202 protein-coding genes, 31 pseudogenes and 3 riboswitches (2 of these 236 cut by a window edge) are annotated in these 230,686 nt (G+C 45.8%); of the genes and pseudogenes, 147 read left to right on the top strand and 86 right to left on the bottom strand.

The features are described 5' to 3' along the window. Positions 1 to 761, top strand: partial view of a DegV family protein gene (locus L0M13_RS02935; protein ID WP_235198223.1) — the 3' portion only. The gene continues 85 nt to the left of window position 1, outside the view; only the last 761 of its 846 coding nucleotides appear in the window; the start codon falls outside the window, past its left edge; the stop codon is at positions 759 to 761. Between the two features lie 202 nt (positions 762 to 963). Further along, positions 964 to 1,731 carry an aquaporin gene (locus L0M13_RS02940; protein WP_235198224.1) on the top strand — a complete coding sequence of 256 codons (768 nt, stop codon included), beginning with the start codon at positions 964 to 966 and terminating at the stop codon, positions 1,729 to 1,731. Between the two features lie 46 nt (positions 1,732 to 1,777). On the opposite strand, the gene L0M13_RS02945 is transcribed toward L0M13_RS02940, so the two are convergent. Further along, positions 1,778 to 2,365 (bottom strand): TetR/AcrR family transcriptional regulator, encoded by a 588-nt coding sequence (locus L0M13_RS02945; RefSeq protein WP_235198225.1) that lies wholly within the window; start codon positions 2,363 to 2,365, stop codon positions 1,778 to 1,780. A gap of 129 nt (positions 2,366 to 2,494) precedes the next feature. Here L0M13_RS02945 and L0M13_RS02950 point away from each other — a divergent pair, with 129 nt between their 5' ends. The 12 genes and pseudogenes from L0M13_RS02950 (at position 2,495) to L0M13_RS03005 (ending at position 8,956) form a co-directional block, all read left to right on the top strand. Next, complete coding sequence (locus L0M13_RS02950; protein WP_235198226.1) at positions 2,495 to 2,902, top strand: MFS transporter permease; 408 nt, start codon at positions 2,495 to 2,497, stop codon at positions 2,900 to 2,902. Positions 2,903 to 3,041: 139 nt separating this feature from the next. Next, the gene (locus tag L0M13_RS02955; RefSeq protein ID WP_235198227.1) at positions 3,042 to 3,257 is read left to right on the top strand and encodes a hypothetical protein; all 216 of its coding nucleotides are present in this window, start codon (positions 3,042 to 3,044) and stop codon (positions 3,255 to 3,257) included. A gap of 174 nt (positions 3,258 to 3,431) precedes the next feature. After that, the gene (locus L0M13_RS02960) at positions 3,432 to 3,815 is read left to right on the top strand and encodes a DUF302 domain-containing protein (protein ID WP_235198228.1); all 384 of its coding nucleotides are present in this window, start codon (positions 3,432 to 3,434) and stop codon (positions 3,813 to 3,815) included. An 82-nt stretch (positions 3,816 to 3,897) separates the two neighbouring features. Then, positions 3,898 to 4,158 carry a metal-sensitive transcriptional regulator gene (locus tag L0M13_RS02965; RefSeq protein ID WP_235198229.1) on the top strand — a complete coding sequence of 87 codons (261 nt, stop codon included), beginning with the start codon at positions 3,898 to 3,900 and terminating at the stop codon, positions 4,156 to 4,158. Between the two features lie 143 nt (positions 4,159 to 4,301). After that, positions 4,302 to 4,781: a DsrE/DsrF/DrsH-like family protein gene (locus tag L0M13_RS02970; RefSeq protein ID WP_235198230.1), complete on the top strand. Its 480-nt coding sequence runs from the start codon at positions 4,302 to 4,304 to the stop codon at positions 4,779 to 4,781. 16 nt (positions 4,782 to 4,797) lie between these two features. Beyond that, positions 4,798 to 5,169 carry a rhodanese-like domain-containing protein gene (locus tag L0M13_RS02975; RefSeq protein ID WP_235198231.1) on the top strand — a complete coding sequence of 124 codons (372 nt, stop codon included), beginning with the start codon at positions 4,798 to 4,800 and terminating at the stop codon, positions 5,167 to 5,169. 12 nt (positions 5,170 to 5,181) lie between these two features. Next, positions 5,182 to 5,478 carry a rhodanese-like domain-containing protein gene (locus tag L0M13_RS02980; protein WP_235198232.1) on the top strand — a complete coding sequence of 99 codons (297 nt, stop codon included), beginning with the start codon at positions 5,182 to 5,184 and terminating at the stop codon, positions 5,476 to 5,478. Between the two features lie 48 nt (positions 5,479 to 5,526). After that, entirely contained in the window at positions 5,527 to 6,096 is a 570-nt protein-coding gene (locus tag L0M13_RS02985; protein WP_235198233.1) for a sulfurtransferase TusA family protein, read from the top strand. A 70-nt stretch (positions 6,097 to 6,166) separates the two neighbouring features. Beyond that, positions 6,167 to 7,293: pseudogene (locus L0M13_RS02990) on the top strand (MBL fold metallo-hydrolase). A 48-nt stretch (positions 7,294 to 7,341) separates the two neighbouring features. Further along, positions 7,342 to 7,569 (top strand): sulfurtransferase TusA family protein, encoded by a 228-nt coding sequence (locus L0M13_RS02995; RefSeq protein ID WP_235198234.1) that lies wholly within the window; start codon positions 7,342 to 7,344, stop codon positions 7,567 to 7,569. Between the two features lie 55 nt (positions 7,570 to 7,624). Continuing rightward, on the top strand, positions 7,625 to 8,401 hold the full coding sequence (locus L0M13_RS03000) for a sulfite exporter TauE/SafE family protein (protein ID WP_235198235.1): 777 nt from the start codon (positions 7,625 to 7,627) through the stop codon (positions 8,399 to 8,401). A gap of 117 nt (positions 8,402 to 8,518) precedes the next feature. Then, a complete protein-coding gene (locus L0M13_RS03005) occupies positions 8,519 to 8,956 on the top strand; it encodes a MarR family winged helix-turn-helix transcriptional regulator (RefSeq protein ID WP_235198236.1) in 438 nt (145 codons plus the stop codon). A gap of 38 nt (positions 8,957 to 8,994) precedes the next feature. Here L0M13_RS03005 and L0M13_RS03010 read toward each other — a convergent pair whose 3' ends face one another. After that, positions 8,995 to 9,504, bottom strand: a complete 510-nt coding sequence (locus L0M13_RS03010; protein ID WP_235198237.1) for a CarD family transcriptional regulator — start codon at positions 9,502 to 9,504, stop codon at positions 8,995 to 8,997. 175 nt (positions 9,505 to 9,679) lie between these two features. Between L0M13_RS03010 and L0M13_RS03015 the strand changes: the two genes are divergently transcribed. Continuing rightward, entirely contained in the window at positions 9,680 to 10,198 is a 519-nt protein-coding gene (locus tag L0M13_RS03015) for a YehS family protein (protein ID WP_235198238.1), read from the top strand. Between the two features lie 219 nt (positions 10,199 to 10,417). On the opposite strand, the gene L0M13_RS03020 is transcribed toward L0M13_RS03015, so the two are convergent. Further along, positions 10,418 to 10,843: a hypothetical protein gene (locus tag L0M13_RS03020; protein ID WP_235198239.1), complete on the bottom strand. Its 426-nt coding sequence runs from the start codon at positions 10,841 to 10,843 to the stop codon at positions 10,418 to 10,420. A gap of 187 nt (positions 10,844 to 11,030) precedes the next feature. Further along, positions 11,031 to 11,135: riboswitch (SAM riboswitch) on the top strand. 72 nt (positions 11,136 to 11,207) lie between these two features. Between L0M13_RS03020 and L0M13_RS03025 the strand changes: the two are divergent. Both L0M13_RS03025 and metH read left to right on the top strand, forming a co-directional pair. After that, positions 11,208 to 13,065 (top strand): annotated as a pseudogene (locus tag L0M13_RS03025) (bifunctional homocysteine S-methyltransferase/methylenetetrahydrofolate reductase). Then, positions 13,046 to 16,481: pseudogene (metH, locus tag L0M13_RS03030) on the top strand (methionine synthase). Before L0M13_RS03025 ends, metH begins: the two co-directional pseudogenes overlap by 20 nt. Before the next feature lie 147 nt (positions 16,482 to 16,628). On the opposite strand, the pseudogene L0M13_RS03035 reads toward metH, so the two are convergent. Continuing rightward, positions 16,629 to 18,238 (bottom strand): annotated as a pseudogene (locus L0M13_RS03035) (glycoside hydrolase family 43 protein). Between the two features lie 208 nt (positions 18,239 to 18,446). Beyond that, positions 18,447 to 19,655 carry an ROK family protein gene (locus L0M13_RS03040; protein WP_235198240.1) on the bottom strand — a complete coding sequence of 403 codons (1,209 nt, stop codon included), beginning with the start codon at positions 19,653 to 19,655 and terminating at the stop codon, positions 18,447 to 18,449. Between the two features lie 179 nt (positions 19,656 to 19,834). On the opposite strand from L0M13_RS03040, the gene L0M13_RS03045 reads away from it, so the two are divergent. From L0M13_RS03045 to L0M13_RS03055, 3 genes are all read left to right on the top strand, one after another. After that, positions 19,835 to 21,133: an extracellular solute-binding protein gene (locus tag L0M13_RS03045; protein ID WP_235198241.1), complete on the top strand. Its 1,299-nt coding sequence runs from the start codon at positions 19,835 to 19,837 to the stop codon at positions 21,131 to 21,133. Between the two features lie 102 nt (positions 21,134 to 21,235). Further along, a complete protein-coding gene (locus L0M13_RS03050; protein WP_052653055.1) occupies positions 21,236 to 22,114 on the top strand; it encodes a carbohydrate ABC transporter permease in 879 nt (292 codons plus the stop codon). Between the two features lie 15 nt (positions 22,115 to 22,129). Further along, on the top strand, positions 22,130 to 22,951 hold the full coding sequence (locus L0M13_RS03055) for a carbohydrate ABC transporter permease (RefSeq protein ID WP_235198242.1): 822 nt from the start codon (positions 22,130 to 22,132) through the stop codon (positions 22,949 to 22,951). 290 nt (positions 22,952 to 23,241) lie between these two features. Here the strand turns inward: L0M13_RS03055 and L0M13_RS03060 are convergent, their stop codons facing one another. After that, a complete protein-coding gene (locus L0M13_RS03060) occupies positions 23,242 to 23,871 on the bottom strand; it encodes a YesL family protein (protein WP_235198243.1) in 630 nt (209 codons plus the stop codon). A gap of 327 nt (positions 23,872 to 24,198) precedes the next feature. On the opposite strand from L0M13_RS03060, the pseudogene xylA reads away from it, so the two are divergent. The 10 genes and pseudogenes from xylA to L0M13_RS03100 all read left to right on the top strand — a co-directional run bounded on the left by xylA (position 24,199) and on the right by L0M13_RS03100 (position 34,188). Beyond that, positions 24,199 to 25,519: pseudogene (gene xylA / locus L0M13_RS03065) on the top strand (xylose isomerase). Between the two features lie 33 nt (positions 25,520 to 25,552). Beyond that, positions 25,553 to 27,050 (top strand): annotated as a pseudogene (gene xylB, locus L0M13_RS03070) (xylulokinase). Positions 27,051 to 27,130: 80 nt separating this feature from the next. Continuing rightward, a complete protein-coding gene (locus L0M13_RS03075) occupies positions 27,131 to 28,114 on the top strand; it encodes an aldo/keto reductase (protein WP_235198244.1) in 984 nt (327 codons plus the stop codon). A gap of 60 nt (positions 28,115 to 28,174) precedes the next feature. Further along, positions 28,175 to 29,271 (top strand): annotated as a pseudogene (locus L0M13_RS03080) (ABC transporter ATP-binding protein). A 112-nt stretch (positions 29,272 to 29,383) separates the two neighbouring features. Further along, a complete protein-coding gene (locus L0M13_RS03085) occupies positions 29,384 to 30,358 on the top strand; it encodes a Gfo/Idh/MocA family protein (protein WP_235198245.1) in 975 nt (324 codons plus the stop codon). Between the two features lie 74 nt (positions 30,359 to 30,432). Beyond that, positions 30,433 to 30,558: a hypothetical protein gene (locus L0M13_RS18445; RefSeq protein ID WP_311195618.1), complete on the top strand. Its 126-nt coding sequence runs from the start codon at positions 30,433 to 30,435 to the stop codon at positions 30,556 to 30,558. Then, on the top strand, positions 30,513 to 31,418 hold the full coding sequence (locus L0M13_RS03090; RefSeq protein WP_311195656.1) for an LLM class flavin-dependent oxidoreductase: 906 nt from the start codon (positions 30,513 to 30,515) through the stop codon (positions 31,416 to 31,418). The genes L0M13_RS18445 and L0M13_RS03090 overlap by 46 nt, the downstream gene beginning before the upstream one ends. Positions 31,419 to 31,505: 87 nt before the next feature. Beyond that, positions 31,506 to 31,631: a hypothetical protein gene (locus L0M13_RS18305; RefSeq protein ID WP_260107723.1), complete on the top strand. Its 126-nt coding sequence runs from the start codon at positions 31,506 to 31,508 to the stop codon at positions 31,629 to 31,631. 223 nt (positions 31,632 to 31,854) lie between these two features. Then, positions 31,855 to 33,327, top strand: coding sequence for an aldehyde dehydrogenase family protein (locus L0M13_RS03095; RefSeq protein ID WP_235199252.1), 1,473 nt, complete (start codon positions 31,855 to 31,857; stop codon positions 33,325 to 33,327). A gap of 117 nt (positions 33,328 to 33,444) precedes the next feature. Next, complete coding sequence (locus L0M13_RS03100; RefSeq protein WP_235198246.1) at positions 33,445 to 34,188, top strand: SDR family NAD(P)-dependent oxidoreductase; 744 nt, start codon at positions 33,445 to 33,447, stop codon at positions 34,186 to 34,188. A gap of 105 nt (positions 34,189 to 34,293) precedes the next feature. Here the strand turns inward: L0M13_RS03100 and L0M13_RS03105 are convergent. The 3 genes and pseudogenes from L0M13_RS03105 to L0M13_RS03115 all read right to left on the bottom strand — a co-directional run bounded on the left by L0M13_RS03105 (position 34,294) and on the right by L0M13_RS03115 (position 37,360). After that, positions 34,294 to 36,163, bottom strand: a pseudogene (locus tag L0M13_RS03105) (heavy metal translocating P-type ATPase). Between the two features lie 160 nt (positions 36,164 to 36,323). Beyond that, a complete protein-coding gene (locus tag L0M13_RS03110; RefSeq protein WP_235198247.1) occupies positions 36,324 to 36,782 on the bottom strand; it encodes a universal stress protein in 459 nt (152 codons plus the stop codon). Positions 36,783 to 36,877: 95 nt separating this feature from the next. Then, positions 36,878 to 37,360 (bottom strand): universal stress protein, encoded by a 483-nt coding sequence (locus L0M13_RS03115; protein ID WP_235198248.1) that lies wholly within the window; start codon positions 37,358 to 37,360, stop codon positions 36,878 to 36,880. 257 nt (positions 37,361 to 37,617) lie between these two features. Between L0M13_RS03115 and L0M13_RS03120 the strand changes: the two genes are divergently transcribed. Genes L0M13_RS03120 through L0M13_RS03140 form a run of 5 tightly spaced genes read left to right on the top strand, consistent with a single transcriptional unit; the run spans position 37,618 to position 42,152 of the window. Further along, positions 37,618 to 38,574: a sugar kinase gene (locus L0M13_RS03120; protein WP_235198249.1), complete on the top strand. Its 957-nt coding sequence runs from the start codon at positions 37,618 to 37,620 to the stop codon at positions 38,572 to 38,574. A 20-nt stretch (positions 38,575 to 38,594) separates the two neighbouring features. Then, on the top strand, positions 38,595 to 39,215 hold the full coding sequence (locus L0M13_RS03125) for a bifunctional 2-keto-4-hydroxyglutarate aldolase/2-keto-3-deoxy-6-phosphogluconate aldolase (protein WP_235198250.1): 621 nt from the start codon (positions 38,595 to 38,597) through the stop codon (positions 39,213 to 39,215). Positions 39,216 to 39,230: 15 nt separating this feature from the next. Beyond that, positions 39,231 to 40,307, top strand: coding sequence for a mannonate dehydratase (uxuA, locus tag L0M13_RS03130; RefSeq protein ID WP_235198251.1), 1,077 nt, complete (start codon positions 39,231 to 39,233; stop codon positions 40,305 to 40,307). Next, the gene (locus L0M13_RS03135) at positions 40,304 to 41,140 is read left to right on the top strand and encodes an SDR family oxidoreductase (protein WP_235198252.1); all 837 of its coding nucleotides are present in this window, start codon (positions 40,304 to 40,306) and stop codon (positions 41,138 to 41,140) included. Before uxuA ends, L0M13_RS03135 begins: the two co-directional genes overlap by 4 nt. Before the next feature lie 7 nt (positions 41,141 to 41,147). Continuing rightward, positions 41,148 to 42,152 (top strand): LacI family DNA-binding transcriptional regulator, encoded by a 1,005-nt coding sequence (locus L0M13_RS03140; protein ID WP_235198253.1) that lies wholly within the window; start codon positions 41,148 to 41,150, stop codon positions 42,150 to 42,152. 247 nt (positions 42,153 to 42,399) lie between these two features. Here the strand turns inward: L0M13_RS03140 and L0M13_RS03145 are convergent, their stop codons facing one another. Continuing rightward, positions 42,400 to 43,728, bottom strand: coding sequence for a TrkH family potassium uptake protein (locus L0M13_RS03145; protein ID WP_235198254.1), 1,329 nt, complete (start codon positions 43,726 to 43,728; stop codon positions 42,400 to 42,402). Positions 43,729 to 43,967: 239 nt separating this feature from the next. Between L0M13_RS03145 and nagE the strand changes: the two genes are divergently transcribed. The 12 genes and pseudogenes from nagE (at position 43,968) to L0M13_RS03205 (ending at position 55,844) form a co-directional block, all read left to right on the top strand. After that, on the top strand, positions 43,968 to 45,875 hold the full coding sequence (gene nagE / locus L0M13_RS03150) for an N-acetylglucosamine-specific PTS transporter subunit IIBC (protein ID WP_235198255.1): 1,908 nt from the start codon (positions 43,968 to 43,970) through the stop codon (positions 45,873 to 45,875). Between the two features lie 67 nt (positions 45,876 to 45,942). Next, positions 45,943 to 47,109, top strand: coding sequence for an N-acetylglucosamine-6-phosphate deacetylase (nagA, locus tag L0M13_RS03155; RefSeq protein ID WP_235198256.1), 1,167 nt, complete (start codon positions 45,943 to 45,945; stop codon positions 47,107 to 47,109). Continuing rightward, positions 47,109 to 47,848, top strand: a pseudogene (nagB, locus tag L0M13_RS03160) (glucosamine-6-phosphate deaminase). Before nagA ends, nagB begins: the two are co-directional and overlap by 1 nt. Positions 47,849 to 47,853: 5 nt before the next feature. Continuing rightward, positions 47,854 to 48,571, top strand: a pseudogene (locus L0M13_RS03165) (GntR family transcriptional regulator). 15 nt (positions 48,572 to 48,586) lie between these two features. After that, positions 48,587 to 48,853 (top strand): phosphocarrier protein HPr, encoded by a 267-nt coding sequence (locus L0M13_RS03170; RefSeq protein ID WP_311195619.1) that lies wholly within the window; start codon positions 48,587 to 48,589, stop codon positions 48,851 to 48,853. A 249-nt stretch (positions 48,854 to 49,102) separates the two neighbouring features. After that, positions 49,103 to 51,217 carry a BglG family transcription antiterminator gene (locus tag L0M13_RS03175; protein ID WP_235198257.1) on the top strand — a complete coding sequence of 705 codons (2,115 nt, stop codon included), beginning with the start codon at positions 49,103 to 49,105 and terminating at the stop codon, positions 51,215 to 51,217. A 33-nt stretch (positions 51,218 to 51,250) separates the two neighbouring features. Continuing rightward, positions 51,251 to 51,688, top strand: coding sequence for a PTS sugar transporter subunit IIA (locus tag L0M13_RS03180; protein WP_235198258.1), 438 nt, complete (start codon positions 51,251 to 51,253; stop codon positions 51,686 to 51,688). 2 nt (positions 51,689 to 51,690) lie between these two features. Beyond that, on the top strand, positions 51,691 to 51,960 hold the full coding sequence (locus L0M13_RS03185; protein ID WP_235198259.1) for a PTS sugar transporter subunit IIB: 270 nt from the start codon (positions 51,691 to 51,693) through the stop codon (positions 51,958 to 51,960). Between the two features lie 46 nt (positions 51,961 to 52,006). Next, the gene (locus L0M13_RS03190) at positions 52,007 to 53,302 is read left to right on the top strand and encodes a PTS ascorbate transporter subunit IIC (RefSeq protein WP_235198260.1); all 1,296 of its coding nucleotides are present in this window, start codon (positions 52,007 to 52,009) and stop codon (positions 53,300 to 53,302) included. 34 nt (positions 53,303 to 53,336) lie between these two features. After that, on the top strand, positions 53,337 to 54,329 hold the full coding sequence (locus L0M13_RS03195; protein WP_235198261.1) for a phosphotriesterase family protein: 993 nt from the start codon (positions 53,337 to 53,339) through the stop codon (positions 54,327 to 54,329). Between the two features lie 13 nt (positions 54,330 to 54,342). Continuing rightward, a pseudogene (locus L0M13_RS03200) lies at positions 54,343 to 55,076 on the top strand (creatininase family protein). A gap of 33 nt (positions 55,077 to 55,109) precedes the next feature. Then, positions 55,110 to 55,844, top strand: coding sequence for an SIS domain-containing protein (locus L0M13_RS03205; RefSeq protein ID WP_235198262.1), 735 nt, complete (start codon positions 55,110 to 55,112; stop codon positions 55,842 to 55,844). Between the two features lie 47 nt (positions 55,845 to 55,891). On the opposite strand, the gene L0M13_RS03210 is transcribed toward L0M13_RS03205, so the two are convergent. Next, positions 55,892 to 56,218, bottom strand: a complete 327-nt coding sequence (locus L0M13_RS03210; RefSeq protein ID WP_235198263.1) for a four-helix bundle copper-binding protein — start codon at positions 56,216 to 56,218, stop codon at positions 55,892 to 55,894. A gap of 169 nt (positions 56,219 to 56,387) precedes the next feature. Here L0M13_RS03210 and L0M13_RS03215 point away from each other — a divergent pair, with 169 nt between their 5' ends. From L0M13_RS03215 to L0M13_RS03225, 3 genes are all read left to right on the top strand, one after another. After that, positions 56,388 to 56,933, top strand: a complete 546-nt coding sequence (locus tag L0M13_RS03215) for a GNAT family N-acetyltransferase (protein ID WP_235198265.1) — start codon at positions 56,388 to 56,390, stop codon at positions 56,931 to 56,933. Positions 56,934 to 57,054: 121 nt separating this feature from the next. Continuing rightward, positions 57,055 to 57,780, top strand: a complete 726-nt coding sequence (locus L0M13_RS03220; RefSeq protein ID WP_235198266.1) for an ABC transporter ATP-binding protein — start codon at positions 57,055 to 57,057, stop codon at positions 57,778 to 57,780. After that, on the top strand, positions 57,777 to 58,805 hold the full coding sequence (locus tag L0M13_RS03225) for an ABC transporter permease (protein ID WP_235198267.1): 1,029 nt from the start codon (positions 57,777 to 57,779) through the stop codon (positions 58,803 to 58,805). The genes L0M13_RS03220 and L0M13_RS03225 overlap by 4 nt, the downstream gene beginning before the upstream one ends. Positions 58,806 to 58,862: 57 nt before the next feature. Here L0M13_RS03225 and L0M13_RS03230 read toward each other — a convergent pair whose 3' ends face one another. The 4 genes from L0M13_RS03230 to L0M13_RS03245 all read right to left on the bottom strand — a co-directional run bounded on the left by L0M13_RS03230 (position 58,863) and on the right by L0M13_RS03245 (position 62,662). Then, positions 58,863 to 60,218 carry a tripartite tricarboxylate transporter permease gene (locus L0M13_RS03230; RefSeq protein ID WP_235198270.1) on the bottom strand — a complete coding sequence of 452 codons (1,356 nt, stop codon included), beginning with the start codon at positions 60,216 to 60,218 and terminating at the stop codon, positions 58,863 to 58,865. Continuing rightward, positions 60,215 to 60,637: a hypothetical protein gene (locus L0M13_RS03235; RefSeq protein ID WP_235198271.1), complete on the bottom strand. Its 423-nt coding sequence runs from the start codon at positions 60,635 to 60,637 to the stop codon at positions 60,215 to 60,217. Before L0M13_RS03235 ends, L0M13_RS03230 begins: the two co-directional genes overlap by 4 nt. 1 nt (position 60,638) lies before the next feature. Beyond that, positions 60,639 to 61,904, bottom strand: a complete 1,266-nt coding sequence (locus L0M13_RS03240; protein WP_235198272.1) for a hydroxymethylglutaryl-CoA reductase, degradative — start codon at positions 61,902 to 61,904, stop codon at positions 60,639 to 60,641. 185 nt (positions 61,905 to 62,089) lie between these two features. Beyond that, positions 62,090 to 62,662 (bottom strand): helix-turn-helix domain-containing protein, encoded by a 573-nt coding sequence (locus tag L0M13_RS03245; RefSeq protein ID WP_260107724.1) that lies wholly within the window; start codon positions 62,660 to 62,662, stop codon positions 62,090 to 62,092. Between the two features lie 96 nt (positions 62,663 to 62,758). Here L0M13_RS03245 and L0M13_RS03250 point away from each other — a divergent pair, with 96 nt between their 5' ends. From L0M13_RS03250 to L0M13_RS03265, 4 genes and pseudogenes are all read left to right on the top strand, one after another. Next, positions 62,759 to 63,517 (top strand): class I SAM-dependent methyltransferase, encoded by a 759-nt coding sequence (locus L0M13_RS03250; RefSeq protein ID WP_235198273.1) that lies wholly within the window; start codon positions 62,759 to 62,761, stop codon positions 63,515 to 63,517. Positions 63,518 to 63,730: 213 nt separating this feature from the next. Then, positions 63,731 to 66,501 (top strand): annotated as a pseudogene (locus tag L0M13_RS03255) (EAL domain-containing protein). A gap of 156 nt (positions 66,502 to 66,657) precedes the next feature. Beyond that, positions 66,658 to 67,104 (top strand): DUF4385 domain-containing protein, encoded by a 447-nt coding sequence (locus tag L0M13_RS03260; protein WP_235198274.1) that lies wholly within the window; start codon positions 66,658 to 66,660, stop codon positions 67,102 to 67,104. Positions 67,105 to 67,181: 77 nt separating this feature from the next. After that, the gene (locus L0M13_RS03265; RefSeq protein WP_235198275.1) at positions 67,182 to 68,099 is read left to right on the top strand and encodes a TIGR01777 family oxidoreductase; all 918 of its coding nucleotides are present in this window, start codon (positions 67,182 to 67,184) and stop codon (positions 68,097 to 68,099) included. A gap of 104 nt (positions 68,100 to 68,203) precedes the next feature. Here the strand turns inward: L0M13_RS03265 and L0M13_RS03270 are convergent, their stop codons facing one another. Then, the gene (locus L0M13_RS03270) at positions 68,204 to 68,659 is read right to left on the bottom strand and encodes a GNAT family N-acetyltransferase (protein WP_235198276.1); all 456 of its coding nucleotides are present in this window, start codon (positions 68,657 to 68,659) and stop codon (positions 68,204 to 68,206) included. 137 nt (positions 68,660 to 68,796) lie between these two features. Next, positions 68,797 to 69,534, bottom strand: a complete 738-nt coding sequence (locus L0M13_RS03275) for a DUF817 domain-containing protein (RefSeq protein ID WP_235198277.1) — start codon at positions 69,532 to 69,534, stop codon at positions 68,797 to 68,799. A gap of 112 nt (positions 69,535 to 69,646) precedes the next feature. Here L0M13_RS03275 and L0M13_RS03280 point away from each other — a divergent pair, with 112 nt between their 5' ends. Further along, positions 69,647 to 70,375 carry an alpha/beta fold hydrolase gene (locus L0M13_RS03280; RefSeq protein ID WP_235198278.1) on the top strand — a complete coding sequence of 243 codons (729 nt, stop codon included), beginning with the start codon at positions 69,647 to 69,649 and terminating at the stop codon, positions 70,373 to 70,375. Positions 70,376 to 70,520: 145 nt separating this feature from the next. Then, positions 70,521 to 71,996, top strand: a complete 1,476-nt coding sequence (locus L0M13_RS03285; RefSeq protein ID WP_235198279.1) for a protein adenylyltransferase SelO — start codon at positions 70,521 to 70,523, stop codon at positions 71,994 to 71,996. 88 nt (positions 71,997 to 72,084) lie between these two features. Here the strand turns inward: L0M13_RS03285 and L0M13_RS03290 are convergent, their stop codons facing one another. Further along, entirely contained in the window at positions 72,085 to 72,669 is a 585-nt protein-coding gene (locus tag L0M13_RS03290; RefSeq protein ID WP_235198280.1) for a biotin transporter BioY, read from the bottom strand. 230 nt (positions 72,670 to 72,899) lie between these two features. Here L0M13_RS03290 and L0M13_RS03295 point away from each other — a divergent pair, with 230 nt between their 5' ends. From L0M13_RS03295 to L0M13_RS03350, 13 genes and pseudogenes are all read left to right on the top strand, one after another. Continuing rightward, positions 72,900 to 74,519 carry a glycoside hydrolase family 13 protein gene (locus tag L0M13_RS03295; RefSeq protein WP_235198281.1) on the top strand — a complete coding sequence of 540 codons (1,620 nt, stop codon included), beginning with the start codon at positions 72,900 to 72,902 and terminating at the stop codon, positions 74,517 to 74,519. Positions 74,520 to 74,553: 34 nt separating this feature from the next. After that, entirely contained in the window at positions 74,554 to 75,378 is an 825-nt protein-coding gene (locus L0M13_RS03300; RefSeq protein ID WP_311195620.1) for an ROK family protein, read from the top strand. Between the two features lie 224 nt (positions 75,379 to 75,602). Beyond that, positions 75,603 to 76,901 (top strand): ABC transporter substrate-binding protein, encoded by a 1,299-nt coding sequence (locus L0M13_RS03305; RefSeq protein ID WP_235198282.1) that lies wholly within the window; start codon positions 75,603 to 75,605, stop codon positions 76,899 to 76,901. Positions 76,902 to 77,006: 105 nt separating this feature from the next. Beyond that, entirely contained in the window at positions 77,007 to 77,867 is an 861-nt protein-coding gene (locus L0M13_RS03310; RefSeq protein WP_235198283.1) for a carbohydrate ABC transporter permease, read from the top strand. Then, positions 77,867 to 78,681 (top strand): annotated as a pseudogene (locus L0M13_RS03315) (carbohydrate ABC transporter permease). The gene L0M13_RS03310 and the pseudogene L0M13_RS03315 overlap by 1 nt, the downstream one beginning before the upstream one ends. Positions 78,682 to 78,693: 12 nt before the next feature. Next, positions 78,694 to 79,713: a LacI family DNA-binding transcriptional regulator gene (locus L0M13_RS03320; protein ID WP_235198284.1), complete on the top strand. Its 1,020-nt coding sequence runs from the start codon at positions 78,694 to 78,696 to the stop codon at positions 79,711 to 79,713. Between the two features lie 13 nt (positions 79,714 to 79,726). Then, the gene (locus L0M13_RS03325; protein WP_235198285.1) at positions 79,727 to 81,346 is read left to right on the top strand and encodes a glycoside hydrolase family 13 protein; all 1,620 of its coding nucleotides are present in this window, start codon (positions 79,727 to 79,729) and stop codon (positions 81,344 to 81,346) included. 98 nt (positions 81,347 to 81,444) lie between these two features. After that, positions 81,445 to 82,386: pseudogene (locus L0M13_RS03330) on the top strand (NTF2-like N-terminal transpeptidase domain-containing protein); the annotation flags it as partial. Between the two features lie 236 nt (positions 82,387 to 82,622). Further along, positions 82,623 to 82,679 (top strand): annotated as a pseudogene (locus L0M13_RS18310) (hypothetical protein); the annotation flags it as partial. Between the two features lie 31 nt (positions 82,680 to 82,710). Then, positions 82,711 to 83,472, top strand: coding sequence for a penicillin-binding transpeptidase domain-containing protein (locus L0M13_RS03335; RefSeq protein WP_260107725.1), 762 nt, complete (start codon positions 82,711 to 82,713; stop codon positions 83,470 to 83,472). Between the two features lie 407 nt (positions 83,473 to 83,879). Next, positions 83,880 to 84,359 carry a MarR family winged helix-turn-helix transcriptional regulator gene (locus L0M13_RS03340; RefSeq protein WP_235198287.1) on the top strand — a complete coding sequence of 160 codons (480 nt, stop codon included), beginning with the start codon at positions 83,880 to 83,882 and terminating at the stop codon, positions 84,357 to 84,359. After that, positions 84,353 to 86,076 (top strand): annotated as a pseudogene (locus tag L0M13_RS03345) (ABC transporter ATP-binding protein). Before L0M13_RS03340 ends, L0M13_RS03345 begins: the two are co-directional and overlap by 7 nt. Next, on the top strand, positions 86,073 to 87,932 hold the full coding sequence (locus L0M13_RS03350) for an ABC transporter ATP-binding protein (RefSeq protein WP_235198288.1): 1,860 nt from the start codon (positions 86,073 to 86,075) through the stop codon (positions 87,930 to 87,932). Before L0M13_RS03345 ends, L0M13_RS03350 begins: the two are co-directional and overlap by 4 nt. 459 nt (positions 87,933 to 88,391) lie before the next feature. On the opposite strand, the gene L0M13_RS03355 is transcribed toward L0M13_RS03350, so the two are convergent. The 9 genes and pseudogenes from L0M13_RS03355 to L0M13_RS03395 form a co-directional block, all read right to left on the bottom strand. Next, the gene (locus L0M13_RS03355) at positions 88,392 to 88,559 is read right to left on the bottom strand and encodes a hypothetical protein (RefSeq protein WP_235198289.1); all 168 of its coding nucleotides are present in this window, start codon (positions 88,557 to 88,559) and stop codon (positions 88,392 to 88,394) included. A 53-nt stretch (positions 88,560 to 88,612) separates the two neighbouring features. Beyond that, positions 88,613 to 88,882 carry a hypothetical protein gene (locus L0M13_RS03360; RefSeq protein ID WP_235198290.1) on the bottom strand — a complete coding sequence of 90 codons (270 nt, stop codon included), beginning with the start codon at positions 88,880 to 88,882 and terminating at the stop codon, positions 88,613 to 88,615. Positions 88,883 to 88,931: 49 nt separating this feature from the next. Further along, positions 88,932 to 89,660, bottom strand: coding sequence for a formimidoylglutamase (locus tag L0M13_RS03365; protein ID WP_235199255.1), 729 nt, complete (start codon positions 89,658 to 89,660; stop codon positions 88,932 to 88,934). Next, positions 89,591 to 89,869, bottom strand: a complete 279-nt coding sequence (locus L0M13_RS03370) for a hypothetical protein (protein ID WP_235199353.1) — start codon at positions 89,867 to 89,869, stop codon at positions 89,591 to 89,593. Before L0M13_RS03370 ends, L0M13_RS03365 begins: the two co-directional genes overlap by 70 nt. A 137-nt stretch (positions 89,870 to 90,006) precedes the next feature. After that, positions 90,007 to 90,396 (bottom strand): hypothetical protein, encoded by a 390-nt coding sequence (locus tag L0M13_RS03375; RefSeq protein WP_235198291.1) that lies wholly within the window; start codon positions 90,394 to 90,396, stop codon positions 90,007 to 90,009. Between the two features lie 15 nt (positions 90,397 to 90,411). Then, positions 90,412 to 91,248 carry a HAMP domain-containing sensor histidine kinase gene (locus L0M13_RS03380; protein WP_235198292.1) on the bottom strand — a complete coding sequence of 279 codons (837 nt, stop codon included), beginning with the start codon at positions 91,246 to 91,248 and terminating at the stop codon, positions 90,412 to 90,414. Then, positions 91,209 to 91,796: a hypothetical protein gene (locus L0M13_RS03385; protein ID WP_235198293.1), complete on the bottom strand. Its 588-nt coding sequence runs from the start codon at positions 91,794 to 91,796 to the stop codon at positions 91,209 to 91,211. Before L0M13_RS03385 ends, L0M13_RS03380 begins: the two co-directional genes overlap by 40 nt. Further along, positions 91,793 to 92,464, bottom strand: coding sequence for a response regulator transcription factor (locus L0M13_RS03390; protein ID WP_235198294.1), 672 nt, complete (start codon positions 92,462 to 92,464; stop codon positions 91,793 to 91,795). Before L0M13_RS03390 ends, L0M13_RS03385 begins: the two co-directional genes overlap by 4 nt. A 66-nt stretch (positions 92,465 to 92,530) precedes the next feature. Continuing rightward, positions 92,531 to 94,626: pseudogene (locus tag L0M13_RS03395) on the bottom strand (MMPL family transporter). A gap of 208 nt (positions 94,627 to 94,834) precedes the next feature. On the opposite strand from L0M13_RS03395, the gene L0M13_RS03400 reads away from it, so the two are divergent. The 3 genes from L0M13_RS03400 (at position 94,835) to L0M13_RS03410 (ending at position 97,392) form a co-directional block, all read left to right on the top strand. Then, positions 94,835 to 95,437 (top strand): type 1 glutamine amidotransferase family protein, encoded by a 603-nt coding sequence (locus L0M13_RS03400; RefSeq protein ID WP_311195621.1) that lies wholly within the window; start codon positions 94,835 to 94,837, stop codon positions 95,435 to 95,437. A 638-nt stretch (positions 95,438 to 96,075) separates the two neighbouring features. Next, a complete protein-coding gene (locus tag L0M13_RS03405; protein ID WP_235198295.1) occupies positions 96,076 to 96,405 on the top strand; it encodes an ArsR/SmtB family transcription factor in 330 nt (109 codons plus the stop codon). A 36-nt stretch (positions 96,406 to 96,441) separates the two neighbouring features. Continuing rightward, on the top strand, positions 96,442 to 97,392 hold the full coding sequence (locus L0M13_RS03410; protein WP_235198296.1) for a cation diffusion facilitator family transporter: 951 nt from the start codon (positions 96,442 to 96,444) through the stop codon (positions 97,390 to 97,392). A 65-nt stretch (positions 97,393 to 97,457) separates the two neighbouring features. Here the strand turns inward: L0M13_RS03410 and L0M13_RS03415 are convergent, their stop codons facing one another. Together L0M13_RS03415 and L0M13_RS03420 are read right to left on the bottom strand one after the other, a co-directional pair. Next, the gene (locus L0M13_RS03415; RefSeq protein WP_235198297.1) at positions 97,458 to 97,718 is read right to left on the bottom strand and encodes a hypothetical protein; all 261 of its coding nucleotides are present in this window, start codon (positions 97,716 to 97,718) and stop codon (positions 97,458 to 97,460) included. Between the two features lie 65 nt (positions 97,719 to 97,783). Beyond that, positions 97,784 to 98,125 carry a hypothetical protein gene (locus L0M13_RS03420; protein ID WP_235198298.1) on the bottom strand — a complete coding sequence of 114 codons (342 nt, stop codon included), beginning with the start codon at positions 98,123 to 98,125 and terminating at the stop codon, positions 97,784 to 97,786. 290 nt (positions 98,126 to 98,415) lie between these two features. On the opposite strand from L0M13_RS03420, the gene L0M13_RS03425 reads away from it, so the two are divergent. The 9 genes and pseudogenes from L0M13_RS03425 to L0M13_RS03465 all read left to right on the top strand — a co-directional run bounded on the left by L0M13_RS03425 (position 98,416) and on the right by L0M13_RS03465 (position 111,222). Further along, positions 98,416 to 98,682: a response regulator gene (locus tag L0M13_RS03425; protein ID WP_235198299.1), complete on the top strand. Its 267-nt coding sequence runs from the start codon at positions 98,416 to 98,418 to the stop codon at positions 98,680 to 98,682. Then, positions 98,669 to 99,979: an AraC family transcriptional regulator gene (locus tag L0M13_RS03430; protein ID WP_235198300.1), complete on the top strand. Its 1,311-nt coding sequence runs from the start codon at positions 98,669 to 98,671 to the stop codon at positions 99,977 to 99,979. Before L0M13_RS03425 ends, L0M13_RS03430 begins: the two co-directional genes overlap by 14 nt. Continuing rightward, positions 99,939 to 101,747 carry a sensor histidine kinase gene (locus L0M13_RS03435; protein WP_235198301.1) on the top strand — a complete coding sequence of 603 codons (1,809 nt, stop codon included), beginning with the start codon at positions 99,939 to 99,941 and terminating at the stop codon, positions 101,745 to 101,747. Before L0M13_RS03430 ends, L0M13_RS03435 begins: the two co-directional genes overlap by 41 nt. Before the next feature lie 148 nt (positions 101,748 to 101,895). Further along, positions 101,896 to 103,188 (top strand): ABC transporter substrate-binding protein, encoded by a 1,293-nt coding sequence (locus L0M13_RS03440; RefSeq protein WP_235198302.1) that lies wholly within the window; start codon positions 101,896 to 101,898, stop codon positions 103,186 to 103,188. A gap of 112 nt (positions 103,189 to 103,300) precedes the next feature. Beyond that, a complete protein-coding gene (locus L0M13_RS03445; RefSeq protein WP_235198303.1) occupies positions 103,301 to 104,248 on the top strand; it encodes a carbohydrate ABC transporter permease in 948 nt (315 codons plus the stop codon). Further along, positions 104,245 to 105,072, top strand: coding sequence for a carbohydrate ABC transporter permease (locus L0M13_RS03450; RefSeq protein ID WP_235198304.1), 828 nt, complete (start codon positions 104,245 to 104,247; stop codon positions 105,070 to 105,072). Before L0M13_RS03445 ends, L0M13_RS03450 begins: the two co-directional genes overlap by 4 nt. A 129-nt stretch (positions 105,073 to 105,201) precedes the next feature. Further along, positions 105,202 to 107,411: pseudogene (locus L0M13_RS03455) on the top strand (alpha-galactosidase). 26 nt (positions 107,412 to 107,437) lie between these two features. Beyond that, positions 107,438 to 109,162: a glycoside hydrolase family 35 protein gene (locus L0M13_RS03460; protein WP_235198305.1), complete on the top strand. Its 1,725-nt coding sequence runs from the start codon at positions 107,438 to 107,440 to the stop codon at positions 109,160 to 109,162. A 30-nt stretch (positions 109,163 to 109,192) separates the two neighbouring features. Continuing rightward, a pseudogene (locus L0M13_RS03465) lies at positions 109,193 to 111,222 on the top strand (beta-galactosidase). Between the two features lie 470 nt (positions 111,223 to 111,692). Here L0M13_RS03465 and L0M13_RS03470 read toward each other — a convergent pair. The 5 genes and pseudogenes from L0M13_RS03470 to L0M13_RS03490 all read right to left on the bottom strand — a co-directional run bounded on the left by L0M13_RS03470 (position 111,693) and on the right by L0M13_RS03490 (position 116,864). Beyond that, complete coding sequence (locus L0M13_RS03470; protein WP_235198306.1) at positions 111,693 to 111,851, bottom strand: hypothetical protein; 159 nt, start codon at positions 111,849 to 111,851, stop codon at positions 111,693 to 111,695. A 113-nt stretch (positions 111,852 to 111,964) separates the two neighbouring features. Beyond that, positions 111,965 to 113,062, bottom strand: coding sequence for an ABC transporter ATP-binding protein (locus tag L0M13_RS03475; protein ID WP_235198307.1), 1,098 nt, complete (start codon positions 113,060 to 113,062; stop codon positions 111,965 to 111,967). 145 nt (positions 113,063 to 113,207) lie between these two features. Further along, a complete protein-coding gene (gene galT / locus L0M13_RS03480; protein ID WP_235198308.1) occupies positions 113,208 to 114,686 on the bottom strand; it encodes a UDP-glucose--hexose-1-phosphate uridylyltransferase in 1,479 nt (492 codons plus the stop codon). 2 nt (positions 114,687 to 114,688) lie between these two features. Next, positions 114,689 to 115,683 (bottom strand): annotated as a pseudogene (gene galE / locus L0M13_RS03485) (UDP-glucose 4-epimerase GalE). 2 nt (positions 115,684 to 115,685) lie between these two features. After that, positions 115,686 to 116,864, bottom strand: coding sequence for a galactokinase (locus L0M13_RS03490; protein ID WP_235198309.1), 1,179 nt, complete (start codon positions 116,862 to 116,864; stop codon positions 115,686 to 115,688). 126 nt (positions 116,865 to 116,990) lie between these two features. Between L0M13_RS03490 and L0M13_RS03495 the strand changes: the two are divergent. From L0M13_RS03495 to L0M13_RS03515, 5 genes and pseudogenes are all read left to right on the top strand, one after another. Then, positions 116,991 to 118,144: pseudogene (locus tag L0M13_RS03495) on the top strand (ROK family protein). Between the two features lie 44 nt (positions 118,145 to 118,188). Further along, the gene (locus L0M13_RS03500) at positions 118,189 to 119,079 is read left to right on the top strand and encodes a PucR family transcriptional regulator (RefSeq protein WP_235198310.1); all 891 of its coding nucleotides are present in this window, start codon (positions 118,189 to 118,191) and stop codon (positions 119,077 to 119,079) included. A 76-nt stretch (positions 119,080 to 119,155) separates the two neighbouring features. Further along, entirely contained in the window at positions 119,156 to 119,707 is a 552-nt protein-coding gene (locus tag L0M13_RS03505; RefSeq protein WP_235198311.1) for a hypothetical protein, read from the top strand. A 2-nt stretch (positions 119,708 to 119,709) separates the two neighbouring features. Next, entirely contained in the window at positions 119,710 to 120,564 is an 855-nt protein-coding gene (locus tag L0M13_RS03510) for an RCC1 domain-containing protein (RefSeq protein ID WP_235199257.1), read from the top strand. Positions 120,565 to 120,603: 39 nt separating this feature from the next. Next, positions 120,604 to 121,081: pseudogene (locus L0M13_RS03515) on the top strand (DinB family protein). 49 nt (positions 121,082 to 121,130) lie between these two features. On the opposite strand, the gene gltS reads toward L0M13_RS03515, so the two are convergent. Beyond that, the gene (gene gltS / locus L0M13_RS03520; protein WP_235198312.1) at positions 121,131 to 122,336 is read right to left on the bottom strand and encodes a sodium/glutamate symporter; all 1,206 of its coding nucleotides are present in this window, start codon (positions 122,334 to 122,336) and stop codon (positions 121,131 to 121,133) included. After that, a complete protein-coding gene (gene hutG / locus L0M13_RS03525) occupies positions 122,320 to 123,306 on the bottom strand; it encodes a formimidoylglutamase (RefSeq protein ID WP_235198313.1) in 987 nt (328 codons plus the stop codon). Before hutG ends, gltS begins: the two co-directional genes overlap by 17 nt. Before the next feature lie 132 nt (positions 123,307 to 123,438). On the opposite strand from hutG, the gene L0M13_RS03530 reads away from it, so the two are divergent. Continuing rightward, positions 123,439 to 124,341, top strand: a complete 903-nt coding sequence (locus L0M13_RS03530; RefSeq protein ID WP_235198314.1) for a LysR family transcriptional regulator — start codon at positions 123,439 to 123,441, stop codon at positions 124,339 to 124,341. 53 nt (positions 124,342 to 124,394) lie between these two features. Here the strand turns inward: L0M13_RS03530 and L0M13_RS03535 are convergent, their stop codons facing one another. Beyond that, positions 124,395 to 124,760, bottom strand: coding sequence for a PH domain-containing protein (locus L0M13_RS03535; RefSeq protein ID WP_235198315.1), 366 nt, complete (start codon positions 124,758 to 124,760; stop codon positions 124,395 to 124,397). A 283-nt stretch (positions 124,761 to 125,043) separates the two neighbouring features. Between L0M13_RS03535 and L0M13_RS03540 the strand changes: the two genes are divergently transcribed. The 7 genes from L0M13_RS03540 to L0M13_RS03570 all read left to right on the top strand — a co-directional run bounded on the left by L0M13_RS03540 (position 125,044) and on the right by L0M13_RS03570 (position 132,106). After that, positions 125,044 to 125,703, top strand: a complete 660-nt coding sequence (locus L0M13_RS03540) for a hypothetical protein (protein ID WP_235198316.1) — start codon at positions 125,044 to 125,046, stop codon at positions 125,701 to 125,703. Positions 125,704 to 125,934: 231 nt separating this feature from the next. Beyond that, positions 125,935 to 126,093, top strand: coding sequence for a hypothetical protein (locus tag L0M13_RS03545; RefSeq protein WP_235198317.1), 159 nt, complete (start codon positions 125,935 to 125,937; stop codon positions 126,091 to 126,093). 226 nt (positions 126,094 to 126,319) lie between these two features. Further along, on the top strand, positions 126,320 to 126,607 hold the full coding sequence (locus L0M13_RS03550) for a restriction endonuclease subunit S (RefSeq protein WP_235198318.1): 288 nt from the start codon (positions 126,320 to 126,322) through the stop codon (positions 126,605 to 126,607). A gap of 162 nt (positions 126,608 to 126,769) precedes the next feature. Then, a complete protein-coding gene (locus tag L0M13_RS03555) occupies positions 126,770 to 128,005 on the top strand; it encodes a hypothetical protein (RefSeq protein ID WP_235198319.1) in 1,236 nt (411 codons plus the stop codon). A 1-nt stretch (position 128,006) separates the two neighbouring features. Then, positions 128,007 to 128,465, top strand: coding sequence for a three component ABC system middle component (locus L0M13_RS03560; protein ID WP_235198320.1), 459 nt, complete (start codon positions 128,007 to 128,009; stop codon positions 128,463 to 128,465). Beyond that, positions 128,462 to 130,327: a DUF3732 domain-containing protein gene (locus L0M13_RS03565; protein WP_235198321.1), complete on the top strand. Its 1,866-nt coding sequence runs from the start codon at positions 128,462 to 128,464 to the stop codon at positions 130,325 to 130,327. The genes L0M13_RS03560 and L0M13_RS03565 overlap by 4 nt, the downstream gene beginning before the upstream one ends. A 390-nt stretch (positions 130,328 to 130,717) precedes the next feature. Beyond that, the gene (locus L0M13_RS03570; protein WP_235198322.1) at positions 130,718 to 132,106 is read left to right on the top strand and encodes a PIN-like domain-containing protein; all 1,389 of its coding nucleotides are present in this window, start codon (positions 130,718 to 130,720) and stop codon (positions 132,104 to 132,106) included. 253 nt (positions 132,107 to 132,359) lie between these two features. Here the strand turns inward: L0M13_RS03570 and L0M13_RS03575 are convergent, their stop codons facing one another. Continuing rightward, entirely contained in the window at positions 132,360 to 132,533 is a 174-nt protein-coding gene (locus tag L0M13_RS03575; protein WP_235199354.1) for a hypothetical protein, read from the bottom strand. Positions 132,534 to 132,723: 190 nt separating this feature from the next. Between L0M13_RS03575 and L0M13_RS03580 the strand changes: the two genes are divergently transcribed. The 8 genes and pseudogenes from L0M13_RS03580 to L0M13_RS03615 all read left to right on the top strand — a co-directional run bounded on the left by L0M13_RS03580 (position 132,724) and on the right by L0M13_RS03615 (position 141,920). Next, complete coding sequence (locus tag L0M13_RS03580; protein ID WP_235198323.1) at positions 132,724 to 133,176, top strand: UPF0158 family protein; 453 nt, start codon at positions 132,724 to 132,726, stop codon at positions 133,174 to 133,176. 389 nt (positions 133,177 to 133,565) lie between these two features. Continuing rightward, positions 133,566 to 134,852 (top strand): PQQ-dependent sugar dehydrogenase, encoded by a 1,287-nt coding sequence (locus L0M13_RS03585; RefSeq protein ID WP_235198324.1) that lies wholly within the window; start codon positions 133,566 to 133,568, stop codon positions 134,850 to 134,852. 314 nt (positions 134,853 to 135,166) lie between these two features. Beyond that, positions 135,167 to 135,286, top strand: a pseudogene (locus L0M13_RS03590) (NAD(P)-binding protein); the annotation flags it as partial. 79 nt (positions 135,287 to 135,365) lie between these two features. Then, entirely contained in the window at positions 135,366 to 136,646 is a 1,281-nt protein-coding gene (locus tag L0M13_RS03595; protein ID WP_235198325.1) for a phytoene desaturase family protein, read from the top strand. 113 nt (positions 136,647 to 136,759) lie between these two features. Next, a pseudogene (locus L0M13_RS03600) lies at positions 136,760 to 137,601 on the top strand (aldo/keto reductase). 345 nt (positions 137,602 to 137,946) lie between these two features. Beyond that, positions 137,947 to 138,570: an EcsC family protein gene (locus tag L0M13_RS03605; protein ID WP_235198326.1), complete on the top strand. Its 624-nt coding sequence runs from the start codon at positions 137,947 to 137,949 to the stop codon at positions 138,568 to 138,570. Between the two features lie 189 nt (positions 138,571 to 138,759). Next, a complete protein-coding gene (locus L0M13_RS03610) occupies positions 138,760 to 139,353 on the top strand; it encodes a DUF4230 domain-containing protein (protein WP_235198327.1) in 594 nt (197 codons plus the stop codon). A 296-nt stretch (positions 139,354 to 139,649) separates the two neighbouring features. Beyond that, positions 139,650 to 141,920, top strand: coding sequence for an ATP-binding cassette domain-containing protein (locus L0M13_RS03615; RefSeq protein WP_235198328.1), 2,271 nt, complete (start codon positions 139,650 to 139,652; stop codon positions 141,918 to 141,920). A 288-nt stretch (positions 141,921 to 142,208) separates the two neighbouring features. Here L0M13_RS03615 and L0M13_RS03620 read toward each other — a convergent pair whose 3' ends face one another. The 4 genes from L0M13_RS03620 to L0M13_RS03635 form a co-directional block, all read right to left on the bottom strand. Further along, positions 142,209 to 142,799, bottom strand: coding sequence for a hypothetical protein (locus L0M13_RS03620; RefSeq protein WP_235198329.1), 591 nt, complete (start codon positions 142,797 to 142,799; stop codon positions 142,209 to 142,211). A gap of 63 nt (positions 142,800 to 142,862) precedes the next feature. Further along, entirely contained in the window at positions 142,863 to 143,552 is a 690-nt protein-coding gene (locus L0M13_RS03625; protein ID WP_235198330.1) for a GIY-YIG nuclease family protein, read from the bottom strand. A 261-nt stretch (positions 143,553 to 143,813) separates the two neighbouring features. Beyond that, positions 143,814 to 144,269, bottom strand: a complete 456-nt coding sequence (locus L0M13_RS03630; RefSeq protein ID WP_235198331.1) for a hypothetical protein — start codon at positions 144,267 to 144,269, stop codon at positions 143,814 to 143,816. 157 nt (positions 144,270 to 144,426) lie between these two features. Next, entirely contained in the window at positions 144,427 to 145,452 is a 1,026-nt protein-coding gene (locus tag L0M13_RS03635; protein WP_235198332.1) for an STAS domain-containing protein, read from the bottom strand. 237 nt (positions 145,453 to 145,689) lie between these two features. On the opposite strand from L0M13_RS03635, the gene L0M13_RS03640 reads away from it, so the two are divergent. Continuing rightward, complete coding sequence (locus tag L0M13_RS03640; protein ID WP_235198333.1) at positions 145,690 to 146,361, top strand: Type 1 glutamine amidotransferase-like domain-containing protein; 672 nt, start codon at positions 145,690 to 145,692, stop codon at positions 146,359 to 146,361. A 181-nt stretch (positions 146,362 to 146,542) separates the two neighbouring features. On the opposite strand, the gene L0M13_RS03645 is transcribed toward L0M13_RS03640, so the two are convergent. Continuing rightward, on the bottom strand, positions 146,543 to 147,355 hold the full coding sequence (locus L0M13_RS03645; protein WP_235198334.1) for a CPBP family intramembrane glutamic endopeptidase: 813 nt from the start codon (positions 147,353 to 147,355) through the stop codon (positions 146,543 to 146,545). 290 nt (positions 147,356 to 147,645) lie between these two features. Between L0M13_RS03645 and L0M13_RS03650 the strand changes: the two genes are divergently transcribed. After that, positions 147,646 to 148,218 carry a DUF2269 family protein gene (locus L0M13_RS03650; protein ID WP_235198335.1) on the top strand — a complete coding sequence of 191 codons (573 nt, stop codon included), beginning with the start codon at positions 147,646 to 147,648 and terminating at the stop codon, positions 148,216 to 148,218. A gap of 303 nt (positions 148,219 to 148,521) precedes the next feature. Here L0M13_RS03650 and L0M13_RS03655 read toward each other — a convergent pair whose 3' ends face one another. The 4 genes from L0M13_RS03655 to L0M13_RS03670 all read right to left on the bottom strand — a co-directional run bounded on the left by L0M13_RS03655 (position 148,522) and on the right by L0M13_RS03670 (position 152,076). Beyond that, the gene (locus L0M13_RS03655) at positions 148,522 to 149,514 is read right to left on the bottom strand and encodes an MsnO8 family LLM class oxidoreductase (RefSeq protein ID WP_235198336.1); all 993 of its coding nucleotides are present in this window, start codon (positions 149,512 to 149,514) and stop codon (positions 148,522 to 148,524) included. Positions 149,515 to 149,657: 143 nt separating this feature from the next. Continuing rightward, entirely contained in the window at positions 149,658 to 150,122 is a 465-nt protein-coding gene (locus L0M13_RS03660; protein WP_311195657.1) for an EAL-associated domain-containing protein, read from the bottom strand. Further along, positions 150,074 to 150,868, bottom strand: coding sequence for an EAL domain-containing protein (locus L0M13_RS03665; RefSeq protein WP_235198337.1), 795 nt, complete (start codon positions 150,866 to 150,868; stop codon positions 150,074 to 150,076). Before L0M13_RS03665 ends, L0M13_RS03660 begins: the two co-directional genes overlap by 49 nt. 164 nt (positions 150,869 to 151,032) lie before the next feature. Beyond that, a complete protein-coding gene (locus L0M13_RS03670) occupies positions 151,033 to 152,076 on the bottom strand; it encodes an aromatic acid exporter family protein (RefSeq protein ID WP_235198338.1) in 1,044 nt (347 codons plus the stop codon). Positions 152,077 to 152,257: 181 nt separating this feature from the next. Here L0M13_RS03670 and L0M13_RS03675 point away from each other — a divergent pair, with 181 nt between their 5' ends. The 9 genes and pseudogenes from L0M13_RS03675 to L0M13_RS03710 all read left to right on the top strand — a co-directional run bounded on the left by L0M13_RS03675 (position 152,258) and on the right by L0M13_RS03710 (position 158,426). Beyond that, on the top strand, positions 152,258 to 153,058 hold the full coding sequence (locus L0M13_RS03675; protein ID WP_235198339.1) for an ABC transporter ATP-binding protein: 801 nt from the start codon (positions 152,258 to 152,260) through the stop codon (positions 153,056 to 153,058). Next, positions 153,051 to 154,718, top strand: a complete 1,668-nt coding sequence (locus L0M13_RS03680; protein ID WP_235198340.1) for a putative ABC exporter domain-containing protein — start codon at positions 153,051 to 153,053, stop codon at positions 154,716 to 154,718. The genes L0M13_RS03675 and L0M13_RS03680 overlap by 8 nt, the downstream gene beginning before the upstream one ends. 135 nt (positions 154,719 to 154,853) lie before the next feature. Next, positions 154,854 to 155,404 (top strand): annotated as a pseudogene (locus L0M13_RS03685) (PadR family transcriptional regulator). Positions 155,405 to 155,406: 2 nt separating this feature from the next. Next, a complete protein-coding gene (locus tag L0M13_RS03690) occupies positions 155,407 to 155,886 on the top strand; it encodes a DUF4188 domain-containing protein (RefSeq protein ID WP_235198341.1) in 480 nt (159 codons plus the stop codon). Between the two features lie 261 nt (positions 155,887 to 156,147). Next, positions 156,148 to 156,939, top strand: a complete 792-nt coding sequence (locus L0M13_RS03695; protein ID WP_235198342.1) for a DUF4143 domain-containing protein — start codon at positions 156,148 to 156,150, stop codon at positions 156,937 to 156,939. Next, the gene (locus tag L0M13_RS03700) at positions 156,914 to 157,498 is read left to right on the top strand and encodes a hypothetical protein (RefSeq protein ID WP_235198343.1); all 585 of its coding nucleotides are present in this window, start codon (positions 156,914 to 156,916) and stop codon (positions 157,496 to 157,498) included. The genes L0M13_RS03695 and L0M13_RS03700 overlap by 26 nt, the downstream gene beginning before the upstream one ends. A gap of 25 nt (positions 157,499 to 157,523) precedes the next feature. After that, the gene (locus tag L0M13_RS03705; RefSeq protein ID WP_235198344.1) at positions 157,524 to 157,961 is read left to right on the top strand and encodes a hypothetical protein; all 438 of its coding nucleotides are present in this window, start codon (positions 157,524 to 157,526) and stop codon (positions 157,959 to 157,961) included. A gap of 34 nt (positions 157,962 to 157,995) precedes the next feature. Further along, positions 157,996 to 158,130 (top strand): hypothetical protein, encoded by a 135-nt coding sequence (locus L0M13_RS18315; RefSeq protein ID WP_260107726.1) that lies wholly within the window; start codon positions 157,996 to 157,998, stop codon positions 158,128 to 158,130. Between the two features lie 74 nt (positions 158,131 to 158,204). After that, complete coding sequence (locus tag L0M13_RS03710; RefSeq protein ID WP_235198345.1) at positions 158,205 to 158,426, top strand: DUF2188 domain-containing protein; 222 nt, start codon at positions 158,205 to 158,207, stop codon at positions 158,424 to 158,426. 47 nt (positions 158,427 to 158,473) lie between these two features. On the opposite strand, the gene L0M13_RS03715 is transcribed toward L0M13_RS03710, so the two are convergent. Further along, a complete protein-coding gene (locus L0M13_RS03715) occupies positions 158,474 to 160,006 on the bottom strand; it encodes a tetratricopeptide repeat protein (RefSeq protein WP_235198346.1) in 1,533 nt (510 codons plus the stop codon). A 398-nt stretch (positions 160,007 to 160,404) separates the two neighbouring features. Between L0M13_RS03715 and L0M13_RS03720 the strand changes: the two genes are divergently transcribed. Continuing rightward, a complete protein-coding gene (locus tag L0M13_RS03720) occupies positions 160,405 to 160,722 on the top strand; it encodes a hypothetical protein (RefSeq protein ID WP_235198347.1) in 318 nt (105 codons plus the stop codon). Between the two features lie 62 nt (positions 160,723 to 160,784). Here the strand turns inward: L0M13_RS03720 and L0M13_RS03725 are convergent, their stop codons facing one another. Then, positions 160,785 to 161,426, bottom strand: a complete 642-nt coding sequence (locus L0M13_RS03725; protein ID WP_235198348.1) for a peptidoglycan-binding domain-containing protein — start codon at positions 161,424 to 161,426, stop codon at positions 160,785 to 160,787. A 169-nt stretch (positions 161,427 to 161,595) separates the two neighbouring features. On the opposite strand from L0M13_RS03725, the gene L0M13_RS03730 reads away from it, so the two are divergent. Further along, positions 161,596 to 162,261 carry a GNAT family N-acetyltransferase gene (locus tag L0M13_RS03730; RefSeq protein ID WP_235198349.1) on the top strand — a complete coding sequence of 222 codons (666 nt, stop codon included), beginning with the start codon at positions 161,596 to 161,598 and terminating at the stop codon, positions 162,259 to 162,261. A 57-nt stretch (positions 162,262 to 162,318) separates the two neighbouring features. Here L0M13_RS03730 and L0M13_RS03735 read toward each other — a convergent pair whose 3' ends face one another. The 3 genes from L0M13_RS03735 to L0M13_RS03745 are packed head-to-tail and all read right to left on the bottom strand — an operon-like array spanning position 162,319 to position 164,355. Further along, on the bottom strand, positions 162,319 to 162,981 hold the full coding sequence (locus tag L0M13_RS03735; protein WP_235198350.1) for a sensor histidine kinase: 663 nt from the start codon (positions 162,979 to 162,981) through the stop codon (positions 162,319 to 162,321). Next, positions 162,887 to 163,690, bottom strand: coding sequence for a HAMP domain-containing protein (locus L0M13_RS03740; RefSeq protein ID WP_235198351.1), 804 nt, complete (start codon positions 163,688 to 163,690; stop codon positions 162,887 to 162,889). The genes L0M13_RS03735 and L0M13_RS03740 overlap by 95 nt, the downstream gene beginning before the upstream one ends. Next, positions 163,687 to 164,355 (bottom strand): response regulator transcription factor, encoded by a 669-nt coding sequence (locus L0M13_RS03745; RefSeq protein WP_235198352.1) that lies wholly within the window; start codon positions 164,353 to 164,355, stop codon positions 163,687 to 163,689. The genes L0M13_RS03740 and L0M13_RS03745 overlap by 4 nt, the downstream gene beginning before the upstream one ends. Before the next feature lie 388 nt (positions 164,356 to 164,743). Between L0M13_RS03745 and L0M13_RS03750 the strand changes: the two genes are divergently transcribed. The 6 genes from L0M13_RS03750 (at position 164,744) to L0M13_RS03775 (ending at position 170,836) form a co-directional block, all read left to right on the top strand. After that, a complete protein-coding gene (locus tag L0M13_RS03750; protein WP_235198353.1) occupies positions 164,744 to 165,865 on the top strand; it encodes an ABC transporter permease in 1,122 nt (373 codons plus the stop codon). Next, entirely contained in the window at positions 165,866 to 166,543 is a 678-nt protein-coding gene (locus L0M13_RS03755; RefSeq protein ID WP_235198354.1) for an ABC transporter ATP-binding protein, read from the top strand. It begins immediately after the preceding gene. Between the two features lie 281 nt (positions 166,544 to 166,824). Then, positions 166,825 to 168,216, top strand: a complete 1,392-nt coding sequence (locus L0M13_RS03760; RefSeq protein WP_235198355.1) for a YfcC family protein — start codon at positions 166,825 to 166,827, stop codon at positions 168,214 to 168,216. A 43-nt stretch (positions 168,217 to 168,259) separates the two neighbouring features. Next, positions 168,260 to 169,384: a M20 family metallopeptidase gene (locus L0M13_RS03765; protein WP_235198356.1), complete on the top strand. Its 1,125-nt coding sequence runs from the start codon at positions 168,260 to 168,262 to the stop codon at positions 169,382 to 169,384. 183 nt (positions 169,385 to 169,567) lie between these two features. Next, on the top strand, positions 169,568 to 170,236 hold the full coding sequence (locus L0M13_RS03770) for a vWA domain-containing protein (RefSeq protein WP_235199259.1): 669 nt from the start codon (positions 169,568 to 169,570) through the stop codon (positions 170,234 to 170,236). Between the two features lie 90 nt (positions 170,237 to 170,326). Next, the gene (locus tag L0M13_RS03775; protein ID WP_235198357.1) at positions 170,327 to 170,836 is read left to right on the top strand and encodes a YfiT family bacillithiol transferase; all 510 of its coding nucleotides are present in this window, start codon (positions 170,327 to 170,329) and stop codon (positions 170,834 to 170,836) included. Positions 170,837 to 170,970: 134 nt separating this feature from the next. Here the strand turns inward: L0M13_RS03775 and L0M13_RS03780 are convergent, their stop codons facing one another. Further along, positions 170,971 to 171,405 carry a DUF3592 domain-containing protein gene (locus tag L0M13_RS03780; protein ID WP_235198358.1) on the bottom strand — a complete coding sequence of 145 codons (435 nt, stop codon included), beginning with the start codon at positions 171,403 to 171,405 and terminating at the stop codon, positions 170,971 to 170,973. A gap of 178 nt (positions 171,406 to 171,583) precedes the next feature. Here L0M13_RS03780 and L0M13_RS03785 point away from each other — a divergent pair, with 178 nt between their 5' ends. The 4 genes and pseudogenes from L0M13_RS03785 (at position 171,584) to L0M13_RS03800 (ending at position 175,848) form a co-directional block, all read left to right on the top strand. Continuing rightward, positions 171,584 to 172,570 (top strand): YhdH/YhfP family quinone oxidoreductase, encoded by a 987-nt coding sequence (locus L0M13_RS03785; RefSeq protein ID WP_235198359.1) that lies wholly within the window; start codon positions 171,584 to 171,586, stop codon positions 172,568 to 172,570. A gap of 26 nt (positions 172,571 to 172,596) precedes the next feature. Continuing rightward, positions 172,597 to 173,406 (top strand): tryptophan-rich sensory protein, encoded by an 810-nt coding sequence (locus L0M13_RS03790; RefSeq protein WP_235198360.1) that lies wholly within the window; start codon positions 172,597 to 172,599, stop codon positions 173,404 to 173,406. A 157-nt stretch (positions 173,407 to 173,563) separates the two neighbouring features. After that, a pseudogene (locus L0M13_RS03795) lies at positions 173,564 to 174,546 on the top strand (aldo/keto reductase). A 165-nt stretch (positions 174,547 to 174,711) separates the two neighbouring features. Further along, on the top strand, positions 174,712 to 175,848 hold the full coding sequence (locus L0M13_RS03800; RefSeq protein WP_235198361.1) for an NADH-dependent flavin oxidoreductase: 1,137 nt from the start codon (positions 174,712 to 174,714) through the stop codon (positions 175,846 to 175,848). 59 nt (positions 175,849 to 175,907) lie between these two features. Here the strand turns inward: L0M13_RS03800 and L0M13_RS03805 are convergent. Then, a pseudogene (locus tag L0M13_RS03805) lies at positions 175,908 to 177,033 on the bottom strand (5-methyltetrahydropteroyltriglutamate--homocysteine S-methyltransferase). Positions 177,034 to 177,149: 116 nt separating this feature from the next. Continuing rightward, positions 177,150 to 177,250, bottom strand: a riboswitch (SAM riboswitch). Positions 177,251 to 177,453: 203 nt separating this feature from the next. Here L0M13_RS03805 and L0M13_RS03810 point away from each other — a divergent pair. Further along, a complete protein-coding gene (locus tag L0M13_RS03810) occupies positions 177,454 to 177,996 on the top strand; it encodes an Ltp family lipoprotein (protein ID WP_235198362.1) in 543 nt (180 codons plus the stop codon). Positions 177,997 to 178,055: 59 nt separating this feature from the next. On the opposite strand, the gene L0M13_RS03815 is transcribed toward L0M13_RS03810, so the two are convergent. Beyond that, positions 178,056 to 178,931 (bottom strand): YitT family protein, encoded by an 876-nt coding sequence (locus L0M13_RS03815; protein ID WP_235198363.1) that lies wholly within the window; start codon positions 178,929 to 178,931, stop codon positions 178,056 to 178,058. Positions 178,932 to 179,193: 262 nt separating this feature from the next. On the opposite strand from L0M13_RS03815, the gene L0M13_RS03820 reads away from it, so the two are divergent. Further along, on the top strand, positions 179,194 to 180,264 hold the full coding sequence (locus L0M13_RS03820) for an alpha/beta fold hydrolase (RefSeq protein WP_235198364.1): 1,071 nt from the start codon (positions 179,194 to 179,196) through the stop codon (positions 180,262 to 180,264). A gap of 102 nt (positions 180,265 to 180,366) precedes the next feature. On the opposite strand, the gene L0M13_RS03825 is transcribed toward L0M13_RS03820, so the two are convergent. Next, positions 180,367 to 181,125 (bottom strand): GDSL-type esterase/lipase family protein, encoded by a 759-nt coding sequence (locus L0M13_RS03825; protein WP_235198365.1) that lies wholly within the window; start codon positions 181,123 to 181,125, stop codon positions 180,367 to 180,369. Positions 181,126 to 181,309: 184 nt separating this feature from the next. Here L0M13_RS03825 and L0M13_RS03830 point away from each other — a divergent pair, with 184 nt between their 5' ends. Then, entirely contained in the window at positions 181,310 to 181,735 is a 426-nt protein-coding gene (locus tag L0M13_RS03830) for an OsmC family protein (protein WP_235198366.1), read from the top strand. Positions 181,736 to 181,795: 60 nt separating this feature from the next. Here L0M13_RS03830 and L0M13_RS03835 read toward each other — a convergent pair whose 3' ends face one another. The 4 genes from L0M13_RS03835 to aldA form a co-directional block, all read right to left on the bottom strand. Continuing rightward, entirely contained in the window at positions 181,796 to 182,512 is a 717-nt protein-coding gene (locus tag L0M13_RS03835; protein WP_235198367.1) for a 3-ketoacyl-ACP reductase, read from the bottom strand. A 131-nt stretch (positions 182,513 to 182,643) separates the two neighbouring features. Further along, a complete protein-coding gene (gene ade, locus L0M13_RS03840) occupies positions 182,644 to 184,371 on the bottom strand; it encodes an adenine deaminase (RefSeq protein WP_235198368.1) in 1,728 nt (575 codons plus the stop codon). 134 nt (positions 184,372 to 184,505) lie between these two features. Next, positions 184,506 to 185,741 carry a dicarboxylate/amino acid:cation symporter gene (locus tag L0M13_RS03845; protein ID WP_235198369.1) on the bottom strand — a complete coding sequence of 412 codons (1,236 nt, stop codon included), beginning with the start codon at positions 185,739 to 185,741 and terminating at the stop codon, positions 184,506 to 184,508. Positions 185,742 to 185,927: 186 nt separating this feature from the next. Beyond that, the gene (gene aldA, locus L0M13_RS03850; protein ID WP_235198370.1) at positions 185,928 to 187,379 is read right to left on the bottom strand and encodes an aldehyde dehydrogenase; all 1,452 of its coding nucleotides are present in this window, start codon (positions 187,377 to 187,379) and stop codon (positions 185,928 to 185,930) included. A 220-nt stretch (positions 187,380 to 187,599) separates the two neighbouring features. On the opposite strand from aldA, the gene L0M13_RS03855 reads away from it, so the two are divergent. The 3 genes from L0M13_RS03855 (at position 187,600) to L0M13_RS03865 (ending at position 188,757) form a co-directional block, all read left to right on the top strand. Further along, positions 187,600 to 188,109, top strand: coding sequence for a Gfo/Idh/MocA family oxidoreductase (locus L0M13_RS03855; protein ID WP_235198371.1), 510 nt, complete (start codon positions 187,600 to 187,602; stop codon positions 188,107 to 188,109). After that, positions 188,084 to 188,380 carry an aspartate dehydrogenase domain-containing protein gene (locus L0M13_RS03860; protein WP_235198372.1) on the top strand — a complete coding sequence of 99 codons (297 nt, stop codon included), beginning with the start codon at positions 188,084 to 188,086 and terminating at the stop codon, positions 188,378 to 188,380. Before L0M13_RS03855 ends, L0M13_RS03860 begins: the two co-directional genes overlap by 26 nt. A gap of 122 nt (positions 188,381 to 188,502) precedes the next feature. Further along, entirely contained in the window at positions 188,503 to 188,757 is a 255-nt protein-coding gene (locus L0M13_RS03865; protein WP_235198373.1) for a hypothetical protein, read from the top strand. Positions 188,758 to 188,843: 86 nt separating this feature from the next. Here L0M13_RS03865 and L0M13_RS03870 read toward each other — a convergent pair whose 3' ends face one another. Together L0M13_RS03870 and L0M13_RS03875 are read right to left on the bottom strand one after the other, a co-directional pair. Continuing rightward, positions 188,844 to 189,359: a DUF2812 domain-containing protein gene (locus L0M13_RS03870; protein WP_235198374.1), complete on the bottom strand. Its 516-nt coding sequence runs from the start codon at positions 189,357 to 189,359 to the stop codon at positions 188,844 to 188,846. Continuing rightward, entirely contained in the window at positions 189,337 to 189,675 is a 339-nt protein-coding gene (locus tag L0M13_RS03875) for a PadR family transcriptional regulator (protein ID WP_235198375.1), read from the bottom strand. Before L0M13_RS03875 ends, L0M13_RS03870 begins: the two co-directional genes overlap by 23 nt. Positions 189,676 to 189,872: 197 nt before the next feature. On the opposite strand from L0M13_RS03875, the gene L0M13_RS03880 reads away from it, so the two are divergent. Continuing rightward, positions 189,873 to 190,844, top strand: a complete 972-nt coding sequence (locus L0M13_RS03880; RefSeq protein ID WP_235198376.1) for an alpha/beta hydrolase — start codon at positions 189,873 to 189,875, stop codon at positions 190,842 to 190,844. A gap of 39 nt (positions 190,845 to 190,883) precedes the next feature. Here the strand turns inward: L0M13_RS03880 and L0M13_RS03885 are convergent, their stop codons facing one another. Further along, positions 190,884 to 191,963 (bottom strand): CdaR family transcriptional regulator, encoded by a 1,080-nt coding sequence (locus L0M13_RS03885; protein ID WP_235198377.1) that lies wholly within the window; start codon positions 191,961 to 191,963, stop codon positions 190,884 to 190,886. A gap of 131 nt (positions 191,964 to 192,094) precedes the next feature. Here L0M13_RS03885 and L0M13_RS03890 point away from each other — a divergent pair. The 4 genes and pseudogenes from L0M13_RS03890 (at position 192,095) to L0M13_RS03905 (ending at position 197,715) form a co-directional block, all read left to right on the top strand. Continuing rightward, positions 192,095 to 193,224, top strand: a pseudogene (locus L0M13_RS03890) (glycerate kinase). 13 nt (positions 193,225 to 193,237) lie between these two features. Continuing rightward, positions 193,238 to 194,587: a GntP family permease gene (locus tag L0M13_RS03895; protein ID WP_235198378.1), complete on the top strand. Its 1,350-nt coding sequence runs from the start codon at positions 193,238 to 193,240 to the stop codon at positions 194,585 to 194,587. A gap of 233 nt (positions 194,588 to 194,820) precedes the next feature. Then, the gene (locus L0M13_RS03900; protein ID WP_397443512.1) at positions 194,821 to 196,017 is read left to right on the top strand and encodes a M14 family zinc carboxypeptidase; all 1,197 of its coding nucleotides are present in this window, start codon (positions 194,821 to 194,823) and stop codon (positions 196,015 to 196,017) included. Positions 196,018 to 196,221: 204 nt separating this feature from the next. Then, positions 196,222 to 197,715, top strand: coding sequence for a phytoene desaturase family protein (locus tag L0M13_RS03905; RefSeq protein WP_235198379.1), 1,494 nt, complete (start codon positions 196,222 to 196,224; stop codon positions 197,713 to 197,715). A 50-nt stretch (positions 197,716 to 197,765) separates the two neighbouring features. Here L0M13_RS03905 and L0M13_RS03910 read toward each other — a convergent pair whose 3' ends face one another. Then, entirely contained in the window at positions 197,766 to 198,662 is an 897-nt protein-coding gene (locus L0M13_RS03910) for a sulfurtransferase (RefSeq protein WP_235198380.1), read from the bottom strand. 168 nt (positions 198,663 to 198,830) lie between these two features. Here L0M13_RS03910 and L0M13_RS03915 point away from each other — a divergent pair, with 168 nt between their 5' ends. Continuing rightward, complete coding sequence (locus tag L0M13_RS03915; protein WP_235198381.1) at positions 198,831 to 199,193, top strand: hypothetical protein; 363 nt, start codon at positions 198,831 to 198,833, stop codon at positions 199,191 to 199,193. 49 nt (positions 199,194 to 199,242) lie between these two features. Here the strand turns inward: L0M13_RS03915 and L0M13_RS03920 are convergent, their stop codons facing one another. From L0M13_RS03920 to L0M13_RS03940, 5 genes are all read right to left on the bottom strand, one after another. Continuing rightward, positions 199,243 to 200,208 carry an SDR family oxidoreductase gene (locus tag L0M13_RS03920; RefSeq protein WP_235198382.1) on the bottom strand — a complete coding sequence of 322 codons (966 nt, stop codon included), beginning with the start codon at positions 200,206 to 200,208 and terminating at the stop codon, positions 199,243 to 199,245. After that, positions 200,205 to 201,122, bottom strand: coding sequence for a bile acid:sodium symporter family protein (locus L0M13_RS03925; RefSeq protein ID WP_235198383.1), 918 nt, complete (start codon positions 201,120 to 201,122; stop codon positions 200,205 to 200,207). The genes L0M13_RS03920 and L0M13_RS03925 overlap by 4 nt, the downstream gene beginning before the upstream one ends. A 3-nt stretch (positions 201,123 to 201,125) precedes the next feature. After that, positions 201,126 to 202,874 (bottom strand): thiamine pyrophosphate-binding protein, encoded by a 1,749-nt coding sequence (locus L0M13_RS03930; protein WP_235198384.1) that lies wholly within the window; start codon positions 202,872 to 202,874, stop codon positions 201,126 to 201,128. A 3-nt stretch (positions 202,875 to 202,877) separates the two neighbouring features. Next, a complete protein-coding gene (locus L0M13_RS03935) occupies positions 202,878 to 203,939 on the bottom strand; it encodes an iron-containing alcohol dehydrogenase (protein ID WP_235199261.1) in 1,062 nt (353 codons plus the stop codon). A 76-nt stretch (positions 203,940 to 204,015) separates the two neighbouring features. Beyond that, positions 204,016 to 204,738 (bottom strand): GntR family transcriptional regulator, encoded by a 723-nt coding sequence (locus tag L0M13_RS03940; RefSeq protein WP_235198385.1) that lies wholly within the window; start codon positions 204,736 to 204,738, stop codon positions 204,016 to 204,018. 282 nt (positions 204,739 to 205,020) lie between these two features. Between L0M13_RS03940 and L0M13_RS03945 the strand changes: the two genes are divergently transcribed. Then, positions 205,021 to 205,920: a hypothetical protein gene (locus tag L0M13_RS03945; RefSeq protein WP_235198386.1), complete on the top strand. Its 900-nt coding sequence runs from the start codon at positions 205,021 to 205,023 to the stop codon at positions 205,918 to 205,920. 259 nt (positions 205,921 to 206,179) lie between these two features. On the opposite strand, the gene L0M13_RS03950 is transcribed toward L0M13_RS03945, so the two are convergent. Both L0M13_RS03950 and L0M13_RS03955 read right to left on the bottom strand, forming a co-directional pair. Then, a complete protein-coding gene (locus L0M13_RS03950) occupies positions 206,180 to 206,974 on the bottom strand; it encodes an SDR family NAD(P)-dependent oxidoreductase (protein WP_235198387.1) in 795 nt (264 codons plus the stop codon). A gap of 142 nt (positions 206,975 to 207,116) precedes the next feature. Continuing rightward, positions 207,117 to 207,626 carry a TetR/AcrR family transcriptional regulator gene (locus L0M13_RS03955; protein ID WP_235198388.1) on the bottom strand — a complete coding sequence of 170 codons (510 nt, stop codon included), beginning with the start codon at positions 207,624 to 207,626 and terminating at the stop codon, positions 207,117 to 207,119. Between the two features lie 101 nt (positions 207,627 to 207,727). Between L0M13_RS03955 and L0M13_RS03960 the strand changes: the two genes are divergently transcribed. Further along, on the top strand, positions 207,728 to 208,552 hold the full coding sequence (locus tag L0M13_RS03960; RefSeq protein WP_235198389.1) for an SDR family oxidoreductase: 825 nt from the start codon (positions 207,728 to 207,730) through the stop codon (positions 208,550 to 208,552). 253 nt (positions 208,553 to 208,805) lie between these two features. Here L0M13_RS03960 and L0M13_RS03965 read toward each other — a convergent pair whose 3' ends face one another. From L0M13_RS03965 to L0M13_RS04000, 9 genes and pseudogenes are all read right to left on the bottom strand, one after another. Further along, positions 208,806 to 209,468 carry an L-fuculose-phosphate aldolase gene (locus tag L0M13_RS03965; RefSeq protein WP_235198390.1) on the bottom strand — a complete coding sequence of 221 codons (663 nt, stop codon included), beginning with the start codon at positions 209,466 to 209,468 and terminating at the stop codon, positions 208,806 to 208,808. Between the two features lie 10 nt (positions 209,469 to 209,478). Next, positions 209,479 to 210,261: a DeoR/GlpR family DNA-binding transcription regulator gene (locus L0M13_RS03970; RefSeq protein WP_235198391.1), complete on the bottom strand. Its 783-nt coding sequence runs from the start codon at positions 210,259 to 210,261 to the stop codon at positions 209,479 to 209,481. 17 nt (positions 210,262 to 210,278) lie between these two features. Continuing rightward, positions 210,279 to 211,331, bottom strand: coding sequence for an S-methyl-5-thioribose-1-phosphate isomerase (gene mtnA, locus L0M13_RS03975; protein ID WP_235198392.1), 1,053 nt, complete (start codon positions 211,329 to 211,331; stop codon positions 210,279 to 210,281). Continuing rightward, positions 211,328 to 212,538, bottom strand: a pseudogene (gene mtnK, locus L0M13_RS03980) (S-methyl-5-thioribose kinase). The gene mtnA and the pseudogene mtnK overlap by 4 nt, the downstream one beginning before the upstream one ends. Before the next feature lie 15 nt (positions 212,539 to 212,553). Beyond that, positions 212,554 to 213,567, bottom strand: a complete 1,014-nt coding sequence (locus L0M13_RS03985; RefSeq protein WP_235198393.1) for an ABC transporter permease — start codon at positions 213,565 to 213,567, stop codon at positions 212,554 to 212,556. Between the two features lie 2 nt (positions 213,568 to 213,569). Beyond that, complete coding sequence (locus tag L0M13_RS18450) at positions 213,570 to 214,424, bottom strand: ATP-binding cassette domain-containing protein (RefSeq protein WP_311195658.1); 855 nt, start codon at positions 214,422 to 214,424, stop codon at positions 213,570 to 213,572. A gap of 192 nt (positions 214,425 to 214,616) precedes the next feature. Further along, positions 214,617 to 215,074, bottom strand: a pseudogene (locus L0M13_RS18455) (ATP-binding cassette domain-containing protein); the annotation flags it as partial. A gap of 52 nt (positions 215,075 to 215,126) precedes the next feature. Continuing rightward, on the bottom strand, positions 215,127 to 216,206 hold the full coding sequence (locus L0M13_RS03995; protein ID WP_235198394.1) for a sugar ABC transporter substrate-binding protein: 1,080 nt from the start codon (positions 216,204 to 216,206) through the stop codon (positions 215,127 to 215,129). Between the two features lie 531 nt (positions 216,207 to 216,737). Then, positions 216,738 to 217,520, bottom strand: a complete 783-nt coding sequence (locus L0M13_RS04000; RefSeq protein WP_235198395.1) for a glucose 1-dehydrogenase — start codon at positions 217,518 to 217,520, stop codon at positions 216,738 to 216,740. Between the two features lie 157 nt (positions 217,521 to 217,677). Here L0M13_RS04000 and L0M13_RS04005 point away from each other — a divergent pair, with 157 nt between their 5' ends. Genes L0M13_RS04005 through L0M13_RS04015 form a run of 3 tightly spaced genes read left to right on the top strand, consistent with a single transcriptional unit; the run spans position 217,678 to position 219,324 of the window. Next, a complete protein-coding gene (locus tag L0M13_RS04005; RefSeq protein WP_235198396.1) occupies positions 217,678 to 218,274 on the top strand; it encodes a TetR/AcrR family transcriptional regulator in 597 nt (198 codons plus the stop codon). Positions 218,275 to 218,328: 54 nt separating this feature from the next. After that, positions 218,329 to 218,781, top strand: coding sequence for a GNAT family N-acetyltransferase (locus tag L0M13_RS04010; protein ID WP_235198397.1), 453 nt, complete (start codon positions 218,329 to 218,331; stop codon positions 218,779 to 218,781). 24 nt (positions 218,782 to 218,805) lie between these two features. After that, complete coding sequence (locus L0M13_RS04015) at positions 218,806 to 219,324, top strand: YcxB family protein (protein WP_235199262.1); 519 nt, start codon at positions 218,806 to 218,808, stop codon at positions 219,322 to 219,324. Here the strand turns inward: L0M13_RS04015 and L0M13_RS04020 are convergent. Then, the gene (locus L0M13_RS04020; protein ID WP_235198398.1) at positions 219,283 to 221,205 is read right to left on the bottom strand and encodes an ABC transporter permease; all 1,923 of its coding nucleotides are present in this window, start codon (positions 221,203 to 221,205) and stop codon (positions 219,283 to 219,285) included. The genes L0M13_RS04015 and L0M13_RS04020 overlap by 42 nt on opposite strands. Further along, entirely contained in the window at positions 221,202 to 221,975 is a 774-nt protein-coding gene (locus L0M13_RS04025) for an ABC transporter ATP-binding protein (protein WP_235198399.1), read from the bottom strand. The genes L0M13_RS04020 and L0M13_RS04025 overlap by 4 nt, the downstream gene beginning before the upstream one ends. Before the next feature lie 234 nt (positions 221,976 to 222,209). Here L0M13_RS04025 and nhaC point away from each other — a divergent pair. From nhaC to L0M13_RS04045, 4 genes and pseudogenes are all read left to right on the top strand, one after another. Next, positions 222,210 to 223,665, top strand: a pseudogene (gene nhaC / locus L0M13_RS04030) (Na+/H+ antiporter NhaC). Positions 223,666 to 223,744: 79 nt separating this feature from the next. After that, positions 223,745 to 224,188 (top strand): hypothetical protein, encoded by a 444-nt coding sequence (locus L0M13_RS04035; protein WP_235198400.1) that lies wholly within the window; start codon positions 223,745 to 223,747, stop codon positions 224,186 to 224,188. An 18-nt stretch (positions 224,189 to 224,206) separates the two neighbouring features. Beyond that, entirely contained in the window at positions 224,207 to 225,733 is a 1,527-nt protein-coding gene (locus tag L0M13_RS04040) for an SMI1/KNR4 family protein (protein WP_235198401.1), read from the top strand. Positions 225,734 to 225,765: 32 nt separating this feature from the next. Further along, positions 225,766 to 226,197, top strand: a complete 432-nt coding sequence (locus L0M13_RS04045; protein WP_235198402.1) for a hypothetical protein — start codon at positions 225,766 to 225,768, stop codon at positions 226,195 to 226,197. Between the two features lie 49 nt (positions 226,198 to 226,246). Here L0M13_RS04045 and L0M13_RS04050 read toward each other — a convergent pair whose 3' ends face one another. From L0M13_RS04050 to L0M13_RS04065, 4 genes are all read right to left on the bottom strand, one after another. Then, complete coding sequence (locus L0M13_RS04050; RefSeq protein ID WP_235198403.1) at positions 226,247 to 226,996, bottom strand: amino acid ABC transporter ATP-binding protein; 750 nt, start codon at positions 226,994 to 226,996, stop codon at positions 226,247 to 226,249. Between the two features lie 15 nt (positions 226,997 to 227,011). Further along, on the bottom strand, positions 227,012 to 227,695 hold the full coding sequence (locus L0M13_RS04055) for an amino acid ABC transporter permease (protein ID WP_235198404.1): 684 nt from the start codon (positions 227,693 to 227,695) through the stop codon (positions 227,012 to 227,014). 60 nt (positions 227,696 to 227,755) lie between these two features. Further along, entirely contained in the window at positions 227,756 to 228,604 is an 849-nt protein-coding gene (locus L0M13_RS04060; protein WP_235198405.1) for a transporter substrate-binding domain-containing protein, read from the bottom strand. A 130-nt stretch (positions 228,605 to 228,734) separates the two neighbouring features. Then, positions 228,735 to 228,843: riboswitch (SAM riboswitch) on the bottom strand. A 99-nt stretch (positions 228,844 to 228,942) separates the two neighbouring features. After that, entirely contained in the window at positions 228,943 to 229,500 is a 558-nt protein-coding gene (locus L0M13_RS04065; protein ID WP_235198406.1) for a DUF4256 domain-containing protein, read from the bottom strand. Positions 229,501 to 229,678: 178 nt separating this feature from the next. Here L0M13_RS04065 and L0M13_RS04070 point away from each other — a divergent pair, with 178 nt between their 5' ends. Next, positions 229,679 to 230,686 carry the 5' portion of an NAD-dependent epimerase/dehydratase family protein gene (locus tag L0M13_RS04070; protein ID WP_235198407.1) on the top strand. 12 nt of this gene lie beyond the right edge of the window, so the window shows 1,008 of its 1,020 coding nt (coding positions 1-1,008); its start codon is at positions 229,679 to 229,681; its stop codon lies beyond the right edge, outside the window.

A 230,686-nucleotide genomic window follows, 5' to 3' on the forward strand; every position in this document is an offset into this window, starting at 1 on the left:
TTAGTGTTGTTTTTTCAGATGGGGTTTATAGAGAGTCCATCGATTTTACACAGGAAGAATTTTATGAGAAATTGCGCTTGGCGGATGTATCCCCTAAAACTTCACAGCCAGCTATTGGCGAAATGCTTGCTTTATATGAAAAAATTCAGGCAGACGGCTATGATTCCGCGATTGCGCTCCATTTGTCCAGCGGCCTTTCTGGAACCTTCGCAACCGCCCAGTCGGCTGCAGAAATGACCGATTTAAATGTATACCCCATTGATTCGAAAATCGGATCGTTCCCGATGGTCAAAATGATTGAAACGGGAGCCGAGCTGCTTGCAGCGGGCAAAGAGGTGGAAGATGTTGTGGCTGTGATAAAGGGCATGACAGCTAAATCCCATCTCTCATTTATTCCTTCTAGTTTGAATCAATTGCACAAAAGCGGCCGTGTTTCAGGAACACAAGCCTTTTTAAGCAATATCCTGAACATAAAATTGGTTATTACTTTCGAAGATGGAGTAACGGTCCTGAAAGAAAAAGTCCGTTCCAATAAGCGGGCAAAAAACAGGGTCGTTTCATCGCTGCGTTCAGATATGGCGAAAGGAGCTGTACCGGAAGTGGCTGTCAACCATTGCAATAATGCAGCAGATGCAGAAATCTGGAAAAACGAGCTTTTGGAAGAGTTTCCAGACCTCAACGTGCAAGTTGTCCAGCTCAGTGTTTGTGTAGGGGTTCACGCTGGTGAAGGGACAACCGGTTTGAGCTGGGTGGCTTATTAAAGAAGCTGCAAAAGTCCTCAAATTCCGAAGCTGAATTTAATCTATACATTGACTAAAACCTTTTCTCATTCCCGGGGAAAGGTTTTTATGATTTTGACAAATATCGTTAAATAAAAATTATAAGAGGGAAAGCTATGCTATAATATTTTGAAAGTTCAGATTAATTATGACGGTGAGGTTTTAAAGGAAAGGAGAGGTTTCTATGAAGAAGTATTTAGCAGAGTTCATCGGTACATTTATCTTGGTGTTTCTTGGAACAGGGGCGGCTGTGGTTTTAGGTGGATATTCGGGAGGGACCGATAATGGGTACCTCGGCGTTTTAGCCATTGCTTTTGCATTCGGGTTGTCGATTGTAGCAGCAGCTTACGCTATCGGGCATATTTCAGGATGCCATGTAAATCCGGCAGTTTCGCTGGCTGTCTGGATGTCCGGGAATTTGACAGCTAAAGAGTTTGGCGGGTATGTAGTGGCTCAAATTGTAGGAGCATTTGCAGGAAGTGCGTTTCTTGCATTCGTGGCTGCGAATTCGACCACTCTCGAAGGATACGGAGCAAACGGCTATGGCGATTTAAGTGCTGTCGGTTTAAATTTACTCGGAGCATTTGGCGTTGAAATCATCCTTACGTTCATCTTTGTACTGGCAATACTCGGGGTGACTTCGAGCAAAGCGACTTCCCATATGGGTGGAATCGTCATCGGGTTGACCTTGGTGCTTGTACACATCATTGGCATTCCGTTGACAGGCACTTCTGTAAACCCGGCAAGAAGCTTGGCGCCTGCTATTTTTGCCGGCGGCGATGCCCTGGCCCAAGTATGGCTATTCATTGCCGCTCCATTGATTGGCGCAGCGCTTGCAGCCCTTGTGTTTAGAAGTTTCTTTTATATAAAAGAAGAAACGGGTCTTGAAGTGGCGGGAGATTCGCGTATTGACGGGGAAAGCGGTCCTCTTCCGAACAGAAGCCGCAGATAACAAAAAGGCTGTTCCCTGGTTGATCTGGGAAACAGCCTTTTTTACGTTATAAATTGCGGATAAAGAAAATGATCTGGATATACATTTCGGCCATTTCTTCCGGTGTTTCAGCCAGTTCGTTTTCCAGCCATTGTTCAATGAGCCCTAAAAAAGCGGAAGTGGCAAAGGATGACAAATAATCTTGCGGGACCGATGCACTTTTGAAGAAGCTTTCGTTTTTCATCATCTTTTCGACAAAGTGATCGACGAAAAAACGTTTTAGCCGCTTGTGAAAGCCGATGTGGTTATTTTCACCGAGGAAGATTTGAAAATATTCGGCGTTCAATTGAATATAGCGGAACACTTCCACCGCGTTCATCGAAATCCGTCCTTTTTCTGCTTCCTCGAGCAATAAATCCGGCTTTAGCTGTTCCAGGTGCTTATCCAAGTCTTCCAATAATCCCGCTTCTATTTGATCCAGCAAATCGTATTTATCCAAGTAATGCAGATAAAAAGTGCCTCTGTTGATCTCCGCCGCTTCGGTGATGTCACGGACAGATACTTTCATGAAGTTCTTTTCCTTTAACAGCTGAAGGAAATGCTGCTGGATTTTTTCTTTCGTCTTTTCTGCCATTTCTTCGTAAATCGAAGCCATCAGGTCCCCTCCGTACCACTGAACAGGTGCGCCTATTCTGTTTATTGCTTTCATTATAGCAGGGGCCTAAAATAAAGATATACCAATCAACATAGTGTTGAGTGGAATTTGCAGAATGGGTGATGGAATATGAAGAAATCTCATATAGCGATGATTGCAGCGTTTTTAATTGGAGTCGGGATGCTGGGGAAAGCATTTGCCATGGATGAAGATATTAAAATGTACTTATTGATGTTCTGGGGAATCGGGATGGCCCTTGCGTTCTTGCGCATCTTTGTAAATAACTCGATTAAGAAGATGAAGGGCAAGAACTGGAAAGTGAAAGTTGTGTTTTTTGCCGTATTGTTGGGATTTGGTTTGCCGTTCCAGTCGTGGTTCCGAAATGCCGTGCTTTTTAATATGGACTCCGCTTATCTTGGCGGCAGTATCCTCATGCTGGTCGTCGGAATGGTCTTCATGACCTTCTTTTCAGGCTACGCCAAAGGGAAATTCCTGGAGAGAAAAACGCAAAATACCCAAGCCGTTTTAAAATCGTAAATAGAGGAAAATCATTTATTGTTCTTATTGCCGGTCAAGCCGTGCTATAATAAGGAACTTAGGACGAATACGGATGAACCCAAAATTCAACGGAAGCTAAGCGTTTCTGCCTGCAAATAAATGATAGAGGTGTAAGAGAATGAATAAACGATGGACAATCGATAAAATAAGAGAATTTACAGAGAAAAACTCCGACAGCAAATTGCTGTCAACGGAATACCACGGATTTTCACAAAAGCTGCTGTTCAAATGTTCTTGCGGCAATAACTTTGAGAAGACCTTCACAAAGTTCAACAAAAACAACCAGCGCAAATGCGATACATGCCAACCGCCGAAAGCGCCGCGCGGCGAATAAAACAATGACAGGCACTTCTTTTCAGCTTTCGAAAAGAAGTGCTTTTTCTTTAGGGGAAAATCCGGAAAAGCAGATTAGTTGTGCCTCCAAGAAAAACGAGTTATTCTGTAGTTGTTGATATACCCATAGGGGTTTAATTTTGAGTCCTAGAATAGAAGAAGAGGAGGAGAAAAAATGTTCAATTACACAGTAGAAACGTCAAAAAGCAGAGATGAAGCGGTGCAAGCACTTGAAGAGAATTTAAAGAGCGAAAAGTTCGGTGTCTTGTGGAATTTCGATCTTACGGCGAAGCTGAAAGAAAAAGGCACAGATTTTGATACGCCGTTTACCGTACTGGAAGTTTGCAACCCGGAAGAAGCCAATAAAGTGCTGTCGGAAGATTTGATGGTGGGGTATTTCTTGCCTTGCAAAATCGTCGTCTATGAAGAAAAAGGTACGACGAAAATCGGCATGCCGCGTCCTACTGCTTTAACCGACATGGTTCAGAACGACTCCATTAAGAATATCGCTGTAGAGATCGAGAAACGATTGATCGGCTGCATCGACCAATCTGTATAAGACAGGTTGAAGGATTGATTTCATACCCAAAGGGGTATAAAATTGGATAGAAACAAGGGAAAGTGAAGGGGGCAATCATACGATGGAATACGATAAACAAGTCCAAAACCGCCTAAGAAGAATCGAAGGCCAGCTTAAAGGGGTCTTGCGCATGGTGGAAGACAACGAAGATTGCCGCGATGTCGTGACTCAATTGTCTGCAGTGCGAAGCGCAGTAGACCGGGCAATCGGCGTTATTGTCAGTGAGAACTTGGAGCAATGTGTCCGGGACAGCATTGATAAAGGTGAAAGCACAGATCAGCTGGTTAAAGATGCGGTTAGCCTATTGGTTAAAAGCAGATAAGAAATCCGTAGAACTTTCGGGTTGACGGATTTTCTTTTTGGATGTTAATATACCCCTATAGGTATTTTACGTGTTGTTGAGTCAGCGCTTTTTTATTTAAATTAAAATATACCCCGTGCGGTATAAGGGAGGTGGAATCAGAGATGGAAGAAAGAAAGACAACAAACATCATTTTGTTCAGCGGAGATTACGATAAAGCGATGGCGGCCTATATCATTGCGAATGGAGCAGCGGCATACGACCACGAGGTAACGATTTTCCACACATTTTGGGGACTGAATGCTTTAAGAAAAGACAATCCGCAAGCCGTGAAGAAAGGATTCCTTGAAGGGATGTTCGCAAAAATGATGCCAAGAGGCGCAGATAAATTAGGGCTTTCTACGATGAATATGGCCGGAATGGGACCAAAGATGATTAAGCATGTTATCGGCAAGCATAATGCGATGACACTTCCGCAATTGATTGATATGGCGAAAGAACAAGAAATCAATCTGGTGGCGTGTACGATGACAATGGATCTTCTTGGATTGAAAGAGGAAGAATTGCTGGAAGACGTGGCCTTTGCTGGAGTAGCGACTTATCTGGCTGATGCAGAAGACGGCAATGTGAATTTATTCATTTAAAGAAAAGGGGAGAATCATGGATACTTGGCTGATGTTAGTGATTGGAGCGGTCATCCTGTGGATTGGGTACAGAGCCATCTCCCTTCCAAAAGGGGCAAAGGCAATTTCAACGGATGATTTGAAATCGGTGATCAAGAAAAAAGAACAGCAATTGATCGATGTACGGACACCTGCAGAATTCAAAGCAAACCACATCAAGGAATTTAAGAATATTCCACTGGCTGAATTGCCGAAGCGCTTGCAGGAACTTGATAAGGAAAAAGAAGTTTACGTGATTTGCCAAAGCGGCATGCGAAGCAGCCGGGCAGCGGCGCTCTTGCAGCGAAATGGCTTTGCACAAGTGATCAACGTAACCGGCGGGATGAACCAATACCGGCCGCAACGATAGGAGGAAAAAAGAATGAAGCGAATGACAACAGAAGAAGTGAATGAATACGTAAACCGGCATCCGGATGTTTCCATTATCGATGTACGCGAAACAGAAGAAGTAAAAGCAGGGAAGATACCGGGAGCAGTCAATATTCCATTAGGGCTGCTTGAATTCCGTCTGCAGGATATCAACCGATCGAAAGAACATATTCTCGTATGCCGTTCAGGCAATCGCAGTGGAATGGCGGCGCGGTTATTAGAAGATAAAGGGTTTGACGTCGTTAATATGGATGGTGGCATGCTGGAATGGAACGGTCCGACGGTTTAAATTTTTTTGACACTAAATATACCCCCGTGGGTAAAAGGAGGAAGACAGATGATTAAGACCGATAAAACCTTGGATGCCAAAGGGCTAGCTTGTCCGATGCCGATTGTCCGGACGAAAAAAGCGATGAATGATTTAGAGCCCGGACAAGTGATTGAAGTGCAAGCGACGGACAGAGGTTCACTTGCGGATATGAAAGCTTGGGCCAAGAGCAGCGGCAACCATTACCTCGGGACTTCTGAAGAAGGGAATGTGCTGATCCATTATTTGCGGAAAGCCGATCGCTCAGAAGAAAAAGAGGAAATGAAATTTCCGCACACGCTAACTAATGCAGAATTAGAGCAACAACTTGGGCACGGAGATTTAATCGTTTTGGATGTTCGGGAACCGGCAGAATACGCATTCGGGCATATCGAGGGAGCTGTATCGATTCCACTTGGCGAACTCGAGCAGCGGATGAGTGAATTGGATTCGGATAAAGAAGTGATCGTTATTTGCCGGACAGGCAAGCGCAGTGATTTTGCAGCAAAGCAGCTGGAGGAAAAAGGATTTACCCGCATTAAAAATGCAGCCCAGGGCATGTCCGAATGGACAGGTGCTACGGAGCCGAACAACGCGTAACTCTCAGAAATTCAGCTCACCGAATGAAACGGGAATTTTGGAACAAGACTATACGGCAGGGGGTAAAAAGATGACAGTAGAATCGTTAACAGCAAAAGAAGTTGCGAAAAAGGTGATCAACAACGAACCGCTCTTTATTTTTGATGTCCGCAATGAAGATGCGTTTGCGGACTGGAAAATAGAAGGCAGCCGCTTTGATTATTTGAACATCCCGTATTTTGATTTATTGGACGGGGTCGAAGAAGCGGCGGCTAAGCTTCCAACGGATAAAGACATACTGGTGGTTTGTGCAAAGGAAGGATCTTCGGTCATGGTGGCAGAAATGCTTGCTGAAGAAGGGATCGAGGCCGCTTACTTAGAAGGCGGGATGAAGGCTTGGAGCGAACATTTGGAACCGGTGAAAGTGGGGGATTTAAAAGGCGGCGGTGAGTTATACCAATTTGTCCGGATCGGAAAAGGCTGTTTGTCTTATATGGCCATCTCGGACGGAGAAGCTGCCGTGATCGATGCAACACGCATGGCGGATGTCTTTCTAAATTTCGCAGCGGAAAAAGGCGCTGTGATCAAACACGTCTTTGATACCCATCTGCATGCAGACCATATTTCTGGCGGACGCCAAATCGCGGAAGCAATAGGCGCAGCTTATTATTTGCCGCCGGCAGATGCAGAAGAAGTGGTGTTTGACTACGTGAAACTTGTCAATGGACTGAAAGTGGAATTAGGAGAAGAAAAAACCGAAATCCACGCATTTTATTCGCCTGGACATACGATCGGTTCGACTTCTTTCATCGTAGACGGCCAGTATTTAATGACGGGTGATATTCTGTTTATCGATTCCATTGGACGCCCGGACCTTGCAGGGCTTGCAGAAGATTGGGTGGGGGATCTAAGAGAATCCCTCTACAAGCGCTATCCGGGACTGGCGGACGGGTTAATCGTTCTTCCAGCCCATTTCATGATCATCGATGAGTTGAATGAAGACGGAAGCGTCTATAAAACATTGAGCGCTTTGTTTAAAGAGAATCACGGATTGAATATAGAAGATGAACAAACTTTCCGGGATATGGTGACCCGTCATCTGCCGCCGCAGCCGAATGCGTATCAGGAAATCCGCAAGACCAATATGGGAATCATTTCGCCGGCTGAAGAAGAGCAGCGGAAATGGAGATTGGACCAAACCGCTGTGCTGTGCGGTAAACCATTGAACGAGGCAATAAAAAATTGGAAATTGAAGGAGCGACTCACATGAATTCAGATAAAGTATTAGATGCAAAAGGCTTGGCATGCCCGATGCCGATTGTGAAAACAAGAAAAGAGATGAAAGGGCTGGCATCCGGTCAAGTCTTAGAAATCCATGCAACGGATAAAGGGGCAAAAGCGGATATGACAGCTTGGGCAAAATCAGGCGGCCATGACTTGCTCGAAGTCCAAGAAGACGGCGGCCTGTTGAAATTCTGGATCAAGAAAGGCTAAAAGCTGAAGGGTATCGATCTGATGCCCTTTTTCCTTTTGGCAAGGAGGAATTGGTATGAGTATAGATTTTATCATCGTCATTTTTTTCATCGGTTTTATTGGTTCATTTATCTCAGGAATGGTGGGAATCGGGGGCTCGATCATCAAATACCCGATGCTGCTCTACATACCGGTGATGCTTGGCTATACGGCTTTCAGCGCCCATGAAGTATCCGGGATCAGCGCCATCCAGGTGTTTTTTGCGACGATCGCTGGAGTTTGGGCTTACCGGGGGAGCGGCTATATCAATAAGGCGCTGATCGCTTATATGGGCGGGGCCATTTTAGTCGGGAGTTTTATCGGGGGCTACGGCTCCACGCTATTGTCTGAACAAGCCATTAATATTGTCTATGCCATTTTGGCGACAATTGCCGTCATCATGATGTTCCTTCCCAAAAAAGGAGTCGACGACATTCCACTTGACCAAGTGGTGTTCCATAAAGGGCTGGCGGCCGGCCTTGCTTTGATCGTCGGAATTGCTGCAGGCATCGTCGGGGCAGCGGGTGCTTTTATCCTGGTGCCAATCATGCTTGTGGTGTTGAAAATACCGACGCGCATGACCATTGCGACTTCACTGGCGATTACGTTCATTTCGTCGATTGGCTCGACGGTCGGAAAAATTGTCACCGACCAGATTTTGTACGGGCCGGCAGCCGTCATGATTGTAGCAAGCCTGATCGCCGCACCGCTCGGGGCGAAACTCGGACAGAAGATGAACACGAAATACCTGCAGTGGATTTTGGCTTTGCTTATTTTAGGGACAGCGATCAAAATCTGGAGCGATATTCTTTAAATGGCGCATGGCGTCGTGCGCATCAAGAATTGCTGGCCTGCAGCAACGAAGCAAATTGACTTCATCCATCCGCTTCTGTATATTAAATGGCGGAGAACAAGGATAGGAGTGAACGGATTGAATCCAGACACTAATTTGCAGGACTTAGATTTGATTGATTTATTGAGTGAGCGCCATACGATGGTGCGCCGGATCATCGAAAAAGATTGGAACAATCGAAGCGAAATCTATTTATCGAATTCGGAATGGTATATCATGGCACGCATCTATAAAAAGCAAGCGACGCTTTCTTACGTCAACAAGACAGTCGATATTTCCCGGCAAGCCATCCATAAATTCATCAAGAACTTGGAAGCCAAAGGATTAGTGGAAGTCGGCAGCGTGGAAAACAATAAAAAAGAGAAATCGATCCGTTTAACCGCACGCGGCGAACAATGCTACGAGGAAAGCCAGGCGATGAAAGCGCAGCTTGAGGAAAAGATTGCTGCGAAACTCGGTGAAGCGCAAGTGGCCGCTTTAAAAGAGCTGCTGCGTATGGATTGGGATTTAACATGAAAAAACCCCGTGTGCTCGGCACATGGGGTTTTTATCGATTAATGGAGCGCTTTTTCTCTGATGAAATGCAAGGCTTGGTTATTGATGTCCTCGAAATTGGTATCCAGTGAGAGCGCGAGTTCCTTGAACAGGATGGACTGGGTGAAATTCAACACTTTATGGTCGCGTTCGTATAAGTTCCGTCCTTCGAGCTGCACTTCCATTTTCTTGCGCATTAAGGTGTTCACGACTTTTGCGATTTCTTTCCGGTCGCCTGCAGCAATAATGCTTGAAAATAAATTCTGGCGGGCATTCGCGTTGTCGTTCCACTCGATGCCAGGTTCACTGAAGGTCTCGAGCAATTCCGTGGCCTCTTCTTTATCGAGTAGATCGAGCATCAGTACTTTGTCGTTGTCTATGGGTGTGCTGATGGTGACACGTTGGCTATTTTCCAATGGATGGAGCTTGTAGTAAGTTTTTGTAACGCCGGAAACCGTTTCTTCACATATATCGTCAATTCTGCAAATACCGTGGGCGGAATAAATAATTTGATCCCCAATATTAAACATGATAGCCTCCTGGATTCGTTGTCTATACAACTCATCTTACTCTCTTTTTGTCAAAATGTCAACTTGGTTGACATTTTGCGTTTTTCCTTAAATCCAAGGCTTCAAATATGCTATGATAAAGAAAGCGAAAAAGATGATGGAACAGCTATCATGCATAATAATTGGAGGTTTCCCGATGGACAATAATGATATTCTAATCAGGCTGCGCTACGCACTTGATATTAAAAATAATGACATGATAAAGATTTTCAAGGAAGGCGGCATCGAGCTGTCGAAAGAAGATGTGTTGAAAGTGTTGACGAAGACGCCGGAAAGCGAAGGCGATGACATGGACAGCGTTTTGGATGCTTCTGAAAATGCCGATCATATCCGTGTCGATAACCGGATGTTGGAGTCCTTCTTGAACGGTTTGATTGTCTTCAAGCGGGGACGCCAAGAGCCGAAACCGGGGCAGCCAGCTGCACCGCCGATGAGCAACGAGCCGGCACACAATTTGCTGTTGAAGAAAGTGAAAATCGCTTTGCAATTGACGAGTGAAGACATGCTTGAATTGCTCGCACTTGCAGGCGTGACCGTTTCCAAAAGTGAGATGAGCGGCATTTTGCGGAAACAAGGACATAAGAATTACAGCGTTTGCGGCGACCGCTATGCCCGCAACTTCCTAAAAGGATTGGCAATCAAATATAGAAAATAATGCCTGGATCCGCTTCTTTCATTGGAGGCGGATTTTTGATTTAGAGGATGGGAGTTGGAGAGTTGGGAGTATTCGAGGGGAAGTCGGGAGTATTCATACAGAAGTTGGGAGTATTCGAACGAAAGTCGAGCGTATTTCACAAAAAGTCGGGAGTAAACGAAAATGGTTTTCGGGCTGAAATCAAAAGGCTGGACAGCAAAAACGCCGTCCAGCTTTCTTTTATTGCCACGGATAGGTTGCCAGAAGTTTGGCGCTGAGCACCATGAAATCTTCCGCGGGCGACTGTGCTTTTTTCTCAGTCAACAAGTCATTGCCGGCTGCAAAAAGCGCTTCTGTTGTCGGGTAGGAGAGCGTTTTTTCAGGTTCGATGAACGTCACCGAGTTTTCGGTATAGCGGAACAGGAAATTTTGGTATTGGGTTTCGCTTGCGGCATGAAAGCTCGATGGAATGGTGTAGTCGATGTCGGCAGTAAGCACGCCGACGCGTTCATAGATGGCAAGCGGGCCAGCACTTTTCACCAGGTGCTGTTCTGCGCCTTCCGCTAAGGCATTTGGATCTTTAGCAATCGAAGGGAAGAGGCGGTTCTCGAGCAACACGAAATAATTGCGTGGATCGTTGACATCAAGCAGGTATTTTTCGGACATACAGAAATTCCTCCTAAAAGCGGTGATTGACTCCCATGATAGCGGAAATGGGCCAAAAGGGAAACGACGAGAAACTAAAACGGTTATTGTCTTTTTTAACAGAAAGTTCGTTTATTTCTGGTAAATCGCCTTGATTTTCCTTTCTAGACCAGTTACCCTTATAAAAAGCAAAATTGAATAAAGTGAATTCTTATCGAGAGAAGTCGAGGGACTGGCCCTATGACGCTTCAGCAACCAGCCGCAAGGTCAGGTGCTAAATCCAGCAGGCAAGTGATTGCCTGAGAGATGAAAAGGAACGAGTGTGAACTCATAAAGCCTTCTTTTTCATGGAGGGCTTTTTTTGTATATAGAGGAGGTTAAAATGATGGGGTTATTAGAAGAGTTGAAAACGAGAATTCTGACGGCGGACGGTGCGATGGGGACATTGCTGTATTCGTACGGCATTGAATATTGCAACGAGGAATTGAATTTGCAGCGGCCGGACATCATCGAAAGGATTCATGAAGAGTATATCCAGGCAGGTGCGGATATCATCCAAACGAACACCTACGGCGGAAATGCGCTGAAACTTGCGCGCTACGGGCTGGAGAGCCAAGTAAAGGAAATCAACGAAGCGGCGATTGCCATTGCAAAACGCGCTGCGGCACCGGGCGGGCAGTTTGTTTTCGGAACAATCGGCGGGATCCGCGGATTCGGAAGAGTGATGCGACGCTTGATAAAATCATCGCGATGGTGGACCAGCAATCGGGCTACCTCTTAAGTGGGGATCCGGATGCTTTATTGCTCGAGACCTATTATGATTTTGAGGAACTAGCAGCGACCGTTACCCATTTGCGGAAACGGACAGACGTGCCGCTAATCGCCCAAGTATCGATGCACGAACCGGGAATTTTACAGAACGGCATGGCGCTGAACGATGCCCTCCATCAACTTGAAGGACTTGGCGCCGACATTGTCGGCGTGAATTGCCGGTTAGGCCCTCACCACACCATTCAAGCACTGGAAGACGTAGTGCTGCCGAAGAAAGCCTTCCTTTCCGCTTATCCGAATGCAAGTTTATTGGATCTTGAAAATGGCCGCGTCGTCTATGAATCGGAAGCCGATTATTTCGGGCGCGCGGACTGCTCTTAAGAGAAGAAGGGGCGCGCCTAATCGGCGGTTGCTGCGGTACGACGCCGAAGCATATTGAAGCGTTGAAAAAACGCGTCGGCAATTTAAAGCCGATTACGGTAAAAGAAGTGGAAACGAAAAAACCGATCGTCATCCGGGAAGCGGAGTTATCCAATGAAGTGCCGCTCCATGAAAAAGCGAAGACGGAACGGACGATCATTGTGGAACTCGACACACCGAAGCATCTCGATGTCACTAAATTCCTGGAAGGGTCGAAGGCGTTGAATGCGGCAGGCGTGGACGCGGTCACCATGGCGGATAACTCACTCGCTTCTCCGCGGGTCAGCAATCTTGCCATGGGCTCGATATTGAAGCATCAGGAACAGATTCGCCCGCTTGCGCATATCACTTGCCGCGACCGGAATTTAATCGGTTTGCAATCGCATTTGATGGGATTGGACGCACTGGGCATCCGTGATATCCTGGCTGTAACGGGAGATCCGACAAAAGTGGGCGATTTCCCGGGAGCCACAAGCGTCTATGATGTCTCAAGCTTGGAATTGATCCAATTGATCAAAAAGCTCAACGAAGGAATTTCATTTTCCGGGAAACCTCTGCAAAAGAAGGCGAACTTCTCGGTAGCTGCAGCATTCAATCCGAATGTACGGGTGCTTGACCGCGCAGTTGCAAGGCTTGAGAAGAAAATCGAAAGCGGGGCTGATTATTTTATTTCACAGCCGGTTTATACGAAAGAGAAAATCGTCGAAATCCATGAAGCGACGAAGCATCTGGAAACGCCGATTTTCCTTGGGGTCATGCCGCTGACAAGCATTCGCAGTGCGGAGTTTCTGCACAATGAAGTGCCGGGCATCAAATTATCTGAAGAATCACTTGCGCGGATGCGTGCTTGCGGCGATGACAAGGAGCGGGCGACAGCAGAAGGCATTCAAATCGCCAAAGAACTGATTGACGCAGCAGCCGGTTTGTTCAACGGAATTTACGTGATCACACCGTTCTTCCGCTACGATATGTCAATTGAATTGATAAATTACATCCGGAAACTAGATCAACAGAAAGAGAGCGATAGCAGCCATGTCCAGACAGCGAATTGAAGAACAGCTAGAAAAAAGGATTTTGATCATTGATGGGGCCATGGGAACGATGATTCAGAATGCCGATTTGTCTCCGGAAGATTTCGGCGGAGAAGAGTTCGACGGCTGCAATGAATACTTGAATATCGTAAAGCCGGAAGTCATTGAAGGCGTCCACGATGCATACCTTGAAGCAGGTGCCGATATTCTCTGTACGAATACATTCGGCGGCACGCCGGTCGTGCTGGATGAATATGGATTGGGTGAAAAAGCGGCGGATATTAACCGTTTAGCAGTCGAGATTGCGAAGAGGAGTGCAGCGAAATTCGCGACGCCGGAATGGCCCCGTTTTGTCGCTGGCGCAATCGGGCCGACAACGAAAACCTTATCCGTAACGGGCGGCATTACCTTTGATGAACTGAAAGAAAACTTCTATGTGCAGGCGAAGTCCTTGGTCGAAGGCGGCGCCGATTTGATATTGCTTGAGACGAGCCAGGACATGCTGAATGTGAAAGCGGCGACGATCGGCATCAAGCAGGCATTTGAAGAAACCGGCATTGAATTGCCGATCATGGTTTCCGGCACGATCGAACCGATGGGAACGACGCTTGCGGGCCAAAGCATTGAAGCGTTTTATATTTCGATCGAACACGTCAAGCCGCTGTCGGTCGGATTGAATTGTGCGACGGGTCCTGAGTTTATGACGGATCACATCCGTTCGCTGTCAGAGCTGTCGGACGGCTATGTCAGCTGCTACCCAAATGCGGGCTTGCCGGACGAAGAAGGGCATTATCATGAAACGCCGGAATCGCTGTCGAAAAAGCTGCGCGGTTTGCAGAAAAAGGCTGGCTCAATGTGGTGGGCGGCTGCTGCGGCACGACGCCTGCCCATATCAAAGCAGTGAAAGATGCGATGGACGGCATTGTGCCGCGGAAACCGGAACCGGCTTCGCATGGCCATGTCGTTTCCGGCATTGAACCGCTGCAATACGATGAAACGATGCGGCCGCTGTTTATCGGCGAACGGACAAATGTTATCGGTTCCCGCAAATTCAAGCGGCTGATTGTCGACGGCCAATTTGAAGAAGCCGCGGAAATTGCGCGGGCACAAGTGAAGAACGGAGCGCATGTCATCGATATTTGCCTTGCGAACCCGGATCGTGATGAATTGGAAGACATGACAAATTTCATGCAGGAAGTCGTCAAGAAAGTGAAAGTCCCGCTCGTCATTGATTCCACTGACGAAGAAGTGATTGAAGCGGCATTGAAATTTTCGCAAGGAAAAGCCATCATCAATTCGATTAACCTGGAAGATGGGCTGGAGCGTTTTGAAGCGGTGATGCCTTTAGTGAAAAAATACGGCGCTTCGGTAGTCGTCGGAACGATTGATGAAAAAGGGATGGCGGTGACCCGTGAACGGAAATTGGAAATCGCGGAGCGCTCGTATGATTTATTGGTCAACGAATGGGGCTTGGCACCGGAAGACATCATTTTCGATCCGCTCGTCTTCCCGGTCGGAACCGGCGACCAGCAATACATCGGCTCCGCTGTGGAAACGATTGAAGGCATCCGGTTGATCAAAGGGAAGTTCCGCGCGCCTTGACGATTCTCGGCGTCAGCAATGTCTCGTTCGGCTTGCCGCCGGTCGGCCGCGAAGTGTTGAATGCGGTATATTTATACCATTGCACCCAGGCAGGGCTTGATTACGCCATCGTCAATACCGAAAAGCTCGAACGCTACGCGTCCATTCCGGAAAATGAAATCAGCATGGCCAACGAATTGCTGTTTACGACAACCGATGAAACTTTGGCCGATTTTACCGCTTTTTACCGCGATAAGAAAAAAGAGAAGACAGAAGATGATATCCCAAAAACGGTAGACGGGCGTCTTGCTTATTATATTATCGAAGGAACGAAAGAAGGCTTGATTCCGGATCTTGAAAAAGCGCTTGATCAATACGACACGCCGCTCGATGTCATCAATGGACCGTTGATGGAAGGGATGGCGGAAGTCGGGCGTTTATTCAATGACAATCAATTGATTGTTGCGGAAGTGCTGCAAAGTGCCGGTGTCATGAAAGCGGCTGTGGCATTCCTTGAGCAATACATGGAGAAAAAAGAAGGTGACAGCGGCAAAGGGAAGATTGTCTTGGCTACGGTGAAAGGCGATGTCCACGATATCGGGAAAAACCTGGTGGAAATCATTTTGAGCAATAACGGCTTTAAAGTGGTCGATGTCGGCATTAAAGTCACGCCTGCCACGTTGATCGAAGTGATCCGGAAAGAAAAGCCGGATATGGTTGGCTTGTCTGGTTTATTGGTTAAATCGGCGAAGCAGATGGTGTTGACGGCTCAGGACTTTAAAGAAGCAGGCATTGATGTACCGATTTTAGTTGGCGGCGCAGCTTTGTCGCGGCGTTTTACCGAAACCAAAATTGCGGCCGAATACGACGGGCCGGTCATTTACGCAAAAGATGCAATGCAAGGGCTCGATCTTGCCAACCGTTTGCAAAGCGGAGCAGGGAAAGCGGAGCTGTTGAGAGAGCTCGATGCCCAGCAGGAAAAACGTTTGGCTTCTGAAGCGGCCCGTGCAGCGAAGCCGGCAGTCGCGGTGGCAGAAAAACCGGTCAAGACAGTACGTGAAGATGCCCCGGTTTATGTGCCGCACGACTTACGCCGGCATGTGCTGAAGGATTATTCGGTGTCGCATCTTTATCCGTATGTGAATATGCGCACCTTGATCGGGCACCACCTCGGCTTAAAAGGCTATAACGACAATACGTTAGCGAAAGGCGATCCACGGGCAGTCGAGCTCCATGAACTGGCGACCGGCTTTTTGCAATCAGGATTGCTGAAGCCGTCCGGCATGTACCAATTTTTCCCGGCGCAATCGGATGGGGATGATGTGGTCATCTACAGCCCGGCAGACGGGAAAACGGAAATCGAGCGCTTTACATTCCCGCGCCAGTCTTCTGCACCGTTTTTATGTTTGGCCGATTATTTGAAATCGATTGATAGCGGCGAAATGGATTACGTGGCTTTCATGCAAGTGACAGCAGGGCACGGGGTGAGAAGTGAAGCACAGCACCTGAAAGAACAAGGCAAGTTTCTCGAAAGCCATGCGCTTCAAGCAACGGCACTCGAACTCGCCGAAGGCTTTGCCGAGCGCATCCATCAGGAAATCCGCGATCAATGGGGCTTCCCGGATGCGACGGACTTCACGATGCGCGACCGCTTTGCCGCCAAATACCAGGGCCAGCGTTTTTCATTCGGCTATCCGGCATGTCCGAACTTGGAAGATCAGGCGAAATTATTCGGCTTGATCAAACCGGAAGACATCGGCGTCCAATTGACGGAAGAATATATGATGGATCCGGAAGCTTCGGTGTCGGCGATTGTCTTTGCCCATCCGGATGCGCGGTATTTTGTGGTGGATTGAGTGGTGGAAAGAGGTTCGGACAGTATTAGGGGAGGAATGGACAGTACTTAGCTAGGAACGGACAGTATTTCGCAGTCAATAGACAGTATATCCAAATAAATGGAAAAAGGGCGGCTCAGAGATTCTGAGCCGCCCTTTTTATTGGGTTTATTCGCGTTCTTTGTAAATAAAATAATCGAAATCCGCCGCCAACTTTTGGCCGGACGTATCTTGGCATTGCATGCCGACAAATGCGCCGGTGAAGAATCCGCCGCCTTGGATGTAGTCATCGGAAAGTTTATGCGAACCGAAGCGGATCGGAATCAAGTGCCAGTCCTCCCCATCGAACGAATAGGAATACTGATAAATCTCCGCATCGACATCGACGCGCATGTGGACGTACTCGACTTCATCCGGCACGACGATTTCGTCGCCTTGCAGCGGCTGATCGTAGGCGAAATTATCGCAGACAGTCAAATCAAGGATGCGGCCTTTCTCTTCGTGCCACGTAATTTGAAGCGCCGTCCAGTTTTCCGTGTTGTAATAGTTTACAAGACCCGCTGCCTGCTGGAATGTATCCGGCTGGAAGGCAACTTTCGTTTCCGCAGTAAAGTGGAAATGCTGCCAGCGTCTCGCGACGAATGCTTGGGTGAATTTAGATGTCAACGACTCGCGTCCATGAATGCGCAAGTGGCCTGGATTTTCCTTCAAGGAAACGATTTCTTCGCCTAAAGGAATGCGCAGCGTCTGGAAATGCGGGTTCAATGTCTCCGAATCGAAATCGTCTTTTTCCGGATAATCGCGATCCCACACCACTTCTTCGATGGCTGGCCCTTCGATTTGAAGTGAGGGTGCATTTCCGCCGACGACATATGGCCAATCGTTTTTCCATTCCACTCGCTGGATGGCTGTTTCGCGTCCAAGCGGGCAGTAGCCGCGCGGTCAAGCAAAGCTTGTCCTTTTCGGGAAAGCGGACGCCCCGTCAAATGCACCAGGAACCATTCGTCCGTATGCGTTTGGACAATGGAAGCATGTCCCGATTTCTGCAGCGGATTTCTTGGCGAGAAGAAAGATGTGATCAACGGATTTTCCGGATGGACTTCATAAGGTCCGTGCAAATCTTTTGAACGGGCAATCGTAGCTTGGTGGTCATACTTCGTGCCGCCTTCAGCGGTCAATAAATAATAATATTCGCCGATTTTGTAAAGATGCGGCGCTTCAACTAATGCCACATCGGTTCCTTTGAAGATGATTTCGGATTTGCCGACTAATTTCTGTTCTTCAACGCTGTATTCCTGAAGCGCGATGCCGTAAAAATTATGATGGCCATGTCGGTGATCCCAATACATATTCACCAAGTATTTCTTGCCGGATTCATCGTGGAACAGGGAAGGGTCAAATCCAGAACTGTTCAAATAAATCGGTTCCGACCATTCGCCGTCAATCGTTTCGCAAGTGACGAGGTAGTTATGGCAATCTTTCCATTGGCCTTCTGTCACTTTTACATCCGTGAAAATCAGCCAGAACTTTCCGTCGCTGTATGAAAGGGCAGGTGCCCAGACGCCGCCGGAGTTCGGGTTGCCCATCATATTCAATTGGCTAAGGCGGTTAAGCGGACGAGAGATCAAACGCCAGTTTTTCAAGTCCTTGGAATGGTAGATGCCGACACCGGGGAACCATTCAAAAGTGGAAACCGCGATGTAATAATCTTCTCCCACACGGCAAATGCTTGGATCCGGATTGAATCCAGTCAAAATCGGATTTTGGATAATAGCCATTTTTTCGTCACCCTTTTATGTAAGATTTTGTGGATATGCTGTAGAGGCGAAATAATGTAAGTGCTTTCAAAAACACGTGCCCAAACAGCAAAAACACAAAGATTTTTAAAATGATTTAAACGAAAATTAAAAATCTTCGGTTGTTATAAACGATCATACACTACTTAGTACGATTGGTAAACTAAGTGTGATGAAAGTTTATAACAGCTTAAGAAAAAATGGCTTGCTGCGGCTGCATGCGGACACTCAAGAAATTCTCAATGGTAAAAGCAGCGACGCCAAGTGCCGTTGGCAGCGTATCAAGTTCCGAAAAGCCGATGATCAAATCGTTTTGCTGGAACCAAAGGGCTTGGTTTGCCACGCGTTCATTCAACGATTCGCTCAGCCAATTTTTGGCGGAAGCCATCCGGTTGCCGATCACTACTTGCTGCGGGTTAAAAGTGTTGACGATGTTGTTGATGCCGACGCCTAAATAATCGCCGCTTTTTTTGAAGAGGGCAATGGCTTCTTCGTTTCCGGATTCCGCAAGCTGGATCAAATGGGGCAAATCCAATTCTTCATCAGTGGAAGCGAATAAACCGGACTGCACCGCTGTATCAAGCAAAGCTTGTTCCGACGCGTATAATTCCCAGCATCCTTCATTTCCACAGCGGCATTTTGGGCCGTTTACTTGAATGGTCATGTGGCCAAGTTCGCCGGAAAATCCGTTCGATCCTTTATAGAGGGAACCGTTTAAGATCAAGCCGACGCCAATCCCGATGCCTGCGCTGACATAGATGATGTTTTCGCATTCCTGTCCCGCACCGAAACGCTTTTCGCCGTAAGCACCGGCATTCGCCTCGTTTTCGATAATGACGGGAAGTCCATACTTTTCTTCCAAGACCGATTTCAAGTCCAGGTTCCGCCACTTCAAGTTTGGCGCTAGCAAGATTTCTCCACTTTTATCAACGACTCCCGGTACACCGACGCCGATGCCAACTACGCCGTGAGGGCTTTCAGGTGCAGAAGCAATCAATGAATCAATGGTGGAAAACATTTTTTCTCTGATTTCTTCATATGAAAGATTTTTAAAACTGCATTCTTTCTTCAACTGGATATTGCCGCTGAGATCCGTCAATACGCCAAGCAGGTAATTGACGCCGATATCGATGCCAATTGCATAGCCGGCCAAATCGTTGAACAAGAGCATAACCGGTCGGCGGCCGCCGCTTGATTCGCCAGGGCCGGATTCGTAGATCAATTGATCGTCCAGCAAATCACTGACAAGGGAAGAAACGGTTCCTTTGTTTAGTCCGGTCTGGCTTGCGACAGCCGCCCGCGAAATCGGTGAATTGTTTTTGATCTTATCCAACACTAATGATTTATTGCCTTCTTTGACGACTTGATGGTTCCAGGTCTTGGTCACTTTTACATTCATCCTGCTCAGCTCTTTCTATCATTTTTAAGACTATTTTAACAGATACTTTGAAACGAAAGTAGTTTAATAAAAAACTTTGTTTAGCCACTAGACGAACATGAAAACCCTTGCTATAATGAAAACGCATACAACAATCTGAATATTGTTGTAATAGCACACAAAGTGGGGGGAAGAAAAAAATGAAAAGGAAGAAAACGCTTGCACTGCTATTGTCCGCTGCTATTTCATCGTTACTGCTAGTAGGGTGTTCAGATTCTGATGAGGCGTCATCGGGTTCAAGTAATGCAGACACTGAAATTAAATTTATGCACTTATGGCCAGAAGGTAGCTCCAAAAAGCATTATGACGTGGTAAACGATATTATTGCTGATTACGAAGCGGAAAACGAAGGCGTCAAAATAGATTTAGAAGTTTTAAGCAATGAGCAATACAAAGATAAATTGCGTGTCCTTTCAACATCAAAAGAATTGCCGGATGTAGGCCTTACATGGGCTGCTGGATTCCTTGAGCCTTATGTTGGCGGAAATATGTTCGCACCGTTGGATGATGTCATCGAGTCTGAACTATCAGATGCATTCGTACCAGGAACTGCTGAAGCCTATGCGCTTGACGGCACAACTTACGGATTGCCATTGGAATTGAACATTGTCAGCATTTATTACAATGAGAAGATGTTTAAGGATAACGGCATTGAAGTTCCAGAAACATATGAAGAATTGTTAGAAGCATCAAAAGCATTCCGTGACGAGGGCATTCAGCCGATTGCTCTAGGAAACAGAGATTCATGGACAGGTTCTATGTGGTATATGTACTTGGCTGACCGCATCGGCGGCGCTGATACATTGAACAAAGCAATCGACCGTTCAGGCAGCTTCGAAGATCCTGCCTTGATCGAAGCGGCTGCAGAAGTTCAAAACTTGGTAGACAGCGGGGCTTTTGTTGATGGATTCAACGGCCTTGCAGATGAAGAAGCGAAGAGCATGTTCATGAGCGAACAAGCGCCGATGTACATGATCGCAACTTGGGATCTTCCAAACTTCACGACAAATGAAGACGTACCACAAGAATTCAGAGATTCTGTAAAATACATGAACTTCCCAACAGTTGACGGCCAAGGCGATATGAACAGCTTTGTCGGCGGCCCTGGAGTTGGCTTGTTCGTAGCAGAAGATTCAGATGTAAAAGAAGAAGCAAAAGACTTTTCTGCCTACTTTGTGAAAGAGTGGGGCGAAAAAGCGGTTGAAGAAGCTGGCGTAATCCCAGCGACGAAAGTGGATGCTGCGTCAATGGATCTTCCACAAATGTATATCGATATCTTGGAAGAACTGAACCAAGCGAGCAACATCACAATGTTTGCGGATGTTCAATTGAGCCCGGAAGTGGCAACGGTCCACTTGGACGCAATTCAAGCGCTGTTCGGCAACGAAATGACGCCTGAAGAATTTGCGAAAGCCCACGAGGACGCTCTTTCGAAATAAAGAACGATAACAACGGTTTGCAAAGTTAGAGAAACAAGAAGGGGGCATATCCAGAATTCAGGATTGTCCCCTTCTACTTTATAAGATATGGGGTTGAATGTTATGAACAAAGTGATGTCCAATAAGCTTTATATCGCGTTCTATATTGCGCCCGCCTTTATATTGCTGATGGTCTTGATCTTTATCCCGCTGCTCCTGTCCGGCTACTACGGCTTGATGGACTGGGATGGAATCGGAGAAAAAACTTTTATCGGCCTGGACAATTATATAGAAGGAATCCAAGATAAACTATTTTGGAACAGTGCTCTGCATTCGTTCTTATTGGCCCTTTTCTCAGCATTAAGTTTAATCATCTATTTAGCTGTATCGATCATCCTGGCTTCAAAAATCAAAGGTGCGGACTTGCTTCGTAAAATCTACTTGATTCCGATGCTCTTGTCATCCGTTGCCATTGCCCAGTTGTGGGTAAAAGTCTACAACCCGTCAAACGGGATTTTGAATTCATTCCTTAGAACTATCGGAGTTGAAAATCCACCATCTTGGCTCGCAGATCCAAGCTTGGTTTTGTTTGCCATCTTCGTTCCGATCCTATGGCAATATGCAGGATTTTATATCCTGATTTACTATGCGGCATTGAAAAATATTCCGGAATCTTTGATTGAAGCTGCAAGAATTGATGGCGCGACGCCATTCCAGATCGCAATGCGCATCAAATTGCCATTGATCAAAGAAATCGTGAGTGTGACCATCGTCTTGGCGATTGTCGGTTCCTTGAAATACTTCGATTTGATTTATGTAATGACAGCCGGCGGACCGAACGGAGCCAGTGAAGTAATGGCTTCTTATATGTACAAATTGGCTTTCTCCAGCTATAACTTCGGCTACGGCAGTGCCATCGGATTCTTGTTGCTGATCATCACATTGATCGTTACGTTGATCATCCGCAAAGTAACCGAAACAAAAGAGAAGCTCGAATACTAAGAGGAGGTTTGTTTAATGAAACGCGTTGGATATTTCTTTCTTTACCTGGCTTTGATAGTAGTGGCATTATTTCAAATCCTCCCACTCATCTGGCTGTTCCTGTTCTCGTTGAAGAGCAACCAGGAAATCTTTGCAGGATCACCGTTTTCTTTGCCGTCGGAGTTCAGATGGGAAAACTACCAGAAAGTCTGGGACGGGGGAATCGGCACGTATTTCCTTAATAGTGTGTGGATTACCATTGCTGCGATCATCTTCACCGTATTATTCGCAAGCATGGCCGCATTTGCATTGACGCGCATGAAGTGGAAACTAAGCGGCCTTGTGCTCGGGCTTTTCATGATTGGCTTGATGATTCCGATCCACTCGGCATTGATCCCGCTCTACAGCATGTTCTTAAGCGTCGACATGATCGATAACCCGTGGTCAATCGTCATCACGTACACCGCGTATAACTTACCGATCACCTTAATGATTCTGCTCGGTTTCTATTACACCTTGCCGCACGAAGTCGAAGAAGCGGCAATCATCGATGGCTGTTCGATCCATCGCATGTTCTTCCGCATCATTTTGCCGATGACTACGCCGATCATGGCGACTACGGTCGTCATCAATATGATCTACAACTGGAATGAATTCGTTTTCGTCAACACCTTCATCAGCTCGGAGAAATACAAAACGCTGACAGTCGGTATCCAGAACTTCATCGGGCAATACATGACCGACTGGGGTGCAATCGGCGCCACGTTGATCATCAGCGTCTTTCCGATCATCATCGCCTTCATCTTCTTCAGCAATAAAGTCGTTGAAGGGATTTCATCAAGTGCGGTGAAGGGGTAATTGGAAAAGCGGAGATGGCCGTTTAGCTTCGACAGGCATAAGACGGGTCGGCTGTGCGGCGTTCTTTGCCGCATGGCCGGCAGGGCTTATGTCCCAAGAAGCTGGCCATCGGAGTCTGGACACAAGAAAAGCGGAAGCGCCTGTTCAGCTCCGAAAGGCTTAAGGCAGAACACGGAGGAAATCCTGATTTCCGTAGTGGGCTGACTTAAGATCCGAGGAGCTAGGCGCTGGAGTCTGGACACAAGAAAAGCTTCACCTCATCAGGAATTGTATCTGAGAGGTGAAGCTTTTTATTGTGGCAGTTCACTCGTGCTTTTCTCAGCTGTTTTATTGAAAGCGTTCAAAGAAATCCACATCGTGATGAAAGCATAGGAACTTGCACCGAAGATGAACGCGAGCGCCGGCAAAGCCTGCATGATCAGAAAAAGCGGTACTAAGCAAAGCAGGATCAGCAAACTGTGAAGCGGATGGATCAGCATGATCAAAAATGCGTTTTTAAGCACTTGGGTGGCTTTGATATCAAAATGCACAAATGTCGGGAATAGATAAAACAGGAACAATAAAACCAAAAGCATGAAAGCAAACAAAGGAATCGATATCCAGGTCAGATGGGCAGCGTCTAAGGCCAACAAATAGAAGACGTCAGCGGCGATTAACGCGCCAAGCAGCCAAACAAACAGGCCCATCACATTGCTTTTCACGAAATCTTTCCGGTAATAATCCCAGAACGTACGGAAAACGGGCACGTCCGTCTGGCCGCGCAGCCATTTTCGGCAAACGGAGAACATTGCGGTTGTCGCAGGGAACAGCCCCAAAATGACCGCACCTGCTAATGTGAAAACAATCCAGAGTAAATTCAAATAGGCAAAACGGGTAATCCATTCGGTAATCTGATAAACGGTATTTTTAGTGGAATTCATTTATGACCTTCCTTACATTCGATTTTAGACAAAGCGAAATCGACAAACAAAACTTACTTAAAAGCATACCTCAATTACTTGAATTGAACGAATAAATATCACTGAAAAACTTAATAGCTAAAAACTTTCCCTTTTATTTTACCAAGGAAAGAGCGAAGCGATTTCATCATTGCCTGTAAATAGTCGAATCATTCTAAATAAAACTTTGTTTAACCAATAGACAAACTAATTGTAACTTGTTATAATATCAAATGAAAGCCTTTTCATTAAGGATAGACTCATTTAATTTTCAAACAAGCAGAACATCATACTTAGGAGGCAAAAATTATGGCATATTTCGAGAACATTAACAAAATTAAATTTGAAGGTGCATCTTCAAAAAATCCATTCGCATTTAAATTTTACAATCCGGAAGAAGTGATCGGCGGAAAGTCGATGGAAGAAATTCTTCGCTACGCGGTTTCTTACTGGCACACATTCACAATGGATGGCTCTGATCCATTCGGCGCCGGTACAATGAACCGCCCATGGGATAAATTCAGCGGAATGGATTTGGCTAAAGCACGTGTAGATGCAAGTTTCGAATTCTATGAAAAAATGGACGTGCCATTCTTCTGCTTCCATGATATCGACATTGCACCAGAAGGCAGCAACTTAAGAGAATCGAACCAAAACTTAGACGTCATCGTTGCGATGATCAAAGATTACATGAAAGACAGCAAAGCGAAATTGCTTTGGAACACAGCCAATAACTTCACGCACCCGCTTTATCCACGGTGCTGCAACATCCAACCATGCAGACGTTTTCGCTTATTCAGCAGCTAAAGTGAAAAAAGGCTTGGAAATCGGTAAAGAACTTGGCGCCGAGAACTACGTGTTCTGGGGCGGCCGCGAAGGCTACGAAACATTATTGAACACAAACATGAAGCTTGAGCTTGATAACTTGGGCCGCTTCTACCATATGGCTGTTGATTACGCGAAAGAAATCGGCTTTGACGCACAATTCCTGATCGAGCCAAAACCAAAAGAGCCGACAACTCACCAGTACGACTACGATGTAGCGACTGGCCATGCATTCTTGCAAAGCTACGGTTTGGAAAACCACTTCAAATTCAATATTGAAGCAAACCACGCGACGCTTGCAGGCCATACATTCGAACACGAATTGCATTATGCACGCATCAACAACATGCTTGGATCCGTTGATGCGAACCAAGGCGATCCGCTTCTTGGATGGGATACAGATGAATTCCCGACAGATCTTTGGTCAACGACGCTTGCGATGTACGAAATCCTTAAAAACGGCGGACTTGGCAAAGGCGGCTTGAACTTCGACGCGAAAGTACGCCGTGGTTCATTCGAGCCTGAAGATTTGTTCCACGCACATATCGCGGGAATGGATGCATTTGCTGTCGGCTTGAAAGTTGCTCAGCAATTGATCGACGACAAAGTATTGGATTCCATCATGGAAGACCGCTACCAAACATATACAGAAGGAATCGGCCTCGACATCGTCGAAGGCAAAACGGATTTCCACAAATTAGAAGAGCATGCACTTGGCTTAACTGAAATCAAACAAACATCTGGCCGTCTTGAGCAGATCAAATCTACAATCAACCAGTACTTGCTGCAAGCTTTCGCTAAATAATAAGAGTCTGCTAACGCTAGGAGAGCTGTCGCTATGAAATATGTTATTGGAGTCGATCTTGGAACGAGTGCCGTGAAAATCCTGCTGGTCAACCAGCAAGGGGAAGTGGTGCACAGCGTTTCGAAATCGTATGCATTGATTCAAGAAAAAACAGGATACAGTGAGCAGAATCCGCACGACTGGGTGACTCAAACAACTTCCGGGTTGCTTGAGCTCCTCTCCGGTTTTGATGGAACTGCAGAAGACATTGAAGGCATCAGCTTCTCGGGGCAGATGCATGGCCTTGTGCTGCTTGACGAAAACAATGAAGTCTTGCGCCAGGCTATTTTATGGAACGATACAAGAACGACGGCTGAATGCCAGCAAATATACGATGTCGTAGGCAATGAGCGTTTACTCGAAATTACAAAGAATCCGGCGCTTGAAGGCTTCACGCTGCCGAAAATTCTTTGGGTCCAAAAGCACGAACCGGAAATTTTTGCGAAAGCGAAATCGTTCGTTTTGCCAAAAGATTATTTGCGCTTCAAGATGACCGGCAATTTGGAGATGGAATTCTCGGATGCTGCCGGCACTTTATTGCTCGATATCAGCAAAAAACAGTGGAGTACAGAAATCTGTGAGCTTTTGAATATTGATCCAAACCTGTGCCCGCCGCTTGTCTACTCGCATGACGAAGTGGGTACGGTTACGGCTGAATATGCAGAAGCTTCAGGGCTTGCACCGACCACGCGTTTTTGCTGGCGGTGCGGATAACGCGTGCGGTGCAATCGGTTCCGGAATTCTGGAAGACGGCAAAACGCTTTGCAGTATCGGGACTTCCGGTGTTGTGTTATCTTATGAAGCAAGCAGCGACAAAGATTTTGGCGGCAAGGTCCATTACTTCAACCATTCGGCGCCGGACGTCTATTACACGATGGGTGTAACGCTTGCAGCCGGCTACAGTTTGACTTGGTTCAAGGAAACCTTTGCGGCGGATGAATCATTTGAAGATTTGCTTGCTGAAGTGGGTTCTGTTCCAGCTGGATCTAACGGTTTGCTGTTTACGCCGTATCTTGTCGGTGAACGCACACCTCATGCAGATGCGGCAATCCGTGCAAGTTTCATCGGGATGGATAGTTCCCATCGCCGAAAAGATTTTGCCCGGGCAGTACTGGAAGGCATTACATTTTCTTTAAATGAATCCATCGAGATTTTCCGCGAAAGCGGAAAGGAAATTGATACGATTGTGTCAATTGGCGGCGGTGCGCAGAACAAAGACTGGCTTCAAATGCAGGCAGATATTTTCAATGCGAAAATCGTACGCCTGACAAGCGAACAAGGTCCAGGAATGGGTGCAGCCATGCTTGCTGCTTTTGGCAGCGGGTGGTTTTCTTCATTAAAAGAATGTGCGGATGTCTTCTTAAAAGAAGATTCGCAGTATGAACCGAATCCGGCGAATGTAGAAAGCTATCAAAAACTTTTTTCTATTTATCAAGATATTTACGGACAAACAAAAGAGATGAACGAAAAGCTTTTGGCGTTCCGTAAATAGGCAATATAAATAAGAGTCTCAACTTTTGGGTTGGGGCTCTTCTTTGTAAGTATTTATAAAATAGAATGGGAGTGGCATAGATGGATTATCGGCAAATTGGCAAGACAGATTTAAAAGTGAGTGAACTTAGTTTTGGAACATGGGCGATTGGGGGTTCGTGGGGAAAGACGAATGACCAGGAATCGTTGAAAGCTTTGGAATATGCGATGGAGCAAGGCGTCAATTTCTTTGACACAGCTGACGTTTACGGCGATGGCCATAGCGAAGAGCTTCTTGCGAAAGCGACAAAAGGCAGACATGATGAAATCCACATCGCAACAAAATTCGGCCGCGCCGATGATTTTGCGGATCCAAAAAACTACACAATGGAAAGCGTCGCAGCATATTGCGAAAATAGCTTGAGACGTCTTGGGCGTGAACAAATTGACTTGTTCCAAATCCATTGTCCCGCTACCGACATTTTACGCGATGGCCATGTATTCGAAGTGCTGGACCGCTTAAAAGAACAAGGCAAAATCCGCTACTACGGCGTTAGTGTTGAAACGGTTGAAGAAGGGCTGATTTGTCTGCAAAACCCGAATGTCAGCAGTTTGCAGGTCATTTTTAATTTATTCCGCCAAAAGCCGATTGAGGAATTATTCCCGAAAGCGAAAGAGCAAGGTGTTGGAATTTTAGCGCGTGTGCCTTTAGCGAGCGGATTATTGACCGGAAAATTCAAAGTGGATGCCCAATTTGAACAAGATGACCACCGCAATTTCAACCGCAATGGCGATGCTTTCAATGTTGGAGAGACTTTTGCCGGACTGGAATTTGAAAAAGGGGTCGAATTGGCTGAAAATTTAAAATGGATTGCAGAAAATAGAGGAAATATGACGCAAGCCGCGTTAAAATGGATATTAGAGCACGATGCTATTTCTTCGGTGATTCCAGGCTTTAAATCAGTTGCACAAGTACAAGACAACTTGAAAGCAATCGAAGCTGCGCCTTATTCTGCAGAAGAAATGGACAAACTTGCAAGATTCTATAAAGAACAGGTGGCTTCTGAAATCAGAGGAGCATATTAAACGAAAGTAAGCGCTTTATCGGCTCGTACTGGAGCCTTTACACAATTTGGAGGGATGAAAATGGCTGGGTTAAACTTAGTGAATGTGAAAAAAATCTACGATAAAGGGGTAGTGTCGGTTCAAGACTTCAATTTGGAGATCCGCGACAAGGAATTCTTGGTGCTCGTCGGACCGTCCGGCTGCGGGAAGTCCACGACTTTGCGTATGATTGCCGGGCTTGAAGACATCACGGAAGGTGATTTGTTCATTGGCGACAAGCGCGTCAACGATGTCTCGCCAAAAGACCGCGACATTGCGATGGTGTTCCAGAACTATGCGTTGTACCCTCATATGAACGTTTACGATAACATGGCGTTCAGCTTGAAATTGCGCAAACTGAAAAAAGCGGAAATCAAAGAACGCGTTGAGAACGCAGCGAAAATCTTGAACTTGGAAGATTATTTATACCGCAAACCCAAAGCCTTATCAGGTGGTCAGCGCCAGCGGTAGCACTAGGCCGCGCAATCGTGCGCGACGCTGAAGTGTTCTTGATGGATGAGCCATTATCCAACTTGGATGCGAAGCTGCGTGTGCAAATGCGTGCGGAAATCCAGAAATTGCACCGCCGCTTGCAGACGACAACGGTTTACGTAACACACGACCAGACAGAAGCAATGACGATGGCGACTCGTCTTGTTGTCATGAAAGACGGTTTTATCCAGCAAGTCGGTACGCCAAAAGAAGTGTACGATTTGCCGAATAATATGTTCGTCGGCGGCTTTATCGGTTCTCCAGCAATGAACTTCTTCCACGGGAAATTGGAAGGCAACCAATTTGTCATGGGCGACCAGCGCTTATTGGTGCCAGAAGGCAAGCTTGCCGTATTGAAGGAAAACGGCTTTGGCGATAAAGAAGTGATCCTTGGCGTACGTCCGGAAGACATTCACGATGAGCCATTATTCCTTGACCACTCGCCGCACACGAAGATCAAAGCACCAATCGAAGTGGCGGAATTGATGGGCTCGGAAATCGTCTTGTATTCGCAAGTGAACGGCGAAAGCTTTGTGGCCCGCGTCGATGCACGCTTCAACGTGGAAGCTGGCCAGACGATCGAAATGGCGATGGACTTGAACAAAGCCCATTTCTTCGATCCTGCAACAGAACTACGCATCAAATAATAAGCGATAGGCAAGAAGCGCAAAGCTGTCTTGAAATCCAAAGCCGCTACGGGACAGTTTATGCGCCCCTTATCGGCTTTTTTAATGATTAAAAACCAAAGGAGATGATGGAATGGAAAAAATACGATGGGGCGTTTTAAGCACAGCGAATATTGGCAGAACCCAGGTCATACCGGCAATTTTTCGGGCGGAAAATGCGGAAATGTCCGCAATTTCGAGTAGAGGAGACCGTGTGTACGCTGCGGCAAGAGAGTTAGGGATTCCAAAAGCGTATGAGAGTTACGAAGCATTGTTGGATGATCCGGAAATTGACGCGGTGTATATCCCTCTGCCAAACAATCTACATAAAGAATGGGTCATCAAAGCGGCTGAAAAAGGCAAGCACGTGCTTTGCGAAAAACCGGCAGCGCTGTCGGCCCAAGAAGCGAAAGAAATGATTGAGGCATGTGAAGCGAATGGCGTGAAATTCATGGAAGCCTTCATGTATCAATTGCACCCGCAGCATGCCCGCGTAAAAGAAATTATCGCGTCCGGAGAAATCGGCGAGGTGAAGCTTATTAAATCGAGCCACTCGTTTTACTTGAACAACCGGGAAGGGGATATCCGGATGGATAAAACGATGGGGGGCGGAAGCATTTACGATGTCGGTTCTTATTGCGTTCAAGTTATTCGCCATTTGACGGATTCAGAGCCTGTGAAAGTCCAAGCGATTGCCGAATTGGATGAGGCGACCGGAATCGATTTGACGTCAACGGTCTATATGAAAATGGACAATGGCGTCAAGGCGATGTTCGATTGCAGCTTTGATATGATCAACCGCAACGAGTATGAAGTCATCGGTACTGAAGGGAAGATCAAAGTGCCATTCGCTTTTCGCCCGGATATTAACGGGGGAATTGGAAAAGTCGTTATCCAGAACAATGGCATGACCCGTGAAGAAAAGATTTACGGCGATATCTACCGGATGGAAATCGAGCAATTCTCACGGGCAATTCTAGACGGCGGGGAACCGGTTATCACGACGGAATCCACACTAAAGAATATGGCCGTGTTGGATAAATGCTACGAATCGATCCAGAATACCTGAAACAAGGTGTTTTGGATTGAAAGTTCCCGCATGCTAAACTGGGGAATCATTAATTTAAAAAAGGCGGGACTGGCATGCTGGCATTGAATATTCTGGACTACTCACCAATCGATGAAGGAAAAACGGCGCGGAAGCGCTTCTGGAGACAACAGAACTGGCACAGCTTGCAGAGCGCTCCGGCTTCAAACGGTTTTGGGTAGCGGAGCATCATAAAGTGGCATCGGTTGCCGGGAGTACACCGGAAATGCTGATGATGCATTTGGCGACTTCTACGTCGAAAATCCGGATCGGTTCGGGTGGTGTCATGCTTCCGCATTACAGCGCTTATAAAGTGGCCGAGAATTTTCGTATGCTTGAAGCACTGCATCCGAATCGAATCGATCTTGGCATCGGGCGTTCGCGCAGTTACCAGGCAGTCAATAAAGCGCTGAATAGCATGCGTGAAAGAGCGGAGCCTTATGAAGAACAGCTGGACCAATTGAAAAACTATTTGGCGGATAAGAGCGAGTTGCCTGCGATGCCGATCACTGAAACAGCGCCCGAGTTGTGGCTGCTCGGGACCGGTGAAGGCAGCGCAGCCCTTGCGGCTGAAAAAGGCATGGCGTACTCCTATGCCCATTTTGCCCGGCCTTCTATCGACGGAGTGGAAATCATCGGGAAATACCGTAGCGAATTTAAAGCTTCTCCGTTTTTAGAGCAGCCAAAAGTGATGATTGCGGTATTCGCAGTCGTTGCGGAAACGAAAGAACAAGCGGAAGAAATAGCGATGGCCTTTGACCTTTGGCTCCAATTCGTCGAATCGAATACGCCTCCGCCTTATTATCCTTCGATTGAAACTGCGAAATTGCGGGGCTTCAGCGCGAGGGAACAGCAAAAAGTATTGGAAAACCGCAAGCGTATGATCATCGGAGATGCCGATTTTGTGAAGGCGGAAATCGAAAGGATTGCGGAACTTTACAAGGCGGATGAAATTACCATTATCCCGAATGTGGCAGGAGCGGAAAATCGCATGAAGAGCATTCGTTTATTGGCAGAAGCTTTTGGAATGGCAATTGAATAGTTTTTAAAGTTCTTTGAATCGCTGCGAAACTTTTCTGAATTCTTTTCGTATAAATTGATAACTTATGAAAAGCGAGGAGAATTGCGGATGAAAAAGAAAAGGGAAAAGAAAGACCGAACATGGGCATGGGAATTGATCGATTTAGCGGAATTGCTTTACCATGTTGTGCTCTTTATTCCGCGCACGGTTTTAAAAATTGCAAAAGATCTTTAAACGAAAGCTTCTGCCATCGATTTGGCAGAAGCTTCTTTGTTTTATAAATATGTAGAAAGAGTTAAATTGGATTATCCTAGTTTTAGGATTTTATAGAAGGGTAAAGAGAAGAGTGGCGAAAAAATGTACGAAAGCAGCCAGCATTTTCATGGCTGAAGTATTAGAAGCTATTTTCAAAGATCCATCCAATACATTCTACCAATTGAAAAGAGGAGTGAAGAAAATGAAGACGGATTTTTCGAAAGTGTATATAAACGGTGAATGGCGCGACGGTTCAAGCGATCAGATGATGGCGAATACAAATCCTTTCACAGGCGAAGATTTGATCGCGACGAAAGCAGCCAATAAAGACGATTTGGATGCGGCTTACAAGGCGGCAGCGGAAGCGCAAATCGAATGGGCGAAGGAATTGCCGCAGAACAAACGGGCGATTCTGGAGAAAACAGTGGAAGTCATGCAGGAAAACAAACAATTGATCATCGACTGGCTCGTAAAAGAAGCGGGCAGCACGGTCATTAAAGCGACAGTCGAATTCGGCGCAGCTTTGGATGTGGTGAAGCAGTCGATGGCTTATCCATTCCAGATGGAAGGGAAAATTTTGCCTTCCCAGCAGCCTGGAAAAGAAAACCGCATTTACCGCAACCCGATCGGTGTTATCGGGGTCATCAGCCCTTGGAATTTCCCGTTCCATTTAGCGATGCGTTCCATTGCACCAGCTCTTGCAACCGGAAATGGAGTCGTGGTGAAACCGGCAACGGATACACCGATTACCGGCGGTTTGATTTTCGCCAGCATTTTTGAAGCAGCTGGATTGCCGAAAGGACTATTGAATATCGTTGTCGGACGCGGCTCAGAAATCGGTGATGACGTTGTTAAGCACCCAATTCCGCGACTGATTTCCTTTACCGGCTCAACGGAAGTCGGTATGGGCATCGGAAAACTGGCAGGCGGCAATTTGAAGAAAACCGCTTTAGAACTGGGAGGCAATAACGTCTTTGTCGTACTGGATGATGCAGATATCGACCAAGCAGTAGATTCGGCGCTATTCGGCAAATTCTATCACCAAGGCCAGATCTGTATGGCAATCAACCGGATATTTGTCCATAAAGACAAATACGATGAATTCGCTGAGCTCTTTATCAAACGTGCCGGAAAATTGAAATACGGCAATCCGGCAGAACTGGATACGAATGTCGGACCACTGATCAACCGCAAGCAAGTCGACCGCATCTTGGAAGACTTGGAAGAGAGCGTCAAGCAAGGCGCAGAAATCCGCTTAGGCGGCAAGGCTGACGGCAACGTCCTTGAGCCGACGGTTGTCACTAATGTCACGAACGAAATGCCGCTCGCAGTCAATGAAATCTTTGGGCCGGTGGCAATCTTGATTCCGTTCGAAGACGACGACGATGCAGCGGAAATGGCCAATGCGCTGCCATACGGATTGAGCGGAGCTGTCCATTCTTCTAATTTAGAACACGGCGCAGCATTTGCCCACAGAATCCATACGGGCATGATCCATGTCAATGACCAGCCGGTAAATGACGAATCGCATGTGCCGTTCGGGGGAGAAAAGAACTCCGGGCTTGGCCGTTTCAATGGCGAATGGATCCTCGAAGAATTCACGACTTTAAAATGGATCTCCTTGCAGCATCAACGCCGGGACTACGGTCCGTTCATCAATCAATTAAAAGAATAAATGACAGGGACCTTTGCTTCGGCAGAGGTCTTTTTTTAGTTTCAAAATAATATGACTAAATAGTCTGACAATAATATATACTAGGAGTGTATGAGATTCGAAAAGGGAGGAATTGGAATGGATTTGCAAGGGAAAGTGGCAGCAGTAACAGGCGGAGCATCGGGAATCGGTTTAGCAACAGCGAAAGCTTTTATCAGCAAAGGGGTGAAGGTGGTCATTGCTGATTTCAATGAAGAAGGAGGAGAAGCTGCGGCGAAAGAATTGAGCGGCAACGGGGCAGAAGCGGTATTTGTGAAGGTGGATACCTCTCAAGAAGATTCTGTGGAAAATCTGGTGGCGCAAACGGTCAGTCAATTCGGCCAAATCGACATCATGGTCAATAATGCAGGAATCGGCGCCTTGAGCGAAACGCATGAATTGTCTGATGAAGATTACCAAAAAGTGATTGGCGTCAATCAGGATGGTGTTTTTTACGGCATTAAATATGCGGTACGGGAAATGCTGAAGACAGGCGGAGGCGCAATTGTCAACACGTCTTCCATACTCGGCAGCGTCGGAGAGCCGCAAGCTTTCGCCTACAACGCTTCGAAAGGCGCGGTAAACTTGATGACCAAATCAGCTGCTCTCCAATACGGGGATAAAAATATCCGCGTCAATGCTGTGGCACCCGGCTATATCGAAACAGCCATGGTGAACCGTGAAGCGCTGGGCGAAGAATTTTATAATGGGTTGGTGGCGAAACATCCTGCAGGGCGCTTAGGAAAAGCGGATGAAGTTGCCCATGCCATTGTGTTCCTTTGCGAAAATGATTTTGTAACAGGTACAACTGTAATGGTTGACGGGGGATACACGGCTCAATAAAGCCAGGAATGTAAAATGCATTGCCTGCCGAGTTGAATTATAAATGAAAAGAGAGGCTTTCATCTGAAAGCCTCTCTTTTGCGTAAATCACCAATATAGCCGATTTCAAAGACGATGATTCAGCATGCGCAAACCGTTTAAAATCACAAGCAAAGTGCTGCCTTCATGGCCGATGACGCCAAAAGGAATGGAAAGGGATTGCATAAAATTCAAGAAAACAAGAATGACAATCACCCCTACGGAAAAATACATATTCTGCTTTACGATTTTCTCCATTTTTCGGGCGAGCCGAATCGAATAGACAATACGGGATAAATCATTTTTCATCAAGATCACATCAGCGGTTTCCAATGCGACATCCGTTCCTTCGCCCATTGCTATCCCAGTTGTGGCGGTTGCGAGGGCAGGGGCGTCATTGATGCCGTCGCCGGTCATCGCAATATAAGGGTAGTCATTCATCAGTTTCTTCAATTCTTTTACTTTATCCCCGGGCATGCAGCCGCCGACGTAATCATCCACCCCCGCTTTCTTCGGCAATCGCTTTGGCAGTTTTTACATTATCGCCTGTCAGCAAGATGCAAAAAACCCCTTCTTTTTGCAGTTCTTGAATAGTGCTTTTCGTATTCGGGCGGATGGTATCCTTTAATGCAATGGCTGCAGCGATTCCTTGGCTATCGCGCACAAATGTCACGGTTTTTCCTTCATTCGCCAAACGTTCCAGCAAGTTTCCGTAAAAAATTTCGGCTTCCGACTCACCGACAAATGCGGGCTTGCCGACTTTTATTTCCTCGCCGGAAATTACCGCTTTTAATCCATTGCCCGGCACATCGGTTATTTGCAGTCCGGAGAGCGGGGCAATGCCTTTGGATTGAATAAATTCCGTAATGGCTTTTGCAAGCGGGTGGTTGGACTGCATTTCAATGCCGGCAACCTTTTCCATCAGAGCGTCCTGTGAGATTCCTTCACGCAACACGAAGTCAGTCACTTGGGGCCGGCCCATGGTTAAGGTTCCCGTCTTATCAAATGCGATTGCCTGGACGGCGCTCAAGTTTTCCAGATGGACACCGCCTTTGAAGATAATGCCGCTTTTGGCTCCGTTGGAAATGGCCGCTAGTGTAGCGGGCATAATTGACGCCACGAGAGCACAAGGCGAAGCCACCACGAGCAGGAGGATGGCCCGGTAGAACGTAGTATTCCAATCCCAATCAAATAAGTAATGCGGCAGGAAAAGCATGAGAGAGAAGAGAATCAAGACGATATTGACATAGTTTCCTTCAAAGCGCTCGACAAATTGCTGGGAAGGGGGCTTTTCATTTTGGGCAGACTGGACGAGGTCGATAATTTTCTGTACAAGCGTTTCAGAATTCGGTTTCGTCATCTCCATCGTAATCGCCCCGCTTAAATTGACAGTAGAGGCAAATAGTTCGTCTCCGGAATCTTTGGAGACCGGAATGGACTCTCCGCTGATCGAGGATTCATCGACAACCGTATGCCCCGTCAAAAGGTTTCCGTCTGCAGGGATTCGTTCGCCAGGCTTCACGACAAGCGTATCTCCCGCTTGGAGAGAAGAAATGCTGACCCGAGACGTGGTCTCGCCTTGTAAAAGCCAGGCTTCTTCAGGCTGGATTTCCATTAAAGCGGAAACTTCTTTCCGGCTTTTGTTCATGGTATAAGTTTCTAATGCACCGCTAAGCGAAAAAATGAAAATCAGAATCGCGCCCTCTGTCCAGTAGCCGATCAGCGAAGCACCGACGGCAGCGAGCACCATTAACAGCTCGACATTGGGTTTTCGGTTTTCAATGGTTTTTTGGATGCCGTATTTCGCTTTGGCATAGCCGCCGATAAAAAAGGCCAGCAGGTAAACAGGCACTGAAAAACTTGCGAGCTCATTCTTTTCAAGGAGATAGGCTAGAAGAATTAATATTCCGGATAGAATAGCTGCGATCAATTCAATATGGGTTTTCCAGTTCTTCATTTGATATCCAGCTCCTTTGAACTTATATGGCTTGAGAAAATAGAGATTTCACAGCTGGAAGAAATATTCCAGCGAAAAAGAAAAGTCCAGTCCACTTGTTTTCAAGTTGACCAGACTTCTTTTTCGCTGTTAAGAGGGAAGACCAGTTGCTGCCGTCATTTTAATTTTGATTGGTCGGAAGTTCCCTGCGAACGACAAGAACGTCACAGGAACTATTGCTGACGATATGCTGAGAGACGCTGCCCATCAAATATTTTTCAAAAGCATTCAATCCTTGGGCTCCGCAAATAATCAAGTCTGCGTCCACCTGCTTGGCAAAATCGCGTGAAATGGCTTTTTTTGGAGAGCCTGAAGCTACAAATGCGTTTACATCAGACAATCCGGCACCAATGGCTTCATTCTTATACTTTTCGACAAGTGCTCTTCCTTCTTCGAAGATTGGATCATCTTCAGAAGGTACCCGCTTTGTCATAGCAGTAAAAGAGCGGGTATCCACTACATGGATTAAATTCAGTGAAGCCTTATGTTTCTTCGCCATCTCAATGGATTTCCTGAATGCCCACTCTGCTTCTTTCGAACCGTCAACTGCGACTAAAATATGATTGTATTCTAAAGCCATACGTATCCTCCTCTGCTTTTTTCTCTTCTTTGTTCTCATTCTCCATTAAAAATAAAACCCCTTCTTAAATTACGAATATTCTGAAAACTTTTATCTTATTTATACTCAATTCTTTCTTTCGGTTTCTTATTCTTGGGACCGGTTTGGCGAACGACTAAAACATCGCAAGGGCTGCTCCGAACGATGTGTTGGGAAACGCTGCCAAGGAGAAAATGTTCGAATGCATTTAAACCTTGGGCTCCGCAGACGATCAAGTCGGCGCTAAGCTGTTTTGCATAGTCCCGGGCAATCACTTTTTTAGGAGAGCCGGGAACAACGAATGTATGGGCTTCCTGGACTCCGGAATCCAGCGCTTTTGCTTTGTAGCCCTCAAGAAGTTCTCTTCCGTGCTTGAATGCTTCATCTTCTATATGCGGTTCGTGAAGCTTGATAGCTGTGTAAGAACGGCTATCCACTACGTAAATAATATTCAGTACAGCGGTATTTCTCTTCGCGATGCCGATTGCTTTTTCAAAAGCGCGCTCCGCTTCGCTGGATCCATCGACGGCCACCAGAATGCTTTTGTATGCAAAATACATATCAATTCCTCCCGTCATAATTTTGCTTAGCAAGTAGTTCTCTATACAAGGGGCAATCTCCTGCATAGGAAGAGAATCATTCAAGCAATTGCAGGGAAAGAAATTTCGTTATTTTTGTATAGAGGCCTTTTTGATTATATTTCAGAATTTACCCGCGATTGGTTGATTCTGAAAGCACTTTCATTTATAGTTTAACTAAACCGATTTACTAAACCGATTTATAAAATGAAAATAGCATACAAGAGAGGGGAAATACCTTGTCTAATCAATATAATGTTTTTACTTTAGGAGATGCATTGATCACGTTCAATCCTTCTGAAACTGGGCCGCTGCGTTATGTGCCTTCTTTCACCCGGAAAGTGGGCGGGGCTGAATTGAATTTTGCGATCGGCTGCGCACGCCTTGGGTTGAATATCAAATGGGCAAGCCGGCTGGGCGGAGACGAATTTGGGCGGGTCATCTATAATTTTGCCACGGAGGAAGGCGTCGATTTATCGGAAGTCGAGTTTGTGGAGAACTATCCAACTTCCTTGAATTTTAAAGAGATCCGGGAAGATGGTTCCGGCAAGACTTTTTACTATCGCTATCAATCTCCGATCTTAACAATGGAGCCAAGCGATATAACTGAAGATATGTTTGAAGGCGTTGATTTGATTCACCTGACCGGTGTTTTCCTGGCGATTGATCCGAAAAACTTGGCCATCGTAAAACGGGTTTTGGAAATCGCTGCTGAAAAGAATATCCGCATTTCATTTGACCCGAATATTCGATTGAAGCTTTGGACCTTGGACCAGGCAAAAGCTGCATATATGGAAATTTTGCCGTCAGTGGATATTCTACTGACAGGCTTGGATGAAATCGAGATGATCATCGGAGATTCTGCAGACCGAGCACTTGAACAATGTGCGAAAGACTTCAACATCGAACAACTTGTAATTAAAGATGGGGGCAATGGGGCGCGAGTTTACCAAAACGGCGCTTGGCATAAAAAAGAGGCGTTCCCGGTGAATCCGATTGATACAGTAGGCGCAGGGGACGGCTTTGACGCTGGCTATGTATACGCAACGCTTCATGGCTATTCGCCGGAAGAAGCGCTGGAGTTTGCAAACGGCGTCGGAGCATTGGTTACAACGGTGTCCGGCGACAACGAAGGGCTGCCTTATTTAGAAGAAGTGACGGCATTGATCCGTAAAGAAAAAGTTGTGGAACGTTAAATAGAAGAGGAGCTGAAAAAATGTTAAAACATGAAGTGTTAGCAAATTTGACCAAAACGAAAGTCGTCGCAGTGATTCGCGGGACTAGTGCAGAAGAAGCGATCGAGTTGTCAAAAGCGGCAATCCAAGGAGGCATTCCCGCAATCGAATTGACGTATACGACACCGCAAGTGCAGAACGTCTTTGAAGCATTGAAAGAAGAAGATGTACTGCTCGGTGCAGGGTCGGTCTTGGATCCGGAAACAGCGCGCCACGCCATTCTTGCCGGAGCAAAGTTCATCGTCAGCCCGCATTTCAATGAAGACATTGCGCCGGTCTGCAACCGCTACGGCGTTCCGTATTTGCCTGGCTGCATGACCATCCGTGAAATGGTCAAAGCACTTGAATCCGGCAGCGACATCATCAAGTTATTCCCGGCGAATAATTTCGAGCCGTCATTCATCAAATCAGTCAATGGCCCGCTTCCGCATGTACGGATCATGCCGACAGGCGGCATCAACTTAAACAACATCCAAGACTGGATTTCCGCTGGAGCAGTAGCAGTAGGAATCGGCAGCGATTTGAATAAAGCTTACGCAGCTGGCGGATTTGAAGCAGCTGTTGAGTTAAGCAAACAATACATGGAAAAAAGCGCACAATAGAGGAGGAACCCCCGAATGAACATGACATTCCGTTGGTACGGCAAAGATAACGATACGGTTACCCTTGAAAACATCAAACAAATTCCTGGCGTGAAAGGGATCGTCTGGGCATTGCACGATGTCCCGGCAGGAGAAGTTTGGACGAAAGAAGCGATCAAAGCGGAAGTGGATTATATCGAATCTTACGGTTTCCATACCGAAGTGGTGGAGAGCGTCAATGTCCACGAATCGATTAAACTCGGGAACGCAGACCGCGACCGCTATATTGAAAACTACAAAGAGTCGATCCGCAATTTGGCAGAAGCCGGCGTGAAAGTGATCTGCTATAACTTCATGCCGATCTTTGATTGGACGCGTACGGAAATGTTCCATCCTTTAGAAGACGGTTCGACGGCTTTATTCTTCGAGAAATCGAAAGTGGAGAACTTGGACCCGCAGGAATTGGTGCGTACCGTGAGCGAAGCGTCGGATCTGACATTGCCAGGCTGGGAGCCGGAAAAACTTGACCATTTGAGTGAATTGTTCGAAGCTTATAAAGAGATTGATGAGGCTCAGTTGTGGGAGAATTTGGCTTATTTCCTGAAAGCGATCTTGCCGACGGCTGAAGAAGCAGGGATTAAAATGGCCATCCATCCGGATGATCCGCCGTATTCGATTTTCGGATTGCCGCGCATCATCACGGGTGAACAAAGCTACGAGAAGTTGATTGAGATTTCCGATTCAGCATCCAATGCGTTTACGATGTGCACCGGATCCATGGGCGCAAGCTTATCCAATAATATGGTGGAAGTGGCGAGAAAATATGCGAAGCGTGCGCCATTTGCACACATCCGCAACGTCAAGGTTTATGACAACGGAGACTTTACGGAAACCTCGCATTATACGCAAGACGGATCGATTGATATTAAAGGCGTCGTAAAAGAATTGCATGAACAGGATTATGACGGTTATGTGCGTCCAGACCATGGCCGCCACATTTGGGGCGAAGTTTGCCGACCGGGATACGGATTGTATGACCGTGCACTCGGCATCATGTACTTGCTTGGTTTATGGGATGCTTACGAAACGAAAAGAACGGAGGATGCAAAATGATTCCAATCCATGAAAATTTAAAAGGCCGTACAGCGGTTATTACAGGTGGCAGCGGTGTACTCTGTTCAGAAATGGCACGCGAACTGGCTCGCCACGGCGTGAAAGTGGCGATTTTAAACCGGACAGCTGAAAAAGGAGCAGACGTGGCAGCGGAAATTAACGCTGCAGGCGGAGAAGCATTGGCTGTAGCGGCGAATGTCTTGGACCGTGCTTCTTTGGAAAAAGCAAAAACCGAAATTCTGGAAGCTTTCGGCAAAATTGATATTTTGATCAATGGCGCAGGAGGAAACCATCCGGACGCGATCACAGGACCGGAAACCTACGATGAATCGGCAGAAGGAAAATCGTTCTTCGACTTGGAAGAAGAAGGCTTCTCAAATGTTTTCTCGGTTAACTTCACCGGAACATTCCTTGCAAGCCAAGTATTCGGCAAAGAATTGTTGAAGAGCGAGTCGCCGGCAATCGTCAACTTGTCTTCGATGAGTTCGTATGCGCCGATGACCAAAGTGCCTGCTTACAGTGCAGCGAAAGCATCGATCAACAACTTCACAATGTGGATGGCGGTTCATTTTGCGGAAACGGGCTTGCGCGTCAACTCGATCGCACCGGGCTTCTTCTTGACAACGCAAAACCGCGATTTGCTGCTCGATCCAGAAGGCAATCCGACATCGCGTTCAAAGAAAATCCTGACAGCGACGCCGATGAAGAAATTCGGCCAGCCGGAAGATTTATTGGGGGCGCTGTTATTCTTAGTGGATGAATCGTATTCATCCTTTGTTACCGGTACGACTTTAGCGGTCGATGGCGGCTTCATGGCTTATTCAGGAGTTTGATGCGTCCATGAAAACCGTGACCATCGCAGAAGTGGCGGAACATGCAAAAGTATCCAAAAGCACCGTTTCGCAGTATTTGAATAAACGCTATGAATACATGAGCGAAAACACACGGAAACGGATTGAAGCGTCAATCGAAGAATTGAACTATCATCCGAATGTCATTGCGAGAAGCTTAAAGCAGAAGTCGACATTTACAGTCGGTGTGATCGTTGCAAATATCCTTCACAGTTTTTCAACGCAGATTCTCCGGACGATTGAAAATAATTTCAATGGGCAAGGATTCCATACAATTATTTGCAATGCGGATGACGAACCCGAAAAAGAGCGGAATTACATCGAAATGCTCTTAGCGAAGCAAGTCGACGGGTTGATTATCTTCCCGACCGGCGGGAATTTGGATCTCTATGAACAAATGAAGAAAAGAGACTTTCCGGTCGTCTTCATGGACCGGAAAATTGAAGGATTGGAAATTGAGACGGTCATGCTCGACAATCACCGGGCAGCTGAACTGGCGGTCCGCAAATTCGCCGAAAGCGGCTATTCAAAAGTTTCCATCGTGACAACTTCGATCATCCGAAATACGAGCCCTCGGGTCGAACGGATTGAAGGGTATCGAAAAGCGGTTGAAGAAGTTAACCTGACAGCCGACCCGGCTTATATCCAAACAGCTGATGCGGAAAAGATCCAGGAAGTGCTGAAAGATTTATTCGCCTTGCCAGAGCCGCCGGATGCGATTCTGGCCGGCAATGATATTGTCTTGATCGAAGTACTGAAATTCATGAAAGAGCAGCAGCTGCATATTCCAAAAGATGTCGCAGTCATCGGCATTGACGAAGTGCCGTTTGCAAGCTTCTATTCACCGCCGCTTACGATCGTTTCACAGCCGACGATTGAAATGGGGAACTTGGCAGCTGAGCTTTTGTTGAAGCAGATCAACGGAACTTCGGAAAAAGAAAGCCCGGTTGTGCACCGGCTTCAACCAAGCCTGATCGATCGGGATTCTTGTTGAAGAAAGAGATAGGCTGGAATCCAGTCGCATTAAAATAGCCTGCCGGCTTTTGCCGGCAGGCTATTTATGTGTTGAAGAAGCTACTAAGAAGCGCTCATAAATATCGTTTCAATTGTTTTGCGCCATATCTCTTTCGAATTTTCTAGCACCGGCGCTGTCCATAGCGCCGAAGTGCGATCATTAGAAACGGATGCTTTAATTCAGCCCGTTTTCAATAGACTGAGAGCAAGAGTGCAGGCTATTTTTCTTAACCCGTAAATACTTGGTCGTACGGATAGCGGAAATGGTCTTTCTTCGGTTTCATTAAGATGAAAAACAAAGTGAGCGGACCAATTCGGCCGACGAACATCACGAGGCTTAAAAGAATTTCGCCGAGATCGGATAATTGTGCCGTGATGCCCATCGAAAGCCCCACTGTCCCGAATGCCGATACAACTTCGAACACTAAAGGCAGAAAAGGGATTTTCTCTGTCACGGTCAGCAAGAATGAAAACAGCAGCACGAGCAGAAGGCTGATGGTTGTGATGGCAAGCGAGCGGACGATGGTTTCGATCCGGATCGTACGGCCGAATATCTCAGGTTCTTTTTGTGTGCGCAAAAAAGCATAAGTCGATAGCAGCACGACGATAAAAGTGGTCAGCTTGATCCCGGATGCCGTCGAAGCACTGCCGGCGCCGATGAACATTAATGCCATCGTGAATAACAAGGTCGGATCTTCCAATGTCCCGTAATCGAAAACGTTGAATCCTGCTGTTCTCGGCGTTACGGCTGCAAAATAGGAAGACAGGATTTTTTCTCCCCACGCCCTTCCGCCAAGCGATTCCGGATTGCCAAACTCCAAGGCGAGAATGATCAAGGTTGCGCCTAGATTCAAGGCGAGCGTCCCCCACACCATCAATTTCGTATGGAGCGACCAGGAGCGCAAAGATTTTTTTTGATAAATGTCGACGACGACGGTAAATCCTAAGCCCCCAAGGATAAACAAGCTGGACAACAGTACCAGGACAAAAGGGTCATTGCCGAAGCTCATCAAGTTGTCTGGGAACAAAGAAAAACCGGCATTGTTGAAAGCGGAAATAACGTGGAAGACGCTTAAATTCACTGCTTTTTGAAAGCCGTAGTCCGGCAGCCAATAAACCGTCAGCAGCACAATGGCGATTGCTTCCACGCTTAATGCGAAAGTGAGGATCATCTTGACCAGTTTGACAATTCCCCCAATGGAGTTTTGAGAGAAGGATTCTTGCAAGTAGATCCGGTTTTGGAGGCCGATTTTTCGCCGCAGCAAAATCAGGATCGCTACAGCAAACGTCATTAGCCCGATACCGCCGCACTGGATCAGCAACAGCAAGACAATCTCACCGAACAGCGTCAACGTGGTGCCAGGGTCAAATACGCTAAGTCCAGTGACAGTAGTGGCCGATGTGGCGGTAAACAATGCGTCCGTCCAGGAAATCGGTGCAGTTGTGGCAATTGGCAGTTTTAACAGCAGGGTCCCTAAGGTGATTAAAAACAAAAAGCTGCCGGCAATGACAATCGGCGGTGAGACTTTAACTTGCTTTTTTTTGGATGGCTTCACAATGGCACTTCCTAAAGATAAGAGTGAAATAATAGCTAACTGTATGCCTGTTTTTTGAAGCTGTCAACAGAAGTTTTTTGTCTCGAAAATTTAGGGACCTTCACCAGAAAAAAGAATTATTCCATTAAATAAAAAATAGTATTGAAAACGCATACATATAGGAATAGAATTGGTATAGACATCTATACATTTTCTCATCATAGAGACAGCTAAAAACCAATAAGAAGGGTGGAATTAATTTGTTCAGTTTTCTGCAAAAAATCGGGAAGTCGTTAATGTTCCCAATTGCCACATTGCCAGCAGCCGCTCTGCTTCTGCGTTTAGGGCAAGATGACCTCTTCGGCGTTCCGTTCTTGTCAGCGGCAGGAGCCGGGATTATCGACAACTTGGCCATCATTTTTGCGATTGGGATCGCTTTCGGCCTTGCCCATGACAGCAACGGGGGAGCCGCGCTTGCCGGTGCCGTTGCGTATCTTGTTTTAACATCAGCCATTGTCACGATTAATGAGTCCATCAATATGGGCGTTTTTGCCGGGATCCTCTCGGGGATTGTCGGCGGTCTCTTATACAATAAATTCTATAACGTGAAATTCCCGACCTGGCTCGCCTTCTTCGGCGGCCGGCGTTTCGTTCCGATTGTCACCGCGGCAACCATGACCGTACTTGCCGGGATTTTAGGCTATGCATGGCCGCCGGTACAAGATTTGATTGACGGCGCCGGCGACTGGATTTTGAATGCTGGCATGTTCGGTGTAGGGGCTTATGGTTTCTTGAACCGTTTGCTATTGCCGACAGGTTTGCACCATGTCATCAACACGATTGTCTGGTTTGACTTCGGTACATTTACAGATGCAACAGGCGAAGTCGTACGCGGTGAGATCAACCGTTTCCTAAAAGGGGACCCGACAGCGGGGCCATTCCTTTCCGGTTTCTTCCCGATCATGATGTTCGGCCTGCCAGCAGCTTGTCTCGCAATGTATGCAGCTGCTAAAAAAGAGCGCAAAGCCCTAATCGGCGGGATGCTCTTCAGTATCGGATTCACGTCCTTCCTAACAGGGATCACAGAGCCGATCGAATTCTCGTTCATGTTCTTATCTCCATTATTATATGTAGTCCATGCTTTATTGACCGGCGTATCAATGATGGTCGCTTATGCACTGGATGTCCATCATGGCTTCGGCTTCTCGGCCGGCGCCATCGATTATGTCCTGAACTACGGCCTTGCCCAGAACCCGCTTGTCTTACTTGTGATGGGCCTTGTCGTAGGTGTTATTTACTTCTTCATTTTCTATTTCTTGATCATCAAACTGGACTTGAAAACACCAGGGCGTGAAGATGAAGACGAAGAAAACGGCAATGCGGATACAGGCAATAACGGAATCGACATCCGCGCTTACCACACGATCAACGCACTTGGCGGCAGCGATAACATCCAAACCGTCGATTATTGCACGACGCGTTTGCGCCTGACAGTGAAAGACGCAGACAAAGTGAACGAAAAAGAATTGAAGCGCCACGGCGCAATGGGCTTGATGAAAGTCAATAAAACCAATGTCCAGGTAGTCATCGGAACAGCTGTTGAGTTCTTGGCGGATGCCATGAAGAGCCGTTTGGCAAAAGGAAATCCAACTCCGGAAAATCTGGATGCGCCGATTGAAAAATTACCGGCGGAAGCGGAACTTCCGAAAGTCATCATCGACAAAGATTTCTTTATGCCGATTGACGGGAAAATCATTCCATTGTCTGAAGTGCCGGACGATGTCTTTGCAAAAGAAATGATGGGACCAGGATTTGGGATCGTTCCTTCAGGAAACACGCTGCATTCACCGATTGACGGGAAAGTCGTTACGGTCTTCCCGACAAAACACGCCATCGGCATCCAAACGGATACAGGAGTCGAACTTCTTATTCATGTGGGGCTGGATACGGTAAAATTAAAAGGTGAAGGATTTGAAACTTTAGTCGAGCAAGGGCAGCTGGTCCAAGCGGGAGATGCGTTATTGAAACTGGATCTTGCTTATCTTGAAGCCAATGCACCGTCTATTGTCACGCCGGTCATCTTTACGAACTTAACCGGACAAAAATTACAGATGCTAAAAGACGGCAATCAGAAGCAGGGAACTGCGTCTATTCTAAAAGTCGAATAAATAAGAAACCGTCTAACCAGGAACTCGGATCTCGAGTTTCCTGGTTTTTCATAAGGAGCGGATAAAAATGAAGAAGACCATGAAAATTTCGCATGTATGGATTGCCGATGCCGTAAATGAAAGCTTTATGGGCGACATTTTTATAGAAGGACAAGAAATCACGGAAATGGCGCTTGAGATAGCGCGTCCTGCCGATATCGAAATCGATGGCAGCGGAAAGAATTGGACAGTGGCTCCCGGATTTATCGACGTACACATTCACGGATCTGCCGGGCATGATGTCATGGATGCAACGCCGGACGCGATCAACGGGCTTGCGGCATCGTTGCCAAAAGAAGGGACGACGAGTTTTCTGGCGACGACAATGACACAATCGGACGAAGCCATTTCAAAAGCGTTGGAAAATATCAGCAAGTTTGAAGCGGAGGAAAAGCAGGCAGAAATGCTCGGCGTCCATTTGGAAGGGCCGTTCATTTCGCCGAAGCAGCCAGGCGCGCAGCCTGCTGAATTCATCACGCTGCCATCCGCTTCGCTTTTCAATAAATGGCAAGTGCTCAGCGGAAAACGCATCAAAATGATTACAATGGCGCCGGAAATCGAAGGCGGCTTCGCTTTTGTCAAACAGTTGAAATCAGCTGGCATCATTGCCTCGATGGGCCATTCAGATGCGAGCTATGAGGAAATGCAGCAAGCGATTGGTGCAGGCGCGAGCCATATCACCCATTTGTATAATCAGATGAGTGCGTTTCACCACCGCGACCCCGGTGTTGTCGGAACAGCTTTACTAGAAGAAAAATTGACAGTGGAACTGATCGCAGATTTTATTCACAGCCATCCGAAATCAGTTGAAATGGCTTATCGGCTGAAAGGGGCGGACCGGCTCGTATTGATCACTGATGCGATGCGGGCAAAAGGCTTGCCGAATGGCGTCTATGACTTGGCTGGACAAGACGTCCACGTAACTGAAACCGGGGCGCGTCTTGAGAGCGGCGCTTTGGCTGGAAGCATCTTGACGATGGACACAGCTGTGCGCAATGTGCGTTCCGTGACGAATTGCAGCATTTCGGATCTGGTGGCGATGACTTCTGCAAATGCCGCAAAAGAGTTGGGGCTAACGCAAAAAGGGAAAATCGAAGCCGGAAGAGATGCGGATCTCGTCATTTTAGATGATGAGTTGAACGTGCACATGACAATTTGCAGGGGGACTATCGCTTTTGCAAAGGAGGAATTGTAATGAACACAATCGTAGTTGAAAATTACGCAGAAATGAGCAGGCGCGCTGCAGAAATCCTGGAACAGCAAATTGCTGAAAATCCGCATGCGGTATTGGGGCTTGCGACAGGTTCGACACCGCTCGGGCTGTACGAGCGAATGATTGAAGGCCATCAGCAGCGGGGCATTTCCTATGAACATGCCCAAACCTTCAACCTGGATGAATACAGAGGGCTGAACAAAAATCATCCGAACAGCTACCGGATTTTCATGATTGAAAACTTATTCAAGCATTTGGACATCCCGATGAGCCATACGTATATCCCGAACGGCCAGGCGCATTCCGTTGAAGAGGAATGCTTGCGCTATGAAGCATTGATTGAACGGATTGGGCCGATTGACTTGCAGGTTCTTGGGATGGGGACAAACGGACACATCGGTTTCAATGAGCCCGGAACGGCTGAAGAAAGCCGGACGCATATCATCGAACTGGATGAGTCGACCCGCAAGAACAATGCGCGCTTTTTCGAATCGCCCGAAGATGTACCGACCCATGCAATCACGATGGGCATCGCTTCGATTTTAAAAAGCAAGAAGATCCTGCTGCTCGCTTCCGGTGAGAAAAAGCCCAAGCGGTGAAAACCTTATTGGACAAAAACATCAGCGAAGATTTTCCGGCTTCATTTTTATGGAAGCATGCGGATGTTACGTTAATTGCAGATCGCGAAGCCTATCAGTTGGTTGAGGCAGAAGGGCTGTGAACGAATTGCTCGACAAGCAATCCCCTATTCCAATCTACATTCAAATCGAAGAACAGTTGAGGGCGCGTATTAAGGCCGGAGAATTCGAAGCCGGCACCGCAATCCCGTCAGAACGGGAGTTGACGGAAAGCTTCGGTGTCAGCCGTATGACTTTGCGTCAAGCCGTCACGAATCTAGTCAATGACGGCCTGCTCTACCGTGAAAAGGGCCGCGGCACCTTTGTGGCCATCCCGAAAGTGGAACAACCGCTGAACGGGCTTACGAGCTTCACAGAAGACATGAAAGCCCGCGGCATGACTCCGAGCAACCAACTTATCGAGTTCAGGGAAATCGATCCGGAAGCGGATATTGCCGGAGAACTTGAGCTCCAGAGTGGGGAAAAAGTATTTTCAGTCAAGCGGATCCGCTATGCAGATGACAAGCCGATGGCCATCGAACGGACATTTTTGCCCGTAAAACTTTTCCCGCATTTGACGGAAGAAGCGCTAAAAGGTTCACTTTATTCTATAATAGAAGAGCAGCAGTTAAGGATCAGCCATGCTTCCCAGCGAATGGAAGCCGCTTTGGTGAAAAAAAGATGCGGAGCTTTTGAAAATCAGCTTGTCTTCCCCGGTGCTGTGTATTGAGCGCCTCAGCTATTTAGGGGACGGAATACCATTCGAACTGGTGCGAAGCATTTACCGGGCAGATCGCTATAAATTCATCACCGACATTAAACGATAAAGAGGAGATTAGAAAATGATTGAAAAAAGTTACACGATTACAAGCGATGAAGGATTACACGCGCGTCCTGCAGCAAAATTAGTGGCAAGTGTTTCGTCATTTGCTTCAGACGTTAAATTGGAGTTCAAAGACAAGCAAGTGAACATGAAATCGATTATGGGCGTTATGTCATTAGGGATTTCAAAAGGGAAAGAAATCAAAGTCATTGCAGATGGAGCAGACGAGGAACGTGTCATCGAAACTGTCGATGAACTAATGAAAAATGAAAGCTTAGGAGCTTAAAAAATCTCCTTAGAAAATCAACAGAGCCAAGCAGCAGATCCAACCTTTGAAAAAGGTTAGGGGTCTGCTGCTTTTTTTTCGCTGGTAATTTCCAACGATGAGAAATCCTTACAGTCCAATTTTGCACAAACGGAAAGGGCGACATTTGGTCTCTACATAAACGGATGAAGAAGTTAAAATAGAAGTAATTAATAATTCTGAACAAAAAGCCCGGGATCGTTATTAAACCTTAAGGAAGGAGGTAAAATCATGGCCTTGGATCAGCGAAGCACGGCGATATTAGCATACTTGTCTCAAACGCCGAGTTATGTCACTCCTCAAGAATTAATGGAGAAGTTTAAAATTTCCAAGCGCACTGCCTACTACGATATCGAAAAAATCAACGGATGGCTTGAAGAAAATAAACTGCCGCGCATTGAACATATCCGTTCAGCCGGCTTCCATCTCAAGAAAGAAACGGCTGAGGAAATCCCCGAACGGTTGAACCACATGCCGAAATGGCATTATGAGTACTCGCCTAAAGAGCGGAAAGCGTGGCTGGCATTGTATTTGACGGCAAGGAGCGAAGCATTGTATCTCGAGAATTTAATGGAAAAGGTGAGGGTCAGCCGCAACACGGTGATTGAAGATCTGAAAGAGCTGAAGAAAGAATTGCAGAACTTTGAATTGGAATTGCAGTTTGAAAGAGCAGGAGGCTATCAGATCAAAGGAAAAGAAGAAGACAAACGAAAAGTGATTGTCTTCTACCTCCAGCAATTATTGCCAAAGCAAAGCTGGCAATCCTTGCTGCTTCAACTTCCGATTTTATTCAATGAACAGCATGAAGAAATGGATCCGTTCATTTTCGAGAAAATGAAAGCGATCAAAGAAATTGCGATAGAAAGCGAAAAAGAATTGAACATCCGCTACACCGATGATTTCTTGCATAGCCTTACGCTCAGGCTATTATTGTTCGGCAAAAGGCTGACAAGCGGCAAGAAAATTGTGGTGGATCCAATAGAAAAAGAGGTATTGCGCAAGACAAATGAATACCGGGCAGCGCAAGGGATTGCAGAAAAGTTATCAAAGCTGTTTGAAATCGCATTTCCGGAAGATGAAGTTTTCTACATCACGAAGCATTTGCTGAGTTCAAGAATCCAATTCGCAGACAGCCTTTTTGAAAACAGCAGCCGGCATTTGATGAAAGTGCTGGCGGAGACCGTTTCCCATATGGTTTCGGATTTTCAACGGTATGCCTGTATTTTCTTCGAAAATCGCGATGAAGTCGAGAATGGCCTTTTCTTGCATATAAAGTCCGCTTATTACCGCGTACTGTATGGATTAGAAGTCGATAGCCACTTAGCGAATTCCATCCAGGAAAAGTATCCGGATACATTCCGGATCACCAAAAAAATAATCGATCATCTTCAGAACATTACCGGCAAAAAGGTCAATGATGAAGAAATTGCGTTAATCGCAATCCATTTCGGGGGCTGGCTGGAAAAGATGGGGAAAAAGCCGGTCAGCCGGAAATCGGTTTTGCTCGTATGCAACAACGGAATTGGAACATCCCGATTGCTCCAGCATCAGCTGGAAGGGTTATTTTCAACAGTGGACGTCGTCGATTGTGTTTCGCTGCGGGATTTTGAAAACAATTCCTATGAAGTGGATTTTGTCATTTCGACCATTCCGCTTGAAGAAAAAGGAAAGCCGGTATTTGTGGTCAGTCCCATTCTGACAGAGATTGAAAAAGAGAAGCTGCTCAAAAAAGTAAATGCCTTTATTGGCGTAAAGCCGGTGAAGGCGCATTCGGTTGAAGCCTTGTTATCGATCATTGAGAGCCATGCAGATATCCGAGACCGGAAAAACCTGCAAAGGGAATTGCGCGAGTACTTGTATCAGAATCCGACATCTTCCCGCAAGGAAGAAAAGCCGAATTTGAGCAGCTTGCTGAAGATTCAGCACATCCAAACGCTGGAAAGTGTATCGGATTGGCGAAAAGCCATTCAAATCGCAGCCGCTCCTCTCGTTGAAAATCATTTCATCGAAACCGATTATGTCGAAGCCATGATTGACGTTCTGGATAAAACCGGACCGTACGTAGTTGTTTCTCCGCTGATTGCGATTCCGCATGCAAGACCGCAAGACGGGGTCAATGAGTTGGGTATGAGTCTCCTGCAGCTGAAAAACAGCATCTCTTTCTCGGAGAAAGGAACCCATCCTGTGAAATTGCTTATTGTGCTTGCAGCGGTAGATGGTGACAGCCATTTGAAAGCTCTCGGAGAACTGACAAAAATATTAAACGATAAAAAGTTGAAGGACCAGCTTATCGCTGCAGAATCAGCCGAAAAAATCTATGAATTGATCCAGATGCATGCGCAATGATGGATTGGATCTTACACAGAAAGGGTTATGGATATGAAATTCCTTGAAGAAAAACTAGTGGCGCTGGATATTCCTGCAGAAACGCCGGAAGCTGCCATTAAAGCTGCAGGCGACTTGTTGGTTGCAAGTGATTTGGTCGAATCGGGGTATGTGGAGGCGATGGTCGAATCGTACAGGGAAAACGGTCCGTATTTTGTCCTCGCGCCGCAAATCGCTTTGCCGCATGCAAGGCCGGAAGATGGAGTGAAAGAAGCATCGGTCGCTTTTGTCCGGCTAAAAGACCCGGTTGTTTTTGGCAGTGCAGCGAACGACCCCGTTTCCTTGGTCTTCGCTCTCGGGGCATCGACGAGTGATGAGCATTTACTGGTGATGAAGGAATTGGTCATGTTATTGAACAACCCGGAAAAAGTTGAGCGCTTAAAAAATATTAACAGCTACGAAGAACTTAAAATCGTGTTAGGGAGGAATTAAAAATGAAAATTTTATGTGTATGCGGATTGGGGCAAGGAACGAGTTTAATTTTAAGAATGAACGTCGAGCAAGCTTTGGGAGAAAAGGGCATCATGGCTGACGTGGAACACATTGATTTGTCGTCGGCGACCAGCATGAGCGCAGATTACATCATCACCAGCAACGAACTGGCAGAAAGCCTGCAAGACCACCCAGCGAAAGTGATTATCGTCAATAATTACTTTGACATGGACGAGATCAATGCAGCGATAGAAAACAACATACCTGCATAAAAAGAGAGCCACTTCTATTTTAATCAGATAAAGGGGATGAATGAGAATGGATGCTATTTTTTGGATTTCAAATAACGTGTTTGGCACACCGGCCATTTTGCTAGGCATTATCGTATTGATCGGGTTGCTGCTGCAGAAGAAAACGGCGAGCCAGCGAGTGAGCGGGACCTTTAAAGCCATCATCGGCTTTTTGATCATCAGTGCCGGAGCGAATATTATCGTCGGGGCTTTGACCGTCTTTGAGCCGCTTTGGAAAGAAGTGTTCAATTTATCCGGGGAAACTTTGGGAGAGTACATGGGGCAAGAACTTTTCAACTCCGAATACGGGAGTGCGGTCACGCTGGCGATGACCCTCGGTTTCTTGATCAATGTCTTGCTCGCCCGGTTCACTCGCCTGAAATACATTTATTTGACAGGGCATATGATGTTCTGGACAACCACGATTTTTGCAGGGATTGCGGTTCACGCTGCGCCGGACGTCTCTTTCTTTAAACTGGTCATTTTCCTTTCGGTGATCATGGGGATTTACTGGACCGTCCAGCCGGCTTTGGTTCAACCATTCGTCCGGAAAATTGTAGGCAACGACAATATCGCCCTTGGCCATACTTCGGCATCCGTCGGTTTGCTTGCAGCTTTCGGCGGAAAGCTTTGGGGCAATAAAGAAAATGATTCAGAAAAGATCAAACTGCCGAAAGGCCTTGAATTCTTAAGAGATTCAAACGTCATCACGGCACTTACCATGGGCTTATTGTTCTTGACGGGTGCCATTATCATTTCGTTCAAAGATACACCAGGAGCTGCAGAACTGGTAGCAAGTTCCGGCAATCAAAGCTTCATTGTCTATGCCATTATCCAGTCGTTCACGTTCACAGCCGGGATTGCGGTCGTATTGACGGGTGTCCGGATGTTTATCGGTGAAATTGTACCGGCATTTAAAGGGATTGCGACGAAAATCGTACCCGGTGCAAGACCGGCACTGGACAACCCGATCCTTTTCCCATATGCACCAAATGCGGTCATTTTAGGATTCCTTGGATCGTTCGTAGGGGCTTTGCTTTGGTTGGTAGTATTAGGAAATACGGTCGGCTACATTTTTGTGCCGACGATGATCGTGCTATTCTTCCACTCTGCTACTGCAGGTGTTTTCGGGAACTTAACAGGTGGCGTCAGAGGAGCGGTCATGGGCGGTTTCGTCACGGCAACAGTTGTCGCTTGGGGGCAATACATTACCGTGAAAATGCTTTTATCCGATACGATTCCGGATACAGCGATGTGGGCAGCCGATTCGGATATGTTCATCCTTGGGCCGATCATCCGACTGCTGGCGCAACTGCTATTATAGGAAAATCATGAATTGAGGGAATGGAGGGCGAAATATGAGTTTTATCCGTACGCTTCGCGGCGATATCACACCGGAAGAACTGGGTTTTACTTATTCCCATGAACATATTGTCTGCCGCCCGGCTTACTGGGCAGAACGGGAAGCCGATGATTTGCTATTGGATGACAAAGAAAAGTCCAAGCTGGATGTAGCAGATTTCAAGAACTACGGAGGACATTCAATCGTCGATGCAACCGCAATCGATTACGGCCGGGACGTTGAAGCGGTAAAAGAAATATCGGAGGAGCTGGATGTCCATATTGTGGGCACTGCCGGATTCAACAAAAGCTTTCTGTGGGATGCGTCTATCAAAAACAGCTTAAAGCCGATCCTTGGCGATTACCGGACATATAACGACTGGATTGAAGCAAAAAGCATCAATGAACTCACGGAGTTCGTCATCAGGGAAGTCGAGGAAGGACTGGAAGGCACGCCGTATAAAGCGGGGCAAGTGAAATTCGGCACCGGCTATAATCGGATCACGCCGCTTGAAGAAAAAACCTTGCGTGCTGTTGCAAGGGCGCATCTGGAAACAAAAGCGCCTTTGCATTCCCATACAGAAGCTGGAACGATGGGGCTTGAACAGATTGAATTGCTGAAATCAGAAGGCGTCGACTTGTCGTTTATGAGTTTTGGCCATATGGACCGGAACCCTGACCCTTATTACCATGAGCAAATTGCCAGCACGGGCGCATACCTCAGCTTTGACGGTATCGCGAAAATCAAATATGCGCCTGAAAGTACGCGGATTGCCTGTATATTGGAGCTTGTGAAAAAAGGCTATGAAAATCAAGTTTTAGTGAGCGGGGATACGGCACGGAAAAGCTATTATAAACATTACGATTACGGGCTTGGCCTGGAGTATATTATCGCGAAATGGGTGCCGCGATTTGTGGATGACGCAAACAAACAAGGCTACGACGGAGAAGCGCTTGTGAAAAAATTCTTTATTGAAAATCCTGCACGCTGTTTTACATTTAACCGGTAGGAGGCGGAAGGCTTTGAATTTCCAACAGGAAAATTCGTTTGAAGTGAAAGAAAAAATTGCAGCCAGTAAAGTCGCGATATTGCCGATTGGCGCAGTCGAAGCCCACGGCCCCCATTTGCCGCTGGGTACGGATAATTATTTGGCTGAACGCCTGGCAGCGCGTGGGCGGAAAGAACGGGTGCATTCGTTTTGCCGACGATGCCTTACGGGCAAGTTTGGAGCTTGAAGAATTTCCCCGGCAGCATCAATGTCAGCAACGAATCCTTGATTGGGCTGCTGGTCGATATCGGCACGAGCCTGCATCATCAAGGGTTTCAAGTGTTCGCAATGATCAATGGACATTTGGGAAATGCTGTGGCTTTAAAAGAAGCGGCAAGGAAACTGGCTGAAACTGTGCCGGGCTTGAAAGTTCTTTATCTATTTTATCCTGGCGTGAAAGAAGCGACAGAACGCGTCCGGGAAACACCGTCCTCGCATTCAAGCTATTTTCATGCGTGCGAAATTGAAACCTCGTACATGCTGTATTTAGCGGATGAATATGTGGACATGTCAAAAGCCATCACCGACATCCCGACAATTCCGATGATGGCAGATGTAACGCCGACTCCATGGGAAGAATTTACGAAGACGGCGGTCCTCGGGGATGCGAAACTCGCGACAAAAGAAAAAGGGCAACAGATTATTGAAGTGGCGATTTCAAATATGGTCCGGTTGATAGAAGAGGCGCAAGTGAATGCGAATGTGTAAGATTGAATGGAGAAGTTGAGGAGCTGATGTGAAATGTTAAGTGCTTATTTTGAACGCGCAAAAGAAAGGCTCGAGCTAGTCGAAAAAAATGAAAGCGAACGCTTAAAGCAAGCCGCGCAGAAAGTGGCGGATGTCATTCAAGCAGGCGGCATCATCCAATTATTCGGCTGTGGGCATTCGCATATTTTGACCGAAGAAGTTTTCTACCGGGCGGGCGGCCTTGTGCCGATTAAGCCGATTTTTGTCGAACCGCTCATGCTGCATGAAGGAGCTGTCCGGTCTTCGCAATTGGAACGGAAAAACGGATTTGCCGATACGTTTCTGGAGGATCAGGATTTCAGGCCGGAAGATATCGTCTTCGTCCTGTCTACTTCGGGGCGTAATCCCGTACCGGTGGATGTAGCAGAAGCCGCTCGCAAAAAAGGGGCGTTTGTCATTGGGATCACTTCCAAGGAATATTCGCAAAGCCAAACCTCGCGCCATGTGAGCGGAAATTACTTATTCGACTCGGTGGACCTTGTCATTGATAATTATTCAGTTGTGGGCGATGCCGTATTGAACTACAACAAAGTCAAAGTTCCATTCGGGCCGACTTCTACGGTTGTCGGTGCAGTCATCTTGAATGCCATCTTCGCTGAAGCAATCCAGATGATGGCAGATAACGGCTTTGAACCCCCGATTTTCCTCAGCGGAAATGTTGACGGAGCTGACAAGCACAACCAGCTGTTGATTGATCAGTACCGGGAACGGATTGAATTATTGAGATAAACTAAAACCCCGAACCTTTTGCAGGTTCGGGGTTTTGTAATGGATGCTTAGGCAACACTGCGGCAAGCTTCGGCGCATTCGAAGCAAGCTTCCGCACATTTTTGGCAATGGTCGTGGTCATGTTTCTGGCATTCTGTTCCGCATGCTTCGCAAATTGTCGCGCATACTGCCGCCAGTTCAGCAACGAAAGGCGAATTGCGGGTAATCGCATGCTCTAAGTATGCACAGATATCTGCGCATTCCCGGTCCAGCCGAATGCAAGGGGCCATCATTTTCACGTCGTCTTCTTGCAAGCAAGCATCGAAGCAATGGTTGCAAGCGGCGGCGCAGTCGTGCAGCGCCTTGATTAATTCTGCATGTTGTTCGTGTGCCATAGTGAAAACCTCCATTTTTGTATTTTGGGATTCAATGTTTGATTTCCCTTTTGAAGCGGCTTTAAACGAAAATAGGGTGAAATAGGCTGAACGCAAATAAAAAATCTCCCCCTTCAAGCTAAGCATTATGCTAAGATATAGAATAATCCAAAAAGGGGAGAGATTTTCCATGTTTATACATAAGATTGACGAAGACTTATCGTTGAAAGTAGTGGAAATGCGGGATGCGGAACGAATTTTCGAACTGACCGACAATTCACGGGAACATTTGAAAGCGTGGCTGCCATGGCTGGACTTCACTACGGAATTAAAGGATACCCAAGACTTCATTAAATCCGGCAGCAGCAATTTCATCGAAGGGAAGAGCTTAAACACCGCAATTCTCTTTAAAGGCGAAATTGTCGGAGTGGCGGGTTTCAATAATATCAACCCGGCGAATAAAACCGCTTATATCGGCTACTGGATCGGCAAAGACTACCAAGGGCACGGCATCATGACACGGACGGCAAAAGCATTGACGGATTATGCATTTACTGAATTGAAGCTTAACAAAGTGGAGATCCGTGCTGCTGTTGAAAATACGAAAAGCCGCGGCATCCCGGAACGCCTTGGCTATGTGCAGGAAGGGACTATCCGGCAGGCAGAACGGCTATATGACCATTACGTCGACCATGTCGTCTACGGAATACTGGCCGAAGAATGGAATAAGAAATAAAACAGAAACAGCGGCTTTCACACAGCCGTTGTTTTTTAGTTGAAAAAAGATACCGGAAAAATCTGAAAAGAGTAGAATGGAAGTACATAAACCATTCATCTTTAGAAATGGGGTGCTTCTGGTGTCCATTGAAATTGATGTAAAAGGAGTCAGCAAAAGCTACGGAAAAACGAAAGTGCTGCGAGACATTCATCTCCAAATTCAACGAGGCCAGATTTACGGGTTGATAGGGCCATCAGGTTCGGGAAAGACGACACTCGTCAAATTGATCGTCGGCATTGATTCTGCAGATGAAGGAGATGTAGAGGTATTCGGCATAAAGATGCCGAATCTGGACTTGCTGCAGGACATTGGCTATATGGCTCAATCAGATGCGCTGTATCTTGAACTCACGGGTTATGAAAATCTGGCTTTTTTTGCTTCGCTTTATCCAATGAAGAAAACAGAAATGAAAAAGCGGATCGCTTATGCCGCAGAACTCGTCAAACTGACAGGCGAGTTGAAAAAGAAAGTATCGGCTTATTCCGGCGGGATGAAGCGCCGCTTGTCGCTCGCCATTGCTCTTGTCCATGATCCGAAGATTTTGATTTTGGACGAACCGACTGTCGGCATCGATCCTGAACTAAGGCTATCCATCTGGAATGAATTGATGCATCTGAAAAATGAACACCAAAAAACCATCTTGATCACGACCCACGTAATGGACGAAGCGGAGAAATGCGATATTGTCGCAATGGTCCGGAACGGCGCACTCATCAAAAACGGTTCCCCTGACGATTTAAAAGCGGCATACGGCGCCAACCAATTGGAAGAAGTATTCTTGCAGGCGGGGAGGGAGCAGTCATGAGAGTTCAAGCGCTTATAAAACGCATCATCAAACAGATGCTGCGCGACAAAAGAACCTTGGCGCTATTGTTTTTTGCTCCTCTCATTGTTCTGACGCTGATGTATTTCTTCTTTAACGGGAATGGCAATGAAGCGGAAATTGGAATCGCCGATGTCGACAAGCGGCTGGTCGCATTGCTGGAAGAGCGCGACATTCACATAGAATATGTTGAAGCTGCAGATTCGCAAACTGTTATTGAGGCAGAGCTCGATGGGTTATTGACGGATGAAAACGGTGCGCTGAAACTGATTTTATTGAACGACGATCCGTCCGTTGCGAGATCGATTTTGGTACAAGTGAATCAGGCACTTCTCATGCAAAATGCTGCAGTTGGCGGGGATGCGCCGACCTTGGAAACCGACTATATTTATGGCAGCGGAGACACTGAATTTTTCGATGTCCTGAGCCCGGTGCTGATCGGATTTTTCGTCTTTTTCTTCGTGTTTCTGATCTCCGGAATCGGCCTTTTGAAAGAACGGACATCCGGAACCCTTGAACGGCTCATGGCGACACCCATCCGCAGGTGGGAACTGGTAGCCGCTTATTTAGCGGGATTCGGCTTATTCGCTGTTATCCAAACGGTTATTGTCGTCAGCTTTTCGGTCGTTGTACTGGATGTTGTTTTAGTAGGGTCTATCTGGCATGTTATATTGACCAACCTGCTATTGGCACTCGTCGCTTTATCGCTCGGAACCTTATTATCCTCTTTCGCTTCATCAGAGTTCCAAATGGTGCAATTCATCCCGATTATCGTCATTCCGCAAATTTTCTTCGCCGGCATTTTTCCGGTCGAAGGCATGGCGGAATGGCTCCAGGGAATCGGGCGGATCATGCCGATCTATTACGCAGCGGATGCGTTAAAGGGTGTGATGTACAAAGGGCTCGGTCTGGCTGACATTAGCCGCGACTTGTTGGCATTATGCATTTTCGCTCTTGTGTTCATCGTGTTAAATGTTTTCGCGCTGAAAAAGCACCGGAAATTATAAGCGAATAGGAAAAGGACTTGCGCCGCCTAAGAAATCGGGTGCTGCAAGTCCTTTGTTTTAAATTCCGAATAAAGTCAAGATAATCCAAGAAGAGGCATAGAACACCATGAACTGGACCCCGGCACCAATACCGAGTATGCGATTCAATAAACCGCCGACTGCAGCTACAGTGAAGGTCAGAACAATTCCGACAAGCTGGGCTTCATGGAAGGCAAGAAGGCAAGCAAGACCGATGAACATGGCTACGATTGCTTCTTGGCTGACAAACTTCAATACGATGACCGAAGCTTTTCGTGCATAGTTCATAGAGAACGGATAAGCGATCAACGAAGCGATGATCAATCCGATTGCTCCATACAAGAAAAAGTCCCAAGAAGTCAAATAAGTATGCAAGTTATTGATCGGATCTACCGTAAAGACCGGCGGTGCATTGAATAACGGCGAACCTGGACCCAATGCGACAGGGCTTAGCGGGATACCGAATGCAATCAAAGGAATGATGACTTCAGCGATATAAGTAGATTCCGTCACCCCGTTCATAACAGTCAAGCTGGTAGTGGATTTTTTATAGGCGCCTTTCGTCCGTGAACCGACGATTTCACCCATCAACGCCGTCATCCCGACCGGACTGAACACAAAAGTCAGCGATGAAATGAAAGTGGTAATGGAAGTGAAAATTTGCTGTCTGCCTGTCAAAATCTTAAACGGATTCGGGAAATAGCCCTTCCAGGATTTTGTTTCAGGCGCAAGATGGTATTCTTTCGGCCGATCTCGTTCGATCGACTTTTTCGCGCTTGAAGAAGTTGCGAACAGAAGATCCGCAAAGATCGGTCCGATTGCAATTCCCAGGAAGAAACTGATTGATAAGTGCTTATCTAAAACGGTAAAACTTAATAAGTCCAAACTTTTGATAAAGAACGCAAATGGAATGATCATCAATACGCTGACCCATTTCCCCTTAGAGAAATAAGCGATTAAAATAGCGGCTAATGTAAAGATGATGCCGGTAGAGGACTTGAAGAAATCAGCAAACTGACCTAAAAACTGGCCAAGCAGAACTGCTGTCGGCAATGCGATAAAAGCACCGATAATCCCGCCAGAGATCATTTTGCGAAGGGCGATATGCGGCATTCCCATTCTTCGAAGCGTCGTGGCATGATCCAGCAAAGGAACCGCTGTCGTATCCCCTGGAATTCCCATTAATGCTGTTGGAACAGCATGCGTTAAATGTTTAGCGAGAACTGCTGCCATGAAAAAGGAAAAGACGGCAGCCGGCGGAGCACCGAGCAAGATGACTAATAAGGTAAGTGGAACCATGATGGCCGTCTCGTCTGTACCGGATATAAGGCCAATCAATGAAAAAACGATTGCGCCAAGCAAGGCGAATAACATAGCTGTCAGTAGTAAGCTCATTTTTTCGATTCGCCTCCAATGCTTCGGAAGCTTTCCAGAACGCCTAATTCTTCGAGTTCCTTGCGTGTAATCGGATCATTTTCAATCAACGCCCATTCCTCTTCGGGATTTAGCTGCAGGTCTTCGAAAACTTCCCGCATGCTTTCAGAAGAAGTTTCTTCTTCCACTAGAATCCGTTTAGGCTTGAACAGTGCCGAACAGAGTAGAAGCGAGAGGACACTTCCGCCAATGCCAATTAATAGGGAATAGGAAGGCACCATACTTTCGCTGGCAAACGAAGGCAATAGCCAGAGACCAAGATTGTATCCGCCGAGGCTAATGGCAACGCTGATTATAATCGCAAACAATAACTGATTGGGCTTAATTGTATCGCCTAAAATTTCTAAATAGGATTTAGTTTCTTTTACAGGCTGTGCCAACTTATTCACCTCTTTGAATGGATTGCGTAATCTCCAGGATACGGTCATATCGTAAATCTTTTTCTTGGACCGCTTGAGCGACAATGCGGTCGATGTCAGCCGTATCGGCTCCTGCCATGACTGCTAAGTTTCTTGCATGAAGCGACATATGGCCGCGCTGAATTCCTTCAGCTGATAAGGCACGAAGACTTGCGGCATTTTCGGCAAGGCCGACTGCTGCAATGCAGCCCGCTAATTCTTCGGCTGAAGAGATATCCATGATTTTCAATGCAGCTTGCGCAACTGGATGTGTTTTAGTCGCTCCACCGATAATGCCGACAGCCATTGGCAATTCGATTGATCCAGAAAGGTTGCCATCTTTATCAATTTCCCATTTCGTCAATGATTTGTAGCGTCCTGAGACCGAAGCATATGCATGGGCACCAGCTTCAACGGCGCGTGTATCATTGCCGGAAGCAAGTACGACGGCAGAAATGCCATTCATTACACCTTTGTTATGAGTAGCTGCACGATATGGATCTGCATCCGCAAACTCGAAAGCGCTTACAATGTTTTCCACTACTTCTTTCCCTCCCATAGCTTCAGCCGAGAAGACAGCGCGGGCTCTTGCCAAGCGGCGATCTGCCAAATTTGAAATGATTTTGCAGACGACTCTTCCGCCCGTAATGCTTTCGATTGTCGGTGCGACAAATTCCGCCATCGTGTTGACTGCATTTGCGCCCATGGCGTCTTTTGTATCCACAATCAGGTGGATAACCAGCATCATGTGATTAGTTGTAGGAATAATATGGACTTCTAAATCGATGGCGCCGCCGCCAAATGAAACCAATGTTGGATCTTTTTCATTACATAAATTAAGAATTTCTTGTTTGTGCTCAAAGATTTTCGCGCGGGCTGCAAAAGGATCGGCAATATTCAGCACTTGAATCTGGCCACGCATAATTGTTCCGCTAAGCGATGTGAAAAAACCACCTTCGCTGTATGCTGCCCGGGCTGCATTGCTTGCTGCGGCTACTACAGAAGGCTCTTCTGTAGCCATTGGAATGAATTTATCTTGTCCATTTATTTTAAAGTTTGCTGCAATTCCCACTGGAATAGCAATTTGGCCGATTACATTTTCAATCATGGCATCTGCTAAATCCATGGACATCGCCTGTTCCCCGGATAGGTAGGAAAGTTCCTTTTCCGTTAATCCCCGTTCTTTCGTAACAATATCCCGTCTTTCTTCAACAGAAAGCTTATAAAAGCCAGAAATTCTGCTAGACATATGTTCCACCCCTTACTTTGTATATTCATATTCAACTAAGTTGAATATGAATATACAAAGGTTACATTAAAAACAAATGCTTGTAAATACTAAAAAACTTTATTTTCGGAAAACTAAATGGATGGTCTAAAAGAGAAAATAAAAAGCCAGCCCAGAAAATAAGGCTGGTAAAGCAGAGAGGTTATTTAGATAAAGACGCTTAGTACTTTGGCTTCCCCTTCTTCGTCGTTTAAGAAAATGTGCGGAACGCTCCCATCAAAATAAGCACTGTCGCCTTCAGCCAAAACGTGCAATTGGCCGTTATACGAAAGCTTAATAGAACCAGATAGTACATAGATGAATTCATCTTCCATATGGGTGAAAGGCTCGACATGTTCCGCTTCGGGCAGGACGGTAATGATTACAGGTTCGATTTTGCTGAAATGCGGACGGTTGGCTAACGCTTCATACATATAACCGATTTCAGCATTTCCCATTTTTAAAGAACGGCTGGATTTTTTTACGATAGACAACTGCTTTTCTGAATTGGATTCTAAAAACCAGGAAAGAGGGGCTTCCAGGACTTGAGCGATTTTGGATAATGTCGCAATCGCGGGAGAGGCTTGGCCATTTTCAATTTTGGAGATATGGCTTTTCGTCAAATTGCATAATTCTGCTAAGTCCTGCTGCGTATAAGATTTTGTTAAGCGGGCTTCTTTCACCCTTTTACCGAGTAACTCAAGATGAATGATAATCTCCTCCAGTAGTTGAAGTTTCATATGGATAAAAATAAGTCTGTTACGTCTCAGTATATCTAATTTTTTCCCTGAATTCCTGCTAAACTTACTTTACTAAGGAAATAGGAGGGGAAAGCAATGTTCGCATATTACAGCAGTTTATCTTCAGAAGTCTACGATTTGGATAAGCCGATTGGCCACTCATTCGGAGACGTGGAATATTATACAGAGCGGTTAAAAGGATGCAAAGGGCAGATCCTGGAGCCGGCAACGGGCACGGGAAGGATTCTAATTCCATTGCTTGAACAAGGATTTCAGGTCGAAGGTTTTGATATCTCAACGGAAATGCTTGAGCATTGCAAACGGAATTGCGCAGAGAGAGGGCTCGCGCCGAAACTTTCGATTGAACGGATGGAAACGTTCAAAACGGATACGCGCTATGAGGCCATCATTATTCCAACGGGCACTTTCCTCTTGCTTCATGAGCGGGAATCGTCTATCCGGGCGCTGCAGAATTTTTACGATCATTTACAAGATGGCGGCCGGCTGATCGTCGATTTGATTTTTGAAACGGATATGGAGCTTGGCAAAGTTTCCGAACGGTTTTGGGAAAGCCCGAACGGCGACGTACTGACAGTCGAGCATCGAAAAGTGAAAATCGACTGGATCCATCAATATTCTGTCGCGCATAACCGCTACGAACGATGGAGAGACGGGAAACTTGTGGAAAGTGAATTGGAACGGATGCCGATCCGCTGGTACGGGGTGGAAGAATTCAAGGCAGTTCTTGAAAAAATCGGATTCACGGACATCACCGTGTCAGCAAATTATCAATATGGTGAAAAACCGACAAACGGCGATCAACTAATAAGCTTTGAAGCGATAGCAAATAAATGAGAAAACAGGCTAGGAACAGAAGTTCCAGCCTGTTTTTTGTCGTATTTTGTAGAAAATAGGGGATTTTAACTTCTAAAAAATCACTTATTAATGGTAGTATAGGCTTATCTGCTCTGTTACAAATGAGCGGGATGTTATAAGATTTTTACACGAAATGATAAAAACTACAGCAGAGAAACGACAGATCAGTTTAATGGATTGGAGCATGAATCAATGCAGAGAGAACAGACGCGTTATTCGCGGCTTGCACATATAACGAAGATGATCAACACCAAATTAGAGCTCCGCGAATTGCTGGAGCATGTGGTCACGGCCATTTCAGAAGAAATCGTCCAATGCGATTCTGTCGGAATTTATTTGCCGGAAGAGAACGGGGATTTTAGAGGCTTCGTTGGAAAGCCGAAATACATCAACGGCATGACGCTGGATATGCACGTGGTGGATATGGAATATGACCGTTTGGCAAAAGAAGTGGTGGAAACGAAGAAATCGATTTACATACCGGATACATCTGTCGACAACCGGCCGGATCCGCGGGCCGTTGCTGGCTTCCAGATTAAATCGCTTTTGGGCCTTCCGATTATGTATGAAGAGGAATTATACGGCCTCGTGTTTTTATTTGACTACGGCATCCCGATGAATTTGACGCAAGAGGAAATCCAGTCTGTGGAAGCGTATGTCAATATGGCGGGAGTGGCCATTCGGAACGCCAAAAACATGAATCGCAAGGAAGACTTGTTAAATGAAAAACAGCTGCTGCTGGATTTTACGCGCGAATTGTCGATGTGCGCCACGATGCCGGAAGTGTTGGATAAATGCTTTTCTTATGTGGGCACGGTGCTGAACAATTCAAATGTCGGGGTGCATTTGCTGGATCCGTCCGTCGAAGAGAAAATCAAGCCGGCAAATCTCAGCAAGTACAGCGATTGGACAGAAGAAGAGTGGCTGGAAACGCATGAAAAAGCGAAAATGGATGCTTCGAGTGACCCTGTTTTCCTGGAAGTAGTCCGGACCAAAAAGCCCTTGCTTATCCCCAATGTCCATGAAGATGACCGGCCGAACCACGAAATTTGCCAGAACTTCGGCATTAAAGGCATGTTCATGATTCCCCTGGTTTCAATGGGGAAAGTGCTCGGGGCTTTGGCGATCGTAGAATTAGAAGCTGAGCGATTGTATTTTCGGGAAGCGGATATCCAGCTTGCCCAGTCAATTGCAGATGCAACAGCTGCTACCTTGTCCAATTTGATTTATATGGAAAAGCAGGAAATGCTTATTGAAACGAGAACATCTGAACTCACGTTGAAGAATTTGGAATTGGAGCGGGTAGTTGGAGAATTGGGGAATTTGAGCCGCGAAAAAGAATTGATTTTGAATTCTGCCGGAGAAGGGATTTTCGGTTTGGATCTTCACGGCCATATCACATTCTGCAACCCGGCAAGCGAATCGATGCTTGGCTACATGCCCGGAGAATTAATCGGAAAACGAGTCACAGCGATTTTCGGCCATTATGAAAAGACGCTTTCTGACGCTTCCTATTCCACTCAAAACGAACAATTCATTAAAAAGGACCAATCCAATTTAGCTGTGGAATATGTGATTTCCTCAATCAACGAAGGCGATAAGCGGATCGGGGAAGTCGTCACATTTAAAGACATTACAGAACGCCAGAAACTGGAAGAAGAGATCAAGCATCTAGCCTATTACGACAGTTTAACCGATTTGCCGAACCGTGTTTTATTGAACGATCAGTTGAAGAAATGGCTGTCGGAAGCGGAAGAAAGCGGCAAAAAACTGGCACTCATGTACTTGGATTTGGACCGTTTCAAAATGATCAACGACAGTCTTGGCCATAGCTACGGCGATATGTTGCTCAAGGAAACCGCAAAGCGCTTAAGAACCAATATCCCAGACTGTGCACTTGTGTCACGGCAAGGCGGAGATGAATTCATGATCATCTTGCCGGAAATGGCTGCTAAAAAAGACATCTACCCGATTTTAAAGCAAGTCATCGAGTCGTTTACTGCGCCTTTCTCATTGAAGGAAAACGAAATCTATATCAAGGCAAGCATCGGCATCAGCGTGTACCCGGAAGATGGGGAGACGGCAGAAGAGCTGATAAAGAATGCGGATTCTGCCATGTATAAATCGAAAGAGATGTCCGGATCGTATTTCCACTTTTTCAAGAGCGAAATGAACAATCGCAACTTGGAGAGCATCTATATAGAGAACTCTTTGTATAAAGCTTTGGACCTTGATGAAATGGCGATCTACTATCAGCCGCAAATCGATGGGCGCACTCAAACCATCACCGGAGCAGAAGCACTTCTCAGATGGAATCATTCGAAACTTGGCATGATTTCGCCGGTCGATTTTATTCCGCTTGCAGAAGAGACCGGTTTGATCATTCCAATCGGTAAATGGGTATTGGAAAATGCCTGCAAACAGCTGAAGCACTGGAAGAATGAGGGTTACGGCCAACTGACGATGTCCGTTAACTTGTCGGGACGCCAGTTTGAAGAAGAGGATCTTGTACCGATGATCAAAGAGATTTTGGAGGATTTGAAGCTGGATCCAAGCTGCCTGCACATCGAATTGACCGAGAACCAGATCGTCAAGAATACAAAAGTGGCGATTGAGAAGATGAAGCAATTGAAAGAGCTCGGCGTCAAAATTTCCATCGATGATTTTGGGACAGGCTATTCGTCCCTCGGCTATTTGAAGGATTTCCGCTGGACACGTTGAAAATCGACCGTTCGTTTATCATGGACGTAACGGAAAATGCAGCGGATGCGGCGATCACCAATACCATCATTACGCTGGCAAAAAACTTGAACTTGAACGTCGTTGCAGAAGGCGTGGAAACAGCTGAACAATTAGCTTTCCTGCTTTCAAAAGACTGCCACATCATGCAAGGTTTCTATTTCAGCCGGCCGATCGAAGCGGCAGCGCTTGAAGAAAAATACTTGATGAAGAATAAAAAATAAGAATTCATTCCGCTCACTGCCTTCAGTAATGATGGCGGTGAGTTTTTTATTTTCGCATCTATTTCTTCTTGGACTCTTTTGATTCTCTGCATTTTTCACAGCTTGAGAGGGTATGGAATCCGAAAGAGGAAAAGGAAATAAAGGAGTGGGAAACATATGGCGTTCGATTACGATTTGGATTACGAAAATTTAGACCTCCGCAAGCACCCGGAACTCTATCGCGTCGGAAAAGGCGAACAAGGAGTGCTGCTCGTCCAGCCTTATAAAAATGAAATTTTGCCGCATTGGCGATTCAAGACGCCGGCGATTGCCCAGGAATCATGCGACAAGATTTCGGAGATGTTCGAAGAGTACCGGGAAAAAGATGATTTTGTCGGCATGGACATGGCACGGAAATTCATCCAGATGGGCTATACGCGTGCACGCCGCTATACCAACTACAAAGGTGGCCGGAAATACAACGAAGACGGCAGCATCAAGGAACGGCAGATCGACCCGGAAAAAGCGGAATCGGCTGCGATTTTCAAAAAACGCTGGGATGAAATCCGGGAAGATGAAGATTACTTGAAACGCAAAAAAGAGCATCAAAAAAAGTATGGGTGATTAGGGTATAATAGGAATCATTAATACGGCAACTATCGTCTACTAAAGTAAGAAGATAATGGAAACGGGGTCATGGCATGGGAAAGAAAGTTGTATTAGCTGGAGGCACTGGATTTATTGGCCAATACCTGGAAAAACGGTTTAAAGAGCAGGGCTACGAAGTGCATATCATCTCGAGGCAATCGAACCAGATTTTATGGAACGACCACCGGGGAATCGTTGCAGCGCTTGAAGGGGCGGAATTGGTCGTCAATTTAGCTGGCAAGTCCGTCAATTGCCGCTACAATGCCAAAAACAAAAAACAGATCATGGATTCGCGCATCAAAACGACAAAGCTCCTCGGAAATGCGGTTGCAGCTTGTGAAAATCCGCCGCCGCTTTGGATCAATGCAAGTACGGCAACGATTTATCGCCATGCGGAAGATCGTCCAATGACAGAAGACGACGGCGAAATTGGCGAAGGGTTTTCGGTAGAAGTCGGCAAAGCATGGGAACAGGCTTTTTTTGATTTCCGTTTAAACCAAACCCGCCAAGTGGCGCTCCGGATTTCAATTGTCCTTGGAGCGGACGGGGGCGTGATGGGACCTTACAAGAACATGGTGCGTTTTGGACTGGGCGGCAAGCAAGGGCCGGGCAAGCAAATGTTCAGCTGGATCCATATCGAAGATTTATACCGGATGCTGGTTTTCCTTCAACAGCACGCGGAAATCGAAGGGCCGGTCAACGCGGCGACGCCGTATCCTGTAACGAACCGTGAATTGATGGAGCAAATGCGGAAATCGATGAACCGCCGAATCGGGCTGCCGGCGCCGAAGTTTATCTTAAGCACAGGCGCTGTGGTAATCGGCACGGAGACGGAACTGATTTTGAAGAGCCGCTGGGTGCTGCCGGAGAAACTCCAAAAAGCGGGCTTCGAATTCGAGTACGACACAATCGACAAAGCGTTGGCGGAGATCAACCAGAAAAAGAAAAAACTTGAACCGCAAACGAAATAAGTGAGAAGAGAGCATCCTGTGCCGGGATGCTTTTTTTCGTGGGATGAGTTGGGCGCAAAATAAAAACTCAGCGCAAGCGGCAGAACGCTTGCGCCAAGTCTTCGTCAAAGCTTCAACTTCATGCCTTCGTGCGTCGCGGAAAAACTGAGCTGTTCATAAAAATGCAGCGCTTCCGGACGTTTTTTATCGGTTGTCAGCTGGACAAGATGGCAGCCGCGCGTTTTAGCGCGTCTAATGGCGTAGCCGATCAATTGGCTGCCGATGCCTTGTCCCCGGACAGATGACGCCGTCCGGACGCCCTCGATCGTGGCGCGCCAACCGCCTTGATACGTGAGGTAAGGGGTGAACGTCACTTGCTGGACGCCGACAATTTCTTCGTCTAGACAAGCAAGGATCAATTCATTATTCGGATCGCTGTCAATCGCTGAAAATGCATCGTAGTAACTCTTAGGCAAAGGGGATTCAAAGCGCTCACGCTCGCTGCCAAGCTTGTCATCTGCGAGCATCTCAACAATCTTTTCCACATCCTCTAACCGTGCATTCCGAAACTCAATTTCCATTCCGATCGCCTCCTTTTCCATCATCCTACCTCTACCAATAAGATAAGTGAATTCGGAAGATAAGAAGGAAGTCTATAAGATTTTCTTATATCTCCAATGCACGCCTTTAGTTTCCCGTGGCAATTGCATAGAAGATTTTACCCCTTCAATTGCGCCACAATGATGATGGAGATGATCACCAGCAAGAACCACGAACTGATTTTGCCGATATGGACGAGCGACCAAGCGGCTTGTTGATCCGGATATTGCCAAGCACCGAGGAAAGTCGTAATGTTCTCAGCAATCCAAATGAAAAAGCCGATTAGCAGAAACGACAGAATCATCGGCATTTTATAGACGGTTTTATTCACCTGAAAAGTCACAAATGTCCGGAGGAATATGAAAAGCAGCAAAGCTTTCAAAACCCAACGGATATCGTAAGTGAAATGGTGGGTGAAGAAATTCAGATAGATCAACCCGCTGATGGTGACCGTATAGAAAGGCGTGGGCCAGCCGTATATATGGAGATCCATCCGCCGCCACGCTTGGCAAATATAGCTCGCGACGCTGGCGTACATGAATCCGCTGTAAAGGGGAACACCGAAAACCTTGCTGTAGGCCTCTTCCGGATACGCCCAGGAACCCATATGGACTTTGAAAATTTCCAGGGCGAGGCCGATCACGTGGAACACACAGATTACTTTGAATTCATCGATCGTCTCCAGTTTGGAAACGAGCATGAAAACTTGGGCGCCAATGCACACGAGCAGAATAAAATCATAGCGCGGCACATAGGGGATATCGATCCATTTGGACAGCGCCAGTGCACCGAAAATGATAACGGGAAACACACAGGACAGCGCCTGCAAATAACCGAAGCGCAGGAAATTCTTCATCACGGCACCTCTTTTCCAAGGAATGGCTTTGGAGTTAAAGACGAAAAAAATCATGCCGAGTTGCCTGTTTTTCGGGTATAGAACGTTAGATTGAAAAAGAGGAGGAAACAAGATGCCAAAAATTACAGTCAACGGCTTGGATTTGGTTTACGAAGAAACGGGGCAAGGCGAACCGCTCGTCTTGATCCACGGCCTCGGCTCAAGCCACGCCATGTTCAAAGAGGAAATGGAACAGTTCAACTCGTCGTTCCGCGTCATTGCCTACGACGCGAGAGGGCATGGCCAGTCGGGCAAGCCGGCAAAATATACCTTGAATGACCATGTTGAAGATCTGCGTGCCTTATTGGATGAGCTGAAAATCGACAAGGCGCTTATTCTCGGCGTCTCGATGGGCAGCTACATCGCCCAAGGATTTGTGCTTGCGCATCCGGAACGTGTCCAAAAACTCATCTTGGTCGTTTCCAAATCGAACGGCAAAACTTCTTCGACCCAGGAATTGATCGAGCGCTACCAAGACGAAATTGACGGCATGGATGAACTTGAAACGATGGCTCACTTATCGAAATACATGTTCCACAATTTAAAAGCGGTCGGCAGATGGCAAGCAGATCTTGCGAAACTGGAAAAGCCGCTGTCATTGACCGAACAAGCTGCCGCGAATAAAGCACTCGAAGGCTTTGATTTCCGGGCTTCGCTTCCCACTGTTGCAGCGGAAACCTTGATTATCAGCGGACGCTATGATGGTTTGAATCCGCCTGAGCGCGGGAAAGAAAATCGCTTCGTTTATTGCCAATTCGCGCTTTGTGGAGTTCGAGGAATCCGGCCATGCGCCAAGCGTTGAGGAACCGGAGCGGTTTGTGCAGGTCATCCGTGAGTTTTTGGGAGCTTAATGTAAGCGTGAAAAGCGTCATCAGCGGGCAAAAGGGGTATAGTAGAAGAACAACAAAAAAAGCCTCCTTTGGGCTTGAGAAAGAAAGGGAGATCTGATGACGAAGCGAACCGAACGGACTCGAACTGGCTGGAATTTTGACAATAGCTATGCTCGTCTGCCGCAAGCTTTTTTCACGAAACTGAAGCCGCATCCGGTCGCAGCGCCGGAACTGGTTTTGTTCAATACACCCTTGGCAGAAGAGCTTGGATTAGATGGAGAAATGCTGCAAACAGAAGAAGGAACCGCAATTTTCGCCGGCAATGAAATTCCGGAAGGCGCTGCGCCGCTTGCCCAGGCTTACGCAGGCCATCAATTCGGCAATTTGACGATGCTCGGCGACGGGCGTGCGGTACTGCTCGGGGAACAGCTTACACCGAACGGCCGCCGTTTTGATATCCAATTGAAAGGCGCAGGGCGTACGCCGTATTCAAGAGGCGGCGATGGCCGTGCCGCGCTCGGTCCGATGCTTCGTGAATACATCATCAGCGAATCGATGCATGCGCTTGGCATCCCGACAACACGGAGTCTCGCCGTCGTTTCAACAGGAGAAGAAATTCGCCGTGAAACCCGTTTGCCGGGTGCGATTTTGACGCGCATAGCAGCAAGCCATCTGCGTTTTGGAACGTTTCAATACGCGGCAAGCCGCGGCAACCTGGAAGAATTCAAGCAGCTTGCCGACTACGCTGTCGAGCGCCATTATCCGCATATTGAATCGGGCAAAGATCGGTATTTGACGTTTTTCAAAGAAGTGGCTGAACGCCATGCGAAGCTCGTTTCAAAATGGCAGCTTGTCGGATTTATCCACGGCGTCATGAACACCGACAATATGACGATCAGCGGCGAAACAATTGATTACGGGCCGTGTGCGTTCATGAACGAATACGATCCGGCAACGGTGTTCAGCTCGATCGACCAGCAAGCCCGCTACGCGTTCGGCAATCAGCCGCAAATCACCGGCTGGAATTTGGCGCGGTTTGCGGAAACGCTCGTGCCGTTCCTGCATGAAGACAAAGAGAAAGCGATCGAGTTGGCACAAGGCGTACTGAAAGATTTTATTGAATCCTATTATGCGCATTGGTTGAACGGCATGCGGGCAAAACTTGGAATGTTCGGAGAAGAAGCGGAAGATGAGGCGTTGATCGGGGAGCTATTATCCTGGATGCATGAAAACGGCGCCGATTACACGAACACTTTCCGTTCGCTCACGCTTGGCCAAACAAGCGGTGAGGGTTTATTCGGAGCACCTAAATTTAAAGCGTGGCATGCGAAATGGCAAGCGCGGCTGTCCTGCCAAGAAGAAGGGACGGATGCATCAGAAGCCTTGATGCGCCGCAGCAATCCGTCCATCATTCCGCGCAATCACCGCGTCGAAGAAGCGCTCGATGCCGCTGTACAAAACGGCGATTACAGCGTGTTGGAAAAGTTGCTGGACGTGCTCGCCGATCCTTACGCTTACAGCGAAGAGCAAGAGGAATACACGAAATTGCCGCCGGAAGACGATGCACCTTATCAGACCTTCTGCGGAACATGATGAAAATGGAAAGACCATTCGCGGCGATGCGAATGGTCTTTTTGTGTGGGTTTATTTGGAAGAAATAGCTGAACGCAAATAAACGATCTCACTTGAATCGCTGCACAATCGGACGCAAGCGGAAGCCGAAAATGCCGGCAAGCACAGCCAAGATGAGGTCTTTTGGCAGCGGCACGGCCATCCATGCCCAAGCAAGCTGATACGTAAAGCCTTCTGGAGCGGCGAACCACAATTTATAGGCTGCGTACATCCAGTTCGTGCCGATCAAATAATTCACCGCTGTGCCGACTAAGGCAGCAGCGATAAAGCCCGTGCGCGACGGGAATTTCTTCACGACCATGCCGGCAATATAGGCGACAAATACGAATGATACGATAAAGCCGAATGTCGGCGATATCAAGGTGTCCATGCCGCCGGAAAATCCAGCAAAGACAGGGACGCCGGCCAATCCGATAAATGCGTAGACGATCATTGAAATGGCGCCCATGCGGCTGCCGAGCAGAATGCCGGCGAGAATGGCGAAGAATGTCTGCAGCGTGATCGGCACCCCTCCGATAATTAGAAATGCTGAGATATTTGCCCCGATGGCCATCAGTGCTGAGAACATGGCGATATGGATTAATTGCAAAGTTTTCGAATGATTAGCCGTTCTCGATGTTGTCGTTGTCGTCATAATTTCTTTCCATCTCCCTTTGGCACTTGGTTTAATCCGGTAAATCTATTTTCAGTATAATCAAGCAAAATATTTGAGTCAACTAAATTTTTAATTAGGTTAACACATAAAAATGCTTCATCTATCTTTTTTCGCACTAAGCTTTTATTTCATCCTCCTGCAAAATTCGCAATTCCAAACTATTCGCGCATTATGATAGAATAACGAAAACTTAAGGGAAGAGGGATAGAATGGGAGAATGGTGGAAGAAATCAGTCGTGTATCAAATTTATCCGCGCAGTTTTATGGATTCAAACGGCGATGGAATCGGGGATTTACAGGGGATCAATCAGAAGCTGGATTATTTAGCGGGGCTGGGTGTCGACATTTTATGGCTGTCGCCGATCTACGATTCGCCGAATGACGACAACGGCTACGACATCCGCGACTACCAGAAAATCATGGAAGAGTTCGGAACGATGGAAGATTTCGAAGAGCTTCTTGCAGCTGTCCATCAGCGCGGCATGAAGCTCGTCATGGACTTGGTCGTCAACCACACGTCCGATGAACATGAATGGTTTACGAATCATCCCGAATATTACATATGGCGAGACGAACCGAATAATTGGCGGTCGATTTTCAGCGGGCCGGCGTGGGAATACGATGAGCGCCGCGAACAATATTACCTGCATTTATTCTCCAAAAAGCAGCCTGATTTGAACTGGGACAATCCGGTGGTCCGCGAAGAAGTGTACCGCATGATGCGCTGGTGGCTCGACAAAGGCATCGACGGTTTCCGCATGGACGTCATCAATATGATTTCAAAGGACCAAAGGTTTCCGGATGCGATTGACGGCAACAGCGAGCCGTATTTCCTCAACGGCCCGAATGTCCATAGCTATCTGAAGGAAATGAATGAACAAGTGCTGTCGCATTATGACATCGTCACGGTCGGCGAGACGCCAGGTGCCACGACGGAAGATGCCAAGCGCTACACCGCCGCGGACAATAAAGAATTGAATATGATTTTCACGTTTGAACACATGAACTTGGATCAGCATTCCGGCGAGAAATGGGATTTCAAGCCACTTGAACTGACGGACCTGAAAAAGAATCTGGAAAAATGGCAGCTAGCCCTGCATGAAGAAGGATGGAACAGCCTGTACTGGAATAACCACGACCAGCCGCGCGTCGTCTCGCGCTTTGGCAATGACAGAAAGTACCGCATCGAATCAGCGAAGATGCTCGCCACTTGCCTGCATTTCATGCAAGGGACGCCGTATATCTACCAAGGCGAAGAACTTGGCATGACCAATGTGCAATTTGAGTCGATCGGCGACTACCGCGATATCGAAACGCTGAACATGTACAAGGAAAAACGCGAACAAGGCGTGCCGGAAGAAGATATCTTGAAAAGCATCCACGTAAAAGGGCGCGACAATGCCCGTACCCCGATGCAATGGTCGGATGCACCAAATGCAGGATTCACAACAGGGACGCCGTGGCTTCAAGTAAATCCGAATTATCCGGAGATCAATGCGGACCATATCACCGATGAGGAGTCCATTTATGCTTATTACCGTTCGCTGATTTCATTCCGCAAAACGCTCGATATCATCACGGACGGCGATTTCACTTTGCTGCACCGGGAAGATCCGGAGCTGTTCGCCTACAACCGGAAAGCGGGCGAAGAAAAGCTCACCGTGTTCTGCAACTTCTCGGAAAGTACGAGGCGTGTTGGTTTACCGGAAGGCGAGCGTTTGATCGGCAACTACAAGCAGCTTGAAGAAAATGGCGAACTGGTTCTGCGTCCTTACGAAGCTTGTGCGTTTTTGAAAAAAGGATCGACGCTTTCCGAAAATCAGGTATGATGGAATTAATTCAGACGGAATTCAGGAGGAATTTATGAGAAAAGTATTGGGCGTAGATATCGGCGGAACGAAAATCCGCATGGGGGTCATTGATGAAACCGGGAAAGTCGAAGTGGACGAGCAAGTGCCGACGCTATTCCCGCTATACGAATACTTGGAGCAGCAAGTGCTCGGCATGCTGGCGCGGCATCCGGAAATCGATGCGATCGGCATCGGAACGCACGGCTTTGTCGATCCGAAAGCAGGCCGCATCATTTATTCCGCTGAAACTTTGCCTGGCTGGACCGGCACGAATTTAAAAGAGCAGATGGAAAAAGCGACAGGCAGACGGGTCGAAGTGGAAAATGACGCGAATAGTGCCGCGCTTGCTGAGGCGAAGTTCGGTGCTGCAAAAGGCTATAGCCGCGTTCTTTGCTTGACGCTCGGCACGGGGCTTGGCGGCGGCGTTATTTGGGACGGCAAGCTATTGAGCGGCGGGCCGCACGGAGGGGCAGCGGAAGTCGGCCATATGATCCTTCATCCGCACGGTGCGTTATGTGCTTGCGGACGCCACGGCTGCTTCGAGCAATACGTGTCCGGCACGGGGCTTCGCCGGCGCATCAAAGAAGCGGGGCTTGATATTGCACCTCAAGATCTATTCGTTGAAGCGGCAACCAATCCGGAGGCAGAGGCAGTCGTTGAAGGGTTTACGGAAGATTTGGCGCTCGTCATCAGTACGATGCAGGCGATGCTGGATATGGAAGTGGTCGTCATTGGCGGCGGCGTTTCAGAATCAGCCGGCCTTTGGTGGGATTCGTTGATGAAGCATATGGAACCGCTTCTTTTGAACTCCGCTGGAAGTGAAAGTGGCCCAGTTTGAAAACGAAGCCGGCATTTTAGGAGCGGCATTATTAGTGCTCGATCAAGCGTGAAATAAAATCGTAGCGCAATGAAAAATTTTTAAATTTGCATATTGTGCAAACGTTTTCATTGTGTTACGATTCTTTTAATCAATAACGGAAGCGCTCACAAAGTTCGTTTCCATTTTTTATTTGCCACTTTGTGCAATCGTTTGCACAAACCAAAACAAAGGGGGATTTACACATGAAGGAATTGAAGTTCAGCAAAGGGTTGCTTGCATCATTGCTTTTGACGACAGGGATTTTGGCAGCGTGCGGAAACGGGGAAGGCGCTTCCTCATCGGACGAAGATAAAGTCACGGTTGATATTTTCCAATTCAAAGTTGAGTTCAAAGACCAGTTTGAAGATGTGGTCGCTTTATACGAAAAAGAAAACCCGGACGTTAACATCGATATCACGACTGTCGGCGGCGGGGAAGATTACGGCGCAGCACTTCGTTCTCGCTTCGCTTCAGGCAACGAACCGGCAATCTTCAATATCGGGGGACCGCAGGACGTTGCGGATTGGAAAGACAATTTAACGGATCTGACAGACACAGATGCAGCTGGCGCAGCGCTTGATGGAACGCTTGACGGGGTTACGGTCGAATCCGAAGTTCTTGGCTTGCCTTATAACCAGGAAGGCTACGGTTTCATCTACAATACGCGTTTGTTTGAAGAAGCAGGAATCGATCCAGCTTCGATCACGGATTTTGCTAGTTTAGAAGAAGCAGTGAAGACGCTTGATTCGAAAAAAGACGAGCTTGGGCTTGATGCGGTATTCGCATTGCCAGGGAAAGAAGCTTGGGTGACAGGGCTTCACTTGTCCAATACATTCATCGCACCTGAATTTGACCACAATGTACTTGATGCATTCGATGCACCAAAAGTGGAATTCGAATACGGAGATGCATTCAAAAAGATTTTAGACCTGCAAAACGATTATTCAGCACAGCCGACAGTGAGCTTGGACTATTCGCAGCAAGTGGAAGAATTGTTCTCGCTTGAGCGTGTCGCGATTATCCAGCAAGGAAACTGGGTTTACGGTTCAATCGCTGGCATCGACCAGGAACTTGCAGACAGCGGCGTTGGCTTGATGCCGATTCCGGTTGATGGCTACGACGAAGGCGGACTTCCAGTCGGCGTTCCAATGTACTGGGGCGTAAACTCGAACCAGGACGACGAAGTTGTGGAAGCGTCTAAAGACTTCTTGAACTGGCTGTACACTTCAGATGCAGGGAAAAAAGCAGTACTCGAAGACTTTAAATTCATCCCGGCTTACGAAGGCTACGATACAACAAAAATCACAGATCCAATGTCTAAAGCAATCTATGAAGCAGCTGAATCCGGCAACACGATCGGCTGGGTATTCATGGGCTATCCAACTGGATGGGGCGAAGATGTTCTTGGCGCCAATATCCAGAAATACTTGAGCGATGAAGCGGACTGGGAAGAAGTCGTGGATTCTGCTAAAGAAGCTTGGGAAACTGAACGCAGCAAATAACTCAGTTGGCGCTTCTGCCCAACTGGCCAACCGAGCAAAGCAGCCTACGTGCTGCTTTGCTTTCTCTTTACCGGTTTTCTCCAATGAAAGGATGTGCTGACCAAAATGCGCACAAAAGATATTTCCTACTGGCTGTTCCTGGCTCCGGTGTTGATTGCTCTATTCTTAGTGGTTGTCGTGCCGATGCTATTGGGCGTCTATTATTCATTCACTTCTTGGAACGGCATTGTCACAGGTGATTTTGTCGGACTTCAGAATTACATCGATTTGTTCAAAGACGAGCGTTTCATGGATGCGCTCTGGTTTACAACGAAATTCTCGATTGTCTCCGTCATTTTGATCAATGTCATTGGCTTGTCGCTTGCGTTGCTTGTCACTTCATACTTAAAGACCAGCAAATTGCTGCGGACGATTTTCTTCATGCCGAACTTGATCGGCGGCTTGATCCTCGGATTCATCTGGCAGTTTATCTTCATTAAAGTATTTGCGAGCGTCGGTGAAATGATCGGCATGGAAAGCCTGCAAGGCTGGCTTTCAACAACCGAAACCGGATTTTGGGGACTGGTCATTTTGATGAGCTGGCAAATGGCCGGCTACATCATGGTCATCTACATCGCTTACTTGGAAGGGATGCCAAAAGAATTGCTTGAGGCGTCAGAAATTGACGGAGCTTCGACAGTCCAGCGCTTCCGCTTTATCGTGTTCCCGCTGGTTGCACCGGGTTTTACTGTCAGCATGTTCCTGACCTTATCAAATGCGTTCAAGCTATACGACCAAAACTTGTCGCTGACTGGCGGCGGACCGTTCAACTCAACGGAAATGGTCGCAATGGAAATCTTCAAAACGGCGTTTACACAAAATGATTTTGCTTTTGCGCAAGCGAAAGCGGTCGTGTTCTTCATCATCGTCGCGATTATCGCTCTCCTGCAAGTTTATTTCAATAAACGCAAGGAGGTCGAAATGTAATGCGCAAAAAAAGAAATTACAAATTAGAGATCCTCGGGATTTTCCTCGCTTTGATTTGGCTGGCGCCATTTTACTTGATGATCGTCAACTCGTTCAAATCGAAACGGGAAATCTTCACCAATACGATCAGTTTGCCGGAATCGTGGAATCTGGACAATTACATAGAGGCGTTCCAGGAACTCGATTTTCTCCGGACTTTATTCAACTCCTTGCTTATCACGATTTCGAGTGTGGTCTTGATCATCATCTTTTCAGCAATGGCGGCATATGCACTGTCCGCGTGAAAAGCAAAATCAGCACCATTCTTTTCTTCACCTTTGTAGCAGCGATGCTGATTCCGTTCCAATCGGTGATGATTCCACTTGTGACGGTATTTGGACGATTTGAAATGCTGAACCAGGGCGGATTGATTTTCATGTATATTGGATTTGGGGCAAGTCTTTCAATCTTCCTTTATCACGGGGCATTGAACAATATCCCGAAATCATTGGATGAAGCAGCGACGATTGACGGAGCGAACCGCTTCCAGGTGTTCTGGTTTATCATCTTCCCGATTTTAAAGCCGATCACGGTAACGGTCGCAATCCTCAACATCATCTGGATTTGGAACGATTACCTCTTGCCTTCCCTGGTCATCAATACGCCAGGCAGCGAGACGATTCCGCTTAAGATGTTCTTCTTCTTCGGTGAATATACGAAGCAATGGCATTTGGCAATGGCTGGTTTGACCTTGGCAATCGTGCCTGTCATCATCTTCTATTTCTTCGCCCAGCGGTCGATCATCAAAGGGGTATCAGATGGAGCGGTGAAATAAGGAGGTGCGGTCATGGCGATTACGATTAAGGATGTAGCAAAGCGCGCGGCGGTGTCACCGGCCACGGTTTCACGGGTCATTGCGGACAATCCGCGCATCAGCGAAAAAACGAAAAAGAAAGTAAGGGAAGCGATGGAAGAGCTCGGATATTTTCCGAATTTCCAAGCCCGAAATTTAGTGGCCCAACGGAGTCAAACCCTTGGCGTTATTATGGCGAACTCTGCTACACTGGCTTTTCAGAATCCTTTTTTTCCGGAAGTTCTCCGAGGAATTTCGGTCAGCGCGCACAATAGCCAATTCGGCCTTTATCTGTCGACAGGCGCAACCGAACAGGAAGTTCTGGAAGAAGTGAAAGCGATGGCGCAAGGCAAAAAAGTGGATGGCATCATCTTGCTTTATTCGCGCATCGGCGACAAAGTCATGGAGTATTTGAACAATAGCGGCTTGCCTTTTTCCATGGTCGGCCGCCCTTATAAAAATGCGCATCAGATTTCATACGTTGATAACGACAACGTCAAAAACGCCAGCGATGTGGTCGAATATTTTATCGGACTCGGGCATAAGCGCATCGCTTTTGTCGCTGGCGAAAACGATTTTGTCGTTTCTATTGACCGTTTGGAAGGCTATAAACAAGCGCTAGCCGCACATGCATTGGAATTTGACTCTCAGTACATCGTCACACAGGAAATGATGCAAGGCCACGGACCAAAAGCGATTCTCCAGTTAATGAAGCTTTCCGAGCCGCCGACAGCAATCGTCACGCATGATGATTTGGTGGCCTACGAAGTGATCGGCTATTTGGAGGACCTTGAAATCAATGTGCCTGGCGATGTATCGATTATTGGGTTCAATAATCATACATTATCGGAACATTTAAAGCCGCCGCTCAGTTCCGTCGACATTTCCATTTACGACTTGGGGCTTGAAGCGGCGAATTTAGCCATAGAAAAAATAATGGACAAGACAGCACCTGCGAAACAAGTCGTCGTCTCGTCGCGGTTGATTGAACGCGGATCGTGCCAAAGTCTTTGAAAGGGATTTAATTATGAATAAGAAATGGTGGAAAGAAGCAGTCGCATACCAAGTGTATCCGCGGAGTTTTATGGACTCAAACGGCGATGGCATCGGAGATCTGAACGGCATCACAAGCAAATTGGATTATTTGAAAGACTTGGGCATCGATGTGATCTGGATTTGTCCGATGTACAAATCGCCGAACGACGATAACGGCTACGACATCAGCGACTACCAGGACGTTTTGGAAGAATTCGGGACGATGGAAGATTTCGACCGCTTGCTTGAAGAAGTGCATGCACGCGGCATGAAGCTGATCATCGATTTGGTCATCAACCATACGAGCGATGAGCATCCTTGGTTTACCGAATCGCGGTCGTCGAAAGACAATCCGAAACGCGACTGGTACATCTGGCGCGACGAACCGACAAACTGGGAAAGCATTTTTGGCGGTCCGGCCTGGGAATTTGATGAAGGGACAGGGCAATATTATTTGCACCTTTTCTCGAAAAAACAGCCGGATTTAAACTGGGAAAACCCGGAAGTCCGAAGAGCTTTATTCGATATGGTCAATTGGTGGCTCGATAAAGGTGTTGACGGGTATCGTGTAGATGCCATCAGCCACATCAAAAAAGACTTCACCAATATGCCGAATGCAGAAGGCAAAGAATATGTGCCGGCTTGGGAAAAGATGATGAATGTCAACGGCATCCAGCCGCTGCTTGCGGAACTCCGCGATGAGACTTTTGCAAAATACGACATCATGACCGTCGGGGAAGCGAATGGCGTACAAGCGAAGGATATCGAAGAATGGGTCAGCGAAGAAGACGGCAAATTCAATATGGTCTTCCAGTTTGAAGATATGGGCCTTTGGAACACCGAACTTGAAAATGGCATCAATGTGCGCGGCGTGAAAGAAGTGCTGACACGCTGGCAAAAAGGCGTAGAAGGCATCGGCTGGAATGCGCTGTTCATTGAAAACCACGACCGCCGGCGCATCGTCTCGACTTGGGGCAATGACAAGGACTACTGGCGCGAAAGTGCGACGGCTCTCGCGTGCATGTATTTCTTCATGCAAGGGACGCCGTTCATCTACCAAGGCCAGGAAATCGGCATGACCAATGCGCCGTTCAATGAAATCGAACATTATAACGATGTGAAAACCCATAATCTTTATTTCTATAACCGCGCAAACGGCATGGACCACGATTCTGTCATGACCTTGATCAAAGCGACAAGCCGCGATCATTCCCGCACACCGATGCAATGGAATGCAAGCGGCCATGCCGGATTCTCGACCGCTCTTCCGTGGATCGGCGTCAATCCGAACTACGATTGGCTGAACGTGGAAGCGCAGCAGCAAGATCCGCGCTCCATCCTTTCATTCTATAAACAGATGATCTGGATGCGCAAGCATATGGACGTGCTGGTATACGGCAGCTACGAGCTTGTCGAGCTCGGCCATGAATCGGTTTATGCGTATCTCCGGGAAGATGAGAACGATAAAGTGCTCGTCGTTTCAAACCTCGGCCAGCATGCTTGCCTATGGGATGAGCCGGAAGACGCAAACTTGCTGCTTGCGAACTATTCTCATATTGAACCGCAACAATTGCTCCCTTACGAAGCACGTGTCTATAAATTAGCGAAATGATACTTGCCCGACATCCTTTTTCAAAGGCTGTCGGGTTTTGTTTTCTTCTTATAGAAATATTGGTAATATAAAGAAAAGAATTTGTTAGGAGGTTCAATATGAAGAAAATCTTGTTCGGCTTCTTGGTTTTATTCCTCATAGCCGTGCTTGCGGGCTGCCAGGAAAAAACGACGCCGGAAGAGCGATTGGCCGAATACATAAGCCATTGGAACAAAGGCGAATTCGCCGATATGTATAACGATTATTTAAATGCCGGAACGAAAGAAGCTTTTCCAGCGGAAGAATTTGTCGGCCGGCAAGAAAAGCTCCAAGAGGACCTTGGCATAGATAAGATGGAAGTCACCTACGAAAAACCGGCAGAAGATGCCGAGTGGGATCCTGAAAAACCAGCGGACTTCCCGATCCATGTGAAAATGGAAACGATGGCGGGTCCAGTAGAATTTGATAAAACGATCACGCTGTTAAATGAAACACGGGGCGACGAAGAGGGGTGGTTCGTGGAATGGGACCAGTCGTTCATCTTTCCAGAGCTTGAGCCTGATGATGAAATCGGCTTTACCCGGATTCCGGCATACCGCGGTGAAATTGTGGACCGCGACGGCTTAGTGCTGGCGAAAAACGGTACCGGCTACAGCATCGGCATCGTGCCGGAGAAATTAACGGATCCGTCGAAGAAAACGGAAATCGCTAAACTGCTCGGAACAACCGTCGAAGCAATTGATGCGGAATTGAACCAGTCATGGGTCAAACCTGAATTATTCGTGCCAATCGGCAAAACCGCCGCAACGAATGGCGCTTTGATCGATAAATTGGTCGCGATTCCGGGAATAGGGGCGCGCACGATTGAAATGCGCGAATATCCATACGGTCCGGCAATGGCGCATCTTACCGGCTATACGGGCGCCATCTCAGCGGAGCAGTTAGAAGAGCTGAAAGACAAAGGCTATACCGAAACTGATCAGATCGGCCGCCGCGGCTTGGAAAGTTTGCTTGAAGATCGCCTGCGCGGAACGGACGGCATGCAGATTTACATCAAGAAACCGCAGGAAAACGCAGAGCCGGTCATTATTGCGGAACAGGAACCGGTAGAAGGCGAGACGGTGAAGCTGACGATTAACGCTTCGCTTCAAAAAGTGGCCTACGATTCCATGAAGGGCGAAACGGGCTCAGCCGCTTCAGTCGATCCAAAAACGGGAGAAGTGCTGGCACTTATCAGTTCGCCCGCCTATGACCCGAACGAATTTGTCACCGGCATAAGCGGCGCCCGCTATAAAGCATTAGAAGAGGATGCGAAAAACCGCTCTTCAACCGCTTTGCCCAAAGCTATGCACCGGGTTCGACGATGAAACCGATCACGGCGGCGATTGGCATGGAAGCGGGGAACGTTGAAGCCGGAAGAAGGCTTGACGATCAACGGCCAGACATGGCAAAAAGAAGAGTCATGGGGTTCTTACCGGGTTTCGCGCCTTCACCCGGATGTGCCAAACCCGATTGATTTGAATAAATCCTTGGTTTACTCGGACAATATTTACTACGCGCAGCAAGCCCTTAAAATGGGGCGTGAAACGTTTACTGAAGGCTTGAAGAAATTCGGCTTCGGGGAAACCGTGCCATTGGAAGCGATGGAATTGACACCTTCGCAAATTTCCAATGACGGCAGCATCGGTTCAGAAGGACAGCTAGCGGATACTTCGTTCGGGCAAGGCCAGATGCTCGCAAACATTCTGCATCTTGCAATGATGTATGAACCGTTCGTGACGGACGGCACCATGTTGAAGCCGACGCTCCTCTTCGATGAAGAAGATGCGCAAGTTTGGAAAAAAGATTTGATGAGTCCAGAGACGGCGGCAACGCTTCGCACAGCGATGCGCAATGTCGTAGTCGATGGCTACGCACAGTCAGCGAATCTCGACAACATCCCGCTTGCCGGCAAAACCGGCACCGCCGAATTGAAAGCGGCCGGCGAAGCACGCGGCAAAGAAAATGGATTCTTCGTTTCTTTCAACACGAAAGATCCGAAATTCATCTTAGCGATGATGGTTGAAAACGTCGAAGACAACGGCGGCAGCGATTACGTCGCAGCAATGGCTGCAGAAGTCTATAAATTGATGGCGACGAGCCGTTAAGCAAATAAATGAAGGAACTGCCACGCGGCGGTTCCTTTTTTTATGGGTGGAGGTTGATTTCAGAAGGGAATGGGTTGATTTCGCAGGGGGTGGGGGTGATTTTGAAGTGCTTCGGGGGTGATTTCGTCAGCAAGTTGGGTGAATTCATCAGTTCAGAAGATCAAAGTCAAAAGACGGCTGCCAAGCATCCGCTCTGCGGAATGCGATAAAGAAAAAGAGCTTTGCGGAGAACCCATGCAAATTTAGGGGAAACTCAAGAACTTTTGCGAGCAACTCAATCAAGTTTGCGAGCAACTCACCTCAAGCTCAATCCGTTGACTACCCGCAAATTTAGCAGTATATTAAATAAACCAAAACGAACAGTTCCGAAATGAACAGTTTAATTTCGAAGAGAAAGAGGCGGCGAAATGATTCAGCAAGATGAGAAATTTTTAAAATCGGCGCAGCTATTGCGCTCATTTTCGGGCATTCACCGGAACATGCTTCGCTTTGTCCAAAAGACGGCAGCGGACCACGGCTTGTCGATGCCGCAGTACACAATATTGATGACGCTCGCGCGAACGACCGAAATGACCCAGAAAAAGATCGGGAAAAAGACCATGCTTCCAAAAAGTACCTTGAGCCAAGCGGTTGACGGATTGGTACGGGATGGCTTGATCAACCGGGAACAAGTGGAAGGCAACCGGCGGGAAACGCTGTTGTCGCTAAGTCCGCTTGGCGCCGAATTAATCGAGAAAATTCATCAGCATGAAGGCGGCGTCCATCAAGTGTTTCAGGAAATCACAGAGTCGCTGTCAGAGGAGCAATACGAAAAATTGCTGGAAGCCCACCAGCACATCAATGAAAAATTAACGAATAAACAACAAGAGGAGCGGCATAAATGCTGAAAATATTAAAGAACTTAGCACCTTATAAATGGCTTGTCGCAGCCGTTGTGGTGTTGATATTCGGGCAGTCGATGGCGGATTTGTTCTTGCCGACCTTGATGGCTGATATCATCGACAACGGGGTAGTCAAAGGAAATATTCCTTATATTTGGGAAATCGGCGCATGGATGCTGCTTATCTCGGCTCTTGGAGCTGTCGCAGCGATAACCGCCAGTTTTTATTCATCCAAAGCAGCAATGGGCATGGGGCGCGATTTGCGCCGCAAAGTATTCAATCATGTAGAAAAATTCTCTTTGCAGGAATTTGACGAAGTCGGAACGGCATCGCTTATTACGCGGACGACGAACGACATCACGCAAATCCAGCAAGTGGTCATCATGCTCTTGCGGATGGTCATCAGTGCACCAATCATGCTGACAGGCGGATTGATCATGGCGATTTCAAAAGACGCGAAATTGTCGCTGGTCATCGTCGCCGCAATGCCGGTATTGGTCGGCGCAATTCTGCTCATCTTGAAAAAGGGGTGCCGCTTTTCCAGGAAGTCCAGAAACGCTTGGACCGTTTGAACTTGGTGCTCCGCGAGAACTTGACCGGCATCCGTGTGGTGCGCGCGTTCAACCGGGAAACGGAAGAAAAAGCCCGGCTCCAAAAAGCGAACCGCGATTTGACCGATGTGTCGATCCGGGTCAATAAAATCATGGCATTCATGATGCCGATCATGATGCTCGTCATGAACTTGACCGTTGTCGGCGTCATTTGGTTCGGCGGCATCCGCATCGACAACGGCGGCATGCAGATCGGTGATTTGATGGCGTATATCCAATACGTCATGATGATCATGTTCGCACTCGTCATGGCATCGATGATGTTCATGATGGTGCCGCGCGCAGCTGTTTCAGCGAAGCGGATCAATGAAGTATTGGACATGAAACCGGCGTTCCAGGATTTGGGCAATGAAAAAGCGGATCGCGAACGCGGTACGCTGGAATTCGACAACGTCACATTCAGCTACCCGGGTGCAGAAGAACCGGCACTCAGCAACATCAGTTTTAAAGCGAAACCGGGTGAAATCACGGCGATCATCGGCGGAACCGGCTCCGGCAAGTCAACGCTGATCAATTTGATTCCGCGCTTCTATGATATTTCAGAAGGGGCGATTCGCGTCAACGGTGTGGACATCCGCCAAGCGACGCAAGATGAAGTCCGTTCGAAACTCGGCTTTGTGCCGCAGAAAGCCATTCTGTTCACCGGCTCAATTGCGGACAATATCCGCTTTGGCAAGCCCGATGCAACACCAGCAGAACTCGAGCACGCGGCATCGATTGCGCAAGCGACCGAGTTCATCAGCGGTTTAAAAGAAGGATATGACACGGACATCGAACAAGGCGGCTCGAATTTATCAGGCGGCCAGAAACAGCGGCTCGCAATCGCGCGTGCGCTTGTACGGAAACCGGATATTTATATATTTGACGATAGCTTCTCTGCCCTTGATTTCAAGACCGACGCGAAACTCCGTGCGGCATTGAAAGACGAAACGAAAGATGCAACCGTGTTATTGGTTGCCCAGCGCGTTAGCACAGTCGTCGATGCTGACCGCATCATCGTCCTTGAAAAAGGGCGCATGGCCGGCATGGGCACTCACGAAGAATTGATGAAAAACAACGAAGTCTACCGAGAAATCGCGTATTCCCAGCTGTCAGAGGAGGAAATCGCATGAGTAATGGAAAACGGCCTCAAAGCGGGCGCCCCGGCGGCGGACATCCGGGCGGACCTCCCGGCATGTCGATGCCTGGGGAAAAACCGAAGAACTTCAAAGCGACATTCAAGCGTTTATTGCGCTACTTAAAACCGCGCCAAAACCGGCTCATCTCCGTTTTTATTGCGGCGATCCTATCGACGGTCTTCATGATCGTCGGTCCGAAAATCATGGGGATGGCCATCACGGAATTATTTGAAGGGGCATACAATAAGCTGACAGGATCCGGCACCGGCATCGATTTCGGCACCATCGGCCAGATTTTGCTGCTGCTCGCTGGGCTCTATGTATTCAGCAGTTTGTTCAACTACATCCAGCAATACATCATGTCGACGGTGGCACAAGATACGGTTTATGACCTCCGGCAAGATGTGAATAAAAAATTGGAAAAGCTGCCGCTCAATTATTTTGACAGCCGGCCGAACGGGGAAATCCTCAGCCGCATGACAAATGACATTGATACAATCGGCAGCACCTTGCAGCAAAGTTTGACGCAATTCATCACTTCCGTTGTGACGCTGGTCGGGATCATCATCATGATGCTGACGATCAGTCCATGGCTGACATTGATCGCCTTCGTTTCTTTGCCTTTATCGCTATTTGTCATCCAGCCGATTTTAAAACGGTCGCAAAAGCAATTCGCGAACCAGCAAAAATCGCTTGGTGAACTGAACGGCCATATCGAAGAAATGTACACCGGCCATTCGGTGGTGAAAGCTTTCGGCCATGAGAAAAAAGCGGTGGAACAATTTGATGAGGTCAATGAAGAATTGTATGAAGCGGGACGCAAAGCCCAGTTCATCTCCGGGATCATCCAGCCGTTGATGACCTTGATCGGGAACTTCAGCTACGTCGTCATCAGTGTAGTCGGCGGGATTCTCGTTACGCAGCGTGCGATTTCAATCGGGGATATCCAGGCTTTCATTACGTACTCGAAACAGTTCACACAGCCGATCATGCAGACAGCGAATATCGCGAACATCATTCAATCGACCGTTGCCGCAGCAGAACGCGTCTTCGAATTATTGGATGAACAAGAAGAACAGAAAGAAAGCACAGCGCTGCACTTGGAGCGTGCAAAAGGTGAAGTTGTTTTCGAAAACGTCGACTTCGGCTACGGCGAAGAGTTGCTGATCGAGAACATGAATATCCAAGTTGCACCCGGGCAGACGGTTGCCATTGTTGGTCCGACAGGCGCCGGCAAAACGACTTTGATCAATTTGCTGATGCGTTTCTACGAATTGAACGACGGCAAAATCGAAATCGACGGCCTCGATACACGGGACATGTCGCGCAATGAATTGCGGCAAAACTTCGGCATGGTGCTGCAGGATACGTGGCTCTTCAACGGCACGATCCGCGACAATATCGCTTACGGCAAAAACGGTGCAACCGAAGAAGAAATCGTTGCTGCAGCGGATGCTGCGCACGCCGATCATTTCATCCGAACCTTACCGGACGGCTACGATACCGTATTGAATGAAGAAGCATCGAATATCTCGCAAGGCCAAAAGCAATTATTGACGATTGCGAGAGCGATTCTTGCTGATCCACCAATCATGATTTTGGATGAGGCAACATCGAGCGTCGATACGCGGACGGAAATCTTCATCCAAAAAGCGATGAACCGCTTGATGGAAGGCCGCACAAGTTTCGTGATCGCCCACCGTCTGTCGACCATCAAAGACGCCGATCTGATCTTGGTCATGGACAAAGGGAATGTGATCGAACAAGGAACACATACCGAATTGCTCGAACAAGACGGCTTCTACGCTGATTTGTACAACAGCCAGTTTGCTGAGAAAGTGGCGATATAAGTGGAGAGACCCCTTGCGCAGTTGATGCGTGAGGGGTTTTTTGTGAGTGGGATGATTTCGAGGAGTAGGAGGGTGACTTCGCAAAGTTAGGGGGAACTCATCGTAGTTATAGAGCAACTCATCCACTTTTGAGGGAAACTCAAAAAAGTTTGCGAGCAACTCGCCCAAAAGACTAATTTGAAAAAGCCTTCACCAAGGTGACGGCTTCCTTAAGGGATGGGACATTTTTCGCGCGGCGAAAAATATCCGCTTTTACGCTCTTGATCGGGTTTTTGCAAACAAACTGGCGGATTCCGCAAACAAACTCCAATATTGCGCAAATAACCATGCGTATTACGCAAACAAAAGCAGTTATTCCGCAAACAAAGTCTAAAATCCCGCAAACAAGCCACACTCCGCTATCACTCAAAACGCTCTAAAACTAAAAAAGCATGAAGAGGATCCCATCCTCTCCATGCCTTATGTATCGCTTCTCAAACCAAGCTCCAATTTCCTTTTTTCAAGCGCCACTTGATCGCGCTTCAGTTCAATCTCAGCCAGCTTCACTTTCGCTTTTTTGTTCATTTCAAAACCGATTAAGAAAAGAAAGCCGAGGCCAAGAATGGTGCCCATCATCAATAATTCCATCAAATCGCCTCCGTAATTAAAATACGGACGAGCCCGTGAAAAGTTTCAAAAATTTAACAAATAGTCATTTCGCCCATTTCTATCTCACCGCTTTGATGGTTGACAAAGTCTTTGCCGGACGCGCAATTCGCTTCGTTTTCCCATTCGACGACATACCTGCCCTTGGTATGTTCAACAGAAACCAATTGAGCCTTGCCGGTAGGTCCTTCATGGTCATCAAGCACGATTTCCACTGCTTGTGTCTCGGTAATCTTCGCCTCTCCATAAAAGCAGCCTGATAAAACCAAAACCGCACCGCCCAATAAAACCAGCAAGCTCTTCATTGCCACCACTCCTTTTCCAGTAGACGGAAATGGTTTAAAAGAAGTTACATCAATGAAACGCCGCCAGCATTTCAGCTAGCAAGTAAGCAGCGAGTTTCGCAGTCTTGCCGTGTTCATCGAGTTCCGGATTGACTTCGCATAAATCGAAACTGATAATTTTTTCATTCGCGACGATATGCCAAAGCAATTGCCGCACGATTGCCGGCTCCAACCCGAAAGGCGACGGAGCCATGACGCCAGGTGCGTATAAGGAAGACAAGGCATTCATCGACAAGCTTAAGAAAACCGCGTCGTGTTCACTGCAGAACGCATCGATGACGGATTGGGCTTGCTGGATATTGCCCATCGCAAACTCTTCAGCCAAGACAAAGCGGGAGCCCAACGCTTCTGCTTTATTGAACATGGTGCGGGTATTTGCGAGCGGCTGGATGCCAAGCGCAAGCAAGCTGCTATTTTCATCAGTTTCAAGAATTTGGCGGAACATCGAGCTTGCAGTCGGCGGTTCCGCCTCGCGCAAATCGAAATGCGCATCGATGGTGATGATGCCGATTTTGGCATCAGGTCCAACAAATCGGCGAACGCCTTGGTAATGGCCGTATGCCGTTTCGTGTCCGCCTCCTAAAATGATCGGAATCGTTGATTTCAGCAGGCGTCCAACATGTTCGCCGAGTTCGCGCTGCGCCTTTTCCATCGCATCGCCTTTGCACATCACGGCACCGACATCGATTGTCTGGCGGTCGCCGAGGTGGTAAGGGAGATCTGCAAGGTGGCGGCGGATTTCGTTCGAAGCTTCTGCAGCCCCGGGTTTCCGCCGAGGCGCCGTACGCCTTCGTCGCATTCAAAACCGAGAATGGCAAAAGGCGAGCCTTCTGCCGGCACTTCATCCGTGCCAAGAAATTCGACGGCCTGGTGAAAATAAAAACTGTGGCGGTCAGTTTTGCTGTCGATGCGTCCATGCCAAAAATGTGATTTCGGTAATTTATACAAATCCAACACCCCCGGGTTAATGGAATTTTGTCATTTAGAAAAGCTTTTTCACTTCTTATTCTTTATTGTAATGAATTTTTGATTTCTTTGCTCAAAAAAATCCCCTCAGAAAGAGAAATCTGAAGGGACGACGCATTTTATTCTTTTTCTGTCACGAACGTTACGACCAAGAATAGGAAGAACGCGATCAGCAGCAAGCTGCCGCCGACGATAAAGTAAATCATGACAAAGGTTTCATTCCAGTTGAACGGGTTTAAATTATACAGCCACATGCCGCTTGTCAGCATGAATGCACCGGCCATAGCGAAGATGCTGTGGATGGTGACAAGCTTTTTAAAGCGCACTGTGTAGACGCGGTAGAAAATGCCCCACGCAAAAACCGATAGCCAGCCGACGAGTAGAATATGGGCGTGGATCGGACGAAGGGAATAGTCCATTTCCCCAGCCATCATCGAACCTAAAAACGTACCGAATAGCCCGAAGACTGCTGCAAATTGAATTAATCGTAAACTCCAAACTTTTTCCATCTTAAATTCCTCCTATCAAATTTCATCTAACGCGAAGCGGATCGTGAACGTGCTGCCGACACCGACTTCACTGTTAACGTCAACCACTCCATGATGCAAAGCGACAATCTGTTGGACAATGGATAGCCCAAGTCCCGTGCCGTCTTTTTTGCGGGCGGCATCGACCCGGTAAAAGCGGTCGAACAGCTGGCCGATTGCCGGTTCGCTGATTCCGATGCCGCTGTCTTTAAACTCCACAACCACTTCCTGCTCGAATGATTGCAGGGTGATTTCAATGCTGCCTCCGGGTTTATTGTACTTAATGGCATTGGTCAATAAATTCTCCCAGACGTTTTCGAGCAGTTCCGCATCCCCAAAGAACGAAAGGGGAGCGAGCTTATAGGAAATGTCGATGTCTTCTTCTTCCAGGCGCCAGCGGTATTTCTGGACGACGCGTTTCAATTGTTCATCGAGCGGGAACGCTTTTTGTTTCATCGGATACGCGCCTTGGTCAAGCGAAGTAAGCAGCAGCAATTGCCGCGTCAAACTCGATAGCCGCTTTGCTTCCTGGTCGATGATGGCCGTGTAGGCGAGCCGGTCGCTTTCAGGCAGGTTCGGCGACGCCAGCAGATCCGCATAGCCCTGGATATTCATGAGCGGCGACTGGAAATCGTGCGACACATTGCTGATAAAGGATTTGCGCGCAAGATCGTTATGCTTCAATTGCGTCTGCATCAAGTTAAAGCTCTCCGACAATTGGCCGATTTCATCGTTTCGCGGGATATCCAGCGGATAATTGTAGTTTTCCTGCGCGATGTGTTTGGTCGCTTCGGTCAATTGAACAATCGGGCGGTCAATTGCCGGGCGAGCCAAATCATGCCGGCAATGCTGACGATCGCAATGGCCAAGACAAAAGCGATCAACACCGAATGGATATCAGCGCCGACCAATTTCGTATCTGGACGGATAAAGAGCCCATACGCACCACCTTCAAAAGTGAAAGGCACCCCGACGGTATTATGAAGCTGGTTGGTAAAATGGGCAATCATGAAAATCCTGCTCGACAAATTGTCGAGACCCTTATAAATTTTGCCATCCGTCAAGACGCGCTCAGCTTCCTCCGGCAATGCATTATTGTCAAAAGCGTCTCCGTAAAAGGTCTTTTGCCCAGTACTGTCAACGATGGCTATTTGATAGCCGAGATTCGACACCGACTCCAGGTAGCTGTTAAAACTGTCTTGGGAATGCGGCGCCATATTCAGGCTGGAGACAATTTCTTCTGCAATATCAAGATTCTGTTCGGTTGCCTGTTCTTTCATGACCGTCAAATAGAAGGCGTTCGCCAATGTAAAGCCGATCACAACGGCAACGAGCAAAATGAACAAGGTTGCAACGATAAACTGGCGGTATAAAGTTTTCATTTCGGTGCCTCAAGCTTATAGCCGATGCCGCGAAGCGTATGGATTTCAACATCGGCCCCGTAGCGTTTCAGCCGGTCGCGGATACGGTTGATATGCGTATTCAAGGTCATTTCGTTGCCATCGTGGTCTTCGCCCCAGACGTATTCCATCAAAAGGGGACGCGGCGTCGCCTGATTGGCGCGCGACACGAGAAGCGACAGCAATTCGAATTCCTTCAGCGGCAAGATCAAGGTTTCATGGCCGATCGCCACTTCGAAATTGCGGCGGTTGATCGACACATTGCCGGCCTGCAAGTTTTCCTGCACCGCGCGTTCAGAACGCCGCAGCACGACCGCTACCCGGAACAGCAATTCCTTCGGTTCGAACGGTTTCACCATATAATCTTCGGTACCTGATAAAAAGCCTTTTTCTTTGTCTTCCAATTGGCCTTTCGCAGTCAATAAAATCACCGGTATTGCCAAGTCCTGTGTCAAAATACGGGTCAATTCAAAGCCGTCCATGCCGGGCATCATCACGTCGACAATCGCCAAATCGACTTGGACTTCCTCCAACAGCAATAAGGCTTCTGCCGCATCGTTGGCACGGAACACCATATAGCCTTCTTTTTCAAGGTGGATCACGACCAATTGCTGGATATATAAGTCGTCGTCAACGACCAGTATTTTCATTGAGAATCCTCCTGTCAGTAAAAAGTCCGGCGCATACGCCGGCCGGACTCTCTTATTATGAAGGGTTTACTTATCTTTTTCAAAAAACAATATCAATGCTGGAAGCAGCATGCCGCGCACCAAGAACGTATCGATCAAAATACCGATCGAAACCATGAAGCCGAAAACGAATAAGTCGGCGATTGGCATCGTCGTCAAAGCGGCGAATGTTGCAGCCAAGATGATGCCGGCAGAAGAAATGACGCCGCCAGTATTCCGAATGGCGATTTCAAGGGCATCTTTGACTTTGTGCATTTTGCGTTCTTCCATGAAGCGCGAGACCAAAATGATGTTGTAATCTATGCCAAGCGCGACCAGGAAGATGAACGCATATACCGGAACGCGGTACTGATCGCTTCAAAGCCGAACAACACATCGACAAGGAAAATCCCGAGCCCAAGTGCCGATACATAAGACAAGAGAATTGTTGCCATCATGTAAATCGGCATTTTCCACGAACGGGTCAAGGCGAACAACAGCACGAGGATCAATAAAGTCTCGAGTATGACAATCTTATAAATGTCGCTGTTATTGACGATGCGTTCATCCACGAGTTTCGGTGTGATGCCGCCGAAATACGTATCGCCGTCAATAGACGCGTCTTCAAGCAAGGCGTCGCTGTTGCCGCGCAATTGCTCAACGAAATCAAGCGCTTCGGTCGAATACGGGTTGAGTGACAATGCAACACTGTATTTTACAGCGGTGCCGTCTTCCGTCTGTCCGGACAAACGGGCCGACGCAATTTCGTCATAAGCCGTCAATTGTTCAGAAAGGGCAGCCGCCGCTTCTTCTGAAATCGGTTCATCGCTTTCAACAAGCAAAGTGGATGGCGCGATTTCGCCCTTATCAAAATTCTGTTCGACAATTTCATAGCCAACGCGGACGGCATGTCTTCAGGGAATGATTTCACCGTATCAAATTCAAAATCAAGGTTCAGCACATTCAAAGCTGAAATGATCATCAAGACAGCGACAAGCCCACCGGATAAAAGGGGTTTATTGACCACAAATTTTGCGACCGGCCCCCAGATGCCGTGCTTCACTTCTTTTGCTTGGCCGTATTTCGGCACTTTCGGCCAGAACGCCTTGCGGCCGAATAGCGTGAAGAGTGCCGGGATCAATGTAATAGACGCAATCATGATGATGAATACAGCGGTTCCGAAGATCGGTGCAAAGTTCGCGTAATCGCGGAAGTCTGCAAAGAACAAGATCAACATCGCTGCAAGAACGGTACCGCCGGCGAAGAACACCGGTTCACCTGTTGCGCGCATGGCGTGTTTCATCGCTTCATATTTACTTTCATAATGATTCAGTTCCTCGCGGAAGCGCGAGAAGACGAATAGCGAGTAGTCGATGACTGCCGCAAACAGCAGGATGCTCATGATCGACGTCGTTTGGCTCGTCAATTCAAGTCCGGCTGATCCCATAAACGCCAATGTCTGGTTCACGACCTGGTACACAATGATGGTTGCAAGCAGCGGGATGAACGCGAGTAATGGCGAACGGTAAATCACGATCAGCAGGACCAAAATGATCAACACCGTCGCGATCAATAAAACAAAATCCGCTTCTTCAAATAATTTCACCGTGTCGCCGGCAATTCCAGCCGGTCCGGTGATGTAGAATTCCATATTGTCATAGCCAGCAGCAATGTCGCTGCCGATGTCAGAAGCTTCGTCGTTGATTTCCGCGAAGTCCGCACTGCCGAGTCCGGCTTCAAGCGTCATCGGGATGATCATCGTCGATTTGTCTTCAGAGAAGAATCCTTCAAGAGCAGGCGGGGGCAATTGGCTAATGTCGACAATCGAGTCGACTCCTTCAAGATTTGCCTCGGTGATGCTCGCAAGGATTTCCGTAGTGGCTTCGAGATCCACTTCGCCTTCGCTATTATGGAAGACTAAAATTCCCGGCGTCCCTTGATCGTTCAGGAAGTATTCCTTCAGTTTGTTGTCGGCGATGATCGATTCCGCATCATCCGGCAGCGATTGGAAATTCGCCACTTTGTAGTCGTTGAGGCGGGCCCATGCTGAGTCCGAGCATCAAGACCACCCAGAAAATCAACGTGATCGTCATCCCTTTTTTCGTCGAGACCCAATCCGTGATCGGGTTCAAAAATTTGTTCATCTTATGACACTCCTTTTCCAGTTTCAGAATCATACCTTCCATAGCATAGCTGACCAATATAAATTGAATATCAATTTTTCGTGGCAAGAATTTGAATAATAAAAGAAAGAATATTGTGTATAATTACGTTTCGAAAGTGGTATAATTTGAATGAATTAGAAAGTATGTTCGGCTTTGTGGAATCGATTTTTGAAAGGGAGCGATAGGAGTGGAGAAAGTTTTATTCGTGGTGCTTGAAGAATATGCGGACTGGGAAGCGGCATCCGTTGCAGCGGCGTTGAACGAAAAGCCGGAACAAGGGGAAAAGAAGTATGAAGTGAAAACCGTATCGCTGACGAAAGAGCCGGTGACTTCCATCGGCGGCTTCCGGACATTGCCGGACTACACACTTGATGAATTAGAAGATGATTTTGCCGGATTGATTTTGATCGGCGGAAATTCGTGGCGGAAAGAAGAAAGCAAACCGGTCATCGAGCTGGTGCACAAAGCGTTGGATGCAGATAAAATCGTTGGGGCGATTTGCGACGGAACGGTCTTTCTCGGCATGAACGGCATTTTAAATAGCAACGACCACACGAGCAATTATTTGCCGGAGCTGCAGGAAGCAGCTGGTGAAAATTACACAGGCGAAGGCCGCTACCTTGAACAGCAGGCTGTGCGAGACGGCAACCTCATCACAGCGAACGGCTCCGCCTATCTGGAGTTTGGAAAAGAAGTTTTAACGGCACTCGAATCGGCGCCGCAAGAAGAAATCGACGAATGGTACGATTTCTTCAAAAAAGGCTATTACGAATTTTACGCAAGCAAATAAGGGTTTATTCGCATGCAAAAGCATCCTTTAAAGGGTGCTTTTACAGTGTGTTGAAAAAGACAGAAACTAACTTAAGTTTCATTAAAGAATCTGATATTCCGCAAAACAGCTACGCTTTCCAGCGGGCTCACGCCCAATCCTCCTCGTTCGCTGCGCTCTCTGCGGTGTATCGGTCGACTCGCTAAGCCGCAGGAGTCTACGCTGTTTTGCTCCATATCTCTAGCACCGGTGCGGTTCCGGACTGGGCGGAGCAATAAGACGAGTGGTCTTCTCGGCTTATTGTGGGAGCCTTGTCCATAGCGCCGAAGTGCGGTTTATAGAAGCAGAAGCTCTAATTCAACGAGTTTCTTGACAACCTGCAACAGCATCCTTTTGAAGGGTGCTTTTTTGTCTGTCTGGGGGAGTCGGGAGTATTCAGGTGAAAGTTGAGAGAATCACAATAGAAGTTGGGAGTATTCAAGCGAAAGTCGGGAGTATTTCAAAAGGAGTTGGGAGTAAATCAACTTCAAGATCCATCAAAAAAAAATAAGCGCGGTAAAAGCTTATTCTCACTAAGGATGTTTGAAATAATCTATATATGAGTATATACTAATATATACATATAGAAGAGTCACCCGACAGAAAGCGAGGCGAAAAAGATGAAAGAAACCAACGACACAGCAGCGCTCGAACCTCATAACGATTTGGACGAGGAGACTTTATTCGTCGTGTCCCAGACTTTTAAAGCACTCGGCGACCCGACGCGGATCCGCATTTTGAATCTGTTATTCCAGCGGGAATATGCGGTCAATGACATTGCTGAAACTTTGCAGCTTCGCCAGTCGACGGTCTCGCATCAGCTGCGCTTCCTGAAGAATTTGCGGCTCGTGAAATACCGGCGGGAAGGCACGACTTTGTATTACTCACAGGACGATGATCACGTCATGAGCCTGCTCAAGATGACGATCGATCACGCCAGCCATAATTGAGATGAAAAATAAACGACAGCGGGGGAGGTTTTTCAGTTGGCGCATAACCATGACCACGGGCATGACCATACGCACGGAGCAAATAAAAAAGCATTGGTCATCAGCTTTATCATCATCACCACCTATATGGTAGTTGAAGCCATTGGGGGTTATTTGACGAACAGTTTGGCCTTGCTTGCGGATGCAGGGCACATGCTGAGCGATTCGATTTCGATGGGCATCGCGATTCTTGCATTTACGCTGGGCGAGAAAGTGGCAGATTACAGCAAAACCTACGGCTACAAACGCTTTGAAATTCTGGCCGCGGTTTTTAACGGCGTCACACTCGTACTGATTGCGCTTTATATTTTCTACGAAGCGTACCACCGCTTTGCGGATCCGCCTGAAGTGGCTTCCGGCGGCATGCTCGCGATCGCTTTTGTCGGGCTGCTCGTGAATATCCTGGTTGCCTGGATCTTGATGCGCGGAGGCGATACCGAAGAAAATCTGAATGTGCGTGCCGCTTTCCTCCACGTCCTCGGCGATTTGCTTGGTTCAGTCGGAGCAGTAGCAGCGGCGCTTCTCATCATGTTCTTCGGTTGGGGCTGGGCGGATCCGCTTGCAAGCGTGATCGTCGCTGTTCTTGTGTTGATCAGCGGCTGGCGCGTGACAAAAGATGCGGTTCATATCTTGATGGAAGGCACGCCGAAAAACATCGATCTCGATGACATCATCCAGACGATGGAAGCTGTGCCGGGGGTGGAAAGCATCCATGACTTGCATGCCTGGTGTATCACGAGCGGACACAATGCTTTGTCTTGCCACGCGGTCGTCGACGGTGAGTTGTCGGTGCAGGACAGCCAGAAAATTCTCCGGACGATTGAACACGAACTCGCGCATAAAGGAATTGGCCATGTGACCATCCAAATGGAAAACCGAAGCCATCCGCATGAAAATGAATTATTGTGCAAAAGCGAAGGCGAATCTTCTGTCCATCATGCACATTAACTCCATCAGAAAAATAAAAAACGCGTGGACCAGGAAATCACCTGGTCCACGCGTTTTTGTGTTGTTCATCGGAGCGCTTGATGCGCCAAATGCTCGTCTTCTTTTTTTACGTAGAAATCGTATTGCGCATTATTGGTTTCGGCAGCACGGACAAAAGGAATATCGCTGCCAGTCGACCCTAAGGAACTTGCATTTATTTTTCGTACGGCATCAAATGATACGCCGTGCATCTGGAGCTGATCGGCGGCACGGAAATACATATCGTGCCCGAACGCAGTGTGAACCAAACATTTCTTTTCGAAAAAGAGAAATCGGACCAGTCCCATGATGGAAAACCCCTTCCTGAAACAGCTTTATCCATTATACGGCTGAACCTGGAAAAGGTTTCTCTTTAAATGAAGGTCTCTTCTTCCGGCTGGCCAAGCTTATCGGTCAATGTCCGGTAAATATCCTCGAAATGCTTGCCTTCATACCACATCTCGTTATACGCAGCGGAACGGATGAGCGCTTCTTTGTCGGCTTTCACGACTTCGATCTGGACGGTATTGCTGCGCCCTGTTTCGTCGATTTCCCGGCGTTTCTCTTCGATGAAAGCAGCAGAGTTCGGCTGCTCGTATTCTTTGAAAGCTTCTACCACTTCATTGAAAACCGTAATCGTGTCTTCCTCACTTCGAAACAGCCAGAAATAATCTTTCTTTTCCTGCGCTAACTGCAAGTTCAATTGATAATGCATATGCGTTCCTCCTCGGTTCATAAAATCTGCAATGTAGTCATTCTATACCCGAAACGCAAGCGGTGAACCCTTGTTCTTTAGAATAGAAGAAGGCCCATAAAAGCAATTCAATCCTCTATTTTCTGCTTGAGCAACAATTTTTACTGCTTAAGCAAGGAGCTGGAAAATCCGATTTAATGACATGATTTCATGAAAAGATGGTACTATGTCTGTAGATTATCGAAGCGGGCAAGGGATGGCAGCTTCGAGAGAAAAGTTTCAAATCAATCGCATGCAAAGGGGGCAAATTCATGGGGGAAGTGTGCAGAGTTCTCATTGTCGATGATGAAATGCTCATTAGGCAAGGAATCATCAATTACATTGATTGGGAGCAAGAGGGATTTCAAATTGTAGCGGAAGCATCTAACGGCAAAGAAGCGCTGCAGATGATGGCAGAGTTTTCTCCGCATATCGTCATCACGGACATCGTCATGCCGATCATGGACGGCATCGATTTAGTGCGGGGAAGGCAAGAACGCATTTCCGGATATCGAATTTATTGTTTTGAGCAGTTTTGAAAACTTCGATTATGTACGTTCCACGTTTCAGAACGGAGTTGCCGATTATATATTGAAGCCGAAGCTGAACGGAGAAGAGTTGCTGAAGAGCTTGAACAAAATCGTGGACCGGATTCCAGGCCTTCAGAATGGAGCCGCTTTGATAGAGCCGAGTCGATCTGTTGAAGAAATGTTAGAGCACCTCATCCTCGGATACGACTCGGCGGTGGATAAAGCGAGTTTGTCTGCCGTATTTACCAATAGCCAGTTTGCGTTGATCGAAATCCATGCAAAGAATGGAGATCAACCTAAATGGAAAGGCCAGCTCGAGCCGCTTCTTCCAGAAGGAACAGCCGTGTTTTTAGCAGCTTCCAATGAAGCGGATACAAAGATTTTGCTTAATTTCAGTCCGCATCAGTTCGGGGACATCAAAAAGGCCATTGCCGATGAAGCGGCCAAACGCAGCGGAGTGTCATGGTTGGTCTGTGAACCGTTCCAGGCGATTGATGAGTTGAAAAAAGTTCATGATGAAAGTTTAAAGAAAATGGAGAAATACCTTTTTTACCTGCCGGACCAGACCCTATTCCTCTACGATGAACTGCCGGCAGAAAAAGCGAAACAAGCGAATTTCGATTTGAACCATTTTATCGAGTTGGTGAAAGATCGTCTATTCAACGCAGCTTTCGACTATCTGAAAAGCCACATCGAGTATCTGGCGGGGCGATACAGCAACGACAGTTTTGAATTCAAATCGTTTTTAGGCAATATCATATTCAATATTATCGTCTTATTAGATAGCTTGAAATACGATACCCAAGAGCTCGAACGGAATAAATACAGTTATTTCACGAACATCAATGAAGCGGAAAATGTGGAAGAAGCGGTGGATGAATTCCACCGGTTTTTAGAAGAAGTGCGGAAAATCATGATGCTGCACGGAGGTTCTGATGAACAGGCCAATAACCTGGATAAGATTCTTTCGTATATTGAACAGCATTACACAGAGCCGCTCCGGCTGTCGGAAATCGCTGCCCATTTCCACTTTAATGCGTCGTATTTGTCCTCTTATTTCAGTACGCACCATAAAGAAGGGTTCAGCGAATACTTGAACCGCATCCGGATCAAGAAGTCGATGGAATTGCTGGAAAACAGTCCGGTGACCATCTCGAACATCAGCGGCATGGTGGGCTATTCGGATCATAGCTATTATTGCAAAGTGTTCAAGCGCATTACGGGGATGTCTCCGGGAGCTTACCGAAAGGAGTACCATGCCGACCATGAAAATGAAGCAAAAGGCCTCGCGCATCTTAAGAAATAACAGCCTGTTCATCAAGATGTTTCTAATCATGGTCGTCAGCATTGTGGCAGTTTCACTTTTGATCACTTTCAGTTCGATTCGCATGTCTTCCGATTTGTTCATGGACACTTTCAGCATCTCCAATACGAAAGCGCTGGAGCAGATCGAAACGCGTTTTGAAGATTACAGCTTTGCTATTGTCAGTGCAACAAACGAAGTCCAGAACAACGGCACCATCAAACGGGTGTTGACGCAAGAAAACGAGAGCGCCATCGAAACGTCGAAATCTTATCATGACATCAGCCGACAGATTGAACGCATTTACCCGACAGTGGAATCCTATGACACCAATATGATTGTGCTCGGTGAAAATGAGCGGCTCTACAATATGAATTATTCGAATTGGCCGGTTTCCTGGGAAGTGCTGCGCAACCATCCGATTACCAAACGGACGGTAGAAGAGCCCAACCGGCTGCTTTACCAGTTCATGCCGTCCACTTCCTTCAATGACAAGCCGATGATTGTCGCAACCAAAGCGCTGATGGAAAGGTCGACCGGCGAAATTTACGGTGTGCTTTACTTTCCCATCCGCGAAGAGGATTGGAAGCGGCTTTACGAAGGCTACACGAGCACGGAAAACGAAGTGCTGCTGGTCAACCAAGACGGGAAAATCGTTTCGAGTAATAAAGACGAAATGATCGGCGATCTGGAACCGGAGCTGTTAAAGCTTGCTCAAGAAGTCGAAACGGAAGAATTGGATTTAAAAGAAGTCGAGTTTCTTGAAACGAATTATTTGCTGATGTCGCAGTATTTGCCGACTTATGATCTGTATTTAGTCAACTTGGTCGACAAAGGTGCAGTCTTGGCCAATTTGATCAATACGAAAGAAATTCTGCTTATCAGCCTCGGGATTGTGCTCTTCGCCGTCGTCATCGTGTTCATCATTTCAAGGAGAATGACAAACTCGATCAGCCGCCTAGTCAAACAGATTTCATCCATGGCGAAACACGATTTTAATCGGCCAATCGCAGAAACCGGCGGCTACGAGGCGAAGAAAATCGCCAATGCTTTCAACTCGATGCTCAGCGAATTGCAGGAGTATGTCGACTTGGTAGTGCAAGCACAGCAAAAGCAGCGCAGTGCAGAACTCATGGCGCTTCAGCATCAGATCAATCCGCATTTTCTGTACAATACCTTGGCATCGGTGAAATTCATGGTCCAGCAAGGCAAAAAGGAAAAAGCGACAGACATGATCCATGCCTTGATTTCTTTATTGCAAAATGCCCTGAGCAATGTGGACCAGACCATTACGGTCGAGCAGGAAATAACGGATCTGAAAAATTACGTGCTCATCAATCAGGCCCGGTACGGCGACGGCATCAAAGTGAATTTCTTCGTTTCTCCTGATTGCCTGGACTGCCAGGTGCCGAAACTGATTCTTCAGCCCTTCATCGAAAATGCGTTCTTCCATGCGTTCAATGAGAAAAAAGAAGGATTCGTCCAAATTCTGATATCCCAAAAACGGGGCAGCCTGTTATGTGAAATTGTCGACAATGGCGATGGCATGGAATTGAAAGGCGACCACACAAAAGAAGATATGAAAGAGAAACGCCACCTGTTCAGCGGGATTGGCATCCGCAATGTCCATGAACGCATCCAGATGATTTATGGAGGACAATATGGCGTAGAAATATCGAGCGAAAAAGGCGAAGGCACAAAAGTCAAAGTGGAATTGCCGATTCAAAAGCTGGATACTTCCGTGAAATCCAATGAAATTACCAGTATCTAAGAATAGTCCAAGAAGTATTCAGTGAAGTTTGAACTATCTAAAAATTTTCGGATAAACATCTAAAGATTGTGCTAACAATCTTTTTTTTATGTCGTTATACTGTATGAAAGGTGCAAAGTTAAGCGCTTACAAAAAAGGGGGATATTAAATGAAGAAGGTTTATCTTATGCTCGTATTGCTCGTCGGATTGGCAGTTTTGGCAGCTTGTTCTTCAGGGGATGAAGAAGCAAACAGCGGAAGCGGATCAGAAGGTTCATCAGGTACAGACAGCATTACCGCTTGGGCTTGGGATCCAGCATTCAATATTGCAGCTCTTGAAAAAGCGAAAGAAGCTTACGACGGCGACGTTGAAGTGAAAATCATTGAAAATGCACAAGACGATATTATTCAAAAACTCAACACTGGGCTTAGCTCAGGTACGACAAAAGGGATGCCGAATATTGTCCTGATTGAAGATTACCGTGCACAAAGTTTCTTGCAGGCGTATCCGGATGCATTCCATCCGTTGACGGACGTGATCAACTCGGATGACTTTGCAGACTATAAAATTGCAACAACAAGCTTTGACGGCGAACAATACGGATTGCCATTCGATTCTGGCGTAGCTGGATTGTACGTCCGCACAGATTATCTTGAAGAAGCAGGCTATACACCAGAAGATCTTACGGACATCACGTGGGATGAATACATTGAAATCGGAAAAAAGGTAAAAGAAGCAACAGGCAAGAACATGCTGACATTGGATCCGAACGATTTGGGCCAAATCCGCATGATGATCCAGACAAACGGTTCATGGTACGTAGATGAAGACGGTTCTACACCAAACCTTGAAGGCAACGAATCACTTGCGAAAGCATTTGAAACGTATAAAAAGATGATGGATGCAGATATCGGCAAAATCGTTTCTGACTGGAGCCAGTTCGTCGGAGCATTCAACAGCGGCGATGTAGCCAGCGTTCCAACAGGAAACTGGATTACGCCAAGCATCAAGCAAGCTGAAGACCAATCAGGAAAATGGGCAGTCGTGCCGATGCCTCGCCTTGATATGGAAGGCGCAGTCAATGCCTCGAACTTAGGCGGCAGCTCATGGTATGTCTTGAACGTAGATGGCAAAGAAGAAGCGGCAGACTTCATGCTGCAAACATTCGGTTCAAATGCGGATCTTTACCAAACATTAGTAAAAGATATCGGTGCTCTTGGAACATACTCAGCAGCAGCTGAAGGCGATGCTTACGCAGTAGAAGATGAATTCTTCGGCGGACAGCAGCTCCTGACAGATCTATCGACATGGACAGATGAAATTCCAGGCGTTAACTACGGTCTTCACACATATGCGATCGAAGACATTTTAGTAACGGGAATGCAGGATTATTTGAACGGCACAGAGCTGGCAACCGTACTTGAAAACGTACAATCTCAAGCAGAAGCGCAGCTGAAATAAGCGAAGGAAAACAAACAAAGCCTTGAGTTGCCGCTAACGGATTGGTAGGAGTGCTTTCCCACTTGCCAGCCAATGCGCAGCTCAAGCTTTTTTTATAGGAGGAATGAGAAGTATGAACCAGCCATCATCAGATAAAAGCAAACTGGATCTCCCGGTAAGCTTGCGCTACAAAGAGACCAAACGCGAGAAAACAGGTGTGTTCTTCAAGAAAAAAGTCGGTTGGTTGTTTGTTATTGTCTCCGTCATCGCCATCACCATCTTCAACTTCTACCCTATGGTCCAAGCCTTTCTCTTATCATTCCAATCCGGAATGGGCGGCAATCTCGAATATACGGGGTTGGACAACTGGCAGCGATTATTCAGTGATCCAACATTTATCGCAGCGCTAACCAATACATCAATTTATCTATTGATCCAAGTTCCCTTGATGATTGTATTGGCGTTAATTTTCTCGGTTCTGTTAAATGATCCTAAATTGAAATTCAGAGGCTTTTTTAGAATCGCGATTTTCTTGCCGTGCGTCACTTCACTCGTGGCCTATTCGGTCATCTTCAAATACCTTTTCGGTGTAGATGGCATCATCAACCAGTTCTTGCTGAATTTCGGCTTCATCTCTGAAACCATCAACTTTCTGGCCGATCCTTTCTGGGCAAAAGTGGTCATCATCCTTGCGATTACGTGGAGATGGACAGGCTATAACATGATTTTCTATTTGGCGGCTTTGCAGAATGTCGACAAATCGATTTACGAAGCAGCAAGAATTGATGGAGCAAATGCGTTCCAGCAATTTTTCCAAATCACCATTCCGATGCTGAAGCCGATCATTTTGTTCACATCGATCACTTCGACGATCGGGACATTGCAGATTTTCGATGAAATCGTCAACATCACAAACGGCGGACCCGGAAATGCGACGATTTCCATTTCGCAGTACATCTACAACCTTTCCTTCGAATTTACGCCGGACTTCGGATACGCTTCAACCGTATCGTATGTCATCGTAATTCTCGTCGTGATTCTTTCCATTATTCAATTCAGAGTGGCAGGTGAGAAGAAATGAAAAATTTGAAAAGAATCTTTATCTACACATTCCTAAGCCTGGCAGCGCTCGTTTCAATTTTTCCGTTTCTTTGGATGCTCGTCAGCATCACCAATAAATCAGTCGATGTGACGCAAGGGCGTTTGATCCCTGGCACTCATTTGATCGAAAACATGAAGACTTTATTCGCCACGGTGGATATTGTACCGGCTTTGGCAAACTCCGCAATTATCGCCGTCATCACGACGGTATTGACGCTATTGCTGGCATCGCTTGCCGGCTACGGATTTGAAATCCACCGCAGCAAAGGAAAAGACATCGTCTTCAATATTTTGCTCTTGTCGATGATGATTCCGTTTGCAGCAATCATGGTTCCGCTTTACCGTATGTTCGGCAGCATCAGCGACACAGCGCCTCTGATCGGCATCGATTCGCTTGGGGCGGTCATTTTACCGACGGCGACCACCGCGTTCTTCATCTTTTTCTTCCGCCAGAACACCAAAATGTTCCCGAAAGATTTGGTGGAAGCAGGAAGAATCGACGGCTTGAGTGAAATCGGCGTGTTTTTCCGGATTTACATGCCGACAATGAAAACAACGTATGCGGCAGCGGCCATCATTACATTCATGAACAGCTGGAACAATTATTTATGGCCATTGGTCATTTTGCAGTCACCGGAAAAACGCACCATTCCATTGCTGATTTCCAACTTAGGATCGAGCTATTCACCGGACTACGGCGTCATCATGTCCGCCATCGTCATCGCGACTTTGCCGACAGCGCTCGTATTCTTCCTCATGCAGAAGCATTTTGTTGCCGGCATGATGGGATCGGTAAAAGGTTAAGCTGCATTGTAACTACCGATATTTTTTAAGTTTTACAGCAAGGAAAATACACTCGCTTTTATTGACTGGTTTACTTAGCGCCGGAGCGGTCAATAAGCGAATGAATGATCAACGAGCAGGAGGTATATTGTGCCGATTTTATACAACGATGCCACGCGGGAGTTTCATCTGCAAACCGAAAAGACCAGTTATATCCTATCGATCCTGCAAAACGGCCAGCTTGGCCAACTTTACTACGGCAAAAAGCTGCGCCACCGGGAGTCGTTTGAGCGTTTGTTCCATATCGAAGAAATGCCGAATACTGCCTGCACCACTGAAGGGGATCCGGTATTTTCGCTGGATCTGCTCAAACAGGAATACCCGGCTTTCGGTACGACCGATTTCCGGGAACCCGCTTATCAAGTGCTGCAGGAAAACGGCAGCCGCATCACGGATTTTGTCTACAAGGAGCACGCGATTTTCAAAGGCAAAAAGAAACTCGATGGTTTGCCTGCAACGTATGCAGAAGACGATGCGGAAGCGACGACTTTGGAAATCACTTTATACGACGAGGGAATCGATGTAGAACTTTGCCTATCGTATACGGTTTTCGAACAACTGAACGCGATTGCAAGATCCGTAAAATTTACGAACCACGGGATGCTGAAAGTGAATCTGGCAAGAGCGTTGAGTGCCAGCCTGGATTTGCCGGATGCTAATTTTGAATTGGTGCAGCTATCGGGCGCTTGGGTGAGAGAGCGTCATGTGAAAATGCGCAAACTTGTGCCTGGCCTCCAAAGCATCGCGAGCACAAGAGGAACGAGCAGTGCCCAGCAAAATCCCTTCCTTGCATTGAAACGGCCGGAAACGACCGAACATCACGGCGAAGTTTACGGCGTGAGCCTCGTCTATAAGCGGGAATTTCCTGGCACAAGTGGAAGTGGACCATTACGGCGTGAGCCGCCTGATGATCGGCATCAACCCATTCGATTTCAACTGGCTGCTGGAAAGCGGCGAAACCTTCCAGACTCCGGAAGCGGTTCTGGTTTATTCGGCGGATGGTTTGAACGGCATGAGCCAGACCTACCACCGGCTTTACCGGACCCGGTTGGCGCGGGGAAATGGCGCGACCGGGAACGACCGGTGCTGATCAATAACTGGGAAGCGACTTATTGGGATTTTGAAGAGAAGAAAATTTTCGAACTTGCCCAGTCATCCAAGGAGTTGGGTGTGGAATTATTCGTTCTGGATGACGGCTGGTTTGGCAAACGCGATGACGATACGACGTCGCTCGGCGATTGGATGGAAGACAAGCGTAAATTGCCGAACGGCATCACCAAACTGGCGAAAGACATTACAAGTTTAGGCATGGAATTCGGCTTGTGGTTCGAGCCTGAAATGGTCTCAAAAGCGAGTGAGCTGTACCGGACACATCCGGACTGGGTGCTGCATGTACCCAATCGCCGGATGTCGCACGGACGCAATCAACTGGTCCTCGATTTTTCACGCCAGGAAGTGGTGGACCATATCTATGGCCTGATGGCAAAGGTGCTGCAGGAAGCGCCGATTTCGTATGTGAAATGGGACATGAACCGCTATATGACGGAAGTCGGTTCGTTGGAATTGCCGTCAGACCGCCAGCGGGAAGTCGCCCATCGCTACATCCTCGGAGTCTATTCTTTATATGAGCGCTTGACGTCGGAATTTCCGCATGTGCTGTTCGAATCTTGTGCAGGCGGCGGGAGCCGGTTCGACCCGGGCATGCTCCATTACGCGCCGCAGGGCTGGACGAGCGATGATACGGATGCGGTGGAACGCTTGAAGATCCAGTATGGAACATCCATGGTCTACCCGGTTTCTTCAATGGGGGCCCACGTTTCTGCCGTGCCTAACCATCAAGTGGGACGGGTGACAAGCCTGGAAACGCGGCGAATACCGCTTACTTTGGTGCATTCGGCTATGAACTCGACGTCACGAAAATGACAGGCGATGAAAAAGAACAAGTAAAGCAGCAAATCGTTTTCTATAAGGAAAACCGGAAGCTGATCCAGCAAGGGCAGTTTTACCGGATTGAAAGCCCTTTTGCAGAAGATGGCAATGAAACGAGCTGGATGGTCGTGTCAGACGACCAGCAGGAAGCGCTTCTCGGCTATTACCAAGTATTGGCCCGTCCGAATCCAGGCTATAGCCGCATTTTCTTCAAGGGCTTGAATCCGGAATTTGAGTACGCGATTGACGGGATTGAAGATACATTTTACGGCGATGAATTGATGGAAGCCGGTCTGCAGTTGAACCGCTACCGAAAACAAGCCCATCCAGCTGATTTTTCTTCCGCTCTCTTCAAGCTAAAGCGAATTTAACGAAAACGTACATAGGAGGCGTCGAATTGCTGACTGTTAAAAACGATTCTTTTTATCTGAATGAACAGCCGTTCCAGATCTTGTCCGGCGGCATCCATTATTTCCGGACAGTGCCGGAGCAATGGGAAGACCGGCTCCAGAAATTGAAAGCGCTCGGATTGAATACGGTCGAGACTTATATTCCATGGAATTTCCATGAACCGAAAAAAGGTGAATTCAATTTTGAGGGAATGGCGGATATCGAACGCTTTATCGAACTGGCCCACAAACTTGGCTTGTATGTCATCTTGAGGCCGGCGCCTTATATTTGCGCCGAATGGGAAATGGGCGGATTGCCTTCCTGGCTAATGAAAGAAAAGGGCCTCGTCATGAGAAGCAGCCATTTCGCATTTCTGAAGCATGTGGACGAGTACTTCGACGAGCTGCTGCCGAAATTCAAAAAGCATCTACTCCAAAACGGCGGACCGGTCATTGCGATGCAGATCGAAAACGAATACGGCGCTTACGGCAACGATCTGGAGTATTTGGCGTTTTACCGTGATCAATATGAAAAACACGGACTCGATACGTTTTTATTCACATCTGACGGACCGGATTTCATCACGCAAGGTTCGATCCCGGATGTTACGACGACGCTGAACTTCGGTTCGCGCGTGGATGAATCGTTCGAAGCGCTGGAAGCTTTCAAACCGGGATCGCCGAAAATGGTGGCCGAGTTTTGGATTGGCTGGTTCGATTATTGGACCGGCGAACATACCGTGCGGAGCGGCGACGATGTGGCGGCGGTATTCAAGGAAATCATGGAAAAGAACATTTCCGTCAATTTCTATATGTTCCACGGCGGCACCAACTTCGGCTTTATGAATGGCGCCAATCATTACGATATCTACTACCCGACGATTACAAGCTACGACTACGACAGCTTGCTGACAGAAGGCGGAGCAATTACTGAGAAATACAAGGTAGTGAAAAAGGTCTTGAGTGAGTTTACTGAAGTGCCGGAGGATATCGAAGAGGTAGTTTCTGCCAAAGAATACGGAACGGTGGTGTTAAGCGAAAGCGTCAGTTTGTTTGATGTCCTCGATTCCATCAGCGAAAAAGTGGAGCATATCGTACCGCTTCCGATGGAGGACATCGGCCAAGCATACGGCTATACGCTCTACCGCACAACGGTCAACCGCCAAGGGGAGTTGAAATTCAACTCGGGCAATATCCGCGACCGCAGTTCCATTTATGTCAACGGGCGCTTCGTCACGACAACCTATATCAACGATGAAGATAAAACAGTGGTTTTGGATTTCCCGGCAAAGGTGAATACACTCGAAATCTTCGTTGAGAATATGGGGCGCGCCAACTACGGCGAACACTTGACCGATCCGAAAGGCTTGATTAAAAACTTATGGCTCGGCGAACAGTATTTCTTCCACTGGGAAATGTTCAAAGTGGAAATGGACCGCTTGCCGGCAGATTACCAGCTGAGTGGCAGCGACCGCTACCCGAAATTCTTCCGCGGGTCGTTCGATGCGGCAGAAGGGTTGGATACATATGTCGATACGGCCGGCTTTACTAAAGGCAATGTCTTCATCAACGGCTTTAATCTCGGACGCTACTGGAACGAAGCAGGACCGCAGCAACGCCTGTATTTGCCAGGACCGCTGCTGAAAAAAGAAAACAATGAAATCGTCGTCTTGGAACTGGAAAACACGGCGACCGACATAATCCAATTGCTCGCTCAGCCGAAGCTTAGCTGACAGGATTGATCATAGAAGGGATGGAATTGAATGATTAACAGGAAATTACCGAAAATCTGGCACGGCGGGGATTACAACCCCGAACAATGGGACGGGAAAGAAATCTGGGATGAAGATGTACGCATGTTCAAACTGGCGGGAATCGACGTCGCAACCTTGAACGTCTTTTCATGGGCGCTCAATCAACCCGACGAAGAGACGTACAATTTCGACTGGCTCGATGACAAGATCAACCGTTTGTACGAAAATGGCATCTATACGTGTTTAGCGACGAGCACAGCGGCGCATCCTGCCTGGATGGCGAAGAAATATCCGGACGTGCTGCGTGTGGATTTCTACGGACGCAAACGGAAATTCGGAAGCCGCCACAATTCATGCCCGAACAGCCCGACTTATCGCGAATACTCAGAGAAAATTGCTGAGAAATTGGCCGAACGCTATAAAGACCACCCGGCTGTCCTCATTTGGCACGTATCGAACGAATACGGCGGCTATTGCTATTGCGATAATTGCCAAGACGCATTCCGCGGCTGGCTGAGCGATAAATACGGAACACTGGAGAAGTTGAACAAAGCCTGGAACACAGGTTTCTGGGGACATACGTTCTATGAGTGGGACGAAATTGTCGCACCGAATATCTTGAGCGAAGAACGCGAAAACAATGAATCCGATTTCCAAGGCATCTCGCTCGATTACCGCCGCTTCCAGTCGGACAGCTTATTGGATTGCTACAAACTGGAATACAACGCGATCCGCAAACACATTGCAGAGACGCCGATTACGACCAACTTGATGGGCACATATCCGATGCTCGATTATTTCAAATGGGCAAAAGAAATGGACGTGGTGTCGTGGGATAACTATCCGGCGATCGATACGCCGTTCAGCTATACAGCGATGACACATGATTTGATGCGCGGACTGAAAAGCGGGCAGCCCTTCATGCTGATGGAGCAGACGCCAAGCCAGCAAAACTGGCAGCCGTACAATTCGCTGAAGCGTCCAGGCGTCATGCGCTTATGGAGCTACCAGGCAATCGGCCGCGGTGCGGACACCATTCTTTACTTCCAATTGCGCCGTTCTGTCGGTGCTTGCGAGAAATACCACGGAGCGGTCATCGAGCACGTCGGCCACGAAAATACCCGTGTGTTCAATGAAGTCGCGCAATTAGGCCAGGAACTGAACCAATTAGGCGATACGCTGCTCGATGCACGCGTCAACGCCAAAGTGGCGATCGTCTTTGACTGGGAAAACCGCTGGGCGACGGAACTGTCAAGCGGACCTTCCGTTTCGCTCGACTACGTCAACGAAGTCCATAAATACTACGATGCGCTTTATAAACTCAATGTCCAAGTCGACATGATCGGCGTCGAAGAAGAATTAAGCCAGTACGATGTCGTCATTGCGCCGGTGCTTTACATGGTGAAAGAAGGCTATGCAGCGAAAGTGGAGCAATTCGTCCAAAACGGCGGCACGTTCCTGACGACGTTCTTCAGCGGCATCGTCAACGAAACGGATATTGTGACGCTTGGCGGATATCCGGGGGAACTTCGCAACGTGCTCGGCATTTGGGCAGAAGAAATCGATGCGCTGCATCCGGACGTCACCAACCAGATCGTCTTGAAAGATGCCCGCGGAAAATGAGCGGCAGCTATTCGTGCAACTTGCTGTTTGATTTGATCCATACGGAAGCCGCTGAAGCAGTCGCGGAATACGGCTCCGATTTCTATAAAGGCATGCCGGTCCTGACTGTCAACCAATTCGGAAAAGGAAAGGCATGGTACGTCGCATCCAGCCCGGATGCAGAATTCCTGGTCGACTTCCTGCAGACCGTCTGCGAAGAAGCAGGCGTCGAGCCGCTTCTTGCTGTACCGGAAGGCGTCGAAACGACTGAACGCGTGAAAGACGGCCAGACCTACTTGTTCGTGTTGAACCATAATAACGAAGAAGCAACGATCGAATTGAAAGACAGCCAGTACAAAGAAGTGCTGACAGATGAACAAGTGAGCGGCAACCTCGTACTGAAAGAAAAAGGCGTGCTCATTTTAGCGAAAGTGTGAAAAGATTCGTCCCAAAAATAATTTGGGACGACACAGACTGCAGACAAATTCGATTGAATCGAGTTTGTCTGCAGTTTTTTTAATGGCTTGAAGCCGTTAAACCGCTCCGGTCGCTTAGGGGACGGCTCCCGCAAGAAGCCAGAAAGAGAGCCTGTCTTCTTGCTTCGCCCACCCCATGGATGCGCCTTCGCTCAGTTTCTTGTTAAACGGAGAAAGCAAGGAACGTATTCGATTCTTTTGTCTGCTGTCTACGATCGAATTTGTCTGCAGCTTTTTTAATGGCTTGAAGCCGTTAAACCGCTCCGGTCGCTTAGGGGACGGCTCCCGCAAGAAGCCAGGAAGAGCGCCTGTCTTCTTGCTTCGCCCACCCCATGGACGCGACTTCGCTTAGTTTCTTGTTACACGAAGAAAGTAAGGAACGTATTCGATTCTTTTGTCTGCGGTCTACGATCGAGTTTGTCTGCAGTTCTTTAATAGCTTGAAGCCATTAAACCGCTCCGGTCGCTTAGGGGGACGGCTCCCGCAAGAAGCCAGGAAGAGCGCCTGTCTTCTTGCTTCGCCCACCCCATGGACGCGCCTTCGCTCAGTTTCTTGTTAAACAGAGAAAGCAAGGAACGTATTCGATTCATTTATCTACTGTCTCCTATCAAAATCTCTCCATACAAAAAACCGGACGAGGGGGGTTGTCCGGTTTTTATGTGCTGTGTCTATGAAATTGAATCGCTGCTTATTCTTGTTGCGATTATTTGATGCGCAGCTCGGATTCGATGTCGAAGAAATGCGCTTTGTTCATATCGAAGGCCATGTCGATTGTTTGCCCCGCTTGTACGTTAAAGCGGGCATCTACACGTGCCACAAAATCCTGTTCGTTCACTTTCGAGTAAAGGACGATTTCCGATCCCATCAATTCCGCCACTTCCACGTAAGCTTTGATTTTCGTATGCGGGGAATGCTCAAGGAACAACGGCTCATCGTGAATATCTTCCGGACGGATGCCGAGCACGATTTCTTTGCCGACGTAGCCTTGGTCACGCAGCATGGACAGTTTGCCTTCCGGCACCAGCACTTTGATGCCTTCCATTTCAAATGAATCCCCAACGATTTTTCCGCGCAGGAAGTTCATGGATGGCGAACCGATAAAGCCGCCGACGAACATATTGTCCGGCAAATCGTATACTTCTTTCGGTGTGCCGACTTGCTGGATAAAGCCGTCTTTCATAACGACAAGGCGCGTCGCCATCGTCATCGCTTCGGTTTGGTCATGCGTTACGTAGATCGTTGTCGTCTGCAAGCGGCGGTGAAGTTTTTGGATTTCCGTACGCATTTGCACACGCAGTTTCGCATCCAAGTTCGATAACGGCTCATCCATCAAGAACACTTCAGCGTCGCGCACAATGGCACGCCCAAGAGCAACACGCTGGCGCTGACCGCCGGACAAAGCTTTCGGTTTCCGGTTCAAGTAATCATCAAGACCGAGAATTTTCGAAGCGTTCGCTACGCGTGATTTGATTTCGTCTTTTTTCATCTTGCGGAGTTTCAAGCTGAACGCCATATTGTCGTAGACGCTCATATGCGGGTAAAGTGCGTAGTTCTGGAAAACCATCGCGATGTCGCGGTCTTTCGGCGATACGTCGTTGACGCGTCGGTCGCCGATGTACAAGTCGCCGTCTGTGATGTCTTCAAGGCCGGCGATCATGCGAAGCGTTGTGGATTTTCCGCAGCCGGAAGGGCCGACGAGCACGAGGAACTCTTTATCGCGGATCTCCAGATTAAAATCCTTTACAGAGACCACACCTTTTTCATATTCTTTTCGGATATTCACTAAATTCAAACCTGCCATTTGAGTCCCTCCAATTTTTGTAAGTGCTTTCATTTATTAAATAAAGCATACCGCAGGGGAGGGGAATGGTGAATGGCAAGGATGCACAAAATTCTGTGAAACCTTCGTGCACATTTGCCAGCGACCCGAAACCTGCGGCACCGATTTAGTTGTCCAAGGCATCAATAAAGCGCTTGAAAGCTCTTTCGTCTTTTAAGACACCAGCGTCTTCAAGAACCCGGACGAATTTCTTGCCGAGTTCTTCCCGCAGAACCGCATCCGCCTCTTCCGGACGTTGGAGTGTGCCGTACTGCGCTTTGAGCTGTTCCGCCCATTCGAGATGGGAAGGAGCGACCGCGTGCGTATTGCCAAGCAGAAACTGTTGGATTTCTGCGAGTTCTTCTTTCAAGCGAGGCGGCAGAACCGCAAGCCCCATCACTTCAATCAAGCCGATATTCTCTTTCTTGATGTGGTGGACATCCTCATGCGGGTGGAAGATGCCGGATGGATGGGCTTCCGACGTCCGGTTGTTACGCAGCACCAAATCGATTTCAAACAGCTCGCCGCGTTTTCTCGCAATCGGCGTGATTGTATTATGCGGAACGTCTCCTGAGAAAGCGAGGACGTCTGCTTGTTCATCCGAATAGGTCCGCCATGTCTGCAAGATCTGATCCGCTGCGTTCACAAGCGGATCAATCGCTGCCGCTTTCAACCGGATCACAGACAAGGGCCATTTCACCACCGAAGCGGTGATTTCAGGATAGGCAGCCAAGTTAAACTCAAAAGCATCTTCCGCCCGGGTCATGGCGAATTCATAGCGGCCTGCCTGATAATGGTCGTGGCTTAAAATCGAGCCGCCGACAATCGGCAGATCGGCGTTCGACCCGACAAAATAATGCGGAAAGCGTTCAGTAAAAGCAAGCAGCCGTTCAAAGCCGGAGCGGTCGATTTTCATATCGCGGTGTTCCTCGGAAAGCAGGATGCTGTGCTCGTTATAGTAGACATAAGGCGAATATTGCAAATACCAATTCTCACCCCGAAGCGGAATTTTCACAATCCGGTGGTTGGCGCGGGCCGGGTATCCGATTCGCCCGACATAGCCTTCGTTTTCCTTGCACAATAGGCATTTCGGATAGCTGAGCGTCTGCTTCATCTCGCGTTCCCGTTTGATTTGCATCGGATCTTTTTCAGGCTTGGACAAATTGATCGTAATATCCATTTGGCCGTAAGGCGTAGCCGTTTGATACGAAATGTTTTTCCGGATCCGGTTCATCTGGATGTAGTTGCTGTTCTGGCTCAATTCATAAAAATAATCAGTCGCAGCAATAGGGGATTCCGTGTATTTTTCATTGAACGCCGCATTGATGGCAGAAGGCCGCGCCACAAAGCAATTCATGATATTGGCCGACAGCATTTCCTTGTCGTCCAGCATATCCAGAATCACGCCTTGCTCGACTGCGTAAGCGACCAACCCTTCAAGAAGGTTCGGGATGGTGTCTTCTGCTGCTTCGAGCATCTCTTCCGGAAACGATTCGAGGCCGAGCAGATGCATCACCTGATTGCGGGCGTAATCCTGATCCGCCGGTTCGATTAACCCGGCTTCCGTCGTTTTCCGGATAAGCCCTGCGAGTGTTTCATAAACCATGTTTACACGTCCTTTTCGTAGCCGGCGGGATGCGTCGAATGCCAGTTCCACGCATCTCCAATGATTTTTTCGACGGAAGTATGGACCGGATTCCAGCCGAGCAAGCTGCGTGCTTTATCGGGACTCGCAATCAGCGTTCCCGGATCTCCAGCTCTGCGTGCGCCGATTTTCACCGGGATGTCTTTCCCGGTCACGGTCCGTGCAGCATCGATCATTTCCTTTACCGAAAAGCCTTTTCTGCTGCCAAGATTGAACACGTCGCTTTCGCCGCCGTTTCGCAAATACGAAAGTGCCAATAAATGCGCTTGGATCAAATCCTCAACGTGCACATAATCACGGATGCACGTTCCGTCCGCTGTATCGTAATCGTCGCCGAATACCGTGATGTCGCTTCTCTGGCCAAGCGCCGTCTGCAGAATAAGCGGCACGAGATGCGATTCGGGCCGGTGGTCTTCACCAATCTCCGCCGATTCGCGTGCGCCTGCTACATTGAAATAGCGCAAAGAAACAAATTTCAAGCCGTGGCCAAGTGCCGTCCATTTCATCATCTTCTCCATCGTCAGCTTTGTTTCACCGTACGTATTGCCAGGGTTCGTCGGCATCGATTCAGTAATCGGCACCGCTTCCGGTTCGCCGTACGTGGCAGCAGTGGAAGAAAAGACGATTTTCTTCACACCGTGGTCGACCATCGCCTTTAATAAAACCTGCGTGCCGTACACATTGTTATCAAAATACTTGAGCGGTTCTCCATAGATTCCCCGACAAGCGAGTTCGCCGCAAAATGCAGCACTTCATCAATCGCTTCTTTTTCAAATACCGAATTCAAAAACGCAGCGTTCCGGATATCGCCTTTATAAAAGACGGCTTTCGGATGGACCGCTTCCCAGTGGCCCGTCTCCAAATTATCCACCACAACAACTTCCATTCCTTCATCAATCAATTGATAGACGGCATGAGAACCGATATAGCCGGCTCCGCCCAATACTAGTATCCGCATCATCAAAACTCCTCTGTCAGTTCTTTTGCACCGTCGGAAATTTTCGCTTCATAAAATGAAGGGGCATAACCGAATGCTTCGGTATATTTTTGTGTGAGCTGTTCTTTGAAATTCTCCACTTGCGCTTGATGGACGATCGCGATGGCACATCCACCAAAACCGGCACCGGTCATGCGTGCCCCGATCACGCCAGGGAAATGCCAAGCCGTTTCGGCGATGGCGTCGAGTTCTGCACCCGTCACTTCGTAGTCGTCCCGAAGCGAGATGTGGGATTCGTTCATCAGCTTGCCGAACTTTTGCAGATTGCCGCGCTCGAGCTCTTCTAAGGCAAGCAAGGTCCGTTCATTTTCATAGACGGCATGCTTCGCGCGTTTCACATTCGTCTCGTCTTGGATCAAATGCTTCACTTTTTCAAATTGCTCTGACGTCAATTCGCCGAGGCTCGTGACCGAAACTTCGGTGCGGATATCTGCCAGTGCCTGCTCACATTCCGCCCGCCGTTCGTTGTATTTCGAGCCGGCCAATGTCCGCTGCTTGTTGGAATTGATGATGACAATTTCGTGTTCGCCCAAATCCACCGGGGCATAGCGGAAATCGAGCGTTTGGCAATCCAATAGCATGGCAAAGTCTTTTTTCCCTTTGCCGATCGCAAACTGGTCCATGATGCCGCTATTGACGCCAATATAGTCGTTCTCGACCTTTTGCCCCAGCTGAATCATCTTCAAGCGGTCGATTGTGATGTTGAATAAACCCTCGAGCACCACGCCCGTCGCCATTTCAATGGAAGCGGAAGAAGAGAGGCCGGCGCCATTTGGAATGTTTCCGGAAAACAGGATATCCATACCGCAGGGGAGAAGAAAGCCGTTTTCGCTGAAAAGATGAATCATGCCTTTCGGGAAGTTCGCCCAGCTGTGCTCCGGATTGTGGGACAAATCGGAAAGCTCGCATTCAATGACGCCTTCTTCCGGAAAGTTCAGCGAGTAGAACCGCAATTTTTGGTCGCTGCGTTTTTTTGCCGCGGCATAGGTACCAAAGGAGATAGCTGCGGGAAACACATTGCCGCCATTGTAATCCGTATGTTCGCCGATTAAATTGATGCGCCCGGGGGCAAAAAAGAAACGCGGCGGATCCGCCGTTTCGAAGACTTCGTTAAACGCCTGGGACAATTGCTGCTGATTCATCTTCTTCCACTCCAATACTTTATAAATTAATTTAATTAACATGAGTATAAAGGAATTTGGTAAACTATTCAATAAGAAGATTGAAAATTAAAAAACACAGGAAACGAACGATACGGAGGGACCTCTATGCGCCATGGCAGCTTTCAATGGATGAAGTCGATGAACAAATCGATCATCCTCAATAAAATCAGAAAAGACGGACCGATATCCCGAGCGCAAATTGCGCGGGAGACGAATTTGACGCCGCCGACCGTCAGCAGCAATGTCAAAGAATTGCTCGAACAGAAAATCGTTGAAGAGCGGGACATCGGCGAATCGCAAGGCGGCCGAAAACCGACAATGCTCGTCATCAACGACCAGGCTTTCTGCATCATCGGCGTGGATGCGGGACCGGAGAACATCAAGTGCATCGTCTCGGATCTGGCAGGCAAGATTTTAAAAAGAAGCGAAATCAAACTGGAATTGCCGGTCGACAACAGCCAATTCATCGACGCGTTGAAAAGAGGGATCTCCATGTGCCTGGACGGAATTCCGAAATCGGAAAACGAAGTGATCGGCATCGGAATCGCCATGCACGGCGTTGTCGATGTGGAAAAAGGCATGTCATTGTATGCCCCGAACCTTGGCTTGTCGGATATCCCGATCAAAGAAGAACTGGAAAAGGCATTCGGTTTGGAAGTGAAAGTGGAAAACGATGCACGGGCGATGGCGCTCGGCGAATTTTGGTTCGGCAATCCCGGCGACGTAAAAAGCATGCTTGCGGTGAATATCGGAAGAGGCGTCGGCGCGGCCTCATCATCGACGGCAAGCTGTATCACGGCTCTTCCGACATTGCCGGAGAAATCGGCCATATGACGATTGATTTGCACGGAGAAATCTGCGAATGCGGAAACCGGGGATGCCTGCAGACCTTTGTCACCGGACCCGCTATTGCGCGGAAAGTAAAAGCGCAGGCAAATCCGCTGACTGCGGAAACGATCTACGAACTGGCGGTCGGAGGAAATGAAGACTACGCGAACATCTTGGCTGAATCCGGTCGAGCAATGGGCATCGGACTGACAAATCTCATTCATATCATCAATCCGGAGAAAATCGTCTTAGGCGGCGGCGTTTCAAAAGCTGAGAAGTTTCTGCTGCCTGCCATCCGCGAAACGATTGAGAAATCTGCGCTCACTGCGTCAGCGAGCCGGACCCGGGTGGAAGTGACGAAACTCGGCGACGATGCGACGCTGATCGGAGCCATTACTTTATTGCTTGTGGATGTTTTTGAACTGGCGTGAAACCAGGCAGAAACGAAAATTCCGTCGAAGAAAGAGGTGTTTCCATGACTGATCAATTGAAGAAAATCTACTCTTCCTTGATTCGCTACGAAGAAAGAGGGCGTGAAGTGGACGGCGCCTATCACTGGTTCATGACAGCGGACAATGACATCATCGGCATTCACGAAAGCGAAGTGGACGATAAAAACCTGGCCGTGCTCACCGCTTTCTTGAAGCCTTACCATAACGAATTTCCGGAAATGACGGCAGAAGAAGTGAAGTGGAGACAGGCAATCGACGCTGGCTTCGCTGCAGAAGATTCGGAAACGGTCCATCCGTACCGCTTTGTTTACTTTTCCATTAAGGAAAACCAGATCAGTCCGGAAATCTTCAAAGAAGCGGTCCATGATTTATTTCCCGGAAGCGTTCCGATTTTATGGGAGAACGGCCACGAAGGCATTTTGATCGAGCATACGGAAATCGGCAGCGACAACATCATCTACGAAGAAATCATCGATGTGTTGATGAGCGATTTGTACATCAAGATCAATTTTCTGGTCGGCCCGTTTAAAGAAGGGATGGAGAAAGCCGCAAGCTACCACGCCTTTATGAAAACGGCGGCTGCCTCGATTTTTGCCCATTCCGATAAAGCGGTGGCGAATCTTAGCGACGCCGTGCCGTATATGCTGATCGAAGGGGCGGATAACAGCCAGCATCACATCATCCGCGAAATGATTTTGCAGGACTACGCAGAAGACGAAGAGACCTTGAAAATGATCGACGTGTTTACGCGTTACAATTTGAATGTCTCGGAAACCGCGAAAGCCTTGCATCTCCACCGCAACAGCCTGCAATACCGCTTGGACCGTTTTGCGGAAAATACAGGCATCGATATCCGGAAATTCCACCACGCCATGGCCGTCTATCTGGCGATGCTCGCAACCCCTTCCGAATAGCAGGAAATTCCGTTTAACTTGTAGAAATAAAAGCTAACTGAACAGCTTGCGTTAAGTTAAAAGGAGGGCAGGAGAAGTGAAGAAAGTTTTCTATTTGAGTGCTGTTTTACTGTTGCTGTCGGGATGCAGGGAGGAAGAAGACGGACCGTTCATGAACGCGAACAACCAAGCGACCGAAATCCCAGCTGCTGAAACGGAAGAGGAGGAAACCGATATGGATTCTGAACCGGCTCAAGAACCTTCAGCTTTGTCCGAGTATTCCACGGAACAAATTGAATACGCACGCGTCTGGCTGCAGCTCGGTGCGAACCAGGAAATCGACGGCTTGTATGTGAATAAAATTCCGGAAGGCACGCCGTTAAATCCAGACGATGAAACGAGCGCCGCTTATCCGGAAGACGTCATCCAACTGGAAGGGTCCCGCCTCGTGGATGGTTCCGTCACATATAGCGGCAACGGCGATGGCACGGTCAATCTATACAATGTGCCGCTCCGCTGGGACGGCGAGTACCCGGCAGGCGAAGCGTTTTATACGGAGATCATCGAAAATACGGAGCTTGTCGCAATCGACCGGGGAGAGGACGAAGAAGTCATCCGGTTGATCGAATTATTGCAGGATCAGCCGTGAGTATGGAAACGGAATCACGGTTTAAACGGCGCAGCGCCATTGCAGCTGGCTATCGCCATAGCGCTGCGTTGAAAGCAGATGGCACAGTGCTTGCGACAGGAGACAATAAACACGGCCAATGCGAAGTCGATGCTTGGTGCAATATCATTTCCGTTGCGGCAGGAAGCGCCCATACCGGAAGCTCGCATACCGTCGGTTTAACATCCGATGGCTCGGTTTTAGCAGTTGGATGGAATAAATACGGTCAGTGCGAAGCAGATGAATGGCGAGAAATGGCGTCCATAGCGGCAGGGTGGCGCCGGACAATTGGGATAAGAAAAGACGGCACGGTGCTTGCGATTGGAAGGAATAACGAAGGGCAGTGCGAAGTCGGCGATTGGCGAGAAACTGTTGCCGTTTCAGCAGGCGACTGGCATACCATCGGCCTTAGGAGAGACGGAACAGCCATCGCTGCCGGAAATAACCGCTACGGGCAAAGCAAGGTGTCCGACTGGCACGACTTGGTCGCGGTCTCTGCCGGCTACCTTCATACTGCCGGATTAAAGTCAGACGGAACGGTGCTTGCAACCGGATTGAACGGAGACGGCCAATGCGATGTGAGTGATTGGCGCGATATCGTCGCGATTTCTTCAGGGAGCTACCATACGCTTGGCTTGAAATCGGATGGCACAGTTGTAGCCACTGGCCGAAATAGAGATGGCCAATGCGACATTCTCGATTGGCAAGGCATTCGGGAAATTGCTGTCGGCAATGCCCATACGCTCGGATTGAAAGCGGACGGGACTGTAATCGCTGCGGGCCGGAATGATGAAGGGCAATGCAACGTGCATGGTTGGGTCATTCTGGCAGATGAGTAGGTAACTGAAAATGGGCTCCATAAAAAAGGAGGGCACTCAATGAAGATGTTTTTCCGCTACAACTGGATGGTCAGAGAAGATTGGTACCGCTGGTGCGAAGGGCTGACGGACGAAGAGCTCCTTCAAAGACGGACGGGCGGCCAAGGCAGCATCTTGAAAACACTGTTTCACATAGCGGACGTCGAATGGAGCTGGATTCGTCTGCTCGAAGGAAAAGACGATTTCCAGGAAGACTTTGAAGGCTACAACAGTTTACGGAAAGTCCGTGAACTCGATGCGAAATTCCGGCCGGAAGTCGAGAGTTTTGTCGCGAACTGGGATGACAGCATGGAACACCGGATCCTCAAATCGGAAGCGGGACGGCACAATCGATATCGATCAATGGGGAGAAGTGATACGGCATATCATCGCACACGAAATCCACCACATTGGGCAATTATCCATCTGGGCACGGGAGATGGGGAAAGAGCCGGTGAGTGCGAATCTGGTAGGGCGTGGGCTTGCGGAAACTAAATAAGAAGAAAGAAAGCCCGTCCGGATGAGTTGATCCGGACGGGCTTTCCTTATTAACTGAATAGATTGATCGAAGTAAGAATGATCGGCATTGCAAAGACGTCAATCAGGAACGCACCAACGATCGGCACGACGAGGTAGGCTTTTTGCGAATGGCCGTATTTCGAGACGATGGCGTCCATATTGGCCATGGCGTTCGGTGTCGCACCGAGTCCGTGTCCCGTGAATCCACCGACCATAACTGCTGCGTCGTAGTTTTTGCCGAGCAGACGGAACAGCACGAAAATGCCGAACAAGGCAATGAACACCACTTGCGCCAAAATGATGATGAAGAGCGGCAATGCCAAGTTTGCAACTTCCCATAGCTTGATGCTCATCAACGCCATCGATAGGAAAATACTCAACGTAATATCGCCGATGATGCCGATGGTCCGCATCTCGATCAAGTCGCCGTTCACCCGGTCCAGGATATTCCGGACAATGACTGCCACGAACATCGCACTGACGTAGTTTGGCAAGGCGAAATCGGTAAGGTTTGTGAATGCCGTTCCAACGTAAGATCCGGCAGCCATACAGAAACCGATGATGAACAACTGGATCATGAATGTTCTTGAAGTGATCGGAGCTAACACAGAAGAGACTGCCGATTTCTTCGGAGCTGCTTCCTCCAGTTCCGCATCTTCCGTCGACTTCAAATTGTATTTATTGATCAAGTATTTGACGACTGGGCCGCCGATCAAACCGCCGGCAACGAGGCCGACTGTCGCAGCGGCAAGGCCGATTGACAAGGCACCGTCAACACCGAGCTCTTCAATCGTCGTACCAAAGGCAGTCGCAGCCCCGTGGCCGCCTTCCATCGAAACCGCACCGACCATGACGCCGATCAACGGATCCAAGTTTAAGAGGGAAGCGAGCGAGATGCCGATAACGCTTTGCACCAACGCAAGGAATCCACATGCGAGCCAGTAGATGACGAGCAGCTTGCCGCCGAGTTTAATGAGGGCGAAGCTTGCGCCTAAGCCGACTGTCGTGAAGAACGTCAGCATGAACAAGCCTTGAAGCGATGTATCGAGCACGATTTCGACAAGTCCCGTACCGCGCAGCACTGTCAAAATGATAGCGAGAAGCAAACCGCCGACAACAGGCGCCGGAATACAGTATTTATCGAGAATCTTGATTTTTGAATTTAAATACGAGCCGACCATGAAGACGGCTAGGGCAAGAAAGATCGTGGTGACTTGGTCAAGTTCGAGAATCATCGTTCCACTCCTTTATGTCCGATTCGTGATGGAAGCTGTCCATGACTTCTGCCACGAAATAAGCCGCCAGTTTCACCGTCTTTTCCTGGATATCGAGATCCGGATTCACTTCCGAAATATCAAAGCTCAAGAGCTTTTGTTTGGAGGCCACATGCCGCAGTAATTGGCGTACGACGAGCGGGTCCAAGCCGAACGGCGAAGGGGCACTGACGCCAGGGGCAGCAGATGCCGCAAGCGAATCGGTGCACAAAGTCAGAAGTAAATAATCGTACTGGCTGCTGAAAGCATCGATGATTGCAGTCATTTCCGGTAGATTGTGAAGCGTTAGAATCTCGGCAAGTATGTAGGCGCAATTCAGTTCATCCGCTTTCTTGAACAAGGCCTTCGTATTGCCGAACGGCTGGATGCCGAGTACGAGATAGCCGGCATTGGCGTCGCTTTCAAGAATTTGCCGGAACATCGTGCCGGACGACGGCTGTTCCGATTCCCGCATATCAAAATGCGCATCGATATTGATCAGGCCGAGTTTTGCATCCGGTCCGATAAATTCCCGCACGCCGAGGTAATGGCCGTAAAGCGTTTCGTGGCCACCCCCTAAAATGATCGGGGTCAAGGATTTAGTCAATAAAACATTCACGTGGCTGCCGAGTTCCGCTTGTGCTTGTTCCAAGTTTTCCCCTTCACAGATAACGTTTCCGACATCAACAGTTGGAACCGAACATTGGATGTTGTACGGAATCGGCGCCAAGGCTTTGCGAATCGCATCCGGCGCTTTTTTTGCACCGAGACGGCCTTTGTTTCTACGGACGCCTTCTTCCGATTCAAAGCCGATCAGCGAAAAGCCGCTTTCTTTATCAGCCAATTCATCGACGCTTGAATGCTTGACGACTTGGTGGAAACGAAAGGTCGCAGGATCTGTTTCGCTGTCGACGCGGCCCGTCCATAAAGCTTTATTTGGTAGTGTATACATGCGAGCACCTCAAATTCCTTTATTAGTTTTTTCAGAACTATATGTATTTTTATTGTAAAAGAGTTATTCTATTATTACTAATACCAAAAATTGATGATTCCATAGTTTGAAACTATAAAGGAGAGCGCTTACATGAATATGACTCATTTGAAATACTATATTACGCTTGTTGAACAAGCATCATTCACAAAAGCGGCGAATGAACTGCTTATCGCGCAGCCGTCCCTCAGCATGGCGATTAAAAAGCTCGAAACTGAACTCGAATTAAAGCTGCTCGACCGCAGCAAACGCGATCTCTCATTAACGAAAGAAGGGGAGATCCTCTACGAAGAAGCGAAGAAATTGATGAACCACGTGAACTACGTCGAAGGTGAAATGAAGCGGCTGAAAGACCAAGGGCCGATGGAACTCGCCATCGGCATCATCGAATCCGCCAAGTTCTGGATCCCTAAAATCCTGAAAGCCATCAAAGACGAATACCCGGGCGTCCGCATCGAAATCGTCGAAGTGCTCGGGCTCGACGATGTCCATAAAGCCTTGAACAATTACGACATCCATTTCGCCATCACAAACCAGCTCGTGTCGAAGCAAGAAGTCAATGTCCTTCCTATATATAAGGAAAACTTTGTCGCACTGCTTCCGGCCGGCCATCCGCTCACCAAGAAAGCGCAGCTCGACGTCACCGACCTGATCAGCGAATCGTTCATCATCTTCAAAGAAGGCTTCCAAACCCGCCAAGACATCCTGAACGCATTCCGCCAAGCCGGCAGCAAGCCGAACATCCAGTTCGAAGTCGAACGCTTCGAGACCGCCATCAGTTTTGTCGAAGAAGGGCTAGGTGTCACACTCGTGCCGGAGAATTACATGAAATCGTTTCAGAACAACCAGTGTGAAGTACGGGAACTGAACGATCACAACGTCACGCGCACCGTTTTCCTCGCGCACGATACGAGAAGGTATTTGCCGCCACTGGTGAATCGGTCGATTGAGTTGATTCGGGGTTTTTTTGAGGAGAGGGAAGATAATAAAGAATGAAAAAGCAGCGTAATTCTTCTAAGGAAATGAAGAAACACGCTGCTTTATTGTATTTAAAGAATCGCTTCCGCAATCATTTTATCCAGCTTCCGGATATCCACTTTCTTCGCCAAATTCAATTTGAACTTGCCAAGCGTCGTCCAAAGCTCGAGCTCCGTATTGAAATCGAAGGTTCCGGCATTCTCCGACGAATACATGATGATCGACTTGAATGGAATTGTATAGACTTCCACTTTTTTGCCCGTCAATCCTTGCTTGTCCGAAATGATGAATCGCTTATTTGTCACGACCGCTGTATCACGGACCGTTTTATAGGCGAGCTGCGCTACTTCTCCAGGAACCAGCAAATCCTTCACCGAATCCGGTACATCAATTTCTTGCGTGAACGTCCACGCTAACATTGCATTTAGAGCTGACATAAATATGTTCCTCCTTTATCTTTCTATTTTTATTATGACGCAAATTGGATTGGTAAAGAAGTCCATGATTAGTTCTACATATAGTTAATTCAAGTTGAGGGATTGAAGATTCGTAAGAACACAGGAAAAAGTAAAAATGTTGAAATGAAATGTAATAATAGTAATAATATGTTGCGCGTAGTATAATTGTCATAAATAAGATAGGATTTTGATATTGTTAATTGGAATGGAAATTGATTTCTATACTACTTAATAAACAACATAAGTTAGGAGGAGAGATAACATGAATAAAAAATGGTTTGCTCCAGTTATTATTGGCTCTATGCTTCTTGCAGGATGTGGTTCTGAAACAACGGATGTTAGCGAAGAATCTGAAAGTACGCCGAGCACTGAAAATCAAGAAGAAACGTCAGAAGAAACAGAGGTTGTTGAAGAAGTTGAGGAACCTGCTGAAGGTGAAGAAGACATTCAAGAAGATGACAGCCTGAAAGCAACTAACACATATACCAACAAAGAATTAGGCATCACTGGAGAAGTTGGTCCGATGAAGTATGAAATCCCAGGAATTCAACTAAAAATTATGGAGCCGAAAGATCAAGCGACTGCAGATTTATTTGAAGTAGAAATTGGAGAAGAAGTCCATGTTTTTACAATTCAATTTGCTGGCGAGAATACTTCAGATGAAGATATGAGTTTTTATCTGGGACAAGCTATGGCAATTACTAATACAAAAGAACAACTAGAGCCGGATATGCTCCTATCTGAACATATCGAAGGTGAGTACATGGGTCAAGTACGGCATGAAGGGTACAATGTTTATATCTTGAAAAATTCTACTGTAGATCAATTGGAAAGCATTGAACTAAGAATTACTGCTCCAACTGATAGTAATTTTGAAACTGTTGGAGAAGATGTATCTCACACAATTGAAGTTAATAACTAAAAAATAATGGCTTAAAAGTTTTAGAGGTTAATGAAAGCAAGAGTTTAAATAGGGTGCGCTACCTTGACAGGGTAGAGGTGTTTCAATAGCCAATTTAAAGAGAAAAAAGAATCTGCAAAGGTTCTTTTTTTTGCGTTAAATTAATTATGTCTTCAATTAAAGTAAGAGTATATCCTATATATGTGGTAAAATTATCTAAATGCATTGCGGAAATTTGAAAGGGGCATTTCCATGGTTTATCAATCCCGGACACAGTCCGAAGCACAGCTGGAGAACGAGATGATTGAGCAGCTTGTTCAATTGGGGTATGCAAAAGTCTCGATTCCTTCCATCAAAAACTTACAAGAAAATTTCCGGATCCAAATGGATCGATTAAACAAAGAAACCTGAACGGCACACCTTTGTCCGATAAAGAATTTGCGCGCCTCCTTTTGAAAATCGAAGGGAAAAGCGTTTATGAATCGGCGAAGCTGCTTCGTGAAAGTGGCAAACTCATTGGCAATATCAGCAATAATGACCAAAAAAGCATAAAAAATAGGTTCGATAAAGATGCAGTTCTATTTGGTAAACTACGTCCATATTTAAAAAAGTAATGGTATGCAAGTTTTGAGGGCCTATGTTCGACGGAGATATGGGTTTTAAACTCAAAGGACATGGATGTATATATTTCTTTATACAAGGAGCAGAGCTCTTAGAAGTAGCAAACAAATCTATTGGGTCAAAAATGCCTCGAGCTGATTGGAATTCAGTTTCAGAATTCCCATTTAAAATTCCGACAATAAAAGAACAGGAAAAAATAGTAGGCTATCTGAAAACCTTAGAAAATAAAATCGTTAAAGAAAAAGAGAAATTGATGTTTTTCGAGGAGCAGAAGAGAGGGTTTATGCAGAAGATGTTTGTATAAACTTTATTAATATAATTAATTAAAATTTATAATGTATTATGGTATATGATTAAAAACTAAAATTTTTATTCGGTTTTGTATGTAATGTAAAAGGGACCGCTCCTTAGAGCTGTTGTTAGTTATTAAGAAAAAAGAAATATTTAAGAGAGGAGGAGGCTTTTAGTGTCCTTTCAAGAAAAGACAAGCGCAGATAATAAATCTATAGGTTTTGACTACCAATATTATTATTTTCTTTATTTACTGTTAAATCTTAAACAAGGGGAAAGTATCGGTATAGAAGTGAAAGATGATGTACATCTAGATTTAAGGGATGGTAAACAAGTACTTCTTCAGCTAAAGCATTCGATACAAAAAAACTCAGCAGGAGAAATAAAAAATTTAACAGAATTAGATGGGGATGTTTGGAAAACCATTAGTAATTGGGTGAATATTGTAAATGATGCTGAAGAAGGTAGGACAACTTTAAAAAAACAACTAGACTATATTAAAATTACAAATTTTATTTTAGTATCGAACAAATCAAGTAGCGAAACCAATAATTTTTTAATAAGCATAAAGAAATTGAAAAATGGTGAAATTACTATAGAGAGCTTGCTAGATGATTTAGAGATCTTGTTTAATAAGTCAAAGGATATTGAGATAAAAGGCTGGATAGGTGAATTGAAAAAACAAAATAAAAAATGGATAAATCTATTTATACAACATTTAGATTTTGATTTGAATCAAGATGATTTAATAAGTAAAATACATGGCGTCATTAGGGAGAAACTAGTAAAAGAAAACAGGATTAAAAATGTGTTCGAGAGTTTAGATAGCAATATAAGAATGAATAACTATATTACTGTCAAGAAGAAAGAAAAGATTATTATTACATTTGAAGAATTTAGAAAAAGTGCAGAAATTTATTTTGAGAAAGCACGCGCTAGTAAGTTACCTATAAGAAAAAAAACTACTAAATTTTCTAAAGACTATTTCAATCAAACTTTCATTAAACAGTTGATAGATATTGAAGTTCTTGAAAAAGAGGATATAGAAGAATTATTAAGGTTAACCGGTTATAAAATGCAAGCGTATACAAATTTAGAAGCGTGGGAACAGGAAGGAGAGATTACGACTTTACAGAGAAAGCAGTTTGAAGATCAATGTATTCTTCAATGGAAAAATGCTTTTAACTCCACTCATACTCGCATAAGAAAAAAATGGGCAACGGATAAAGAGTCTATAAGCGAAGATGACATAATAGAGTATGCTCAAAAATGCTATTTCAAAGTTATAGATAGAATTCTAGAATTAGAGGAAACAAGGTTTGACATGGAATTTAGTAATGGGCAATTTTATTTATTATCTGATACACCTATGATAGGTTGGAAAATTGATTGGAAGGAGAAATACAGTTGATATGGATATTTCTAGGCAACTATATAACAATGAATTAATTGCGTCTATAGCCATCAGTTCTGTATTAAAACATCTTGAAAAAGCTACTATAGCACAATGCGTACTAATTCTACCAATAATTTCTCATAGAAATACTCTTAGCTTTTTAAAAAGAAAGTCAACTATTATAAGAAGTATGGAAGAATTTGTGTTAAAAAAACCAGGATGTTTCATTAATTTTCATGAAAGATATTTATCTTTGCTGCCAGTTTCTATTAATGCAATAACAATTCTAAAAGAACTTAAGGTGATATCTATAGAAAAAGGCGAAATACGGTACTTAAAAAATAATAATTTCGATATAGATAATAAACTTTTGGGAAAAAGAGCAGAAGACATTGTAAAAGGATCAGAGAAGCTGGCATTACTGTTGAATGACAATATAGCAAATTTATATTTGCAATTAAGGGTGAAATTATGAAGTTTGTGATTAATAAAATTCTTCTATGGTTAGAGAATGGTACTTGCCGTACTGTGAAATTTGAAAAAAACAAGGTAAATGTTATAACCGGAGACAGCGGAACGGGAAAGTCAGCTATTTTAGATATTATTGATTACTGTTTTTTCTCCAGTACTACTGAAATTCCGGACGAAGTGATTAACGAAAATGTTATGTGGTATGGAATTAACTTTGATATTAATGATAAAAATTTCACTATTGCTAGAAGTCGATTTCATACAATAAAGAAACTTTCTAAAGAATACTTTTTTTCTGGACTCGGAGTTATACCTGAATTACCCTATCCTAATATTAGCGAAAAAGAATGTAAATTAACTATCGAAAAGGAATTTTCAATCGATAAAAATGTTGTTATACCATATAGTGGTAATAATTTAAGAGCTGGAAGTAAGATATCTTTGAGATACTTTTTTATGTTTAATACCCAGTCAGAAGACATAATCACTAATAAACAAGTTTTTTTTGACAAGCAAAATGATGAAAAGTATAGAGAGGCTTTGGAAAGGATTTTCGATATTGCTACAGGGATTGAAACTGTGGAAAATATCTTGATTCTAGAAAAAATTAAAGACACAGAAAAAGAAATTAATAGAATTGAAAAAAAGAAAACACTTTTAGAAAATCAATCTTCTCTTTATGAGGAAAATCAAGCTGATTTGATAAAGAAAGCAAGAGAGTATGGCTTGATTTCTGGAGATATAATCGATTTTAAAACAGAGTTAAAAAAACTAAAGGAAGTAGTTTTAAATTACAAAGAAGAAAGTATGGTTACAGAACCGGATAATATATTAGCATTAAGGAATGAAAAGAATGATATTTTAAGAAAAATGAGAGCATATAAAAAATTTAAAAAGCAATATGAAGAATACAGAAAAGTTGAAGGTAATAACTATGAAAGCTTAAAACCGGTCATGTATATAAAGGAGAACTTTTACGAAGTTATAGAAGTACCAGAAATTAAAGGATTACTATTAGATTTTGAACAGGAACTACTTGATATTAAAAACACCCTAGACAAAAAACATCCTATAAATTTAGATATAGACAGTGAAATATCCAAACTAGAAGAAAAACTAGTACCTATAAATACAATGCTTAATCTAGTTCCTGAAGAGGAAAACACATTTTCGAATAAAATAGACAAGTATATATTTATCGGAGAGCTCAGACACCAACTATCATTTTTTGATAGGGAAATAGTTTTCGATGGAAATTATGAAGAGCAAATTCTAGATAAACAAGAAGAACTTGAAGAGTTATTATCGTTGTTAGATGACAATTCAAATAAAGAAACCATAATAAAATTATTGGAAGAGTTAATAGATGGATACTTAGATCAGTCAAAGGATGCACTTGGCACCTATGCAGGTTACAAAGCATTATTTGATTATAAGAAAAAACAATTAAAGTTAAGAAAGCCAGGAACAGCTAACCCTTCTACAGTAGGAAGTAGTTCAAATCATATGTTTTTGCATCTCTGTCTTTTCTTAGCTTTACATGAATTAATAATAAAACAAAAAAGTCCTTACGTGCCGCCATTCTTGATATTAGATCAACCAAGCAGACCATATTATGGAGAAGATTCTGGAGGCATGAGTCAAAAACAATGGGAAGAAGTAAATACGGGAGATAAAAAGAAAATTAACATTGCCATGAAAGTCATGAATGATTTTGTTGAATATGTAAATACTGAACTTAAAAGGGATTTTCAAATTATCATTCTCGAGCATATCCCGAAATCGATATGGGAAGATGCAAAATTAAATTCCTTCCATCTTGTTGAAGAATTTAAAGAAGGTGAGAATGCTTTGATAAACATCTGAAGCTCAATTCCGTCTCCCTGTGTAAAAAATAATTCTAAACGATTTTTAAAAATTTATAAATCGCTTCCTAGGGAAAGAAACAATTCTGAACGATTCTGACAATACATGACAATTTATATTATAAACATTGGGTAATCTATTAAATAACATTTCTAGCTGTTGCTCTAGCATTTTATTCTGGCTTATAAATTGTTTCTGAATTGTGCCGTTCTAAGGGAAACGAATTTAATGATGAAACACATATAGTCAGAAAACGGGAAGATAGAGACTTACAGGATTTGAAAAAATTAATTGATTTAACAGTTTACTATATAGCTATGGGAATATTAGTAAATCAATATGAAGCTGAGATAAGCTAGAATTTACCATTTAATCAAGGAGGTAATGGGCATGAAGGAGCAATTTAGAGGATTAATTGGATATGATGAGGAAGAAATTAAAGATTTATGGGAAAACGCTACTTTTGTAGTGGATACTAATATTTTAATCAATTTCTATAAGTACACTTCTAAATCATCAACACAGTCGTTGTTGAGTATTTTAAAAAAACTAAAAGACAAAGATAGATTGTGGATACCGCACCAAGTTGCTTTAGAGTATTTTTTTAATTATGAAGGGAATATGTCTAAGCAACATGAAGGTTTGAAATTTCTTAATACAGAGTTGTTAAAATTAAAGGAAAGTGCTGAAAAAGTTTTAAAGCGAGTAAATAGTGACCACCCATACATAGATACAAATAATTTTGAGTTTTATGTTAAAGAGATTGAAAAATCAAATGAAACTTTAGAAAATGCAGTGGAAAGGGAGATAAGCTTATTACCTGACACAAAAAAGATTAGTTCAGATTTATTGGATTTAATTTCGGGAATAATAGGTGAACCTTATGAACAACAAAGAATTAATGAGATTGAAAAAGAAGGAAAGTTAAGATATTCAAAGTTGATTCCTCCTGGCTTTGATGATTTGGGTAAAAAGGGTAAGGATGAATATAGAACGTATGGTCAGATGACTTATCAACAACATTATGGAGATTTAATTGTTTGGAAACAGATGCTAGACATAGCGAGTAGTGCTGAATCATCTAAACCATTAATTTTTCTTACAGAGGATAGAAAAAAGGATTGGTGGGAGTTGGATAGGAATGACAATATTAAAAGACCTCATCCTCAGCTAATTCAGGAATTTACTGATAAGGTAGGGAAAAGTTTTTATATCTACAAAACTGATAGATTTGTTGAATTAGCTAGGAAATATCTGGATGGCACTATAACTGTAGAACAAGTTCAAAATGTATCCGTTCAAGTTGAAAATATTAGAAAAGTTGAGGACCAGATTGAGAGAAGTGAGCCGATAGTAGGATTAGATTATCGCGAGTTAAAGAGGCTGTTAGGGTACTTACCAGTTTATTTAAGAAAAGAATTTGAGTATGAATTAGATATGTTAATTAAAGAGGGTTTAACTTCTAAAATTAACCTTGGTTTGCATAATAATTTGGTAAGTAAAGCAGCACAGTATGCCTTACCTCATATTGAAAGAGATCTTACTGAAAGAACAGATAAAATTGCTCATTACAATGCTGATGTTGCTAATCATGTTACTAAAGAATACAAAAGGGCAATGTATGATCTGAACCCTATAATTAAAGTTAGAACTTTATTTAATATGATTGATCATCTCAATGATGAATTAAACTTTTATAAAGATATGGAGGAGCAAATGAATAGAGAATGGGCAGAAGAACAAAATGCTCAAGAAAGAGATCATGATTGGTACAAGTAAAACCGCGTACATAGCATATTTAATGAATTCGTTCCCCTAATAAATAAATAGACAAACGGTAACACAACTAACCATGAATACTGATTACGGCCATGAATTTTTACCATGTCTGCCATCTTATTTACCACCGATTGCCATTTACTTTACCGCGATTTGTCACACTTTGGAACCGTCAAGTAGAAATGGTTCTTACGCTCTTTTGGGGAAAAGATTTGAAATCTTTCATGAAAAAACTCCTGCTATTTTAAGATAATCACCATTGATAAAGAATCCGGTTTCTTAATACTAGAAAACCGGCTCGTTTATACATCACGCGTTTGATGGTTTTTAATCGGTTCACTTGTCCTTCTACTGGTCCGTTGCTCCACGGCTCTTCGATGCTTAATTTTGCTGCACTTGGAAAATCGCGCCCCTGTCCTGAAGACAATTTAATTTATTCACGACAACTGCATGCCAAAAAAGCCGAGTCCAGGAACCATAAGGGTTTTGGACTTTGGTTTCAGTATTATTATCGGAATATTAAATTATTCATAAAAGAGCCGTTCACAGGGAGCATCTAGGACCTGCTGGAAAAATGTATAATGAAGTAAATTAGTTTGATATATGAGGTGTAATCCATGGATATTATCGCAGAGTTGGCACATGAATTTTTTTCTCAAGTTGAAGGTATGCGTGGCGTACTCAATCCTAAAACAGGTGAAGTTCTTGTCGACGCGCCAGAATCGTTTACAGGCGAACCTGGAATTGATTGGGAGGACGGATTGGCGGAAGTTTTGATGCTGGTCCCTGAGATGACTTCATCAGAAGCCCACCAGCTTAGAGAAGATTTTGCGAAACGATTAAGGGAATCGAAAGAGCGGACTAGCCTATTGCAGTCGTTAAAAAGAAATAAGCCGTTCAATCATTTCAGACTACAATTAGAATCCTTAGAAATGGAAGAGGACTGGTACAATCTTGAAGAAAAGTATGCGAAACAGCGAATCGTCGAATGGTTGAAAGAAGAAGGATTGTACTCGGAAATCGTGAGGTTTAATCAATCGCGGTTTAAAGAAAGAAATGATTCTCAATGATTTTAACCAGCACTACAATTTTTGGGTATCGCCTCCCAGGGAAAGAAACAATTCTAAACGATATTGACTATGAACTACAATTGCATATAAAAGATACTCTATCCTTTGAAGATATGATTCCGAGGGATAGAGTTTTATTATTTGTGCAGAAATTGGAGTTGTCAGGAGATGAGCCGCTCCTAGAGAGGCGTTTACAAGAATTTAGTAAACTCATGAAAAAAGAAAGATTATTATTTATTTTCAAATAATTATGATAACATTGTGATTAAATGGGTTTCATACTTTTAATGATGATATAGGATGTCTTAACCAATTTTTGATACTGAGTTTTAAGGGCTGCACTTTAATAGATATTCAGTTATACATATTAGAGAAAGGGAGGAAAAACAATGACGAAGGTTTCGTGGTCAAGGTTTTTATTCTTTTCAATGCTGATCTTTATATTGTCTTTGGCAGCATGTGGCAATGATGAAACTTCAACCGAAGAATCAACGGATGACTCGAATGCTGCAACAGAACAAAGCGCAGATGGAGAATCTGCAGAAACTGAACCGAAAGTTACTGAGTTTGAACCGGCATTTCCAGAACAAACAAGAGCACCTGCAGTAGTGACTGAAACAGAATATGATGTGGAAGTTATTGCTGAGGGTCTTGGCGTGTCTTGGGGGATGGAAGAGTTTGAACCAAACCGCTTGCTTGTTACGCAAAGAGATTCAGCAGAGCTTCTTATTGTAAACCTTAATGAGTTCGCTGTTTCAGAACCAATTGAAGGAACGCCAGAAGTAAATAGCGAAGGTCAGGGCGGTTTGCTTGATGTGGCTATTGCACCTGATTTTGACGAATCAAGATTGGTATTTCTGACGTTTTCTCAAGATGTCGAAGGGGGTACTTTAACGGCTCTCGGTAAAGGTGTTTTATCAGAAGATGAAGCCTCCCTTGAAGATTTCGAAGTCATCTTCCAAGCAGAACCAGCATATGATGGTGATTTGCACTATGGTGGACGTATTATCTTTGATGAAGAAGGCAACCTGTTCTTAACAACTGGTGAACGTTCAGATGATCCGATTCGCGAACGTGCACAAGACTTGGATGCTTACTTAGGTAAAGTCATTCACATTACACAAGACGGTGAAGCAGTGGATACGAATCCATTTATCGAAGATGAAGACGCACTGGATGGCATTTACAGCTATGGTCACCGTAATATTCAAGGTGTGGACTTCCACCCTGAAACAGGAGACTTATGGATTGTCGAATTCGGTCCACAAGCCGGGGATGAATTGAATATTGTTGAACCAGGCAATAATTATGGATGGCCGATTGTTTCTTATGGGATCGAGTATACCGGTGAATTGATCAATGATGGGATTTCAGAACACGAGGCGCAAGGCTTTATTGAACCAAGATATTATTGGGATCCAACAAGTGCGCCAAGTGGTAGTTCATTTTATGATAACGACGCAATTCCTGAATGGGAGAACAACTTGTTCATCGGTGGTTTAGTGTCGAGCTATATTGCACGTGTCGTTATTGAAGATGACACCATCGTTGGAGAAGAACGTCTATTAACCGACGAAGGCGAACGTTTCCGCGATATTCTTGTAACGGAGGATGGCGCGCTCATTGCAGCTACTGACGGCGGTAAGATTTATAAGATTTCTGCAGCAGGTGAATAAAAAACGCACCCCTGTATCAAAAAGGATTCAGTGTACTAACTAGAAATATATGAAGAAATAGCCGTATCTGCTAACCGCAATGGTTAATGGATACGGCTTTCGATTTTTATCAGCATCATTAGTTGTTCATGAATGTTTCGACACAGTGACGATCTGAAAATAGCTGGAAATGTAATCTTCCGGTTGTGCTTTGGAGATCACCTTCGTAAACACTTCCATAGTAAACATTCTGCAGCCCGGCTTTTGCAGTCGGGTTTTTTAGTAGCTATTTTTATTGATTATCGGCATGATGAAAGAAAAAGGGAGGCTGGAGCATGGGCAAACGGGTTTTGATCGTTGGAGCGGGAATCGGTGGATTGACGGCGGGTTCGCTGCTCGCGAAGCATGGCATGGAGGTGACGCTGCTCGAAGCATCAGCGGAACTGGGCGGATGCGCGAGCAAGTTCAAGCGTAAAAAGCTGCTGTTTCCGGTCGGCGCCACGCTTGGCATGGGGCTGGAGGCGGGCGGCATCCATGAGCCGGGTATTCCGTTTCCTGGACAAGCCAATGCCGCTCGAGCCGCTCGACCAAGTGATGGAAATGGTGCATCCCTATGCAACATTTGTATTTTTGAAAGACCGCAAACAGCACGTCGATCGCATTGTACAGGAATTCCCAAAATACGAACACAATATTCGCGCATTCTATAAAGAAATCTACCGGACCGCTTCAACTGTTCGGACGCTGATGGGACCGCTTCCTGCTCTGCCGCCTGCAACTCCCAAGGAATGGGCGTTTCTGTCCGCCTCCATCCGCCCTCGCCATGCGCGGCTTCTGCCACTTGCCAATCAAACCTTGGAGCAGCGCCTGCATAAGCATGGACTGGATCATCTGGCCGCTTTTCGTCACATGCTGGACGGCTTGCTGATCGACAGCATGCAAACCGGCAGCGAAGACGTCTCGTATCTGCTTGCAGCAGTGGCTCTCGATATCTACCATGAAGGCGCCTATTACGTGCCGGGCGGACTTTACCGTCTGGCGGAAGAGATGGCCGAAAGCATCAAGGAGCACGGCGGCACCATAAAAAAGCCGCGCACCGTCCAGAAACTCGAACGGCACGGCGGCGTGTGGCAAGCGTGGGATCATCGCGGCAATGTATATGAAGCGGAAGATGTGGTGCTCAACGTCCCGGTCCATCAGTTGCCGAAAATCCTGGCGCCGGATAAATTAAACCAAATGAAAAAGCCGTTGCGCGAAGCGACCGTAAAACCGATGTGGACGACGCTGACGCTGTATATTGCGGTGGATTCCACGAAGCTCAGCGAGCCGCTGCCGCCGTTCCGCCAAATTTCCACTGGCGAAAGTATGTCGGAAGGCGGCCACTTTTTCATGTCTGCATCACTTCCGGATGACCGACTGCGCGCCCCGGAAGGCATACAGACGATAACGATTTCCACTCATTCCGAAGCGCGGCATTGGAATACGAAAGAAAAATACGACGCCACCCGCAGCAGGCTGACGGAACGGATGCTGGAAGCTATTGAAGCAGTGGTTCCCGGTTTCCGAGATGCGATCGTCCACATGGAAACCGGCGCGCCGAAAGGCTGGGAACGTTTCACCGGACGGCCGAACGGCTTTGTCGGCGGATTTCCACAAACATTGGATGCCTCCCTCTTCAATGCCGTGTCCCACCACTCCGGGCTGCCAAATCTCTACATCTGCGGAGATCATGTGTTTCCGGGCGGCGGCACAATTGGCGCTGCAACCAGCGGCATCCATGCCGCGCGGTCGATTGCCGGACGCCGACTGATTTAATTTTGTTACTGCATACGTGCCAAAATGAATTGTATAACGGAGAAATCAGTATAATTTGAGTTCAAACCTCTTTAAGAGTAATCTTGAACTAAACCTGAGAGGAGTGAATATGGATGGAAAAAGCGATACCAGAAGTGACATTAAACGATGGAACAAAATTGCCGGTGACCGGACTCGGTACATATGGACTTTGGGGCAATGCCGGAGCGAATGCGGTGAGCAGCGGAATCAATGCCGGTTACCGGCTGATTGATACGGCTTATAATTATGAGAATGAGGGAGCTGTCGGGGAAGGCATCAAGCGCAGCGGCGTTTCGCGCGAAGAGCTATGGATTACTTCGAAGCTGCCAGGGCGTTATCATAATTACGAAAAAGCGTTGGTGGCGATTCAGGAATCGCTGTACCGTTCGAATCTCGATTACTTCGATCTATACGTGATTCATTGGCCGCTTCCGAAACAAGATCTCTACGTAGAAGCGTGGCAAGCCTTGATAGATGCGCAGAAATGGGGGCTGGTCCGCTCAATCGGCGTCAGCAATTTCTTGCCGGAACATTTAGAGCGCATTATTCAAGAAACAGGGGTTACGCCGAGCATCAATCAGGTGGAACTGCATCCGTTCTTTAATCAGGAAGAGCAGCGGCGCGTGCATGAACAGCTCGGGATTCAAACACAGTCCTGGAGCCCGATTGCGAGAGCGGCTGATATTATGTCAGATGAAACGGTTCGAAAGATTGCCGAAACCCACCATAAAACGATTGCGCAAGTCGTACTGCGCTGGCAATACCAGATCGGTTCGGTTTCGATTCCGCGTTCCACTTCGCCGCAGCGGCAGCGGAAAACATCAATATTTTTGATTTTGAGTTAAGCGAAGCGGAAATGACGGCGATTGCTGGAATGACCCGGCCGGACGGCAGATTGTTTGGTATGGATCCGGCGACGCATGAAGAGTTTTAAGGATTTTCAACTTATTTGGTATACAGAATATGCAGAACCAAAATCATAATTTGCAAGGAAGCGCTCGGTTATACTAGGCGCTTCTTTTTTTATGAACAGAACTAATAACAAAGTAAATCATAATTTCGAATTAGAGAATGAGATGATTAATTTAAGACTAATCGAATTAACCTTTGAGTAGAAACTTTGATATGAGATTAATTAATTTAGGAACAAATATGCTCCGCTCAATTTTTTCTGTCATTCCTTACTTTTTTATCCTTTTATTAAAAAATAAGGAGTTATTTTCTTGAACACCTGTTAAACTAAAATTCAATAAACTTAGTTTTATTTAGGAGGAATAGTGTGGCTGCAAATGAAGTTTCCATAGGTAAGATAGAAAAAATGTTGGATTGGGCATATGAGAAATCATTAGATGGGATTCCAGGGACGGACTCAGCTTATGAAATGGCCGAGAATTTTTTATCGAAACATGATACTGCTGATCAAGCTATCGACAGCTTAATTCGGTGGCAAAATACAAAAGCAGCCACTAGTGGCTTTCTTACGGGGTTAGGCGGGATAATTGTTCTGCCTGTTACATTACCCGCAAATATTGCTTCTGTAATGTATGTACAAGTTCGAATGATTGCAGCTATTGCACATATGAAAGGCTATGACTTAAAAGACGATCAAGTTAAAACTTTCGTTTTTGTATGTCTAACAGGAAAATCAGCTTCGGATATATTAAAAAAGACGGGCATCCAAGCAGGAAATGCCTTCGCTAAACAAGCCGTCCTGAGAATACCTGGTGAAGTCATTAAAGCAATAAATAAAAAAGTCGGTTTCAGACTGGTAACTAGGTTCGGGCAAAAAGGTGTAGTGAATTTAGGTAAAGCAATACCTATAGCTGGGGGAATTATCGGGGGGACAGTCGACGGAATAGGAACGGGGATAATTGGAAAGACAGCCAAGAAAGTGTTTGTCTGAACACCCTCATTTAAAGCGGTTTTTCCGGGAGAATACTTCCTAGTCTAACTATATAACGACTGCCACTTTCAAACGGCAAGAAATTTTACGAGTTAAATTAATCTAAGTATATTCATTCGTATTAAAAGCAGAGGAATCTTTTAACTCGCTATACTAATAAGTGCAATAATATGTGAGGAGCACATACAAATGAAAAAAAGATTAGTCGGAGTTATTCTTTCGATGTTGTTTATTGTAATTGTTGGTTTAGTTGTCATTATTCAATTCACTCCATTTGGAAATACTGCTAGCCAAAGTTCTCATACATCCATACTCCAAGAGAGAATCGTAGAGATATCAGAATTGGCAACATTGAAGTATGAATATAGCAAAGCAATGGTAAAGCGGGATGACAAGAAAATTTTGCTTACAGATATTAGCTTTGCAGAGACAATAAAGCTTGTAGAGTATACAGGATATATGAAAGCGGGTTCGGATCTTTCGAAAGTGGAAGTGGACTATGACGAAGCAGGTAAACAAGTAACAGTCAGAGTTCCTAAAGCGAAAATTCTCGATAATGTTGTGCAGACCGAGAATATGAAGATAGAAGATGTAAAAGGAAATATCTTCTCAGACCCTCCTACTCAGGAAATTATTGATGATATTAACGAAGAGAAAATGAAATTTGAAGAAGAGAAAATCGACCAAGGATTTTTGACGGAGGCAGATAAAAGAACAGCAGAAGTTTTGAAATCTTTCTTAAGAGTCGAAGAAGATGAGGAAATTGTCATTGAGTTTTATTGAAAATAGTGTTCTAGAAAAAGCTGAATTCTAAAAGAGTTTTATCATTAAGTTAAAAAATGAATAAGACCTGTCATCTGTTTTCCAGAGGTAGGTCTTATTTTCATCTTTGAGATGATTAATAATCATTGATGAACTTCCGTGACCTCTCTTATCAATTTAATCCAATCTTCCCGCTTAACCGCTCATTCAACTATGGAGCGGATTTTTTTATACCCGCTTGTGTAAGCCCACCCAAAATAGGGAACTCTTTTAATTAGCAGGGAAACCCCTGGTCGAATTTAAAGGAGGCTTTCAAAATGCCAGATAAAAGAGATGAAATCATTTTGCGGGGGCTCCGTGAAAATAATTTGAAGAATATTGATTTGAATATCCCGAAAGAAAAGATAAATGTATTTACCGGCCTGTCAGGTTCGGGAAAGAGCTCGGTTGTCTTTGATACGCTCGCGACGGAGAGCAGACGGCAGATGACGTTGAATTATCCGCTTTACGTCCGGCACCAGATGCCGCGGTATGAGCGGCCGGAAGCGGATTTGATGCAGAATTTAAGTCCGGTGGTCGTGGTGGAACAGAAACCGGTCCGGGGCAATTCGCGCTCGACGGTGGGCACGTATACAGACATTGATCCGCTCGTCCGGCTTCTGTTCTCACGGATCGGCAGCCCATCGATCGGTTCAGCTACTGAGTTTTCGAGTGACAGTTCGTTCGGGAAATGCCCGGAATGCAGCGGTTTCGGTGAAATCGTGGCGCCGGATGTCCACAAGCTCATCGACCACTCGAAGTCGTTGCGGGAGCGCGCGGTGAGATTCAAGCCGCTCGCACCTCCAGGCTGGCAAGGCCGGTGGATGGTGGACGGCGGGTTATTCGACCCCGATCTTCCCATCAAAGATTATCCGGAAGATAAATACAATCTGCTCGTCTATGGGCCGAAGGAAGGCGAGCAGGCATTTAGCAGGTATTATTACAAAGTGGGCAGCCGGAACATCGAATGGGACGGCATTCTTCCGCGGTTCATTCGTTTGTACATTAACCGGGACCTTACGAAGCTGAAAAACGTTTCTCAGGAAGATGTGCTCGCGGTGACATCGCATACCCCGTGTCCGACTTGCGAAGGTTCGGGATTGAATCCGAAAGTATTGGAATCCAAAATCAACGGCCTCAACATCGCCGATTATGCCCGGCTGGAATTGACGGAACTGCTCGGTGAACTGGAAAATATAAAAGATCCGATCGGCACGTCGATTGCTGAGCAAGCTTACCCAAGTGTCAAACAGCTGGTGGATCTCGGATTGGGCTATTTGAGTCTTTCGCGGAAAATGGGGACCTTGTCGGGCGGGGAAGCACAGCGCGTGAAAATTGCCCGTCACCTCGGCAGTAGCTTGAATAACATTACGTATATTTTCGACGAACCAAGTGCAGGGCTTCATTCGGAGGAGATTGATATGCTGACGCGTATGCTGGAAGATTTACGGGACAATTACAATACGGTCGTCGTGATCGAACACAATTTAGCGGTCATTAAAACGGCGGATGAAATCATCGAACTGGGTCCAAAAGCGGGCGTGGGCGGCGGCGAAGTGGTTTATCAAGGCACACAGGATGGCTTGAAGAAAGCTTCCGCCATCACCGATTTAGATCATAAAGTCATCATTAACGAAAATTCGCGAAAGGCGGAAGAGAGTTTCTCCATCAAAAATGCCTCGGCCAATAACTTGAAAAATGTCAGTGTGGAAATCCCGAAAAATGTATTGGTTTCGGTATGCGGCGTTTCCGGTTCCGGCAAGAGTTCTTTATTGTTCGGCGCATTTGCGGACAACTACCCCGAAACCATTGCGGTGAATCAAGGCAGCATCGGCACGTCGAGCCGTTCGACACTTGCAACCTATATGGGGATCATGGATGATATCCGGTCGATTCTGGCAAAAGAAACCGGACAACCGGTAGGATTGTTCAGTTTTAATTCGACTGGAGCCTGTCCGGTCTGCGAAGGAAAAGGCGTCACCACGCCGGATGTGGCGTTTGCGGATCCCGTGACGGTCACCTGTGAAGCCTGCAAAGGAACGCGGTATTCCGATGAAGCCTTGTCGCATCGTTACTTAGGAAAAAATATCGTGGAAATCTTAGAGTTGTCGATTGAAGAAACCAATCAGTATTTGAAAATGCCGAAAATCATCAAAAAAGTGGATACGCTAAAAGACGTTGGCTTAGGCTACCTGACACTCGGACAGACGACCAGTTCGCTCAGCGGGGGCGAAGTGCAGCGCCTCAAACTCGCCAGCCACTTGAAAAAAGAAGGACAGATCTATTTGCTGGATGAGCCGTCACTCGGTCTGCACACAAAGGATAATGCGCTTCTACTAGACGTTTTCCAAGGGCTCGTCGACAAAGGGAATTCGGTCATCCTCATTGAACACAACCTGAACTTTATCGCCGCGAGCGATTGGGTCATCGAAATGGGCCCAGGTGGCGGGAAAAGAGGCGGCGAAGTTCTATTTGAAGGCACGCCGGAAGCGATGTTGGAGGCGGGGACGTTGACGGCGAAGTGGTTGAAGAAGGGTTTAGAGGGGTAAAAGAGTTCTTCTGAGTGGGGAGGCATTAATAAACTTTCCGTTAAGTTTTATACAAATGAATTCTTGTTTAACTTTCTCTGGATAGAATCGTTTTTGGGCCATATAAAAAAACATCTCCAATATCGTTTTTACTTCAGGCGACATTGGAGATGGTTTTTTGTTTTGTTTAATTTAATTGGGGATTGTGTCGTTCCTAGGGAAATAAGGTTTCAAGTCATAAAGTACAAAAGTATGTAGGCCATTCTAAATTATCCCTTTAAGTATTTCGTTATCCAGGAAAGAAATTATCTACAGAAAGTCCTTTTTAATAACCTCAATATCCCTTCTGGTCTGCGCATGAATAAAGGCATACAGTTCTTTAGACGAATTACTCTCAATAATAATCTTGAATTTTTCTAAAAGCCGATCAAAGCCTTCAAAGTAATTACTCTGATATGCTGGATTGTTATATATTTTTAAATACTCCTGATAATCCAGTACAGCCAATTGATCTTCCGTTTGAACTAATAAGGAATTCCAGTTCTTAATTTTTTTAGAATAGAGGGGTTTTTTAACGATTAATTCTTGTTCTTCCTCTTTATGAATTTGGGAAATGAAATTTTCTACTTCATGCTTAAGTTTAATTAATTGGCTTCTATTTTGAGTATTTAAGTCTATGGTTTTGTAGCCTTTAAACTGCTTTTTTCGAATATGATCGGCAGTATTTTCTGCTTTCTTTTCTACTTTATTGTCCTTAAAATCCTTTATTTTTTTAGTTCCGGCTGCAATTAGAGGAGCTGCGGCCGTCGCAATATCTTTATTCTCTTTTACAAACTTGAGAACTTTTGGACCGTGCACCTTTGCAGTGTCCATAACCAGTTTGACCGGTATTTTAGCCATGTAAATCCTCCTAGTGGAAAATATAATAGAAATTCGTACGAAACCTGATGTTTGCACATTATTTTACTTTTCTTTTAGAACGCCTGCCGCAACCAAATTCTTTAAAGCACCTTTATTTTTGAACCGGAAGTATCCGCTTAACCTGTTTAAGTCTTTTTGTGTCACTGCAGATAAATCTGTAGCCAGCTCGTATTCGTTTTCAAGCTTTGTAAGCAATGTCTTCGCGAATTCTACTTGTTTTGGCGTTAATAGTTTATCTTCTTTATTTTCAACGTCTTCTCTCCTTACTGGATTTTTCTTTTCTTCAGCAGGGAAGATGGTTTGGTTAATTTCATCTGTATACTTTCCAGCTCTTATCCATGTCAGGTCTTCCTTGTTTAATGCAAACCATTCTCCTTCAAGTCTCTTGTCAGAAAAGTGTTTATGGAAAGCAACTTCTGTCTGATGATGGTTGCCAGTTTTAATGAGGAAAATAAGTTTGTTTTCGAAAGGCAATTTCACACCGAAGATATTCATTCTTTTTTCTAGATTTTTTGTCTTGCCAATTTTGAAAGAGCCGTTCATGTATTCTTGTACAAAGTAAATATAGCCGGGTGCTTTGCCTTGGAGGTCAGGCGAATCAATGATTTGTTCAAGTTCATAGCGATTTGATTCAAAAAGATAAATCTTTTGTGGCTGGATTCCAGGGGGAGTAACGAGTTGTTCAGGGGCAGTTTTAGAAGAGAAAAGTTTATTGAAAATGTTTTTTACCATGTGTGAACGTCCTCCGTCTCAGTTTTAATGTCTGATGCAATTATAACTTAAAAAAGGGAATTATTTCTTATGAATATCAAATTATGTAAATTGTAATCAGATTTTAAGATGATTTTATTTTCATTTTCTCAAATGTTTTCCTGAAGACTTAAGAGAAAATAACAACTTGTTTAGGTTAGGGAAAGTAGAGTTAAAAAAATAAGACCTGGCATCCGATTTCAGATGGCAGGTCTTTTTGGTGATTTGAAAGGTGATCATTAATTATTGATGAACTTCCGTAATCTCTCTCATCAACTCGATCCAATCTTCCCGCTTAAAGTCATACAGGTCCAGTTCGATTTTGCGCAGAACCAAATGGATGCTGTCGAACTGTTCATTTGACCGGAATCGCCACCAGCTTTTCACGGTCGGCGCTTTAACGCCTGGCGCGTAATACATCAATGTACGTTCAGGGTTGACGATATCTTCTACCCGGTCCGCGTCCAAGTAATCGTGCGGGAAATCGATATAGAGGCCAAGGGCTGCTTTATGGGGCGTGATGTACCCGATTTTATGCAGAGAATCCCGGTCCTTCTTTTCAAGAGAATCACTCCAAGGCACCGGTTTGCTGCTGGCAATCAAAAATCGGCCGTCCTCTTGCTGTTCAATCGTGCAATTTGGTAGGCTGTTAAATACTTCGAGCACTTCGCCCATTTGTTTCGTTACGGATTTATTCACGTTGCCACTCCTTCAATTAAACTATTCGTCCTATCATAATTCAAAACCCCATTGCTGTAAATAACCATAGGCTCTCTATCAAAAGAATCCGCTTGATCGAAATGAAAAATCGCCCCGCTTTCAAAAGAGGAAAGAGTAGACGATTTAAAAGGATTTATTAGCAGCCAGCTTTTGAAATGGTTCGTCCGCTTTTGCCGAGCGCATAGTAGATGCCGTGCTGCAGGCTTTTCAGGCATTCGAATTTGTTCAAGTCGTTGCCGGATTGGGCAATCACCATCGCCAGTTCCGGCGACACGCCGACCAATATCGTTTCGATGCCGAGCAGGCGGGCAGAAGCGCCGAGTTTATCGATCAGCCGCGCTGTGTGTTCAGAAATGTGTTTGTGCAGACCGGTCAGATCAAGCAAGAGGTAATGCGCCCGGTGTCTCGGCAATTCACTCAAAGTGTTGAGGATCAAATCTTCCGAACGGTCTTCATCGTAGTTGCCGATCATCGGCACGACCACGATGTTTTCCAATACCGGGATGATCGGCGACGAAATTTCTTTCACCAAATTCTGCAGCATCTTCGTTTTCTCATCAACCATTCGCTCGAGTTCTTGAATCTTTAGAGCTTCCTGTCTTCTGGACATCTCGTGGATGTTCGATTGCACGGTGATGTCGGAAGGATAGTATTCAACGATGCTGTAGGCATTTTCTTCATTCTGATATTGGACGGTTTTGTACCAGAAGTTCGTGCCGAAAAGGCCGGTGAATACGCCGGCGTAATGAGAAGGAACAAATATGCCATCGAGGCCTTTCTGTTTTTGCTGGTTCATTTTAAATTCCCAGTCATCTTGTATATGAAGTGTGAATTGTTTCGTCTCTTCGTTTATCTTCACAATTTTGGCTTTTCCCCAGCCGGCGGAAGCATATGTATTGGCTAACCATTCGACTACATTTGACGTGTTGATGTTTTTCATGTGCAAAAACCCTTCGCCAACGACGACGCCTTGGCGGAAACCGGTCGTTTCCAACACCAGTTTTGTTGCTTCCGTTCCTGCAATTTCCCGGATAGAGTCAAAGAAGGTTTCCATGGCTGAAATCCAAAAGAACACGACGTCTCCGCCATCGAATAATACTTCCGCTGTCTCTAAATCCCATTTCAAATCCACATCGCCGACTGTAATTTGTTTTTTCGTCATCTTAAGTATTCCTCCGATTCACTGGCTATTCTCATTAGTTAACTAACGTTGAACATAAGTTCCGTATGTTATTCCCCAAGCTGCAGAAAACTATGCACTCCAAAATAAAAATTTTTTGTCTATAGAGCGGAACCTACGCGGGTTATAATCAAACCAGGAGAATTCTCAGAAACTTAAACAATCGATAGATCTCTTGGAAGGTATGGCGTTTTCAAGGGGAAATCAACGGGGGTCAATATGAAAACACATTACTATTTAGGATGGTTCACTCAATTCTTCCCGGAACAACTTGGGAAGTGGATACAGAAGGATATTAAGGATAGGAAATCGCTTGTGATAATCAGCGGAAATCCGTGGGGTAATGAAGAGGACGGGACTTCGGAACTTTCGTGGCTTGCTCATGAAGGGATCCGGTTTGAAGAATATCACCGGATCCATTCACGAGTGCCGATAGATGAGGCTCATACTTTGCTTCAGAATGCTTCTGCTATTTTCCTGTTGGGCGGAAATACGCTTGAACAAAACCGCTTTTTGGCAGACTATGGTCTGGCGAAGGAGATCCGGAAAAGCGAGGCTGTTGTGCTCGGAGCAAGTGCGGGTGCCATTAACATGTCAGCCAAATGGTTCTGCTCAAGAAACTTTGGATATGAAGTAGAGGAGAGTTCCGTTTACGATGGCGTGGGTCTTGACGATTTTTCAGTGCTGTCCCATTTTGATCTGGAAAACAATATGGACATGGTTCAAAAAGAGCTGTCCCATTTATCGAAGGAAATGAACATCTATGCGTCGAACAAGGATTGCGGCATTCGCGTTAATGGAGAAAAAATCGATATCTTCGGCGATGTATATTTGATTTCCCATGCAGAGATTCGGAAACTGGATGAAACGTCTGTTTCGGAGCTAGTTTAATCCTTAATATATGCATATGACTTTCTTCTAAAGTGGTTGGTGGGAATGGAAGCGGCGACTCCTGCGGGAACAACACGAGCGGAAGACCTCTGACTGAGCACAGCGAAGGAAGGTCTGAAACCGTGCCCGCGGAAAGCGTCCGCTGGAATGGACACCAGCCACTTTTGGGACAACTCCGTTTTTAATCCATTAAACGCTTCCTGCTTTTATTCAAATTCCGAACGAGCCAAAGGATAAAAAGAAGCAGCAACGCCGAGCTGATAATTAGCGTAATAAGGTTTGGCACAGCTTTTGTATTCAAGTCGTTCATGCTCGTCACCACCAGCCATTCTGGAAAAGAAGGGTCGACGGCGTATTGGAAAACAGAGAGGACGTTGTTAAACAGGTGGAGCAGAATCGGTACCAGCAGCGTGCCAGTTTTTAAATACAGGAGGGAAGCCACTACTGCAAATAGGAAAGCACCGAAGATATTAATGTGAAACGCGCTGAAAATGAGGCTGGATAAGCCGACGCCTTTCCATAAACCAAGTGATGCAACGAGCCGGTGCATGAGCACGCCGCGGAAGACGAATTCTTCTGCAATCGGCGCGATGACCGCGATGATGAAACCGTTCGCGGCGAGATACCACAATTCACCCGGAAGCGGCTGCGGGGTGAGCGCGATTTCGACGGCAATTGGGGAGACGGATACGAGCCCCCGCAGCATCAGCCAGTAGATGCTGAGGGAAAATGCCATGACGAGCAAGGTGAGCCCGGCGATGGGCAGAAGCCAGCGTGCGGTGCCTTTGAAAAAGAAAATTTGGCGCACTTTGATGCCGTATTTCCGGAAATAGAAGCTGCAGATCCAAATGGGCAGGACGGTGTAAAAAGCCAGGAGAAAGACGGTCAATTGAAGATAGGTGCTGCCAGCAGCTTGCAGCAAGAGAGAAATCGATACAATGGCGGCGACTGTCATAATGCCGATTACATACCGGGAACGCATCTCTTCAAACATCCGCATCGCTTCCTTTTGGAGGTTTTTATTCAAGTTCATAGTTGTTTTCATCATATCATGTCAAGTTATTATAAACTAAAAATTCAGATAAATTATAGATTTTAATAGTGGGATGGCGTATAATGAGTACGAAAATAATTGCACCGGAGGATTTTATGTAAGGCTAAAGACACTCAAAAGGGAGGGCTGCGCATCAGAAATCAGAAAATCATCAAGTGACCTTATTAGCAACTGACACAGTATGCGGAAACCATTTTACTGACGACTTAACTGGAGAAGAGGAAAAAACGATGCTTTACAATATTGTGTTGTTTCTCCATATTGCGGGTGCAGTGATCATGTTTATGGCGATTGCGATTTTGGCTTTGTCGATGCTTTCCATGCTGCAATCGAAAGACACGGAAAATGTGAAACGGTGGTCGGGCCTTGCGGTGAAAACGGATGTCTTGTTTCCGATGAGCACTTTGTTGATCATTGTGCCGGCTTTGTACCTTGTCTTTTCCACTTGGGGCTGGGGCACGGCTTGGATCAACGTCTCTTTGGCAGCACTTCTTGGCGCCAGCTTTTTAGGTCCGGTCATCAATCTTCGCCGGCTAAAAGGGATATTGGCTGCGGCTGAAGCGGAAACGGATGTGGTGCCTTCGATCAGCTTGATGAATAAAGTACGGGACCGGGTTCTGTGGAATTCCGTTTCGATTATGGCCATGCTGGCTGTAGGGATTCTGTTCTTGATGGCGGTGAAACTCGCCTTGTTCGGTTCACTCCTTACAATGGCGCTTGCTGTCGCCATCGGCTTTGGTTTGGCGCAGTTTGTCCTGAACAAAACGAGACCGGATACTACTGCGGATCCAGTATCATTTTAATAAAAAGCCGTATCCATTGAGGGATACGGCTTTTGTCTGTTCTATTAAAGTAAATGCTTCGCCAGCAACCGATGAATTTCCAACTGCTTTTTCTAGGAAGCGAAAGCAAGAATGATTTCGAATAAAAAACGGCTAAGTGCTCATAGAATCCCGATTCCTGCTCATAGAATGCTGAAAAGTGCTCATAGAACTCCCAAAAGTGATCATAGAACGTCGATAACTGCTCATAGAATTCCCGATCCCGCTCATAGAATTTCAGAAGCGCTCCAGCCCCGAATAAAATCGATGAATCAGCTTACTCTTCTATAATAAATGCTTCGCCAATAACCGGTAAGCATCCAAGCGCTTTTCCTGCGAATGCGGGATGCTGCAGATCATCGCTTCTTCAAAGCCGTATTGCTGCTGTTCTTGCTGCAATTGGTCCGCAACGTCTTTTGCAGAGCCGACTAAATGGATGTTGCGGCTCGCCTGGATTTGCATGCGGTCCATTTCCGTGAGTGCCGAATTCTGCGCTTCTTCTGGTGTCATGAGCGGCATGATGCGGCCTTTCATTAACATCAAACGCGAAATGTCCTGCGGCAAGGCTTCGTATTCCGCTTCTTCTGCGGTTTCAGCGGTTGTCACTAAATACGACACCGAGATTTCCGGTTTTTCCATGAAAGCGGAAGGGACGAAATTCGCCCGGTACGAGTCCAAGATGTCTTTCGTCATGCCACCGGTGAAGAACTGGGCAAACGAATAGCCGACGCCCATTCTTCCTGCTTCGTATGCGCTATTGCCGCTTGAACCCAGCAGCCATGCTTCCGGCAACTGGATATGCGTCGGCGAAGCGATCGCTTTATTGTAGATGCTGCTTTCCGGCACTTCGTCGTTGATCAGTTTCAGCGCCGTGTCGAATTTCCCGTACATATCATCGGTCATGGCCCGGCGTCCTTGGGACAAGGCATAAATCGAACTATGGTCGCCGCCCGGTGCGCGTCCGACGCCAAAATCGATGCGGCCTGGAGCGAGGGCGCTCAATGTTTTAAAGACTTCCGCCAGTTTTAAAGGCGAATAATGCATCATCATGACGCCGCCTGTGCCGATGCGGATCCGTTCCGTTTTCGCGCTTAAATAAGCGGCCGTGACTTCAGGGGCTGAGCTTGAAAACGCACCCGAGCCGTGGTGTTCCGCCATCCACATGCGTGTGTAACCTAATTCGTCAGCGAGAACCGCAAGTTCCACCGCTTTTTTCATCGCTGCTTCTGCTGTATTTCCAGCTGTGACAGGTGCTTGGTCCAATACACTTAATTTCATCTATCTAACTTCCTTCCTTATATGGCAAGTTTGCATAATAAGGAGTATAGCAGTCTGTCATGGTGAAATCACTTTATCTGTTTGAAGGAAAAAAGCCATCCCGCAAGCCGTCTTGATGACCCGTCGGAATGGCTTTTCGTTTTTTATTGAAACAGTAAATAGTCTTTATCGTTGATATAAGAAGGGCTGATATCGACGAATAGGAAATACTGGTCCGGCAGCGGATAGCTGAAGGTGCGGATCATTTCACCGGTTTCGATATCCGAATACGTATCGGATAGGATACCGTGGTGCAGCGTTCGCATGCGCATCGTATTCTCTAAGAAATACGGACGGAAAGCCCAATGGGAGCCTTTTTGGTGAGGTTCGACTTCCCAACGCTCTTCGCGTTTTCGGAAGTTGGAAGACACTTGCTGGCCTTCGCTGTCGCAAATGTACATCCGGAAACTTTCTTCATGGAAAGGCGCAGTGATGTTCTCGATAAAGCGGTCGGCTTCAGGTTCTCCATGCCACTCCGGAATCGCCTTTTTCACTTTGGCTTCGCAGAGGGAAGAAAACGTCAGCCGGGCTTCGATGAGCGATTTCTCACGTTTGACGAATTCCTGTATATGCGCCGCGTGTCGATGGCTAAGGAATCTGCCAACTCAAAATCCGGTTTCGCTAAATAAAACCCTTGGTAGAAGCGGCCGCCGTTTTTCCAGGCGAATTGCAGCTGGTGGCTGTCTTCGATAGTTTCATACAGGAACACCGACCCGATCCGGCGCGCCAAAACCGTCAGCGAATAAATGATGTCTTGAAAAACGGCGGGATTGTTGTTGCGGATCAGCCCCGTATCGATTTTGAAGATATGCGGCTTCAATTGGCGGATGCGGTCGATGTTGGAGCTTTTGGCCCCGACGTGATCGACGGCGATTTTGATACCGTAAGTTTTATAGTAGAGAAGCAAATGGTTCAGGACATCGAAATCCTCTTCAAAATCGTGCTCCGTGATTTCCAGCACAATCCGTTCCATCGAAAATCCCCTTTGTTCGAGCTGCCGCAACGTATGCAAGAAATCTTCTCCGCCGTTGACCAGCAGCTGCTTGGCGTTCCGGTTGATGAAGAGGAGACCGGAGTTGTCCGTCCTAAGCATCTCCGTTACCGCTTTTTGCAGAAGATCTTGATCGACTTCAATTTTAAATTCATCCGGAACATCCGGATCATGAAAGAAATCGCCCAGGCTTATCCAAGTGCCATCGTCTTCAAACCGGCCGAGCACCTCGTAGCCGATGACCTTGTGTTTCTCGGCACTCACAATCGGCTGGAAGGCAGGCTTCGCTTTATGCAGATTTTCAAGTATAAATAACGGATCCATTGCGGGACCTCCTTTGTGTCGTCGCGAATAAGGTAGATTTAAATAGTTTAGCGGAATTGAGGGGATTGTTCAAATACACTTCTCGGTTTCCAAAAACAAAACGGCAATGCCAGAAAAATTATATTTCTGGCATTGCCGTTTTTTTAAAAAATATTCCATTGATTTTATTCCGCTTCCGCCGCAGCTTTCACGGTGCCCGGATTGAAGAACTTATCCACCAAATCGTAAATCATGATGAGCTCATACAGGATCTTGAACTGGGGCGGGAATAGGACAGGCTGCAAGGCATCGCTGGTCGATGCGCTTTTGCTGTCGTCCCAGAAGAAATCGGTAATGATTTTTAATTGGTGCTGATGCTTTTCGTGATTGTAGCTGGTGGAATTTTGCAAGTCGTCCGCCAGTTCTGCTACGGCGTGCATAATGATATTCCGCTCCGCCGGGGTCCACTTCAAATTATCCAGTGGAATCCGAAGCAAAGCATCCAAATGGAATTCGAGATTATGCAAAAACAGCAATTGCCTTTCCGCCATCTGAAGCTTCGTTTCCCGGTTGCGGACTTTTGCGTACAAACTGAAATCATCCCGCTGGAACTGAATCAGCTTCTCCGCCTTTTGGATTTCCGTCGTCAGCCGCTTCACAAGCTCTTTGTCTTCCTGCAAGTTTGCATCGCCTTCAAAGAGGATGGTGTGGAAAGTGTGTTCGAGCATTCTTCCGGCCTGTGCACTGATTCGCTGAATACTTTTTAGAATGTCCCGCTGGTAATTCGGCGGGAAAATGAGCATATTCACCGCAGTAGATACTAGGAGACCGATCGTCGTGGTGCCCAGCCGAATGAAGAATGCGATTAGGACATGATCATGGATGACTTCGATCATCGCAACGGCTGTCAATGTGGCAACAAGCAGACCGTCATGCAACTTAAGTCTGGAGCAGACTAAAATCGTCGCAACTGCAGCGAGGGCATACGTAATCGGGGAATTCCCGAACAGGGTTATGAAAAGAACCGCAAAGGCAGAACCGATCGCAGAGGCAGGGAACCTGACCAGCCCCTTTTTAATCGAATCACTGACTGTCGGTTCGATCGTTACAATTGCCGTGATAACCGCAAAGACAGGCGGCCAGCCAAACCATTCGCAAATGATGGCTGTTAAAAAAATGGCGATTCCGGTTTTTAAAATCCGGCTGCCATTGAAATGAAAGGGGCGCATAAGATTTTGACCACCTCTCCTTTTCTAAGAAATTTTACCGAAGTATAGTATATCATCTATTACAAGTCGGACTCTACGAGAATTTTATCTGCGGGCTATTTTCTTCGAATTTAAAACTAACTCCCAATTTCAACCAGTTAAATGTTAGAATAAACACACAATTAATTTATGGGGTGTTTAAATGGAGGCAGGAAGCGAAAATGTATTATCGATCAAGAATTTAACGATGAGCTATGGCAGCAAGAACGTATTGAACGGCATCAATCTTGAAGTGAAGAAAGGCGAGATCATCGGATACATCGGACCAAATGGGGCTGGAAAAAGTTCCACCGTTAAAATCATGTTGGGGCTGATTGATGATTATGGGGGAGATGTGGTGATTTTCGGACACAATATTTCGACCGGCGATCCGTCGTATAAAAGGAAGATCGGCTACGTGCCGGAAAATGCGGAAGCATACGACAACCTGACAGCGATGGAGTATTTGATCTTTACCGGAGAGCTGTACGGCATGGAACGGGACGTCGCAGAGATGAAAGCGGAGCGGCTGCTCGAGCAATTCGAATTGCAGGATGCCCGCCATTCGAGGCTTTCTTCGTTTTCAAAAGGCATGAAGCAAAAAGTGCTGATTACGGCGAGCCTTCTGCACGATCCGGATTTACTGTTTTGGGATGAACCGCTCAGCGGACTGGATGCCAACAGCATGATGGTCATTCAGGAAATCTTGGCGCAGCTCGCAGCACAAGGGAAAACGATCTTTTATTCCTCGCATATTATGGACTTGGTGGAGAAGATCAGCAACCGCATTGTTCTCTTAGTCAAAGGGGAAGTGGTGGCGGATGCGACGTTTGAAGAGCTGAAGGAAATGAGCGAGGAAGGTTCGCTTTCCGGGATTTTCAATCAATTGACGGGCTTTACGGAGCACCGCAGCAAAGCCCGCGACTTTGTATCGATTGTGCAGGGAGGCCAAACGGATGCGTGAATTCCAGTCCTTGAAGGTCCTTGCGGTATTTAAAGGCATTTTCACAAGGCTCGGTGTGGATTACGCGATGATGGAGAAAATCCTGCAAATCAAATTGACGATGGACGAACGGCGCGTACCGACGATTTTCAACGATACCGGCAAGAAAAAAGAAGGCAATCAATTCCTGAAGTCGCTTTGGGTGTATGGCTTATACGGATTGATCCTCATTCCATTTTTGTTGATCGGAGAAAATTACATCTTTCAGATGAGCCTTGCTTTTGGCATGATTCTCTTCATTTTGATGACATCGATGATTTCCGATTTTTCGGCTGTGCTGTTAGATGTCCGGGATAAAAACATCATCCAGACAAAGCCGGTTACGAGAAGGACGATTGCTGCGGCGAAGATTGTCCATATCATGATTTACATAGCGTTTGTGACCGTAGCTTTTACAGCCATTCCGTTTGTTGTCGGATTGGTTAATCACGGCTTTTTCTTCGCGGTGATCTTCCTGGTTGAATTGATATTGACCGTATTGTTGGTCGTCGTCCTTACTTCGTTATTGTATTTGGTGATTTTGCGGTTCTTCGATGGAGACAAGCTCAAAGACATCATCAATTATGTGCAGATCTTGTTGTCGGTTGGGGTAGTGGTCGGCTATCAAGTATTGATCCGGGCGTTTGACTTTGTGGATTTGGATTTGGCGTATTCGTTTAGCTGGTGGCATTTGCTCATTCCGCCCATTTGGTACGGAGCACCTTTTGAAGTGTTTTTAAACGGCGGTTCTGCAAATTATTTGATCGTCTTTACGGTGCTTGCTGTACTGGTGCCGATCATTGCGATTTTAAGTTATGCGAAGCTGATGCCTTCGTTTGAACGCAATTTGGAGAAATTATTGAGCGATACGAAGAAGCGGAAAAAGAAAAGGAATTGGGTGGATGAAATGGGAGCCAAGCTCTTATGCCGCTCGAAAGAAGAACGGATTTTCTTCCGTTTTGCAGCGTCGATGATGAAAAAAGAACGGGAATTCAAATTGAAGGTGTTCCCGGCGCTTGGCATGTCGCTGTTCTTCCCGTTTCTTTTCGTTTTCACTTATCCGAGAGAAGGCGGATTGGAAGAAATTGCGGGCGGCAACATGTTTTTATTCATCTACTTCTGCAATTTCATGATTCCGAGCCTTGTTTACATGCTGCGGTTTTCGGAAGGCTATAAAGGGGGCTGGCTGTTCAGGGCGGCGCCGATTGAAAAAACGTCTCGTGCCTATAGTGGAGCATTGAAAGCTTTTTTCATGAAGTTGTATTCGCCAGTTTTTCTCGTAGTTGCGATTTTCTTTCTCTGGATTTTCACAGCGAGAATCCTGCCTGATCTTGCAGCGGTCTTCCTTGGCGGTCTTTTGCAAACCTTGATCACGCATAAAGTGGTGACTGAAGACGAGTTTCCGTTCTCTGCGTCGTTTGAGTTCGCCCAGGATGCTGGGACCGGGAAAATGCTCGCTCTTACCTTAATGACTTTCGGTTTTGTGGCTGCCCATTTCATCGCAACCGCAACAACTTGGGGAATATACGTGTACCTCGTTGTTTTACTCGTGGCATTGTGGATTGGCTGGAAACGGGTGTTTCCGGAAAATCGAAGGAGAGAGAAGGAAGACTCCGGTTTTGCCTTAAATCAAACGGATTAAAAAAATACAGAAGGAACACATCTATCAAATTGGATGTGTTCTTTTTTATTTTATTGATAAAAAATCTTTTAATTCTGTTAATTCGAGAGTATGATGTATCTAATAGATATATATCTTTTAGATAGGATGTGCCAATTGAAAACTTACAATCAAACGACTTATGCCATTCTTGGATTATTAACAACTGACTGCAGATCAGGCTATGCCATCAAACAGATGATTGACCGAAGCTTGAACCATTTCTGGAAAATCAGCTACGGCCAAATTTATCCGACTTTAAAGCTGATAGTCGACGAAGGCTTGGCGACTATCAATGCATCATCCGAGGATTCGAAACCGGGCAAGAATGAATATGAGCTGACGCCAAAAGGAAAAGAAGTGTTAAAAAGTTGGCTCGAGGAACCGATTGAGCAGATTCCGGTAGAGCGGAATGAGATTTTGCTGAAGCTTTTTTTCGGCAGCCATCAGTCAAAAGAAAAAACCATCGAGCAATTGGAAGAATATAAATTAAAATTGGAAACCGCTACGCTGCGTATTCCGGAATTGAACAGATGCTCACGAATGATTATGGGGAAGGAGAGGACACGAAATATTGGCTCTTCACATTGGACTACGGAAAACGGACTGCCAAAGCCGCAATCGAATGGTGCACGGTTACGCTTGAAGAGGTTTCGAAGGAGGAATAGAAATGGCTAAAGAAGTTTTCACCGGACGTTTCACGACTGAGAACCATGAGAACATCGTCGTTTTCCTTATCGGCATGCGAATCAATAAATGGCGCGCAGTGAATAAGTGGCTTCCCGTTTTTAACGCCATGCCCGGAATGATCAAAGAGCTCTATACCCATAAAGAAGAACTCGGCTTCATCTCAATGGAGAATTATTTTGGACTGCAAACCACCGTCATGATCCAGTATTGGCGGTCAACTGAAGACCTCATGGCTTATGCAAAAAATGAGAAGCACCTGGCTGCATGGAAAAACTTCAACCAAAAAATCGGCAATAACGACGCCGTCGGAATCTATCACGAGACCTATGAAGTGCCCGCAGGAAATTACGAATCTGTGTACGGGAATATGCCTCTTTACGGTTTAGGAAAAGCATTGAATCATATTCCGATTACGGCAGAGCGCGGTCGGCACGGAAGCGGCTCAGTAAAGAGGCGTTGAGACAGGCAGATGTTCAATAGAAGTTATAATGTTAAAGAATAAATGGAGAACAGCCATGGACAGATAATAAAGCCGAATTCCTTAAGTAAATTGAGGAATTCGGTTTTTGTTTATTGCAAGGAATTTTATTGTTTAAAAATGGAAATTAAAGCTTTTATAAATTATCATTTATGGTACTATTTACATAATGATTTAAAGTAGTTAAAAAGGTTCATTTGAAAAAGTTATACATTCTGTTTTATGTTGAAAGAAGTGATATGGATGATCAGTGAAATCAAAGGGAAAATTTCAAGCACGGGGAGCAACTTAAGTGATCGGCTCGAAGATAAACTAACCGGTGACTTTTTTGGCGCACTCCGTTATTTGCCTTTTGAGCAGGGACTTAAAGGGATATTAGAAGAAGTAGAATTTACGAATGCAGTTGAAAACGAAGAGTGGGTTCAATTTCTTAATAGACAGTCGGGGTTTGATTTGAATTATCGATTTTGGCCGCGTCATTCAAAAGGAGAAATTGATTTGCTTTTGGAGTTTGAAGATACCTTAGTAGGAATTGAAGTGAAATATCGGAGTGGGATTTCTTCGGAGGATAGCGGCGAGATTGTCAGCTACGACCAGAGTCTCCATCAACTTTCAAAATACTCGCATATGATGGAAAGCTTGGCGAATACGAAAAGAACGTACTTAATATTCCTAGCGCCATTTCCAATACAAAATCTTGTTCAACAGGGAATTGGAATTGACTTTAATATAGCTTCTTCTGTGCCAATGGGATTTATTAATTGGGAAGATATCCATACGAAGTTAGTGAAGATGGAAAGCGCCACTTTAGAAGGCACACCGAAATATATCTTTTCAGATGTAAGAGAATTACTAGAAGTAAAAGGGTTAAAAAGATTTAATGGATTTGAAAATCTTTTAGAAGAAGTTACCATTCACTATTCCCCGTATAAATATGAAGGGTTGAAAACAATTTCAAAATCATCATGGGCTTGGCCAGATTATCAATTTGAAGAGGAGAATAATGCATATGTCTATCACACAAACAAAGGGTGAAAGTATCATTCAAGCAACTAAGTTATTGAAAGAAACCTATAGAAATTTGAATATACTTTTTCAAGAGTTGGATCGAGTCGGAGAGGAAGAAGGCTATGTAGCCATCAATCCTAAATACATGCGTTATAAATCGGATACGGATACGACTGGATGGATGACGACTAACTTTATTAAATTGTATGTGAAGACTGATAAAATCCTTGAATCTATTGAAGATATCAGAGACTTGGATTGGTACGGGATCATGGTGGATTTAACAGATGATGATGAAAACGTGATCCCTATAGTCTCTGTTATTCGTTATCAATACGATCAATCACATTGGAGCCGGCTTCCTGCCGTATCAGACCACTGGATATTCTGGTCACCATTTTATGAAGGAGACTATACGATTATCCGAGAAGATAACAAATGGCATATTGACGCAAAAGGCAAAGCAAAGAAAAAGCACAACGGATTCGAAAAACTGGCAGCTATAGATGTACCGCTATTTGATTTGAAATCACCGGAAGATGTTCGCGAAAAGGTGTTTAAGAATTTTGAGGGATTGGAATTCTAAACTATTGTGGAAGGAGAAGATTAAGATGAAAGAAGTATTGTCAGTACCTGGAGGAAGAACAATAAAGATTGTGAAAAAATATTTGATTCATGCACATCCACATCCTCGATCATATAAGGCTGCTCAATATATGACGATTCGTGAACGTGGAGGTATCATGGATACACTTTACAGTGTTCAAAGTGAACTTATTCTTAGACCTTTAGAGAACAATTGGGAAAAAGAAATTAAAATATTTAATGAAGAAATTCAAAAAAGATTAAAAAGTTATATTGCTGACAGAGCAGCAGATTTTGGGTTTGGAGAAAAGGAAGAGTATAAATTTTATCTCTTAAATATTGAAAAAGAACTGAAGCATAAACCTCGAACTGATGGACCTCTTCAAACTCATTCATATTATACATTAGGTGAATTAACTAGTGGTAGAGAGATAGTTCTTAGCGAATCGAAACTAAATAAATAATTAAATCGTATTACAGCCATAAGGGGGGATAAATATGAATGAAGAGTTTCTTGAAGTGCGTTGTGTCGAGTGTGGAGATTTTTATAATAAAGCTGCAATGAAATGGAATCTTTGTTACTCATGTTCTGGAGAGGAAGAAGATGAATATAATGGAGATTTCGAAGAATAGATGATTGTCATATAAGTTTTAAAGAGCTTTTGATTAAGAAATTCAATGATAAAGATTAAAGGGGGAATTATTGAATGGGGAAAAATCAGCATGTGACACCTAAAGCGGACGAGTGGCAAGTTAAAGGTGCTGGCAACTCAAAAGCAACTAGTATTCATAAAACACAACAAGAAGCTATTGAAGCTGCAAAAGAAATTAGTAAAAATCAAGGAAGCGAACTTTTTATTCATTCTCGAAAGGGGAAAATTCGAGAGCGAAATACTTATGGTAAAGATCCATTTCCGCCAAAAGGATAAATAGAAAAGAGCTTCCGCATTTTCTGCGGAAGCTCTTTTTGTATAAATCAACTAGCTTGCGGAAACTCATTTTCCACTTTGTCAGCCACTTTCTTATTGATTGTTTCATTGTAAATCAGTTCTTCATCCAAAAGAATCAGGTAGCCTTCCTGCGGTGAAGGGGAGTCGATCAGTTCATAAGCTTCTAAGTAAGCGTCCAACTCGTACATATACTCACCATCTGCAGATTCTTCATCGGCTTGCTGGATCAATGCCAATGATTTCTCAGGATCGATCAGTACGTAAAATTCGGCAAGCGTCATCAAGTCATCAATCCGGTCTTCGGGGTCCCCGGTTTCCAGACGGTTTTCCATGAATGCAATCGCCTTATCGAATTGGCCCTGCATCAGGAAAAGGTCGGTTTGCATCCATGCCAGTTCGTCTAGATCTTCTGCCGCTGCAAGTGCCGTCAGCTCATCAATCAGCGCCTGGGCTTCTTCAAGATTGCCTTTTTCTAATGCTTCATAGGCGGCATCATATCTTTCCAACTCAGTTTTGCTTTTTGCAATGAGGTCATCGAGGAACGTTTCCTGGAAGTCAACGAGCGTCATGCCGGTTGTTTCTTCCAACATTTTGTAGAATTCGCTTGGCATTTTAGCAGCCAACAACAATTGTAATTCATCTTCTCCATAAGCATCGGCAAGCGACTCGACTGCTAAGAAACTTTGGACGTAAGGGTCGAAGTTCCGGGTATAGGTGTCATGGAAAGTGAAGTTGTGGTCCATGAGATGGAAATCAATGGTTTCGACTTCTTCCATCTCATACCAGTCACTGCTTTGGCCCGCGAGGTATTCAGCGGTTCCTTCTTCAAACCAAGCCGGCAAACGCGATTCGGACAAGACCTGTTCTTGGGAATACATATAGCTTTGATGGTGGCTGTATTCATGAAGCAAGGTGCTGTCCCAGGAATAATCGTCCGGCACCAAATGGATTTCCTGCGTATAGTATTCATAGTAGCCCATCGCGTCTTCCATCCCCGCAGCTTCTGACAATGTATCGAAATCATCATGGAACACAATCGTCAGTTCACCTGTACCTTCATTGCCAAAGAAATCATCAATTCTCACTTTTTCCTTTTCCAGAAACGCATCAATTTTATCGATTTCGTCTTTTGTGGAATTGGTATACGAATAGGAAATCCCGTTTTTCTCGATCGTGCCTGCTGCGTTTTGAGGGGCTGTGCTGTTAAAAAACGAGGAAGCCAAGGTTTGCGTTTTTTCTGCCGCTGTAAAATCCTTCGTCAGATCTTTCGCTTCTATCAACGTATTGGCGAGTGTAAAGAGACCAATAGCCGAGCTGAGGTAGACGGTCAAAATCAGCAAGCTTGCGATTTCCATCCGATTAACCAAACGCAGTTTTGCGAGCTGCCCGATATGGAGGCCGTAAAGGCTGAGGGCCACCACCGCCAAACAGAAAATCAGCAGGATAAAAGCAAGGAATAGTCCAAGGATCAACCCTTGGCTAAAGATGAGCCAATAACTGCCGATGCTGATCCCGGTAAATAAAATCAATAAAAGTAACGCTTTTCCCAGAAACTTCATGTTATTCTCTACTTTCTATTTGAAATTCAAACCGAATAGATACCGGATAAAAAGGGGAGGCTCTAGGAGCGGCGACCAGCTTTTTTTCGTTCTAGACATTGCCCGTGATTCTGATTAATTATCTTCTATTAAGTTTTCTATAGATTACCATTTATATGTGGTGGAACATATAAATTTCTCATAAGCATTTGGACCTTATTTGAAAGGATTGAAGGAACGGAGAGTAGGGAGAAACCAGCCTCTTTGTATAGAAAGGAAGCAAAAACATTCCAACTATAAGTTTACAAAGTTTCTATCGATTGCTATAGTGAGCTCTAATAAGGTGATTTTTTAGAATAATGGAAACATTCGAACGTGATTAATTCAGAATTCATACGATTATGAAAGGAGTTTTTCACATGGAAACAGTGACCGACATCATCCTCATCGTATTGCCCATCCTTATCGTAGGGGCGATTGCACTCTTTGTTATTCAACGCCTCAAATCCAAGCAAAAAAGAGGTACACTCGGCAAGAAAAAAACAGCAGAAGCCCAAACCTGGCTCGATAGTATGATTCCGCTCGGCATGGTCTGTGGGAGCGCTGGCGGTATGCTTTTCAGCCTTTTTTTACCGATATCCATGGCTACAGCCATTGCGTTAGGTTCAGGAATTGGTTTATTGGGCGGCTATTTTGCTTACAGTCATTACAGTAAAACAGAAGAGACCTCATCTTGAGTTAAACAGAAATAAGCCCGTCCGATTTTCCGGACGGGCTTATTTTATTGGCTCGTTATTTTCTAGTACTCTGCATAGAGCGCGGCCCATGTGTTGGTACCGACTACGCCATCGGCCTTCAATCCTTTGTCTGCCTGATACTTCCGGACGTTTTGTTTAGTCTTCGGTCCGAAAATGCCATCGACCGTTGTTTGCAGCCCATACTCGTTTAAGGTCCATTGGAGAAGTTTGACTTCGATGCGCTTGCTGCCTTCACGCAGGATAAATTGATGTTCGGGTGCAATGTTCATGAGATTTTTAAGCTTGGCCGGCAATTGCCCGCTTGGTTCTGCCGGTTTCTTGTGCTCGGCATAGAGCGCAGCCCATGTATTCATGCCGACCACGCCGTCGACTTTCAATCCTTTATCCGCCTGATAATTCCGCACATTTGCCAAAGTTTTATTGCCGAAAACGCCATCGACCGATGTTTTCAATCCGTATTCATTCAAGGTCCATTGGAGGAGTTTCACTTCAATTCGTGTGCTTCCTTTGCGCAGCGTAAACTGATGCTCCGGGGCAATATTCATGAGATTCGCAAGGTTCGCTGGCAGCTTGTTTTCCTGGGCGGCAGTCGTATGGCTCGTTGCTTCCGCTGGTTGAATAGCTAAAGGGGATGCGACCAATAATCCGAATGCCAGCAATGTTGGAACCCATTTTTTCTTCACGGTTGATTCCTCCTGGATTTTTATTTTGCCACCTCTATACCCTTTAGTTAAATAACTGAAACGATAAGTGATGGTGTTAATTTACTTATTTTTTATTTCCTTCATAATAAAATCAAACTTCTAAATGATTTTGATCAATTTTTAACTAGGCTAGTAAAGGAGGTACACCATGTACAAAAAGAAGCAATACGTCTTTCACGGCGAAAAACCCGTGGCAGCAACGATACGCAATTACAACGCATCTGATTTCCCGGAATTGATCGCGATCCAGCAGGAAAGTTTTCCGCCTCCGTTTCCATCGGATCTTTGGTGGAGTGAAGAACAATTGGCGAATCACGTGGAATTATATCCCGAAGGGGCGATCTGCCTGGAAATCGAAGGGGAACTTGCCGGTTCCATTACAGCGTTGCTGATGGATTTTGATCCTGATCATCCTGAACATACATGGGAAGAGGCGACGGATAGTGGCTATATCCGCAATCATAAGCCAGATGGCAAGACGCTCTACGTCGTCGATATTTGCATCCGCCCGAAATTCCGTTCGTTGAAGCTTGGCCACCTGTTGATGCAGGCTCTATATGAACGCGTCGTGCAGGACGGATTGGAGCGAGTGCTTGGCGGCGGACGGATGCCGGGATATCACAACTATTCCGATACATTCACTGCCGAACAATACGCAGAACAAGTGCTGGAAGGGAAATTGAAAGATCCTGTTATTTCGTTTTTGCTTCGCTGCGGAAGAACGCCGGTAAGTGTCGTGCCGAATTATTTGGAAGACGAGGAATCTAAAGGATATGCCCTGTTGATGGAGTGGAAAAATCCTTTTGGGACATAAATACAAAAAGAAAACCCGCAAGGTGCAAAACATTTCGCTGCACCTTGCGGGTTTCGCTTATTGATTTGGCAACTTGACGGTAACGGTCGTACCTTGGCTGAGTTCGCTGTCGATATGGAATTCGGCGCCGTGTCGCTGGATGATTTCAGCAACGATGGCGAGTCCCAATCCGCTGCTTTGGCTGGAACGGGAAGCATCCACCCGGTAAAAACGGTCTTTTACTTTTTCCAGTGCGTCTTCAGGGATCCCAATGCCGCGGTCTCGTATCGTTACGACAACGTTTTCGCCTTCGCGTGCACACGTCACAACAATTTTGCCTTTCGGTTCACTGTAGCGGATGGCATTTGTCAGGAGGTTGTCCCATACCTGTTCCATCAAATGCTGATCGGCATAAATGTCGATCGGCTCTAATTCGTAGATCAGTTCCATTTGCTTGTCGTCGAGTTTCCAACGCTTAGCGAATAGGAGTTCTTTCAATTGCTGATCGAGGGAGAAAGTTTTCTTTTCAATCGGCAAATTCTTTTGGTCGAGTGAACTTAGGAGCAGCAATTGCTTCGTCAATGCCGACAAGCGCTTCGTTTCCTGTTCGATGACTTCCAAATACTGAATCCGTTCTTCTTCGGTGTTATCCGCATCTTTCAATACCGTCGCATAGCCTTGGATATTGAGGAGCGGCGATTGGAAATCGTGCGACACGTTGTTGATGAAGTCTTTTTTCAATTGATCGATTTCCGCAAGGCGCTGGGCCATTTCCTGAAAGGGTACCGAGTTGGCCGAGTTCATCATTCCGCTTGATATTGAGGTCGATATCGAAATTTTCTTGGGCAATTTGGTCGGTTGCTAGCTGCAATTGCTTGAGCGGCTTCTCAAGCTGGCGGGCCAAGATAAGCATGGCGAAGAAAATGATGATGGTACTGATCACGAGAAAGCCGACAATCAGATAGTGCATTTCGGTAAAGGAAGATTCGTTGTTAAGGCGCATAAACAAGGCATAATTCCCGTCGTCCATCTGAAGCGGCACGCCGATTGTATTTTGCACGTCATTGGCATAATGGTTCAAAATCGAGAATTGCTGTTTGTAATCCCGGATGCCATGATAGATGCCACTAGACACAGCAAGTGCCTCCATTTCGGAAGTCAGCTCACGATTCGTGAACGCGGCTCCGTATGCAGTCAATTGCTGGTTTTCATCGATGAGAACGATTTGGTATCCGAGTGCTGCAACAGATTGGAAATAATCCTCCATGCGCTCAGGGGGCAATGATTCTGCAAACGCGGCCACTTCTTGAGCGATTTCCACATTCATCTCATCGGTTTCCACGCGAACTTGGTTATTATAAAGCTGGCTAAGGAAAAACATGGAGATGCCCAGGCTTGCAACGATGACCACTAAAGTGACGACGATGTACTGTTTGTATAAAGTCTTCATGTAAGCGCCTCGATTTTGTAGCCGATTCCCCGGACCGTCTGAATCTTCACTTTGGCATGGACTTCTTCTAAGCGTGAACGCAGGCGTTTGATATGCGTCGTCAAGGTGAAATCATCCCCGTCGTAGTCATAGCCCCACACATGTTCCATTAGCTGATCCCGTGAAAAGACCACTTCCGGCCGGCTGCAAAGCATGCTCAGCAGTTCAAACTCCTTCAAAGGCAAAAGCAGCACTTGTTCGCCGACTTTCACTTCGAAAGTGAGCCGGTCAATTTGCATATTGCCGAGTGTCGTATGGGTCCGCTCGAGCTTCTGGTAGCGGCGCAAAATGGCCCGGACGCGAAACAGCAGTTCTTTCGGTTCGAAAGGTTTCACCAAATAATCGTCCGCCCCTGCAAGAAATCCTTTTTCTTTGTCTTCCAATGACATTTTTGCCGTCAGCATCAGCACCGGAATTTCCTGGTTCACTAAGCGCTTCGTCAGCGAGACGCCGTCCATTCGCGGCATCATCACATCGACGATCGCCAAATCCAAATCGCCTTCTTCGGCGATTTCGAGCGCTTCCACTCCGTCGCTTGCAAACAAGGCTTCATAACCTTCTTTTCTCAAATGGATTCCGATCAATTTCCGGATATACGGATCGTCATCCACTACTAAAATACGCATCCGTTCCCACCGCCTTTCTTTCGATAAAATTTTGATCCTGTATGTGAAAATGAACTTTTATTATCCCGCTATAACGTAAGGTTCCTTCTTGAATCGCTCGTTCATAAGTCAACACTCTAAGCTTCTGTTTTCCATCTGTCAATATGTCGGAAAATGTTTTGCATAGTTTATATAGAGTTCACATAGCGGTTTTATACTAGTAAAGGTAAAGGGAAGAAGAACGGATTTACCCATCATTGAAAAAGCTAGTTTCAAGTATTTACTGATTAAAACGTTGCTATTTGAAGATAGTTTTAAAGGCGGTTAAACTGTTTTTCATCTGCTGGGCACTTCTGGATGGAAGAAGCGTCCAAAAGTCGATTTAAATTATATGAAGGAGGAACATCGAATGTTTTTAGCAATAAAAGAAATGAAGCATTCAAAAACTCGCTTTGCAATGATTGGCGCAATCATCATGCTGATCGCTTGGCTTGTTTTTATTTTATCGGGACTGGGCAACGGGTTATCTACCTTGGCTGCTGCGACGATGAAAAATATAGACGGAGACTTGTTTGTTTATGAAGAAGGCTCTGAAGCTGCGATGATGAAAACGAAAGTGGCGGGTACGGTTGCCGATGATGTAGAAGGCCAATACGGCGTCGACAATGCTGCGAAATTTGGACAATCGACCATCATTGTTCAAAATGAAGTCGTTTCGGATTCAAAAGAAAAAAATGATGTGACTTTTGCCGGCATTGAGCCAGGCAAATTTATCGAACCGGAAGTGGTCGAAGGCAAACAGCTTGATGCAAACGATCCATTCGGTGTCATCATCGATGAGTCTTTGCACGAAAAAGGCTATGAGCTTGGCGATACCATCGTCGTCACTAGTTCAGACTTGAAACTCGAAGTCGTCGGTTTTACAAAAGGCGAAACGTTTAACCATTTGCCTACAATATTCGGCAATCTTGAAACTTGGCAATCTTATGCCTTTGCAGCACCAGGGTCAGACAACGGCCTTGAAAATCCGGTAACAATGATTGCTTTGCAAGGGGATTCAATCGACGGAGAACAAATCAACGCGAATTACGATGGCGTGGAAACATTCACGAAATCAGAAGCTGTAATGGGAATGCCAGGCTACAAAGAGGAAAGCGCGACAATCTACATGATGCTTGCGTTCTTGTTCGTCATCTCAGCAGTTATCATTGCGGTGTTCTTCTATGTATTCATCTTACAAAAAACACAGCAATTCGGTGTCATGAAAGCGATTGGCGCTTCTGACCGCTTTATCAAGAACTCGATCATTTCCCAAGTGTTCGTGTTGTCATTGGTGAGCATCATTGCCGGTATTGCATTGACCTATTTGACCGCTCTCGTGTTCCCGGCAGGCATGCCGTTCAGTTTGGACTTTAAAATGGTCTTGATCTACGGCGTGGTTCTATTGATTGTTTCTGTTCTGGGCTCTGTGATTTCAGCGCGTCAAGTGACGAAAATCGATCCATTAACAGCAATTGGGAGAGTGGAATAAATGACAGGTTTAGCTTTAAAAAATGTAACGAAATCATTTAAAGAAGGCGACTCCACAGTTGATGCGCTGAAAAATGTTTCATTGACTGTTGAGCCTGGCGATTTTATCGCCATCATCGGGCCATCGGGTTCAGGGAAAAGCACCTTGCTTTCCATTGCAGGTGCTTTGCTGCAGCCTTCATCAGGTGAAGTACTGGTGAACGGAACGAATATCGGTGAGATGAAAGAAACGGATCTTTCGTCATTCCGCTTAACCGACATCGGGTTCATCTTGCAGACAGCGAATTTGATCCCGTACTTGAACGCATTGGATCAGCTCTTATTAGTTCGCCGGATGAAAGGGAAAGTCACTTCTAAAGATATGGAGTTTGCGCGAACTTTGTTGAACGATTTAGGGCTTGGACAAAAGCTTGGGAAATTCCCGAACGAATTGTCCGGTGGGGAACGCCAGCGCGTCGCTATTGCCCGTGCGTTCGTCAACAACTCTAATATCATTCTTGCAGATGAACCTACGGCAAGTTTGGATTCAAACCGGGCATTTGAAGTCGTGAAACAAATCCGCAAAGAAGTGAAAGACCGCAACAAAGCAGCCGTCATGGTGACCCATGATGAGCGCATGCTTGAGTTCTGCGATAAAGTCTACCGCATGGAAGACGGCGTGTTAACGTTGCAAGCTTAATATAGAAGAAAGTTGTTCGCGGTGTTTCAAGAACATCGCAGCTAATAGGAAAAGATTGGACAGGAATACTGTCCAGTCTTTTTTTGTTTTTCTAACCCCAGTCTTGGAGAAAAAGGAGGGGAAGGAGCTCAGGGAAGTCTATTTGACAGAATAAATTGTCATTGTTACGATTATTATCGGAAAATAATGAAAATAAAAGAAGTCGGTGTACGGAATGCGGCAGGCAAAAATAACGCTGCCTGCTGGTATGAAAGGTATCGGTTTCCAAAGGAGACTAGAGGATGGAGAAGGTGAAGAAAAGAAGATTTGAAATGCCGGATGCGTTTGTCATCATCTTTGCGATTTTGTTGTTGGCGGTTCTATTGACGTATGTTGTGCCGGCAGGGGAATTTCAGCGTGAAGAGGTCGATGGACGAAGTCTGGTAATTGAAGGCACATACGAACGCATTGATAACGACCCAACGACGCTGCTGTCGATTTTTACATCGATTCAGCAAGGACTCGTCGATTCTGCGCCCATCATTTTCATGGTGTTGATCATCGGCGGTGCGGTGGGAGTTATTGACCATACGGGGGCTATCAATTCAGGAGTCAACGCTTTGATAGGCCGGGCGAAAAATCAAAAATACATATTGGTTGCTGTCTTTATCATGATTTTTGCCGTGATGGATTTTGTCGGCATTAGCGGAAATGCCATCATTGCATTTATTCCGATTGGGATTATTTTAGCAAGGGCGTTAAAGCTGGACCCGATCATCGGTGTGGCCATGGTGTATCTCGGGCAGTACGTCGGAGTGGCAACTGGGACGTTCGATCCCGTCATCACGGGGCTTGCTCAATCGATTGCTGAATTGCCGCTGTTCTCCGGATGGCATCTGCGGCTCATGGCATTCTTTATCTTGCTCGCGATTACGATGACTTACATCTTGCTTTATGTAAAACGCGTCAGTAAAGATCCATCGAAGAGCATCGTCAAGTTCTCAGAGACAGACGGCGTGGATGAGCAAAAAGCAGAAGAGTTTGGGCCATTCACGGGCCGGCATAAACTGGTGCTTTTGACGTCCTTGCTTTTTATGGCCTCGTTCATCTACGGCGTGTTCCAATTTGAATGGAGCACAAATGAACTGGCTGGAATATTCATCATGATGTCAATTGCCGCTGCGATTGTGGGCGGCCTCCGCATGAACGAATACGTGCAAGTATTCATCAAAGGTGCCCAAGGGATTGTTTATGGTGCACTGGTCATCGGATTGGCAAGATCAGTCGTCATCGTGCTCGAAAACGGCAAAGTGCTCGATACGATCGTCAACGCAGCATTTATCCCGATGGCAGAACTTCCGCTATTCTTGGCAGCCATTGCCATGTTCATCTTTAACCTATTGTTCAATCTGATCATCACATCAGGCACTGGTCAAGCGGCGATCGTTATGCCGTTTATGGTGCCGCTTGCGGATATGCTCGACATTACAAGACAGACGGCGGTACTCGCCTTTAAACTTGGCGACGGCACGACGAATATTATTGCCCCGACTTCCGGAATTTTAATGGCGGTTCTCGCTGTCGGAAAAATCCCGTACTTGAAATGGTTCAAGTTCGTCTTGCCGCTTATGCTCCTTTGGGTGCTCGTCGGCATCATCATGGTCGGGATTGCCGTCCTTACCGGCTATCAATAAACATTTCAGTGCGTGAGAAAATTAAACGAAAGAGGTGGCAATGATGGATCCAGTAATGAAGTATATGGAAGAACATCAAAAAGAAATACTTGAAGATATTCGCTATCTTGTAGAAAGTGATTCGCCTTCGCTCGATAAAGAACAAACCGACCGCTGCGGAATGCGCATCCAGGAATTGCTGGAGCGCCATATTGGCAAGCAAGCGAAAGTGATTCCGGAAAAAGAATACGGGGACCACTATAAACTTGAGTTCGGTGAAGGGGAAGAGAAAGTACTCATCCTCTCCCATTTTGATACAGTATGGGATCCAGGCGAACTGACCTACCGTGAGGAAGAGGGCATCGTTTATGGTCCGGGCATACTCGACATGAAAGGCGGGCTTGTCCAGGGAATCTGGGCGCTAAAGGCGATCAAAGAATTAGAGCTCCCGATGCAGAAGAAAATTGTCTACTTGTTTACAAGTGAAGAAGAAATCGGCAGTCCAGCTTCGAGAGAAGTTATCCGCCGCACAGCAGAAGGCTGCAGTGGAGTTCTGGTAACGGAGCCGCCGGTAGTCGGAACAGGCGCGTTGAAAACGGCGCGGAAAGGATCGGCCCGCTACACGATCCGCTTCACAGGAAAATCCGCTCATGCCGGGAACAACCATCATGAAGGCGCAAATGCGCTGCGTGCAGCAGCGCGTGCTATCGAATACTTGGAATCGCAGACGGATTACGAAAAAGGCACAACCATTAATATCGGGCTGGTTAAAGGCGGCGGCAAATTGAACGTTGTCCCGGACAGCGCAGAAATCGGTGTGGATGTCCGGGCGGCTTCGAGCAGCGAACAACAGCGCATCGATCAATTGATCCGCGGCTTAGAGCCGTTTTTGGAAGGCACGGAACTTACTGTTGATGGGGACATTTCTCGCCCGCCGATGGAGCGTACTGAACAAACTGCAGGGCTTTTTGAAATGGCGAAAGCAGCTGGTGCAGAACTTGGTTTAGAGCTTGACGAGGCATCGGTCGGCGGAGCAAGCGACGGCAATATCACCGCTGCTATGGGAATTCCAACAATTGATGGCTTAGGGGCACTTGGTGTCGGCATTCACGCGCGAAATGAACAAATCATCATTTCAGAACTGCCGAAGCGGGCCGCACTCATTACAAAACTGCTTTTAAAAATATAAAGATCGATTGAAGAGTGCAGTGGGATTATTTTCCGCTGTGCTTTTTCTTTTTACATTTTTAGGAGAAGCTGTTATTCGGTTTGATAACTCGTTATACTTGAACAAAGAACTTATTAGGAGGCGAATATCTTGGGTTTATTCGATAAATTAGGCCTTTTCAAAAAGCCGGAGCAAGAAGAAAAAATCAGCGGCATCTCGCTAAAGAAAAAAGCCGCAACGATTGTGTTGGAGAAGAAAAAACTGACGGATGTCTCGGCGAGAGTGGGGATTGTGCTGGATATTTCCGGATCGATGAGAAAACTTTACAACGAAGGCGTCGTCCAGGAAGTGGTCGAACGGGTGCTGGCGGTCGCAAGCCAGTTTGATGACGACGGCGAATTGGATGTCTGGGTCTACGACAACGAATTCTCCAGGCTGCCGAGTGCCACCGAAGCGACCTTCATGGGGTATGTGGAAAAGAACATTCTGTCGAATACAGGCGTCCATAAATTCGGCCGCAATGACGAGCCGAAAGTGATGGAAGACGTTATTCGCAAGTACACGAAACAAGAACCGGGCGATGAACCGGTATTTCTGGTATTCATCAATGACGGCGGGTGCAAACCCGGCATCAAGAAATTCATCGTGGAATCATCGGACAAGCTGATTTTTTGGCAGTTTGTCGGAATTGGCGATTCGAATTTCGATGTTTTGCGGAAACTCGATACCATGGGTGGCCGCGTGGTCGACAATGCGAACTTCTTCCATGTGGATGATATCAGCCAAGTATCGGACGAGGAATTATACAATCAGCTGTTGAATGAATTTCCGATGTGGCTGAAAGAAGCAAAAGATAAAGGGATTTTGAAATAAAAGAGTCCAGTTTACAAAATCTTGTCCCATTGGTATATTGAGCGTGAACCGAACGATGACAAATACACATATGGGAAAGAGGTTGGACAAATGGATGTAAGATTTCCGATTGGAAAATTAGAAGTTCCTGAACATGTGAAAGCTGAAAATCTTCAAGAATGGTTCAGCAAAATCGAAAGTTACACGACGCGCTTAAGAGAAGCGGTGGATTCGTTGGACGATGCAGAGCTTGGCAAACGGTACAGAGAAGGCAGCTGGACGGTCCGTCAACTCGTGCATCATATTGCGGATTCGCAGCTCAATATGTACCAGCGGCTGAGACTCGCGTTGACAGACGACAATCCGACAGTTCCTGCTTTTGACCAAGAAAAATGGGCAGAACTTCCGGACAACGCTTTGCCGGTGGAAAGTTCCATCCGGATGCTTGAAGGGCTGAACGAACGGATTGTGGCACTTGGGAAGCAAGTGACAGAAGAGCAATTGAAGCGCATATTCACTCACGAAACAAACGGTGAAATCAGTGTCGCGACGAAACTTGCGAAATTGTGCTGGCACGAAGAGCATCATTTGGCACATATAAAGATAGCTTTGGAAAACTGAATCAGCAGAAGTTCTAAAAGCACATTCCGCAGTTGTCGAATGTGCTTTTTTCAATGAAAAGACGGAAGAGCTGAAAATTAAGCCCTTCCGTCTTTTTACTTGCGATTCAGCTGTATGTATAAACTCAAATTTAACTAAGCCATAAAAAAGAAAAGAGCTGCAAGCGCGACAAATATCAAACCTGTCGCGAGAAACATGATTGGCAGGATCATCTGCTCTTTGGAATCATTCATCATCCAGCGGGTTGGTTTTGCGGGATCGTAATTGACGGTTACTTGTTGGCCGCGCTCGTAGCCATTGCTGACATGAATGCTGCCGAGCCTCTGTTTGGTAATGGAAGCAGAATTCCGCTTGCGGTACATTTTTCCGTTTGCTTGAAATTCCACCACCGGATACAGGCGGTCCGGACTGCCTGCTTGGTCTACGATTGTGCCAACCGTTTCAGCGGTGCATTTTTTCTTTTTTCCTATTTTGAAGTAGTAAAAAGTGTAGAAACCTACTGCCAGCATAATCAAACCGATGGGCAAGAGAATGTAAGCTGTTGCTAACAGTCCTTGTTGTTCTGTCATTGTAAATCCTCCTATTCATTAGTTGGTAATATTTTATTTAAATGGATAATAAAAGTATATCACAAAAGTACTAAACGATAAGACTCAGGAGAAGTTCATTTCCTGGGTAGCCTTTTTTCAGAAAAGCCGTTTTGCCGCAAAGCCAATTAGGGAAGAGAGAAGGAAGGAGGGGTTACGAATGGATTCTTTTAAAGCGATTGTCATTAACGAACAGGAAGGCGAACTGGCTTACGGAGTGGAACAAATCGGCGAAGACCGATTGGCGCAAGGTGAGGTCTTCATCAAAGTGGCGTTTTCTTCGATCAATTATAAAGACATGCTGGCGGTGCAGAAAAACGGCGGCGTGATCCGCAACTACCCGATGATTCCGGGGATCGATTTGAGCGGTACGGTGGTGCGTTCGGAGGATTCCCGTTTTAAAGAAGGGCAGGAAGTCATCGTCACCGGATTTGAAATGGGGATGAGCCATACCGGCGGATTCGCTGAATATGCGCGGATTCCGGCTGATTGGGTGGTGCCGCTGCCAGAACGTTTAAGCTTACGAGATGCGATGATTTTCGGTACTGCCGGATTCACAGCGGCTCTTTCGGTAGTGGCATTGGAAAAAGCGGGCATGGATCCGAAAAACAATCCAGCGGTTCTCGTGACGGGGTCAACGGGCGGAGTCGGAAGTATCGCCGTGCAGATGCTCGCAAAAATCGGCTACGAAAACATCACGGCATTGGTCCGCAAAGACCATCAAGTAGAGGTAGCTAAATCACTTGGTGCTCATACGGTCATATTCCCGGACGATTTGGGCGAACTGAAAAAGCCGCTGAATAAACAAAAGTTCGATTATGTACTGGATACCGTTGGAGGAGACGTGACGTCGGTCTTGATTCCACAGGTTTCCTATGGCGGCAGCATCAGTACATGTGGAATGGCAGCCGGTGTCGAACTGAAAACAACGGTCCTGCCGTTTATCTTGCGCGGCATCAATTTGCTGGGCATCGATTCCGTCAATGTGCCGATCCAAAAACGGCCGGCGATTTGGGAAAAGATCGCAACCGACTGGAATATTGCGGGAACAACATTGGTGGATGAAGTTGCGCTTGAAGAAGTGCCGACAACCATTGATGCCCTTAAAAATGGAGAACATTTAGGCCGTACGATTGTGAAATGCTAAGAGGAGTTAGAAAGGATGAGGACATTGTGACTGATCAAATGCTGAAAAAAACGCAGCTGTTCGCGATATTGAATCTGGTGTTTTATTTTTTGACGCTTGGCGTGAATTACCTCGGTTCGTCCGGGTTCTTTAATGGGCAGAGCCAAGGGGATATTTCCGACCAATACTTGACGCTCATTTCCCCGGCGCCTTTTACGTTTTCGATTTGGGGCGTCATTTATAGTTTGTTGTTCATTACCTTAGCCTATTTCTTCATCAAGAGAAAACAGAGAAATGTCAGTGAGCTGATCTTGCTGATTTCTCCTTGGTTTATCTTGAGTTCGGTGTTTAATATGGCTTGGATTGTGGCGTTTTCTTATGAGCGACTGGGCATCTCGACGATTTTAATCATCGGCCTGCTGTTTTCATTGCTCGTCATCATCGGGAAAATCTACACGCACCGTTTTGAAGTTCCGTCTACGCTTGCGGGGCTTAGTTTCACGCTTTACTGTGCATGGGTGACGATTGCGACAGTCGTTAACACTTCTTTGCTATTGGTGCAGCTGGAATGGAACGGTTTCGGCATTTCCTATTCGGTTTGGACATTGATCATCTTAGTGGTTGCGATCGCCTTTGTCCTTATTTACATCTCCCGGTACAAAAACGCGGCTTACCCGCTGCCTTTGGCCTGGGCGTTCTTCGGAATCTACGGTTCGTATAGAAGCGGGCGCGTCGATCCGGAACTGTCGACTGCTATTCAAGGGCTTCTGATTGCTGGCATCGTGATTTTCTTGATCGCAGCGATATGGAGATTCATCAAAAATGGAAATGCGCTGTTCTTGAAACATGCGCGTTAAAGGTTGTAAGCACGTCAAACAGGCTTAAGATTTTTCTTATGCCTGTTTTTTTATTGTCTGCCTTCCGAGAAAAAAAGAGTTCGTTTAGCTGAATTTGCAGCGGGTAAATAAAGGAATGTGTTTCATTTAAACAACTAACAAAAAGAGGTGTCTATCCATGAAAAACGAAGTGACGATAAAGAATAAACTTGGGCTCGGGACTGCGCCGCTTGGCAATATGTTCAGAGAAGTTCCGGAAGATGAAGCGATGGAGACCATCCGTTCTGCCTGGGATGAAGGAATCCGGTATTTTGATACAGCGCCGTTCTACGGGGCGGGGCTCGCTGAGTTGCGGCTAGGTGAAGTTTTATCTTCCTACAACCGAGATGAATTTCTCTTAAGTTCGAAAGTCGGCCGGATTATCCTCGATGAAAAAGAAGAAAAAGAAGGGCTGTTTGAAGATGGCCGGCAAAATAAAATCGAAACAGATTATACGGAAGACGGCACGCTGAAATCGATTGAAGACAGCTTGAAGCGCCTGAAAACGGACCGCCTCGATATGGTTTTCGTCCACGATCTGTCCCCGGACTTTTTAGGGGATGAATGGATTACGAAATTTGACGAAGCACGCCATGGAGCTTTTAAAGTACTGGACCGTCTTCGTGATGAAGGGGTCATTAAAGCGTGGGGGCTTGGCGTCAATACAACGACTCCAATTGAAGTGGCACTTGAACTGGAAGAAGCTCATCCCGATTTGAGTTTATCAGCGACCCAATACACCATTCTGCAGCATGAACGGGCTCTTGAACGCATGATGCCGCTGGCGCTTGAAAAAGACGGCGGACTTATCATCGGCGGTTCCTTCAATTCAGGTGCACTGTTTGGCGGAGATTATTTCGATTACAAAGAAATCACGCCCGAACAAAAAAGAAAGTCGAGCGCTTTACGGAAATCGCTAAAAATCACGGCGTTAACTTAAAAGATGCCGCGATCCAATTTTCAACAGCGCATCCTGCTGTCAAAGCCGTCGTGACGGGTTCGACAAGACCCGATCGCATCAAAGAAGACATGCAGGCATTGAAAGCGGTTATTCCATCAGCATTCTGGCAAGAGCTGCTTGAAGCGAAGCTGATTTCTGCAAAAGCCGTATTGCCGAAATAAGCACCAGCCACGGAAATAGTAGAAGAAATCCAAAATGGTGCCCGCCCATTTTGGATTTCTTTTGTTCATGCAGAATCTCCTGTTTCGCGAGCTAGAATTCTTGTAGTCCACATGAGCCTATGCTAATTTGGATAAATGAGCCAAAAGAAAAGGGGAATATAATAGATGAAACCAGAATTCAATGCTTTATTCGAAGAAATCAAATTGCCGAACGGCGTCGTTTTGAATGACCGCTTAGGCGTTGCACCAATGACAACATACTCAGGAAATCCGGATGGTACGGTATCGGACGAAGAATTGCTTTACTACCGCCGCCGCTCGAATATTGGCAGCCTGTTCATCACTGCCTGCATCGCCGTTTCAGAGAATGGCATCGCATTCCCAGGGCAATTCATCGCGTTTAAGGAAGACCTGATCATGCCGCGTCTGAAGCAATTGGCCGCTGAAATGAAAACTAACGGCAATAAAGCCATTCTGCAAATGCAGCACGGTGGACGCCAAGGGCAGCCGGAACTGATTGAAGCAAATGAAACGGTAGCACCAAGTTCAGTTGGGGGAACGCCTGAGAAAGCAGCACCCCGTGAATTGACAGCTGAAGAAATCACGAACATTATCCGTGACTTCGGCGAAACGACGCGCCGTGCAATCGAAGCCGGTTTTGACGGAGTGGAAATCCACGGAGCGAATACGTATTTGCTTCAGCAATTCGTCTCGGAAGCGACCAATCGCCGCGAAGACGAATGGGGCGGAAGCTTTGAGAACCGTTTGAAATTCCCGCTTGCAGTTCTATCGGAAGTAAAGCGCGTAGCGGCAGAATTCGCAAATGAAGAATTTATCGTCGGCTACCGGTTGTCTCCGGAAGAATACAGCGATTTGGGCGTTGGCTACACGATCGAAGAAACAAAAGTTCTGACTGAGAAGTTGATCGAAGGCGGCATCCACTACTTGCACGTATCATTGATGGATTATAAAAAACGTCCGCATAATGAAGCGATTGAAGGGACAATCGTTGAGATTCTGTCTAAGCAAATCGCAGGTCGCGTAGCGTTTGTCGTTGTCGGAAACGTAAGAAAACCGGAAGACGCCGTTGCAGCACTTAAAGAAGGCGCGGATATTGTCGTGATGGGCCGCCAAGCATTGGTCGATCCGGAATGGACGGAAAAAGTGAAACAAGGAAAAGAAGTTGAGATTTTCCACAATGTTCCAAAAGAGCGTCGCGGCAAGCTTGATATCCCAGGACCGCTTTGGCAGTTGATGTCGATGTACAAAATGGTCGAAATCGAAGAAGAAGTGAACGTTTAATTTTCGATATCTTTCAAAACAAGAGGCAAGCGCCATTTTTCAGCGCTTGCCTCTTTTATTTATTTTCCGAAAATCTCTTCAGATACTTCGACGATATAGCGAAGTTTATCCCATTGTTGCTGTTCAGTGAGGATATTGCCGTGGTGGGTTGAGGCAAATCCACATTGCGGGCTGATGCATAGCTGCTCAAGCGGGACGTATTTGGCTGCTTCTGCTACACGTGCTTTAATGATTTCTTTGTCTTCGAGTTCACCGTTTTTCGAGGTGAAGACACCGAGCACCACTCTTGGCCCGCCAGCGGAATATGTTCAAGCGGTTGGAAACTGCCGGAGCGGTCGTCATCGTATTCCAGGAAAAAGCCATCGACTTTTTCTTTAGCGAATAGGGTCGGTGCGATCAGCGCATAGCTTCCTTCGAATGCCCAGTCGGATTGGTAGTTGCCTCGGCACAGGTGGGTCGTTACGGTAAGGTCTTCCGGTTTGCCTTCAAGGACGCCGTTTGCGACGCGAAGTGCAAGGTCAATCAAGTATTCGCGGCTATACTGGCCGTCGTTGAACGGGATATCCGGAGATGATAAGCCGGCAATGTAAACATCGTCAATTTGAATATAGCGGGCGCCTAAATCATAGAACGTTTTAAAAGCATCGCGGTAAGCTTGGATTACGTCTGTCGCGTAGTCTTCAAGATCCGGATAAATTGCTTCGTCGCGGATGCCTTCATTGAAGAATTGGTTCGGACTTGGAATCGTCAGCTTCGGAACTGCACGGCCGCCGACAATTTCTTTGAACTCGGTAAAGTCTTTGGTAAAAGGATGATTGTCGTTAAAGGAAATTTTGCCGATATTCCGCACGTCATACGCTTCCGTTTCAACATTTTTGAATCGGTAGCCCGTTTCCGGCGTATAGCCTTCAAAACCGTTGATATGGGCCATGAAATCAGTGTGCCAGAATGTTCGGCGGAATTCGCCATCAGTCACAGCCTTTAAACCGACTTCAATTTGTTTGTCGACGATGCGTTTGATTTCAGTCGTTTCCACTTCCGCAGCTGTTCCGCTGTGATAATGCCTTCTTTAAATTCTTTTCGTGCTTGATGAATGCTATCCGGACGGAGAAGGCTGCCGACGTGATCTGCTTTGAACGGAGCATTAACTAAAGTTTTTGGTGTTTCGGTAATTGGGTTTACCATGTGGAATTCCTGCTTTCTGTTTTTAATTTGGGTCAAGCTCGTTTTGCAGGGCTCTCATTCAAATGAAAAAGAGCCCTCTTCAATAAAGAAGAAAGCTCCCGTCAGGAAATCTGTTCTTCTCATCTTCTAGGCTTTCGCCTATTGGAATTAGCACCTTGCCCGTGGGCGGTTGCTGAGACATCGTAGGGCCAAATCCCTCCGTCTCTCTTGATAAGAAATCGATTATTCAATTTGTTGTGATTCGATGTTTATAACCATAAGCCAGTTCCAAAGGAAATGCAAGGATATTCGGGAAATTTATTTTTCTAAACGGGTGAAGGGAACATCAGTAGAGCATGTGGCGTCTAAAAAATGCTGTCTAAAATCGTCCAGTTATACTACGATAAGTGAAGAGAAATAAGAAAAAAGAGGGAATTGAAGATGGGGAAAATAAATGCATTTGTCAAGACAAAATGGAAGTATCTATTGGCTGTCGTCATTGCGTTTGCAGTCGGCGGAGGCATCGGGTTCTTACAATCCCCAGCCCATAGTTCTACAATCGAAAATCAAAAAAAGCAGGAAAAGTTCGAAGCGACGACTAAAGATTTGGCAGAAAAAGTGGAAATGTTGGAAGCGGCGAACAGCGAGTCTAATGAAAGAATCGATGATTTGAAAGCGCAAATGAAAAAAATGGAGACACCTTCCCAGCAGCAGGCAGTCGCTCGCGCAAAGAATTTCTTGAAATACTCGCCTTTTTCAGAGAGCGGGCTGATTGACCAATTAGTGGTTGAAGGCCATGGCAAGGAAGATGCAACGTATGCGGTTCAAAACTTGGGAGTGGACTGGCGGGCCAATGCTGTAGAAGAGGCGGAGGGCTATGTGAAGTATGGCGCTTTTTCGCGTAAAGAGTTAATTGATCAATTGAAGTCTGGCGGCTACAGTGAAGAAGACGCCACATATGCAGTAGATTCCGTAGGGTTATAAAAAATAGACGCTGAGTCCCTCTAATTCTAGGGAGCTCAGCGTCTTTTATATGGGAAGGATTAATGGATATCCCGTTTCTTAAAGTTCCCGCCTCGGACTTCAGCAACGTCATAAACCACTACAAATGCATTTTTGTCGATTTCGTAGATGATTTCTTTCATTTTACTATCTTCCAGACGGTTGATGATGCAAGTGACTTCTTTGTATTGCTCATTTGTGTAAGCCCCTTTAACCAGACTGTACGTAGCGTTTCGGCCAAGGCGGTCGAAAATGGTTTGTACAAGAAGGTCGGGTTCTTGCGAAATGATTTTATACGTTTTCGAGCCGCTGAATCCTTCTTCAACCAAATGAATGACTTTAGAAGCGATGAAATAAGCGATTCCGGAAAGGAAAGCGCCTTGCAAGCCGAAAACGAACGAAACGACGATAAAGACAAATAAATTTAAGAATAAGATCATGTCACTTGTACCAAACGGCAATTTACGGGCTAGCAGCACAGCGAGCATGTCGATTCCATCTAAAGCGCCGCCGTTCCGCAAAGCAAGGCCCATTCCGAAACCGATGATGATTCCTCCGATAACTGTGACGAGCAGCGTATCGCCTTCGATGATCGTTGGAATGTGGTGCATGACAGTTGTCGCATAAGCTAAGGAAGCGATGCCGGTGATGGAGTAGATCGCAAAGCTTTTCCCGATCTGTTTATAGCCGAGATAGACAAATGGAATGTTGAGGACAGCGATCAGTAAGCCAAGCGGCAAACCGAATAATTGCGATCCAACGATGCTGAGGCCTGTGACGCCGCCATCTGAGACGTTATTTGGAATTAATACAGCTTCAAGTCCATAGGCTGTAATAAAGGCACCGATAATGATCGGCAATGCTTTTTTGATTATTTTCCCGATGCTTATTTTACGTTTTTCGGGTATTGCACTCATATACTATTCCTTCTTTCCAACAATTTCTTGAATATTTTTTTACTCTAACTATTAAATATAAACTTTTTTATCCTTTTTTAACAGGGTAAATGGAAAATAGCAGGGCTTGAAAAATCGCAATCTTTCGTATAATAAACAGAAAATTCTGTTTTATTTAAGGCGCTAGGCACGTATAATTGACCTAGGAAGTAGTTAGACTTTCTCCATACATAACACCTTGCTTCCTAAACTGAGGGAAATTCATGGGAAGGGCGGAATGTTGATGATTGAGAATTTGTTTTATTCACAAGAAAATCACGGGCCATTTGAGATTTATGAGTTAGGGGATTTTCAGCTGGAAGAAGGAGGGGTAATACCCAACTGCCAGTTGGCTTATACAACCCATGGCCAACTGAATGAAGCAAGAGATAATGTCATCCTGATTCCCACTTGGTTTTCAGGAACCAGCAAAGATTATGAAACTTACATCGGGGAAGGCAGAGCGCTTGATCCGACTGAATATTTTATCGTAGTCATTAACCAGATTGGAAATGGCTTGTCGAGTTCGCCGCATAATAGCCCGGATTCTGTCGGTATGAGCGCCTTCCCGAAAGTACGCATCGGAGACGATGTACGGGCGCAGCATCAATTGATTACGGAAAAATTCGGAATCGGGGAATTAGCTTTAGTGGTCGGCGGTTCGATGGGCGCGCAGCAAACTTACGAATGGGCAGTTCGTTTCCCGGATATGGTAAAGCGGGCGGCGCCGATTGCGGGCACTGCTAAAAATACGGTCCATGATTTTCTTTTCACCCAGACCTTGATGGATGCCATTACTTCTGATCCGGGTTGGAATGGCGGCAATTACACTTCCCATACAGAAGTCGCAGACGGCTTGAAGCGGCACGCCGATATTTGGGCCGTTATGGGCTTTTGTCTGGAGTTTTTCAATCAAGAAAAATGGGATTTGTTTGGTGTAGCGACTGTGGATGAATTGGTCGGAGGGTTTTTGGAACCGTTTTTCCAAGCGATGGACCCGAATGCGCTGCTTGCCATGGGTTGGAAGTGGCAGCGCGGCGATGTCAGCCGGTTAACGGATGGTGACTTGGAGAAAGCACTTGGGCGCATTAAAGCCGTCACTTACGTGATGCCAATCGATACCGATATGTTCTTTCCGCCAAGCGATTGCGAACGGGAACAGAAAATGATCCCGAATAGCGAGCTCCGGGTCGTTACGAGCATCGCCGGCCATTTCGGCTTATTCGGAGGAGAAGGGGAAGCGTATCACGGCCAAATCGACCGCCACTTGAAAGAGCTGCTTGCGGTGCCGGTTAAACAAGGTGTCCATGATTGATCAGACTATAAACGCATTTCGACCAACTCATCGAGGGGAACGATAAAAGAAAAATATACGGAAAAAAGCGGCCTTCAACATGAAGGCCGCTTTTTCATTTCGTTAACGGTGTTGGTGGTGTACGTGTTTGTGGCTTAATGCTTTTAAGCCGATTTTCGCGAGCTTTTCATGGCCGGCTTTAGTTGGGTGAATGTCTCCTTTGATCAAATATTTCGCTTGCTTATCGCCAAATGCCTGGTAGGAATCGGCCAATTTCACATTCTTATGCGAGTTAGCGACGTCTTTATACATGGCGTTAAGTTCCGGCAAGTACAGATCAGCGACATTATGGAATGGGCTGTTTAAGTGGAACGGATTGTATAAGTTGTACAGCACAACTTTCGCTTTCGTCAACGAGCGAATTTCTTTGACGATGGCATGGAGATTTTTAAACGCATCATTTCCAGCCAATTTTTTCTCAAGTAAACGATGGAACAATTTCGTATCGCCGCGGCTTTCTGCATAAGCAGCTCTCAAACTGGCAAGGAAATCGTTGCCGCCAATTTGGACAGTCACATAATCTGCTTTCTTCACTGACTGGCGGAAATGTTTATTTTTCTTGAGTGCAGCGAGCAGGTCATCGGTCTCTGCACCCGAAACCGCCAAATTTTTCACATGCACATCGGCTTTCTCTCCGATCAAATACGGATAGGCGTATTTTGCAGGCTGTTCGTTATTGCGCTCGGGGCTAAAGCCGAACGGGATGGAATCTCCTAAAGAAACTAAGGAATCGTGATGGCGGTCGTTATGGGCAAAAGCAGTCGTCAAAGGCAAAGAAAGAGCCATCACCAACAGGATGACAATTCGAAACAATTTGCTCATCAGGCGCACCTCCTTTCCTGTTTTTTTACTCAAAGTGTAATCCTCTGCAAAAAGAATGTCTGTAGTCAGAAAATACTGTTTTTTAATAAAACATCAGTTTATTAATACTGTACCTTTTGAAGAATAACGGATGAAACAATCTAACAAAGGGTATAGGGAAGAAAACTGGAAAGGGTGATGGGGAATGAAAGCAAGATTGAACTGGAACGGTGGAATGGCTTTTGATGGCTTGACGGAATCGGGCCACCGGGTGCTGCTCGATGCGGGGGAAGAAAGTGGGGGCGCGAATAGCGGACCTCGGCCGCCGGAAGTTTTATTGCATGCGGCGGCGGTTTGTACCGGAATGGACATTGTCTTAGTGCTCAATAAAATGCGCTTAAAAGTGGATGAATTTTATATGGATATCGAAGGCACTCGTGCTGAAGAGCATCCAAAGCGTTTCACTGAAATTGCCATCACGTATTATTTAAAAGGAGAGCTTCCGGAAGACAAAGTCATTCGAGCGATCAAATTATCGAGCGAAACTTACTGCACTGTCATCCATTCACTCAATGCCACGACCAGCTACCATTATGCGATCAATGATGAGCCTGTAAAAACCGTGGATTAAGGAAGGCAATTCAAAAAAACACCTCCGACAAAAATCGGAGGTGTTTTTGTATATCGCTTATTACGGGTTTGTTGACCAAAGGCCAGCTGATTTCAAGAGAACGCGTGGGTGAAGTTTCAATTGAGCCACCATCATTTCAGCCAAATCTTCCGGCTGCATGACTTTCTCCGGGTTGCCGTCTGTCAAGTTTCCTTCAATCGCAAGGTCGGTAGCGACGGTGCTTGGCGTCAAAGCCGTCACACGGATATTGTGTTTTCTGACTTCGAGCATCAACGATTCCGTTAATCCCATGACGCCGAATTTCGAAGCACTGTATGCGCTTGTTACTGGCGCGCCTTTTTGTCCAGCAGTTGATGAAATGTTGATGATTTCGCCGGATTGGCGCTCGATCATTTGCGGCAATACGGCACGGGTTACGTAATAGACACCCATTAAATTCGTATCGATCGTGTTTTTGAATTCTTCAGCCGATAATTCAAGGAATTTACCGAATTTGCCGATTCCAGCGTTGTTGATCAAAATGTCGATCGGTCCAAGTTCAGCCGTGATGTGCTCGACTGCTGCATTGACCGCGTCCATATCTGCTACGTCTGCGACAGCAAATACGGTTTTTACGCCGTATTGCTCAAGTTCTGCGGCTGTTTTTTCCAAATTGGCTGCCGTACGTCCGACAAGCCCTACATTGATGCCTTCTGCTGCAAAAGCAATCGCTGTTGCGCGTCCGATTCCTCGGCCAGCCCCTGTGATCAACGCCGTTTTTCCTGTTAAGTTTTGCATATATACCGCTCCTCTAGTGTGAAGAAATAAGTTCCATTCATCAGTGTAGCAAAATGCCGCGGAAAAACTAACTGAAGCGCTCAGGAAAAAGAAAAACAGCAGGAAAAATTCCTGCTGCGGGTGAAACGGGTTTATTCGGCTTCTGCAGCGACTTCGATGTGCCGGAAGCTTGCAACGTCGAACAAACCGCGGTCGGTCAATTTTAAATGGGGGATGACCGGCAATGACAAGAACGACAAAGTGAGAAAGGCATTGAAATGAGTGGGCGCACCGATTTGCAGCAAACTTTCATCCAAGGTTTTGAGCTGGCTATAAACGGCAGTAAAGGGTTCTTTGGACATGAGTCCGGCAATCGGAAGCGAGAGGCTCGCCAAAATTTTGCCATTTTGAACGACCACGAGGCCGCCTTGCAGTTGATGAAGGGCATCCGCTGCGCATTTGATGTCTTCATCATTCGTTCCGACGGCAATGATATTATGCGAATCATGTGCAACCGTTGTTGCAATCGCGCCGTTTTGAATGCCGAGCCCTTTGACGATGCCAAGCCCGATATTGCCGGTCGCCCGGTGGCGTTCAATGACTGCCATCTTCAAAAGGTCCTGATTGGCATCTGAAACAAAGAAGCCATTGGAAACAGAGGCTTTTTCAATGAGATGCTCTGTGATGAGATTGTTCGGGTTGATGCCGATGATATGGGCCGCCTTGCTTTCGCCTAAAGGGATCCGCAAGTCGCGAATCGACAGCTCCGCCATTTGAACCGTGTCTTGAACAGAAGAAGCATCGCTCTTTTCTTCGTTTGGCCCCGTGTAGCGGCCTTCTTTTGCAGCAAGCACACCGCCTTTATAGACTTCTGAAATCGTGAAATCCTCTAAGCTGTCGAGCAGCAGGAAATCTGCATCATAGCCTGGAGCAATCGCGCCTTTTTGAGTTAATCCAAAGCATTGCGCCGCATAAAAACTGCCCATTGAAATGGCTGTGATCGGCTGGATTCCTTGTTGGATGGCAACGCGTACGTTGTAATCGACGCTGCCTTCTTCCACTAAGTCATCCAGATGCTTATCGTCCGTACAGAACAAACAGCGATGCGCATTTTGTTCTGTGACGCCTTCAAGCAATGCATGAAGGTTTTTCGCGACGGACCCTTCACGCAGCATCACATATAAGCCGCGTTCAAGGCGTGACACCATTTCTTCTTTAGAGACGCATTCGTGGTCGGTTAAAATACCGGCAGTCCCGTATACATTGATGTCGTTTTCGGAAAGTCCCGCCGCATGGCCGTCGATTTGCGTGCTGAGCAAAAGCTTATCCAGCATTGCATCGTCTCCGCGCAAGACAGCAGGGAAATCCATTACTTCCGCTAAGCCGAGAACTTGGCCGCGCTGAAGAAAAGGGGCCAAGTCTTCTGCAGATAGCTTCGCTCCAGCGTTTTCAAAAGGAGTGGAAGGGACACACGAAGGAAGCATCACTTTGATGTCGAGCAACGTGGATTCTGCGTCTTTAAGCATGAATTCAATTCCTGCTATCCCGCTGACGTTGGCGATTTCATGTGGATCCGTTATCACGGTCGTAACTCCGTGCGGCAAGACGACTTGTGAAAATTGCCGTGGCGTCACCATCGACGATTCGATATGGACATGAGCATCGATCAAGCCAGGTGCGATAAATTTTCCAGCTGCGTCGATTTCAACTGCGCCTTCGTAATTGCCGATGCCGACGATCATGCCATCAGCAATGGCCACATCTCCAGTCGTTAAGCTTTTTGTAAAGACGTTGACGATGGACGCGTTTCGAATGACGAGGTCCGCCTTTTGTTGCTTGTTGGCGGCGTCGATTCTTTTTTTCAATTGGGCTTTATTCACAGTGCTCAGGCTCCTTTGAGTGGTTTCGGATAAAATAAACTATGCTTCATTTTACCTGAAAAAGAATGAAGGGACAGCAACAAATAAGAAAATAAAAAAGCGGCTGCATCTGCCTGCAGCCGCCTTTCAATTCGTTAAATAGATGCTTTCGCTGTATTTCGTTTCTTTTCGTTTTGATCGATTACAGCAGTTCCGACCAAATCGCCGGTCACGTTCAAGGCAGTACAGCCCATTCCGACAAGTGCATCGATAGCTGTCAGCAAGGCCACAGCTTCCATAGGCAAGCCGAGCTGGACAAATACGGTTGCAATCATGACGATACCGGCACCAGGAATCCCGGCTGTTCCGATGGAAGCAAGCGTTCCGACAAGCACGACCAATAACATATCCGTAAGGCTCAGTGGATCGCCGATTAGATTAGCGGCAAACACAGCCGACACAGCGATTCGGATTGCGGCGCCGTCCATATTGATTGTCGCACCGAGCGGAATGCTGAAGCCGTAGAGGCTTTTCGGTACGCCAAGATTTTTCGCCGCTGTTAAAGTCAGCGGCAATGTGCCTGAACTGCTTTGCGTAACGAAGGCCGTAAGCATCGGTGTACGCGCCTGTTTAAAGAATCGGCCAGGTTTGACTTTGAACAGGATCAAAATAAGGGTGTAGAGAACGATTTGAACAGCAAGTGCCGCATACAAGACAAGAATCATTTCCCCTAAAGAGAAGAGCGTATCCAAGCCTTGGCTGCCGACCGTTTTCGCCATGATGGCAAAGACGCCGATCGGCACGTATTGAAGGACGATTTTCAAAATCAGCAGCGTCGCTTCATTCAACGCTTCGATTGATTTATAAAGATGGCCGCCGAGTTCTCCGAGTTCGGAGGAACTGCGCATATAAGAAATGGCGATGCCGAATGCAAATGCTGTGAAAATGATGCCAAGCAAATTGAGTTCGCTGAACGCAGTGAAAATATTAGACGGTACAATATTCAACAGAACGCTGACGATGCCTGGATTATCCGGAACATCAAACGTTTCGCTGCCGTCCAGCTGCATGCCGGTTCCCGGCTGGAAAATGCTCGCCACTGCCAACCCGACTATGATGGCAAATGCGGAACTGAACGTGTAGTAAAGGAATACTTTTCCGCCCATGCGCCCGAGGTCGCCGATCTGGGTCTGGTTAACGCCGACAATAAGAGTGAATAAGATCAGCGGGATGATTAAGAACGTCAGCAAATTCAAAAGCAAATCGCCGAAAGGGGCAAGTACAACAGCGTCTTCTCCAAAAATGACGCCGACCACGATGCCGAGAATAAGTGCAACGGTAATTTTTAAAATTAACGAGGCATCTAAATATTTTTTCCAAATGGCTTTCATAGACTAAGGTCCTCCTGAAGGGATAATTAATTATCTAGTTAATACTGATAGATTTACTAGGAATTATATTTTAAGTTATAGCACAAAAGGAATCTTGTCAAAACCAATGCTCAAATTACAGGATTATCAGAAAGAAGCAAAAGAAAAAGATGCAAAACGGCCACCGCTTTGCATCTTTTCAATTCCTTATTGTTTATCATTTTTGTATTGCATATAGACGACTTGAGTGGCCAGAAAATCTTCCATCCCGTGTTTCCCATCAGCTCCGCCAAGTCCGGACTGGCGCATGCCGGCATGATAGCCTTGAATGGCTTCGAAATTCTCCCGGTTTACGTAAGTTTCACCGAATTTCATTTCATTGACGACGCGCATCGCTTCGTTTAGATCATCTGTGTAAACGGAAGACGATAAACCGTAGACGGTGTCATTCGCTTTTTCAATGGCTTCGTCCAAGGTTTTAAACGTAGTGATTGGAAGGACGGGCCCGAAAATCTCTTCCCGGATGATCGCTGAATCATGTTCTACATTCGTCAAAATGGTTGGCTTGTAGAAAAAGCCGTTGTCAAAATCAGGACGCTCTCCGCCAGTCGCGACTACAGCACCTGCAGCTACAGCTTCTTGAACCATTTCTTCAACCGTTTCAAGACGGTCTTCGCTGATTAGCGGACCTACTTCGACGTCTTTGTCCTGTCTCGGATTTCCGAGTTTTTTCGCTTCAAATGCTTTGATCAATTTCTCGGTCAATGCTTCCGCTACGCTTTCATGGACATAAACACGTTCTGCATTTGTGCAGGCCTGGCCGCCATTCGCTAACCGTGAAGCGGTGATGGCTTCGGCCGCAAGATCCAAATCGGCGTTCTGTGTCACGATGGCCGGTGCTTTGCCGCCCAGCTCCAAGTTTACTTTCGTGATGTTCTGCGCTGCCGCTTCCATCACTTTCGTTCCAGCCTGGACACTGCCTGTCATGGTGATCAATTGCACTTTTTTGTGGGAAGCAAGTGCGTTGCCGATTTCAGAACCGGTACCCATCACGACATTGTAAACACCAGCTGGAATTTCTTCCATTGCATCTACGATCTTGGTGAATTCCATGGTGGTATTTGGCGTCTGCTGGCTCGGTTTGATAACAATCGTACAGCCTGTCACTAAAGCCGTCGCAACTTTGCGCGCTAAAATGAAAACCGGGAAATTCCATGGAATGATTCCCGCTACAACGCCGATCGGCTTTTTGTAGACGAGGATATTTTCATTCGGGCGGTCGCTTGGCACGATTTCGCCTTCAATTCTTCTGGCCCATTCGGACATATAATGGAAATAATCAATGGCTAAATCCACTTCTCCGCTCGCTAATTCATAATCCTTTCCTTGTTCTTCCTGCAATAAATCAATGAACGTATCGCGTCTTTTCGCGATTTCGTCGCCTAGTTTCCGGACAATCTTCCCGCGTTCGATATTTGGGGTCAATTCCCAGGCTTGCTGAGCTTGAAAAGCAGCTTCGACGGCTTTATCTACATCTTCTGCCGTGCCTTTTGGGATTCTGGAGATGACTTCTTCAGTGGAAGGATTGAGGATATCAATCCATTCAGTGCCAGTGGATTCTACGTATTTGCCGTTCACGTACAGTTGGTGGTTTTGCAAATCAATTCCTCCTAATATTTTGAGTTTAGTGTATTTTTCCCTTAAACCAATTTACTAAACTGAGGACAATACACTAAAAATAGGATAAATTCGTTGTACAAGAAATTCTTTCCTTTGGAAAAGGGGTGAAGGAAGAAACAAATGGAATTCATGTATAATGGATAAAAGCAAGTGGCATTAGCAAATCGGGAACCAATCAATTTCCAAAAGGAGGCGGACCATGAATATTGGGATTATCGGAACGGGTAATATTGCTTCGTATCTATTGGAACAAATCAACCAGTATCAACAGGCAGATGGGCGGGTCATTGCCATTTTCGGACGCAACGAAGAAATGGGCCAGCAATTGAGCGAACGGTTTGAAGCTGATTTCTATACGGACCTTCAAGGCTTCTTGAATCTGCCGCTTGATATTGTAGTCGAAGCAGCAACGGTCGAAGCGGCGGGGATTTATGTGAAAGATGTCGTGGAGCATCAAAAGGACCTCGTCGTCGGCAGCATCGGCGTCTTCAAGGACATCGCCTTTCTGGAAGAATTGAAAAGCTTGGCGGAAGCAAAAGGGACGAATATTTATTTGCCTTCCGGAGCGATTGGCCGGGTTGGATGTGCTGCAATCGGCGAAAGCGGCTGGCGGCTTGGAACGTGTCCAAATCACGACCCGAAAATCTCCGGCATCACTCGGCGTAGAAGCAGAAGAAGAAAGAGTGATTTTCGAAGGCTCTGCGTTTGAAGCGGTTGAGAAATTCCCAAAGAATATCAATGTGGCTCTAGTGCTTGCGATTGCCGGCATCGGCGTCGATAAGACACGCGTCCGCATCATTGTCGATCCGGATATCGAGCGGAATACCCATACGATTGAAGCGGAAGGGACATTCGGCCGGATGAAACTGCAGGTTGAAAACAATCCGATGCCAAGCAATCCGAAAACAAGCTTGCTTGCGGCTTTGAGTATCCTTTCAGTACTGCAGAATCGAGGGAATGCGCTGCGGATCGGAAATTGATTTGGGAATAATAGACATAATTTTTTCTGCTGTATGTTACACTTGTACTAGCAAAACAAATGATAGAGTCATGCAATCGACATGATGGTTCTTCATTCCAACACTCTGCAAGGAGGGCTAAAATGAAAAAGACATTTGAAACAACTTACGAAGGACGCAGCATCGTAGTGGAAAATCGCTGGCTGGACGGCGAAAAGCTGTTCATCGACGGGGAGCTGCAGGATGAAAACCTGGGCCTCAGTTTTCGGGGGAATCTAACGGGGCAGTTGAAAGGCCTCGATGGCATGCAACAGGTGAAAGTAACGATTGGCGGTTTCTTCACAATTGAATGCAAAGTGTTCGTGGATAACGCTTTGGTTTATTCCAGCAGTTATTAAACTGAATAGAAACAGTGAAACCCCTGAATTCCAGGCCGTTATTAAAAGGCTCTGGATTCAGGGGTTTTTTTAATCGACCGAGGAAATTAAATCAGTTTTTCCGCTCTTCTCATTTGCCGCAGCAATTTGATGAAGAGGAAGATGTACAGGATGACGACAGCACTTACTAAAATCAGTGCGAATTTTGACAGCAAATTGCCATTCCATGTCAGCACGATGCCGATTTGGCTGACAAGCATGCAGATGAAAATAGCGACATAGAAAAGCAGCATCCGCTTGTACATGCTTTTAATGGAAGCGGGATCGGAATATATCCGTTCGTCTCCGATGGTATTTTTGTCGGCACGGAAATAATGGTATTGGCCAAGCTCGGTTTGCATATGCTCCCAGCCGGCTTCTGTGTAAAGCTCGAAATATTCTTCGCTCGATTCCTGAAAATCCGTTTGGTAAATATACGATTTCGATGGATCTTCTTCAAAATAATAAAATCCCCAACGGTATTTATAGAAATGGAATCCTTTCGCAGACATTTCCGTCAGCCAATTGGCTTCTTTTTCGATATCGTAGGCGAGCGTGAGTTTAAATTTCTTCATCGTCTTCATCTGTTTCAGCTCCCTTCAAGATTTCATCGCTGATGGCCAGCATCTTTTTAAAGCGCTCGTACTCCAGTTCGAAAACCGTTTGCCCTTCATCGGTCAGCCGGTATGTCTTTTTTTGGCGGCTTTCTTTTTCAGCGGTGACAAGTTCGATGAGTTTCTGTTTCTGCAAATTAGTTAAGACACCGTATAGTGTGCCCGGTGCGAGGACAATGTCCCCGTCGCTGTATTTCTCAATTTTCTTGATGATGCCGTAGCCGTGCAATGGTTTTTTCGATAACGCGAGTAAGACCAGATACGTGGATTCCGATAAAGCTTGCATGCCGTCACCTCTTTCATTAATACCTTGACACTCGATATATCGTTACTCATAGTATATTCGCTGATATATCGAGTGTCAAGGTATCAGAGATTTAATTCGAAAATTAAAGAGGCGAGATTTGTTTCTTGCCGCAAAGTTCTTGGTAAGATAGCATACAAATTAAGATGAAAAAGCACTGCACTAAGCGGGAGAAGCGATTGAATATCACGCCGGACATGATCGATAAAGAATTAAAGCTGCGGGGAAAACTTTTGGACCGCTTGGTCACCAAATCGACGGAAGAAGAGTTTATCGCATCCATGCATAACTCCAAAAAACAGATGGATAAAAGCAAAGGGAAAGATGTAAAGGGCCTGGATTGCAACGAAGTGCTGATCAGCCGAAAAGATGATTCCTTGATTCGTGTGCGGATCTATAAACCGCTTTATCCGGTGAAAGATGTTCCGGGGGTGCTATGGATGCATGGAGGCGGCTACGCGCAAGGGGTGCCTGAAATGAGCGGCAAGATGTATCAGCGTTTAATCGAAACGAAAGATTGTGTGATCATCGCACCGGATTACCGGCTATCGATTGAGGCACCGTATCCGGCGGCGCTTGAAGACTGCTACGAAGTTTTAATGTGGATGAAAAACCATGCAAACGAACTGGGCATCCGAGCCGATCAATTGATGGTCGGTGGGGAAAGCGCTGGCGGCGGATTGACGGCTGCTTTGGCCTTATATGCACGAGACCGGGGAGAAGTGAATCTCGCTTTTCAGATGCCCCTTTATCCGATGATAGACGACCGCATGGAAACAGAATCCGCACGTGAAAATAATGCGCCGGTCTGGAATTCGGACACGAATCGCTGGGCATGGAAATTGTACTTAGGGAAGCTGGAGGGACAAGATGTGCCTGCCTATGCAGCAGCAGCACGGGCAGCGGATTATCGCGAGTTGCCGCCGGCTGCGACCTTTGTCGGCGACATTGAGCCGTTTCGGGACGAAACTGTGCAATACGTCGAAAACTTGCGGAATGCAGGTGTGCCGGTAGATTTCAACATCTACAAAGGTGCTTACCACGGTTTTGATATCATCCATTCAAAAGCGGAAATCAGCCGCGCAGCGAGAAATTTCCTAATGGACTCTTTCAAATACGCTGCAGAAAATTACTTCGCACCGCAAACTTAAAAGAGCTCGGCAGATGAGTTGATCTGCCGAGCTCTTTTTTTAGGAGTTTCGAAGTGCAAGTGCGAGGTAGATGACAACCGCATCCTTGAATTCAGTTGGATCTAAACCTGTCAGCTCATGAATTTTTTTCAAGCGGTAAGTCAATGTGTGGCGGTGAATGTTCAAGCGTGCAGAAGTATCCGCATGGTTTTTATTGCACGACAGGAATTCGGTCAAGGTCTGGCATAAGGTATCGCTGAGTCCACTTAGGATCCGGTTTGTGAATTTCTCGAGTTCATCTTTTGGATTTCGCTTCAGGAGGGCCATCAGCTCAACGTCTTCAAAATAAATCAATTGCTGGCCAGGCTTGCCGAATTTCAAAGCATTTCGTGCAGCCAAATAGGAAGTGCGGATATCGAAAATGCTGTCGACTAGGATACCGACCCCAATTCTGCCAGGAGCGGTTTTCTGCAGAAAATGAAGCAAGCTATACAGTTCCTCTTCGAGTTTTGACGGGCCGGCACCTGCAATGAGCAGAAAGATTTCGTTCAGCTGTGAATGGCCGGCGATGACGGTTTGGCTGTCAAAATGCGATTCGAGCTGTTCAATGATCCGCTGCGAAGAAGAAGGCGGTTTTTTCAATTCAATCAAAAGGGTGGTAAAAGACATTTTCCCTTCGAGGCCCATTTGGAAAATCCGTTCATGGATGGCTGCGGATAAGGGTTTGCCGCTCGTCAATTCTTCGAAAATCAATTCGTTGCGCTTCCGGTTCCATTCGATATGGGAAGTGATGAGCGACTGGTGGACCATCATTTCCGTCGTCAGTTGAACGAGTGTCGAAATTTCTTTCAGCTCTTCAGGGTTGCCCGTAATGCCGATCACACCGACGAGATTTCCTTGAAAGTGGATCGGCATATTGATGCCGGGTTTGACGCCTTGCCATTCAGTAAGGTCTGCTTCTAATATCACTACGGTTTCACCGGTTCTTGCAACCTGTGCTGCACCTTCATGAATTTTTTCAATCCGCTCCGCTTCCCCTGATGCCAAAATCATGCCTTTTGTATCCATGACATTCAAATTGCGGTTTAGCCGGATCATCGTTTGTTCGACAATTTCTTCCGCTAGCTGTTTTGTAATCATGATTACTCCTCAATGTATATATATTCTCATTATTTTGTTAGTAAAGTTATACGTTAAGTATAATGTATCCGCTTTGCCTTTTCACTATAATTCATGTAAGCGCTTTATTTAAAAGCAAGGAGGTTTGGGCAGTGAAGATTTTAGTAGCACCGGATTCATTTAAAGGCAGCTTGTCTGCAATGGAAGCAGCTCAAGCGATGAAAGAAGCGATAGCAGAAATGGATCAAAATCCAGAAATCGTATTGCTGCCGGCAGCGGACGGTGGGGAAGGCACTATGGCAACCATGGTGGAAGCAACAGAAGGCAATTTGGTCAGCCATACTGTCGAAGATCCGCTCGGTCGCCAAGCAGCAGCCGCTTATGGCGTATTAGGTGACGGCAGCACCTGTGTCATCGAAATTGCGGAAGCATCGGGACTTATGCTTCTCGGTCAACATGAACGGAATCCTTATGCGGCATCGTCATACGGCACCGGGGAATTGATCCGCCATGCACTTGATGCAGGGTTCCGGAATTTTATCATCGGGCTCGGTGGAAGTGCCACAAATGATGGAGGTGCTGGAATGCTTGAAGCACTCGGCATGAAGTTTCTGGATGAGAAAGGGGAAGTGCTTCCACGCGGCGGCGGGCGTTAGGTGACCTTGCGAGGATTGATGATTCCGGTTTTGATAAGAGGATTTTAGAAAGCCGTTTTGTCATCGCCAGTGATGTGGAAAACCCGCTTGTCGGATCAAACGGTGCCTCCGCTGTATTCGGTCCGCAAAAAGGAGCTTCCAAAGAAGCGGTCGAGAAGCTTGACGCCAATCTTCGAAACTATGCAGATATTGTCGAGCGGCAGACGGGCATTGCTTTGCACGACCGCAAAGGAGCGGGAGCTGCAGGTGGTGCAGGCGGCGCCATGCAGGCCTTTTTCGGAGGGCAGATGCAGCGCGGCATTGATGTCGTACTGGATGCCATTCTTTTCCACCAGCATCTCGGGACAGTCGATCTCATTTTAACGGGAGAAGGAAAAACCGATAGCCAGACTTTATCCGGCAAGACGCCACTCGGCATCGCTGAAGCGGCACAAAAAGCAGGAAAGCCCGTTATTTTAGTTTCCGGTATGGTGGACGCAGCAAGCTTGCCACTTCTCAAGCCTTATTTTACAGAAATCCATTCGGTGGTCGGGGAAGATGTAACAGCTAAACAGTCAATCGCTGAACCCTATCATCAGTTGAAGTTGAAGACAAAAAAAATCATGACAGCGTATTTAAAAAACTAAAAGGGGTGTTGAGATGTTATTCGTGATTATTGCTTTAAGTGTTGTCCTGGTTGTGTTGTTGACGGCCGTATTCAAGCTTCATCCGTTCTTATCGCTATTGATTGGCGCGTTTTTCATGGGAATCGCTTCCGGTATGCCGCTTGCAGATGTGGTCTTAAGCGTCAACGAAGGCTTCGGCGGGTTGATGACCAGCATCGGGATCGTCATCGTTGCCGGAACCATTATCGGTGTCATTTTAGAAAAATCTGGCGCCGCTTACCGGATGGCGGAAGTGGTATTGCGCCTGATTGGGGAAAAGCGGCCGCAGCTTGCGATGTCAATCATCGGCTTTATCGTTTCGATTCCCGTTTTTTGTGATTCTGGATTCATTATTTTATCAAGCTTGAAAAAAGCTTTGGCGAAACGTGCAAAAGTCTCGATTGCCTCGATGTCTGTTGCACTTGCAACCGGTTTGTATGCAACGCATACTTTAGTGCCGCCGACGCCGGGCCCGATTGCAGCTGCCGGCAATATCGGCGCTGAAAATTACCTCGGCACAATCATTTTAATCGGTTTGATCGTCGCGATTCCTGCTGCAGTGGTCGGCTATTTCTGGGCAGTCAAAGTCGCTTCGAAAATTGAAGTCCCTGAAGATACCGTTAAAAGCGGGGATTTGAGCTATGAAGAAGTGATCAAGTCTTTTGGTGAAATGCCAACTACTTTTAAAGCTTTCTTGCCAATTGTTCTTCCGGTTATCTTGATCGGTGCGGGTTCTGTAGCAAGTGTGCTCGGTGGAGAGGATGGATTTACGAATGTCTTGAAATTCCTCGGTTCGCCGACTGTTGCCCTTTTAATCGGTGTTTTCGCAGCATTCTTCTTGCTGCCAAAATGGAATGAAGAAAGTTTGACCGGATTAATTGGGGAAGGGCTTGTCAGTGCGGCGCCGATCCTATTGATCACTGGCGCCGGCGGAGCTTTCGGCCGCGTCATAACTAATTCAGGTGTCGCAGATTTGATAGCGGAAATGGATTTGTCGGCACTTGCGGGCGGTTCGCTGTTCCTGCTGATTCCGTTCCTGATTGCTGCAGCTTTGAAAACAGCGCAAGGTTCTTCAACAGCGGCACTTGTCATCACTTCAACATTGATCGCACCGCTTCTGCCGTCGCTCGGCGTTGAAGGGGCTGTACCGTTAGCGTTGGTCGTTATGGCAATTGGTGCCGGCGCCATGACAGTGAGCCATGTAAACGATAGTTTCTTCTGGGTCATCACTCAGTTCAGCGGCATGAAAGTGACCGATGCGTACAAAGCGCAGACAATGGCCACTTTGCTGCAAGGAGTGACAACGATCGTCTTTACGATGATCTTATGGACGATACTCGTCTAAAGATAAAGTCATTTTCCTTCGGGAAGATGGTTTTATTTTTTATTAGTATTTAGTGAGTCGAAGTATTTAGTTGCATTAAACTTTTGATGCATGAATTTACAGGAGATTGGCTGGAAATAAAGACTAAAGAATTGAAAATTCAAAATAAATTTACTATTCGTTTTAGGCTTGTTATGCTGATTTCGGTAAAGTAAATAATTTGAAGAAAAAAGAGTCTAAGGGAGTGGATGTTTTTGAAGAGGAAGTTTGCGAGTACGCTTGGGGTATTGGGTTTATGTACGGCACTGGCGATGCCGGTATATGCGGTAGGCAATGATGTAAAGCCGGCCACGCATCATCACGACAACAGTATTTCTGGATTTATCGATTATCAGGAACTGCAAAAAAGTTTGCGGCAAATTGAATCGACAAGTAAAGGTGTTGTTCAAGTAGATGTAGCTGGGCAATCGCATGAAGGCTTGGACATTTATACGGCAAGAGTGGGTACTGGAGACAAAGTCTTGTTGATTCAAAGTGAAATTCACGGCAATGAAAAGACTGGAACGGTAGCGATTTTGAACTTGCTGAAAACTTTGTCCAGCAATTCGAAGCAGGCACGTGAAATTCGCGAAGAAGTCACGCTTGTATTCATGCCGATGATGAATCCAGACGCTTCTGAAGCCGACAAGCGCCGCAATAGCCTGACATGGACCGAAATGCTTGAGAGCTTCCCGCAATTAGAAGGTGCAGCAAAATCATGGAATTATCTCGACCGCGGCATTAGCCAGAATTATGACTACGGTGCGAATCCTGGATTTGATGTAAACCGCGACTTTAACCCGGATCTCAATTATGTGCCAGAAGCCCAAGATTTTCCGGGTGCATCCGATCAGCCGGGCTGGTTTATCACACCTGAATCGCAAACTTCCCGTGATGTCTACAAATCCTTGCAGGAAGAGTTTGGCAACGTTGATGTGTTCGTCGACTTGCATCACCAAGGGCTTTATTATGTCGACGGAACGGCTGATCCTGTAACGCTTTCCTTGTCTGCCGAATTTGTGCCGGATCCGACAACGCCTGATGGTTCGAAATACGCGGCCTATGCAGATAACTACAATTTCGATTTCTCGAGACAATTGAATTTATTGGCCTACAACGAACTTCAATCTTACGGCAACTCGAAATTCACGAATATCTCCCTGTATTCGCAAGACCTGGATCTGCCAGGGACGGCGCTCGGCTCGTATGCACTCAATGGCAGCGGAACTGTGCTTTTTGAAGTGCGGGGACAGACGCAGAGCTTAGGGCAGAAGGAAAAAGGGCAGCTGGTCAAATCGGTTGAGCGCGGACTTTCCGCTATTATCGAAGGAGTAGCCGATGATTCGGTTAACCAATTGAATCCAGAAGACTATGAAGATATTCCGCTTACTTCCTACAGCCCGGCTTTTTAAAACTTGTAAAACCTGCAATTCCTTTTACGGAGCTGCAGGTTTTTTTCTGTTTTAGAAAACTTATACAATCATTATATTTACTAGGTTTTTAAAAGCTCTAGGGAGGGAATAAAGAGGATTATGGCTATAGCTGAAGAATCTTTACGTTAAGGTTAAAGAGGCGGCTATAGAAGAATATCGGGGGGAAAGAAGGGCGGTACATATATGGTGAATCAGAAAAAATCCGTAATCGTAATTGGAGGAGGCCTTGGCGGTCTATCTGCTGCGATTTCTCTTGCACAAAAAGGCTACCAGGTTTCTTTATATGAAAAAAATGAACACATTGGCGGGAAAGTGAATCGGTTGGAACAAGACGGTTTTGGCTTTGATCTTGGCCCGTCCATTTTAACGATGCCGCATATTTTTGACCGATTGTTCCAAGGCAGCGGCAAGCGCTTGGAAGATTATGTACCGATCCAACGGCTTGAGCGGGAATGGCGTTCGTTCTTCCCGGACGGCACAGTGCTTGACCTTTTCCACGATCTTCGGTTGATGGAACGGGAAAACCCGTCACTGTCCAAAAAGGACATGAAAGAATACTATGCGCTGCTGAAGTACGCTCGCCGCATCTATAAAACCACCGAGCACAGTTATTTAAAAGAAGGCTTTGAATCGCCAAAAGAAGCGGTTGCCCAAAACGGCATCCTTGCGACTTTGACCGGCTTCGATTTGACTTCGACAATGTACAGCGCAATCTCTAAACGCATCAGCAATCCACATTTGCGCGATATGCTGTCTTATTACGTCAAATACGTCGGCTCATCGCCTTATAGCGCACCGGCCGTCCTTAATATGATGATTTACATGCAGCATGCACAAGGCTGCTGGTATGTAAAAGGCGGTACGCATAAACTGGCAGAAGGCTTAGAAAGATTGGCGCGGGAAGAAGGCGTACAAATCCATACGGGTATGGGCGTTGTTCGCGCACATACCAACCAGAACAAAGAAATTGCAGGCGTTGAACTGGAAGACGGCTCGTTCAAAACAGCTGACTACTATGTTTCCAATATGGAAGTCATTCCGTTCTATAAAAAAATGGTCAAAACGGATGAGAAGTTTGTCGAGAAGCTGGAGAAGAAATACGAACCGGCAAGCTCCGGGCTTGTGCTTCATCTGGGCGTAAACCGGCTATATCCACAGCTGAACCACCATAATTTCTTCTTTTCCGAGAATTTAAAAGAACAGATGGACAAAGTGTTCGAAAAGCACGAGCTGCCGGACGATCCGACAATTTACCTTGTCAATGTCAATAAAACCGATCCAACACAGGCACCGCCAGGACATGAGAACATTAAGATCCTGCCCCATATTCCGTATATCCAAGACAAGCCGTTCACACCGGAACAATACCGGGAATTTGAAGAGCGCGTGCTCATTAAATTGGAACGGATGGGACTTCATGGCCTGCGAAATCACATCGTAACGCGCGACGTCTGGACGCCGCATGACATTGAGCGGGTTTATGGCTCAGACCGCGGCGCAATTTACGGCACAGTTTCCGATAAAAACAAAAACGGAGGCTTCAAGCATAAAAAACAAAGCGACCTTTACGACAATCTGTATTTCGTCGGCGGCACCGTCAACCCGGGCGGAGGCATGCCAATGGTGACGCTCAGCGGCATGCAAGTAAGCGATAAGATTGTAAAGCGCGATCAATAAAGAATATAAAAAGGCACACTCAGTTTTAAAGAGTGTGCCTTTTAATTTGTTTACTTCGTACTTTTAACGATCGGGCAAGAAGGGTCGCTCGCCCATTCGTTCATCGATCCATCGTAGACCGCCACGTTCGGCTGGCCAAGCTTATTCAAAATCAAAGCATTCCAAGTGGCTGCAATACCGCCGCCGCAATAAGCAATGACTTTTTTGCCTGGATCCAGGGCGCCGGTATGTTCAAACAAAGCCCGGAGTTTGTCGTCGTCATAAAGCGCTTTTGTTTGCTCATCCGCATGAAGGCCGAAAAAGACGTTCTCACTTCCGGGGATATGGCCGCTTCTTGGGTCATCTGTTTGAGTGCCGGCATATTCTTCCGGTGACAAGCTGTTGATCAAAATGGTTTGTTCATCGTCCATCGCTTTTTGGACCTCTTCTTTAGTAGCGAGCATGCCATCATCACGCTGTCCGGAAAAGTTCGCTTTCGGGTAATCAGGCGTCTCCGTTGATAAGGGCCGTTCCTCTGCAAGCCATTTCTGCAAACCGCCTTCTAAAATCGCCACTTGGCCGAATCCCTCATAGCGCATCTGCCAAGAAAGCCGTGATGCCCAGTAGGAAGAGGCGATGGATTCACCGACTAACGCGTTTTGGTCATAAATTACGGTATAGAGGCCGTCTCCAATTCCAAGCTCCGTCATTTTTTCAATGAAGGTTTCACGGGAAGGCACGGTGAACGGAAGAGCGGAATCCGTGTCCGATAATTCACCGACAATGTCCGCATAAACTGCTCCTGGGATATGGCCATTCTCGTAAGAAGCTCTGCCGGACTCGACTTCAGGCGGCCCGCCGGCTTCCGGAAATTTCATGAAGACTGTTGCATCAACGATCCGCAATTTTGGATCGTCGAGATGTTCAGCAAGCCATTCGGTTGTTACAATCAATGGAATATCATTCATTTAAGTTCCTCCTTTGCCTCATTGCTTCCACTCTACGCTGTAGGAAAGAAAGGCGTCAAAAATTATGCATTCACTTTATGGGTGGAATAGTTTCCGAAAGAAATTTAACCCGTATTTAATCTTTGGAATTTAAAATTAACGCTAAACCAGTCGGAAAGGGTGAAAGCGTTGAAGAAAATCATTGAAGTCAGTGGCATCACTTCAATCAAGCACAACCATTTTACATTTATCGGCGAAAAAAGATTGATTGAGTCTTCTCCATTTGTCATTAAGAAAGCGCCAGACGGAAGCCGGTATCATTTCGACAAAGAAGATCTGGAAAAAATGAGTGAATACGAAAAGGACCTTGCGCCTCATGATGAAAAAGACCAGATGAGCAGAAAAGAATACATTGAAAGCATGAAAAAGGAATTTTACCATCAAATCCGTTCGGGAAATATGGATGAAATTTTAGCCAAATTCTATCGATTGGAAGAAGGAAGCCTCGAATTGAAGTGGGTGGGGCCAATTGATCCGAAATTTAAAATTTAAAGCGTTTTAAAGGAATAGAAAAAAAGCTTCCATTTCGGAAGCTTTTCTTTTATTCTCCTGGCCAAGCTTTGGCAATGTAATTCTCAAAAACTTGCCGGGAAGTGAAAGTAGGGGTGAAGCCGAATTCTTTTTTCAAGCGCGTGTTGTCCAATACTGGGCGGTAGCGGAGGAAGTTGAGCTGTTCTTCTCCGTATTGGGTCAAGTTCAAGCGCTTTAAGACGAATAATCCATTTTTAACGACTCCTGCAGGCAAGCGCATCGTCTTTTTGCCAAGCAGGCGGCTAAGGTCAGTAATTGTCACGGCGCCGTCGCCGGCGACATTGAAGATGCCGGTCTGTTCATTGGAAATGGCTTGGATGAGGCATGCGACGACATCCTGGTCCCAGATGAAAACGAACGGGCTTTCAGATCCACGGATGCCCAGCACTACAGGTTTTTCGAAAAGGGCCGTGATTTGATTGTTGACGTTCTTCCCAAGAATGGTCCCGATCCGGAAAATGATTTGTTCAAGTTCCGGATGGGCAATCCGGTAATCCGCCATCATCTTTTCAACGAGCCGTTTATGGTGGGAATAGGCGAATTCCTCGTTTCCGCGCAGCGGATCCGTTTCCACCAGCCATTCCGGATTATCCGGGCGGTAGCCGTATGCTGCCCCGCTCGAAGTCACAACAATCCGCTTAACGCCTGTTGCCACACAGGCATCCAACACATTTTGGGTGCCGAGGACATCTACAGAATACTCGAACTCCCGGTTGCTTTTCTTGCCAGGCGTCACAATGGTCGCTAAATGGACGACGGTATCGATCTGTTGGCTTTGCATGAAATCGGCAAACTCGGGTGCGCGAACGTCCATTTTATGATAATCCGTCATAACGTCTGGAATATAAGCAGGCTGGTCGCGGATATCGGTAGCTACAATCCGCCAGTCTTTTTCCTCTGTTGAAATCTTTTTTTCTAATTTCTGTACGAGCTGGCTGCCGATATAGCCGGCTGCTCCTGTGATTAAGATATTCATATAGTGACCTCCTCGACTTTCGGGGCCGGTCGTTTTGACCAATAGAGCGCAAGCGTCAACCCGCTGATGATATGCCAGACCGACCACCAAGCAGCAACGATGGCCATGCCGCCGAGCCCGTCAAAAAAGTTGAAGACGAGAATCAGGCAAAGCCCGGAGTTCTGGATGCCCACTTCGATGGCAATTGCCCGGCGGTCTTTTTCAGGAAGTTTGAACGCACGTGCTGAAAAATAACCGGTTAACAGAGCGACCAAGTTATGCAGGAAGACAGCAATAACGACCATGCCGACGTATTCCACGAAATAATTGAAGTTAGCGGCTAAAGCCCCGGCAACAAAGATCAAGAAGAAGACGATAGAGAATTTCTTCATCCAGCCACTTGCTTTTAAAGACCACCGGGGCGCTTTGTGATTGACATACATACCGAGCGCCAGCGGAATGCCGAGCAGGATTACGATTGATTGGACCAAGTCTCCCGGAGCAATGCTGAATGACTTCAAAATTTCATTAGTCGGTCCGTACAAAGAGCCCCAAAGTATCGTATTGAACGGCATCATGATAATTGATAGGGCAGTTGAAACGGCTGACATGCTGATGGACAGCGGTGTATTGCCTTTTGCCAAATGCGTCAGGAAATTTGATAGGTTTCCGCCAGGTGCTGCAGCGACTAAGAACATGCCGAGGGCAATGCTCGGTTGCGGCTGGAGGACCAAAACCAATAGGAAAGTCAGCGCCGGCATAATGAAAAATTGTGCGCTGAGCCCGATCAGGAACGGTTTCGGTGAACGCAATGTCCGTTTAAAATCTTCCGGCTTCAAGTCCAGGGCCACGCCGAACATAATGAAGCCGATTAAAATATTCATCAACAGCAAAGTCGTCGGATTGAAATTGAGTTGAATATCATCGATTCCCATAGTTTATTTCCCCTTTGGTTCGGCGTGTAGGTCTTTAAAATACTTAAGTCCCGGAGCCCACATATGCTGAACAGGGTTGACGTCGCAATGGATGACTGCACATTTTCCGCTGGCATAGGCTTGTTCAAGTGCAAAGCGCAAGTCTTTCGGATCGCTAACCCGTGCCCCGTGTGCGCCCATGCTTTGAGCCAGTTTGTCGAACTGGATTTCGCCAAGATCGGATTTGATGCTTTCTTCTGCGCTGAGCGATTTTTTAATCAAAGTTTTAACGGGTTTTAAGGCGAAATGCTGGTTCATCTTCACCATGCCCCATTGCTTATCGCAGAATACGATATAAATGACGCGTAGATTATTGCGCACAGCCGTTTCGATTTCTTGCGGATGGAAGCCCATCGCGCCGTCGCCGATCATGCAGACAACGGGTTTGCCAGGATTCGCTGCCGCAGCACCGAGTGCCTGAGCCGTTCCGGCACCGAGCATGCCGAATTTGAATGTCGAAAAGACAGTAGCCGGCTTTTCAATTTGATAATAGAAGTTCGACCAGATCACCGTATTGCCGCCATCGAAAACAACAGGTGTATCAGGCGGAAATACTTTTTGGACGGTTGCCGGAATGATCGCGGAATTCATCGGCACGGACGAATCGGATAACTTTTCATCCAGTTTTCTTCGGTCTTTTTGGCGTTCCTGATTAAAGCGGTCGATGTATTTTTGCATCGAAGCGCGATCGATTTGAACTTTTTTCATTTCTAATTTTGCCAGCAGCTTGGTCAGGAAACTTGCAATATCGCCTTGAATGGCAAGCTCTGCGGGTTTATTGCCGCCGAGAATGGCTGGGTCGATATCGACTTGGATCACTTTCTGCTCTTTGTTCCAGTAAGGCGCTTTGCCCCACCAGTCGGTTTCGCCAAGCCTTGAACCGAGCACAAGGACTAGATCGGATTCGTTATGGATGTTGTTCGTCGCTTCGATATGGACCATCGGCATCGTGTGCTGGCTGCTTTCAGGAATTGCGCCGCGGCCTGCCCAGCTCGTCGTCACAAGGGTATTAAGCAATTGCGCCACTTTTTCAAGCGGGGCAGAAGCTTTCGCATGAGTGACACCATAGCCCGCATGGATTGTCGGGAACTTCGCTTTCAGCAAAAGTTCGACGGTTTGGTCAATCTGAGCATCAGAAGGTTCAACTTGGGTGATGGAGCGATATTGATGAGGCTGCAAAAAAGCCGGTTCCTCTTTGAATTTGCCATTCATGATGTTTTCAGGAATGTCTAGATGGACGACACCTGGACGGCCTTCGTAGCATTTGCGCAAAGCCCGCCGCATCATTTCTGGAATCCGTTCGAATGATGGAACCGCTTCGCTCCATTTGGCGAGCTGTGAAATGACGCCGGATTGGTTGAAGCATTGGTAGGTGCCGACGCGGTCCGGATACATGATGCCGGTGCGGCGTGAACTCGTGATGACCAAAACCCGGTTGCCTTCTGCTTCTTCTACGACCAACCCAGGGAGGATGTTCGCTACCCCCGGTCCGTTGCTTGCCATACAGACACCCAGTTTCCCGGTAGAACGGGCATAAGCGCCGGCCATATGTGCAGCACTCGTTTCGTGGCGCGGTGTGATCAGTTCAATGCCGTGCGGCTTCAGTTTGGAATAAAAGCCGAAATACGTGCCATCGATGATGCCGAATAGATGTTGAACCCCTTCAATTTCCAACATTCTTGCTAAAACTTCTCCGCCTGTAATTTCTCCCATTTTTCATTCCCCCAATAAGTCAGTTGCTAGTTTTTGATAAATATCGATGATGTCTTGTTTTATAGGTGTTTTCCGGTTGGTTGCAATGCCGTTGCCGGCTAATGCATCTTCTGCCAATGTCGGAATGGCCGATTGGAATTGTTCCAGATCCAACCGTTTTTTCGCTGCTTCTTTTAACTGGAATGCATCATTTAAGCTCTCGATATATGCGGCTATATTTTCAGTCTGCAGTGCTTTTGCAATTTCCGCATACCGGGCGCTGGCCGCTTTTTCGCCGAATGAAATCACGTACGGATGCATTAAAGCGACACTCAAGCCATGCGGCAGCGAAAAGCTGGTGCCAAGCGGCCGGGCAGTGGCATGCGCCAGATTCGTTGAACTGTTCGAAAAGGCGAGTCCGGCAAAAAAACTGCCCCGAAGCATATCATCGCGCGCTTTTAAGTTTTCTGGTTCGTGATAAACAGTGCGGATGGAATTGCCGATCAAGCGGATTGCTTCAAGTGCAAAAGCATCGCTGATCGGGGTCGCCCGGGTCGAGACAAATGCTTCCATGGCATGGGTTAGGGCATCCAGGCCCGTTTCCGCAGTGATTTGCGGCGGCATACTGATCGTCAGTTCCGGATCTAAAATGACGGCATCCGGAATCAAGGCTGGATGCCCCGGATTCAATTTTCGGTTTTGGGCCGTATCGGTGATCACCGTGACTTTGGTGGCTTCACTGCCGGTTCCAGAAGTGGTTGGTACCGCGATCAACGGGATTTTCTCCAATCTTTTTTGCTGCGGTATATCGGCTAACCCGAGCTGTGGATTTGCAGCTAATACGGATAAAGCTTTGGCGAGATCAAGTGCTGTACCGCCGCCGATTGCCAGAATGCCGTTGGCTTGAGTTTCTTTGAAGTGCTTTAAAGCATCCTGCAAATGACCGGTCGTCGGTTCACTTTGGAAATCAGTGAAATAATGAAAATCGAAACCGTTTGAAGCGGCTTCCTCAAAACTCCTATTTAGCGTGGAGCGGTTCTTTCGCTCAGCAAAACGAAAATGGAATTCATATGTAAGTCTTTGCAGAGTGCCGGCAACTCCCTGATGCTTCCGGCCCCGTGGATGATTTGAGGTCCAAAGTAAAAATGCGAAACCAGCTGACTCACCGTCCTTGTTTGGTCATCTTGAGCCGGAATACATACATTTCCGGTTTTACGACACTCGTATAATATTCAATCGGTTGACCCGCAGCGTCTTTGATCAGGCGGTCGACCACCATGCCGTTAATGCCCGTTTCAAGTTGAAGATGTACGGCATCTTCTTTTTGTAAGGGCTTACAAGTTATCGCTTGCTCGGCTTCATGCAGCGTGACATTCAAGTCATTTTCCAACACTTCGTAGATGGTGATGCTTTGTAAATCATAGGTATCAAGTGCTGCTCCGAGTTCCGTCGAATAGTAATGGCTTTCGATGGCAATCGGTTCACCATCTGCTGTCCGGAGACGTTTGATCAAATGCAAACGGTCTTTTTTCATGTAATGAGCAATCGATTCCGGCGGTGCAACTTCACCGCTGAAAAGCAGTTTCGATCCTGGCTTCATGCCCATCTGTTTAACGGTATCCGTTAAGCTATGGATTGCATGGAGCCATTCGTGGACTTGTTTATTGCGTTTGATGAACGTTCCTTTTCCGTGAACTTTTTCCAATATCCCGTCATTGACAAGATGATTTACGGCTTCCCGAATCGTCGTCCGACTAACAGAAAATCGTTCCATCAATTCCCGTTCGCTCGGAACTTTTTCCTGATAAGCCCCATCGGCAATTTCTTGCTTAAGTAAATCCCTTATTTGAAAGTGATAGGGAACAGGGCTGTCTGTATCGAACATTAAAATCCTCCTTTATTCATCATGACGTCACTACCAGTTGGTCTAATTGCTATTATAAGGAGCTCTTGGAAGAATTACTAGAGTCAATGTTAAAAAATTCTAAACATTCTGTATTATATTATTTTAGAAAAATGAATTTGGAAGAAGGATTTTATAAGTGTAAGAATTGAATTGATAGTGAAACTTAAGTTTTATATTTATTCAAAAATTATAGGTATTTTGTTGTGGTGTAGAACGTATAATGGATAAGTAAGAATTTTAGAAAGTGGGGAAAGAGTTCGTATGAGAAAAGAAAACAGATTTAAGCGTTTCGTCTTAACTGGTCTTGCAGTAAGTTTAATCTTCACAGGTGGAGTGGGAAGTGCTTTCGCCAAAGGGGAAGCAGTGCATTCCAGTTCTTCTGTAATGCTGCAAGGGAAGCAGGAAGCCAAGTATTCAAAGCAAGTCATGCGCAAGTTGCGGGAGGAATTGGGTTTCGATAAGAAATCTACCGTGCACGATAGTAAAATCGAATCCATGCCGAAAGTAAAAGTGATGGATCTTTATCTCACTTCATTCGGTAAAAAAATTAAAGGCAAAGAAGTTCGAAAAGCAGTTGAAGAAGTGTTCTTTGTTGATTTAGATATTATTTCAAAAAACAATTACGGATCGCAAGTGAGTATCTATCCAGAACAGGTCATGAACAGTTTGCGTCTTTCATTCAACGAAAAGGCTGACTCGACAAAGCAAGATGCCCGCATCATGAAGCTGAAGAAAAGTGAAGTGATGGACCGTTACATCAAAGAACAAGGCGAACAGCTGACGGGTGCAGAAAGCCGCATCCTAATCAACCAAATTTTTGGCGTGAACTTGGACGGCATTTCGACGTTGGAATATTCACAGCTGGCCATTTCATCAAAAGGGCAGTGGATTTTGAAAAGCGATACGGATCTCTTTATCCTCGAATCGAGCCTGGACGATGTGGATGTTTCCGTCTATGCGACTCCATACTTCGAACAAGTGACCGGAAGCAACAAGTTGCCAGAGTCCTTGAAAACGAAATTGATGAGTCTTGGATTTAAATATAATGAGGAAAAGGAACTGCTTTACTATATAAATCCGACGGGCGAATCGGTCCCGGATGCATTCAAGGGGCAAGTGCTTGGCATTATTGTAGGGACGATTATGGGGGAGTACAAGTAAAGTTCAGGATAGATGATATGTTGTAATTCTGGCTTTTTTGTGGAACTTTCTAGGAAATATTTTCTTGATATCTTTTATTTATTTCAAGTAATCGGATTTACTATCCGTCTGTTCACAAATACTGTCCAAGTGCTTCAAAATACTGTCCAACAGGAGACAAATACTGTCCGTCAGGCCATAAATACTCGCCGGCCAGCGAATAAACCCAAAAAAGGGCGCACTCAATTTTAATGAGTGCGCCTTTTTGAGGTGTTTTGAATCAACCGACAATCCCTGCATCGACTTGCATTTCAGCTCGGTTTATAAATGGATTTTTTACTATTTCTACTGCTACTGAAGCGATATTTTCAGGTTTACCACCTTGTTTCGGGAACAATTGCATTGGAGCCCAAATTTCATCAGCTACACCCGTTGCAGCCGTTAATGGGGTTTTAATATATCCTGGTTTGATACTGTTCACTCGGATGCCATGATGGCTTAAAGTAACGGCCAAATCCCGGTTCAAACCAAGAATAGCCGCTTTAGAAGCTCCGTAGTCATAAGCAAATGCGGTGCTTGCTACTCGTTCATCGAACCAGTTCCAAACCTTGTCGGCAGCCATTGATGCTAAGAAGATGATATTCCCTTTCTCTCCGTTTTCATCTGGCTCGTTATTCTTCATATAGTTCGCTGCAATTTGCGCTGTGTTATAAGATCCATACAAGTTAACTTTGATGCCCGCATCCCAGTTTTTAAAACTTTGCTCAATCACATCTTCGTCATCAGAAAGGAAGACACCGCCAAAGCCGCGTCCTGCACAGTTAATCATAATATCCAAATGTCCCCATTTATCAACAGCCTGTTTTGCTGCATTTTTTAATTCTTCCCGATTCGTTACATCTGCTTTCACAAAAAGAGCGTCATCCCCGAATTGTTTCGCATATTCAATGCCTGCTTCTTCATTGATATCTGTCAATAATAGTTTTGCTCCTTGTTCATAGAAAGCGATTGAAGTTGCTCCCCCGATTCCAGAAATGCCCCCTGTAATCCATGCCACTTTATTCTCCATATTCATCCTAAATCCCCCTTGTTTTTTGAAAATTAATGCTATTAGAGCATAACAAAGTATTTTTAATAAAATCAATTATAAAGACCTACGTTAGAGAGGGCACTTAGAGCTATTTGTAAATAAGAGATTTAAACTTAGTAAGAGGCTATTACCGTTTATTTTCTTCAAAAGTAAGGTTTTCTGTCCAATTCGTAAACCCGATTTTCATCAGTTTTTCTGCAGCTTCAGACGGGCTTTTTTGAAAATCTGAATTGACCCAGGCACTCAAATAGCCAATGGTGCCATAGCTTGCGAAAATGGCATAATCCGGATCTTTATATACTTGATGCATATAGGCTGCGAGCTGATCAGACAGCTGATGGATGGCCACTGCATTTGAAAACTCCCGCTTATAGAAAGACTGATGAGTGTAAATGTGTTTGCAAATATGGTCAGTGACCGAATACGCCTCAGATTGGCCGGTGTAAAACTTTAAGAATTGGCCGTTCAGTTGATTCCTCACTTCATCGAGCAGCTCGAATTTATCGGTGAAATGCAGGTAAAAAGTAGAGCGTGATATTCGGGCTTCTGCAACAATGTCCTTCACATACAGCTCCTCAAAATGTTTATGGGTTAATAGCTTTAAAAAAGCTTCGATAATCTGTTCTTTAGCAGTCATTATCTGTGTCTCCTAACTGGACATTTTGGCTGAAAGTGTCGCGTGCATTTTCAGCGGATACGCTTACAATTAATTATAGTAAATGACAGGAGGAATAGCTCATGGCAAATGAAGTTTATGTAATTACAGGCGGTTCAGGCGGAATGGGAAAAGCGGCAGCTGAATTGGTCGGCAAAAAAGGAACAGTCCTGCTTGCGGACATTTCAGAAGAACGTTTAGCACAGACGAAAGAAGAACTTGCTGGAAAAGGTGTGACGGATGTCCACTACCAGACAGTCGATATCACGTCAAAAGAAGATGTGGCGCGCCTTGCAGAAAAAGCTGCAGAGCTTGGCACATTAAAAGGTTTGGTGCACACTGCGGGATTGTCGCCGACAATGGCGGACTCGAAACGCATCACAGCGGTGAATTTAGTAGGAACTGGATTAATATTGGACGCTTTCTTGCCGCTTGCAACAGAAGGTACAGCAGCAGTCATGGTTTCGTCGATGAGCGCCTACATGGTGCCGCGCCAAGGGCCGTTTATGGAAGTGCTGGTTCAGCCATTAGCTGAAAATGCAGTGGAAACAATGGAGCAATTCACACAAGGAAATCCAGGCGCAGCCTACAGCCTTTCAAAACTGGGAGTCATCCTGCTAGTTGAAGATCAGGCATGGGCATGGGGAGCAAAAGGCGCACGTCTGAACTCGCTTTCACCAGGAACGATCAACACACCAATGGGCCGCCAAGAAGCTTCGCAGCAAGCACAAATGAAAGTCATGCTGGATCACACACCGCTTCGCCGTGAAGGGGAGCCGTCTGAAATCGCATCGGCATTGGAATTCCTGCTGAGCGATGCAGCTTCATATATTTCAGGGATCGACCTCCGCGTAGACGGCGGTACGATTGCGAATATGCCAAGAATGAAAGATGCTTTATCGAAATAAATAATGAAACTGCAAAAGGCGCACTCGGTGATAGACGAGTGCGCCTTTTTGGGATGTTTTTTAGGGAATATTTTCTTGAATTCTTTTGTTTATTTTAAGTAATCAGATTTACATTCCTTCTGCGGAGGAATATGATCTGTCAGGCAATAAATACTTTTCAGCATCTAAAATAAAAGCCTCTGAGAAATTTGAGTAAACATTTCTCAGAGGCTTTTTAAAAAGTGATATGCACTTTATGAAGTTTGGAATGAAATTATGGGTTTTCTACTTTTACTTGTTGTTGCCCATAAGCCTGAAACTTTTGATTCATAAATTCCATTTCTTGTTTATCTAAAATGACAGGAGATCCAATAGATTTGGCCCGATAGTAAACTTCACAGCAAAGTTCAATTTCTTCAGCCACTGTAAAAGCGTTAACTAGCGAATCAGATCCAGCCAACAAGCCATGATTGGCTAAAAGGACAGCTCTTCTATCTTTCATTGCCTCGAAGGCATTCTCTGCTAATTCTGGAGTCCCGAAGCTTGCATAGTCAGCGCAGCGGACATTTTCACCCGCATGTGCTACTAAATAGGAAACTGCTGGCAGTTCCCATCTTAAAGAAGCTAAAGTTTTAGCAAAAGGGCTATGGGTATGCACAACTGCATTTATGTCTTCTCTTCTTTGATAAAATATTGCATGCATGGACCATTCGCTTGAAGGCTTGCATTCGCCTTCAATAATATTTCCGTTCAAGTCAGTTACTACAACATCCTGGGGCTTTAATTGGTTATATTCTATTCCGCTTGGACTAATAGCCATATAACCGGTTTCTCTGTTAAATACACTAATATTGCCGCCAGTGCCTTTTGTTAATCCACTCGATATCAATTTATTCAAATGAATCACTATTTCAGTTCTTTCTTTTTCTAATAACATATACTCACCCCTATTCGGCTATATAAACTTCTGTCCCGTTTGATCGGTATTGATTGATAAAGTCGAGCTGAGCCTCAGTTGGATATTTAGGTTGATCTGTGATAATTGCTTGAATAGCTGATGCGGAACATACTTGGAAAAAAGCGACTGTATCAAGTTTTGTATGGTCTGCTAATACGATAACCTGATTGGATTTTCGAATCATTGCTTGTTTTGCTTCACCCTCATCAATTGTGGCATCCGTTAATCCTTCTTCAAAGCTAATTGCTTTACTGGAAATGAAGCATTTATCGATGTTAATTGATTGAAGATATTGGGATAAAGATCCCCCGATAGTTGAGAGGGATTTACCTCTTACATACCCACCAAGTAAAATAACGGTAATTCCTTTGACGCTTGCAAGCTCTACTGCGATGGAAATATTATTAGTAACTACGGTTAAAGAATCGAAACCTTTAAGCCTTTTACTTACTTCAAGTGCAGAAGTACTGGCGTCAAAAGCAATTACATCCCCATTTTCAATTAAAGAAAGTGCTTTATCAGCAATCTTTTGTTTTTCTGCTAAATTGGTTGATGATCGTTCATCTATCGTACCTTCGTACACTTTCTTGGTACTCAATTTAGCGCCGCCCAAAACCCGAATGAGTTCTCCCTCTTTTTCAAGCTTTTCCAAATCGCGTCGGATAGTCATCTCGGAAACATTAAATTCTTGGCTTAAATAAGATACTTCTGCGTAATCTTTTTTTTCAAGAATAGTAAGTATTCTTTTTTGGCGTTGTAAAGGTACTGACATATACTTAACCGTCCTTTTTATATAAACAATTTTTTCAGATTCTCTTCGAAAGGAGCTTTTATAATTCCTTTTTCAGTGACGATTGCTGTAATTAAATTTGCAGGAGTTACATCAAAAGCAGGATTATAGGCTTGAATGTCTTTTGGTGCTGTCCATTTTCCAAGACCGTTTATAATTTCATCGATATGCCGTTCTTCAATCGGGATCAATGATCCGTCACTCGTGTTCATATCAATAGTTGGCGTCGGTGCTGCCACATAAAAAGGGATCCCGTAATGTTTTGCTAAAATCGCAACACCAAGAGTGCCAATTTTGTTTGCAGTATCTCCATTAGCTGCAACACGATCGCAGCCAACAATTGCAGCTTGGACCTTTCCTTGTGACATGACCATTGCTGCCATATTGTCAGTGATGACAGTTACGTCAATTCCTGCACGCTGCAGTTCTAAAGCGGTTAATGTAGATCCCTGTAAGCGAGGGCGAGTTTCATCTGCATAAACTTTTATATCCCAGCCTTTTTCTTTTGCAAGGTAGAAGGGGGCGGTGGCGGTTCCATATTTCGTTGTGGCCAGAGCGCCAGCGTTGCAATGGGTCAACACACCATTTCCATTTTGTAAAAGAGTAAGCAAATTCTCGCCAATTTGGCGATTGATTTCTTCATCTTCCCGGTGTATTGTTTTTGCCTCTTCAAGAAGCGCATCTTTGACCATTTCTATTTTATCACTATCTATAGAAGTTACGCACTTCACCATACGGTCAATTGCCCAAAAGAGATTGACTGCAGTAGGTCTTGAAGTAGCAAGATAATCTCTGTTCTTTTGAACTTGATTTCTCATTTTATCTATTGTGCCTTCGAAGTTTCTGATGCCTAGATACATACCGTAAGCAGCTGTTACTCCAATTGCCGGAGCACCTCGAACTTTCATGGTAACAATAGCATCCCAAACACTTTCAATTGTATGGTACTCATCGTAAGATATTTCATTCGGCAAAATCGTTTGATCTAACAGGATCAATGCATTATTTTCCCATTTAATTGATGTCAAAGCTTCTTTCAATGTATCATTCATTGGAAATCCTCCTTAACTTCTTGCAAAACTTGTACAAAGTCAATTCCTTTTGTATATTGATGCCGGTTTAAAATGAAACGATTGGCGATTGAAATGCATATTTTTTCAGCTTTAATTCGCTGGTGATGATCGAGTCCCGTTATATCTTTTACTTTTGCCAATCCGACGATTCTACGATTGAGCTCTAATCCGGCCATCCCAGCAGTATCATTCATAATGTCCTGAAGATAATATTCCATGAATTCGTCCGTTTTAGCTGCAAAAATCTCGCGGGCTTCGCGCTTCCAAACTTCTTTAAATTTCACTTGGAATAAATCCACTGTTTCTTGGATTGTATCTTCAATCCATTGAGAAAACTCTATCTTATTATTTGCTAATCCATTAACCCAAGAAAAGGTCAAGTTTGCAATTACATTTCCGACATCGTATCCGATGGGACCGTAAAAAGCGAATTCAGGATCGATGACCTTCGTTTCTTTCTCAGTAATGAAAATTGAACCGGTGTGCAAATCACCATGCAATAAACTTTGAGCTTTAGTCAAAAATAAATATTTTAGTTTTGCTACTTCTAATTTTAACGGTTCATTTTCATAAAGGCATTCTTTCACAAACTGAATATTTTCATCAAGAACTTCATTTCGATTATTTTGATCGAAGTAAGGTTCGGTGAAAACAAGGTCTTCTGAGATTTCGCAAAGTTCCGGGTTAATAAATGTTTCAACACATTTCTTTTTCTCTTTATGCTCCATGATTACATCAGAAGAAGGCAAGAGGTTCTCAGCCATATATGTAGAGATATGGTCTGCAAAGTTCGGGAAAATTTGATGATCCATTAGTGCAGTTCGCATAATGGTGAAATCACCTAAATCTTCCATTGCACAGCAGCTCATCACTTCATCAAAAAGATAAATTTTCGGAACAAAATGTGGTGTTCTTTCATAACTGAGCTGGAGCGCTCTAGTTTCGATTCTTATGCGATCAGTAGATAATTTTATATCCTCTGATATTCTCGCAGTATGGCCGGCCTGTTTAACAATAACAGATTTCTTGGTATCTAAATCTTTCACCCGAAAGACATAATTTAAATTCCCATCGCCAATCTCGATGGCTTCTAAATTATTTGAATCTCGCATAAAAGAAATATTTTTTTTACATAAGATTTAATTTCTTCCGTATCCATTAAAAAATATGTTGAAAATAATGCCATACTTTTTCCCTCCAATTAATTTTTACGCCGTGTGTAATAAGTAGATGCCAATGCTAAAGCAAGTACTGCACCTTTAATAATATTTAATGAATAGTAAGGGACTGACATCATGACTAATCCGTTTTCTAAAATACCAATCAATGTAGCGCCTACTAAAGTACCGATTGCATTCGGTTTGCCTTGGCCAGCAAAAGAAGAACCGATAAAAGCGGCAGCTACAGCTGGCATTAAATAACCACCGCCAGCATTAATTTGTGCAGAGCCGATTTGAGAAGCTAAAACAACTCCTCCTAGAGCAGCAAGTAAAGCAGAAATAACATAAGCTAATGTCCGATAACGATTAACTGGGATACCCGAGAGGCGAGAAGCTTCTATATTTCCTCCAATCATGTAAAGGTAGCGACCGTGCTTTGTATGTTTTAAGAAGAAATAAACAGATCCCACAACAATTAACATTAAAATGATGATATAAGGAGTTTGACTAATTAATGCAAATGCTGAAGGAATTGTTCCATTAGTAGGAGTGCCGTCTAATCTAGGCATTCCAACGCTGATAGAACCACCGCCTGTATAGGTCATGGCTACACCTTCGACAATAAACATAGTCGCAAGCGTAGCGAATAAGTCTGGGATCTTAATCTTAACAATTAAAAATGCGTTAAATAGTGCTACACTCAAGGCGAGAATCAAAGCAAGTGCAATTGATATGCCTGTTGGCAAGCTGTACCATACAAAAAAGGAAACTACGAGCGAATTTGCTAATGTAGCGGTAGATCCAATAGATAAGTCAAATCCATTAACAGTGAGTGAAACGGTCAGTCCAATCGCGATAATGGTAACGATTGAAATACTTCTCATAATATTAACGATATTTGACCCTGTCATAAATTGCGGAACGGCTACTGCAAAAAATACAATTAATACGACAATTGCAATTACAGTCCCCCAATTATTAATAAAGTTTAGGGGTTTTTGCCAAGGAGATTCTTTCTTTATAGGGTTGTCTATTTTGAGTGCTCTTTGTTCCATTTTCATTGACCTCCTGTTGAATAAAACAAGATTTCTTCTTCGTTAGTCTCGCTAGTCACTAGCTCCTTAACAATCTGACCATCGTACATCACATAAATACGGTCTGTTACATTTAAGATTTCATTAAGTTCACTGCTTGCGTAAATTATTCCTTTTCCTTCTTCCGCTAGTTTGGTAATGAGGTCGAAAATATCCCCTTTTGCTCCTACATCGACTCCTTTAGTAGGTTCGTCGAACATTAAGAGTTCCGCGTCAGTTAACAACCATTTTCCAACGGCTACTTTTTGCTGGTTCCCTCCGCTTAATAAAGATACTTTTTGATTTTCGTTAGGCGTTTTAATTCCTAAAGATTCAATAAGCTTACGAGCTTTTTCACGTTCTCGATCTGGCTTAAGGATAGAGAAGGGAAGAGTGAATCTTTTTAAACTGGCTGCAGTCAAATTCGTAAAAACAGGTTCATCTACGAGGACGCCTTCTTTTCTTCGTTCTTCTGGCACTAAAGCAAATCCATTTTTTACCGCTTGTGAAGGGTTTTGATTTACTACCAATTTATTTTTCAAATAAATTTCACCAGATGAATTGGCGTTTTCTCCGAAAATGGCTTTGCACAATTCTGTTTTCCCTGCCCCTACAAGCCCAGCGATACCAACAATTTCATGCTCTTTTACTACTACAGAAACATTTTTTAAAAAGTTTGCTTCATCGGTTAAATTCGTGACTTTTAATAGGGTGTTGCCGATAGGGATTTGGTGTTTTTGATGTGCTTCATTAAAGCTCTTGCCTAACATCAGTTCGATCACTTTTTTCTGGTTAATCGATTTTATTGCTTCAGTTGTAATCATTTTTCCATCTTTCATGATCGAAATTGCCTCGCAAATTTCAAACAGTTCTGGCAAGCGATGAGAGATGAAAATAATTCCTAAACCCTGATTTTTACTCAACTCACGTACGATTCTAAATAACTCAGCAGTTTCTCTGTTGCTGAGAGGAGCTGTAGGTTCATCTAAAATAAGGAACTTTCGTTCATGTACAATAGCTCTTGCGATAAGTACCAATTGCTTTTCGGCCAGCGACAGTTGGTTAACTCTTTTTTTGTATCAATGTTGACGTTGAGGCGTTCGAGTGTTGCTTTTGCCTTTTCATGCATATTCTTCCAAGAAACAAGGGCTTTGCCTTTCATTTCATTAACCATCTCATCGAGCATGATATTTTCTGCAACATCTAAATATGGAATTAACGCTGTATCCACTTCCTGGTAAACAATGTCGATCCCGTATTTTTTTGCATCACGGGGAGAATGAATCTCAAGCAATTGGCCATCAAGAAAAACTTGGCCAGTGTAGTGAGTATAAGCGCCTGATAAAACCTTCATTAAAGTCGATTTACCCGCACCATTCGCACCGATCAAGGCACGAATTTCTCCAGAATCCATCGAAAAATCGACATTTTGAAGAGCTTTTACTCCTGGGAATTCGATTGATATATCTTTCATTTCCAATACGGTCATCAAGTTGTTTCCCTCCAATTAAAAAGAGAGGGGAGGACCCTCTCTATATGGATTACTTTTTGAACTCTTTACGCAATTCATCCATCCAAGGCTCGTTATGATCGTCAGAAACGCCCCAACCTTCAATGATTTGATCCAGATTGAACATTGTTGTGTCTTCTTTTAAATCAGATTGCTTAATTAATCTAGCTTCTAAGTTGTAGCTTTCTGGCGTTTCATCACCAGCAAGTTTTTTCGCCAATAAACGCATATTCATTTGACCGATTAAAAATGGATCTACTGCAGCTGTGGCTATCCAATTGCTTCCTTCTTCACGCATTAAATTAATGTCTTGGTTGGAAACATCGATCGAAACCATTTTAATATCGTCGCGTTTATTATCTTTCATTGCTTTGTAAGCACCTTTAGCCATTTCATCCCAAGATCCCCAGACAGCATCAACTGTACCTTCAGGATATTTAGCTAAAATTGCATTCATTTTTGTAGCAACATCGCCTTGCACGTCTTGCATATTTGTTGGTCCCACAGTCTCAAGTGTTTCGAATTTGCCTTCTTCTTCATATTGCTTATAAATTTCTTGGCGACTGTCTAAAGGGGGAACCCCAGGACCAAACCAAACTTTAATCACTTTAGGTTTGTCGCCTAAGGCAGCGATTTCATCCAGTGATAGTTCAGCGAGCTTATGATCGTCTTGGAATGTTTCGGTTACACCTTCTAGTTTTTTCCCGTCTTTTTCTGCCACAGTATCAAAGGTTACAACTTTCATTCCTTTATCAATGGCAGGTTGAATCATATCGTAAGAATAGTCAGCTTTGCCGTGCGAAATAATAAGGCCATCGTAATCTTGTTGAATTGCTTGAGCTACTAATTCCTGGAATTTAGCATCATTGTTTTCAGCAATCATTGTGTCCACTTTAAAGCCGAAAGCTTCTCCTTCTTGCCGAGCTCCATCTAAAAATTGTTTAGTATGATCGTCAGCTGGCAAGTTGCGAATGATTGCAATCTTTATGCCGCCTTGAACACTTTCAGGTACGTTTTCTAATTTTGTTGCGGTAGCAGTAGTTGTATCCGAGGAGTTACAAGCACTTAATAATAGAACCAGCGACAATAATAAAAATAATAATTTTTTCACATAAATCCCCCTTGTTAATGTTTTTTTAAAACATAAGTTGTTCGAGATGAACATCTTATGTTTGATTATAAACAATGTGTAAGCGCTGTCAATATATTTTCTGAAAATTTTTTATTGTTTTTAAATAGAAATAACTTTAATGTTATTTTAAAATTATTCCGCTAGGAGAGGATTTTTAGAAGTATGCTAATTGATGAATTTGAAAGCTATAATTTAAAGTGAACTCGAGGGAAGAGATAGGATCATATTATTTAGAAAACAAAAGTACAGTTGATTTTTATTATTAGGATTTCGTTTAAGACATGATAGTTTGTTATATCTTTTTTGAAAGATCTCAAAAAGTATTTATTGGATTTCTTTCTACGCTTCAACTAATCGGATTTACTGTCCGCCTGTTCGCAAATACTGTCCAAATGCTTCGGAATACTGTCCAACAGGGGACAAATACTGTCCGTTCAACATGTAATACTTGCCGATCGTCGAATAAAATAAAAAAAGCGCACTCCATTTTCAGGAGTACGCTTTTAATCATTAATATTTATAAGATTGACCGCCGTCGATCGGAATGACGGTAGCGTTGATGAATTTCGCTGCATCGGAGAGAAGGAAAGCGACGAGGTTGCCGACTTCTTCCGGTTTGCCGAAGCGTTTCATCGGGTTGACGCTGACAAATTCTTTGCCTGCTGCTTCCCAATCATCGCCTGCCATTTGTTTCAAGGAGCCTTCGACCATTGGCGTCATGATGGCACCTGGTGCGATGGCATTGATGCTGACGCCGAATTGGCCGTATTCGATTCCGGAGTTGCGCGTCAAACCGACAACGCCGTGTTTGCTCGCTGCATAGCCAGACTGGTTGCCGACGCCGCGGATCCCGCCGACGGAAGCCGTGTTGACGATTGAGCCGTAGCCTTGTTCTTTCATCACTTTCAAGACATGCTTCATGCCGTAGAAAACACCGTTCAAGTTAACGCTCACGACTTTGTCGAATTCATCAGAGCCGAAGTCTTCTGTCAGATTCTGTTTGCCTTCGATGCCCGCATTGTTAAAGAATCCGTCGATCTTGCCGAATTTGTCGATGGTGAATTGAACATAGTTCTTCACTTCTTCTTCGTTCGTCACATTCGCTTCGACGATTTCAATTTGAGCTTCTGGAGCCGCTGCAAGGATTTCTTTTTTTGTGTCTTCCAAGCTGTTTTTGTTCATGTCGACAAGGACGAGTTTGCCGCCTTGTTGGGCGATGGAAAGTGCCGCTGCGCGTCCAAGACCGGAGCCGCCGCCTGTGATAATAACCACTTTATCTGTGTAATTAATCATCTGATATCTCTCCTTTTTAATGGGTATGCTAAACTGAATTTATTGGATCTATCGCTAGTGTAAGCCTTTGCACAAAGAGCTTCAATCAGTAAAAATAGCGAATGCGTTGAGTAATGCGACAGTTTCGTTGAAAGTGTCGATTTTGGAGGTAAAGATCATGGATGTGAAGAAAGAAAAGCTTTCTCCGCAAGCCGAGCGGACAAAGCATCAATTTAAGCAGGCGTTCACTGAGTTGATCAATGAAAAAGGATATAGCCATGTATCGGTGACGGACATCGTCCAGCGCGCGCAATATAACCGGGCAACTTTCTATCTTTATTATTTGGATAAGCCGGATATTACGGAAGAGCTGCGGAAAGAAATGTTCCAACAGATCAAGCGCACGAGCATGGAGCGCTACGAACCGGGCAAGGAAATTTCCACAGAATCGATGGACGCCAATTCTTTTGAGCTCGTCGCATTCATCTATGACAACCGTTCGTTTTTCAATCTCTATTTGATGGAAGATACAATTCCTGGCCTGTATCAGGACTTGCCGCGCGCTATCTTCGAGTTGTTCGAGGAACAATTCACGTTTACACCTATAGGCAACCATGATATCAATTCCTCTTCTTTTAAATTGTATATGGCGCATGGAACAGCGGGTCTGATTCTTGACTGGGCAAGAAATGGCTATCAGAAATCACCGCACGAGGTATCAAAGGATCTGATCGGAATTTTGCAGGCGATTGCTTCAGGTTTTAAAGTTGGGTAAATTTCATTGCATCAATCACACGTAAAATGACTACTTAGGACAAAGGGGTTTCTTATGGAAATAAATTTATTTGCAGAAAACGATTTCCAAAAATGCATCATCACTTTCATGGAAGTCTTCAACGCGGACCCATGGAACGACCAGTGGGAAGAAAGTAGAGCAGAACGCTACTTGATGGATTTTGTCCGCACCCCGGGATTCATGGGGATTGTCGCAACGGAAGGCGAAGAAGTTATCGGTTTCCTTTTGGGTGCAAAGCGTGCTTGGTGGAGCGGGGACGAATTTTTCATTTATGAGATGTGCGTTAAAGCAAGTGTGCAAAATCAAGGAGTCGGGAAAGCGCTGCTGAAGCGTCTGCTTGAAAAGCTGGAGTCAGAAAAAGTGGACAGTGTATCGCTCCTGACCGACCGCGGCATCCCGGCGGAAGCATTTTATAAGAACAATGGATTTGAGGAAATTGAACGGCTCGTGTATCTCAGTCGGGAAGTTCGGATGAATTTATCCTAATTGAAAAGGGAGTAGACCCAATTGATGGAAATAAATTACGACGTGACGGAAGAAGCATTTATTGATTTTAATTTATACCATTCGAAAAACTCGAAAACCTATAGAAAGTCGATGGCATTGCAGCGCTTTCTGATTCCCGTGATGTATGTGATGCTGGCCGGGATTTTCTCTCTTATTTTGGATATGCCTCTGCTGTTTTTATTGATCCCCTTTTTGATCCTTTCAATTGTATGGGTGATTTTTTCACCATCGCTGTATTATGGGATGATTAAAAGGACAGCCCGTAAGATGATTCGTGAAGGGGATAATGGAAGCATGCTGGGAGAGCATTCGATGGTATTTACAGAAGAAGGCCTCAAAGAAATCAGTAAGACTGGCGAAGCTTCGGTTTCATGGTCCGGGATTGTGGATTTCGGAGAAGATGATTCGAACTTCTATCTGTACAATAGCAGTTTGTCCGCATATATATTGCCGAAAAAAGATCTGCAGGACGCAGAAACGTTAAGAAAGCTGATCCATGAGAAAGTGAAAAAAACAGCTTGATACATAAACAAACCCGTTCCAGCAAAAGGCTGGAGCGGGTTTGTGCGTTTTATCCTTTCGGCAATACGAGCTTTCGGTAAAGATGGACGGTGAAGAAATAATAACTGCCGTAGATTGCCAGGAAAATGAGCAAGGAAATCCACAACCGGTAATACGGATCGATGATGACGAACGTGAACATCCGCATGCCGACGAATACGTGGAGCAGGCCGAGCAAGGCAGGAAATAAAAAGACGATGAAGATTTCTTTTGAGATTGATGCTTCCAAGGCTTTTTTCGGACCCCGAGTTTTCGGAGGCTGTCATAGCGGCGGAGATCGCTGTTTGCTCCTGAGAGGATTTTGAACATTAAGATGCTCGCCATCATGGTCAAGAAGGCAAGGCCGAGGAAGAAGCCCATGAAAAACGTGCCGCTTGCAAATGCATATTGGCTTTCGAAATTCGAATACTTGCTGGAAAGCGATTCGTACTCAAGGTCCAAGGGGATATACAGTCTCGATTCTTCCTGCAACTGCAGCCGGTCCAGTGTTTGCCATTCTTCAATATAGCGAGAAAACTCTTCACTTTTTGCAAGGACGATCGTTATTTCTTCTGCATCAACTCGTTCGAATGCTTCCGTTGAAACAAGCCGGTGCATCCCTAAAGTGGAAAAGGCGGGATTAATCGTCTCAAGGGCAGTTGTCCAATCATCTCCAAGATTTTGGTAGCCTCCTTCATCAATTTCAAGATTTTCAGGCAGCGGGTCAGGACGCTTTCTTCTATAGCTGATCCAATCGACGATCCAAGGCGGATTGGCCTCAAGCTCATCTTGGACATAATAAACAAATTCTTCGTCCATTTTAAAACGGTAAGAAAGCCGTTCTTCTAACGGAATCATCTTCAATACCTCTTCTTCTGCCTCCCCGGGATTGTAAAGGGCTGCATCGTATAGCCGCTCTTCGTCAACAGATAACAAAGCATTGTTCTTGAAAGCGAAACCGCCCGCAATGGCGCCAGCCGATAAAGCGATCAGCATAGCAATCGTTGCAAGCACCCATTTCAATTCATTTAGCCGGAAACTGAGCTGGGCGAATGTGAACGCGTTGAGCCCTTTGAAATTCAAGGCTTTATTGCGCTTCCACTTGCGGACGATGATTGGCATTAGTGAGATGAACAGCAGATACGTGCCGATCGTTGTCGCTGTCGGCGCAAGGAAGAGCCCGATAAACCGGAGGATTTCCATAAAGAAAAGAGCGATATAGCCGACCCCTAAAAAGACAATTCCAGCAAAGATCATCAAAGCCGAATGTTTAGGCTTTGACGGCAATAGGTCGTTTTTCACATCCGCTTTCAGCAAGTCATTGATCGATGCTTTCGCAAGCTTCCGGTTGTTAATGAAAGAAACCGCATAAGCGACAGTTAAAAAATAGACGATTGTCCAAAAGGCAGCCGGCCAGTAGAAAACCTTGAAAGCAGTGAATTCGACATTCAATTGGGCTGCTAAAAGACTGGATACAAGCCAGGAGAGCAGCGAGCCGAAGAGAATGCCAATCCCGAGAGTTGCTGCTGCAATCATCATTGTTTCAAGCAGGAAAACTTGCTTGATTTGCTTTTTCTTGGCGCCGATCAGTTCATACATGCCAAATTCTTTTTTCCTTAATGAAAGAAGGAATGCATTTGTGTAAAAGAGGTAGAAAAAAGTGATTACGGATAAGAGAACAATGCCGACGATGAACACCAACTGAATGTGGTTGATGACTGAATTGCCGGTGATGAATTCTTTGTTTAAACCTAAAGTCAGGAACATATAAAAAACCGCGATGGAGACAATGAGTCCGGTGAATAGGATGGAATAATCGCGTTGTTTCCGCTTTAAGCCTTCTAGCGATAATTTTAGGATCATCTTGCACCACCTGCGGCAGCACGCTGGTCCGAGCCAGCAAGAACTTCCAAGATTTCTTTGTAGAACTGTTCCCGGTTGCTTGCGGCATAGAGTTCCTTATCGATTTTTCCGTCCTTGATGAATAGCAGGCGGCTGCAATAGCTTGCGCTGAGCGGATCGTGCGTCACCATTAAGACGGAGACTTTTTGTTTTTTGTTCAAATCGCTTAAGGTTTCCATCAAAATTGCTGCATTTTTCGAATCCAAGGCGCCGGTCGGTTCATCAGCGAGAAGCAAGGCCGGGTTATGGATAAGCGCACGCGCGATAGCTGTCCGCTGTTTTTGCCCACCTGAAATTTCTGTAGGGAATTTCTCCAGAATGTCGTTAATTCCAAGGAGAGCCGAAACTTGTTGGACCGTGGCAGTTATTTTAGGAACCGCTGTATTCCGGAGAGAAAGCGGCAAGGCGATATTTTCAAAGACACTCATATTTTCGAGCAAATTGAAATCTTGGAAGATGAAGCCGAGCTGTTGGGACCGGAAATCGGACAGTTCTTCTTCGTTCATTGTGGACAAGGAAGTTCCGCCGATCGTGATTTCGCCTTCAGTGACAGGATCCAAAGTTGCAATCGTATTCAGCAAGGTCGTTTTGCCAGAACCGGAAGGGCCCATGATGCCGATGAATTCTCCTTTTTCCATGGTGAAAGATAGGTTGCGGATGGCGGTATAGGCATTTGCCCCTTTTTTTCCATATACTTTTGAAATGTTTTTAGCGGTTAAAATGGCCGTCATATGAATTCCTCCATTCATTGTTAACACTTACTATAACGAGGAAAAGTGAAGAAATTCCGTAGGGAAAAATGAAGGATTTCTTAAGAAACAGCTATGATTTTTAAAAAATTCATTTTTTGCCGTTACAATTGCCCTTGTTTGGGGAATATAAAATTTAAGTGCCATAAGCACCATAAAATTATTCAATCGTTAGTTGATCGAAGTTCAGACTCTAAAAAGCAAGGAGTACATAGGATGAAGAAAAAACAACAAGATATTGAGATACCGTTTCTATTAGCTCTTATTCCACTCGTTACCATGATAGCCATTATGGCGGTCACGATTATTTTATTTGAAGGCAGCCCGCATATTCCGCTGGCTGCGGGCAGTGTCGTTGCCGCATTTATCGCTTGGCGGCTTGGCTATAAATGGAAGACGATTGAACAAGGTGCTTATAAAGGCATTCGTTTGGCGCTTCCGGCAGTATTGATTATCATCGTGGTGGGAATGATCATTGCTTCATGGATTGGCGGCGGTGTGATTGCTACGATGATTTACTATGGACTTCGAATCATTACTCCATCCCTCTTTTTAGTGACAATCTGCCTTATTTGCGGTGTCGTCGCTTTTGCCATCGGGAGCTCATGGTCAACCATGGGCACGATCGGAGTTGCTGGCATGGGAATTGGCATGAGTATGGGAATCGCGCCTGCCATGGTAAGCGGGGGCGGTTATTTCGGGTGCTTATTTTGGCGATAAAATGTCGCCGTTGTCGGATACGACCAATATGGCGGCAGGTGTGACAGGGACGAATCTGTTTGAACATATTAAACATATGACGTATACGACGATTCCAGGACTTGTTCTGGCTTTGATCGTCTATTTTGTGCTTGGCCGGCAGTTCGGCGGAGCGGATGTGGATGAAGAAAATATTCAAGGCATCTTAACCGCGCTCAACAGCAATTTCATTATTTCGCCATGGCTAATGCTGGTGCCGGTCGCGATTGCTGTACTGGTTATCATGAAAGTGCCAGCACTTCCTGCGTTGATAGTTGGGGTAGTTTTAGGTTTTTTTTGTGAGATTTTCGTTCAAGGCGGAAATGTCGGAAATGCAATCAATGCGCTTCATGATGGTTATGTGATGTCATCCGGCAATGAAATGGTGGATGAACTGTTTAACCGCGGCGGCATCGAATCGATGATGTTCACCGTCTCATTGGTTATTTTCGCCATGGTATTTGGCGGCATATTGGAACATACGGGAATGCTGCAAGCAATTGTAAAACAGATATTGAAAGTCGCGAAGTCGGCAGGCAGCTTGATTGCGGCAACCATTGTTTCCGCGTTTTTCACGAACGCGACTGCATCTGAGCAGTACATATCTATTCTTTTACCCGGCAGAATGTATGCAAAAGCCTATCAGGATAAAGGGCTGCATCCAAAGAATCTTTCCCGTGCCCTTGAAGACGGAGGTACGGTAACCTCACCTTTTGTACCTTGGAATACATGCGGCGTCTTTATCATGGCGACGCTTGCTGTGCATCCGTTTGATTATGCCCCTTATGCCGTGCTCAATTATGCCGTGCCGATCATCGGAATTATACTGGCCTTTACCGGATTTAAAATTGAGCTATTAAGCGAACAAGATATGAAGCAAATGGAAAAAGAACAGGAAAAAACAAATCGCGAAACTGAATTAGAAGGTGTATAAACACTGAAAAATAGAGCCTCCCAAGAAAAAGTGGGAGGCTCTATTTAAGTTATAATAAAAGGAAAAAGGGGTTTTGGCTATGGTTGAAAAACAGCTGATTGACAAAAAGGCAACACAGGACTTTTTCGTTTATATGTCGAATCGGGGAATTGAAAGCACGTTTCCTTTAATTGGAGAAGACCCGTCTGCGCTTTTGAAGCGTGCCTACGAGGAGGTCGGCATGGGCTACACGGCTTTGTTCATATACAAACGGATGGCTATCGTTGAGTTGGACGAGTGGACGGATCTATCTTTAGCGGACGTCGGACAGCCTAAGTCCTTTCGGAATTTCCTCTTTGTCCAAGTGCATCCGCAGAGTGAACACATCGCTTTTTCAGCTTTTGAAAAATACGAAGATTTCTATTCGCTGAAGGAAGCAGTGGAAGCTGCTCAAGAATCCATAAAACAGAAGCAGCAGGTTTATCCCAGAAGGAAATTCACTGTTGTCTGTGCGGCTTTTGTCGATTCACATAACTGGCATTAAAGAAAGGAGAGTGGCTGTATGCAGCAATTAATGGATCAAATCAATAGAAAGCTTCGGCCTTATTTCGGTGAATTTTTAAACGGATCTGCAACCCTTGAGGAGATCAGTCAAGCTGAGGAAGAAATCGGCATCGGTTTTCCGGAAGATCTAAAAGGATTGTATCAATTACATAATGGAAATGCAGATGAAACGGCGGGGCTGTTCTTTGGGATGGCCTTCCTACCGCTTGAAGCCATGCTTTCCGAATGGCGGTTTTCAGCGGGTATAGTTGATGAGGATCTGAACGATGAAATTCCTTCCTACTCTGTCCCGGCAGGAGCGATCAAAGAGCTGTACTTCAATAAAAAATGGATACCGCTTGCCCATGATTCCGGAGGCAATTATTTAGGGCTCGACTTCGACCCTGGTGAAAAAGGGACAGTTGGGCAAGTCATCAACTACGGACGCGACGAAGAAGTGAAATATGTTGTTGCAAGGAGCCTCAAAGACTTTCTAGCTTTTATCCTGAAAACGCTGGAAGACGGATTTTACACCATCGATGAAGAAGAAAGCTGGAGCTATAGCAAGTTAGAAGACACCCATTTTTTTGACGCGCTGAAAAACCTGGCGCTGCCAGTCTTGCAAAGAGAGGCAAAAGGAACTGAAGTGGCCGCATCATTAGATGGATACGGAGAAGAATGGAAAGCACGGATTGAAAAAGAGTATGGCAGCTTTAAAGCGTTTATTGGAAAAAAGAACTTGTATCTCGGCGCAAAAGGAATGCGGGAGATTGCGCCTCTTGCTGCATGCAGTGATCTTCGGGAACTGGTCTTGAGCAGCAATGAAATCTCAGATCTTACTCCGCTGGAGAATTTGAAATCACTCAAGCGGCTTTACATTGGCGGAAACCCGGTAGAATCAGTGGAAGCTTTGAGAGGACTAGTGAATCTGGATTATTTGTACTTGGCCCATACTCCAATTGCAGACGGGAAGCCGCTAAAGTCTTTAGTAAAGTTGAAAGAACTGAATATGGCCAATACCCATATCGAAGATTTTGGCTTTTTAAGCCAGCTGCGAAACTTGAAAACCCTCTCGGTTTCGATTTACAGTCCAAAACAATTGAATGCTCTAAGCGAATTGCCGAAATTAAAACATTTGACGATTGAACAAATGGCAGGCGTAACACGCGGTGATTTGACTGCTTTTTATCGCTTAAAGAACTTGGAGTCATTGACGATTAAGCATGCAGCATTTCGGGAGCTTTCTTTTTTGACAGGCTGCAAGAAATTGAAGACTCTCCACTTGATCGATTGTTCAATAGAAGATGCCAAAGAGTTATTAAAAATACCGGTTGAAAATCTAGAGTGTGAGGGCACATTCATCAATAATTTAGAAGTAATCGCTGAATCAGCGTCGCTGCAGTTTTTTGCCGGCAATTTCCAGCAATTCTGGACCTTAAAACAAAAGGTCAGCCGGCCAATTGACTTCTCCAAAATCTCAGGACCTATGACCGAGGTTGAGGAAGAACTATGGCTCACTAGTCTGCGCGAGGGAAGAAAAGGCTGAAGAATAGAGAATCGAGCTGGGAGAGTGAATGTATGGGGTATCAAGAGTTGATTGGAAAAGAGGGGTATTATCTCTCTTTTCAAGGGTTTGAACAGACAAAGGGAGCAAACAAATCATTAACTGTTCGTTTCGATGGAAGCCCTAACGAAACGGATCTGCTCATCGGGAATCCGCAGACTTTGGAACGCTGGCAAATCAGTTTTTCTTCCTATGCATTCTATTCGGCAACGTTTGAAGACTTTACCGCAGCCAAGGAACATGAAGTGTATCAAGGATATGCGTTTCGGATCTATGAGAAGTCGGATTTGATGGATCGATTAAGAACAGATGCAAACTTAGAGGTGCAAGAGAAAAATAGAGGGAAAATCTACCGGCATTATTCATTCGCTTGTATGGAACACCAGGTTGATGTGGTGTCTTGTGATGAACCCAGTACAAAAATGCTCTGTTCTTATTCCAATTAAAACAGCCGAGCTCTCCGCTTTGATGGACGAGTTCGGCTGTTTTTATGAATTAAGCTCTTTTCAGCAAGACCTTTTGCAGAAATTTCTTTGTCCGTTCTTCTGTAGGGGCTGTGAAAATATCTTCGGGCTTTCCTTGTTCGACAATGTGCCCCTCTGCGATAAATACGACGCGATCCGAAACTTCTCGTGCAAAATCCATCTCATGCGTTACGATAACCATGGTTTGTCCTTCTAAGGCGAGCTCCTGGATGACCGTCAACACTTCGCCAACAAGTTCAGGATCTAGTGCAGAAGTCGGTTCATCAAATAATAGGAGATCCGGTTTCAGTGCGAGAATCCGGGCAATCGCCGCCCGTTGCTTTTGGCCGCCCGACAATTGTTCCGGATATTGGTTTTTATGTTCCAATAGTCCAACTTTTTCCAGCAATCCTTCTGCTTCACGCACCAATTCCTGCTTGTTCCGTTTCTGCACGACAAGCGGTGCTTCAATAATATTGTCAATCACGGTTTTATGCGGAAATAAATGAAAATGCTGAAAGACCATACCAGAAAATTGGCGAACATCAACTTTTTGCTTTTTACTTGGTGTTTTCCCAGTGAATGAAACATGGACATCATTGATTTGAAGTGAACCGCCTGAAGGCGTTTCTAAGAGATTCAGGCATCTCAGTAAGGTTGTTTTGCCAGAACCGGATGGGCCAATGATGCTGACAACTTCGCCTTTTTTTATTTCCAATGAAATGGATTTCAGGACTTCTACCTGTTTGAATTGCTTGCTTAAATTTTCAACTTTGATCAATTTGGGAACCTCCTATCAAGCAGTGACATAGCGGTTTGCTTTTTTCTCTAAATAATCTTGAAGCAAGGTGACAAGGATACAAATGGACCAGTAAATGAGTGCCACGAGAATATATAAGGTTAGGCTTTCATAAGTTTGCCCGACCACCACTTTGGCGCGGTAGAACATTTCAGAAACAGTGATGACCATCGCTAGCGAAGTTCCTTTGATGATATCCATGAAAGTGCTCGATAGCGGAGGCAAAGCAATACGAGTCGCCTGCGGCAGAATGATGCGCGTCATGGTTTGCCAATAGCTCATCCGAAGCGTCTCAGCAGCTTCCCATTGCCCTTTCGATACAGAAGAAATGGCAGAACGGATAATTTCGGCCGTATAGGCAGAAAAATGAATACTGATGCCGATAATGGCAGCAGTAAGCGGCTGCATTTCAATGCCGATCATGGGAAAGCCGAAATACAGGATAAACAGCATCACCAAAAGCGGAGTGCCCCGCATAAAGGAGATGAAAAGCCGGGCTGGGAGAGACAGTCCGATAAAGCGGTTCATTCGGGCAAGAGCTACAAATAAACCGAGGATCAAAGCAAATACTAGGCTGACAAGTGCAATCAAAATGGTTTGCCAAGCTCCTTCCAGAATAAAAGGAAGAGAATCAATTGCGATTTCTACATTAAAAAGATATTCCCATTTAAAGTCGGCCATTGGAAGACTCCTTTACTTAGTATCTAGAAAAGAGGAATCCGAGGATTCCTCAAAAAATTTTTATTCTTCTTCAAGCGGCTGTGTTACATCAGCACCAAGAAATTTAGTTGAAATTTCTTTCAATGTGCCATCAGCAAGAAGCTCCTCAATAGCACCGTCAAGTTTTTCTTTCAGCTCCGGGCTATCTTTCGGCATTACGATAGCACTGCTGCTGAATGAGAATCTAACATCTTCAGCCAGTTTCAATCCCGGTTTATCAAATTGTTCAAGTGAGCGCAACAAGACAAGATAGTCATTTAGCGTAGCATCGACGCGGCCGCTGACGATTTCTGGAAGCACCGTGTCAGAGCCTGTGTAGACAATCACTTCAGCCCCTTGTTCTTGAGCAAATTTTGAGTAATTGCTTGTCGCGGACCCCCCGACTTTTTTGCCTTTCAAATCTTCTACTGATTCAATGCCGGAGTTGTCACTTTCACGGACAATGGCTGAACCATATGAATGCTTGACTGGAATCGTGAAATCAAATATCTCTTTGCGTTCGTCGGTAATCGAAAAATCATTCGCGGCAATATCAATTTGGCCATTGCGAAGAGCTGGCAGCAATCCGTCAAATTCCATTTCTTTGAATTCAACTTCCAATCCAAGCTTTTCTCCTAAGGCACGAGCAAGTTCTACATCATATCCTGTTAATTCTTTTGTTTCTTCATCGTGATATGTAATCGGGTAGTAAAGCCCTTCTGTGCCGACAACGATTTTGCCTGCTTCTTCAATTCGATCCCAAGTGTTCTGTTCCTTGTTTTCTGTTGAAGCATTCACTTCATTTGAAGATTCATTGCTGCTGCATGCGGTTAGAAATAAACCGATTACTGTAATTGCGACGAGCCATAAAAGCTGTTTGGTCTTTTTCATGTCTTTGCACCTTCCTTTTCTATTGGTTTACTTGGTTTTAAGTTAATAGAATTGTCCAGATATGAGGGCAAACAAAAAGCCTCTTCTATAAGAAGAGGCAGGCATGCGAAATCACATTGATATTCTGCTCTTCTTATCTCTCAAGCTAATCAAAGCTTGTTGGATTTGGCACAGTGCTCTAAAGTGAGCCCGCTGCCGAGGTTTCGTAGGGCCAATCCCTCCACCTCTCATGATAAGAACAAATTGCTATTAAACTATGTTGACAACTGTATCATCATTATATTTTACCGTCAACACAAAATTCTGATAAATCTCATCTTATTTTTTATTAGAAGTTGTTAAACGTTCAACGATCCCCTGAATCCCCTAGCGGCATAATACGAATCCGCTCCGTTATGATACAGAAACACTTGCCCGTAGCGGAAATCACAGAAAAGAGCGCCGCCGCGATCTCTGATTTCAACAGGAGTCTGCACCCAGCTCGATGTCTTCATATCGAATTTGCCTAGCGACTGCAGCTTTCGATATTGTTCTTCTGTCAGCAATTCAATTCCCATGTCAGCCGCCATGCCGACGGCGTTGTTTTCGGGCTTGTTTTTCTTGCGCGATTCCAATGCTTCCGGGTCATAGCAGACGCTTCTTCGGCCAGTCGGGCTTTCTGCGGAGCAATCAAAGAAAATGAATTCATCTGCTGCAGCGTCATAATCCACGACATCCGGTTCGCCGCCAGTCCGTTCCATTTCATGGAGTGACCATAATTTGTCTTCTTTCGCTTCCAGTTTGTCCTGGATTTTGGCCCATTCGAAGTTTTCGTGGCGAGTGATGTTTTTCTCGAACCGCTCTTTTAACGTGCTGAGAAATGCTTCGCGTTGTTCGGGTGATAATTGCTTGCTCATGCCGATTCCTCCTTTAATGGATCTTGCTATTGTTGGTTTTAGTATATAAGAAAGCAGCAGGGTTTTGGAGAGGTGCATCTATTTTATTTTCAGTAGAGGATTGTCCGGAGCTTTTGCAGAATTAAAGAAGCAGGAAAGCAGATCGTTTTTCATTCAGTAAATTGTAGGAGGAGTGTATGTGAATATCTTGATCCTTGGAGGGACCCGTTTTTTGGGGAGATTTCTGACCGAGGCGGCTCTGAGCAGCGGCCATGAAGTGACCTTGTTCAATAGAGGAAAAGCGAATCCGGATTTGTTTCCAGAAGTGGAAAAGTTGACCGGCGACCGGTACGGGGATTTACAAGCGTTGAGAGGGCGGAGATGGGACGCCGTTATTGACACATCCGGCTATCTTCCATGGTCCGTTCAGGAATCTGCGGAACTGCTGGCAAAATCCGTAGGACATTACACATTCATTTCAAGCGCATCGGTTTACATCGATTTAGAATCTCCGGGGATAAATGAAGAACACGCAGTCGGCCAGATTTCAGCGGACAAGCTGGAAGAGTTGAAAACGAAAGAGGCGGAAGCTGCCATCAATGAACATTACGGTGAGTTGAAATTTTTGTGTGAGCAAGAAGTGGAACGTGCGTTTCCGGAAGGTGCCCTGAATATCCGGCCGGGACTTATCGTCGGGCCTTATGATTTTACGGATCGTTTTACGTACTGGGTCAATCGCGTGGATAAGGGCGGTGAAGTGTTGGCGCCGGGGCGGCGAGACAAGGAAATCCAGTTTATCGATGTCGGGGATTTGGCGGATTGGATTCTCCGGCTGGTCGAAGAACAACGGACAGGCACATTCAATGCGACCGGACCCGAATCCGCATTGACGATGGAAAAATTCCTGGAGGAATGCAAGGCCACTCTTAAGAGCGATGCAGATTTTGTTTGGGTGGATGAGCAATTTCTGTTGGGCCACAAAGTGGAAGGCTGGTCCGAATTGCCGCTTTGGATTCCGGACAGCATGTATATGAATGGCTTTCTCGGAGTAGATATCCGAAAAGCCGTGCAAACCGGACTAAGGTTCCGTCCGCTCAGTGACACTATTCGCGCCACTCGTGAATGGGAAATGACACGGGAAACGGCTGAACGAAAAGCGGGAATGGATCCGGAAAAAGAACAGGCTGTGCTGCAGGACTGGCAGCAG

Source organism: Planococcus sp. 107-1, from assembly GCF_021513255.1.
Classification (GTDB): domain Bacteria; phylum Bacillota; class Bacilli; order Bacillales_A; family Planococcaceae; genus Planococcus.

Bases quoted from the DNA above. Each gene is read 5' to 3' on its own strand.
- L0M13_RS04010 (WP_235198397.1), top strand. From the start codon at position 218,329: ATGGAAATAAATTTATTTGCAGAAAACGATTTCCAAAAATGCATCATC.
- L0M13_RS03180 (WP_235198258.1), top strand. From the start codon at position 51,251: ATGAAATTCCTTGAAGAAAAACTAGTGGCGCTGGATATTCCTGCAGAA.
- L0M13_RS03740 (WP_235198351.1), bottom strand. From the start codon at position 163,690: ATGAAGACTTTATACAAACAGTACATCGTCGTCACTTTAGTGGTCATC.
- L0M13_RS03000 (WP_235198235.1), top strand. From the start codon at position 7,625: ATGAGTATAGATTTTATCATCGTCATTTTTTTCATCGGTTTTATTGGT.
- L0M13_RS03535 (WP_235198315.1), bottom strand. From the start codon at position 124,760: ATGTCAGCTCTAAATGCAATGTTAGCGTGGACGTTCACGCAAGAAATT.
- L0M13_RS03875 (WP_235198375.1), bottom strand. From the start codon at position 189,675: ATGCAAGCTTTATCGGAATCCACGTATCTGGTCTTACTCGCGTTATCG.
- L0M13_RS03245 (WP_260107724.1), bottom strand. From the start codon at position 62,662: ATGAAACTTCAACTACTGGAGGAGATTATCATTCATCTTGAGTTACTC.
- L0M13_RS03945 (WP_235198386.1), top strand. From the start codon at position 205,021: ATGAGAAAAGAAAACAGATTTAAGCGTTTCGTCTTAACTGGTCTTGCA.
- L0M13_RS03060 (WP_235198243.1), bottom strand. From the start codon at position 23,871: ATGAATTCCACTAAAAATACCGTTTATCAGATTACCGAATGGATTACC.
- L0M13_RS04055 (WP_235198404.1), bottom strand. From the start codon at position 227,695: ATGGCCGACTTTAAATGGGAATATCTTTTTAATGTAGAAATCGCAATT.
- L0M13_RS03565 (WP_235198321.1), top strand. From the start codon at position 128,462: ATGAAGTTTGTGATTAATAAAATTCTTCTATGGTTAGAGAATGGTACT.
- L0M13_RS03810 (WP_235198362.1), top strand. From the start codon at position 177,454: ATGGGGAAAATAAATGCATTTGTCAAGACAAAATGGAAGTATCTATTG.
- L0M13_RS03650 (WP_235198335.1), top strand. From the start codon at position 147,646: ATGCTTTACAATATTGTGTTGTTTCTCCATATTGCGGGTGCAGTGATC.
- L0M13_RS03950 (WP_235198387.1), bottom strand. From the start codon at position 206,974: ATGAATATGGAGAATAAAGTGGCATGGATTACAGGGGGCATTTCTGGA.
- L0M13_RS04000 (WP_235198395.1), bottom strand. From the start codon at position 217,520: ATGATTAATTACACAGATAAAGTGGTTATTATCACAGGCGGCGGCTCC.
- L0M13_RS03175 (WP_235198257.1), top strand. From the start codon at position 49,103: ATGGCCTTGGATCAGCGAAGCACGGCGATATTAGCATACTTGTCTCAA.
- L0M13_RS03895 (WP_235198378.1), top strand. From the start codon at position 193,238: ATGTTATTCGTGATTATTGCTTTAAGTGTTGTCCTGGTTGTGTTGTTG.
- L0M13_RS03550 (WP_235198318.1), top strand. From the start codon at position 126,320: ATGTTCGACGGAGATATGGGTTTTAAACTCAAAGGACATGGATGTATA.
- L0M13_RS02960 (WP_235198228.1), top strand. From the start codon at position 3,432: ATGTTCAATTACACAGTAGAAACGTCAAAAAGCAGAGATGAAGCGGTG.
- L0M13_RS04065 (WP_235198406.1), bottom strand. From the start codon at position 229,500: ATGAGCAAGCAATTATCACCCGAACAACGCGAAGCATTTCTCAGCACG.
- L0M13_RS03310 (WP_235198283.1), top strand. From the start codon at position 77,007: ATGCGCACAAAAGATATTTCCTACTGGCTGTTCCTGGCTCCGGTGTTG.
- L0M13_RS02985 (WP_235198233.1), top strand. From the start codon at position 5,527: ATGATTAAGACCGATAAAACCTTGGATGCCAAAGGGCTAGCTTGTCCG.
- L0M13_RS03835 (WP_235198367.1), bottom strand. From the start codon at position 182,512: ATGCAAAACTTAACAGGAAAAACGGCGTTGATCACAGGGGCTGGCCGA.
- L0M13_RS18450 (WP_311195658.1), bottom strand. From the start codon at position 214,424: ATGAAAGATGGAAAAATGATTACAACTGAAGCAATAAAATCGATTAAC.
- L0M13_RS03930 (WP_235198384.1), bottom strand. From the start codon at position 202,874: ATGGGAGAAATTACAGGCGGAGAAGTTTTAGCAAGAATGTTGGAAATT.
- L0M13_RS03385 (WP_235198293.1), bottom strand. From the start codon at position 91,796: ATGAAAACTTTATACCGCCAGTTTATCGTTGCAACCTTGTTCATTTTG.
- L0M13_RS18305 (WP_260107723.1), top strand. From the start codon at position 31,506: ATGAAAAAGAAAAGGGAAAAGAAAGACCGAACATGGGCATGGGAATTG.
- L0M13_RS03260 (WP_235198274.1), top strand. From the start codon at position 66,658: ATGGCGTTCGATTACGATTTGGATTACGAAAATTTAGACCTCCGCAAG.
- L0M13_RS02980 (WP_235198232.1), top strand. From the start codon at position 5,182: ATGAAGCGAATGACAACAGAAGAAGTGAATGAATACGTAAACCGGCAT.
- L0M13_RS03085 (WP_235198245.1), top strand. From the start codon at position 29,384: ATGGAAAAAATACGATGGGGCGTTTTAAGCACAGCGAATATTGGCAGA.
- L0M13_RS02940 (WP_235198224.1), top strand. From the start codon at position 964: ATGAAGAAGTATTTAGCAGAGTTCATCGGTACATTTATCTTGGTGTTT.
- L0M13_RS03225 (WP_235198267.1), top strand. From the start codon at position 57,777: ATGAGAGTTCAAGCGCTTATAAAACGCATCATCAAACAGATGCTGCGC.
- L0M13_RS03825 (WP_235198365.1), bottom strand. From the start codon at position 181,125: ATGAGCAAATTGTTTCGAATTGTCATCCTGTTGGTGATGGCTCTTTCT.
- L0M13_RS03830 (WP_235198366.1), top strand. From the start codon at position 181,310: ATGAAAGCAAGATTGAACTGGAACGGTGGAATGGCTTTTGATGGCTTG.
- L0M13_RS03280 (WP_235198278.1), top strand. From the start codon at position 69,647: ATGCCAAAAATTACAGTCAACGGCTTGGATTTGGTTTACGAAGAAACG.
- L0M13_RS04005 (WP_235198396.1), top strand. From the start codon at position 217,678: ATGGATGTGAAGAAAGAAAAGCTTTCTCCGCAAGCCGAGCGGACAAAG.
- L0M13_RS03415 (WP_235198297.1), bottom strand. From the start codon at position 97,718: ATGGGACTGGTCCGATTTCTCTTTTTCGAAAAGAAATGTTTGGTTCAC.
- L0M13_RS03100 (WP_235198246.1), top strand. From the start codon at position 33,445: ATGGATTTGCAAGGGAAAGTGGCAGCAGTAACAGGCGGAGCATCGGGA.
- L0M13_RS03970 (WP_235198391.1), bottom strand. From the start codon at position 210,261: ATGTCAGTACCTTTACAACGCCAAAAAAGAATACTTACTATTCTTGAA.
- L0M13_RS03405 (WP_235198295.1), top strand. From the start codon at position 96,076: ATGAAAGAAACCAACGACACAGCAGCGCTCGAACCTCATAACGATTTG.
- L0M13_RS04015 (WP_235199262.1), top strand. From the start codon at position 218,806: ATGGAAATAAATTACGACGTGACGGAAGAAGCATTTATTGATTTTAAT.
- L0M13_RS03615 (WP_235198328.1), top strand. From the start codon at position 139,650: ATGCCAGATAAAAGAGATGAAATCATTTTGCGGGGGCTCCGTGAAAAT.
- L0M13_RS02955 (WP_235198227.1), top strand. From the start codon at position 3,042: ATGAATAAACGATGGACAATCGATAAAATAAGAGAATTTACAGAGAAA.
- L0M13_RS03210 (WP_235198263.1), bottom strand. From the start codon at position 56,218: ATGGCACACGAACAACATGCAGAATTAATCAAGGCGCTGCACGACTGC.
- L0M13_RS03265 (WP_235198275.1), top strand. From the start codon at position 67,182: ATGGGAAAGAAAGTTGTATTAGCTGGAGGCACTGGATTTATTGGCCAA.
- L0M13_RS03340 (WP_235198287.1), top strand. From the start codon at position 83,880: ATGATTCAGCAAGATGAGAAATTTTTAAAATCGGCGCAGCTATTGCGC.
- L0M13_RS03500 (WP_235198310.1), top strand. From the start codon at position 118,189: ATGACTGATCAATTGAAGAAAATCTACTCTTCCTTGATTCGCTACGAA.
- L0M13_RS03765 (WP_235198356.1), top strand. From the start codon at position 168,260: ATGGATCCAGTAATGAAGTATATGGAAGAACATCAAAAAGAAATACTT.
- L0M13_RS03375 (WP_235198291.1), bottom strand. From the start codon at position 90,396: ATGGAAAAAGTTTGGAGTTTACGATTAATTCAATTTGCAGCAGTCTTC.
- L0M13_RS03645 (WP_235198334.1), bottom strand. From the start codon at position 147,355: ATGTTTGAAGAGATGCGTTCCCGGTATGTAATCGGCATTATGACAGTC.
- L0M13_RS03640 (WP_235198333.1), top strand. From the start codon at position 145,690: ATGAAAACACATTACTATTTAGGATGGTTCACTCAATTCTTCCCGGAA.
- L0M13_RS03295 (WP_235198281.1), top strand. From the start codon at position 72,900: ATGGGAGAATGGTGGAAGAAATCAGTCGTGTATCAAATTTATCCGCGC.
- L0M13_RS03125 (WP_235198250.1), top strand. From the start codon at position 38,595: ATGTTAAAACATGAAGTGTTAGCAAATTTGACCAAAACGAAAGTCGTC.
- L0M13_RS03530 (WP_235198314.1), top strand. From the start codon at position 123,439: ATGAATATGACTCATTTGAAATACTATATTACGCTTGTTGAACAAGCA.
- L0M13_RS03815 (WP_235198363.1), bottom strand. From the start codon at position 178,931: ATGAGTGCAATACCCGAAAAACGTAAAATAAGCATCGGGAAAATAATC.
- L0M13_RS03320 (WP_235198284.1), top strand. From the start codon at position 78,694: ATGGCGATTACGATTAAGGATGTAGCAAAGCGCGCGGCGGTGTCACCG.
- L0M13_RS03205 (WP_235198262.1), top strand. From the start codon at position 55,110: ATGTTAAGTGCTTATTTTGAACGCGCAAAAGAAAGGCTCGAGCTAGTC.
- L0M13_RS03420 (WP_235198298.1), bottom strand. From the start codon at position 98,125: ATGCATTATCAATTGAACTTGCAGTTAGCGCAGGAAAAGAAAGATTAT.
- L0M13_RS03670 (WP_235198338.1), bottom strand. From the start codon at position 152,076: ATGCGCCCCTTTCATTTCAATGGCAGCCGGATTTTAAAAACCGGAATC.
- L0M13_RS03635 (WP_235198332.1), bottom strand. From the start codon at position 145,452: ATGACGAAAAAACAAATTACAGTCGGCGATGTGGATTTGAAATGGGAT.
- L0M13_RS03230 (WP_235198270.1), bottom strand. From the start codon at position 60,218: ATGAGCTTACTACTGACAGCTATGTTATTCGCCTTGCTTGGCGCAATC.
- L0M13_RS03135 (WP_235198252.1), top strand. From the start codon at position 40,304: ATGATTCCAATCCATGAAAATTTAAAAGGCCGTACAGCGGTTATTACA.
- L0M13_RS03620 (WP_235198329.1), bottom strand. From the start codon at position 142,799: ATGGCTAAAATACCGGTCAAACTGGTTATGGACACTGCAAAGGTGCAC.
- L0M13_RS03095 (WP_235199252.1), top strand. From the start codon at position 31,855: ATGAAGACGGATTTTTCGAAAGTGTATATAAACGGTGAATGGCGCGAC.
- L0M13_RS02975 (WP_235198231.1), top strand. From the start codon at position 4,798: ATGGATACTTGGCTGATGTTAGTGATTGGAGCGGTCATCCTGTGGATT.
- L0M13_RS03665 (WP_235198337.1), bottom strand. From the start codon at position 150,868: ATGGATCCGTTATTTATACTTGAAAATCTGCATAAAGCGAAGCCTGCC.
- L0M13_RS03115 (WP_235198248.1), bottom strand. From the start codon at position 37,360: ATGTATTTTGCATACAAAAGCATTCTGGTGGCCGTCGATGGATCCAGC.
- L0M13_RS03055 (WP_235198242.1), top strand. From the start codon at position 22,130: ATGAAACGCGTTGGATATTTCTTTCTTTACCTGGCTTTGATAGTAGTG.
- L0M13_RS03275 (WP_235198277.1), bottom strand. From the start codon at position 69,534: ATGAAGAATTTCCTGCGCTTCGGTTATTTGCAGGCGCTGTCCTGTGTG.
- L0M13_RS03190 (WP_235198260.1), top strand. From the start codon at position 52,007: ATGGATGCTATTTTTTGGATTTCAAATAACGTGTTTGGCACACCGGCC.
- L0M13_RS02950 (WP_235198226.1), top strand. From the start codon at position 2,495: ATGAAGAAATCTCATATAGCGATGATTGCAGCGTTTTTAATTGGAGTC.
- nagA (WP_235198256.1), top strand. From the start codon at position 45,943: ATGAAGAAGACCATGAAAATTTCGCATGTATGGATTGCCGATGCCGTA.
- L0M13_RS03450 (WP_235198304.1), top strand. From the start codon at position 104,245: ATGAAAAATTTGAAAAGAATCTTTATCTACACATTCCTAAGCCTGGCA.
- L0M13_RS03010 (WP_235198237.1), bottom strand. From the start codon at position 9,504: ATGTTTAATATTGGGGATCAAATTATTTATTCCGCCCACGGTATTTGC.
- L0M13_RS03355 (WP_235198289.1), bottom strand. From the start codon at position 88,559: ATGGAATTATTGATGATGGGCACCATTCTTGGCCTCGGCTTTCTTTTC.
- L0M13_RS03015 (WP_235198238.1), top strand. From the start codon at position 9,680: ATGGACAATAATGATATTCTAATCAGGCTGCGCTACGCACTTGATATT.
- L0M13_RS03985 (WP_235198393.1), bottom strand. From the start codon at position 213,567: ATGGAACAAAGAGCACTCAAAATAGACAACCCTATAAAGAAAGAATCT.
- L0M13_RS03595 (WP_235198325.1), top strand. From the start codon at position 135,366: ATGAGCCGGGTATTCCGTTTCCTGGACAAGCCAATGCCGCTCGAGCCG.
- L0M13_RS03720 (WP_235198347.1), top strand. From the start codon at position 160,405: ATGGAAACAGTGACCGACATCATCCTCATCGTATTGCCCATCCTTATC.
- L0M13_RS03955 (WP_235198388.1), bottom strand. From the start codon at position 207,626: ATGACTGCTAAAGAACAGATTATCGAAGCTTTTTTAAAGCTATTAACC.
- L0M13_RS04020 (WP_235198398.1), bottom strand. From the start codon at position 221,205: ATGATCCTAAAATTATCGCTAGAAGGCTTAAAGCGGAAACAACGCGAT.
- L0M13_RS03775 (WP_235198357.1), top strand. From the start codon at position 170,327: ATGGATGTAAGATTTCCGATTGGAAAATTAGAAGTTCCTGAACATGTG.
- L0M13_RS03885 (WP_235198377.1), bottom strand. From the start codon at position 191,963: ATGATTACAAAACAGCTAGCGGAAGAAATTGTCGAACAAACGATGATC.
- L0M13_RS03580 (WP_235198323.1), top strand. From the start codon at position 132,724: ATGGATATTATCGCAGAGTTGGCACATGAATTTTTTTCTCAAGTTGAA.
- L0M13_RS03195 (WP_235198261.1), top strand. From the start codon at position 53,337: ATGAGTTTTATCCGTACGCTTCGCGGCGATATCACACCGGAAGAACTG.
- gltS (WP_235198312.1), bottom strand. From the start codon at position 122,336: ATGATTCTCGAACTTGACCAAGTCACCACGATCTTTCTTGCCCTAGCC.
- L0M13_RS03675 (WP_235198339.1), top strand. From the start codon at position 152,258: ATGGAGGCAGGAAGCGAAAATGTATTATCGATCAAGAATTTAACGATG.
- L0M13_RS03920 (WP_235198382.1), bottom strand. From the start codon at position 200,208: ATGAATATCTTAATCACAGGAGCAGCCGGCTATATCGGCAGCCAGCTC.
- L0M13_RS03240 (WP_235198272.1), bottom strand. From the start codon at position 61,904: ATGTCTAGCAGAATTTCTGGCTTTTATAAGCTTTCTGTTGAAGAAAGA.
- L0M13_RS03785 (WP_235198359.1), top strand. From the start codon at position 171,584: ATGGATTCTTTTAAAGCGATTGTCATTAACGAACAGGAAGGCGAACTG.
- L0M13_RS03305 (WP_235198282.1), top strand. From the start codon at position 75,603: ATGAAGGAATTGAAGTTCAGCAAAGGGTTGCTTGCATCATTGCTTTTG.
- L0M13_RS03300 (WP_311195620.1), top strand. From the start codon at position 74,554: ATGAGAAAAGTATTGGGCGTAGATATCGGCGGAACGAAAATCCGCATG.
- L0M13_RS03705 (WP_235198344.1), top strand. From the start codon at position 157,524: ATGAAAGAAGTATTGTCAGTACCTGGAGGAAGAACAATAAAGATTGTG.
- L0M13_RS03170 (WP_311195619.1), top strand. From the start codon at position 48,587: ATGATTGAAAAAAGTTACACGATTACAAGCGATGAAGGATTACACGCG.
- L0M13_RS02970 (WP_235198230.1), top strand. From the start codon at position 4,302: ATGGAAGAAAGAAAGACAACAAACATCATTTTGTTCAGCGGAGATTAC.
- L0M13_RS03440 (WP_235198302.1), top strand. From the start codon at position 101,896: ATGAAGAAGGTTTATCTTATGCTCGTATTGCTCGTCGGATTGGCAGTT.
- L0M13_RS03710 (WP_235198345.1), top strand. From the start codon at position 158,205: ATGGGGAAAAATCAGCATGTGACACCTAAAGCGGACGAGTGGCAAGTT.
- L0M13_RS03570 (WP_235198322.1), top strand. From the start codon at position 130,718: ATGAAGGAGCAATTTAGAGGATTAATTGGATATGATGAGGAAGAAATT.
- L0M13_RS03490 (WP_235198309.1), bottom strand. From the start codon at position 116,864: ATGAATCAGCAGCAATTGTCCCAGGCGTTTAACGAAGTCTTCGAAACG.
- L0M13_RS03680 (WP_235198340.1), top strand. From the start codon at position 153,051: ATGCGTGAATTCCAGTCCTTGAAGGTCCTTGCGGTATTTAAAGGCATT.
- L0M13_RS04035 (WP_235198400.1), top strand. From the start codon at position 223,745: ATGGTTGAAAAACAGCTGATTGACAAAAAGGCAACACAGGACTTTTTC.
- L0M13_RS03020 (WP_235198239.1), bottom strand. From the start codon at position 10,843: ATGTCCGAAAAATACCTGCTTGATGTCAACGATCCACGCAATTATTTC.
- L0M13_RS03510 (WP_235199257.1), top strand. From the start codon at position 119,710: ATGGAAACGGAATCACGGTTTAAACGGCGCAGCGCCATTGCAGCTGGC.
- L0M13_RS03925 (WP_235198383.1), bottom strand. From the start codon at position 201,122: ATGGGAATCGATGATATTCAACTCAATTTCAATCCGACGACTTTGCTG.
- hutG (WP_235198313.1), bottom strand. From the start codon at position 123,306: ATGTATACACTACCAAATAAAGCTTTATGGACGGGCCGCGTCGACAGC.
- L0M13_RS03870 (WP_235198374.1), bottom strand. From the start codon at position 189,359: ATGAAGACGATGAAGAAATTTAAACTCACGCTCGCCTACGATATCGAA.
- L0M13_RS03325 (WP_235198285.1), top strand. From the start codon at position 79,727: ATGAATAAGAAATGGTGGAAAGAAGCAGTCGCATACCAAGTGTATCCG.
- L0M13_RS03865 (WP_235198373.1), top strand. From the start codon at position 188,503: ATGAAAAAGACATTTGAAACAACTTACGAAGGACGCAGCATCGTAGTG.
- L0M13_RS03140 (WP_235198253.1), top strand. From the start codon at position 41,148: ATGAAAACCGTGACCATCGCAGAAGTGGCGGAACATGCAAAAGTATCC.
- galT (WP_235198308.1), bottom strand. From the start codon at position 114,686: ATGGTTTATGAAACACTCGCAGGGCTTATCCGGAAAACGACGGAAGCC.
- L0M13_RS03625 (WP_235198330.1), bottom strand. From the start codon at position 143,552: ATGGTAAAAAACATTTTCAATAAACTTTTCTCTTCTAAAACTGCCCCT.
- L0M13_RS03040 (WP_235198240.1), bottom strand. From the start codon at position 19,655: ATGAATGTAAAAGTGACCAAGACCTGGAACCATCAAGTCGTCAAAGAA.
- L0M13_RS03215 (WP_235198265.1), top strand. From the start codon at position 56,388: ATGTTTATACATAAGATTGACGAAGACTTATCGTTGAAAGTAGTGGAA.
- L0M13_RS04040 (WP_235198401.1), top strand. From the start codon at position 224,207: ATGCAGCAATTAATGGATCAAATCAATAGAAAGCTTCGGCCTTATTTC.
- L0M13_RS03730 (WP_235198349.1), top strand. From the start codon at position 161,596: ATGTACAAAAAGAAGCAATACGTCTTTCACGGCGAAAAACCCGTGGCA.
- L0M13_RS03075 (WP_235198244.1), top strand. From the start codon at position 27,131: ATGGATTATCGGCAAATTGGCAAGACAGATTTAAAAGTGAGTGAACTT.
- L0M13_RS03940 (WP_235198385.1), bottom strand. From the start codon at position 204,738: ATGTTCGATACAGACAGCCCTGTTCCCTATCACTTTCAAATAAGGGAT.
- L0M13_RS04045 (WP_235198402.1), top strand. From the start codon at position 225,766: ATGGGGTATCAAGAGTTGATTGGAAAAGAGGGGTATTATCTCTCTTTT.
- L0M13_RS02965 (WP_235198229.1), top strand. From the start codon at position 3,898: ATGGAATACGATAAACAAGTCCAAAACCGCCTAAGAAGAATCGAAGGC.
- L0M13_RS04060 (WP_235198405.1), bottom strand. From the start codon at position 228,604: ATGAAAAAGACCAAACAGCTTTTATGGCTCGTCGCAATTACAGTAATC.
- L0M13_RS03845 (WP_235198369.1), bottom strand. From the start codon at position 185,741: ATGAAAGCCATTTGGAAAAAATATTTAGATGCCTCGTTAATTTTAAAA.
- L0M13_RS03185 (WP_235198259.1), top strand. From the start codon at position 51,691: ATGAAAATTTTATGTGTATGCGGATTGGGGCAAGGAACGAGTTTAATT.
- L0M13_RS03360 (WP_235198290.1), bottom strand. From the start codon at position 88,882: ATGAAGAGCTTGCTGGTTTTATTGGGCGGTGCGGTTTTGGTTTTATCA.
- L0M13_RS02995 (WP_235198234.1), top strand. From the start codon at position 7,342: ATGAATTCAGATAAAGTATTAGATGCAAAAGGCTTGGCATGCCCGATG.
- L0M13_RS03745 (WP_235198352.1), bottom strand. From the start codon at position 164,355: ATGCGTATTTTAGTAGTGGATGACGATCCGTATATCCGGAAATTGATC.
- L0M13_RS03290 (WP_235198280.1), bottom strand. From the start codon at position 72,669: ATGACGACAACGACAACATCGAGAACGGCTAATCATTCGAAAACTTTG.
- L0M13_RS03760 (WP_235198355.1), top strand. From the start codon at position 166,825: ATGGAGAAGGTGAAGAAAAGAAGATTTGAAATGCCGGATGCGTTTGTC.
- L0M13_RS03390 (WP_235198294.1), bottom strand. From the start codon at position 92,464: ATGAAAATACTGGTCGTTGACGACGACTTATATATCCAGCAATTGGTC.
- L0M13_RS03545 (WP_235198317.1), top strand. From the start codon at position 125,935: ATGGTTTATCAATCCCGGACACAGTCCGAAGCACAGCTGGAGAACGAG.
- L0M13_RS03690 (WP_235198341.1), top strand. From the start codon at position 155,407: ATGGCTAAAGAAGTTTTCACCGGACGTTTCACGACTGAGAACCATGAG.
- L0M13_RS02945 (WP_235198225.1), bottom strand. From the start codon at position 2,365: ATGGCTTCGATTTACGAAGAAATGGCAGAAAAGACGAAAGAAAAAATC.
- L0M13_RS03445 (WP_235198303.1), top strand. From the start codon at position 103,301: ATGAACCAGCCATCATCAGATAAAAGCAAACTGGATCTCCCGGTAAGC.
- L0M13_RS03560 (WP_235198320.1), top strand. From the start codon at position 128,007: ATGGATATTTCTAGGCAACTATATAACAATGAATTAATTGCGTCTATA.
- L0M13_RS03700 (WP_235198343.1), top strand. From the start codon at position 156,914: ATGTCTATCACACAAACAAAGGGTGAAAGTATCATTCAAGCAACTAAG.
- L0M13_RS03045 (WP_235198241.1), top strand. From the start codon at position 19,835: ATGAAAAGGAAGAAAACGCTTGCACTGCTATTGTCCGCTGCTATTTCA.
- L0M13_RS04025 (WP_235198399.1), bottom strand. From the start codon at position 221,975: ATGACGGCCATTTTAACCGCTAAAAACATTTCAAAAGTATATGGAAAA.
- L0M13_RS03715 (WP_235198346.1), bottom strand. From the start codon at position 160,006: ATGAAGTTTCTGGGAAAAGCGTTACTTTTATTGATTTTATTTACCGGG.
- L0M13_RS03800 (WP_235198361.1), top strand. From the start codon at position 174,712: ATGAAACCAGAATTCAATGCTTTATTCGAAGAAATCAAATTGCCGAAC.
- mtnA (WP_235198392.1), bottom strand. From the start codon at position 211,331: ATGAATGATACATTGAAAGAAGCTTTGACATCAATTAAATGGGAAAAT.
- uxuA (WP_235198251.1), top strand. From the start codon at position 39,231: ATGAACATGACATTCCGTTGGTACGGCAAAGATAACGATACGGTTACC.
- L0M13_RS18445 (WP_311195618.1), top strand. From the start codon at position 30,433: ATGCTGGCATTGAATATTCTGGACTACTCACCAATCGATGAAGGAAAA.
- L0M13_RS03350 (WP_235198288.1), top strand. From the start codon at position 86,073: ATGAGTAATGGAAAACGGCCTCAAAGCGGGCGCCCCGGCGGCGGACAT.
- L0M13_RS03910 (WP_235198380.1), bottom strand. From the start codon at position 198,662: ATGAATGATATTCCATTGATTGTAACAACCGAATGGCTTGCTGAACAT.
- L0M13_RS03250 (WP_235198273.1), top strand. From the start codon at position 62,759: ATGTTCGCATATTACAGCAGTTTATCTTCAGAAGTCTACGATTTGGAT.
- L0M13_RS03270 (WP_235198276.1), bottom strand. From the start codon at position 68,659: ATGGAAATTGAGTTTCGGAATGCACGGTTAGAGGATGTGGAAAAGATT.
- L0M13_RS18315 (WP_260107726.1), top strand. From the start codon at position 157,996: ATGAATGAAGAGTTTCTTGAAGTGCGTTGTGTCGAGTGTGGAGATTTT.
- L0M13_RS03965 (WP_235198390.1), bottom strand. From the start codon at position 209,468: ATGTTATTAGAAAAAGAAAGAACTGAAATAGTGATTCATTTGAATAAA.
- L0M13_RS03585 (WP_235198324.1), top strand. From the start codon at position 133,566: ATGACGAAGGTTTCGTGGTCAAGGTTTTTATTCTTTTCAATGCTGATC.
- L0M13_RS03540 (WP_235198316.1), top strand. From the start codon at position 125,044: ATGAATAAAAAATGGTTTGCTCCAGTTATTATTGGCTCTATGCTTCTT.
- L0M13_RS03960 (WP_235198389.1), top strand. From the start codon at position 207,728: ATGGCAAATGAAGTTTATGTAATTACAGGCGGTTCAGGCGGAATGGGA.
- L0M13_RS03475 (WP_235198307.1), bottom strand. From the start codon at position 113,062: ATGGCAGGTTTGAATTTAGTGAATATCCGAAAAGAATATGAAAAAGGT.
- L0M13_RS03695 (WP_235198342.1), top strand. From the start codon at position 156,148: ATGATCAGTGAAATCAAAGGGAAAATTTCAAGCACGGGGAGCAACTTA.
- L0M13_RS03655 (WP_235198336.1), bottom strand. From the start codon at position 149,514: ATGAAATTAAGTGTATTGGACCAAGCACCTGTCACAGCTGGAAATACA.
- L0M13_RS03855 (WP_235198371.1), top strand. From the start codon at position 187,600: ATGAATATTGGGATTATCGGAACGGGTAATATTGCTTCGTATCTATTG.
- L0M13_RS03755 (WP_235198354.1), top strand. From the start codon at position 165,866: ATGACAGGTTTAGCTTTAAAAAATGTAACGAAATCATTTAAAGAAGGC.
- L0M13_RS03110 (WP_235198247.1), bottom strand. From the start codon at position 36,782: ATGGCTTTAGAATACAATCATATTTTAGTCGCAGTTGACGGTTCGAAA.
- L0M13_RS03750 (WP_235198353.1), top strand. From the start codon at position 164,744: ATGTTTTTAGCAATAAAAGAAATGAAGCATTCAAAAACTCGCTTTGCA.
- L0M13_RS03610 (WP_235198327.1), top strand. From the start codon at position 138,760: ATGAAAAAAAGATTAGTCGGAGTTATTCTTTCGATGTTGTTTATTGTA.
- L0M13_RS03780 (WP_235198358.1), bottom strand. From the start codon at position 171,405: ATGACAGAACAACAAGGACTGTTAGCAACAGCTTACATTCTCTTGCCC.
- L0M13_RS03435 (WP_235198301.1), top strand. From the start codon at position 99,939: ATGAAAATGAAGCAAAAGGCCTCGCGCATCTTAAGAAATAACAGCCTG.
- L0M13_RS03905 (WP_235198379.1), top strand. From the start codon at position 196,222: ATGGTGAATCAGAAAAAATCCGTAATCGTAATTGGAGGAGGCCTTGGC.
- L0M13_RS03050 (WP_052653055.1), top strand. From the start codon at position 21,236: ATGAACAAAGTGATGTCCAATAAGCTTTATATCGCGTTCTATATTGCG.
- L0M13_RS03425 (WP_235198299.1), top strand. From the start codon at position 98,416: ATGGGGGAAGTGTGCAGAGTTCTCATTGTCGATGATGAAATGCTCATT.
- L0M13_RS03285 (WP_235198279.1), top strand. From the start codon at position 70,521: ATGACGAAGCGAACCGAACGGACTCGAACTGGCTGGAATTTTGACAAT.
- L0M13_RS03470 (WP_235198306.1), bottom strand. From the start codon at position 111,851: ATGAATCGAATACGTTCCTTGCTTTCTCTGTTTAACAAGAAACTGAGC.
- L0M13_RS03820 (WP_235198364.1), top strand. From the start codon at position 179,194: ATGATTGAGAATTTGTTTTATTCACAAGAAAATCACGGGCCATTTGAG.